The following is a 230,686-nucleotide window of genomic DNA, read 5'->3' on the forward strand; positions in this document are numbered from 1 at the left end:
TGGTGGTGCATCGGACCTCCGGGTTTGTTACAATTTAATAGATAATCTATGCATGGTGGTCGGGATGAATTTGGAAGTCAAGGAGGATCGCTCGCTGGCTGATCGGATCGCCAGCGCATTGGCGGACCGCATCATCTCGGGCGTCATCGCGCCGGGGGAGTGGCTGCGTCAGGACCACATCGCGGCAGAGTTCGGCGCGAGTCATGTGCCGGTACGCGAGGCGTTCAGACGGCTGGAAGCGCAGGGGTTGGCCGTGGTGGAACCGCGACGGGGCGTGCGAGCGGCGCCGCTCGAGCCGGCGGACGTGCTTGAAATGGCCAAGATGCGTGCTGCTTTCGAGGCGCTGGCGTTGCGTGAGGCGATTCCCGCGCTCGATGCGCGGGCGCTGGAGGAACTCGATGCGACCCTCGATCAGGAGGCCGCGGCGCGTGGCATCGCCGTGCTGGGCACGCTGAACCTGAGGTTTCATCGGGCGTTGACCGCGCCGTGCGGGATGCCGCGGCTCGTCGCCGCGATCGGCGACATGCATCGGGCCAGTTCACGGCATCTGTATGCGACGTGGCAGCAACTCGACTGGCAGGATCGCTCGAACGACGAGCATCGGGACATCGTTCGGGCGATACGCGAGGGGGATGTGGACGCGGCGTGTGCGGCGCTGTCCGCGCATATTCTGGCTGCGGGGGATGCGCTGGCTCAGGCGTTGCGTGGGCGGTAGGGATGCGGGTCAGGCCGGGGGCATTGACCGGTGCGGAAGGCTGGTATGGGGAATGGCTGGCGTTTTCTCTGGGGTAGCTATAGTCAAACGCGTCGGGCGGCATCCGGCCAGGAAGAGTCGCTCGACGCGATTGCCTGAATCGTCGACAATCAGTGTCGATGGATGACTGGGGCGTTAGAAAAGTGAAGCTCTACCGAGTTACAGCGGCAATCGATGATGTGTCGGGCGCGGCAATGACCCGAACAAGGTTCGGGACGCACACGACATTCAATGCCACCATAGACGGTCAGCGACAATACGCTGTGCAGATTCTCGGAACTGTTCGAGTTGAGAGCGGAATGATCGTAACCGCAGTACTCCGAAATCCGAACGATTGGCAAACATTGGAGGGTTGGCGCGACCATCAGAGTGGGCGCATTGAGGGCGTTGCCTCAATAGCGTCTCTGCGATTTGCCGCCATTTTGTTTGGTGCGCTTTTCGCGTCCGTCGTCGTTTTAGGGTTTGTTTTCAGGCCGGTTGCGGGCGAGCATCTACTTGCCGTTTCAATGATTTTAACTTTCGGCGCGGCGACACTGATACCCATTGTCGGTTGGTATCAGGGAATGCAAGTGTGGCGTGAGCTGCGCCTTGATCGACGATGACTGCCCCTAAACCGGTTGCGCGTAGCCTACCCGTCCCTCTTCGAATGGGCCCGCCAGAAGCTTTGAAGCCCCTTCGCAACTGAAGCGAGCAGCAGCAGAAGAAGAGCCAGCGTGATCCAGTCCTCTCCTCGCCACGTTGCTCGGTCCAAGACCGAGTGACTGGCATCGGCCGGGTCGAAGTAAGCTGGCAGCGTATAGCCAGCAGGGCGGGATAGCGCAGCTCGCTTGGCAAGTTCTTGCGATCCGTACCATGTCGCGTTGTAACCGTAAATGGTGCTGCTACTTTGACTCACATATCGACGACCGTGCACGATATACGAGTATGTCCACGACGGTGTCCAGATCCTCCCGCTCTTCTGGGATCGAGAAATTGTTTCCGATGATAGAACGGTCGCGTCGGTCGAGGACCATGACCGCTCTACTATCACGAAATAGACTCGCGACGCGGTCGCGTTTCCGATCCAGACGATGACACTCCCCGCCAGAACTAGAGTTGTCCAGACGATGATGGACATCCGCGTATTTGTCCTTGTTTTCACTTGTAATCCGTTGTCTCGGTTGAGATCGCTCTTTTTTGGCCTGGTTGAAGTCGTACACGGGGACAGACGGGCCGAAATAGATCAAGAGTCTCAATTCCCAAGGAATACGCGTAGCTTTGGACGTAGCTTTTCTAGCCGGGCCCTGTCAGATAACGCGCAGGTACTGCTGCATCGTTGGGGTGACGGTTGCAGGTGCTGCTGCGAGTTAGGTGCTCATGTGAACGGAAAAAGTTGCTTTGGCCCGCCGAGTTTACCAGTGGGCCGGACGGGATCGCACGAAGTTCGCCATCCGGTGGTGGATTCAACCGGTCGATGCAACACACTAGAAGCTGCGTAAGCAGTGGAGGTGTTGCATCGACCGGTTGAATCCACCGTCGGTAGCGGCCCATCGCCAAAACTATCGGCGTAGGTCTCGGCGTGGCTTTGTGCGTCAGGCCTTGTCAGATAAAGCGCAGGTACTGCTGCATCATGGGGGTGACGGGTGCAGGTGCTGCGGTGGGTTGCGTGCTCATGTGACCGGAAAAAATTGCTTTGGCGGCCCGAGTTTACCAGCGGCACGCTCCTGATCGCTCGAAGCTGGCCATCCGCTCAGGTGTCCGCGATGACGGGCGGCAGCTACCTGCCCATCTTAGCTACAGAAAAACTGCTGGTTCATTTTCGCGAATGCAGCAGGCGTCGGCTGCGATTGCAACCACGCCAGCACTAGCTGACCGCATTCAGCGCTACTCGAAGATGATGTGTCTACGATGAAATCGTAGTGCCGATTAGCGTGAATCGAGTGAAATTGAGACTCGGCCAGTCCGAGCTTACGGTCGCCGCGGTTCTGTTCACGCTCCATCAGGACTTCGAGCTCACAAAAAACGCCAACGATCAGTACCGGTAGCCCGATCATGTCTTCGAGCATGTAGCGCCACGCCTCGGGCGAGAGAACATGATCGACGATCACGGCCTGGCCGTGTCTTGAAAATGTAACCGCCGTTGCATTAATTGCTCGACACAGGGCTGCTACGCGAATTCGTGCCAACGGCTTTTCGACGTCCCAATAATTGGCAGGCTCCATCTGCCGGAATGCATCAAGCTCGACATGTAAGTAGCGTTCCTGCAGGTTCTCGCACAGATACTTGGACAACGTCACGCAAATTAAATCTGTCACTCCAGAATCCTCGCGGAGCAAGCGGTCCCGCGGCTAAGTTGACGATATTATTAACAGTCTCGCCAAAATAAAGTCGTCAATTCGCATCGCGGACTTCGAACCCCGACCGTAAGGCCCCGATTCCATAACCCTGGAGCTTATGATAGGACTTTGCGCTTACCTTGTCCGCCCCGTCGAATAGCTGACTGAGGCCGCCTAACCGATCGACACCGGAACAGAAAGCGGCACTGGATTCAGACCGTCGCCAGCACCAGCCGTGTGGGCGTCTCTCCGAGAAGCAGCGCATCGGTGCGGTTCGATAAATAACGCTGATTCAAATCGTCCGGCGTCCACGTGGTGCAGTGGCCGAAACCCAGCGAGACCAACGTTTCGACAAGCGTGTCGGGCTCGAAGAAGCTCTTCCACGGCTCCCCGCGCTCGGCGAATTGCGACGTCATCTGCTCCATCGCGATACGCAGGATCGGCGGCAGACTCGACAGCGGCAGAGCATAGTCGAACAGCACCGCGCTGCCTTCGGAACAATCGACGACGAAACGCAACGTATCGATGACCGCCGCCTCGTCGAGATACATCGTCACCCCAAGCCAACTGAATATGGCCGGCGCATCCGCGTCGAAACCGGCACGTGCAAGACCCTCGGCCAAGCCGACGCGCTCGAAGTCGACCGGTACGAAATGCAGCGATGGCGGCAACGCGATGCCGGCCTCGCGCAAGCGCGCTTGCTTCCATGCCTGCGTCGCCGGCAGATCGAATTCGAAGATACGCCCGGCCGCATGGGGATGCCGGTACGCGCTGGTATCGAGCCCCGCGCCGAGCACCACATACTGGCGAACACCTCGTTCGATCGCCGCCGCCCACACGTCATCGGCCAACCGGCTGCGTACGATCACCGAACTGCGCAGTCCGACCGAAGCCGGATGCCGGAACCGGTCGATGTTGTCGTGCACGGCCTGGGCTTCAGTCGCACCAAGGACAGCGAGAGCGACCGGATCGTCCAGCACCAGAGGCCGATCGAGCAACTGGTGCGCAGCCCGCTGCGTGGCTACCATCAACGCGCTCGGCTTGGGTCCGGCGTTGGCTGCGATCACGCCGTGGCCAGCGAAGTTCGCCTGGTGCAGATAGGCAAGCAACGCGTCGTCGATGCCGACACCGAGCTGCAGATCGGGCTCGCGCATCATTACATCGAGCACGCGCGCCTCGAGCACCTTGTCCTCCCCGCAGAAGCTGTCGCGAAACAATTGCTGCCAGCGCTTGACGATCGCCTGTACCGGTGCCGCCCCTGCATCGACCCCGTCTTCCATCTGCGCGCGCAAATCGCCTACCAGCGCGGGCCAGGCGCGGCTGTTCATCATCGCGAACTGGCGACTACGCACTTCCCTCATCTGCGCCGCACCGAGATACTTCGCGAATAGCGCGCAGCGCGCGTGCACGAATGCTTCATTGATCCACGCCAGCATCGGCGCGGTGATGCCGACGAGTTGTGGTGCACGCGGCTCGTCGAGCTGCATTGTCATCAGCTTGGCGGCGAGCGTTGGGTCATTGCGGGTCATCCGCACCACAAGCCGGATCCAGCGCCATGCGAGCGCCACGGCTGCGTCGCTGTCAGTCGGCAATGGCCGTTGCACGGCCTCGCGAACTTCGTCTATCAGCGCGGACCATGCCGGATCGGTCGACGGCATCGACTCAGGGCCGGCCGCCAGCAGCGCATCGAATTCGTCGTCATCGAGGTGTTTTTGAACCATGTTCATCAGCTCCAGAGCATTCAGCCAGTCGGTTGTCGTGGTCTCGCCGTCGGTGGCGAGCATGTCCACGATGTATCGCAGGTGACGACCGAGACGCTGCGCGCGCGACGCCTGCGCGTCGAGTTCTGCGATCTGGCGCTGCAGAAGCAGAAGCGGTGCATCGGCGAACTGACCATCGAGGCTGGCCTTGATGTCCGGAAGCGAATACCCGAACCGCTTCAATGCTTCGATGCGGTGCAGCCGGATGAGATCGTCGCGCCCATAAAGGCGCGCACCGCCCTCGGTACGCTGCGACGGCGACAGCAACCCGATTGCATCGTAGTGATGCAACGCACGGACGCTAAGTCCCGCCTTCTTCGCCAGATCGCCGATTTTCAGTCGCATTTTTCCCAGTCGTCGGTACCGACTATAAAAGCTGACGCAACGTCAGGTGCAAGGGAAATATAAAAGGTTGTGCAAGCAACTTTCAACGCGTGATTTCCTCCCACGGCCTGCGATCACTTCTCCGCGACAAGTGCGTGCATTCTGCCAATTGGCGCGTTTGTTCTCACGGTGAAACCCATTCGCCTCAATTCGTCCGAAAGCGTATCAGGATGCAGCCGGAGCTTTTGATAACTGCTCTTGTGAAGCGTCCAGGCTCCCGCTTCTCGAACATGGACAAGGTCATTGACAACAACGGCATCTGGGCCATATTCGAGCATGCACGTCATGATGCGATCGCGATCAGCGCGAATGGGGAAAATCCGGTCCAACCCCGTTAGCTCGATGGAGAGATCCCGAAAAGTCAGGATCAGAAGGCCCGACGGTTGCAAGACATCTCGCGCCTTCCTGAACACGTCCTTCACGTCCTGCATGCTGTCCAGGTGCGTGAGCGTGTCACCCATGCACACGATTGCCTCCGCAGACCGAGGAACGACCAGGCGATCCAAGCCTCGCAGATCAGCGAAGGCCGTCTCGATTGGAAGATCGCCCTTCTGGTTATTGAGTTCGTCTAGTAGCGTCTGGCTCGTATCGACAGCAACGACTTTTTCGAAACCCAGGCTCGCGAGTGCAATCGACTGGAATCCGGGCCCGCTGCCGAGATCGAGTGCTGTTCCATGCCTGCCGGCCACTACTCCCAGCGCCTCGAGCAGTTTTCTTTGCTCATCCACTTTGTCCCGGAAAGGCATTCCAAACATCCAGGTGTAGTGCTCTGCAAGGAGCGTATCGTAGTGCCGCGAGATCGCATTCGTCATTGCGTCACCATCGATGTCTTAGTGCCCGTTCACGATCTCGACGATCGCTTCGATTTCCACCGACATCCCGTTGGGTAGCGAACCCATCCCAACCGCCGACCTGGCGTGCCGACCGCGATCGCCTAGTACCTCCACAAACAGGTCCGAGCAGCCGTTAATGACCTTCGGATGATCGCAAAAGTCCGGCGCTGCGTTCACCATGCCGAAGATTTTCAAAACGCCGGCAATGTGATCAAGCGATCCTGCCGCCTGTTGAATTGTCGACAAAAGCTGCAGACCCACTTGACGGGCATCGGCATAGCCTCGTTCGACACTGTAGTTCCGACCTAATTTCCCGCTGATAATCATGCCGGAAGCATCGCGTGGCCCCTGACGGGATAGATAAAGAATCTGGCCGGATCGCCGCCAACTCACGAAGTTGGCGATAGGAGAAGGAACTGGAGGCAGTACTAACCCTGAACTTTTGAGTCGCTCTTCGGTAGTCATAGCAGTCCCCGGTTTTGGTGATCGGTTTGAACCAGAAAGGTGCGACGGCTTCGCTCATCAGTTTGACACGTCTGCCGGTGCCTCCATCACGATCGCCTCCGCGTGAGTGAGGTACCTTTCCTCGTATCACGATTTCCGACTCGCCCACAACGATCCGTCAATGTCGATCGTCGGGTCAAGACCTCTGTCAGTCCGGCGCTGTCGACGTCAACCGTGACGAAGGCACTACGGGCTCATCGTGTCCCGTTACGTTGTCTTGCATTCGTGTCGTTTCATGGCTGCGTCGAACGTTCGGCGGGCGTGGGGGCAGCCGGGACCGCGCCGTGAATGCGCGTCGCCGTAGGCCGGACACGGCGATGGGTCACCAGCGTGATGAGCAGCGCAGCGACCTCGCACACTCCACCGATCGCGCCAATGTCAGTCACGGAGCGGTACGCGACGATGAACGATCCAAGCGCCGCGCCGAGCGCGAAGCCGAGATACGTGAACGATGAATTGAGCGACAGCGAGACCGGCGCGACGTCAAGGCCGGCGATGTCGATCAGCTTGGTTTGCTGAGCCGGGTTGAACGCCCAGCCTGCTGCACCCCATGCGGCAATCGCGATCAGGATCGCGACGCGCGCATGCGCGGGTTCCAGGTGCAGCGCGCTGGCGGTCAGGCTCTCATACGACAGCGTCATTACGATCAGACAGGCGATCAATACCTTCCCGCTGCCGAGACGATCAATCGCACGACCGCCGATGGATACGCCGATGCCGGCAAACACGCCATACAGCAGCAGCACGACGCCCACTTGCGCGCCGCTGAAGCCAGGGCGGCCTGTCAAGAACGGCGCGAGATAGGGATAGATAGTCCAGATGCCGGCGGCCCATAGGGTCGTAATGAGCAGCGTGACCAGCACGGCGGGCTGGCGCCCGACGGCCACCCGTTGGGCGAGCGACGGTACCGACAGGTTCGCGCCGACCCCGCGCGGCAAGCCGACCATCACCCCGAGCGTCACGAGCGCGGACAACACGCCGATGCTGGCGAAGGTCGCACGCCAGCCGAAGTGGCTGCCGATCCACGCGCCGAGCGGCACGCCAAGTGCGACGGCGATCGTAACCCCGCCATGGACGGTCGCGAGCGCACGCCCCCGACGCTCCGGCGCGACCAGCGAGCCGGCGAGCGCATTCGCGCTCGGCATGTACAGGCCGGCCGATACGGCTAGCAGGACGCGCGCGGCCAGCAGCGGCAGATAGCCGGGCGATGCGCAAGCCGCGAAATTGGCGGCTGCGAAGCACAGCAGCGCGACAATCAGGAAATGCCGCCGGTTCACGCCCGCACCGGCCGTCGTCAGGATCGGCGAGCTGATCGCGTACGCAATCGAAAAGACGGTCACGAGCTGCCCCGCCTCCGCGACGCTGATGGACAGATCTGTCGCGATGATCGGCAGCAGCCCCGCGAGCATAAATCCTTCGGTACCAATCGCAAAGGCACCCAACGCCAGGAAATACAGCGAAGCATTCTGTTTCAGTTCGGCGGCTAACGCCATGAAAGTGGCTCCCTACTGATGAATCTGGACAAGCGGACGTAAGCACGCGCGCCTGGCACGCTGCTTCAGCCCGCGGTCAGCGGATCAGATACGTGGTCAATGGCCATGCGCATACGGCCCATTCAGATCAAGAGCCAGCTGCAGCGCCACGTCAATGCCCAGGCCGTCTCGTCCGTATGAACCATAAAAGCTGACGTAACGTGAGGTGCAAGCGAAATCGGAAAAAGTGCTCGGGTACCGCGTGACAAAGACTGAAGAAATTTTCTGTCTAGTGCGAATAGTTCAGAGTAGTCGGAAAAATAAGACTCCAGTAAGGATTGGTCATGGTTGGTGCGATTTTTCTGTCGACACGGACCTTCCCAATAACTTTGTAGCATTGGGGTCAATATCCCACGCTTTCAGGAACTCGGCCTTTGTATGCCACTTCACAGTTCCATTCGGTAGACCGAAAGCGAGCAACTTGTCGTCTGGTTCGTCATAGATCTCAGGTGCCGTAGCGAAACGCTTCCGTCGCCAGGCTAAAGCAACGAGTATTTTCTTTCCCGCAGGAGATACCTTGAATACTCGAATCCACACGGGATGTTGACCGAGCTCTGACATATCTGTTGTCTCGTCATCTTCCGCCGTGGACGAGCGAGCCCAGCCGATAGCGATGATCCTAATCGTTCGTCCAGTCTCATCCAGCTGTTCCTGGCGTTCGACCTTCCTACCCAGCAGCCGAAAGCGTGAAACGGGTATATGGGATCCCGCCCTGAAAAATTCCGCGATTACCCAGTCCCTTCCCGAAGACACAATTGGTACATCGCGTCGACGATCATAAAGATATATCTTGGTCAGATCGTGTAGGATTGATTTCGGAACCTTCGCGTCCGGGAAAGTATAGCGTGCTTGTTTGAAGTCGCCCGTTTCGGACTTGATTGAATTCCGGTCGTTCATGTCCAGCCCCAATAGCTTTGGTGGCAAGGTAACTGAGAGTACCATGTTGCCATCGATTTTCGCGAAATATGGGGTGCTGAACGGATCATCGGATACACTACCATGTCCCATGTACGGCGAAGCAACCGCGCACCGTAAAATCATGAAATAGACAGATGTGAAAGATATAATTGTTTTATTAAACAGAAAATTTACCATAACGCATAGATCAATTTTTAATTATAAATATTTCGTTAAGAACACAAGTATAAACGTAAGCGGAACAATAGACTTCTCGACGCCGCTATATTTCCGTGACCAGTTCGCCAATTTTTGCGATAGCCTCATCGCGCTGTGTCGAGGTCGCGTTCGTCGCTCCCGTGAGGTACGCACCTACGAAGACCGGCGCGCGGCCCGCAGGCCATACAACAGCAATGTCGTTGACGGTACCGTGATCGCCTGTGCCCGTCTTGTCACCGATGCGCCAGTCTTTTGGCAATCGAGCGCGCAAACGTGCGTCTCCGGTCTTGTTGGAGACAAGCCAGGCGATGAGCTGGTCGCGAGAACTCGACGAAAGGGTGCTCCCGAGCAAAAGCGCGTGCATGTCCGAGAGGATCGCGGCCGGCGTCGTCGAATCACGCGGATCCCCCTCTGCTGCTTCGTTAAGTGCTGGCTCGTTGCGATCAAGTCTGGTGAATTTGTCACCAATGCTGCGTGCGAAGGCAGTAAGTCCTGTTGGGCCGCCAACGCTTGTAAGCAATAGATTTCCCGCCGTATTGTCGCTGTGTGTGAGCGCTGCTTCGCAGAGTTCCGCGATCGTCATCCCGTCACTGTCCGCGCGCGGGCCGCTGACGGGTGAAGAAGGCACCACTTCGCGCTTCGAAAATACGATCTTACGCGTGAGATCTTCTTGGCCGTGGTCCGTACGCATCAACACCAGTGACGCCAACAGGATCTTGAACGTGCTGCACATCGGAAAGCGCTCATACATGCGCCAACCCACTTGCTTCCCGCTAGCGGTATCGAGTATTGCCACGCCGAGTCGCCCGCCGACCTGCGCCTCGATTTGCGCTAGTCGCATCTCAAACGGGCTCGCGAGCACCGTGCCCTGCTGCGCGTGCGCCGCCGAGCAAACTGCTTGAGCCGCAACACCGGCTATCGCACTGGCCAATGCCGTAACGGTGAATTGCCTTCGTGTAATCAATTAACCACCTCCCCGGAAGAATCGCCAATATCGCACCTCTTCGTCCGAGCGAAAAACAATGAAATATTGCGCGACGTCCAAGGAAAATTTATACCTCCGACATGCAAACGAGTCGCCCTTGAATGACCTTCGCGGTTTTAAGTCGGCAGCGCGGCTGTCCGAGTTTCGCTTGTACGACATCGAAAATGAAGGTCACTCAGGCCTCTATCAGCCGGCAGATCTAGAGCCCCGAGTCGCCTACAAAAGCCTGTCATAAGAGACCAGATCGATCACTGCACCACAAGGTTGCGCCTCAGTAGATTTCGGGAATGTTTCTAGGCGAACGGCCGCTCCCGAGAAACCCGATGGTTCGTTTCGGGTCGTTCAGAGCCATTCGCGGCCGTGTCCAGGTCTTCATTCGCACCCGACGGCTCACGACACCCTGCGCCGCATCCCCCGCACCTGCAGCCAGATGGCGGATATCAGGAAATAAAGCGCACCCACTCCCGCGTAACCCGCGATCTTAACGATCGCCGGCGGCATCGGCGCATGGCTTTGCAAAATGAAGAACAACCCGGCCAACGCCGATTGCGCGCCGCTCAGCACCATCACCCACTGCGCGCCGGCCTGCTTCCACCGCCGCACGGCAGTGCCGAGCTGCAGCGCGCCGGACAGAATCGCCCAGACACCGAACACCGCGAGTACCGCGGGCAGGCCCGCATTCAACGCCGGAAATACCGCCAGTGTCGTGACGGCGCTGATCGCGACGTTGGCCGCCTGCGTGCGGTTTGCCGCCATCCCGCCGCTGCGGGACAGGTCGACGAAATTGGCGAGCGCATCCCAGGCCGGATAAACGACCAGCAGGACCGCCGCGCCGGCCGCGCTCTGCCGGCCGACGGAAAACGCCAGCGCGACCCAGATCAGCGAGAACACCGCCCGGGAAAAGTAGTACCGCTTCAGCCAGTGTTCGTCGGCCAGGGCGTGGAATTCAGGGTAGCGATCAGTCATTTGCACTCCTTTTACATCGAAACGTCGTTCCGGCCGGCACGCAGGATGTCCGCCCCGCGGATTCGGATGCGGCGCCGGCCGGAATCTCCAGTGCGCCGAGTATCGCAATCGTCCGCGCCTGCCGCCATCGGTCAGATGTCCGATGGCGAAATCCGCGGGGCGCTCCGCAGAGATGCGAGCGAACATCGCACCGTGTTGGCCCCGGGGCGCCCGCCCGACGCGCATGCCCCTGCACGCCGCGACGCCGTCGCGTATGATCGTTTTCCCATCCTCACGAATCTCCCCGCCCACCCGATGCCCGACGCCGAAGCCCGTCACGCCCCGCTGCGCATAGTCGACGCCGTACGCGCGCTGGCCTTCATCGGCGATCTCAGCATGGGCCAGCCGACCGACCATTCGCCGCGCACCGGTTGGCTGGCGGCGCAGCTCGCGCACGCGGCACGATTCGATGCATCGGTGTGCGACACGGCTCGCGAGGTGGCGCTGTTGCGCTGGTCGGGCTGCACGGCGAACGCGGCAGGTTTCGCGCAGGTATTCGGCGATGACGTCGCGATCCGCGCCGCGATGCTCGAGAGTCGGCCCGGTATGGCTGAAGCGATCGGCGGCGCCGGTGTCGCGCTGATCCCGCTCGCGCAGATTCATTGCGAAGTCTCGGGCGAGGTCGCGCGAATACTCGGCCTGTCCAGCGCGACGGAAACCGCGCTGCGGCACATTTTCGAAACCTGGGACGGCAACGGGCTGCCTGCGCGGCTCGAACGCGAACAGGTGCCGCCCGCCGTGTCGATCGTCGCGCTGGCGGGCGACCTCGACGTGTTCAGCCGCACGTACGGCATCGAACAGGCACTCGACTTGATCGGCCAGCGCGCGGGGTCACGTTATCCGGCCGTGCTCGTCGAGACGGCTGCGCGCGACGCACCGCGCTGGCTGGCGGCGCTCGAGCACATGGCGCCCGCCGACCTGGACGCCGCATTGGCCACGCCGGACATGCAGGGCGCGACGTCCGCCGAAGTGATTGCGGACGTCATCGATCTGAAACTGCCGTGGATGACGGGTTTTTCGCGTTCGGTCGCGGCGACGGCGGCCGCCTGTTACGGCCGTCTGTCGCCGGACGAGGCCGCGCGCGAACGCGTGTACCGGGCCGGACTGATTCATGGCATCGGCAGGGCCGCGGTGCCGAACGACGTGTGGAATCTGCCGACGCGGCTGCCTGCGAGCGCATGGGAAAAGGTGCGACTCGTCCCGTACTGGACCGAGCGCGCCGGCCGGCAGACCGGCGCGCTCGGCGAAGCCGCGGTGCTTGCGTCGTATGCCTACGAGCGGCAGGACGGTTCGGGCTATTTCCGCGGCGCAAGCGATGCGGCGCTGACGCTCGAAGCGCGCGTGCTGGCGGCGTCGCTGGCGTGGGTCGCGTTGCGCTCGGCGCGTCCGTGGCGCGCGGCGCTGAGCGATGCAGCCGCCGCCGTCCAGTTGCAGGAAGAAGCCGCGTGCGGCCGGCTATGCGGCGAAGTGGTGGCCGCGCTCGTGACGGGCGGGGCGCCCGTGCCCCGGCGCATCGCCGTGGGCGCGTCGGCCGTTGGCCCGCGCCTGTCCGCGCGGGAAATCGACGTCCTGCGGGCAATCTCCCGCGGTGCGAGCAACAAGCAGGTTGCGCAGGCGCTCGCGATGAGTCCGAGCACGGTGCGCACCCATGTCGAGAAGGCGTTCCGCAAGCTCGAATGTTCGACGCGCGCCGCGGCGACCCTCAAGGCGTCGGCGCTGGGGCTGCTCTGACGGGCTCCGCGACGCGGATTCGCTTTCGTGTGTGTGCGGACGGCCCGTCGGGCCGGCGCGACCTTTGACGCTCCGCTGTCCGGTGGCTTATCTCGCGTATCGAAGATGGCGGTTGCACCATTCAAGTCGGCCAGTCGTTGATCCGTTCCCTGCGATCCGAGGCTGTCGCGTCGGTGTCGGCCCAACCGTACCCCAACGCCGCGATTGCGAAGTAGACGGCACCGACGGCTTCGCAGGAAAGCAGCGCGCCGGCCAGCGCCATTCGCGCTCCACCCGAGACCGTTTGCACCGGCGCGTCGGCGTGCGTCCCGCGATGCACTGCGGTGCCGATCTGAAACAGGCCCGACACGATAGCGAGCACGCCGAACGCACGCGGCAGGCCGCTCGCCAATGCGACGATGAAGATCTGACGTCCCGACATTGCAGTGATCCTCCCGGTCCGGTATCGCGTGACGGTTGCCTATCCTGACACCCGATCGTTCGCGGCGCCATCGGACAAGTGACCGATGGCGCCGGCCGAAACCGATGCATGGCGGCGCGCGATCGCCGCTACGACACGCGCGGGAACACGTCCGTGATGAGCCGATCGGGTTCGATGTCGGTGAACGCATCGATATCTGCCATGATGTCTGCCGTCTCCGCGGACGCGAACGCAGCGTCCAGCCCCGCACTGTCCTTGAAACGGCACATCGCCACGACGATCAGTTCGCTATCCTCACGTGCTGGAAAGAAAGCGTCGATGGCTTCGAGCCCGTACGGCTTCCAGGATTTTTCCACCAGCGGAATGTGTCGTTCGACGTAGTAACGGGCATCGAATCGCGTGCCCGCGGCTCGGCGATAGGAGACGATGAAATACACGAAGAACCTCCAGGTCGGACTGACGCGGCGATGAATGTCTGTACGGGAAAATACGGGCAAATACAAACGATCACGGCCGTTCGCGTTCGGGGACGAAGCCCGGACGCGCGGCGGCCCGCATCGACGTGTGCGCGGCGCCCGCCCGTGCAAGCGAGACGCCCAGCGTGGCGCCCACGGCGAGGAACACCGAGATCGACAGCAGTGCGACGATGAACGCATGCGCGATGGCCGCCGGATCGTGGCGCGTGCCGAGCGTCGTATAGAAAATGCCGCCGATGATCGCCACGCTCAGCGACGTGCTGACCTGCAGCGTCGAGCTGGCGATGCCGGCGATCATGCCGGACAGCGCCGGTGCGACGCGCCCCGTCACCATGCGCATCAGCGTCGGCAGCGCGAGACCTTGTCCGAAACCGATGACGAAGAGCACGACGGCGAGCGGCGCGGCCGCGAGCGGCATCCCGATCGGCGTGGCATCGATCAACCACGCGAGGCCGACGAGCCCGACGATCTCCAGACTCATGCCGAACGGATTGACGTAAGCGCCGATGACACGCGTGCAGGCAGGCGTCGACAACGGGCCGAGCAGGAACCCGACGCCGAACGGCAAGAACACGAGGCCCGCGCTCAGTGCGTCGACGTGCAACGCATTCTGCAGATACACCGAGAACAGCAGGAAGAACGCGCCGATCGAGTACAGCAGCAGCGCGATCAGCAACGCGCGGCCGAGCCCCGGTGCGCGCAGCGCGGCCGGATCGAGCAGCGGTGCGCCGCCGCGGCGGCCGAGCCGGCGCTCGTAGCGCCAGAAGAACCCGGCGAGGGCCGGCACCGCGAGCAGCGACACCCATGCCCATACCGGCCAGCCTGCCTCGCGCCCCTCGATCAGCGGCACGATCAGCGCGCCCAGCGTCAGCATCGACAGCGCGGTACCGCCGAGGTCGAGCTTGCGCGCATGCTGCGCACGCGTTTCCTTCAGCAGCGGAATCCCGAACAGGACGACCAGAATCGCCAGCGGCAGGTTGACGAGGAAGATCGTGCGCCAGCCCAGATTCAACAGATTCAGCGAGATCAGGATCCCGCCCAGCGCCTGCCCGACCACGGCGGCGAGGCCGAATACCGCGCCGTACAAGCTGAGCGCGAGCGGCTTTTCCGCTTCGGGGAAGATCGCCTGGATCGAAGCGAGCGCCTGCGGCGCCATGATCGCGGCCGTCACGCCCTGCAACGCGCGGCCGACGATGAGCGTCCACGGCGAGCTCGCGAGACCGCACAGCGTCGAGGCGATCGCAAAGCCGATCAACCCGAGGAAAAACACGCGGCCGCGGCCGAACAGGTCGCCCAATCGCCCGCCGGTGATCAGCGTCACCGCGTACAGGCCCGCATACGACGAGATGACGAGTTGCTCGGCCGACGACGAGGCGCCCAGTTCCGCGCGGATCGACGGCAGCGCGACGTTGACGATGAAGAAATCCAGCGGCGGCAGGAACGCGCCGACGAGCAGGACCGCAAACATCGCCCAGCGGCGCGGGTCGGGTGATACGGGGTCATTCCGTGACATGGACGGCTCTCCATACGGAACCGATTAGTTCCAAATTGGGTAAAAAAAATCAGTCGAGGATGCGCATCGTGCGGTCGACCAGCGCGAGCATGTCCTGCTCGGACACGCCGGTTTTGCCCAGCACGCGCATCCCCTCGATCTGGCAGACGAGCAAACGCGCCAGCACCTGCTCGTCCTGCTCGGCGATCTCGCCGCTCGCCTGGCCACGGACGATCGCACCGGCATAGAGCTGTTGCAGCCGCCGGAACATGCGCCCGGTGCGCTCCGCGACATCCGCGTCGCGCGCGGCCAGTTCCGTGGTCATCGCGACCGCGAGACATCCGCGCCGGCCCGCCTCGCCGACGGACAGGCGCGCATAGCGCAGCAGCGAATCGCGAATCGCATCCTTGACGGCGCCGGGTTGCGACAGAATGTCCGCGGTCGCCTTGAGCCCGTCGGCCATGTACAGGTCGAGCGCCGCCAGCAGCAGCGCCTTCTTGTCGCCGAACGCCTTGTACAGGCTACCGCGCGACAGGCCGGTGCCGGCCATCAGGTCGGGCAGGGACGCGCCTTCGTATCCGCGGTCCCAGAAAACGTCCATCGCGTCGCGCGCGGCATCGCCAAGTTCGAATTCGCGTGGGCGGCCCACGCCAGCCGGATTTGCCATTGATCGGTGTCGCAAACGATGCGGTGCCAAAAGTTGGATGCATTATATGGACCGATCGGTTCCGATGTCAACGCATGCCTGACGACCGGGCGCGGCGAGGGCCGCCTCGCGGACGGCCCGGATTCATCCGATCAGTCGAGCCCGCCCTGGCACAGGTACTTGATCGACAGATAATCGTCGAGCCCGTAGCGCGAGCCTTCGCGACCATAACCCGATTCCTTCACGCCGCCGAACGGTGCGGCCTCGCTCGCGAGCGCGCCTTCGTTGATCCCGACGATGCCCGTTTCGAGCCGTGCCGACACGCGCGCGATGCGCCGCACGTCCTGCGTGTAGAAATACGCGGCGAGCCCGAACGGCGTGTCGTTCGCGGCATCGACCGCTTCGTCCTCGGTGTCGAAGCGAAACAGCGCGGCGACCGGGCCGAAGGTTTCCTCGCAGGTCAGCTGCATGTCGGCGGTGGCGTCGGCGAGCACCGTCGGTGCGTAATAGTTCGCACCGAGTTCGACCAGACGCTTGCCCCCGGCGAGCACGCGCGCGCCGCGCTCGATGGCGTCGCCGACGTGGCGGGCAATCTTGTCCACCGCGCGCGCGTTGATCATCGGGCCGATCTGCGCGGCCGGGTCGGTCGCCGGCGCGACCTTCAGCGCGGCGACGCGCGCGGCGAGCTTCGCGGCGAATGCGTCGTAGACGCCGGCCTGTACGTAGACGCGATTCGGCGACACGCACGTCTGCCCGCCATTGCGGAACTTGGCGGCCATCAGCCCGTCGACCGCGGCATCGAGTTCGGCATCGTCGAACACGATGAACGGCGCATTGCCGCCCAACTCCAGCGACAGCTTCTTCAACGTCGCCGCCGATTCGCGTGCGAGCAGCTTGCCGACAGGCGTCGAGCCGGTGAACGTGATCTTGCGCACGCGGCCGTCGGCGAGCCAGTCGGCCGCGGCTTCGATGCCGCGTTCACGCGACGCGGTGATCAGGTTCAGCACGCCGGCCGGCACGCCGGCTTCCTGCGCGAGAAACGCGAGCGCGAGCGCGGTCAGCGGCGTGTCCTCTGCCGGCTTCGCGACCACCGTGCAGCCGGCCGCGAGGGCGGGCGCGATCTTGCGCGCGATCATTGCGAGCGGGAAGTTCCACGGCGTGATCGCGGCGACGATGCCGATCGGCTCCTTCACCGCGCTCAGCCGCTTGCCGCGCTGCTGCTGCGGAATCAGGTCGCCATACGCGCGTGTCGCTTCCTCGGCGAACCACAGCACGTACGACGCGCCGTATGCGACTTCACCGCGCGCTTCCGCGAGCGGCTTGCCCTGTTCGCGCGACATCAGTTTCGCGAGATCGTTGGTATGCGCGACGATCGCGGCATGCCATGCGCGCAGGATCGCTGCCCGTTCGCGGGCGGGGGTCGCGCGCCATGCGGGCAGCGCGCGTGCGGCCGCGTCCGTCGCGGCGCGCGCGTCGGCGGCGCCGCTGTCGGGTGCGTGCGCGACGATGTCGAGCGTCGCGGGATCGACGACGTCGAAGCGACGGCCGTCGAGCGCGTCGCGCCACGTTCCGTCGATCAGGTTGGCGGTGCGAACGAGTTCGGTTCGGGACAGCGTAAGCGGCATGACAGGTCCTTGGAGGAAGCGGATCGGCGAAGGCGGAGGCGCGGGCGCGCGACTACCCCGCGCGGACAGCACGTTGCCGCGTTCGGGGTTGCCGCAGGCCGCCCGTCAGTGACGTTCGCCGAACAGCGATTCGAGCGGGTAGTGCCGTTTGACGAACGGCGATTTGATGATCACGTAACTGAAATACTTCTCGATGCCGATGTTTTGCTCGAGCAGCCCTTCGACGATCGTCTGGTAATGGCTGACGCTGCGCGTGATGAACTTCAGCAGATAGTCGTAGCCGCCGCTCGCGAGGTGGCATTCGACGATCTCGTCGACGTTGCGGATCGCCGCGACGAAGCGGTCGAAGTCCTCGCGCCGGTGGTCGGCCAGCGTGACCTCGGTGAACACGACCTGCACGTCGCCGAGCTTCTCGAGCTGGATGTGCGCGCCGTAGCCGCCGATGTAGCCGGCCTTCTCGAGCCGCTTCACGCGGATCAGGCAGGGGCTCGGCGACAGCCCGACCGCATCCGCCAGCTCGACGTTGGTCATGCGGCCGCGCTTCTGCAACTGGGAGAGGATGCGCAGGTCGATGCGATCCAGCTTGCTGTCCGTCATGTTCACGTGAGTCGGAAAAAATGGAATGTCCGGTTACTTTAGAGTCGAACGATGGCCGCCACAAGCCCGGCTTTCCCTTGGCCGGTCAGGCCGGCTGCGCGTGCGCGGCGTCGAGGGCGCGCTGCACGCCCGGATCGGCCAGCACGTCGTCGAGCGTCTTGCGCACGCGTTCGAACATCAGGTCGAACTCGCCCGCGGTGAAGCTCAGCGCCGGCGCGAAGCCGAGCACGCCGTCGCCGAACGCGCGAAACACCACGCCGTTCGCGTAGGCGGCCGCCGCGATCTTGTCCGGCACGTTCAGCGTCGCGTCGAAGCGCGTCTTGTGCGCCTTGTCGGCGACCAGCTCGAGTGCGCCGAGCAGGCCGGCCGACCGCGCGTCGCCGACGAGCGGATGCGCGCGCAGCGCATCGAGCCCCGCCGCGAAGCGCGGCGCCAGCGCCTGGCCGTTCGCGAGCAGTCCGCCTTCGTGATAGAGCTTCAGCACCTCGAGGCCGATCGTCGCGCTGACCGGGTGCGCGGAATACGTATGACCGTGCCCGACCGCGGCCGACTCGGCACGGCTGCCCGCGATCCCTTCGTAGACTTCGTCGGACATCAGCACCGCGCCCATCGGCGCATAGCCGGCCGTCAGCCCCTTCGCGACGGTCATCAGGTCCGGATCGACCTGTTCGGTCTCGCACGCGAACAGCGGGCCCGTGCGGCCGAAGCCGGTGATCACCTCGTCGGCGACGAACAGGATGCCGAGGCGCCGGCACGCGTCGCGCATCGCCTTCAGCCAGCCGGCCGGCGGCACGATCACGCCGCCGGAACCCTGCACGGGTTCGCAGAAGAACGCGGCGACGTTGTCGGCACCGAGTTCGGCAACCTTGGCTTCCAGCGCGGCCACCGACGCGGCGATCAGCGCCTGCGGATCGCCGCCGAGCGGATGGCGGTACGGGTAGGGCGACGGAATGTGGTGCTGGTCCGCGCGCGGCAGGTCGAAATGGCGGTGGAACGCGGGCAGCGCGGTGAGGCCCGCGCCGACCGACGACGAGCCGTGATAACCGCGCTCGAGCGCAATCATCTGCTTCTTCGACGGGCGGCCGGTCGCGTTGAAATAGTGCGTGATGAAGCGGATCGCGGAATCGACCGCGTCCGAGCCGCCGAGCGTGAAGTACACGCGGTTCAGCGACGGCGGCGCGAGCGCCGCGAGCCGTTCGGCCAGCTCGATCGCGGGCTGCGAGCCGAAATGGAAATAACCGGTCGCGTAGGGCAGTTTCGCCAACTGGCTGGCGGCGGCCTTCACGATGCTGTCGCGGCCGTAGCCGACGTTGACGCACCACAGGCCCGAGAACGCATCGAGCAGCGTGTGGCCCGCGGCGTCGCGCAGGAACACGCCGTCGGCGGATTCGAGCACGGTGACGCCGCGCGCCTCGTGCGCACGATAGTTGACGACGGGGTGGATCAGGTGTTGACGATCAGCTTCGATCAGCGCGGCGTGGTTCATGGCAGGGCGGGACTCTCGTCGGGTGTCAGCGATGAGTTCATGCTACCGGGCGAGCCATCCTCATGCGTTTTCAATTTGCAGTCTGAAACATACGAACGCGGCGTTTGTGCGGGGCGCTGCGGCATTTTCTGCTGCGCGCCCCGCCGGCCCGGGCGCACGCGTCAGTAGCCGCGCGCGCGATCGACGACGCCGATCATCGGCTGCCCCGCGCGATGGCGCGCGAGGTTCGCGAGCACGGCCTCGACCGCGGTGTCCGGCCGCGTCGCGCTCGCGATGTGCGGCGTGATCCGGATGCGCGGATGCGTCCAGAACGGATGGCCGGCCGGCAATGGTTCGGGGTCCGTTACGTCGAGGATCGCGCTGTCGAGCCGCCCGCTCGCGAGCCCCGCGAGCAGCGCGGTTTCGTCGAGCTGCGGGCCGCGCCCGACCTGCACGAGCGACGCGCCCGCCGGCAGCGCATCGAACACGCGTGCGCCGAGCAGCCCGCGCGTATCGTCGGTGAGCGGGAGCAGGCAGATCAGGATGTCGGTGCGGGCGAGGAACGCGTCGAGTGCCGCGTCGCCCGCGTAGCAGTCGATGCCGTCGAGCGTGCGCGGCGTGCGGCTCCAGCCGGCGCACGGGAAGCCGAAGCGGCGCAGCGTATCGAGCACGGCCTGGCCGAGCGTGCCGAGCCCGAGCACGCCGACGCGCCGCGACGCGGCCGCGCGCACCGGCTGCTCGCGCCACACTTGCGCGCGCTGCTGCGCCGCGTAGTCGAGCAGGTCGCGGTGGATCGTCAGCACGGCCTGCGTCACGTACTCGACCATGCCTTCGACGATGCCCGGCTCGATCATCCGCACGACCGGGATATGCGCCGGCACGCGCGACAGGTCGAACTGATCGATGCCGGCGCCGACCGAGAACACGACTTCGAGATTCGGCAGCAGCGTGGCCGGATCGTCGGGCGGCTGCCACGCGGCGAGATAACGGACGGCTTCAGGATCGCCGAGGTCCGGCCAGATCCGGAACGGCAGCTCGGGCGCCTGCTGCGCGAAGCGCTGTGCCCATTGCGCACCGCGCACCGGGTCGGCCTTGTAGAGAAAGCTCATCGTGGGTACCGCTCAACCGAGGGCCTGGTTCACGATCGCGAACGCCCGCAGCGCCGGGTCGCGCGCGGGCGTTGCGCCGCGCGCCATCGCGACGACGGTATCGACGCGCGGCAGCCCGAGCCCCTGCAACCAGTCGGACAGCCCGCTGTCGCCCGGCACGTCGAGCCGCACGAACTTCCCTTCGTGCAGCGCGAGCCAGTGGCTGATCAGCGCCTGCGCGCGCTGCGCGTCCGGCGCGACCACCGGGCCGATCGCATGGCCGCGGCCGAAGCGTCGGAACAGCGCGAAGCCGAGCAGTTCGCCGTCGCGATCGAGGGCGATGCCGTTCGCGACGCCGAGCAGCGCCTCGATCACCTCGTCGCGTCGATAACCCGCGGCCCGCGACGCGAGCGCGGCAAGTCGCGGGCCGTCGTTTGCGCCGATGGGCCGCAGGCGCTCGCCGGGCGGCAGCGATATCAGCGGCGGCTGGAAGGCGGCACCCTGGTGCTGGTCGATCGTATCGATCACCTCGAACGCGAATTTCGCGTACAGCGGCTCGCCGGCCGGCGTCGCGTGCAGAAAAATGGTTCGCGTGCCGAAGCTGTCGACCACGCGGGTGAGCAGTTCGCGCCCGATGCCGCGGCCCTGGTGCTCGGGCGACACGATGACCATGCCGAGCGATGCGTGCGCTTCGCCGAAGCGCCAGCCGAGCGCGGTACCGACGATGCCGGTTTCGTCCTCGGCGACGAAGCCGTCGCCGAGCTGGAGCACGAAGCGCCAGTCGTCGAGCCGGTGCGGCCACTTGACTGCTTCCGACAGACGATGCGCGGCGGGCAGGTCGGTTTCGGCGAACCGACGATAGATAAGCGTGCGGGAAGGGTTGAGATCGGACACGCTGGACTCCGGATGGGTAGGAATGACATATCGACTCTGCCAGCGACACCGCGGCACGGATAGGATGATTCGCCTGTTTTCCGGCGACGGCGGGCGGTCGCGCAAGATCGACGCAAACCGGCTCGATCGGCGCGTGCGAACGCGCGGATCGTGCCGCCGCGGCCCGTCAATCCGACAGCGCCTGCTGTGGGAACGGCACTACGATGAAAGCACCGGTGTCGCGGCCGCTTGCCGGCAAGCGCCGCAGATCGTGCTGCCCGCGCCGCGCAACACGCGGCGATTCTGCGTTTTGGGCGGCGTCGAACGACGTGCGCCGGGTTTTTTGCCCTGATTCAATTTCGTACCACCCCAGCCCGTCCCCGGCCCTGCCGGGGCTTCACACCGACAGGACGTCACCATGATCCAATTTGAACCGAAGTACATCACGTTCGACTGCTACGGCACGCTGACCCGCTTCCAGATGGCGGACCTGGCGCGCGAGATCTACGCGGACCGGCTCTCGCCGGTCGCGATGGAGGATTTCGTGCGTGCGTTCGCCGCTTACCGGCTCGACGAGGTACTCGGCGCGTGGAAGCCGTACCGCGACGTCGTCGTCAACGCGATCCGGCGCACCTGCACGCGCGTCGGCGTGAAGTTCGACGAGGCCGAGGCCGAGCGCTTCTATCATGCGGTGCCGACGTGGGGCCCGCATCCGGACGTGCCGGCGGGTCTGTCGCGGCTCGCGACGAAGTACAAGCTCGTGATCCTGTCGAACGCGATGGACGAGCAGATCATGAGCAACGTCGACAAGCTCGGCGCGCCGTTCCATGCGGTGTTCACCGCGCAGCAGGCGCAGTCGTACAAGCCGCGGATGCAGGGCTTCGAGTACATGTTCGGCAAGCTCGGCTGCAAGCCCGAGGACGTGCTGCACGTGTCGTCGAGCCTGCGCTACGACCTGATGACGGCCGAGGATCTGGGCATCAAGCACAAGGCGTTCGTCAATCGCGGCCACGAGCCGGGCACGCCGTTCTACAACTATTACGAAGTGTCGGATATCGGCCATCTCGCGACGCAGCTCGGCCTGTAAGCCGCCGGGGCCGGCCGATCCATCGTGCGACGGGACGCGGCCGCGATGCCGGCGCGCCCCGTCACGCGTTCGATCAGCGTACGAAACGAGGGTAATTACCGATATCGAGTCGTTCAAGGCGGGGCCACCCCGGCCGATATATGTACCGAACGGTTAATATTTCGAGGCCCTCGCATGAAGTTGTCCACCAAACTGCTGATGCTCGTCGCCGCGGCGCTGCTCGGCGTCGTCCTGCTCGCCGCGTTGTCGCTGCACACGCTGCGCGACGCGCTGATCGACAGCCGCCGCGAAGAGATCGTCATTCTGCTGACCAAGGCCGAGCATCTGGTCGATTCGTATCGCGCGCTGCAGACGAGCGGCACGCTCACGCAGGAGCAGGCGCAGCAGCAGGCCAAGGCCGCGCTGGCCGCGCTCAACGCGAATTCGAAGAGCTACTTCTGGGTCACGACGTCCGACGGCGTCAACCTCGTGCACCCGAACGCGAAATTCATCGGCACGCGCGCGAAAGGCAACCGCACGACCAGCGGCATGACCGACAGCGAGGCGTACCGCGCGGGGATGGCGCAGGCGCATTTCGCGCTCGTCGACGTGCTGATCAAGCGCAGCCCCGACGCGGACCTGGAGCCGAAGCTGCAGGGCGTGGTCGCGATTCCGGACTGGAACTGGTGGATCGGCACCGGATTTTTCTACGACGACATCAACGCGGCGTTTGGCCGGCTCGCGATGGTGCTCGGCGCCGTCGCGCTCGTCATCGCCGCGACGCTTGCGGCCATCGCCTGGGGCGTGCTGCGCAGCGTCAGGCGCACGCTGGGCGGCGAGCCCGCGCATGCGACGCAGATCGCCGCCCGCATCGCGGCCGGCGAACTGGACGTGCAGTTCGATACGGCGCACGCCGCGCCCGGCAGCCTGCTCGTCGCGCTCGGCGACATGAAGGCGCGGCTGACCGACACCATCGCCGAGATCCAGACCACGACCCACTCGATCGCCACCGGCACCGGCGAGATCGCGCAAGGCAACCTGGATCTGTCGCAGCGCACGGAGCAGCAGGCCGCGTCGCTGCAGGAAACGGCGGCGAGCATGGAGCAGATCACGTCCACGGTCAAACAGAACGCCGACAACGCGCGCCAGGCGAATGCGCTCGTGGCCCAGGCCAAGGATGCGACCGAACTCGGCGGCGCCGCCGTGCAGGCGGTCGTCGAAACGATGCGGCAGATCTCGGATGGGTCGGTGCGGATCGCCGACATTACCGTCGTGATCGAAAGCATCGCATTCCAGACCAACATTCTCGCGCTCAACGCCGCGGTGGAAGCCGCGCGGGCCGGCGAGGAGGGGCGCGGGTTCGCCGTCGTCGCGTCGGAAGTCCGCTCGCTCGCGCAACGCAGCGCCGCGGCCGCGAAGGACATCAAGGGCTTGATCGACGCGTCGGTCGAGCGGGCCGGCAGCGGCAGCCGGCTCGTCGAGACGGCCGGCGAGCGCATGACGGAGATCGTCCGGTCGATCGACCGGGTGGCCGGCATCATGGGCGAGATTTCAGCGGCGTCGGCCGAGCAAAGCACCGGCATCGAACAGATCGGGCTGGCGGTCGCGCAAATGGACGAAGTCACCCAGCAGAACGCCGCGCTCGTCGAGCAGGCGGCGGCGGCCGCTTCGTCGCTGGACGAGCAGGCGGCGCGCCTGCGGGCCGCCGTATCGGTATTCCGGCTCGCTGCCTGACGGCTTCGCGCCGCTCACTGCCGGCCAGCGCATCATTGCGCCTGCTTCGCGCCGCGCCGGCATGCGCCCGGCGTGCGCGCCGACATGCCGGTGACGCGCGCGTCGCCGCATGGCGATACGATTCCTGACGACTGCACGACTGCACGACTGCACGGGTCCGGTTTCCCGGCGGCCCCGTCATCCTCCCGTCTTCCCGCCAAGCCGTTCCGATCGAGCGGCATTCTTCTGAGCTTTCCCGCGCGACGTCCCGTCGCGATCCCCACCGTCGACGCCCGTGCATGCGGCGATCTGCCGCAATACACCGTGCGTTTCAGCCGTCATCGGCATGCGGACACGCATTCGACACAAACGTGCGGTTTGCGTGTGCCAAACGCGCGCCGGATGCCGAACGGACAATTTTGTCGGCGCAATCTGCGGCGGCTGCGGCCTTACGATTTCCTGCATCGACACGGGTTGGGCAGCCGCCGCGACACGCCGCCGGGCACACGGCGACACGTGGGCGCACGCAGCAATTCATGCTGCGCGGGCGGCTCAAAACGGTCGATTCGTATCGTGCGGGCGGGCCGAATCGCGACAAACCGCATTTTGGCGATGCTTAAATGAATTGCATGTGTACGACGTTGCGCCCGCCACCAGCAAGCGGGCAATGCGGGATTCGAGAACCACGCTGGACCCCAGGACCCACTTTCAACAGTCAGGAGCAGTTCGGATGAGCGACGATATCGACAACGGCGGCGGCAACGGTGGTTTCACTCGCCGCGACATGATGAAGGTCATGGCGGCGAGCGGCATGATGGCCGCCGGCGCCGGCGGACTCCTGATGAACCCCGCGTCCGCATTCGCGGCGCCCGCGGCGAAACGCGGCGGCAAGATCCGGGTCGCGAACGAATCCGGTTCGACGGCCGATACGCTCGACCCGGCCAAGGGCTCGACCGGCGCCGACTACATTCGCTTCTTCATGTTCTACAGCGGCCTCACGCAGCTCGACGCGAGCCTGACGCCGCAGATGAACCTCGCCGAGTCGCTGCAGACCACCGATGCGAAGACGTGGGTCATCAAGCTGCGCAAGGGCGTCACGTTCCACGACGGCAAGTCGGTCGGCCCGGCCGACGTGGTGTATTCGCTGATGCGCCACAAGAACGCCGCCACCGCATCGAAGGTCAAGCCGCTCGCCGACCAGTTCGCCGACGCGAAGGCAAGCGGCCCGGACGAAGTCACGCTCACGCTGGTCAGCGCGAATGCCGATCTGCCGGTGATTCTCGCAACGCCGCAGCTCGTGATCGTCAAGGACGGCACGACCGACTTCAGCACGGGCATCGGTTGCGGCCCTTACAAGCTCAAATCGTTCAAGCCGGGCGTGTCGACCGTCGGCGTGCGCAACGACAGCTACTTCAAGCCGGGCCGGCCGTATCTCGACGAGATCGAGCTGATCGGCATCGGCGACAGCGCCGCGCGCCTGAACGCGCTGCTGTCGGGCGACGTGCACCTGATCAACGCGATCGATCCGCGCTCGACGCAGCGGGTCTCGTCGACGCCGGGCTACGCGCTGAAGGAAACCAAGTCGGGCCTCTATACCGACCTGATCATGCGCAGCGACAACCCGATCGTCTCGAATCCCGATTTCGTCGAAGGGATGAAGTACCTGTTCGATCGCGAGCAGATCCGCTCGGCGGTGTTCCGTGGCTACTCGGTGATCGGCAACGACCAGCCGATTCCGCCGGGGCATCGTTATTTCAACGCGTCGCTGCCGCAGCGCGCGCACGATCCGGACAAGGCGAAATTCCTGCTCCAGAAGGCAGGCGCGCTGGGCGTCACGCTGCCGCCGATGTATGCGACGTCCGACGCGAACGGGTCGGTCGAGATGGCCGTGCTGCTGCAGCAGGCCGGCCAGAAGATCGGGCTGAACCTGCAGGTCAACCGCGCGTCGCCCGACGGCTACTGGTCGAACCACTGGATGAAGCACCCGCTCACCTTCGGCAACATCAACCCGCGCTCGAGCGCCGACGTGCTGTTCACGCAGTTCTTCAAGTCGGATGCGCCGTGGAACGAGTCGGGCTGGAAGAACGCGAAGTTCGACCAGCTGCTGCTCGCCGCGCGTTCGGAAACCGACGACGCGAAGCGCAAGCAGATGTACGGCGACATGCAGGTGATCGTGGCGCAGCAGGGGCGGGTCGGCATTCCGGCTTTCATCAGCTTCCTCGACGGTTATGACAAGCGGCTCGCCGGTCTCGGTTCGATCCCGACCGGCGGGATGATGGGCTTCATGTTCGCCGAGCACGTGTGGTGGAACGCGTGACGTCGTTGCTGGCGGCCGCCGTGCGGCCGGTGCGGGCGACCGCGCCGGCCACGCGCGGTCTTTTCGGGAGTGTCGTTTCATGAACCGGATTCTCATCGGCCTGATCGTCCGACGCATCGCGGTCACCGCGCTGACGTTGCTGATCGTGTCCGCGATCATCTTCACGATCACGAACCTGCTGCCCGGCGACGCCGCGCAGGCCGCGCTCGGCCAGTCGGCGACCCCGGAGACGGTTGCCGCGCTGCGCCAGCAGTTCGGCCTCGACATGCCCGCGCACGTGCGTTACGCGCACTGGCTCGCCGGCCTGATGCACGGCGATTTCGGCCGTTCGCTGTCCGGCGACATGCCGGTGTCGGAGATGATCGGCGGACGCCTGCCGAAGTCGCTCACGCTTGCGGCGATCACGACCGCCGTGTCGGTGCCGATCGCGCTGCTGCTCGGCATCCTCGCGGCGGTCAAGCGCGAGTCGCTGGTCGACCGCGTGATCAGTCTCGGCACGCTGTCGCTCGTCGCGACGCCGGAGTTCCTGATCGCGACCGTCGCCGTGCTCGTGTTCGCCGTGAAGCTGCGCTGGCTGTCCGCGTTGTCGTACAGCGGCGAGATCGACAGCCTGCACGATTTCCTGCGTGCGTATGCGATGCCGGTGCTGACGCTGTGCGCGGTCGTGATCGCGCAGATGGCACGCATGACGCGTGCCGCAGTGATCGAGCAGCTGAGCGCGTCGTATGTCGAGATGGCCGTGCTCAAGGGCGCGAGCCCCGCACGCGTCGTATTGCGCCATGCGTTGCCGAACGCGATCGGCCCGATCGCCAATGCGATCGCGTTGAGCCTGTCGTATCTGCTCGGCGGCGTGATCGTCGTCGAGACGATCTTCAACTATCCGGGCCTCGCGAGCCTGATGGTCGACGCCGTCAGCAACCGCGATTTCCCGCTGGTCCAGGCGTGCACGATGATCTTCTGCGTCGCCTACCTGACGCTCGTGCTGTTCGCCGACCTGTGCTCGATCGTGTCGAACCCGCGACTGCGGACCTGACCGTCCCGTCCTTCTTCCGAGATGCCGCCCATGCACCCGACCGACCCCGTTCAACGCAGCAACACGCTGCCGCCGTCCGGCGAACCGCGCCCGCCGTGGGGCGGCGCGACGCCGCCCGCCGCCCCGGCCCCCGACCAGCCGCGCAAGCGCCGTGCCGCACGCATCGACTTGACGGCCGGCGGCCGTGTCGGCCTGTCGATGGTCGGGCTGATGCTGTTCATCGCGGTGTTCGCTCCGCTGCTCGCGCCGCACGACGTGGGCGCGATCGTCACGCCGGACGTGTTCGCGCGGTTCAGCGCGAAGCTGCCGTTCGGCTCCGACTTTCTCGGCCGCGACATGCTGAGCCGGATCCTGTACGGCACGCGTCTGACCGTGCTGCTCGCGCTCGCCGCGGTGCTGCTCGCCGCGCTGACCGGCACGACGCTCGGGCTGCTCGCGACCGTATCGGGCCGCGCGGTCGACGAGACGATGAGCCGGCTGCTCGACGCGCTCACGTCGATCCCGTCGAAGATGTTCGCGCTGATGTTCGTCGCCGCGTTCGGCTCGTCGCTGCCGCTGCTGGTCCTGACCGCCGCGGTCAGCTACATGCCGGGCTCGTACCGGATCGCGCGCGCGCTGGCGGTCAACATCAGCACGCTCGAATTCGTGCAGGTCGCGAAGGCGCGCGGCGAGAGCGCGCTGTACATCGCGTGCGTCGAGATGCTGCCGAACATGATTCATCCGATGCTCGCCGATACGGGCCTGCGCTTCACGTTCGTCGTGCTGCTGCTGAGCGGCCTGAGCTTTCTCGGGCTCGGCGTGCAGCCGCCGTATGCGGACCTCGGCTCGCTCGTGCGCGAGAACATCGCGAGCCTCGGCGACGGTTCGGCTGTCGCGATCATGCCCGCGGTCGCGATCGCGATCCTGACAGTGGGCGTCAACCTGTTGATCGACGGTCTGCCGCATCGCGGCCGCCGCAAGGGCGCGGCCGCGGCCGCCGGAGAACACTGATGCGAGATCAATCGACTCCGCTCGTCGAGGTGCGCGGGCTGCGCGTTGTCGGCGGTCGCCCGGGCGCCGCGGAAACGACGATCGTCCACGACGTCGACTTCGAGATCGGGCGCGGCGAGGTGCTCGCGTTGATCGGCGAGTCCGGCTCGGGCAAGACGACGATCGCGCTGTCGCTGATGGGCCACGCGCGCACCGGCTGCCGGATCGCCGGCGGCTCGGTGAAGATCGGCGGCACGGACGTGTGCAGGCTGTCGGCTTCGGGCCTGGCCGCGCTGCGCGGCCGCAAGGTCGCGTATATCGCGCAGAGCGCGGCTGCCTCGTTCAACCCGTCGCGCACGATCCTCGACCAGGTGATCGAGAGCGCGCTGATTCACCGGACGATGTCGAAGCGCGATGCGCAGGCAAAGGCGGTCGAGCTGTTCCGCGCGCTCGCGCTGCCGGAGCCGGAGACGATCGGCAAGCGTTATCCGCACCAGGTGTCGGGCGGGCAGTTGCAGCGGCTGATGGCCGCGATGGCGCTGATCACCGATCCGGAGCTCGTGATTCTCGACGAACCGACCACGGCGCTCGACGTCACCACGCAGATCGACGTGCTGCAGGCGTTCAAGAGCGTGATCCGGCGCTACGGGATGAGCGCGGTATACGTGTCGCACGACCTGGCCGTGGTCGCGCAGATGGCCGACCGGATCGTCGTGCTGAGCGACGGCGTGATCCGCGAGACGGGCGATACCGAACAGATCCTGCATGCACCGGCGCACCCGTACACGCAGAGCCTGATCGCGGCGGTCACGCCGAACGATGCGCAACGCGACGGGAAACCGGCGCCGGCCGACCCGGCGCCGTTGCTCGAGGTGCGCGGCGCGGTCGCAGGTTACGGCGGCCGCAACGCGAAGGGCTGGCCCGCGAAGCTGATCCTGAACGAAGTCGACCTGCGCATCGGGCGCGGACAGACGGTCGGCGTGATCGGCGAATCGGGCTCCGGCAAGACGACGCTCGCCAAGGTGATCGCGGGCCTGGTGCCGGCGGCGGCCGGGAAGATCCTGCTCGACGGCGAGCCGCTCGCGCGCGATATCGGCAAGCGCACCAAGGAGCAGCACCGCCGCGTGCAGATCGTGTTCCAGAACGCCGACACCGCGCTCAATCCGGTGCATACCGTCGAGCGCACGCTCGCGCGGCCGCTCGCGTTCTACCACGGGATCAAGGGCGCGCGTGCGCGGCAGCGCGTCGCGGAGCTGCTCGAACTCGTGCGGCTGCCGCCGGCGGTGGCCGCGCGGCGCACCGGCGAGCTGTCGGGCGGGCAGAAGCAGCGCGTGAACCTCGCGCGCGCGCTCGCGGCCGAACCCGACCTGATCCTGTGCGACGAAGTCACGTCGGCGCTCGACACCGTGGTCGGCGCCGCGATCATGGACCTGCTGTGCGACCTGCAGGCGAAGCTCGGCGTGTCCTACGTGTTCATCACGCACGACATCGCGAAGGTGCGCGCGATCAGCGACGACATCGTCGTGCTGTATGCGGGCCGCCGCGTGGAGACGGGCAGCCGCGATGCGTTGTGCGCGCCGCCTTATCACCCGTATTCGCACCTGCTCGTGTCGTCCGCGCCGGAGCTGCGCGCGGGCTGGCTCGACGATGCGGCCGAGCGCTGCCATCGGCCGCTGGTGCCGATCGGCGAGCGCGCGGACGACGGCGAGCTGTGCCCGTTCCTGTCGCGCTGCGCGATGCGGGTCGACGGCGTCTGCAACCGGACGCCCCCGGTGCTGCGCAAGCTCGACAACGGCGCGCAGGTGCTGTGCCATCGCAACGAGGAAGACCTGGCGCGCTTCCAGGCCGAGCCGACGCAGGCGGGTGTCGCGCCCGTGCAGCCCGTGCGGCTGTGATGCGCGACACGCCGCCGTTCGGCGCGCGCGACGCGGCGGCTGGCGCACCGCATAGTCTGCTGCGGCGGTCGCACAAAACGGCGATTTGCGCGCGTGCCGTGCGTGAATACGCGGCAACTGCGGTTTTTGATGGTGATTAAATGATTTCCCATGAACGGCAGCCGATCGTCGTCGCCGACAAGCTCGAGAAGGACCCGATGAAATTCGAATCGTACTGGCTGGATACCCGCCCCGCATTTCGTGCCGGCTGCGAGGGCCCCGTCGAAGGGCGCGCCGACGTGGTCGTGATCGGCGGCGGCTTTACCGGCTTGTCGGCGGCGCTCGCGCTGGCGCAGCGCGGCGTATCGGTGGTCGTGCTCGAAGCCGCGCAGGTCGCGGGCGAGGCGTCCGGCCGCAACGGCGGCCAGTGCAACACGGGCGTCGCGCAGGATTACGCGTCATTGGCCGCGCGCACGGGCGCGGAGCCGGCGAAGCAGTTCTATCGCGCATACGAAAGCGCGGTGAAGAGCGTCGAGACGATCGTCGCCGAACACGCGATCGACTGCGATTTCCGGCGCGCGGGCAAGCTGAAGCTTGCCGCGAAGCCGCAGCATTTCGCGGGGCTGGCGAAGACGTTCGACGCGTTGCGGCGCGACGTCGATCCGGACATCGAACTGATCGAACCCGAGCGGATTCGCGATGAAGTCGCGTCCGACGGCTTCTACGGCGGGCTCCTGCAGCGCAACGGTGCGCAGATGCACATGGGCAAGTTCGGTGTCGGGCTTGCGCAAGCGGCGGTGCGCGCGGGCGCACGCGTCTACGAGCATGCGGCCGTCACGCAACTGGACCGGCTCGACGGCGAGCGGCACGCGATCACCTGCACGCGCGGCAGGATCGTCGCCGATCGCGTGCTCGTCGCGACCGGCGCATCGCAGCACGGCCCGTTCGGGTGGTTCCGGCGGCGCATCGCGCCGGTCGGCAGCTTCATCGTCGTGACCGAGCCGCTCGCCGACGCGCAGTTGGACCGGCTGTTGCCGCATCGCCGTGCGTACGTGACGTCGCGCCAGATCGGCAACTACTTCCGCGTGACGCCCGACAACCGGCTGCTGTTCGGCGGCCGCGCCCGCTTCGCGATGTCGAGCCCGCGCTCCGACGCGAAAAGCGGCGACATCCTGCGCGCCGGCATGGCCGGTTATTTCCCGGAACTGGCCGACGTCCGGCTCGACTACTGCTGGGGCGGGCTGGTGGACATCACCGCCGACCGGCTGCCGCGCGCGGGCCAGCACGACGGGCTCTATTACTCGATGGGCTACAGCGGCCACGGCGTGCAGATGTCGGTGCACATGGGCCGCGTCATGGCCGACGTGCTGTATGGCGCGACGGCCTCGAATCCGTGGCGCGAACTCGACTGGCCGGCGATGCCCGGGCATTTCGGGCACGCGTGGTTCCTGCCGTTCGTCGGCGCGTATTACCGGGTGCAGGATTTCCTGCACTGAAGCGGGCGCCGGGGAGAATTCAACATGACAGCGCGTTTCGTTTGCCCGTCAGCGGGCGCCGCCTTGCCGGGCGTGACACCGCAGGCGGCGACATGAGGACTGCCAGCATGCTCGACCTGATTCACGATTCGGTCGAAGACACGACGCCATGCACACCGCGCGTCGCGCGGCCCGTCTCGCCGGCGATCGGCGATGTGCTGCGCACGATCGACGCGTCGTTCGCGCAGCCGCTGAATCTCGACACGCTCGCGGCGGTGGCCGGGTTGAGCGTATCGCGTTTCACCGCGCGCTTTCGCAGCGAAACCGGGTTGTCCCCGCACCGGTATCTGTGCCTCGTCCGGGTGCGGCGCGCGCAGGACCTGTTGCGTGCCGGCGTTGCGCCGTCGGTCGTCGCGACCGACGTCGGTTTCTTCGACCAGAGCCATCTGTGCCGGCATTTTCGGCGGGTGCTCGGGATCACGCCGCGCGCTTGCGTGGTCGCGCGACCGGGCGGTGCGTCGGCGCGCACGACGTCGGCGCGCGCGCACACCGAACGCCGCGCGGGCGCCAGTGCGGGCGGTTTGCACACCTGACGGGATTCCGGCGGGTTCGCCGGCGAACGGAGATTTCCAATATTGCGCGACGGTTTTCGATCCGGCCGCCGCGCACTGCAGAGGAGCAGAAATGACCGCAGCTTTCGTGTTGCATCGTGCCGACGGCGCGCCTTGTTCCACCTCGTTCCGCAAGCAGGCGTTCGGCGAGGGCGATCCTTTTGCGCGACATCGGGAGATCGCGTGGGAAGGCCCCGACTCGATGGCCGCGGGACGTATCGCCTTCGTCGGCGAACTCGACGTGGCGCGCTTTCCGCACATCGAAACGATCGCGGTCATCGAAGGCGAGCTGACGCTCGAAGCGGCCGGGGCCGCTCCGCTGGTGCTCGGGCCGGGGGAAGGGGCAGTCATCGGCGCCGGCACGGCGGTTCGCATCAGCGCGGAATCGCGCGTGTTGCTGATGTTCTGCGCAGCCGCGTGCACGGCGCCGACGAAACACGGCCTGTTTCCGCTGCGGGCCGACGCCGACTTCAAGCCTTCCGCATCGCTGCCGCCCGACGTGCTGCTCGGCCCCGCACCACAATGCCGCAGCGACAACGTGTTCCTCGACGACGGCGCCGGGTATTGCGCCGGTACGTGGGATTCGACGCCCTATCACCGGATCGTTCGCCCGCATCGCGTCAACGAGTTCATGCTCCTGCTGGCCGGCAGCGTGCGGTTCGCCGACCCCGACGGCAGCGTGCTGTCGCTCGGCACCGGCGATGCGCTGTTCGTGCCGCGCGGCGCATCGATCGGGTGGGAAAGCAGCGAACGCGTCGCGAAGTTTTACGTCGTGCAGAACGTCCCTGCCTCAACCGAACGAGACTGACCATGTCCCCACCGCTGCGCCTTATAGAAACCTCGCCCACGCCGCCGGCATCGGCCGACGTCGTCGTGATCGGCGGCGGCATCATCGGCGTCTTTACCGCCTATTACCTGGCCCGGCGCGGGGTATCGGTCGCGCTCGTCGAGAAGGGGCGAATCGGTGCCGAGCAGTCGAGCCGCAACTGGGGCTGGTGCCGGCAGCAGAACCGCGACGAACGCGAATTGCCGATGGCGAGCAAGAGCATCGATCTGTGGGAACGATTCGCCGCCGAATCCGGCGAAGACACCGGCTTTCATCGCTGCGGGCTGTTGTACCTGAGTAACGACGAGGCCGAGCTGTCGCGCTGGGCCAGCTGGGGCGAGTTCGCGAAGACCGCGGGCGTGACGACGTACATGCTCGACCGCAAGCAGGCCACCGAGCGCGGACACGCGACCGGGCGGACGTGGAAAGGCGGCGTCTTTTCGCCGACCGACGGCACGGCCGACCCGGAGAAGGCCGCGCCGGCCGTCGCCGCCGCGCTGATGAAGCTCGGCGGCAGTGTCCACCAGCACTGCGCGGCGCGCGGCATCGAACTCGAGGGCGGGCGTGTCGGCGGTGTCGTCACGGAGGCCGGCGTCATCAAGACCAGGACCGTCGTGCTTGCCGGCGGCGCATGGGCGTCGTCGTTCTGCCGCCAGCTCGGCATCCGCTTTCCGCAGGCGTCGATCCGTCAGTCGATCCTGAGCGTGTCGCCTGTCGAGCATCCGCTGCCGGATGCGATGTATACGTCCGGCGTGTCCGTGACGCGCCGCAGCGACGGACGCTACGCGCTGGCGATCAGCGGTCGCGCGCGCGTGGACGTGACGCCCCAGTTCCTGCGATTCGCGCCGCAGTTCTTGCCGATGTTCGCGAAGCGCTGGCGCAATCTTCTGCCGGGCTGGCTCGAAGGCGTGCGCGGCGGGCATGAAACGCTGAAGCGCTGGCAGCTCGATGAACCGACGCCGATGGAGGCGGTGCGCATTCTGGATCCGAAACCGGACATGCCGACGGTCAACGAAACCTACCGGCGCGCCGCCGAACTGTTTCCCGAACTTCGCGACGCGAAGATCACGCACGCATGGGCCGGGTTCGTCGACAGCACGCCGGACGGCGTGCCGGGCATCGGCGAAGTGCCGGGTGTGCCGGGGTTGATCCTTGCCGCGGGTTTTTCCGGCCACGGCTTCGGAATCGGGCCGGGCGCCGGGCATCTGATCGCGGATCTCGCGACCGGTGCTCAACCGCTGGTCGACCCGGTGCCGTATCGGCCGGAACGGTTCAGCGATTCCGCGTGGGGCAAGGTCGCGGATTTCTAGTACGCGGGGCGATGGCGGCCACGGCGCGAACCGTGGTCATGCCGATGGCGCGAATCATCGACGGACGGTCGACGGACGCGCCCATCTCAACCCGTCGACAAGCTTCGACCGGCCCGTTATATCCGACCGCTTCGGCAGATCGTCGTTCGTGCCGTTCGCGGGCGTGCAGTACCGCCTCAAGGACATCCTGCAATGAATTCATCCGTCATTTCCCCCGTTCGTCACCTGATGCAGGCCGGCAGGCTGGATCGTTTCTTCATCGACGGCGACTGGGTCCTGCCCGACGGCGGCGAGCGGTTCGCGGTCGTGTGCCCGTCCACCGAGGACACGGTGTGCGACATCCCGCTCGGCAGCGCACGTGACGCCGACCGGGCCGTCGCCGCCGCGCGCCGGGCGTTCGAACGGTGGTCGGCCACTTCGCCGCAGGCGCGCGCCGCGCTGCTCGATCGCGTCCACACGTTGATGCTGGAGCGAACGGAACTGTTCGCCATGGCGCTGGCCACCGAGATGGGCGCGCCGATCGCCTATGCGCGCGCCGCGCACGTGCCGCTCGCGGCCGAGCATATCCGGGTCGCGCGCGACAATCTCGCGCGCTATCCGTTCGTCTCCCGACGCGGGACGACCGCGATCGTACGCGAGCCGATCGGCGTGTGCGCGCTGATCACGCCGTGGAACTGGCCGATCTACCAGATCACCGCGAAGGTCGGCCCGGCGCTCGCGGCCGGTTGTACGGTCGTCCTGAAACCCAGCGAGCTGTCGCCGCTCAGCGCATTGCTGTTCGCTGAAGTGATCGCCGACGCGGGGGTGCCGGCAGGCGTGTTCAACCTGGTGAGCGGCAATGGTGCGGAGGTCGGCTCCGCGCTTTCGTCGCATCCGGAGGTCGACATGGTGTCGATCACCGGATCGACCCGCGCGGGCGTGCTGGTCGCGCAGGCAGCCGCGCCGACCGTCAAGCGCGTCGCGCAGGAGCTCGGCGGCAAATCGCCCAACATCGTGTTGCCGGATGCGGACTTGCAGCGGGCGATCGCACCCGGCGTGGCCGCCGCATTCAGGAACATGGGGCAGTCGTGCAGCGCGCCGACCCGCATGATCGTGCCGCGCCAAGTGCTCGGTACGGTCGAGGAACTGGCCGTCGCGGCAGTGGAGCGCCTGGTGGTCGGCGATCCGTTCGTCGAGGCGACGACGCATGGGCCGCTTGCCAATCGCGCGCAATTCGGGCGGGTCGCGCAGATGATCGACGCAGGCATCGACGAACGGGCGAAGCTCGTCGCCGGCGGCCCGGGGCGGCCGGCGGGATTCGATCGGGGCTTCTACGCGCGGCCGACCATTTTTTCCGACGTGCGCACCGACATGACGATCGCGCAACAGGAGATTTTTGGTCCGGTCCTCGCGATCCTTCCCTACGACACCGTGGAAGAAGCGATCGCCATCGCGAACGACACGGTGTACGGGCTCGGCGCGCATGTGCAGGGCAGCGACCACGAAAGCGTGCGCGCGGTGGCCGCCCGCATCCGGGCCGGGCAGGTGCATCTGAACTATCCGGCATGGGATCCGCAGGCGCCGTTCGGCGGCTACAAGCAGTCGGGCAACGGCCGCGAGTACGGGATCGAAGGGATGGAGGACTACATGGAAATCAAGTCGATCATCGGCTTTTACGACTGACGCAGCCGCTGCGTGCGAACGCGGCGGCAGCACGGACTGGAAGCCGCTTACTTTCGGAAGGTGCCGAAATTGGAAAAACCTGTCATTCCCGATACGTCGCTGCAGGCGCATCACGCGCACTGGGCTAGCCTGCGGCGCGATCTGCATGCGCATCCCGAGCTGCGCTTCGAAGAACACCGGACCGCCGACGTCGTTGCCCGCGAGCTTGACGCGCTCGGTTATGCGGTATCGCGTGGGCTGGGCGGCACGGGTGTCGTCGCGAGCCTGCCCGGTGCGGACCCGGCGCGCGGCATCGTGCTGCGGGCGGATCTGGATGCGTTGCCGATCCAGGAAGCCAACGACTTCGCGCACGCATCGTGCACGCACGGGATCATGCACGCATGCGGGCATGACGGCCATACCGTCATGTTGCTCGGCGCCGCGCGCATCCTGAAGGAACTGCCGCCATTGCCGGGTGCCGTTCATTTCGTGTTTCAACCGGGCGAAGAGGGCGGCGCGGGCGCGCGCAAGATGATCGACGACGGGTTGTTCGAGCAATACCCGACCGAAGCGGTGTTCGGCATGCACAACTGGCCCGGCTTGCCTGCCGGGCATTTCGGATTGCGTACCGGCCCGATCATGGCCGCGGGCTCGCGCTTCAGGATCAAGGTGACCGGCAAGGGCGCGCACGCGGCGCAGCCGCATCTGGGCATCGATCCCGTTCCGCTCGCGTGTTCGATGGTGCTGCAGTGTCAGACCATCGCCGCGCGGCACAAGGATCCCGTGGACCCTGCAGTCATTTCCGTCTGCATGATCCATGCGGGCACGACGGACAACGTGATTCCGGACAGCGTCGAGCTGCGCGGGACGATCCGCACGCTGTCGTCCGCGTTGCAGCAGAAACTGCAGACGGATGTGCAGCTCACGTGCGAAGGGCTGGCGCGCGCGTATGGCGCGCAGGTCGACGTCGAGTTTTTTCAGTACTACCCGGCGACGGTCAACACGCCGGCCGAGACGGCGCTGTGCGAAGCGGTGATCGGCGACACGTTCGGTGTCGAACGCCTGTATCGCGACGTGCCGCCGAACATGACGTCGGAGGATTTCGGCTTCATGCTGGAGGAGCGGCCCGGCGCTTACGTGCTGATCGGCAATGCGCCGGAGGGCGCGGCGGCACCGTCGCTGCATCACCCGAAATACGATTTCAACGACGAAATCATCCCGGCCGGTGTCCGGTATTGGGTCGCGCTGGCGCAGCATTACTACAGGCGATCGTCGTGAACGCATGCCTGATGTCGGGGCGCGGCATCGGGCTGCGCCAGATATGGGACGTGCGCGCGCTGCTCGACAGCGGCGCGCCCGTGCAGGTGCTGCCCGGCGTCGCGCAGCCCGCGAACGTGTGGGCGGTGTATCCGGCACGGCTGGCTGCGTCGGCGAAGGTGCGGGTGTGCGTCGACTTTCTGGCGGACGTATTCGGCCGCATGGCCTGGCCGGCCGTGTTCGGTGTCAACCTCCGCTATGTCGCGGCCGTCGTATCGTCAGGCCACGCTGCCGAGGCGCGTCGCTGAATGACCGCATGCGATGAAAGCTATCCTGGTACCTGATTGACGATTACAGGAAGATCGTCTTTTGTCATACGACAAAGGGTTCACGCTCCCGGACAAGTCCGCGTGGCCGCGGGCGAATTGCGCCAGACAGGACCGTCTTCACGGGGCAGCGCGAATTCTCAGGATCGAAACGTTTCGACATGCAGGGTGTCGAGCCCCCGCGATTCGTGATCCATAGCATTTTTCACCCCACCGGCTCGCTGCAAACCACGCGCAGAGTCGAAACGCATTTCCTCTCCCCCTGCCGGCATCGATGATCCATGGAGCCGGTACCACGCTGCATCGTCGCCCCGCGTTTCTTTGGCGTTACGTTTTTTTTGCGTTGCGACGTCCTCCTCCTTCGTCTGTTGCCGTCCCGCTTCGGTGGAACGGTGCCTGGCATCGTTAATGCATGCGTGGTCGGTGTGATGAGCAAACGAGGGCCGCAACTGCACGCTCGACATACGCATCGGGTGTCTGCCGTTTGCGGGTGCAGTCGCGGTCATCACAGGGCGACGTGACCGACGCCGGTGGCGGTCACGTCGTCACGCAAGTGACGATGCGGGGCGCAATTCGGACGAGGTTGTTTCAGGCATCGACGTCCCCCAGGGTTCGCGATCCCCAGACACTCAATGCTCAGGCCAGGCGTTGTTCCGATGACAGACCCCCGGTTTTCGCGCAGAGACCAGTGAAAGGAGTTCTCCAATGAAATCCCCACTCAAGCTTGCCGTGGCATGTGCAGCGATCTTGTCCGCGACGGCATTGATGAGCCCCGTTTGCAACGCGGGAGCGTCCGGTGCTTCCGCCTCACACAAACGCGTCGAGCCGCCACCGCGCGCGGCCGTCGTGACGGAGATCGTGCCAGGCGTGCCGGAAGAAGAGAAGCGGAATGCCGAGCGCGAGCATGGCAGGGAACCGAACTTCAACGAAGGCAAACATCGTCGGGCCAACGGCGACATTCAGCGCGATTAAGCACGAAGGAGATCACAATGAAAAAGCTCGTTCTCGCATGGGTGCTGGTGCTCGGATTCGCGTTCGGCCAGATGCCATCCTCCGTGCTCGCCCAGACCACCACGGCGAACGTCCTCGTGCTCTATGACGCCCCGCCGAACGACCCGTACACGAAGCTCGGCATGGCTTACGCGATCATGCTGCGCAACCTGCTTGGCCATTTCAACACCAACGTCACGCTTGCGCCCGTCGACAGCTATACGGCAGGAACCGTCGAAAAGTACCAGGCGACTTTCTATCTGGGGAGCTATTACAACAACCCCCTTCCTGCCGCATTTCTGTCGGACGTCGCCAAGACGTCGAAGACGGTCGTCTGGTTCAAGGACAACCTGTGGGAAGTCGCGTGGGATCCGTCGTACAACTTCACGGCCCGCTACGGATTCACCTTTAGCGGGATCAGCGGGCTGGCCTACGCGCCGACCAGCAGCAACCCGAACCCGGACTTCTTTGACACGGTGCTCTACAAGAACATGAGCATGGTCAAATACTATGCGTTCAACGCGAGCACCGGCGTCGTCAGCGCGGACCCCGACATCGGCGTCACCGCGGTGTCCGATGCGACGAAGGCCAGTGTACTCGTCACCATCAAGGACAGTCAGACCGGTGCGCAGGCGCCCTATGTCATGCGCGCGGGCAATTTCTGGTACTTCGCCGACATGCCGTTCTCGTACATCGGGCCGCGCGACCGGTACCTGGTGATCTGCGATCTGCTGCATGACATCCTCGGGACCAACCAGCCGGTGCTGCATCGCGCGATGGTGCGTCTGGAAGACGTCAACGCGTTCACGACCTCGGCGTCGATGAAGACGCTGACCGACTACATGTATTCCAAGAACATTCCGTTTTCGATTGCGACCATCCCGCTGTACGAAGATCCGCTCGGTGCCTATAACGGCGGTGTGCCGCTGATCGTACACCTCGCGCAGGCGAGCAGCCTGAAGCAGGCGCTCAATTACGCGCTGATCCGGGGCGGCAGTATCGTGATGCACGGTTACACGCATCAATACAATTCGACGCCGAACATCGACAACGCGGTCAGCGGCAATGACTACGAGTTCTGGCTGGCGACGCAGAACCGTCCGGTGGACGAAGATTCGACACAGTGGGCATCGAACCGTCTGAAAGCGGGCCTGCTGGAGCTGTCGACGAACGGCTATGTTCCCTTTGCGTGGGAAGCGCCGCACTACCAGTCGTCGCCCCTTTCGATCAAGGCCGTTCCGCCGCTGTTCAAGACGACGTACCAGCGGGTCGTCTACTACACGTCGGATCAGCCGAACCTGAATTCGACCGCGCCGAATCACGATTATTCGGTCGGGCAATTCTTCCCGTACATCATCAATTCCGACTATTACGGGCAACGGGTGCTGCCCGAGAACCTCGGGAACGTCGAATACAACATCTGCAGTATCGATCCGTTCTCGTGCCTGTCCTACACGTGGCAGGATCTCTACACGAATGCACAGTACGCGCTGACGGTTCGGGATGGTTTTGCGTCCTTCTTCTTCCATCCGTTCTGGCTCGAGCCCGACCTCGGCACGCCCGGGTTCCAGGATTTCCAGAGCCTCGTGAACGGGATCACCGGTCTCGGCTTTCAGTGGGTCGCCGGGAATGGCGTCAAGTAGATGATTCCGGAATCGGGAGCGAGCCGGGGAACCGGGCTCGACTCCCTCACCGGGTTCGATGGCGCCACGTTTCGCTTCGTCGGAACGAACGGGACGCGGCGCACGGTCGTTTCGCATGGACGTCGCCGCCGGTCGGAGGCGACGTCGCGCGGATCGATCGCGGTGCCGGTTACGCCGCCGACAGCACGATCGACACGCCCGTCGCCGTATAGACCGGCGTCGCCTTGAAGCCGTCGACGGTCACCGTCGCGAATTTCGCCGCGCCCGCTGCCGCGTCGATCAGTGCGATCGTGTCGCCGGCCTTCGGCGCATAACCGTTCACGAACTTCACGTGCAGCGTGCCGCCCGCGACGGTGAACGCGCCGCCCACGCGCAGGCGGCCGCCGCCGTTGCCGTCGATGTCGAGTTCGAGCGTCGTGTTGTCGAGCTGCGTATAGCGCGTCGCGATCGTGACGGGCGCACCCGCCGCGATCCGGATGCCGCCGCCGGCGCCGACATACACGTCGCCGTTGCCGAACGCCGTCGCGGACGCCGCGGCGAGCGTGCCGCCGCTGACCTGGGTGCCGCCCGTGTAGCTGTTGTTGCCCGCCAGCGTCAGCGCGCCGCTGCCTTGCAGCGTCAGCTTGCCGGTGCCCGCGATGTCGTTGCGCCACAGGTCGGCGGCGTTGAGGCCGCCCTTCGACGCATCCATCGCGACGATCACGTTGCCGTTGAATGCGCCGTAACCGTCGGCGGCGGCGAACAGGTTAAGCCGGCCCCAGCCTTCCGCGTCGTCCATCACCGGGTAGCCGGACGGCAGCTCGGTGGTCTTCAGCACGACGCGCCGCTGATCCGCACCCAGGTACGGGAAACGCGTCTGCAGCAGGATCTCCGCCCCCTTCGGCACGACCGGCGGCGCGCCGGTCGCGTCGAGCGCGCCGAAGCCGTAGGTCATGCGGCGCGCGAAGGCCGCCTTGTTCGTCGCGTAATCGGCGAAGCGGTCGGTCGCCGTCGTGCCCGAGCGCGCGAATGCCGGGAACGTCGAATCGGTCGTGCCGGTGAGCTGCTGCAGCGTCTGGTGCGCCTGCCCGTAGGCGGCCTGCGCGTCGTTCGCGTAGGCCGCGAGATTGGCCGCGCTGATCGCCAGCGCGAGCATGCGCCCGCCGATCACGTCGAGCGGCGAGTGCATGCCGGCGAGGATGCGGTTCTCGCCGAGTTCGAGGCCGCGGCTGACCATTTCCTGGTAGCGCTCCGGCACGAGCCACGCCATCGTCACGGCGTCGCGCATCGCTTCCGCCTGGTGGCCGCTGATGAACCCGCCGTCGGTCGCGGGCGTCGTGCTTTCCGCCGGCACGAGCGTGGGGGCGACGACGACGCTCGTGCTCCAGCGGTACGGCCGCGCATACTTGTAGAAGCGTTTCGCGGGTTCGGTCGACGCGTTGTTGCCCATCTCGTTGAGCAGGTCGACGACCTTCCCGAAGCTCGCGTTCGCGCTGCCGCCCACACCCACGTTGTTGCCCGTGTCGTTGTACAGGACGGTCGTCGCGTCGGCCGGCACGCTGGTGATGCTGGTCGTCTGCTGCGCGGCGGTGCGCCATGCCGAGGTGAGCGGCCCCATGCCGTCGGTCACGCTGTAGCCCTTGCCGCGCCGGTCGTCGTAGTACGCGGCGTCGGCTTGCTGCGGCGTGCGTGCGGTCGTCGCGTTGACCACGTATTGCACGTTCGCCTGCAGCACCGCGTCGTTCAGGATCGTGCCGCACGGCGTGCCGTTGCCGGGCAGCCCCGTGCAGGTCGACGGCGAAATGGCCGGAAACGCGCCGTTGGCCGGCGCGCTCACGCCCGCATCGACGAGCATCGTCGCCGGCTGCCACAGGTCGAGGAAGCGGCTGACCACGCGTACCGCGGCGTTCGTCGACAGCGTGGCGTAACGCGCGTCGCCGCGCTGGTTGGTCGCGACGTTGTCGACGAAGGCGGGCACGCTCGGAACCGGCGCGCTGTCGACGAAACCGGGGTCGGCCGGCGGCGCCGGCATGGCCGCGCTGGTCGGGGTGGTCGACGCGACATCGTCGCCGCCGCCGCACGCGGCGAGAACGATCGCGCTCGACAGCGCGGCGACATGCAGTGGGAAACGGCTTCGTGACGCAAACATGCAAGACTCCATCCTGATGGTCAAAGATGGCGAATTGTGGTGACGATTCGTTACGCGGCCGTTAAGGATTTGTTGCGTATCGCGCTCCGTGCGAGAAAATTCCCACTATCTGGTTAATTCCCGATACTGAACATCGCGGATGCCATTTTTTCGCGCCCGAGACGGATATTTGGCGGCGTGCCGCTACGCGCCGGCCATGCGTGTGGATGGAAAGTCCGGCGGCTTCGTTATCGAATGACGATCCCTGTTGCCGCCACGACACGTGACGGGACAGTGGCCCGGGGCAATCGTTTGTATGCAACCGGCGGCCAGGAACCACGACTCGCCCCATGGCCGTCATGCCGAGCGCGCGAGCGGCTCCGTTTCCGCGCAACATACCCGGTTTCTGCCTTCCCGCTTCGCGCGGTAAAGCGCCATGTCCGCCTGATGCGACAGCGCGTGCACGGAGGCGGGGCGTGCGCGATGGCCGGTCGCGCAGCCGATGCTGACGGTGAACGGCGGAACGGGTTCCGCAAACCCGTCGAGCCGGTTGCGTTCGACCTCGCGGCGAATCGCCTCCGCGACCTTCGCGGCGCCGCGTTCGTCGGTGTCGGGCAGCACCGCGACGAACTCTTCGCCGCCGTAGCGCGCGGCGAAGTCGCCGCGCCGCTGCGTATGAGCACGGATGCATGCGGCGAGGAACCGGAGCGCCGTGTCGCCGCGTGCATGCCCGTATCGGTCGTTGTATTGCTTGAAGTGGTCGGCATCGATGAACAGCACCGACAGGCTGCCGTCGTGGCCGCGCTGGAGCCGTTCCCATTCGTCGGCCAGCGCGACGTCGAGCGCGCGGCGGTTGTGCAGGCCGGTCAACGGATCGGTGCGCGTGAGGTCGGTGAGCAGCGTCTGCTTGCGAAGGTTGTCCCGCAACGCGAACGCGAGCAGCCAGACGACCGCGCAGAAGAGTGCGCACAGGAGCGACGCCGACACGCCGACCGACCACGACATCCGGATGAAACCGGCCAGCACGTCGGCTTCGGCCGGCGCGACGACGGCGATCAGCGGCGTGCCGGGCACCCGCTGGAACGTATAGAGCCGCAGCGTTCCGTCGATGCGCGAATACGCCGCATAAAAGCCCGAATCCTGGTTCAGCATGCGATCGAAGGCTTTCGAGCGGCGCAGGCGGATCATCTGGTGATCGTTCAGCGACGGGTTGCGGGCGAGGATGGTGCCGTCCGCGCGCACGATCGCGCTGATGCCGTGCGGCCCGACGTCCAGCCGGGACAGCAGCTGATCGAAATAGGCGAGGTCGATCGCGACCACCGCGATGCCGTTGAACGTGTGGTCCGGTCGTTCGATGCGCCGGGAGAGCGCGATCGATTCCGTGCCGCCGCGCGAGCGCGCACGATAGGCCTCCGACACGTAAAGGCCGACGTTCGGCGAGTCGCGATGGACCTTGAAATAGTCGCGATCGGCGAAGTTCCAGTGATGGGACGGGCCGCAGCACGCGTCGATCAGCTGGCCTTCGCGGTCCGTCACGCCCATCCCCGTCACGTATTGCGCGGCCGCGCGCTGGAACAGCAGGTCGTGCCGCAGCCCGGCGTCCATGCGTCGCACCGCCGGCTTGCCGAGATCGGCGGAGAGTGCGATCAGCGCGTTGTTGGACGTTTCGACGGTCCGCGCGATCTCGCTGACCAGCACGGCGGCGACGTTGCGCGAGGTTTCGTGCGCGTGCTCGACGACTTCGCTTCTCGTGGCCCAGAGCGTGGCCGCGCTGATGCCGATCGCCGCGAACGACATCAGTGTGCCCAGCGCGCCGACGACAAGATGGTTTCGTCCCGCCCAGTCGGCGATTTTCTCGATGGAGGTGGATGCGGACATGCTGGCGCTCGCAGGGGAGGCCCGGCGCGATGAACCGGGCTGCGCTGAAACCCGGGTTAACGGCAGGTCGTCGCGGAAATCGAGGCCCGGATGCAACGCAAGTGGGCGCGGCGCGGCGCGCAAACGTGTGCGTGCCGGGTGCTCGACGGGGCGCGTATCGGCAAGCGCGAGCGGGGGGACGGCTGGCGAAGCGATCGCGTCGCGGGCTCGACGTTCGGTGCGGCGGAACCCGGAACGCGGGCCTGACGCGGTGCCGGCGGTGTCCCGCCCGCGCGATCAGGCCGGCCCGGCCGCGTCCGTCTCCGCGTCATCCGTCGCCGCCGCGTGGCGCGCACGTTTCAGCGTACCGGCCAGCTTCTCGATCGCATGCAGGTCCAGCGTATCGAGATGCTCGCGCACCTCCCGCACGAAGGCCGTGTAATCCTGTTCGTCCGCGTACTGGCCGAGCCATTCCTCGATATCGGTGAGCTGCCCGTTGCCGGCGAGCCGGATCAGCGCGTCGAGTGCATCGTCGGGCGGGCAGCCCATCGCGGGCGCGGTGCCGCCCGGCACGACCTCGTCCGCCGCATGAAACCGCCGCACGAGCTCCGATGCCGGCACGAGCACGTGCCCGACGGCCGGCGCGACGATCGCGAACGAGAACGACGTGCCGACGCCGGGCTGGCTCGCGACGGCCAGTTCGCCGCCCATCGCACCGACGATGCGCTGCGCGATGAACAGGCCGAGCCCGGTGCCGCCGTTGACGGCCTGCACCTGCTGGTATGCGCGAAAGATGTCGCGGGTGCCGCTGATGTCGATGCCGATGCCCGTATCGGCGACCTCGAACAGCAGACGCCATGCGTCGCCTTCGCGCGACGCATGCACCGACAGCGTGACCGTGCCGTCGCGCGTGAACTTCGATGCGTTGGACAGCAGGTTCAGCAGCACCTGCTGCAGCCGCATCCCGTCGATCGACATCGTGCGCGGCAGCGGGCTGGCCGGCCGGTACACGAACCGGTTGTCCTGCTGCGCGCACAGCGCGAGCGCATAGTGGCCGATGTCGTCGAGCAGGCCGGGCAGGTCGGTCGTGTCCGGCGACACGCCGAGCGGCTGCAGCTCGGCTTTCGTGAACGCAAGGAGTTCGTCGATCAGCGTGAGCTGGTAGCGGATGCTGCGGTCGATCGAGCGGATCAGCCGCGCCTGGCCGCGCGTCGCGCCTTGCAGCAGCAGCTTCGCGTAGCCGTTGATCGTCGACAGCGGCGCGCGCAGGTCGTGGCTGACGTAGCCGAGCGTCTCGATCTTCTGCTGCATGTGCGTCGTGACCTGCTGGAGCGCGTCGTTGAGCGCGAGCGTGCGTCGTGCGACTTCGTCGCGCAGGCGATCCTGTTCGGTGAGCTGCCAGTGTTCGAGCCGCTTGCGTGCTTCGGTGCGCTGGCGGCCCACGTGATGAATCCACGCGGCCAGCACCAGCAGGTGTGTGGCAAGCCCGACGATCGCGATGACGGGGTTCGGATAGATGTCGGACTTGAGCCAGGACAGCACCGGCGGCAACGCGTCGATGCCGTCGAGCACGCGGATCAGCATGTTGAAGGTGGCGAACGCGATCGCGATCAGCATCACGCGGCCGGTCGGCGTGCGGCGGATGGCGAGCCACAGCGCGAGGCTGATGTTGACGATCCCCAGCGCCGCGTTCAGCCGCAGGCAGAACCACGTGAAGGTCAGCAGGTCGCCGAAAGCGGCGCCGGCCACGCCGACGAACTCGAGTGCGAGGAATGCCATGTAGACCGCGCGCAACGGCAGCCTGGCCTGCTCGCGCCGGGCGACCGTCAGGATGAAGACGATGAAGCAGGCGATCGCGAGGTACACGAAGATGATTTCGCCGCGTGCCGACCACTCGCGCAGCGCGGGCGGCAGCGCCATCGCCGTATAACCGCGGTAGGCCGCTTCGAACAGCGTCGTGCCCAGCGCAAGCCCGGCCAGTACGTAGAACACGCCGCTGCGCGAAAAGAACCCGATCAGCAGCGCGCACCACACGAGCGCGAGCAGCCCGCCGAAGAAACCGAAGTCCCACATCGTCGCGCGCTGTTCCCGCGCATCCCATGCCGCGCGGGTGAATGCCGCCGGCGCGAGCCTCATCTCCTTGCGCGACGTGACGCGGATCAGCACGGGGATGCTTGCGCCGGCGGGCAGCGTGACGTCGAGTGCCGGGTAGCGCGACGGGGGGCCGGCCGTATCGCCGCCGGCGTCGGCGGCCGGGAAGCGGCTGTCGAGCGTCCACCGGCCGTTCCGGCCGACATAGAAGTCGGCATGGTCGACGCGCGCGTCGCGAATCGCCAGCACCAGCGGCCGGGCGGCGCTGTCGCGGTTGGTCAGCGTCGCGCTGACCCACCATGCCGACCGCGAAAACGCGATGTTGAACGAGGGCGCGGTCGTCGTGGCCGCATCGTGCGGACGATCGGCAACGCGCGCGGCGACCTGTGCGGCGGTCATCGTCGTGCTCGTGTCCTCGAACACCGACACGGCTTCCAGTTGCGCGGGGTTCGGCGTCGCTGCCGCGCGGGCCGTCGCGCAGGTGACGGCCAGTGCGATCAGAAGCAGCAGCACCGCGCGCCATCCGGCTGCCCACGCCGCGTCGCGACTACACATCGGGATGATGCCCGCCGGGTGTGGGCGGCGCGTTGACCGCATGGCGCTGGCGCCGCCAGTCGGACGGCGTGACGCCGAAGCGTTCGCGGAACGCCGTCGCGAAATTGCCGGGCGTGGAAAAGCCGATTTCCTCGGCGATGTCGCCGATCCCCATCGACGTCTCCGCGAGGAAATGCATCGCGGCGCGCAGGCGCGTGTCGCGCAGGTACTCGAACACGGTCTGGCCGAGCTGGTCGCGGAACACGCGCGACAGCCGCTTTTCGTGGGTGCCGACCTGCCGGGCGAGATCCTCGAGCGCCGGCGGATGGCGCAGGTCGCGCAGCAGGACCTCGGCCGCCGCGCGCACGAGGGCCGCCTCCGGGTTGTCGGGCATCTCGGGCAGGTGCGCGAACGGCTGGCTGCGCCGCGCGCGCTTCAGGTGGTTGCGGATCCGGGCCAGAACTTCGGTCGGCTCGAACGGCTTGACGATGTAGTCGATCGCGCCGGTTTCGAGCCCCGCGATGCGATCCTCGAGATCGCCCGCGGCCGTGAGGATGATGACCGGGATGGACTGCGTCGACGGCGTCGACGCCAGCAGCCGGCACGCGGCGAAGCCGTCCATGCGCGGCATGCGGACATCCATCAGGATCAGGTCGGGCGCGATCGCCTGGGCGCGGTGATACGCCTGCAGCCCGTCGAACGCGACGCTGATCCGGCACCGTGCGGCACGCAGGATTTCGGTCAGGAGCCGCAGGTCGTTCGGGCGATCGTCGACGACAAGAATATGGGCGTCGGCGAGATCCGGCGTGGAGCGAAGCGACGCCGGGCTGGACGAGCGGGATGACATGGTGGCGGACGCGGTGGAAGGGTGGTCGGTCGGATTGAAAGCTTCGCTTTCAGCGCGATTGTTGCGAAAAATTATATGTCGACAACAGTACCGATTGTGAGGATTCCGTGCGGCCCGTGTGGGCATATCCGGCGGGGCGCCGCGCGATTTCGGCACCGGCGCTCCGCCGAATGGAATCGGAGTGGAAAAACATGCCGAATTGCATTTTAATATCGGTCTTTATTTCCGGATTTTATCGATTGCCGAATCGAATTGGCCCGCAGAATGAATTCGAGCGAGTTGTGTCGAGAGACGATGCGTTTCAGTGGGAAATGGATGCGCTGAATCGACGCCCGCCTGATTAATGTCTTTTTGCGGGATGGTCAAGATTTATCTTGGTGAAAACCGTATTTCGGGCGTGAATGTATGAATGTGAATACCGTCCGCTCGGGAAAAGCTTTTTTCCGCTCGAGAAAAGATGCGTTTGAATGGATGACCGCACACTAGCCCCGGCGCGGTTGGAATCGGTTCTTCGAGGGGAACGGTTTTGCAAGGATTCCTGCCGCTGCCATATTCGGATGACGCGATATCCAATGTGACATCGAATGATGGCAATTCTCAGGATGTGAGAATTCGACGACGGACAAGAAAATTGGCACGAGGGTAATACAAATTTCATAATTTTCCGAACGAGTACGTATAAAAGACAAGCGGAAAGATTGTGAGGTTGGTCAGGGTGTGACGCATCGACCGGAAAAATCGTCAAGAAAATTCGACCGATTAAATCGATGCGGGGGCGTTCGGCAAGTCAGACGCTATTTCCGGAAATCCGGAAAAGCGTTTGACTGCCGGCGGAGAGAGTGAGCGGTTGCGTGCGCAGCCCGGTGGTCTGATCCGTCCGGGCACGATCGCGCAGCGCGTTCTCGAATCAGGCGGGCACGAAAAACATGAATGCGACAGGCATGGCAGGTCAACGCACCGGTTCGAGCGAACCGGGTGCGCATGCTTCATACCCGGGGACCACTCGGCGTCATCCTCCTCCTGAATGAATCGTGACGGGCCGTCCCGGGGTACGGGGCGGCATCCGTCCATCCGGCGTCTGAACGACGCCTTCCCATGAAATTCGAGGTCGCCGCCGGCTCGGCGCGACGGCACGCGCACGCGGATTCGCGATGCGCGGGGTCGCGCGCCGCCGTCTTTCGCGCGACATCGGCTTCGATGAACCGATAACCGGCGAATGCCGCCGCGCCGCGTGCCGATGCACGCGTGCGGCGTGCAGTCGTGCGATCGCCCGCGCGATCGCGATTACCGAGCAGTGTTGTTCGATCGTTTAGTTAGCTATCCAAAGTGAAGCGCGAAGCGTCGCGGCACGGACGAGGAGGCAGACCGGTGCGTCATCGCCTGCCGTCGCGTTTGCTGCCGCGTCATCCAGCACATGAGAACCGAGGGAACACAAGATGAACAAGTCGTTCAAGTCGATCTGGAACGAAGCACTGGGGGCCTGGGTCGCGGCTTCCGAGCTTGACCGTGCGCGCGGCAAGCGTGTCGCGTCGGCGAGCGGCCCGCGCGAGCATGCGGCGAACGAGGGTGCCGCGCGACGCGCGGGCCCGCTTTCGGCGCCGTCGCCGCGACGGCTGGCCGTGCTGATGACGTCCACGTATCTTGCGTTGTTCCATGCGGGGGCGCACGCGCAATTCGCGCCGGACGGCGGTTCCGCGACCGGCGGCGTGACGTCGATCTCGATCGGCGTCGGGTCGAGTGCCGCGCAGCAGAACTCGACCGCGCTGGGCAACCTGTCGACGGCCGCGGGCGTTTCTGCCACGGCGCTGGGTCCGGGCGCGCATGCGATGGCGGACGGTTCGACGGCCGTCGGCATCAACGCGCAGGCGACCGGCGTCAACAGCGCATCGCTCGGCGTGCAGGCGATCGGTTCGGGCGCATATTCGGTGGCGATCGGCAACCTGTCGAGCGCGACCCAGAGCGGTGCGGTGGCGATGGGCAGTGGCGCGGCGGCGACCGGCGTGTCCGCCGTCGGCCTCGGCAACAATGCGCTGGCGTCCGGCCAGTATGCGGCTGCGCTGGGGCTCGGTGCGAGCGCGGTCGGGGCCCAGAGCGTTTCGCTCGGCTATGCGTCGCATGCCACCGACACGGGCGCCGTCGCGCTCGGCAACCAGTCGACCGGTTCCGGCGCGGCGGCCGTGGCCGTCGGCAGCGGTGCGCTGGCGAGCGGCAATTCGGGTATCGCGATGGGCGTCAACAGCGGCGCGAAGGGCGGTTCGTCGATCGCGATCGGCTGGGGCGGCACGGCCGGCGTACCGGGCTCGGGCACGCAGTCGCTTGGCGTCAGTTCGATCGCGCTGGGTTCGAAGACGACGGCCAGTGCCGATCAGGCAATGGCGTATGGCCTGAGCGCAAATGCGTCGGGCGTCAGTTCGATCGCGATGGGTGTGCAGTCGACCGCGACCCAGCAGTTCGCGGTCGCGCTCGGCAATCTCGCGCTCGGCAGCGGCATCTCGGCCACCGCACTGGGGCCCGGTGCGACGGCGTCGGCCACGAATGCGACGGCCATCGGCATCAACAGTGTCGCGGCCGCGGCGTCCACCGTGGCGATCGGCGACAGCAACTCGATCGCGGCCGCGGCAGGCGCGGGGTCGATCGCAGGCGGCAACAGTTCGAAGGTGTTGAGCGGCGTCGGGGCGGTCGCGCTCGGCCTGGGGCAGACGGTCAGCGGCAACGGCGCGGTGGCGATCGGCGACCCGAGCACCGCGATCGGCACCGGCGCGGTCACGATGGGGTCGAACAACACCGCGAACGGCGACGGCGCGGTTGCGATCGGCAATTCGAACGTCGCGCAGGGCACGGGCTCGCTCGCGCTCGGCAATACGTCGACGGCAGCGGCAGCCGGTGCGGTGGCGTTCGGCGCGTCGGCCGTGGCGAACAATGCAAACGACGTCGCGCTCGGCTCCGGGTCGACGACGGCCGCGCCGAATCCGACGGCGAGCGCGGTGATTGGCGGCGTCACCTACAACTTCAACGGCACCAACCCGACCAGCGTCGTCAGCGTCGGTGCGGCGGGCACCGAGCGCCAGATCACCAACGTCGCGGCCGGGCGCATCAATTCGACGAGCACGGACGCGATCAACGGGTCGCAGCTCGATGCGACGAACCAGGCGGTGAATTCGCTGTCGACGTCGACTGCGTCGAGCGTCAGTTCGTTGTCGACGGGGGTGTCGTCGGCCAATAGCGCGATCACGTCGTTGTCCACGTCGACGTCGACCGGCATTAGCTCGTTGTCGACGGGGTTGAGTTCGACCAACAGCTCGGTGACTTCGTTGTCGACGTCCACGTCGACCGGGTTGTCGTCGACCAATAGCGCGATCACGTCGTTGTCCACGTCGACGTCGACCGGCATTAGCTCGTTGTCGACGGGGTTGAGTTCGACCAACAGCTCGGTGACTTCGTTGTCGACGTCCACGTCGACCGGCTTGTCGTCGGCCAACAGCGCGATTTCGTCGCTGTCCACGTCGACGTCGACCGGCATTACCTCGTTGTCCACGGGCTTGAGTTCGACCAACAGCTCGGTGACGTCATTGTCGACCTCCACATCGACCGGCCTGTCGTCGGCCAACAGCGCGATCACGTCGCTGTCCACGTCGACGTCGACCGGCATTAGCTCGTTGTCCACGGGCTTGAGTTCGACCAACAGCACCGTGACGTCATTGTCGACGTCCACGTCGACCGGGTTGTCGTCGGCCAACAGCGCGATTTCTTCACTGTCCACGTCGACTTCGACCGGCCTGAGCTCGACCAACAGCTCGGTGGCTTCGCTGTCGACTTCGACGTCGACGGGCATCAGCTCGTTGTCCACCGGCCTGAGCTCGACGAACAGCACGGTCACGTCGCTGTCGACTTCGACGTCGACGGGCATCAGCTCGTTGTCCACCGGCCTGAGTTCGACGAACAGCGCGGTCACGTCGCTGTCCACGTCGACCTCGACCGGCGTCGCCTCGCTGTCCACCGGCCTGAGCACGACCAACAGCACCGTGACGTCGCTGTCCACCGCGACGTCGACGAGCATCGGCTCGTTGTCCACCGGCCTCAGCTCGACGACCAGCTCGATCTCGTCGCTGTCGACGTCGACCTCGACGACCGTCGGATCGCTGTCCACCGGCCTGTCGAGCACGAACAGCAACCTGACGTCGCTGTCCACCGCGACGTCGACGGGCATCGGTTCGCTGTCGACCGGCCTCAGCTCGATCGCGTCGAACAACACCAACCTCGGCAACAGCACGGCCGGCGCGATCGGCGGCGGGGCCACCTACGACCCGACGACCGGCACGATCTCCGCGCCTTCGTACGTGACGTACAACAGCGACGGTTCGACGACGGTCAACAACAACGTCGGTTCGGCGATCGACAACATCAACGCGCACGGCATCAAGTATTTCCACGCGAACTCCACGGCGCCGGACAGCCAGGCGCTCGGGCTCGACAGCGTCGCGATCGGCCCGAACGCGGTCGCGAAGGTGGACGGCAGCATCGCGCTCGGCGCCGGGTCGGTGTCCGATCGCGCGACGGTGCCGGCGTCGGGGACCATCCGCAACGGCAGCGCGTCGATTCCGTTCAACACGACCGACCAGACGCTGCTGGGCGCGGTATCGGTCGGCGACGCGACGAGCAAGACCTATCGCCAGATCACCAACGTCGCGGACGGCACCGGCCAGCAGGACGCGGTGACCGTGCGGCAGCTGGCCGGCGCGCTGCAGTCGTTCGCGGTCACGACGACGAAGTACTTCCACGCGAACTCGACGGCCGTCGATTCGCTCGCGGTCGGCGCGGAGTCGGTTGCGGTCGGCCCGACGACGGTGGTCAACGGCGACAACGGCGTGGGGATCGGCAACGGTGCGATCGTCGATGCCACCGCGCCGGGCGGCGTCGCGATCGGCCAGGCGGCAAGCGCCGCGCAGGCCGATGCGATGGCGCTCGGCAGCGGCGCGACGGCCACCGGCGCGCAGTCGGTCGCGCAGGGCGCCAACGCGGTCGCGGCGAGCGTCGGCAGCGTCGCGCTCGGCTCGGGCGCGCAAGCCACGGCAACCGATGCGCTCGCATTCGGGGCCGGCGCGTCGGCGACGCTCGCGAACAGCATCGCGCTCGGTTCGGGTTCGCTGACCACCGTCGGTGCGCAGGCGAACTACATCGCGTACGGCCTGAGCAGTCCGCAGTCGTCGGCCGGCGAAGTCAACATCGGCAACCGGCAGATCACCGGCCTCGCGGCCGGCAAGAGCGGCACCGACGCGGTCAACGTGTCGCAGCTCGACTCGGTCGCCAACCAGTTGACGACGCTGATCACCCAGCGCACGTCCAACCTCGGCGGGTCGTACACGACGAACCCGGCCGGCACGAACGTGCCGCCGGGCTCGACGGGGCCGAATTCGTCGGCGGGCGGCTCGGGCGCGGTCGCATCGGGCTCGAACAGCACGGCGGTCGGCAACGGGTCGCTGGCGTCCGGCAACGGATCGACCGCGATCGGCGTCGGCTCGACCGCAACGGGCAACGGGTCGACCGCGATCGGCACGGGCAGCAACGACGGCGGGCGCTCGAACGTCGTCGCGGTCGGCTCGGCGGAGTCGGCCCGCCAGGTCGTCAACGTCGCGGCCGGCACGCAGGGCACCGACGCGGTGAACGTGAACCAGCTGAACGCGGTATCGAACCAGTTCACGCAATCGCTGAACACGGTCAACAACCAGCTCACGCAGATGCAGCAGCAGATCCAGCAGACCGATTCGATGGCGCGCGACGGGATTGCCGCGACGGCCGCGATGGCGTCGATCCCGCACATGGACCGTGACTCGAACTTCGCGATGGGGGTCGGTACGGCGAGCTTCCTCGGCCAGAAGGCGATGGCCGTCGGCATGCAGGCGCGCCTTACGGAGAACCTGAAGGCGACGCTGAACGGCGGTTTCGCCGGCAGTCAGCGCGTGGTCGGCGCGGGTATGTTGTATCAGTGGAAGTGATCCGTGCGCAGCGAACCGTTCCGGCATGCAGCACCGGAACGGTTCGCGCTGAACGAGAACGCATCCGCATGCGGCCGCACTGCCGTGCCGCATGCGCGATATCGAACCGATTTTCGGGAGTGAATCAGTGAAGAAAACTTCTCTTGCCCTGCTCGTGTCCGTGGTCTCCCTGGCCGCCTGCTCGAGCGCGTCCGGGCCGACGTTCAATGCCTACGAACTGCAGCCGAGAAACGGCGTGCGGACGTTTCGCGTCGATTGTCACGGCATCCTGTCGAGCGAAAAGACCTGCATGAAGGTCGCGACGCGCATGTGCGACACGCAGCCGGTTCGGCGGGTCGATTCGGAGGCGCCGTTCCGCGACGGCGCGGATCCGCGGTCGATCGAGTTCCAGTGCGGCGCGGCACCCGCGCCGCTTCCGGCGCCGGTGGCGGCGGAACCGGCCGCCGCGGAAAAGGTCAGCCTGACCGGCGACACGTATTTCGCGACCGACTCCGCAACACTGACGCCCGCCGCGCGCGCTTCGCTCGACGCATTGCTGAACCGTCAGGGGGACCGGCATTTCTCGTTGGTGAAGGTGACCGGCTATACCGACTCGGTCGGCTCGGATGCACACAATCTGGCGCTGTCGATGCGCCGCGCGGAGGCGGTCGGGTCGTATTTGCGCGAGCATGGCGTGAACGCGGATTCCGTGACGGCCACCGGAAAGGGGGACGCCGATCCGGTGGGCTCCAACGAGACCCCGGAAGGGCGGGCGAGCAATCGACGCGTGGAGATCCTGCTGCAGAAGTAGCGGGTGGGGGCCGCGAGCGGACCGGCGAAGGCGGCCGGCTCGCGGCCGCATCGTCGCCATGATGATCAAGGTTGGTCGCGCGCGGCAGCCGATGCCGGCTCCGCTGCCGTCGCGCTCCGCGTCGATCATGGCGAACCGGGACAGCCGGCGCCGGACCGAACGCGGAGCGTATGACCGCCGGGCTTCCCGATCCTGTACCCTGTCCATGTCTTTCGCGCGTTCCGCGGCAGTCGTCGGCATGACGACCGCCGTGCGTTCCATCACGATGTGCGCGGTCAATCGGCGCCGTGCCCCCGGTCGGCAGCAAGTCGATCCGGTTGCAGACCTCCAAGGCAAACATGGAAATCAAGTGGATCGAGGATTTCATCGCCCTCGCTCAATATCAAAGCTTTTCCCGGGCGGCGGAGTTCCGCAACGTCACGCAGTCGGGCTTCAGCCGTCGCATCCAGTCGCTCGAGCAATGGATCGGCGCCGAACTGATCGACCGCAGCAGTTTCCCGCCGGTACTGACGCCGGCAGGGCGGCTGTTTCGCGAGACGGCGGAAGACGTCCTCAGCCGCCTGTTCGACACACGCGCGATCATCCGCACCGAGCAGCGCATCGCGGGCAAGAGCCTGCAGATCGCGGCGGGCCATACGATCGCGCTGAATTTCCTGCCGTCCTGGCTCAAGGCGCTTGCGCCGCATTTCGGCGAGGTGCGGGCACGCGTCGTTCCGACGAATGTCCACGATTCGATCCTGATGCTCGTCAACGGCAACTGCGAGCTGATGTTCGCCTATCACCATCCGGAGCTGCCGCTCCATCTGGACCCGGTCAGGTACGAACACGTGACGGTCGGCCTCGACACGTTGATGCCGGCCTGCCGGCCCAACCGCCGGTCGGCGCCCGCATTTCGCCTTCCCGGAACGAAGCAGCACCCGCTGCCGCTGATCTCCTATACGGACACCAGCTACTTCGGGCGCTGCCTCGCGTTGCTGCTCGATCGCGCCGCGGTTGCGCCGGCGTTGCAGCTGCACTATGAATCCGACATGGCCGAAGTGCTGAAAAAGCTCGTGATGGAAGGCGAAGGCGTGGCGTGGCTGCCGCGGAGTGCGATCGCCGCCGAGCTGGCGGCCGGCGAACTCGTGCCGGCCGGGCCGGCGGCATGGAACCTCGAAATCGAGCTGCGCGTCTATCGCGACGCGTCCAATCGCAGCGAGTTCCTGGAGACGCTCTGGCAGCATCTGCGCGCCGAACCGTCGCGGCGCGGCTAGGGTTTTCCCGCCTTATGCGAGTCTCGCATACCGCCATGATGTACCGGCATCATGGTCTGTTCGGCCGTCCCTACCATTCGTTCCAACGGCAAATGTGACGCGCGGCCCGCGTCGCGCGGCCCGTCGCCTGCCGGCGGTCGGGCCTCACCCAAGGACGGATGGACATGAAAAATCGGCTTACCTTAAGCATCGCAATCGGCATGGTCCTCGGCGTCGCCGCCGGCTATGCGTGTCACACGAGCATCGCGGACCCGGGCACGCTCAAGACGGTCGCAGGGTACTTCTCGATCGTGACGGACATCTTTCTTCGGCTGATCAAGATGATCATTGCGCCGCTGGTGTTCGTGACGCTCGTTTCCGGCCTGGCCGGCATGGACAGCGGCGAAGACGTCGGGCGCATCGGCTTGCGCTCGGTTGCGTGGTTCGTCTGCGCATCGCTGGTTTCGCTGGGCCTCGGCCTCGTCATGGCCAACGCGTTGCAGCCCGGTGCCGGCCTGAACCTGACGGAAGCCGCGGGCGAGGCCAACCTCGGCCTGAATACCGCGGCACTGAACGCCAGGGACGTGATCACGCACGCGTTTCCGACCAGCCTGCTCGACGCGATGGCGCGCAACGACATCCTGCAGATTCTCGTTTTCTCCGTCTTTCTCGGCATCGCGCTGAGCGCGCTGAAGCACGATCCGCGTGTCGGCATCGTCATCCGGTCGATCGACGGCATGGTGCCGGTGATGTTGCGCCTGACGAACTACGTGATGCGCGCGGCGCCGCTCGGTGTCTTCGGTGCGATCGCGTCGTCCGTCGCGCTGCGCGGGCTCGACGTGATCTACACGTACGGCAAGCTGATCGGCGCGTTTTATCTCGGGCTGCTCGTCCTCTGGACGATCCTGATCGGCGCCGGATACCTGTTCCTCGGGCGGCGCGTCGGCGCGTTGCTGAAGGCCGTGCGCGAACCCGCGTTGATCGCGTTTTCGACCGCCAGCAGCGAAGCGGCGTATCCGCGCCTTACCGAGCAGCTCGAGAAGTTCGGTGTCGACAAGAAGGTCGTCGGTTTCACGCTGCCGCTCGGTTATGCATTCAACCTGGACGGCTCGATGATGTATCAGGCGTTTGCGGCCCTCTTCATCGCACAGGCGTTCGGCGTGCACATGCCGCTTTCGCAGCAGGTGTTCATGCTGCTGATCCTGATGTTGAGCAGCAAGGGCATGGCGAGCGTGCCGCGCGGATCGGTGGTCGTCGTCGCGGCCGTCGCGCCGATGTTCCATTTGCCGGCGGCAGGCGTGGCCATGATCCTGGCGATCGACCAGGTGCTCGACATGGGCCGCACGATGACGAACGTGATCGGCAACAGCGTGGCGACGGCCGTGATCGCGAAGTGGGAGGGCGCGCGCGCCGCGCAGCCGGACAGCGCCGCGTTCGATCCGCGGGAGCTGAACGCATGATGCACCGGGACATCGCGGGTACGGGACGGACGTTCGGCGTGGTCGGCGGCCTCGGGCCGCTGGGAAGCGCCGACGTCTTCTTCAAGCTGGTGAGGGCGACGCCCGCGTCGTCCGACGAGGATCACGTCGACCTGATCTTCGAGCAGCACCCGTTCAGGGGTTCGGGTTCGGGCAGCGCGGCGACGACGGCGCGCAAGCTGTACGTATTCGACATGATCCGCGCGTTCGAGAAACGCGGCGTGACGACCGTGGTGCTGCCGTGCTTCCTGAGCCACACCTTCATCGACGAACTGAAGGCCAATACGCGCCTGCCGATCGTGGACATCGTCGAAGCCGTTCGCAGCCACGTACAGCGCACGTATCCCGGCGCCATACGCATCGGCGTGCTGGCTTCGGACTACGTGCGGGCCGACGGGCTGTTCGACCGGTATTTCCCGGCGCCGCAGTTCGAGATCGTCCATCCGCGGCCGCGCGGCGATGTCGATCCCGTCACCGAGGCGATTTACGGGGCGGACGGCATCAAGCGCGGCAATCTTCGCGGCCGGCCGGTCGAGCTGCTGCGCGACGCATGCGAGGATCTGGCGGACCAGGACGCGCAGGTCATCGTTCCGGGGCTGACGGAGATCGCGCTCGTGGCGGACGAAATCGGGCCGCTGCGGATACCGCTGATCGATTCGAATCTCGCGTATGCGCAGTACGCGGTTTCGACCCGATGCGCGGCCCGTGCACCGGTATTCAAGATCGGGGTCGTCGGTGGCGTCGGGCCGGCCGCGACGGTGGACTTCCTGGACAAGATCGTTCGAAACACGCCGGCTTCGCGCGACCAGGAGCACATCAAGCTGCTGGTCGAACAGAATCCGCAGATCCCGGACCGGACGGCGAACCTCGTCGGTGACGGTACCGACCCCACGATTTCGCTGTATGCGACGTGCAGGCGGCTCGAGGACGGGGAGGCGGATCTCATCGCGATTCCATGCAATACCGCGCATGCGTTTGTCGAGCGGGTTCAACCGCACCTCGGCATTCCGATCGTGAACATGCTGACCGTGACGGCCGCCCATTTGCGCGATGCGTATCCGGGGCTGCGCGAGGTCGGCGTGCTGGCAACGTCGGGCACGATCGAAAGCGGCGTGTACGAAAAGGCACTCGAATCGTATGGATTCCGACAGGTCGCGCCGGCGCCGGCACTGCAGGCGCGCGTGATGGAAGCGATCTACGGCGAGCGGGGTGTGAAGGCCGGCTTTACGACCGGCCAGTGCAAAGCGGACATCGGCGCCGCCGTCGACGCGCTGATTGCCGACGGCGTCGACGTGATCGTTCTCGGCTGTACCGAGCTGCCGATCCTGCTGCCGGGCCGCGAATATGTCGCGCCGAACGGTGGGCGTGCGACGCTGGTCGATCCGACCGATGTGCTCGCGCGTCAATGCGTGGCGTATGCGACGGCTGCCGGTGCTTGAGATTGAGCTTGAGCTTGAGATTAGGCGGCCGCGCCGCCTTCGACGCGGCGGCCGGCGGGTGTCGGATGTGCCGCGTGGTTCGGGCGGCGCAGGCGTGGATCAGCCGATGCCGGTCTTGTGCGATTCAACGACGACCGCGCACGTGACGAAGCAGTTTCCCGAGGCCGACAAACCGGGCGCCCGGTAACGGGCGCCACGTCAGTGTCTGAGTACGCAAACAGCGACGATTTCGTATCCGGGGTCGGCATGCAGGTGCGCCGCCATTTCCGCTTCCTCATACGAACGAAACGACGTGGCATCCTCAACCGCCGGTGCCATGCCGATATCGCCATCCTCGGCGGTGCACAGGAACTGCTCGCCGGTCTTCACGACATAGACGGACAACATGATTCCCTCCATCGTTTGCAGGGGGAAATTTCAGTCTAGCAGGCCGGAAAAGGGGCGCGGGCGGTTTGCAGCGCCTGTTTCCGCGAGGCTGTCGCCGGAGGGTTTGCCGCGTCGGATGTCAGCCTGGCATGCGACGGGAGCGGAAAGCCGTGCACAATACCGGCATGCAGACCCCAGATCTCGAACACCTCGTCACCGTCACCATGCCCTTTGGAAAGTACAAGGGCCGACTCATTGCCGACCTGCCCGGGCCTTACCTCAACTGGCTGGCGCGCGAAGGGTTCCCGCGCGGCGAAATCGGCCGGCAGCTTGCGCTGATGCATGAAATCGACCACAACGGCCTGCGCGACTTGCTGGAGCCGTTGCGCAAACGCGGATAGCGTCGCTCGGTGCCGAACGGCTTCGCATGCGGCACCGGCACTGGCCCGCGCGCACCTACTGTGTTGCCGTTGCTGACATAGAATGGAAAGCGTAGTCGACGGCACAAAGGGGTGCCAACATGAGACGCCTTTATTTCCTCGTACCCGATACGCAGATGGCCAAGGCCATCGTCGACGATCTATTGCGCGCACGTATCATCTGGCGCCATATTCACGTCCTCGCCGATCACAGCGTCACACTCGATCAGTTGCCCGAAGCATCGTTGCTGCAAAGCAGCGATGTCGTGCATGCGCTCGAGCGCGGCGTCGCGCTTGGCGGCGCGGCGGGTGCACTGATCGGCCTCGTCGCGCTGGTATTTCCCCCGGCGGAACTCGTGATCGCGGGCGGCGCCGTTGTCGGGTTGACGCTGGCGGGAGCGGGTTTCGGCGCGTGGACCGCCGCGATGATCGGCATCGCCGAGCCGAACGCGCGACTCCAGCGATTTCGCGAGGCCATACAGGAAGGCCAGATCCTGATCATGGCCGATGTGCCGGCATTGCGAGAGCAGGAAATCGAGGAGATGGTCGCCAGGCATTTTCCGACGGCGGACCTGGAAGGCGCCGAGCCCACGACACCGATCTTCCCCTGACGCGCGACAGCAAGCCGGCCTGCCCGATACCCGGGTTCATCGACGCATTTCGTCGAACGCACGGCCGCGCGCGGAGAAGGGCGTTCGCCTGTTGCGCCCGCAACCCTGCTTCCGGATCGCTCGAGTGACGCAGGCCCGACGCGCGTGACGCCCTCGGAACCGAAGCGCCGGCGACGAAGCGTCGGCAAGGAGGTCGTATGGAACTGCACATGCAATCGCACCATTGGGCGCGTCGGACGCCGGACTGGGTCGCCGCCGCCGTGGCCGGTCTCGCAGGCGGTGCGCTGGTGATCGCGCTGGAATTCGTCTGGTCGACACTCGTGCTCGGCTCGAGCCCGTGGCAACCGACGCACAAGATCGCGGCGATGGTGATGGGCCGCAGCGCGCTCGGCCAGATGACGCAATTCAACCTTGAAATCGTCGCAATGGCGCTGCTGCTGCACTATGTGCTCGGCGCGATCATGGGGGTGATGCTCGCGGCGATCATGGCGCCTTTCCGCTTCGATTCGAGCGTGGGCATGGAAGCCGCCATCGGGCTGGCGTTCGGGATCGTTGCGTATGGGTGGAACTTCTACGTCATGACGGCCGTGTTCCCGTGGTTCGTCTCCGAGCGGGGTGCCGGGCCGTTGCTGGCCAACCTGTTGTTCGGCGTGGTTGCGGCCATCACCTACGGCAGGCTGGAGCGAGTGCGCAAGCACAACGTGGACGACTGATACATCGCGTTTCCCGCCGCGCCGAGGCTGACCACCCGGCATTCGCGGGAGACACGGAACCCGGCGTCGGCGGCGCCGGCGAGTGATATGCAGCGAGGCGGCCTATGGCCCTTGCGATTGCCCTGGTCCTGATCATCCTGTTGGCGGTGGGGTTTCACTTTGCCAGTCCGTGGTGGATCACGCCGATCGCATCGAACTGGGTGCGCATGGACGACATGCTGACGATCACGCTCGTCATCACTGGTGCATTCTTCGTCGCCATCAACCTGTTCATCGTCGTCGCACTGGTGCGCTATCGGCACCGCAGCGGGCATCGCGCGGCCTACGAGCCGCACAACCGCCGGCTGGAATGGTGGCTGATCGGCCTGACCGCGATCGGCGTGGCGGCGTTGCTGGCGCCGGGGCTGTTCGTCTACGCGGACTACATCCGGCCGCCGCGCAACGTGCTGCAGATGGAAGTGCTCGGCCAGCAATGGCAATGGCGTTTCCGTTTCGCGGGCCCAGGCGGCAAGCTGGGCACGACGGACGTGCGCTACATCAGCAACGACAACCCGTTCGGCCTGAACCCCGCCGACCCCAACGGCCGTGACAATTACCTGATCGAGACGCCCGAGGTGCACCTGCCGCTCAACCGGCCGGTCCAGGTGCTGACGCGCTCGCGCGACGTGCTGCACGACTTCTACGTTCCGCCGTTTCGGGCGCGGATGAACATGGTGCCGGGCATGGTGACCACCTTCTGGTTCACGCCGACCAGGGCAGGGCGCTACGACATCCTGTGCGCGCAGCTCTGCGGGATCGGGCACTCCGGCATGCGCGGCGTGGTGGTCGTGGAAGACGAAGCCGCGTTCTCGCGCTGGCTGGCGCAGCAGACCACCTTCGCGCAGCAGCAACTCGCCCACGTGCAGGCAACCGCCGCCGCTGCCGGCGGCAGCGCGCACGCACTCGCCGAACTGGGCAAGACGCTCGCGGCGGCCAAGGGCTGCGTCGCCTGCCATACCGTGGACGGCAGCCCGCTCGTGGGCCCGACCTGGAAGGGACTGTACGGCAAGACCGAAACGATGGCCGACGGCAGCACCGCGAAGGTGGACGAAGCCTATCTGCGCGCGTTCATCCGCAATCCGGCGGCGCGGGTCGTGAAGGGGTTCTCGCCGATCATGCCGCACTTCGACCTGAGCGACCAGGAACTGTCCGCACTGGTGGCATATATCGAGGCGCAAGGCGGGCCGCCTCCGGCCGGTACCGCGGCCAGGCAATAGCGGAGCAGAAACCATGACCTACGCGCACGGCGACCACGCCCCGCAGAGCTTCTGGACCCGCTATGTCTGGAGCCAGGACCACAAGGTCATCGCGGTGCAGTACGCGATGACGGCCATCGCGATCGGGCTGGTCGGCCTCGTATTGTCCGACCTGATGCGGCTGCAGCTCGGCTTCCCGGGCAAGTTCGCGTTCATCGACGCGAACCACTACTACCAGTTCGTCACGATGCACGGGATGATCATGGTGATCTACCTGCTGACGGCGCTGTTCCTGGGCGGCTTCGGCAACTACCTGATCCCGCTGATGCTCGGCGCGCGCGACATGGTGTTCCCGTTTCTCAACATGCTGAGCTACTGGGTCTACCTGCTGGCCGTGCTGGTGCTGGTGGCGAGCTTCTTCGTGCCGGGCGGGCCGACCGGCGCGGGCTGGACGCTGTACCCGCCGCAGGCCATCCTGCCGGGCACGCCGGGCGTCGAATGGGGCATCGTGCTGATGCTCGTGTCGCTGGCGATCTTCATCGTCGCGGCGACGATGGGCGGCCTGAATTACGTGACCACCACGCTGCAGGCACGCACGCGCGGCATGACGCTGATGCGCATGCCGCTCACGGTGTGGGGCATCTTCATCGCGACCATCATGGCGCTGCTGGCGTTTCCGGCGCTGTTCGTGTCGGCGGTGATGATGCTGTTCGACAGGACGCTCGGCACCAGCTTCTTCGTGCCGGCCGTGGTGTCGATGGGGCAGACGCTCACGCATACCGGCGGCAGCCCGCTGCTGTTCCAGCACTTGTTCTGGTTCTTCGGGCATCCGGAGGTCTACATCGTCGCGCTGCCGGCCTTCGGCATCGCGTCGGACCTGATCAGCACGCACGCGCGCAAGAGCATCTTCGGCTACCGGATGATGGTGTGGGCCATCGTCGTCATCGGCGCGCTGAGCTTCGTGGTCTGGGCGCACCACATGTTCATCGCCGGCATGAACCCGTATTTCGGTTTCTTCTTCGCCACCACCACGCTCATCATCGCCGTGCCGACCGCCCTCAAGGTCTACAACTGGGTGCTGACGCTGTGGCGCGGCGATATCCACCTGACCGTGCCGATGCTGTTCGCCATCGGCTTCATCAGCACCTTCGTGCTGGGCGGGCTGACCGGGCTCTACCTCGGCAACGTGAGCGTGGACATCCCGCTGTCGAACACGTATTTCGTGGTCGCACACTTCCATATGGTGATGGCCGTGTCGCCGATCCTGGTGGTGTTCGGCGGCCTCTACCACTGGTACCCGAAGGTGACGGGCCGCATGCTCGACGACACGCTCGGGCGCGCGCACTTCTGGATCACCTTCGTCGGCACCTATGCGATCTACTTCCCGATGCACTATCTCGGCATCCTCGGCATGCCGCGGCGGTATTACGCGTACCAGGGCTACAGCTTCATCCCGCATTCGGCGCAGACGCTCAACACGTTCATCACCGTCGTCGCGCTGATCGTCGCGGCCGCGCAGTTGCTGTTCCTCTTCAACCTGGCGTGGAGCCTCGTGCACGGCCGGCGCGCCGACGGCAACCCGTGGCGGGCCACCACGCTGGAATGGCAGACGCCGCAAACGCCGCCCGCGCACGGCAACTGGGGCGCGGCGCTTCCCGTCGTCTACCGCTGGGCATACGAATACAGTCCGCCGGGGCAAGAGGAAGATTTCGTGCCGCAAAACCAGCCGCCCGCGACGGTGCCTGAACCGGCCCACCCGGCGCTTCACCCCGGCGAGGCTCACGAATGACCACGCTGCCGCGCCCCTTCGTTCACGACGCGCGACCCGGCTTGCCGAATGCGGGGCGCACCGGCCTGATCGTCTTCATGGCGGTCGCGACGACGTTGTTCTCGCTGTTGCTGCTCGCCTATGCGATGCGCATGCGCGAGCCCGACTGGCAGCCGATCCCGCATCCGGCGCTGCTGTGGTGGAACACCGGCGCGCTGGCGCTGGCCAGCGTCGCCATGCAGCGAGCCCGGCAACCGGCCTTGCACCGCACCGCGTGGCTCGTGTGCGGCGGCGTGCTGGCGGCCGTGTTCGTGGCCGGGCAACTGACCGCCTGGCACCTGCTGTCGGCTGGCGGGCAGACTGTCGCGGTCAATCCGTCGAACAGCTTCCTCTACCTGCTTACCGGCCTGCACGGATTGCATGTGCTGGGCGGGCTGGCGGCATGGGCGGTGACGATCGCGCAGCTCCGGCGCGCGGACCCGTTCCGGGCCCGGCGGGTCATCGATCTGTGCGCGCTCTACTGGCATTTCCTGCTCGCGGTGTGGCTCGTGCTGCTGGCGGCGATGTGGTGGCTGACCCCCGGGATCGTCGCCGCCGTCTGCGGGCCGTTGTATGGAGCTGCGCCATGACCGCGCCCACGGCCCCCACCGGACCCGCCGCCGGTTCGCCCGCGGCCCCGCCTGCCGATGCGTCATCTGCCGACACCCGGCCCGACGGCTGGCGCGGCATCGTCACGGACTGGTCGGCCGATCGTGAAGCCTTCAAGGTGCCGTGGGGCAAGGCGATGATGTGGATCTTCCTGTTGTCGGACACGTTCGTCTTCAGCAGTTTCCTGATCGGCTACATGACGGTGCGCATGTCGACCACGGCGCCGTGGCCCGATACCGCGAAGGTGTTCGGGCTCAGCGTGGGCGGCGTGGAGGTGCCGTTGCTGCTGATTGCGATCATGACGTTCACGCTGATCAGCAGCAGCGGCACCATGGCGATGGCCGTCAACTTCGGCTACCGGCGCAACGCGAGGCCCGCCGCCGCGCTGCTGCTGGCGACCGCGCTGCTGGGCGCCACCTTCGTGTCGCTGCAGGCGTTCGAATGGAGCAACCTGATCTTCCGGGAAGGCATCCGTCCGTGGGGCAATCCGCTGGGCGCGGCGCAGTTCGGCGCGTGCTTCTTCACGATCACCGGGTTCCACGGCTTTCACGTGACCTGCGGCGTGATCTACCTGCTGCTGATCGCACGCAAGATCCTGCAGCCGGGGTTCACCGAACACGGCAACTTCCAGATCGTCGAGATCGCCGGCCTGTACTGGCACTTCGTCGACCTGGTGTGGGTGTTCATCTTCGCGCTGTTCTACTTGTGGTGAGGCAGGCCATGGACCATACCGATCCCGCCGATCGACCCGACGCCGCGCACGGCCAGCAGCATCCGATCGGCCTCTACCTGAAGATCTGGGGCCTGCTGTTCGTGCTGAGCACGTTGTCGTACCTGGTCGACTATTTCAACGTGCAGGGCCTGTTGCGCTGGGTACTGATCGTCGTGCTGATGATCGCCAAGGCCGGGCTGATCGTGTCGATCTTCATGCACATGATGTGGGAGCGGCTGGCGCTGGTGTACGCGATTCTCGTGCCGCCGCTGTGCCTGCTGGTGCTCATGGTGCTGATGGCGGCCGAGGCGCATCACACGTTCGGGATGCGGGAAATGTTTTTTCGGTGATTCGTTCGCAAGGCGGTTCGCAGCGGATGAACGTGTCGCGGCGCGACGGGCACGGTGACGGGCCGCGGTTGTGCGCCGGGCGGCGTCGCGGCATCGGAGGATGTCGGTCATCCGGCCACGCAAACATCGAGGAGGGCAAGATGAAGTTTTCACGCCGACGTTTTATTGCTGCCACCACCGTTCTGGCATCCGCGCTGGCCGTTGGGCGCCGCGCGGCCGCGGCAGATGCCGCGGCCGGTGCCGGTGCCGGTGCCGTGCAGGAAACGGATGCAAACGCCCAGGCCCTCGGCTACAAGACGGATGCAAGCCGGGTCGACCATGCGAAATTCCCGAAATTTCACGCGGGCGAGGCTTGCGCGAATTGCCAGTTCTTCCAGGGCAAGACCGGTGCGGCGATGGCGCCGTGCGCCATTTTCGGCGGCAAGCAGGTCAATGCGAAAGGCTGGTGTGGCGCTTACGCGAAAAAGGCGTAGCCGGGCAGGGGCGAGCGGGTGGCCGGGATACGTGATGCCCGGCCCCCCATGGCTGATCGGACTCGAGCCACGCACCCGGCGCGACGCGAAATCCGGATGGCAGGCAAGGGTCAGAGATCGCCGCGCACTTCACCGGTTCCGAGCGCGGTCCGCTGCCGGTTGACTTCCGCCCAAAGCGCGTCGCTGTCGTCATTGCGCAACTGGACCATCCAGTCCAGTTGATCGTCGGTCACGTCGAAGTATTCCAGGATTTCCCGGCGAACCCCATCGACGAACTGCGCGAATTCCGGGGTTGCCTGGGCCTGCGCGTGCAACGCGTCGTATTCCGCGTCGTCCGCGCCGCCGCCGTGCTCGTCGATGTAGCGCGAGATCCACTGGTCTATTTCGCGGTCGTAGTCGGCTTCGGCGCGCATCGCTTGCACGGCCGTGTAGAAATCCAGTTGGGCAAACGCGGCGATCGCCGCCGTTGTCGCCTCGTCGAAGGTAGTCGTCATTCCATCTCTCATGTTGGTCAGCGCGCATCATCGCACGGGCTGCACCCGGGCAGGTGCGTTGGATCCGGACGGCGCAACACACGGCATGTGTGCCGAAGTCCGACCCGGGCACCGGCACCATTTTCGGAAGGGGGATGCCTCCGCCGGATAGCTCGTCGGCGGTATGTTACCGGCTCGAAACGACCCGGAGCGGTCAGCCGGTCGACACGGAATCATCGGCTGCTGGAAATCACGTCGCTCATGTATTGATTCAGGTCGCGAAAATCCTGAACGGTCCAGGCATGCGGTGCCAGCTTGACGCCGTTCTCCCGCAAGGTTCTCGGAATCAGGTCCCCGTTCGGGCGAAGTATTACCGATGAAACGATGACGCCTGGATAATCATGGAGCCGCTTCTTGAACGCGGCAGTCGTGAGGTCGGGCGTGGGGGGATTGCTTTTCCCGGCCAATGGCCCGGTGCCCTTGATATCTGCGCCATGGCACATCGCGCATCTCTGTATGAAGAGATTTTTTCCGTTGATGTTTTGCGAGAAGGCGAGTGAAGGCTGAGTCAACACCCACGCTCCCAGCAAAGTGATGAGCCATGCTCTTGCTTTCATTTTCCTTGTCGTATCACGCGGATTGCCCGGCCGGGGAGTATAAACGCGTTATCGCGGAATGGGCCGCGCCTCCAACCGCCATCCCATGCCGCCCTCAGGGCGTCATGGAAAACTGTATGAATGTACAGTATAGTGTCCGTCGAAATCGGGCCGCACAGGTGCAACCCTTGCGGCGCGTGCGCCGCGCCTGCGGGCATCCGCCGCAGCGTTCCGGCACCGGGCACTCTGGTTAACTCATTCAGACGGGCAGGCAAATTGTCATCCAGCAATCTGATCCGCATTCGCGGAGCACGTCAGCACAACCTCAAGAACCTCGATCTCGACCTGCGCACCGGCGAGATGACGGTCGTCACCGGCCCGTCGGGCTCCGGCAAGTCGAGTCTCGTGTTCGACACGCTGTACGCGGAAGGCCAGCGGCGCTACGTCGAGACGTTCAGCGCGTACGCGCGGCAGTTCCTCGACCGGATGGACCGCCCGCAGGTCGAGCGGGTCGACGGCGTGCCGCCCGCGATCGCGATCGACCAGACCAACCCGGTGCGCAGTTCGCGCTCGACCGTCGGCACGATGACCGAGCTGAACGATCACCTGAAGCTGCTGTACGCGCGCGCGGCCGAGCTGTTCGACCGCAAGACCGCGCGGCAGGTGCGGCACGACACGCCGGAGACGATCTACGCGGAGCTCGTCGCGCGCACGCAGGCGGACGATCCGCGCGTCGTCGTCACGTTCCCGGTCGAGCTGCCCGAAACGGCGTCCGATGAAGAAGTCGCGCAGTGGCTGTCCGCGAGCGGTTACACGCGCGTGCAGGCGCAACGCGAGGTCGCGTCGCCCACCGGGCCGCGCAAGGTGCTCGACGTGGTGGCCGACCGCTTCCGTGTGCAGCAGGCCGACAAGGTGCGCGTGGTCGAGGCGATCGAGGCGTCGCTGAAGCGCGGCGGCGGGCGCGTGAACGTGTACGTGCTGGCGCCGGAAGCGGAAAACGCGATCGCCGAGCCGCAGGTGTGGCGCTTCTCCACCGGGCTTCACGATCCCGACAGCGACCTGCGCTACGCGGAGCCGCAGGCGGCGCTGTTCTCGTTCAATTCGGCGTACGGCGCGTGCGAAACCTGCCGCGGCTTCGGCCGCGTGATCGGCGTCGATCTCGGCCTCGTGATCCCCGACGCGCGCAAGACGCTGCGCGGCGGCGCGATCAAGCCGATGCAGACGCCCGCGTGGAAGGAGTGCCAGGACGACCTGATGCGCTACGCGGCGAAAGCCGGCATCCCGCGCGACACGCCGTGGGCCGAGCTGTCCGACGCCGAGCGCGACTGGGTCGTCAACGGTTCGCCCGACTGGAACGGCAAGTGGCAGAGCCAGTGGTACGGCGTGAAGCGCTTCTTCGGCTATCTCGAGTCGAAAGCGTACAAGATGCATATCCGCGTGCTGCTGTCGAAATACCGCAGCTACACGCCGTGCGACGTATGCGGCGGCGCGCGCCTGAAGACGGAATCGCTGCAGTGGCGGCTCGGCTCGAAAGAGAACGCCGACGGCGTGCTCGCGCCGGCCGGCCGTTTCATGCCGCGCGGCGTCGACTGGAGCCGCGCGCAGCTCGAGGCGCTGCCGGGCCTGACCGTGCACGACCTGATGCTGTTGCCGATCGAGCGCATCCGCCGCTTCTTCGACGACATCAGCCTGCCGAGCGCGCTGCTCGACGATGCATTGAAGCTGCTGCTCGCCGAGGTGCGCACACGCCTGAAATACCTGTGCGACGTTGGGCTCGGCTACCTGACGCTCGACCGGCAGAGCCGCACGCTGTCGGGCGGCGAGGTGCAGCGGATCAACCTGACGACGGCGCTCGGCACGTCGCTCACGAAAACCCTGTTCGTGCTCGACGAACCGAGCATCGGGCTGCATCCGCGCGATCTCACGCGGATCGTCGAGGCGATGCAGCGGCTGCGCGACGCGGGCAATACGCTGGTGGTGGTCGAACACGATCCGTCGGTGATGCTCGCGGCCGATCGCCTGATCGACATGGGGCCCGGCCCGGGCGAGCGCGGCGGCACGATCGTCTATGACGGCACGCCGGCCGACATCCGTTCGGCGCACACGCTGACGGGCGAGTATCTCGGCGGCCGCAAGCATGTCGCGCATGCGTCGAACTGGGCGCGCCGGGTGGTCGACGCGAATACGCCGCGCATCGTGCTCGAAGGCGCGAGCGAACACAACCTGCGCGACGTGACGGTCGAGATTCCGCTGCAGCGGCTCGTCTGCGTGACGGGCGTGTCGGGGTCCGGCAAGTCCACGCTGCTGCAGGACGTGCTCTATCCGGCGATGGCGCGGCACCACGGCAAGGCGACCGAGTCGCCGGGCGCGTACCGCAGCCTCACGGGTGCCGACCAGGTGGGCGACGTCGTGTTCGTCGACCAGTCGCCGATCGGCAAGACCACCCGTTCGAACCCGGCGAGCTACGTCGGCGCGTTCGACGAGATCCGCAAGCTGTTCGCGAAGGCGCCGCTCGCGCTGCAACGCGGCTACGGCGCCGGCACGTTCAGCTTCAACTCGGGCGACGGCCGTTGCCCGACCTGCGGCGGCTCGGGCTTCGAGCACATCGAGATGCAGTTCCTGAGCGACGTCTACCTGCGCTGCCCGGACTGCGACGGCAGCCGCTACCGCGCGGAGATTCTCGAAGTGCGCATCGAGCGCGACGGCCGCGCGCTGAGCATCGCCGACGTGCTCGATCTCACCGTCAGCGAAGCGGCCGCGTTTTTCGCGACCGACGCCGAGGTGCTGCGCGTGCTGCAGCCGATCGTCGACGTTGGCCTCGAATATGTGAAGCTCGGCCAGCCGGTGCCGACGCTGTCGGGCGGCGAAGCGCAGCGCCTGAAGCTGGCCGGCTTCCTCGCCGAATCGGCGGCGGCCGTGAACGGCCGCCGGGTCGTCACGGAAGAGGCGCGCATCGCGCGGGCGAAGCTGTTCATGTTCGACGAGCCGACCACCGGGTTGCACTTCGACGACATCGCGAAGCTGATGCAGGCGTTCGGCAAGCTGCTCGCGGCCGGCCATTCGCTGATCGTGATCGAGCACAACCTCGACGTGATCCGCGCGGCCGACTGGCTGATCGATCTCGGCCCGGAAGGCGGCGACGGCGGGGGCCTCGTGCTGTGCGCGGGCACGCCCGACGACATGAAAGCCTGCGCCGAATCGCATACCGGCGTGGCGCTGCTGCAGTACGAACGCGCGATGGACGCAGACATGGCGCTCGCCGACGAAGGCAAGCCGCTGCAGGCCGTGCTGAACGCGGCGCGCGAGCGGCGTGCGATCGAAGGCGAGGACGTCGTGCGCATCGTCAACGCGCGCGAGCACAACCTGAAGGCGCTCGACGTCGACATTCCGCACGGCAAGTTCAACGTGATCACCGGCGTGTCGGGTTCCGGCAAGTCGACGCTCGCGTTCGACATCCTGTTCCACGAAGGCCAGCGCCGTTACCTCGAATCGCTGAACGCGTATGCGCGCTCGATCGTGCAGCCGGCCGGCCGCCCCGAGGTCGACGCGGTGTACGGCATCCCGCCGACCGTCGCGATCGAGCAGCGGCTGTCGCGCGGCGGGCGCAAGAGCACGGTCGCGACCACGTCCGAGGTGTGGCACTTCCTGCGGCTGCTGTACGTGAAGCTCGGCCTGCAGCATTGCATCCACGACGGCACGCCGGTCACGTCGCAATCCGTCGAATCGATCGCCGCGCAGTTGCTGCGCGATCATCGCGGCGAACACGTCGGGCTGCTCGCGCCGCTCGTCGTGAACCGCAAGGGCGTATATACGGATCTCGCGAAGTGGGCGAAGGCGCGCGGCAGCACGCATCTGCGCGTCGACGGCGAGTTCGTGCCGGTCGATCCGTGGCCGAAGCTCGACCGCTTCCGCGAGCATACGATCGAGCTGCCGGTCGCCGATATCGTCGTGTCCCCCGACAACGAAGCCGAACTGCGACGCGTGCTCGACGAGACGCTCGAACTCGGCAAGGGCGTGATGCATCTGCTCGCGCCGCTCGACGGGCTGCACGACGCGATGCAGAACGATCATTCGACCGCGCGGGTCGGCACGGTCAAGGTGCTGTCGGTCAAGCGCGCGTGCCCGGTGTGCGGCACGAGCTACCCGGAGCTGGACCCGCGGATGTTCTCGTACAACAGCAAGCACGGCTGGTGCACGACCTGCGTCGGCACCGGCGTCACGCTCACGCGCGAACAGCGCGCCGCGTATGACGACACGGTGCTCGCCGGGGACGATCGCGGCCGCGAGCAGACGCTGCCGTCGGACGAACAGGAACCGGAAGGCGTCGGCAACGAGCCGTGCCCGGATTGCAACGGCACGCGGCTGAACCCGACCGCGCGGGCGGTGACGTTCGACGCGCATCCGATCGTCGAGGTCGCGCAATGGACGGTGTCGGACACGCGCCGCTGGATCGACGGGCTGGAGCTGACGGGGCGCGACGCGCAGATCGCGCGCGACATCGTCAGCGAGATCGGCAGCCGCCTCGCGTTTCTCGAGGAAGTCGGGCTCGGCTACCTGAGCCTCGATCGCGCGGCGCCGAGCCTGTCGGGCGGCGAAGCGCAGCGCATCCGGCTCGCGGCGCAGCTCGGCAGCAACCTGCAGGGTGTCTGCTACGTGCTCGACGAACCGACGATCGGCCTGCATCCGCGCGACAACCAGATCCTGCTGGATGCGCTGCGCAAGCTCGGCGACAAGGGCAATACGCTCGTCGTCGTCGAACATGACGAGGACACGATCCGCCGCGCCGATCACATCATCGACGTCGGCCCGGGCGCGGGCAAGCGCGGCGGCACGCTGGTCGCCGAGGGCGCGGTCGCCGATCTGGCCGCGCAGCCGGATTCCGTGACGGGCCGCCTGCTCGCGCAGCCGATGACGCACCCGCTGCAGCCACGCCGCAGCGTGAGCCTGCCGGGCAGGAAGGGCGGCGCGGCCGTGCCGGAAGCCTGGCTGACCGTGCACGGCGCGCGGCTGCACAACCTGCGCGACGTCACGGTCGGCATTCCGCTCGCGCGGCTCGTCGCGGTCACGGGCGTGAGCGGCTCGGGCAAGTCGACGCTCGCGCGCGACGTGCTGATGACGAACCTGCTCGACGCGGTCGGCCGCTCGGTGCTGTCGTCGCCGGCCACGCGCCGCGCGCGCAAGGCCGCGCAGCAGGACGCGCCGGCCGCCAACCGCCGTTCGAGCGTGCTCGCGCGCAGTGCGCCGCGGCCTTCGCTGAACGTCACGCATGCATGGCAGGGCTGCGAATCGCTGAGCGGCTGGGAGCAGATCGACCGCGTGCTCGAAGTGGACCAGACGCCGATCGGCAAGACGCCGCGCTCGTGTCCTGCCACCTATATCGGCGTGTGGGACACGATCCGCAAGCTGTTCGCCGATACGCTGGAAGCGCGTGCGCGCGGCTACACGGCGTCGCGTTTCTCGTTCAACACCGGCGACGGGCGTTGCCCCGCATGCGAAGGGCAAGGCGTGCGCACGATCGGGATGAGCTTCCTGCCCGACGTGAAGGTGCCGTGCGACGTGTGCCACGGGCAGCGCTTCAACCCGGAGACGCTCGCCGTCACGTGGCGCGGCCGGAACATTGGCGACGTGCTGACGATGGAGATCGACGAAGCGGTGGAGTTTTTTGCGCCGATCTCGAACATCGCGCATCCGTTGCAGCTGATGAAGGATGTCGGCCTCGGCTACCTGACGCTCGGCCAGCCGTCGCCGACGTTGTCGGGCGGCGAGGCGCAGCGCATCAAGCTCGTCACCGAGCTGACGAAGGTGCGCGACGACATCACACGGCGCGGCCAGAAGGCGCCGCACACGCTGTACGTGCTCGACGAGCCCACGGTCGGCCTGCACATGGCGGACGTCGCGAAGCTGATACGCGTGCTGCACCGGCTCGTCGATGCGGGGCACAGCGTCGTCGTGATCGAGCACGATCTCGACGTGATCGCGGAAGCCGACTGGATCATCGATCTCGGGCCGGAAGGCGGCGTGGGCGGCGGCACGATCGTCGCGGCGGCGCCGCCGGAAGCGCTCGTGCAGGTGCGCGCGAGCCATACGGGGCAGGCGCTCAAGCCGGTGCTCGCGCGAACGGGCACGGGCGAAGGGGAAGCCGAGCGCGAGGGAGAAACGCGGGTCGGGTGAGCGCGACACTTCGTGTTGACGGCACCGGTGCCAGGGGGATTGCCTCCTGGCTAACGAGCTCGGTTGCGTTCTTTCAAGCCGTGGGGTAATGGCTCCGGTGTGGTGCCGTTACCCCGTTTCCGGTACGCGAAGCCTCGCGCTATCGGAGCTTCGTTTTCTGGTGTCGACCGGCGCCATTCCTGCATGCGGCGCCGTCAGGTCTGTCGATCGCTCGCTCGATTGCGTGCCCGTCACTAAAAACATATCCCCCACGCGTTTCTGCGCTGTCGCATCCATTCCGTGATCGGGTCCGGCTGCGCGTCGAACCGTTGCGCCAGAGCGGCCAGCGTCCGCTTGCCTTGGGCGTTGCAAGTGCAGCACTTTTGCATCGAACCCCGTCGGGTGTGACTGTCGGGTTCTCTTCTTCATCATCCAGGTTTCCGGGCCGCATTATCGCGGGCCCATGAATCGCATGTTCCCCTTGTGCGACTGCCCGGGTTTGTACGGCCACGCCTGAATCAATCTCGATTTTCATTATGTGTGCACGCGCTATCTGTTTTGATACGCGCGTCATATCCATAGAAGAAATGACTGCAACGGGTCAGTCGCACGTTCTCCATAATCGACATCCGAGATTGCCTGCCTGTTCGACGCTTTTTCATGAAAGTTTGAATCCGGTCAGCCCGGCCATTCGCGAGGTTGAGTTCGATGTCTCGTTTCCTTTTTTCGATCCCTGATAAAAAACCGATCGCCAAAGAGGTGAACCCGCGCGTTCCGGTCGATGGTGCCGTGCCGGTCGTGCGTCATGCCTGTCGACAGGCGGATCGGGCAGATCCCGGGCCGACCGCGCGCGGCGCGTGTACCACCAGACAGACCCAATGACGAAGGATACGAAAGTGAGCAACGTCCGCATTGATCACATTGCCTTCCTGACACCGGGCAATTACGCCGGTGAAGACGCGGCGGCGGGATTCGAGCAGACGCTCGAACTGTTCAGCGCGGGCGAGGCGCTCGGTTACGACAGCGCGTGGGTGCGGCAACGTCATCTCGAGCGCGCCGTGTCGTCGGCCGCCACGTTTCTCGCGGCGGCGAGCCAGCGCACGACCCGGATCGGATTGGGCGCCGCGGTCATCCAGATGGGATACGAGAATCCGTTGCGGCTGGCCGAGGATCTCGCCACCGTCGACGTGCTCTCGCGCGGGCGGCTCAATGTCGGGCTCAGCGCGGGCGCGCCGAATCACGGCGCGCTGCTGGGCGAGCGGCTGTTCGACACCGATCCGGATCTCGTCGACTTCTCGCATGCGCGTGTGGCACGCCTGCGCCGCAATCTCGCCGGCGACTGGCTCGGCGACGACGACACGTTCGTCGAATCGGCTGCGGGGCGGGTCAGGCCGCGCGTGAGCCCGTTTGCGCCGGGCCTGACGGGGCGACTCTGGTATGGGGGCGGTTCCAGGCGCTCGATCGAATGGGCCGCCAGGAACGGGTTCAACCTGCTGATCGGCAATATAACCACGGGCGAGGGCACCGATAGCCATATCGACGCCCAGTTGCGGCAACTGGATCTGTATCGCGACCATTGGCATGACGCTCACGCACCGCGGATCGCGCTGGGGCGTGTGATCGTCCCGACCGACGGCGCGAGCGCGAAGGAGCGCGAACGCTATCGCGCATTTGCCGACGCGCGCCATGCCCGCACGCTGGCGCCGCAGGGCGAGCGGCGCACGCTGTTCGCGCCGGATCTCGTCGGCAGCTCGGACGAGATCGTGGAGCGGCTGCTGGCCGACCCGGTGGTCGGACAGGTGCGGGAACTGCGCCTCGAATTGCCTTACGACCTGCCGTTCGAGAACTACCGGCAGATCCTCGACGATTTCATCACGCGTATCGCCCCGGCACTCGGGTGGCAGCCGGTTGACCGGCCCGAGCCCGCCGCGGCCTGATGCGATCGACATGACATTCCATCGAATGGCGCACGTGATCGAAGTCGGCGACGGACCGGATGCCGCCGGGCACGCCGCGCCTTCGATCTCGTTGCAACTGGACCGAACATGACCACCGCTTCTCCATCCCGGCTCGCGGCAATCGGCCGCCCGCGCCGCTTCGGCAACAGGCAGACGCATCCGGTTCGCCGCTTCGGCGGCATCGCGATCGCCATTGCGCTGCATCTCGTCCTGATCTGGGCGCTCGTGAACGGTCTCGCGACGCGGGTCGTCCAGATCGTCCAGCAACCGATCGAGGCACGCATCATCGCACCGGTGAAGCCGCCGCCTCCACCGCCGCCACCGAAGCCGGTCGAAAAGGTCGTGTCGAAGCCGAGAGTGACGGCGCCGCCGCCGCCGTTCGTGCCGCCGCCGGAGGTGCACGTGCAGGCCCCGCCGCCCGCCACCATCACGCATCAGGACGTGCCGGCGCCGAGCGCACCGGTGCACGAGGCGCCGCCCGCGCCGGCGCCCGTGCCGGTTGCCAAGCCGGTGAATCGCGAGATCGGTGTGGTCTGCCCGAATTCGGACGAAGTGCGTGCATCGATCGTCTATCCGCCGGAGGCGCAGGACAACAACATCACGGGTGAAGTGACCGTCGAATTCACCGTCGATCCGGACGGCCGCGTCACGAACCTGCGGGTCGCGCAGCCGGCCGACCCGGTGCTCAATCGTGCGGCGCTCAACGCGGTCAAGCGCTTCAACTGTATCGCCCAGGGGCAATCCGTGCGTGTGCGGGTACCGTTTTCCTTCAACCTGAACTGACGCAGGCCACGGCAAGCCGTTCGACCGGGCCGGTTTTTCGAATCGACACATGATGCATACGGAGTCCTTATGAACAAGCGTTTTCGCGCCGCAGTCGCGGCAAGTCTGATGATATCGGCCGGCATCGGCGGCACGCTGATCGCCCCGCAAGCCGTGCTTGCTCAGCAAGCGGCGGCATCCGCGAGCCAGGCAACCTCCGGCGTGGCACGGACCTCGGTGGCACCGGCTGCCTCAAGTGCGGAGGATCATGGGGTGCCGCCGCCCGAACCCGCGACGTCGGCCACCGTCGAGAATCCTTACGGCCTGGGCGCGCTGTGGGCGAACGGAGACTTCGTCGCGCGTTTCGTACTGGGGCTGCTCGTGGTCATGTCGCTCGGCAGCTGGTACGTCATGGTCACCAAGTTCATCGAGCAGGCACGCGCGAACGGCCGCGCGAAGTCGGCCGACGAGCAGGTCTGGAATGCGCCGACGCTGGCCGAGGGTGCCGCCCAGCTCGACGATGCGTCGCCGTTTCGCTTCATCGCCGAGAATGCGATCGAGGCGGGCGAGCACCACGACACCGCGCTGCTCGATTCGGTCGACCGCAACACCTGGATCGAGCTGAACATCGAGCGTTCGATCACCAGCGTGTCGAACCGACTGCAGGATGGCCTGGCGTTTCTCGGCACGGTGGGCTCCACCGCGCCGTTCGTCGGGCTGTTCGGCACCGTGTGGGGCATCTATCACGCGCTGACGGCCATCGGCATCGCGGGCCAGGCGTCGATCGACAAGGTTGCCGGCCCGGTGGGCGAGGCGCTGATCATGACCGCGATCGGCCTGGCGGTCGCCGTGCCGGCCGTGCTCGGCTACAACTTCCTCGTGCGCCGCAACAAGTCCGTGATGGAACGCGTGCGCGATTTCGGCGCGCAACTGCACACGGTGTTGCTCGCGGGCGGCAGGCGCGCGGCGGGCCGCATCGCGACGCCGGCGGCACAGTCGCCGCAGGCGCTGGCGGTTCAGTCGTAAGCGGGGCGCGTCATGGCAATCAGTGTCGGCGGTGACGACAACGACGAGGTGATCTCGGCGATCAATACGACGCCGCTCGTGGACGTGATGCTGGTGTTGCTGATCATCTTCCTGATCACGATCCCGGTGGTGACGCACACGATCCAGGTGCAGTTGCCGGCGGAGCGGGTACAGCCGCTGCAGACGCAGCCGAAAAGCATCGAGATCGCAGTGAACCGGCAGGGCGACCTTTTCTGGGGCACCGAGCATGTGAACCTTCCGACGCTGGTGTCGCGGCTGAAGGAGATTTCGACGCAGGCGCCGCAGCCGGACGTGCACGTGCGCGGCGATCAGGCCACGCCGTATCGGTACATCGGCCGGGTCGTCGCGGCATGCGAGCGGGCCGGGGTCGTCAAGGTCGCCTTCATCACGCAGCCGCCCGCGCGCGGGGGCTAGGGAGTTCGAACGATGGGTATGAACGCAGGCTCCGGAGGGAGCAAGGACGAGCCGGACGTGATGGTGGACATCAACACCACGCCGTTGATCGACGTGATGCTGGTGTTGCTGATCATGTTGATCATCACGATCCCGATCCAGATGCACTCGGTGAAGATGAACCTGCCGGTGGGGACGCCGCCGCCACCGCCGCATCCGCCCCAGGTGGTGCAGATCGACATCGGTGCGGACGGGGCAGTCAACTGGAACGGCGCGGCAGTGAGCGGCGGGGCCGCGCTGGACGCGAAGTTCCGCGCGGTGGCGGCCGAGGCCGACCAGGACGAGATCCGGCTGCGCCCGGACAAGTCCGCACCGTACAAGGCGGTGGCCGAAGTGCTGGCCTCGGCCCAGCGCGAAGGCGCGACGAAGATCGGCCTGATCGGCAACGAGCAGTACATGGAGTGAGCGGCTCGAAAGAACGACGGCGCGGATCGAGTCGTATCCCGCCGGGTCGCACGCGATCGCGCGATCCGCTCGGGTGCCGCTGCCCGCGCAATCGCCGCACTGTCACGTAACTTCGCGCAACCGCGCGTGAATCGCCTTCGCCGGCCGGGTGACGCAAACGTGTTGCCCAGGCCCGGCGCTCCCGCACGAGCAGATCACCTGCCAAGCTGCAAACGGATACGCCGGACGACCGGCCATCCATTCGCATCGAGAAACCGACGCGTTCCTCCTGAGCCGGTCACCCCCATCAGCGGAGACGGCTCGAAGCGGAGCCGGGCCGCCGGGCTGCGATCGTTCCGCCATCGCAATGATGTCGACATCGTCACGATACTTTCCGGCCCATCGGTTCGAACATGCAATGCGCAGCTTGTCGATCGAAATCGATATTTCACAAACGTGCGCATATTCTCTTTAATTATTCAAATCGGGCATCGTCAATATCTGCCGATTTAACCGGCGCCATTTCCATTCGCCACGCAATCGCAACATTTTCTGCGTGATTGCGTAATCGTGCGCAAGGCCGCTAATTGTCGGATGAATTGATAAATGAAAATGCGTATTTGTTATTTAACAAACGATTACACCAGGAGGATGATTCGTCACGCACTGATATCAAAACAAACGAGAAGCGTGACGCGAGAATGAAACGATACTTCGCGGCTCGCTGAAATGAGGGCCTTGAAGTGGTTGATCAGAGAAACGACATTGCGCGCGTGAGGATCCCCCGTTGCCGCTCGCTGGCGTTGGCCGCCTGCTGGATTACCGCCGGCAGCGCCGCGTGGGCACAAGGCACGAAGCCGGAACCGGCGCCTGCCGGCGATACCCGGGACGTCGTCGTCACCGTTCAGGACGTCGTCGTCACGACCGGCACGCGTGAAAGCGCGCGCAAAGTGCGCGATGCCGCCGCCCCGGTGGAAGTGATCAGCGGCGACGCATTGCGGCGCACCGGGCAGGGCAACCTGCGCGACGCACTCGTCCAGCTCTCGCCGTCGATCGCGCGCCAGGCGATGCGCGGCGATGCGGGCAACCTGACCAGCGCGCTGACGCTGCACGGGCTGAGCCCCGATTACGTGCTGGTGCTCGTGAACGGCAAGCGCCGCCATTCGACCGCGAATGTGTCGCTGAACCGCGGGCCGCAGCAAGGATCGACCGGTGTCGACGTCGACCTGATCCCGGTCACGGCGATCGATCATGTCGAGATTCTCCGTGACGGCGCATCCGCGCAATACGGCTCGGATGCGATTGCCGGCGTGATCAACGTCATCCTCAAGTCGAATTACCAGGGTGGCGAGGTGTCGAACACGACCGGCCAGACCTATCAGGGCGACGGCCTCGCGCAAAACAATGCGGCCACCATCGGGCTGAGGCTCGGCGATGCCGGTTATGTCGACCTGAGCGCCGAATACAACCGGCAGAATCATACGGTGCGAACCGGCACCGATCCGCGAACCGGCCGGAACGACAACCTGATTCTCGGGTCGCCTTCCAGCACGCGGGAATCGGTCGCCTTCAACGCGGGTTACCTGCTCGAAGGCGGCGCGAAGCTGTACGGCTTCGGCACGTATGCGCACCGGAGCGGCGGCAGCTACCAGAATTACCGGTTGCCGTCGGTCCTGCCCGCGCTCTATCCGAACGGCTTCACGCCGCAGGAAACGATCAACGAAAACGACTTTTCGCTGACCGCGGGCGTGAAAGGCGACCGGCTGCTCGGCTGGGCATGGGACATCAGTTCGACCTACGGCCGTGACAACATCGGCATCGGCATGGTCAATTCGGCGAACACGAGCCTGTTCGCCGCGACCGGATCGACGCCGACCGGCTTCCGCCTGTCGACCTTCACGAACACGCAGTGGACCAACAACCTGGACCTGTCGCGTGCATTCCACCTGCCGCTGCTGCCCGCGCCGCTCAACGTGTCGGTCGGCGCCGAGCATCGCCACGAAAGCTACACGGTCGGCGCGGGCGATCCCGCGTCGACCTACGGTGCGGGCAGCCAGGCGTTGCCGGGCCTGTCGCCGCTCAGTGCGCTGTCGAAATCGCGCGAGGTGCTCGGCACCTACATCGATCTCGCCACCCGGCTCGCGCCGAACTGGCAGGTGGATCTCGCGGGGCGCTTCGAGCATTACAACGACGTCGGCAGCACGACCAACGGCAAGGTCTCGACGCGCTACGACATCACGCCGCGCATCGCGGTCCGCGGAAGCGTCGGCACCGGCTTTCGCGCGCCGTCGCTCGCGCAGCAGTACTTCACGAACCTGAACATCTCGCCGCTTTCCGCCTACGGGCAACTGGCCCCGAACTCGCAGGCCGCACGCAACCTCGGCGCGACGCCGCTCAAGCCCGAGAAGTCGACCAACTTCGATATCGGGCTCGTGCTCAACCCGCTGCCGAACCTGAACGTGACGATCGACGCGTACCAGATCAACATCCGCGACCGGATCGTGCAGGGCGGCACCTATAGCGGACAGGCCGCGATCGATGCGCTGACGCAGGCCGGCATCACGTTGCCGGCGGGCTTGCCGTCGGTGACGGCGAACTATTTCACGAACGGCGTGAATACGCGCACGCGCGGCCTCGACATCCTGGCCACGTATCACAGCAACTTCGCGAGGTGGGGGAGCGTCGACTGGGATCTCGGCATCAACTTCAACACGACGAGCGTGACGAGCGTGGGCCGCGACACCAACGGCAACACGCTGTTGAACGCGCAGCAGGTCGGCTACATCACGTCGTCGACGCCGAAGAACAAGATCATCGTCGGCGGCACCTGGCACCGTGACAAATGGGCGCTCAGCCTGCATGAAACGCGTTACGGCACGACCTCCGGCGAAGAGAGCTACTGGAGCGGCCCGAACGCATTTTCGACGACACGCTTCGCGCATTTCACGAACGCGGCGCGATACGTCACCGATGTCGAGCTGCGCTACGCGATGACACGCAAGTTCGAAATCGCGGTGGGCGCGAACAACCTGTTCAACGTGTACCCGAGCAAGCTGCCGTCCGAGAACCAGTTCCTGGGCACGCAGTACGACATCGTGTCGTCGCCGATCGGCATCAACGGCGGCTTCTATTACCTGCGCGCCCGCTACCTGCTCTGATGCGCGCGGCTCCCTTACTTCCTTCACTCCTTCATTCCATCACGCCATGAACCGACCGGCAGAGGTTGACCATGCAGTGATCGACGTCGACGAAACGTCGCTGTGCGCCGATCACATTCTCGATTTGTGCAGAGGCAATGCGCTCGCGATACGCATTCGTGCGTTCACGCCGCCGGCGGTCGTCCGGCGAGCGGAGGAGCAGTTGTTCGCCCATCCCGACCGGGGCGCGCTGGGTCACGCAGCCGAATTTACGCGGCTCGGCATCGCGTACGCGGAGGTGCGATCCGAAGAGGTGCGGCAGGCGTATCACCGGCATGCGCGCGCCAACATCGAGCGCGTTCGGACGCTGTTCGGCGAGCTGGCGTCGCCGGTCGACCGGTTCCGCACGCTGCTCGACGATGCGTGGCCCGAAGGGGCACGGCTGCTGAGCGTGGACGGGAGCAAGTGCTTCGTCGGCGTGTGCCGCTACCTGACGCCCGGCGTGGATCTCGAGCCGCACATCGACAACCTGGAATGGACGCTGCCAGCAGGCACCGGATGGGCGCTGCAGTATCAGCTGTCGGCCAACATCTATCTGCAGGTGCCGCCGCAAGGCGGCGAGCTGGAACTCTGGCGCGTCGCACCCGATGCGCGCGAATACGAAGCGCTCAAGGGCGATCGCCACTACGGGATCGGCCGCGAGCAGGTGGGCCCGCCCGACCTGGGGATCAAGCCGGAGGTGGGCGACCTGATCTTCCTGAATCCGCGTTTCATCCACGCGGTTCGCCCTGTCCGGGGCACCGACCGGGTCACGTTGAGTGCCTTCGTCGGCATCAAATCCGTTACCGAACCCTTAGTTTACTGGAGCTGACCATGTACAAGGTTTCATTGCAGGCACAAGGAAAATTTCAGGCACACGAGTACGTCGGCAAGACGGCACTGCTGCTGATCAGCGTCGGCAAGGAATATCACGAAGGCGAAAAGCTGGCGGCGACCGTCGACAAGATCAACGTGGCGGGGTTCGGGCAATGCGTGATCGGCGTGGCCGATACGCTGCAGCGCCACAACTATGCGACCGGCTCCGCGCGCAGCAACTATCAGAAAAGCCGCGACCGCGGCGACGCGTGGCTGCGGGACCACGAGGGAACCCTCGCGAAACTGTCGATGCGGCGCGAGATCCTGCGATGGGATGACCTGCTGCGCCGCGACGACTATTCGCAGTACTACCATCTGATCACGAACGAGTACTACTCGAATCCCGAATACCGTTACGCGATCAACGACACCATCGGCGTGTTCGCGGAGCGGAACGGGCTCGTGCAGGGCACCCGCGAACACGAGGACGCGTTCTATCGCTCGCTCTTCTACATTCTCGAGGAATGCCCGATCATCATGCCGATGTGGGCGCGGGACGGCATCGATTTCATCATCTACCCGAAGCAGATGACCGCCGCGATGAGCAAGACCCGCGAGATTTTCGTGCAGAACGGGAGCGATGCCCGCGCCAACTGGCTGGCGGTCAAGTTCAAGAAAAAGTCGCAGTCGCACGCAGACGAGGAAACCGAGGCACTGGCGCATGACTAATTCATCGAGCAAGGTTCGGAAATACGTCGGGCTGACCGGCATCTGCATCGCGAGCTTCCTGGGATGTATCGATCTCACGGTCGTCAACACGATTCTTCCGGCGATCGGCCGCGACTTTTCGATCCCGATCCAGACGACGCAGTGGATCACGTCCATCTTCATGGTCGCGCTGTCCGCGTTCATGGTGCCGGTTGCGACGCTGGCCGACAACCTGGGCCGCAAGAAGCTGCTGATCGTCGGCCTCGTGATCTTCGGCGCGGCTTCGTTGCTGGCCGGTATCGCGCATCAGTTCTGGCTGCTGGTCGGGTTCCGCTTCCTGCAGGGCATCGGCTGCGCGATCCTGTATACGGTGTCGGGCGCGATCGTCAGCTATACGTTCGACGAGAACGAACAGGGCAAGGCGCTGGGGATCCTGTTCGGCGCCAACGGCGTCGGGCTGGCGCTCGGCCCGATCATCGGCGGCCTGTTCGCCGGCGCGCTCGACTGGCACGACGCGTTCCTGATCAACATTCCGTTCATCGCGATCAGCCTGGCGCTCTGCGCCTGGGCGATACCGGAGTTCAAGGCGCAGGCGCGCAAGCGCATCGACGTGACGGGGTGCCTGCTGCTGGTCGTCGGCCTGACCACGCTCGTCAGCTATCTGTCCGTCGACGGCGGCGGGCTCAATCTCTGGTTGTTGCCGGTGTCGCTCGTCGCGCTGGCGCTGTTCGTCTGGCATGAGTTGCGCACGCGCGACCCGATCGTCGAGTTTCATTTCTTCCGCGAACCGAGGTTCCTGTCCGCGCTGCTCGCGACGTTCTTTCTCGCGTTCTTCTACTGCATCGTGCTGCTCACCCTGCCGATCTTCTTTTCGACCCAGCTTCACAAGAGCGACATCACCATCGGGCTGTATCTGCTGCCGGCGACCATCACGTTCTCCATCGCGTCGTCCTGGATCGGCGGCCGCAGCGAACGGCTCGGCCCGTCGCGGGTGATCGTGACCGGCCTGTCGCTGTTCGTCGTCGCGTCGGTTCTGCTGTCGATCGTCGCGGGGCAGCCTGACGCAGCCTGGTTCGTCGTGCCGCTGCTGCTGTTCGGCATCGGCTGGGGCGCGATACTCGGGCCCTCGACGCTGGTGGCGCTGGGTGCGCTGCCGCGTGAAAAGGCGGCCGTGGCTATGGGTACGTCGTGGACCGTGCACAACGTGGGCGGCGCGAGCGGCATTGCGTTCGCCATCTTCCTGATGCGGCAGGTAGACGATTTCAGGCATGGCTACCAGACGCTGATGCTGGTGCTCGCGGCCATCATCCTCGCCGCCGGCGCGCTGTACCACGTGCTGTCGCGCGAGTCGGTGGCGGTGGCCATCGACTGACCGGCCGCCGGAGTCGCATCGCTCGCGGATCGTCGCGCGAACGGGTTCCCGTCAATAGCAGGCGGATGTCCGGGCGGTTGCCGGGCATCCGTCGTCGTGCCCGACAGGCGCGAGGCCTGGCTCGCGCGGGGCGCGCTCGCGCATGCGTGCTTTCCGGGCAGTGTCGACCTGACGCCGCGGGCGATTCCGATGCGGCGTCCATGCGACCCGGTCAGACGTGAAATCGGGCACGGCGCCCGAAACGTGGCAGGCACCTCGTCGAGCCGGAACGATCTGCATTTCGAAAATGAATTCGGATATCTAAATAGATACCGTATTAAAGAATACGCGCGGCCAGGCCGGCGATTGTGGGCGGGAAAAAAGATGAAGCAAAGCGTGATGAGGGGGATTGCCGCAGCGTGGTTCTGCGCGTCCACGGCGGTACCGGGAGCGTCCGCATGGGCGCAGTCGCAGCCGGCACCCGGCGCGCCGGCGTCGGCAGTGGCCGTGCCCGCGGCGCCGGCGTTGCCGGCATCGGGCGCGCACGACGCGCTGACGGTCAAGCGTTTCGAAGTGACGGGGTCGTTGATCCGCAGCGCGGACAAGGTCGGCTTCAACCAGGTCCAGACGATCACGGCGAAGGACATCGTGAACAGCGGCCATACGACGGTCGCGGACTATCTGCGCAGCGTGACGGCCAATTCATCGAGCAGCTGGGGGGACGGCTCGACCGCGACGGCCAACTTCGCGGTCGGCGGATCGGGGATCGCGTTGCGCGGGCTGAGCGAAAAATACACGCTGGTGCTCATCGATGGCCAGCGCGCCGCCCCGTATGCGTACGCGGCCAACGGCACCGATCAGTTCTTCGACCTGAACACGCTGCCGCTCAACATCATCGACCGGATCGAGATCGTCAAGACGGGCGCGGTATCGCAGTACGGCTCCGATGCCGTCGCCGGTGTCGTGAACATCATCACGAAGAAAAACTATCGGGGCCTGGAGCTGACCGGCAGCTACGGCGGCGCGACGAACGGCGGCGGCGGCGCGGGCACGACCCGGTTCGGCTTGCTGGGCGGCTTCGGCGACATCAATGCGGAGCGCTTCAACGTGACGGCGGCGCTCAGCTACTACAAGAACAACGGCGTGCTCGCTTCCGACCGGAACATGACGGAGAACCAGAATTTCTCGAACTATCCCGGCGGCTTGTCCAACCAGTCGACGTCGTACTGGGCGAGGGCGAACGGCAACGTGCCGCTCGACCCCTGTGCGTATGGCGGCAAGGTCGCACCCGGCAACGCGAATTCCCAATCGTTCGGCGCAGGCGGCACGATCTGCCAGCGCAACACGGCAGGCGCGTCGTCGCTTTCGCCGTGGACCGAGCGCCTGAGCGCGAAGCTGCACGGCGAGTTCAGGATCGACGACGCGATGCAGGCGTTCGCCGATCTTTGGGAGAGCAACAACACGACGGTCGCGAACCGGGGCGTCGGCCGCCTGACGACCAGTACGCAGACCTACGATCCGGCGACGGGCAGCGTAGCGCTGGTATCGAACGTCGTGCCGGCTGGTAATCCCTACAATCCGTTCGGCGTGCCGACGCAGTTGCGCTATGCGTTTCCGGCGTCACAGTCGGTGCATGTCAGTTCGAACTACTGGCGCGCCGCGACGGGCGTGAAGGGAACGTTCGCGGTGCCGTCCGCGGGCGACTGGGACTGGAGCGCGTCGTATGCGCATTCGCAGGACACGGTCTCGCAGAACTATTCGAACCAGATGAGCGCCAGCGCGCTGACGAACATCATCCGGAACGGCACGTTCGATTTCTCCAACCCGTCCGCGACGCCGAACGGACTGAACGGCCTTTACCAGAGCACGTCGAACCAGGCGATCACGAAGCTCGACGTGCTGGATGCGACGCTGTCGAGCCCGAACCTTTTCAGGCTGCCGACGGGCAACGTGGGCCTCGGGCTCGGCGCGCAGTTCATGCACCAGAGCCAGTACATCGGCACGGGAGCGGGCTGGGCGAGCGGCCAGCTGACGTCGCCGTCGATCCAGTCCGTCGACGGCGAGCGCAACGTCGCGGCCGTCTACTATCAGCTCGACATTCCGCTGCTGAAGACGCTGACGTTCAGCCAGTCGGGCCGCTACGATCACTACAGCGATTTCGGCGGCGCGTTTTCGCCGCGGTTCGCGCTGCGTTTTCAGCCGGTGCGGGAGCTCACGTTGTACGGTTCGTACAATCGCGGCTTCCGTGCGCCGACGCTGATCGAGAACACGTCGTCGCGGACGTTCGGCTCGCAAGGCGTGGTCGATGCGCGAGATCCGAACAATCCGGGTTCGTACAACATCGTCGAGGAAATTCGTGCGGGCAATCGCGGCCTGCAGCCCGAGCGCACGAAGAACTATAACGTCGGCTTCCAGTTTTCGCCGACGCGTACCACCGATATCGGTTTCGACTGGTACAAGATTCACATCGACAACGTGATCGGCACGGATGACGTGCAGGTCGTGGTCAATCAGAACGATCCTTCACAGGTGGTTCGCAATGCCAACGGAAGCATCGCCTATGTCACGCTGCCGTATCGCAATCTGTCGTCGCTGGACACCGACGGCTTCGAGGCCACGTTCCGCCAGACGGTCGCGACGAAAATCGGCACCTTCACGTTGTCCGGCGATTGGGCGTACATGTGGCACTTCAAGATGCCGGTTGGCGGCGTGGAAAGGGATTACGCGGGCAACAACGGCGCACTTCACCAGCCGTTCGGCGGCAGTTCGCCGCGCTGGAAAGGGAATACCGACCTGAGCTGGAACCATCACCAGTGGAACGCGACCCTGAGCTGGCTCTATGTCGGCCCTTACGCGCAGGCCATTCTCGCGCCGGGCACGTACCCCGGCATGGCGGATGGCGTTGCGTCGTACAGCCAGTTCAACCTGATGATCGGCTATACGGGATTCAAGCACTGGACGCTGTACGCGGGGATCGACAACCTCTTCAATCGCAAGCCGCCGTTCGATCCGGTATGGATGGCGGGGCCGACCGGCTACGATTCGTCGCTTTATACGTACGTCGGGCGATTTGCGCAGGTGGGGGCGACGTACCGGTTCTGAGGGGCGTTGCGTTTGCCTTTGAACGGCAGCGCGCCGACGGTCACGCGCCGCGCGGCGGCTTGCCGCCGGTCATGCTGCCGAGCCGCTTTCGATCAGCCCGGCGGTGCGACGGATGCGCCGGTGATGCCATGCCGTCGCAGCGCATCCGCGACGAAGCCCGACGCCTTCATCTCCTCGACGAACGCGTTCAGTGCCGCCGCGGCGGCTTCGCCGCGACGCTTCGGCACGCCCATTGCCTGCCGGATCACCATGAACCGCTCGTCGAGCAGGCGCAGGCCGGGCGTTTTCGCCGCATCGGCCTCGAGCTGCTGCTTCACGCCCGCCGCGACTTCCAGCTGCTGGTCGACGAAGGTCTGCACGACGGCTTGCGACGTCGGTGCACGAACGATCTGCGCGGCCTTCAGCTCGCGTGTGAGGAACAGGTCGTACGCGCTGCCCTTGCCGACGGTCACGCGGTTGTGAGGCTGGTCGACGTCCGCGTTCGTGCGGACCGGCGACGCGTCGCGCACGAGATAGAACCCCTCGATCAGCACGTACGGCGCCGTGAACGCGACCGTTTCGCCGCGCAGCGGGTCGACGGCGAAGAAACCGAAATCGGCACGCTCGTCGGTCAGCGCCTGCACCGATTTGGCCGCGGTGTCGAACACCACGAGTTCCAGCTCGGCCGACAGGCGTTCGGCGAACGCGCGTGCGAGGTCGATCGACACGCCGAACGGTTCGCCGGTTTCGGGGTCGCGGTTCGCGAGGATCGGGTTGCCGAGATTGATCGACGCGCGCAGCTTGCCGGTTGGCGTGAACGCGGAGAGGACGGACGGGGCGAGAGGCATGGGTGGCTCGTTGCGGTCGTAGGGGCAGGGTTCCGGGCGTGTCGATGCGAGTCGAAGCACGACAGCGCGCCGGCATCGAGCTTATCACCCGGCTTTCGTGACGGGGCAGCATCGAGCGATTCTACGGCCTCGCGTGGTCTACGCCGATCGCGGCCACGACTCCGAGCGGCATCGGCGAGCCCTGCGCAATCGCGGTATCCAGCCGGTGATCGCGAAGCGCCGGGCCGGACACGGCAGCGGACTCGGCAAGTATCGTTGGATGGTCGAACGCACTCATTCCTGGCTATACAGTTTTCGTCGCCTACGCACTTGCTTCGAGTGACGGGCTGACATTCACGAGGCATTCCTGAAACTCGGTTGCTCGCTTGTCTGTTGGAATATCTTCAGGCGTATCGCGCAGCCTTTTTGAACTGGCCTCCAAGTTGAGAATATTCAATTCAGCTGCCCTGGCAAAGTGGCGCGGAGAAGCGAACCATGTTGGTCGCTCAGTTTCATTAAGTAAATCGAGAATAACGGGCATGCCGGCTGTTGGGCTTCGCAGTCGATTTTGTGCGCAGATAAACAGGGCAAGCATAATCGGATTTCGCGATCAAAGATTGAACAATGACCGGCCGTCTCTGGCCGGCAATGCGCTGTTTCGTGCTCTCGATTATCTATCGCTCGTATCGTGGCCGTTCGATGGAACGGCGTCTTTTGATACGGCAGGATTTCGAGTTGCAGGATGGTTGTACGAGCGGCGGCGTAAAGAAAGCAGCTCAACCCAACGACTTGTGCGAAAGGCCCAAGGCTGCGCTGCGTCACAACTCTCCTATTTGCCTACCCGTCCGAGTCACATATATCGATCACGTGACGAGTCTCGAACTTGACTTCAAAGGCGGTAACCATGTCGCGAGTCCACGATGGGTCGTTATCGAACCGACCAACATACACCCCTCCCACGATTCCTTCTGTAGTTACCGGCATGCGTTCTTTTCGTTTCTCTCCCGATCCGCTGTCCGAATACGAAAGATGAACTTCACGATGTCGCCCGGAACGAGGGACTCGCGTCGCTGACGCTCGGGTAACCAGAAGGTGGCGGGGTGCGCCAAAGCGATCGGCTGGGCATCATCCAGTCCCCACCCGTCCCGAACAATCTCTGCAAGCGACATCGTTTTCTCCGGGTTTTTTCGAGGGCTCTTGGCATGGCCTGCGATTCTTTTCTTCGCAGCGGCTCACAGTTCAGGACAGTGCGGCGTGGCAGGCGCGTTGCGTCCGTACGAGATAGGTGCGCACGACGGCCGGCTCGAGCCCGAGCGAGCGTGCCGCCTGTTCGATGCTGAACCCGCGCACGCGACACAGAAAGTATGCCTCGCGGCAAACGGCCGGAAGGCCATCCAGCGGTTGTGCCAGCGGGGCCAATCGACGACGGCGGTGGGCGTCGGGACGCATCGGCCGGGGCCGGGCAGGACGGGCGATCGAGAATCATTTGCTATTGCTGTCGCAAGTGAGCTATCCGGTTCAGGGAGCCAGACGCAAAGAAGCGCGTCACACGCGTCTTATCCCTTCGTCGGGAAAACGAAAGTCACGATAACGATTCTCAACATTCTTCAAGCCGGCGACGCACTGGCTCCCATGCGTGTGGCGCGTGCCGGAAGCCGTGGCCCTCGCGTGTGCCGTCCCGGACGATCAAACCTAATCGAACGGCCATCTGGATCCGCGCGTGCATGCGATTCAACCGTGCTGGATGAGGCAGGTGAGCGGCACATTGTCCGATCGTAAACCGTCCGTCCTGAAATTCGCGTCCAATGACACCGAGAAGCGCGTGCGGACCGAGGTCGAGGTGATCGTGCATCGATTTACCTGGTTTGACGAACAGTGTTCCGGGGGCACGGCGTTGCATCCCTGTGATGGTCGAAGCACCATGGTGTTTGCAAGCTTGAGAGAAAGAACCGTCGGCGCAAGGAGTCGATGGCTGAATCGAGTCGCGGGCCGGGGGTAGACAACGACTCGCCGAACCTCAGCGATGACCCTTGGCAATAGCTGACGTCACGATACCAAGCGGGGCAAACAGGAAGAAACAAGATCAAATCGGAACCGTGACTTTGTTAACTGATTTGTGAAATTAACTTTGTCGACGAGATTAATATTATCAACCTGCAAAGCAAAGGGTATCGATAATGAATTGCAATGTGAAAAATCGTAAAATCACAATAGAGCGATTGTTTGCAATTATGATGGTGAAGCGTTAGGGTTATGGCGCTGCAGTTCCCAGGCGTTTGTTTATGCAGCTGTATGTGAGTGCGGTGCGACCAATCGTCGTACGGGTGATCATTACGACGCGCCACATCGAGACACGAAAAATTCACTATCCGGTCGTGAGAACGGAGCGATGATGATGCGCCGCGACTAGACACGCGCGAGCAAGCGTTGTCGCACTTTCGAAGAAAAACTCTAAAACGAACCTGAGAGAACAATGGTACTTAGACCATCCGCGCCGGGGGAGTTTAAATATCGCGAGCTTTATAACGCGATCCATCGGGGCTTATTGCAGAACAACCGGCTGTTGCGACTGGACACGCCGCTCGGCCAAAACGCGCTGATCCCGCTGCGCGCGCGTGGTTCGGCGCGGATTGGCCGCGACTACCATTGGACGATCGATGTCGCGTCCCTGCGCGACGATACGGCGCTGCTCTCGCTGATGCATCAGCCAGTGACGCTCTGGTTGCAACAGCCCGGTGCCCCTTTCGCCGACGCGGTCTATCGGACGATCCACGGCTTTGTACACAAAGTCGGCTACCTCGGCGGGGACGGTGGGCTGTCGACGTACCAGCTCGAGTTTTCCTCGGCGTTGGTATTCCTGGGCGGCACCCGCAACGACGAAGGCTGGACCGAACAAAGTGCGCAGGAAATCGTTTCCGAGATCCTGAATCGCTATCCGCAGCTGCATGGCAACTTCCGCTTCGACCTGAATCGCGAACCGGCAGTGCGCTCGTGGTGCCGCCAGAGTGAGACGGATCTGCACTTTTTCCATCGACTGCTCGAAGACGAGGGCTGGTATTGCTACTGGGTCCACGATCCGGTCCGTAACGGCGAGACGCCCAAGACCACACTGGTGATCGTCGACCGGGTTGCCGCGCTGCCGGATCCGAAGGCAGCCGATTTTGTTCGCGATGCCGGGGACGGTGAAGTAGTGAGCGGGTTTGCGCATTGGGCGGCCATGCAGACGATGCAGAGCGTGCGATACGAATCGAGCTCGTTCGACTACAAGCGCCCGACCGCTCGCTTTGAAGTGGCCAGCGCGCTCCAGTCGGTCGGCTACGCGGCCGACGACGGTCGCCATCAGGCGGAGCAGCAATCGATACCGGCTGCACCGATGACGGTTTATGAGCCGACCGCTTACGGTTATCCCGATGAGACCAGTGGCGAAGCGCGTGCACGCAGGCGTGTACAGGGCTGGGATGCGCGAGCGCGCCGATACTTCGGGGTTGGAGGGTTGCGTTGGCTCGATGCGGGATCGCGCTTCGTCCTGAACGACCATCCGCGCCATCCGGAACACGACAGCGATGCCCGGACCTTCCTGGTGGTCGAAGCGCGCTGGTTCATCGAGAACAATGTGCCGATCGGCCAGCCGCTGGCGGAATTTCCGCTGAGTCTGCGCGCGACACTGGATGAACAACAGGCAGCCCACGGTGCACGCTTCTCGACTCCGGGTCATGGCGAGGACGGAACAACCGGCTTTTACGTGATTGAGGTCGAAGCGCAGGACGCGCGCCTGGAGTATCGCAGCCCCTTCGAGCATCCGAAGCCCGCGATGCCGATCGAGCATGCGCTGGTGGTCACGCAGGAAGGATTCGAAGCGTGGTCGAACGAACGCAATCAGGTCCGTGTCCATTTCGCCTGGGACAGGAAGAATCCGCCGGGTGCGTTCAATGCCTCGCCCCTGCTTTCGTCGATGCAGGCGGATACCGGGAGCGGCTACGGTGGGGTGCATGTTCCCCGCGCGGGCGAATGGGTGCTCGTCGGCTACTGGGGAAACGACTGTGACAAGCCCTTCATCTTGGGCCGCGCCAGCGGTGGCACGACACCCGCGCCCTGGCACACCAATGTGCTGCTGTCGGGGTTTCAGTCGCAGGGCTTCGGCAAAACCGGAGCGTATAACGCATTCATCCACGACGACGCCACGAACCAGGGCGGCACGCGACTGATCAGCTACACGGGGCAGAGCTATGCAGCGCTGACCCAGGGTTACCTGATCCAGCAGGACGGCAATACGCGTGGCCGCTATCTGGGGCAAGGGTTCGTGCTGCACGCCGACGAATACGGCGCGGTTCGTGCGAGCAAGGGACTGTCGATCAGCACGCATCGGAAAGCCTACGACGACGAACAGATGAGTGTCGGAGAAGCCCGTACGCAATTGCAGAAAGCCGGGATGCTGGCGGAATCGCTGTCGAGCGCCAGCACGACAGCACAAGCCGAATCGTTGCAAGCCGGTCAGGACGCGCTCAACGCGCTGGCCAAGGACGCGGAGCAGGCGGTGTCGGGCCAAAATTCGGGCGGGGTCACTGCCGGCGGCGGTACCGGCAACGCCAACGGATTCGCGAAACCGGTGATCGTCATCGCGACACCCGCGGACTTTGCCGCTATCGCCGATCGTTCGGCCCACGTGGTGGCCGACAAGGAAGTCAACGTGATCAGTGGCGAGAACACGCATCTGGGAAGCGGGAAGTCACTGATCGTTGCGGCCGCAGAAAAGATCAGCCTGTTCGTTCACAAGGCCGGCATGAAGCTGTTTGCTGCGAAAGGGAAGGTCGAGATCTCGGCCCACACCGACGACGTGCGCGTGAACGCCGGGAAAGAAGTGAACGTGAAAGCCAAGCGCATCGTGCTCGATGCCGACGAGATCTGGATCAAGGCCGGCGGATCGTACACGCAGTGGTCGGCGTCCGGGATCGAGGACGGCACGCAAGCCGGCCGCACGATCAAGTCGGCGTCCTTCAGTCGGCAGGGGCCGAGCTCGGTAGCCCAGCGAATGAACAGTATGCCGACGGCCAGGTTCAACGACCCGTACGTATTGCGTGATCGCATCACCGGCGAGGTGCTGAAAAACCATCCGTACGAGCTGATTCGTGGCGACGGGACAAAGTTGTCCGGGACGACGGACGAGCTGGGGCAGATCACCGAGCAGAAGAGCGAGGATATCGAGAAGCTGGCGGTACGCGCATTACGGCGCCGGCCGAGCGGTGCTGCTGAGTGAATTCGACAACCGACACGCGAAATAGAACAACGACGATGACTGACAACACGAACGATTCCGCCGGCGGTTCGCCGTTCAGCGATAGTGCAGAACAGGATGTCGTGCGGGTGACTAGCCGCACCGACAAGGACGGCGCGTCGGTCGGGCACTTCACGTTGACGCCGGCGAGCGATACGCGGCAAAAGGAGTTGCTGTGCGACGTCCGTCCGATCATGCCGGTGATCTTCCTGCCGGGCGTGATGGGCTCCCCATTGGTCAACAAGGAGACCGGGGACCCGATCTTTTTCCCACCGAACACGGACGGCATGTTGGGTGACTTTGGGGCACTGCCGGCGCTGCTCGGCATGTGGTTCAAGGGCGCATCGACGCGAGAGACGCGATACGACCCGACCAAGGCAGTCGTGACACCGCTCGGACCTGTTCGTGCGGGCAAGGTCCAGAAGGACGATAGCGAAGACCAGTATGTCGACGAAGCCGAGGCACTCCGACGTGGTTGGGGCTCGGTCTACCGGTCGAGCTACCAGCCGATGCTGGCTTGGCTCGAGGAGCAGCTCAACGAGCCCCGATGCATGGGGAAGAACAAAGGCGCGTGGATCGAGACCGATCCTGACGGCAAGGACTGGACGCTCAAGCCCTTGTTGGGCACCGAGCCCGCCGACTATGGTGCGACGGGCGTGGGTGAGCAAGGCCGGGGGCAGGCGATCACCGAAGACTCGGAAGTCTTCAAACGATTCCTGAAGTACCGCTACCGGGTGTATGCGATCGGCTACAACTGGCTGCAGTCGAATGAACAGTCGGCGAAGGACGTGATCGAGGGATTGACGTTCACGGACAAGAAGAGCGGCAAGAAAGCGCGGCTGATGGGGATCAACGAGATCATCGCCGAGAACGACAGCGGCAAGGCGATCATTCTCACCCACTCGATGGGCGGCCTGGTTGCCCGTATGGCAGTCGCGATGCACGGTGCCGAGGGCCTGATGCACGGCGTATTCCACAACGTGCTGCCGGCGACCGGCGCACCGATCGCGGCAAAACGATTTCGCACGGGTGGCGGCAATGAGGGGTTGCTGAACGGGTTCATCAACGGCGCGCTGCTCGGCAGCAACGCGGACGAATTTGTTGCAGTGGCGGCGAACGCGCCTGGTCCCCTGGAACTGCTGCCGATGCCGGACTACCACAACGGAAAGGCGTGGTGGATATTCTCGCAGCTGAACGGTACCCCGGTAATGACGTTGCCCAAGAATGGTGACGCCTATAACGACATCTTTACAAATTCGAAGTGGTATGGCTTGGTTCCGGAGCAATCAACTTCGTTGCTCGACCCGGCCGGGATCATCCAAAAGCGGCTCGACAGCCAGCCTATCAAAACAACCGTGTTCGAGAATTTTTCGAAAACAATGCTCTCTGTTGTGCGAAATCAAGGAAAAATAATAGATAAATATCATGGTAAAACATACATATCATATGGGGACGGTGCGCTGACGTCCAAGGATTCTGGAGTTCAGAGCGACGATAGCAATAAAAACAAGATCGAGAAAGGAAAGAATCTGGACGACCTATTGGCATGGGGAACGGTCATCTGGAAAGGTGATGTGCCGCCTGGCGTGACGGAGGATGAGTTGAAATCCGCCCGTTTCCTGAGCGACTCGCACCGTGGAACGGTACGGGTGCATCTGGATACTCGCAATGTTACCGTCGAGTTCGAAGTGCAAAAAAAGCCGGTGCTGCCGAACGGAAGCAAAGAGCCGGATCCGGAAAAGAACGGCATTGTCCCGGGCGACGGAACTGTTCCGGTTTGGTCTGCTGAAGCGCCAACACATAGCGCAAGTGGCGGCGCAGCGGAAGGGATACAAATGATATTCGACCAAGGGGGCTATGTGCACCAGGAGAGCTACAACCATCCATGGGCACGTTGGGCGCTACTTTATAGTATCGTCCAGATTGCACAAGACGCACCGGAGCCGAAAACTTGAAACGAATTCTCCGTATTGTACTTTTGATTGCAGGCCTGTCGACCTGCGTATTGACATTTGCGAACGAGCTGAGCATGACGAATCCATTACTTCTCAAGCCGCGCCCGTGGTGCATCGGGCGTTTTGTATTTGATCGGCCAGTGGCGAGTGAAATTACAAATCAGCGATATGCGTATTGGGGGAATAAGATTGAGACACAGTACAGCGTTTCTCCTGCTGAATACCGTGTCAAAGTTGATGTAGCGGAAAAGAAATATCGTACGGAAAGACGGTTTGATCCTTCAAATCCAAAAAGTCAATCAGGTCCCGTTTGGCTCGAGAGAGAGATATCGCCAACAAAAAATTCAAGAGTTTTTGCTTATCAAGAAGGTATCGCAAAAGCTGCAAAATTGCCTTTTGGTGTAGATGGATATCTATACGAAAACAACTCCTTGTTTCATGCGACGGGGTCAATTGGTTCCGGTGGTTTGGACAAATTTGAGCCTGTTTATACCGATCTTTTCCGTCGCATCAAAGCGCGCGATAACTGGTCGGTGCCGACGGAATCGGGATTCTGCTTCGACGGTGGCTTCGTTTCAGGGTCGTCGAAGTATACGGAGGAAGTCAGCCAGTCGTTTGCGCTGATGCCGGGACGGCCGGCGTTGCTGGTGATCGAGATGCGGGATGCCGTCGACGTCGACCAGAAAGAGTCGTTGACCAAAACACTGCCTGCATTGCGCGCGAAGATGGACCAGATATCGAGCGGGAGCTACCGGATCTTGCGACAAGGAAAGCGCACAGTGGCCGGTATGGACGCCGAGGAAGTGCTGTTCGCGTTGAAGGAAGGCGAAGTTACATCTTATCGGTTCTACCTGCTTGCGCCGGGCGATCCGAGCACCTTGGCGAAGCCGCATACGGCGATTCAATTGCTGCTCGGCGCGAGCAGCCCGAACTTGTCGCCTGAAGAGGCGACCTCGCCGGTCGACGAGGCGGGCGCGCTGCAAACCTGGGAGACGTTGTTGAACAGTCTGCGCCTGCGGCCGGGCGCGGTCTAAACGGGGCCGCCATGCGACGCTTCGACATCGTGAAAGGCGACACGACGACGGTGGGCGGCTTCGTCCAGGGCGGGGACCATACGGATATGATCGGCGGCCGAGAACAAGCCTACGAGCATGATCCGGTCTGGTGTCCCGTCTGCAAGACGGTCGGAAAGATTTCAACCGATGGCCCGCGGATTTCCACGACCGGACCGGATGGCCGGCAGGCAGCGTTAAGCGACGATCTATGCGTGTGCGCATGCCCGACGCCGCCGAAACTCGTGGCGTCGCAATCGACGTCGTACATCGACGTGTAGAACAGGGAAACGGGATCTCGACGGGGTACGCTGGCCAGCTCGGACAATCTCTCAGGATGGCGACTCGCGTTCCGGCCACCAGGGCTGCGGTTGTCCACGATCGACCAGCAGCGCATCGAGACCCTTGCCTTCGATCCACTTCGGCTTGGGGCCGCAGCCGGACCACGATTTGCCCGACTTCGGGTCGCAATACTTTGCCGGCGCCCTGTGCGTTTTCTTCCGGCTGCCGATGTAGCCCAACGCGCTGAGGATTTCTTGCTGCGTGATTCCCCGTTGCTTTACATGTTCCTGGGGGATCGAAAGCACGCGTTTCTTTTCCGAACGCCGGCCCCACAGCGCTCATCGCTACCAACCTCCGGCCACGGGCCGTCGAGCGTGGCTGGATTCCGACAATATCGACGCGAGACTCACTGCCTGATTGGCTACGGAATCCCGCCGCAGGTCAAGGCTGGAATCGCTTTTTGCGTTGCGCCCGTGGCGGCTTCCGGTTTGCCGTGTCGTGCCGCGTCGCGGGCTTCCGGCCGGGCGCGGCGGGCCTTGGTTCGTCCGGCAACCGCTAGAATTGCGGTTTTAGCCCGGAATACGTCCATGTCTTTTGCCTCGCTCGGCCTGATCGATCCCTTGCTGCGTAACCTGCAGGACCTCAATTACCAGGCTCCTACGCCGGTGCAGGCCAAGGCGATTCCTGCCGTGCTCGTCGGCAAGGACGTGATGGCCGGGGCCCAGACGGGCACCGGCAAGACGGCGGGTTTCGCGCTGCCGCTGTTGCAGCGGCTGGTGCAGCACGGCCCGGCGGTGTCCAGCAACCGCGCGCGTGTCCTGGTGCTGGTGCCCACGCGGGAACTCGCCGAACAGGTGCTGCAAAGCTTCGTCGCGTACGGCAAGGGCCTCGACCTGCGATTCCTGGCCGCGTACGGCGGCGTGAGCATCAACCCGCAGATGATGAAGTTGCGCAAGGGCGTGGATGTGCTCGTGGCCACGCCGGGCCGGCTGCTGGATCTGAATCGCCAGAACGCGGTGCAGTTCGATCAGGTGCAAACGCTGGTGCTGGACGAAGCCGACCGCATGCTGGATCTCGGCTTCGCGCGCGAACTGAACGCCGTTTTTGCCGCGTTGCCCGCCCAGCGCCAGACGCTGCTGTTCTCGGCCACGTTCAGCGACGAGATCCGCGCGATGGCGGCGAGCATTCTGCGCGGCCCGGTCAACATCAGCGTCAGCCCGCCCAACGCCACGGCCAGCAAGATCAAGCAGTGGGTGGTGCCGGTGGACAAGCGCAACAAGCCCGACCTCTTCATGCACCTCGTGGCCGAGAACAAGTGGGAGCATGCGCTGGTGTTCGTCAAGACGCGCAACGGCGTCGATTACCTGGCGGCCATGCTGGACGAAGCGGGTTATGCGGTCGACACCATCCACGGAGACAAGCCGCAACCCGCGCGCTTGCGCGCGCTGGAGCGCTTCAAGACGGGCGAAGTCCAGATGCTGGTCGCCACCGACGTGGCGGCGCGCGGGCTCGATATCGACGATCTGCCGCTGGTGATCAACGTCGATCTGCCGATCGTTGCGCAAGACTATGTGCACCGGATCGGCCGTACCGGGCGCGCGGGCGCCAGCGGCGTCGCGGTGTCCCTGGTGTGTGCCGACGAAGCGCCGCAACTGGCCGCGATCGAAGCGCTGATCCGGCAAACGCTGCGCCGTGAAGAAGAGCCGGGATTCGAGGCCGAACACCGCGTGCCGGAAACCAGCGCGACGGGTCAGATCATCAAGAAACCCAAAAAGCCGAAGAAGCCCAAAGTGCAGCAGGCGGCGCCCGTTGCCAGGCCGGTGGCCGGTAAAAAGCCGCGCCCGCCAGCGCAAGGTGGGGAAAGCAGGCACAAGCCTGCGGCGGCGCACGCAAAGCCGGCCGCCAGCGAACCGGATTACACCATCGGCAGCCCGTTCAGCGTGCAGAAACCGCGCGGCAAACCGGCTGCGGGACCGCGCAAGCCGGCCGGCAAACCCGCCGGCAGCCGTGGCAAGCGGCAGCCTTGACGTGTCGGGACGAGTCACGCCGGTCATTGAACCTGGCGGGCGGTTCGGGGCCCGCCGGCAGCGTCAAGGAGGTCGCATCGACGGGGTGAATCCGGCGTGACGCCAGGCCGTTCGCGTCGGCGATCTGGCAATATGCATCGACGCACTTCAGACACGGGCACCCCATGCACATCGCGATTCTGACCTTTCAGGGCTTCAACGAACTCGATTCCCTCATCGCACTGGGCGTGCTCAATCGCATCAAGAAGCCCGACTGGCGGGTCACGCTTTCATGCCCGGAGCATTTCGTCACATCGATGAACGGGGTGACCGTGCAGGCGCAGTCGACATTGGCCGACGCCTGCACGGCGGATGCCGTCATCGTCGGGAGCGGCATTCGAACCCGGGAAGTCGTCAACGACGCGACGCTGATGGAGCAGTTGAAACTCGATCCCGCCCGGCAACTGATCGGTGCCCAGTGTTCGGGCACGCTGGTTCTGGCCCGGCTCGGCTTCCTCGACAACGTCCCGGCCTGTACGGACCTCACGACCAAACCGTGGGTAGTCGAGGCGGGCGTCGAAGTCCTCAATCAGCCGTTCTTCGCTCGAGATAACGTCGCAACGGCTGGCGGCTGTTTTGCTTCGCAATACCTGGCCGCGTGGATCATCGCGCGCCTCGAGGGCGAGGAAGCCGCGCGCAGCGCGCTTCATTACGTTGCGCCGGTCGGAGAGAAGGATGAGTACGTTTCCCGTGCGCTGACGAACATCACGCCTTATCTGCCGTAATGCGATAAAAAATCGCACTGCGTTCATCGCGGTCATGCGCTGTTCGCGATGGCGGTTTCTCCGGCGCCCTCGGTTCGCAATCGCGTTGCCGGCGGCAGCCGTGATTTCCGTTTTCCCTTGCTTGCGGGTTTCGGATACCACCGAATCGGGAAGCGTGATCGGGGCCCGATCCGCGAGGTTCAATGCACGTCATTTGCGACGATGGACGCCAACGCTCGAGCGCCGTCGTGCTGGGCCGTGTCTTCAGTGGAAAAGATGTGGTGACTGAATGCGATCAGTTTGAAGCCGGACCCCGTGGGACGAGGGACGGTGATACCCCAGTGCCAGCCACCGTCCTGCTGGAACACGTGAAGGGCAGGGGGTGCCTGATTCAGTGCTGATGAAAAAGTCGTCATGGCGTGCTCTCCCGTCATGGGGCGACTGCTGGGCAACGACATCGGATGCGCGAACCCAGTCTACGAGCACTTTTGCTGCAGCGCAATATTCGGATGACGCGAACATGCCGATGTGCGGCGCGCCACAATTTTGAAATACAAATATGCAGCGTCGTCGATGGCTGGCATATTGATGTGACGATTAAGAATGTTCGGAGGCTTCATGGACCGCAGTTCGCTTGTGTGGGCGGGGGTACCGCATAACAGCGATGGCGTCGTGTTTCAGGCTCGGGTCGGCCGCGGGCTTCAGCGCTTTCATGTTTCCCGGTTGATTCTCGAGAAGGCATGCGACCTCGAGCGACTGGCATCCGATGCGCGGCAGCTCGAATGCTTTTACGAGCATCTGGCCCCGATCCTGGCAGTCGCCCGGAAGACGCGCTCGAATGCGAAAGCCGATACGGTTTCGCTGAAGGTTTCCGATTTTGCCCGAACGGGCAGCGTGCGTGCCGGGCAGGATGCCCGGGCCGGGATGCGATGAGTATCGCGGGGGCCTCAGATGTTGTCCGCGCGCCAACGACGCGGTGACACGCCGGTAACGCGCGTAAATGTTCTGGTGAAGTGGCTCTGATCCGCGAAGCCGCAGATATCCGAGATCATGTGCAGCGGCATGGATGACGTGCGCATGTACGTGATTGCGCGCTCGATGCGCTGATTGATCAGCCAGCGATGGGGCGGCAACCCGGTCGTCTGATGAAAGGCTTTGACAAAATAGCCGCGAGACAGGCCGCACGCTTTGGCGACATCGGCAATCGTGACGTTCCCGGTCAGGTGTTCGAGGAGAAACCCTTTCGCCATTCGCTCCTGCCACGCCGTGAGCTTGCCCGTCGACTTCTCCCGCCGCTCGCTGACGCCGCCGTACTGGCGCGCGACATGTGCCTGAAAGGCGAGTGCGACGTGGTCGACGAAGAGCCTGGACGCATGCCCGGGCTGCGCCAAAGCGGGGAGCAGGGCCTGGCCCAGGCGATGAATGATCGGGTCCACCTTGCTCAAATGCGGTGGCAGGTAAAGCTGTGGCCGCTGCCTGCCGCCGATTTCATCGACTGTCTCCTCCAGCGTCCGGCGGGGGAGGTGAAAATGGATGCAGTCGAACGTTCCCTTCAGGTCGGAAACCCATCTGCGATCGAGGTCATGGATCGTGACGGTTCCTGCTTGATAGGGGACGAAACGAGCGACACGTCCGTCGAGCCACAGTTCCTGTTCGCCGAACGCGCGTAATTGCAACACGACGAGATCGGCGTCTTCCAGTTCGTATGGCGCGGTTCGGCCAATATCCCTGCGAGATGTCTTGAGCCGACTGATGCTGACCTGTGCGTGCGGCAACGTCTGCGTGACGACGCTTTGCCTGAGGTCGGCCGGCATGAAATCCGATGATGCGTTGTCCGACTGTGCGGCAGTCATAAGTCCGCGGGAACGTGAAGAATGGGGCGGCGAAGTATATCAAAGCAATATTTGGCTGGTGTGCGTCGTGTGTCGCCGATGCAGTGGCAGAGCGCGAATACGGCGTGACGCGGGCCTCACTCCTGTCCCGGTCCGTCCCGGCCGGGTCGACGTCGTCGATTGGACATACGGACAAGCGATCGGCGCGTAAAGGACGTTTTTCCCTCGTTTCAGGCGGCATGTCGTTATTTGAGGGTTCCGGGTAAAATGCGACTTTCCGGGTTTTCAGTTAACGACTTCGTCATGCATCGAATCGGATTCTTCGTTTGCCGTGGCTACGATGTGCTCGATCTGGGTGGGCCGCTGTCGGCCTTCAATCAGGTGGCCACCGCGGCGGGCCACACGCCCTATGATCTCCAGGTCATCTCGCAGTCCGGCGGCCCGGTTCCCGGCAATACGGGCGTTTCGATCGAAACGCGGCCGATCGGACGGCGTACGTTCGACACCGTCATTTTCGTGGGCGGGGAGATCGAGCCGATGCGGGCTCCGGAAAACATCGCCGCTGCCAGGAAACTCGGCGCCCGCGCCTCGCGGGTGGCAAGCGTGTGTACGGGGGCGTTTCTGCTGGCGGAAACCGGCTTGCTGGACGGCGTGAGAGCCACGACGCACTGGCTGTACGCGGCTCAGTTGCAGTCGCGCTTCCCGCGCACCCGGGTCGAAGGCGACAGTATCTATATCGAGGAGGGCCGCATCTGGACGTCGGCGGGCATCGCCTCCGGAATCGACCTGGCGCTCGGCATGATTGAACGGGATATGGGTGCGGAGATTGCGCGTGCCGTCTCCCGGTATCTGGTCGTTCCGTATCGTCGACCGGGCGGCCAGTCCCAGTTCTCGGCAATGTCGCAGATGGAGCCGGAATCGGACCGGATCCGCATCGCGCTAAATTTTGCCCGGGAGCACCTGGCTGAAGCGTTGCCCGTCGAACGGCTCGCCGATGCCGCACGATTGAGTGTGCGGCAGTTCGGACGCGCATTTCGCCGGGAAACCGGTGAAACACCTGCCAAGGCGGTCGAGCGCCTGCGAGTCGAAGCGGCGCGGCTGCGCCTGCAGAGCGGTAGCGAACCGATCGAACAGATTGCGCTGGCGGTAGGGTTCACCGATCCGGAGCGGATGCGCAGGGCCTTCATCAAACTGCATGGGCACCCGCCGCAAGCGATTCGACGCGAGAGCCGATCGAACGGCGTGCGCTGATCGGCTGCCGGCCGATCAGCGCACTGCCCATGAATGTCCGTCTGACGGATCAGTCGTGCTTCGTGCAGGTCATGATCCGTTTCGCCGGATGCTCATTGGTCGTTCGTCGGTAGCGGACCGTAATCGTTCCACATGTCGCGATGCAGTTTCCACGCGCCGCCTTGCTTCAGAAAGACGAGCGTCTGCTTGCCGCGGTATTTGAGCTTTCCGTCGTGGTCATGGATCTCCGTATCCGAAACCTCGGTCACGACCCGGTCGTTGCCGTAGAACTCGTAGTTGCTGAACGATACGGTGACAGGCTTCGATCCGGCATACCCTTTGGTGAGGTATTCGGTGATCGCGCGGCTCCCCGTTACCTTGTCGCCGCCGGGCGGCAAGAGGGTGCCGTCGCGGGTATAGAGGCGACCGATTGCTTCGTAGTCGCCTCGCGCGAAGGCATCCGCCCATCGTGCATTCTCGGCTTTGATGGCCGCTTCGGGTGGATGTTGCGAACCACCGGCAGATGCCGGCGTCGCAAACGCGAAAAAGGTGACGCAGGCTGCTGCAAGTGCGGTAGCGAAAGTACGATTCTGTTGCATCGGGTGATTTCCGGTCATAGCTAGAATTGAGAGGACTGCGAAAATTTAAAGGGCGGGCGGGCAATGTCGGAGCCGGTGATCATCGAGGCCTGCAGACGGCCCGCGCGCATTGCCGGCCCATGTTTCACCGAACGCCTGGAATGCGCGCGAGCCCCCTGGAGGCGCCGGGCAATTCCTTGTCGACCATCGCGACGACTTCCGGCCGCGCGTCCCGCGGATGGCCGGAGTGGAACGGCGGCGCGGGATCGTATTCGATCACGAGTTGCGTGAATTCGGCCGCCTGTCGGCCGCGCAGCTTCTCCGCCACGCGAAGCGCGAAGTCGATGCCCGCCGTCACGCCGCCGCCGCTCATGAACCGGCCGTTGTCGTCTTCCACGAAGCGGTCGGGAACGGGAATCGCGCCATATTCGGCCAGCTTGTTGACGAAGGCCCAATGGCACGCGCTTCGCTTGCCCTTGAGCACACCCGTTGCGGCGAGCACGAGCGATCCGTTGCAGACCGACGTAACGTGCCTGGCGCTTTCCGCCAGGCGCCGGATCTGCGCCTGATACGCGGGTTGCATCGGCGCCGTCAAATCGGACCCGCCGGGGACCAGGAGCACGTCCGTCTTGTCGATGTCGGCCAGCCGCTCGGTCTTGCCGTACACGACGCCGAATTCGAGCGTCACGTTGCCGCCATCGAGGCTCGCGTAGCGGACGTTCGTATTCGGCAGCCGATGGAAGATCTCGCTGGGGCCGGCGAAGTCGAGCAGCGTCCCGCCGTCGTAGTTGACGATCAGGATGTTGAGCGGTTCATTCGGCGCAAGTTCGCCCTTGCTGCCGGCCTGCGCAAGAGCAGGGGTGGTGTGCGCGAGCAACGCGCTGCCGCCCAGGATGGCGCCGAGGGTGGCGGCGCCCCCCAGCTTGAGGGCATCGCGGCGCGAACGGCCCGCTTTCGTGAGCGGTGTTCCGGAAGCATTGTTTTCGCTACGGTCGGTCAAGATCGTTTCTCCTTGCACTTCGGCCCCTCTGCGAGCGCAACCAGATTGGGCCGGATTGAATGGCCGCCGCGACGAACGGCGTGGCGGACGTGAGATCGGGATGGGGATGAGCCCGGATGATTTGCAGGGCTCAGGCATCGCGCGCCGCAGGCTTAAAGCTGCGAAGCGCCGCCATCGACGACCAGTTCGGTGCCGACGACATACGACGATTCGTCGCTGGCGAGATAGAGCGCTGCGTACGCGATGTCCATCGCGTGGCCCATGCGCCCCACCGGAATGGTTTCGGCGAATTCGGCCTTGCGCTCGCGAACCCATTCGTCGGGCATGCCCCATTTGGTGAGCAGCGGAGTGTCGATCACACCGGGCGCGATCGCGTTGAAGCGGATCTTGCGGTCGAGAAACTCGTAGGACCAGCTGCGGGCGAGCGATCGTACGGCGGCTTTCGCTGCCGCGGTCAACGAGATGCCATGCTTGCCGGTCTGCGCGACGAACGATGTATTGAGAATGAACGAGGCGCCTGGCCGCAGGTCCGGCAGCACCGCCTGAAGCGTGAACACCACGCCCTTGACGTTGATGTCCATGATCTCGCCATAGAGCGCGTCGTCGATGTCGTTGACCGCGGACGGGAACGCCCAGCCCGCGTTCGCGAACACGACGTCCAGGCCGCCGAACGTCTCCTTGACCTCGGCGGCGATCGCCCGCATGTCGTCGAGCGAACGGACGTCGCCCTTGAGAACGAGCGCATGCTCGCCAAGCTCGGCCTTCACGCGCTCGAACACCGTGTCATCGCGGCCCGTCACCGCTACGCGGGCACCTTCCGCAATGAACAGCTTCGCGGTTGCGAGGCCGATGCCGCTGGTACCACCGGTGATCAACACTGACTTGTCTTTAAGCCTCATCTTCTGCTCCATTTTTACGTCGTGACTGATCAGGCCGAAGGCTTCAAACGCAATTGCGTCTGTGTGCCTTTTCCGGCTCGATCTTCCACGTGCAGTATGGAACGCGAGGCGTATGGCGCAAAGGTCGTATAACCCTCAAAAAGCGCCACTCGGTTCAAGCGGGTGAACAACGCGGCTCGGCGTCTGGCGGGGGGCATTGCCCGTTCGCACGCTTCATGTGGGGTCTCGCTGGCGGCGAGTGGCGTGTGGCGTGTGGCGCAGGCGTGCGCGAAGGTCGGACGCGCAGTGGTCGCGATGCGGATGTCCGAGCGATCGCGGCGAGCGGCCGGTATCTGGAGGCCGTCTGCTTCATTCCTCGCGCTCATAGCGCAAACGGTATCCCCCATTCATTCGCTCGATGCGTGCGAACCCGCGTTCCCCCAGATGCATGCCGGCGATCAACAGCCCTTCCGAACTGACCTGGTCCAGAAGCCGTGACCGCGTAGCAGCGGCCAACGACGCATCGTGATCGAAGGCAATCGACACCTCCGGTCGCTGAATCTGGATATGCGGGAAATGCACCACGTCTCCCCACACAAGAAGCCCCTGATCGCGGGATTCAAGCAGATATCCGGTGTGTCCGTCGGTGTGCCCCGGTATCGGCAGTGCGTCGATGCCGGGGAGCACTTGCCCGTTGTCGAAAAGACGAAGCCGGTCGCCATAAGCATCGAACACCCGACGCGCCACCGCGAAATTTCCGCGTGCCCGTTCGCTGGCGCGACTCAGATTCCCGTCGTCCTGCCAGAACCCGACCTCGCGTCGATGCACGACCAGTTCCGCATTCGGGAACGCGATCTCTCCTGCACCGTTCACGAGCCCCCCGACATGGTCGGGATGCGCGTGGGTCAGCAGGATGGTGTCGATCGCGGCGGGCTCGATACCGGCAAGCGCGAGGTTCGTCCCGAGTTGGCCGCCCCATTGCCTGAACCCGCCCGCCCCGGCATCGATGAGCACGGTGCGGCCCGCGCCGCGTACGACGTAGCAATTGATGTGCACGGCTTCTGGCGCCTTCTGCCCGGCATCGCGTTGCATGTTCGACGCGTCTGCAGGGTCGATATTCGACAGAAAGTCGAGACTCGCGGTGAGGTAGCCATCGCTGATGGCGGTAATCGTGAAATCCCCGACTTGCTGGCCGGGAAAGGTAAGCGTGGCCATCGTGCTTCTCCGGATCGGCGAATGGTGGGTTAGTTGCGGGCGTGAATGTTCGACGCGGTGTAAGCAAAACACCGAATGCGCGCGGTGAGGCCGGTGCGCTGGACGATCGCACGATCCAGCGCTTCCATGAACCGGTCCATGACCGCCGACGTGCGGGGCGTGCCGGCGCGATACCGAATGTCCGCGTAGACAGGATGTCCGTGCCCGTGCAGCACCGCCTGAAAAATGACGTGGACGTTCTTGAGCTCGGCGCCGAGCACATGCGTACAGAGCTCGACACAGTCGCGCGACAGCTCGGCAAGATTTTCGTCAGCGGGCATCCGCTGTGCATCGATCGAGAAAGTGACGTTCGGCATCGTGGGCTCACTCCCGGGCAGTCGAAGGGGCACGTGCGCTCGTCAGTTGCTCCGTCATCGGCGCGTAAAGGTGAATGCCTTCCGCGCGCTCCTCGACAAGCGGCACGCTGTCGCGCGGCACGACGGCGAGCCAGCGTCGTGCCGGAAACTGCTCCAGCGCGACGGCTTGCATGGCCAGCGGGCGGAGGCCCAACCGGATCAGCGGATCAGGGCCGCCGGCGCACAGCGCGAGGCGTTCGCCTTCTTCCACCGCCGGGGCCAATCCGATGTCGGAATAGAGATTGCGATGCCAGTCGGTGATGTGTTGCTGCCATTTCGCAAAATTGCCGCCGCCTTTCCGGCGATATTCGTCGCCGGTCAGCACATCGAGACCGTCGATCGTGTGAATCGCCAGATAGACAGGGCAACCGCTGCCGATCGCCTTGAACCGCTGCGACGTGTGAAATCCCGTCACCGAGATCAGGGCAGGCAGCTTTTCAAGGCTGTAGAAGTCGTTCCATTCGGCTTCGCTGTCGACGTCGGCGAAGCTGCATTCCACGGTGTAGATCATCGGATCGTCCTTTGAGCAAGGTGCACGTCCCACGGCGGGCGCTGGATGGTCAGTGCGGTAACGTAATGCTAAGCTCGCATTTGCACCCCATAAAACGAAATAAAGTCAGCCTTCAGTGATATTTGCTCAAGCTGACGTCGAACCCACCCTGACCCGCGAGCCACGCATGCCCCGCAAGATCCCGAGCAATTCCGCGCTGCAGGCATTCGAAGCCGCGGCCCGACACGGCAGCTTTGCCCGAGCCGCCGATGAACTCTCCCGAACCGAGGGCGCCGTCAGCCGTCAGATCGGCCGGCTGGAGGCGTTCCTGGGTGTCACGCTGTTCGAGCGGATCGGCAACCGGGTACGGCTGGCACCGAACGGTGCGCGGTACGCGGTGCAGGTTCGCGAGATTCTGGATCGGCTGGAACGGGACAGCCTGTACCTGATGGGGCAGCCCGTCGAAGGCGCGAGCATCGATATCGCCGCCATTCCGACCTTCGCCACGCGCTGGCTGATCCCCCGGCTGAAACACTTTCAGGACCGGCATCCGAACGTCACGGTCCATATCGCCGAGCGCATGGAACCGTTCCTGCTGGCCGGGAGCGGTTTCGATGCCGCCATCCATTTCGAGCATCCGGCATGGGCTGGAATGCATCTGCATCCGCTGCTGGAGGAAGTGCTGGTGCCCGTGTGCAGTCCGGCGTTGCTGGCGGACGCCGGGGCGAACCCGTCGCTGGATGCATTGCCACGCCTTCACCGGCGGCAGAACCCGGACGCGTGGCAGGCCTATGCGCAGGAGTCCGGCATCGTGCTGGGCAATTCGGCGGTTGGCGCGCGCTACGATCTTCATTCGATGCTGATCGAAGCGGCGCTCGCGGGCCTGGGTGTCGCGCTGGTGCCGCGTCTTTACGTCGACGCGGAGCTCGAGCAGGGGCGGCTGGTCGCACCCTGGCCGGCGGGCAGGTCCGTCACGAAAAACTTCTGCCTCGTCCTGCCCGAACCGATCGAACTGGCCCAGGGGCCGTTGCAGGCGTTCGCGACGTGGATGCTGAATGACGCCCCGGGCCTGGCACCGCACGGTAGCGCCCGACGCACGCCGCGAGTCAGACGTCAGCGCAGCGCTTCCTCCCCACGTTGATTCGTCGCACGCAGGCCGCGATCAGGTACGCCGCGCTCGGCGAGACACCGCCTGCCGAATGCTCCTGTCAGTCGGGCGTATGCGCCCAACCGACAGGCCTGCAAAGCCCCAAGACCAACAGTGCTGCCGGCACTGAAAACCGGTTCCACCCGCGCCACGCGGGTTCTTCCACATGATCGTTTGGTTTCCTTCGCATCCTTGATGACCATTGCTCCATGACGGCAACGCGATAAGGCACGTCCGGCGGGTCGAGGTGCCGGTGCGGTTGTGGCATCCGGCGTTGCGGTCTCCTGTGGCCGGAAACGTGTGATCCGCGTGTTGCTAGTCGGTGCAAAGCCGAAACGGCCGGGATCACAAGACGTCGAGGAAGATCGATGGATCTAGTGGTCGATACACTCGTTGTCAACTGACTGGAGGGCCCTGTCTAACAACCTGCACAGCGTTATTGAACGTGATTCACTTCGCGTGCTGGTGCGAAAACGTTCGTTTGTGTTCGTTTTTATTCGTTTTCCGGTATAGGAGTCCCGTCGCGCCGAGCCGTCGAGTGGGGTACGGCCGACATCCTGCGCGCAGGCGACGCTTCAGTGCCGGAAGCGTCGCTGCATCAGCGATTTCCGCATCCTCATCCTCGAGCAACTGACATGTACGTAAAAAATGGAGAGCAAGATGAGCAGATCGATACGAGCGAAGGTAGTGGCGACCGTGGTGGCGATCGCCATGAACGCGGCTCCGGCCGCGAGTGTTGGAACCGTTCTGTCGCTGGCCGGCACACGGGCCGCTTCCGCCGCGACGACCGCCGTTGACGACTACGCGGCGACCCGGTACCCGATCATTCTCGTGCACGGGCTGACCGGCACCGACAAGTACGGTGGCGTCGTCGAGTACTGGTATCGCATTCCGGAGGACCTGCGGGCGCACGGCGCGGCGGTATACGTTGCCAATCTGTCCGGCTTCCAGAGCGACGATGGCCCGAACGGGCGTGGCGAGCAATTGCTTGCATTCGTGAAGCAGGTGCTCGCGGCGACGGGGGCGCAGAAGGTGAATCTGATCGGCCATAGCCAGGGCGGCCTGACATCGCGTTATGTTGCGTCCGTTGCGCCGGAACTGGTCGCGTCGGTAACGACGATCAGTACCCCGCACTGGGGCTCGCAATTCGCCGACTTCGTCCAGCAACTGTTGCAGACGGACCCGACCGGCCTGTCGTCGACCGTGCTCGGCGCATTCGCGAATGCGCTCGGCACGTTGACGAGCAGCAACTTCAATACGAACCAGAATGCGATTCAGGCGTTGTCGGTGCTGACGACGGCAAAGGCCGCCGCATACAACCAGAAATTCCCGAGCGCCGGTCTCGGTGCGCCGGGCTCGTGTCAAACCGGCGCGCCAACGGAGACTGTCGGCGGCAATACGCACCTGCTTTATTCGTGGGGCGGCACGGCGATCCAGCCGACAGCGACGATGGCCGGCGTGACAGGGGCCGTCGATACGAGCGTGAGCGGGGTCACCGATCCGGCGAACGCGCTCGATCCGTCGACGCTGGCACTCCTCGGCAGCGGCACGGTGATGATCAATCGCAGCGCAGGTCCGAACGACGGCGTCGTGTCGCAATGCAGCGCGCGGTTTGGCCAGGTGCTCGGCACGTATCACTGGAATCACACCGATGCGATCAACCAGATCCTCGGCGTGCTCGGCGCGAATGTGGAGGATCCGGTTGCGGTAATCCGCACGCACGCGAACCGGTTGAAGAATCAAGGCGTGTAATCGATGACAGGGAGCAAGCGCGGCATCGCGCGACGCCGGCATGTCCGGCGTCGCGCCTGCCGCGATCGGCGGATCGTCGTGTAGCGAGTGGTTTCTTTGGCGCGTCGTCGATAACGGTCACCAGCGCGTGGCTTATCCGTGCCTCAGCGCGGTCGATATGCGCATCATCGTGGAACCGTTCCGGAGGCGTCGGCGCGCTGTCGTGACGGCGATCGGCCATGCTGCCGCGTCGGTCTCGAACGCGTCAGGATCTCAACCCTGCTGGCGCAGGGCGCAACGACATCGATTACCCCGCACTCGCGGGTGTGGTGCCGGTCTAGAGCCATCTCTCTGAATTCCCGTTGCGCCGCCGCATAAAACGATCATCAGTCGTTGGCAGTGCACGAGAAAAATCGATTCGTACTCCAACTGAAAAATTCATTGCGACCCGAGAGAGTGACCGTCCAGCAAAGAACGCAGGGCGTTTGACGATTTCATTCCTGGCTCGCCGGAGACGCGCTCGATCATCGCGGTTCGCGATCCGCATTCAAGCGACGAATGTGTGCATCGCAACAATCCATTTCATTCACGGCAATCGTAACGGTAAGGTGAACGCACGTTCGAATTTGATCGAGCGATCCGAAACCACCCTGTGACGATGCCATGACAACGAACCGCGATCGACCTGCCAAAGTGTCAGCCCCGACTTCCGGTGTCACGCCGGCAGGCGGCAATGCGCGTACGGCGGGCCCGCGCCTGCCGGCCAGGCTGGTGGGCCCGATCGTGCTCGGCACGCTGCTCAACGCGCTGAACTCGTCGATGATCGCGGTCGCGCTCGTCAGCATCCAGCAGGCGTTCAATCCGCACGGGCATGAACGCATCGACACCCTGTGGCTCGTGTCGGGCCTTTATCTCGCGACGGCCGTCGGCCAGCCGACGATGGGGCGACTGGCCGACCGGTTCGGCGCGAAGCGGATCTTCTGCATCGGCCTCGCGATCGTGTTGATCGCGTCCGCGCTCGCGCCGTTCGCACCGTCGCTCGGGTGGCTGATCGCGTCGCGCGTCGCGCTCGGCATCGGCACGTCGGCCGCGTATCCGGCCGGCATGGCGATGATCCGCACGTGGTCGCAGCGGCACGCGAACGGCGCGACGCCGACGGGCGGGCTCGGCGCGATCTCGGTGGCGGCACAGGTGGCCGTCGCGTTCGGGCCGCCGCTCGGCGGCGCGCTCGTGCAGTTCGCCGGCTGGCGCGCGATCTTCTGGATCAACGTGCCGATCGTGCTGCTCGCGTTCGTGCTGGCGTGGCTGTGGATTCCGGCCGACGTCGCCCCGCGCGGCGCGCAGCAACGCCGCACGCTGCGTGGCACGCTGAAGGAACTGGACCTGCCGGGCGTCGTGCTGTTCGTCCTGACGCTCGCGAGCCTGCTGCTGTTCCTGCAATCGGTCACGCACGATCCCGACTGGCTGCTGCTCGTCGCGACGCTGGTGCTGTGCCCGGTGCTGGTCGGGCACGAGCGGCGGGCGGCGACGCCGCTGATCGACATCCGCATGCTCGGCGACAACCGTGCGCTCACGAGTACGTACCTGCGTTGCGTCGGCACCTACGCGGTGTTCTACGCGATCTTCTATGCGCTGCCGATGTGGCTGCAGGAGGCCAAGCGCCTGTCTGCCGCCGACGCCGGCCTCGTGATGCTGCCGGTCGCGGGGATCGGCACCGTGGCGACGATGCTCGCGACCCGCCTCGCACACGGTCACGGCTCGCGGCCGGTGCTGATCATCGGTTCCGCGATGCTGTGCGTCGGCAGCGTCGTGATGAGCCTGCTCACCAGCGCGATGCCGGTCTGGTCGATCGTACTGCTATCGATCGTGTTCGGCGTGCCGAACGGCTTCAACAATCTCGGAAACCAGGCCGCGCTCTACCAGAGTGCGCCGCACGACCGGATCGGCACGGCCTCGGGGCTGTACCGCACTGCGCAGTATGTCGGCGGCAGCCTGTCGTTTGCGCTCGTCGGGCTGGCGCTCGGCCATCCGGCGAGCGATCGCGGCCTGCGCGAGCTGGCCATCGTCCTGGCGGTCATCAGCGTGCTGCTGCTGCTCAACGCAGCGTCGAGCCGGCACCTGGATACCGCCGCTTCTTCCATCCCCCAACAGAAGTGAGGTTTTGACATGTCCACTCCGACGCTCAATCGCGCGGTCGCCCTGGTCGCCATCGATCTGCAGAACGGCATCGTGTCGCTGCCGGTCGTGCCCTACACCGGCGCGCAGGTCGTGGCGAAGACGGTCGAGCTCGCGACCGCGTTCCGCGCGTTGAAGCTCCCCGTGATCTACGTGCACACGAGCTACCAGCCGGACGGCGGCGTCGCGCTGAAGGTCAGGACGGATGCGCCGTCGGCGCCGCCGAATCTCGACCCCGAATGGAGCGCGTTCACGCCGGCGCTCGGCGTCGGGCCGTCCGACATCGTCGTGACGAAGCACCAGTGGGGCGCGTTCACCGGCACCGACCTCGACGTGCAGCTGCGTCGTCGCGGCATCACGGACATCGTGCTGACCGGGATCGCAACCAACATCGGCGTCGAATCGACGGCGCGCCAGGCATACGAGAACAACTACAACGTCGTCGTCGTCAGCGACGCGGTCAGCACGTCGTCCACCGACGCGCAGACCTTCGCGCTGACGCAGATCTTCCCGAAGCTCGGGCAGGTCGCCGCGACGGCCGACGTGGAGGCGGCACTGAAGCAGGCGTATTCGCGCTGAACGAAGCGGCGTGTTCGGCGTGCACCATTCAAACAGAGTCATTTACCGAGGCATGACGATGATCAAGACCGATGCATGGGTTCTCTACGCAGGACCGGAACCGAGCAGGAAGCAGGCGCCCGTGGCGGGCGAACTGCGTCGCGAGACCTTCGAATTCTCCGATCTGGAAGCCGACGAGGTGCTGGTCGAGCCGCTGTACGGATCGTGGGAGGCGAACCTCGACCACGCGCTGTCGCGCAATCCGGTCGACATCTGCCGGCAGCGCCGCGAGGACAAGATCGTGCTCGGCAACGGTGCGCTGGTGCGCATCGTCGAGCGCGGCAGCGGCGTGAAGACGCTGAAGGAAGGCGAGATCTGCATGGTGATGCCGTTCGGCAAGCGCGACGAATACGGGTTCGCCGAGCTCGTCTACGCATACGACGCGCCGGGCACGATCGGCGTGATGGCGCAGCGGACCAAGATGCGCGCCGACAACCTCGTGGCGGTGCCGACGGACAGCCGGCATTCGCTGCTGCAATGGGCGACGTACGGCCGCTACTTCACCGCGTGGGACAACTGGAAGGTGGCGTCGACGTGCTGGCGCTCGCAGCTGCCGGACGTCGATCCGGCCGACTACCTGGTGTTCGGCTGGGGCGGCGGCACGACGCTCGCCGAACTGCAGCTCGCGAAGCGCGAGGGTTTTCGCGTCGCGATGACGGCGAGCAACGACCGGCGCCTCGAGGAGCTCGCGAAGCTCGGCATCACGCCGGTCGATCGCCGCAAGTTCCCGAACCTCGCGTATGACGACGAACGCTACAAGACCGACCCGGAGTACCAGGCGAGCTATCGCGAGTCGGAGCGCGTGTTCGCGGAGACGATCGCGGAGCTGAGCGGCGGCCGCGGCGTCGCGATCTTCCTCGACAACCTCGGCGGCGCACTGTATCGCGCGACGATGCGCGTGGTCGGCCGCACCGGTATCGTCACGACGGTCGGCTGGAAGACCGGGATGCGCCTGTGGAACCTGCGCGCGACGGAGTGCATCAACCGCCGCCTGCACATCCACACGCACGCGTGGCGCTACGACGACAGCATCACGATCCGCGATTTCCAGGAAACGAGCGGCTGGATCGGCGAGGAGCCGACCGAGATCTTCGATTTCGACGAGGTGCCGAAGCTCGCGTCCGACTACCTGAACGGGAAGATCCAGACGTATTTCCCGATCTACCGGATCAACGCCGTCTGAGCGGCAGGTCGCGCGCCGCGCCCGCATCGCTGCAAGACGATTAGTCATGCAGATGATGTCGGTGTGCGGCGCGCCGTGCAATCCATCTGACTGGAGAACGGCATGGCCACTGTGGAAATGGGGGGCGTCGACACCGGTGCGGCGTCGGACGCGTCCAAACCGGCGCCGCTCGACGGCATTCGCGTGATCGACGCCGCGACGTTGTTCGCGGGGCCGCTCGCGGCGACGATGCTGGCGGACTACGGCGCCGACGTGATCAAGGTCGAGCATCCGGACGGCGATCCGGCACGCAAGTACGGTGCGCGTCGCGGCGACGTGCCGTTGTGGTGGAAGGTGCTCGCGCGCAACAAGCGGGCGGTCACGCTGAATCTCGGCACGGCCGACGGCCAGCGGATCTTCCGCGAAATGGCGGCGCAGGCGGACGTGGTCGTCGAGAATTTCCGGCCCGGCACGCTCGAACGCTGGGGGCTCGGTTACGACGTGCTGTCCGCGATCAACCCGCGGCTCGTGCTCGTGCGGGTGACGGGCTTCGGGCAGTTCGGCCCGTATGCGAGCCGCCCCGGCTTCGGGACGCTGGCCGAGGCGATGAGCGGGCTCGCGTCGGTCACCGGCGAGGCCGACGGGCCGCCGCTGCTGCCGTCGTTCCCGCTCGCGGACACCGTCGCGGGGCTGAACGCCGCGTTCGCGATCATGACGGCGCTGAAGGCGCGCGAGCACACCGGGCGCGGCCAGGTCGTCGATCTCGCGATCATCGAGACGATGCTCGCCGCGATGGGCGCGCAGGTCGCGAGCTACGACCAGACGGGCCGGGTGCCCGAGCGCACCGGCAATCGTTCACCGAACAATTCGCCGCGCGGGGTGTACCGCACGTCGGACGGCAAGTGGGTCGCGCTGTCGACGTCGGCGCACAGCATCGCGGAGCGCGTGATGCGCCTCGTCGGCCGTGCGGACCTGATCGACGAACCCTGGTTCGCGAACGGCGCCGAGCGCGCGAAGCATGCGGACGAACTGGATGCGGCGGTCGGCGGCTGGATCGCGCAGCGCTCGCGCGACGACGTGATCGCCGAGTTCGAGCGCGCGCAGGCGGCGGTCGCGCCGATCTACGACGTTGCCGACGTGCTCCGCGATCCGCAGTACGCGGCGCTCGGCTCGGTCGTGTCGGTGCCCGATGCGGAGCTCGGCGCGTTCCGCACGCACAACGTGCCGTTCCGGCTGTCCGACACGCCCGGCGCGATCCGCTGGGGCGGGCCGGCGCGCGGCACGCACAACGACGAAGTATTCGGCGCATTGGGGCTGGAGCGGCACGAGATCGCCGATTTGACCGAACGGGGCATTGTATGAAAACCAGCGCAACCTACCGCAGTTACCTCTACGTGCCCGCGCACAAGGCGCAGGTGGTGGACAAGGCGTATGCAAGCGAGGCCGATGCCGTCGTGCTCGACCTCGAGGATGCCGTGCCGGCCAGCCACAAGGCCGAAGCACGCGAGGCGGCCGCCGCGATTCTCGCGGAAGGGCCGCCGAAGCCGACCTACGTGCGGATCAACCCGATCGGCAGCCCGTGGTGTCGCGACGACGTTGACGCGATCGCGCAGCCGGCGCTGCAGGCGCTGCGGCTGCCGAAATGCGACCTGCCGCAGCATATCCAGGAAGTGGCGGGCTGGCTCGACGCGCTCGGCAGCGAGGCGGGCATCCAGATCCTGATCGAGTCGGCGTACGGCGTCGAGACGGCTTACCAGCTCGCGACCGCGTCGCCGCGGCTCGAACGGATCGGGCTCGGCGAGAGCGACCTGCGCGCGGACCTGCAGATCGGCGTCGACAACTTCACGCTCGAGGTGTGCCGCGCGCGCTGCGTCGTGGTGTCTCGCGCGGCGGGGCTCGCCGGGCCGATCCAGACCGTCTATCACACGCTGCCCGATCTCGACGGGCTGAGGGAATCGACGTTGCGCGCCAAGTCGATGGGGTTCCTCGGCCGCTTCGCGATTCATCCGTCGCAGCTCGCGGTGATCAACGAGGTGTTCACGCCGTCGGAAGACGAGATCCGCGCGGCCGAGCGGGTGCTCGAGGCGGTCGATGCGGCAGCGGGCAAGGCCTCGGCGTCGTCGGTCTTCGTGCTGCCGGACGGCCGCGTGGTCGCGCCGCCGCTGATCGCCAACGCGCGCGTGACGCTCGCGCTCGCGAACAATCTTCGACTCAGTGGAGCACTGGCATGAGCACACCCGAGACGCTTTCCGCTCCGGCGGCCGCCGCCGATCCGGTGGCACCGGCCCGGCCCGCGCCGCCCGACGGCATCGTCGGCGCGCTCGGCCGCTTCGCGGCGGAGGTGCGCGCCGGAGGGCTGGAATACCGGCTGCGCGTCGAGGCCGCCGCGCGCGTGCTCGACGTGGTCGGCAACAGCCTGATTGCGCACGACGAACCGGTCGTGCAGTCGGTGCTGCAGGTCGCACGGCGCTGGGCGGGCACCGGCCCGGCGAGCGTGATCGGCGCGCCCGACCGGCTGCCCGCCGCGAGTGCCGCGCTCGTCAACGGCACGCTCGCGCATGCGATGGACTTCGACGATTCGCACATGCTGTCGGTGCTGCATCCGAGCGCGTCGGTGATTCCGGCCGCGCTCGCCGCCGCGCAGGCGAGCGGCGCGTCGGGTGCGGCGCTGCTCGATGCGATCACGGTCGGCACCGAGGTGTGCATCCGGCTGGGCGTCGCGGCCTACAACGAGCGGCTTGGCAATTCGGTGTTTTTCGAGCGCGGCCAGCACGCGACGTCGATCTGCGGCACGGTCGGCGCGGCAGCGGCCGCGGCGATGCTGCTCGGGCTCGACGCCGCGCAGATCGCGGCGGCGCTCGGCATTGCCGCGAGCATGGGCGCGGGCCTGCTCGAAGCGAACCGCACCGGCGGCTCGGTGAAGCGGATTCACTGCGGCTGGGCGGCGCATGCGGGCGTGAGCGCGGCGGAACTGGCGGGCGCGGGCGTCACCGCGCCGCCGACCGCGCTTGAAGGCCGCTTCGGCTTCTTCTACGCATGGTGCGGCGACCTCGCCGACGTCGACGCGGTGCTGCGCGACCTGGGCGACGAATGGGAGACGAGCCGGATCATCTTCAAGCCGTATCCGTGCAACCACTTCACGCATCCGGGCATCGACGCGGCGCTGCAACTGAAGGCGCAAGGCGTGACGGCGGACGACGTGGTGTCGGCCGAGCTGCGGGTCGCGACGTCGACGCTGCGCACGATCGGCGAGCCGGCGGAGTTGAAGGCGAATCCGCCGAACGGTTATGCGGCAGCGTTCTCGGGGCCGTACACGGTCGCGGCGGCGCTGCTCGGCGGCGGCGGGCTCGGCGTCTGGTTCGACGATTTCGACGATGCGCTCGCGCGGGACCCCGCACGGCGCGCCCTGGCCGCGAAGGTGCGTTGCGTGGCCGATCCATGGTGCGATGCGCGCTTTCCGCATTTCCTGCCGGCCGTGCTGCGCGTCGAGCTGCGCGACGGGCAAGTGCGAGAGGCGTGGATCGAGTCGAGCAAGGGCACGAATTCGCGGCCGCTGACCGAGCAGGAACTCACCGCGAAATTCGTGCTGGCGGCGAGTTCGGCGCTCGGCATGGAGCGCGCGCTCGCGCTGCGCGACGCGGTACGGTTGCTCGCCGACGATGCGCCGCTCGATGCGCTCGCGGCGCTGACGTCGGGCATTGAAGGAGGACACCGATCTTGAATGCACCCCGCTGGAAAAAGCGGCCGCCCGGCTCGAACTGGGGCGACTTCGGTCCCGACGATCAGAAGGGGCGGCTGAACTGGCTGACGCCGGACAAGGTGCGGCAGGGCGCGGCCGAAGTGCGGGAGGGGCTGTCGTTCTCGCTGAGCCTGCCGCTCGACGTGCCGCGCGGCGGCGGGCTGAACGCGCGACGGCGGCCACCGGCGATCATGCCGGCGCTGCTCGGCGACAAGCCGTATTTCGGTTATCGCGCGGACGAACAGGTTGCGAACGCAACCGATGTGGTCTGCGACGATTCGTTCTGCATGCACTCGCAGTTCTCGACGCAATGGGACGGCCTGTCGCACGTGGGCGGCGTGTTCGACGCGGACGACGACGGCGTGCCTGAAATCGTGTTCTACAACGGCTTCCGGATGGGCGAGCATCTGCGGGTGCCGCAAGAGGGCGACGCGACGGGCGGCGCGCACGCGCTCGGCATCGAGGTGATGGCGCAGACGGGCGTGCAGGGGCGCGGCGTGCTGATCGACCTGCGGCGTCATTTCGGCGACGCGCGCACGAAGGTCGGCTTCGCGGAACTGATGCAGGTGATGGAGGCGGACCGGGTGCAGGTCGAGCGCGGCGACATCGTCTGCATTCACACCGGCTTTGCGGATCTGCTGCTGAACGACGATGGCGGATCGCCGGCGACGGTCGCGAGCGCGTGCGTGCTGGACAGCGGCGATGCGCGGCTGCTGCAATGGATCGACGAATCGGGGCTGGCCGCGCTCGTGGCCGACAACCATGCGATCGAGGAACGTCCGCAACATGCGCAGCCGCTCGCGCAACCGGGCGCGCTGATGCCGCTTCACGAACTGTGCCTGTTCAAGCTCGGCATTCACCTCGGCGAGCTGTGGCACTTGACGCCGCTCGCGAACTGGCTGCATGCACACGGCCGGAACCGGTTTCTGCTGACCGCGCCGCCGCTGCATATCCGCGGCCTGGTCGGCGCACCGGCGAATCCGGTCGCGACCGTTTGAGCTTGCGGGCGGCCGCCGGGGCGGCGTTCGCCCGCATTTTTTTGCAATGCGACCTTTTTTCAAAAATCGCGAATCAAATGACCGATTGGTACGGTATCCGGAAGAATCGACGCGAAACGGACCAACTAATTTAAAAAATTAACCAATACCGCTCGATACCTAAAAATATAGATACGTCAAGATTGGACTATTCTTGTGCATTGCACTAAATATCAGGGGATTGCTCCGATTGCGGAATTTTTCAATCGCAATCGGAGGCGGTGTTTAACCTGTTTAGTGGATGGTCGCAAACATGAATCTACGTTCGATCGATCTGAACCTGCTGGTCATACTCGATGCGCTATTGACGGAGAAACAGGTCACCCGGGCCGGCCAGAAGGTCGGCCTCACGCAGCCGGCCGTCAGCAACGCGCTGGCGCGGCTGCGGTTCCTGTTCAAGGACGAGATCCTTGCGCGCACCGCGGTCGGCATGGAGTTGACGCCGCGCGCACAGGCGCTGGCGATGCCGATTCGACAGATCATGCAACAAATCGAGGAATTATTTGAATCGGATTATCAATTCAATCCTTTTACGTCCGAGCGCCATTTCACGTTGCGCATGTCGGATCTCACCGAATTGCTTTTGCTGCCGGCTCTGCTCCGCTGCATGCGCTTGACCAGCCCGAATATCGGCATGGACGTCGTGCACATGAGTGCGGCCAAGACCGCCGACGCACTCGAATCCGGGCTGCTCGACCTGGCGATCAGTGCCGGCCTCGAACATTCGGGCGCGCTGTCGTCGCAAATCGTGTTTCATGACCGGATGGTCTGCGTGATGAGCCGCAGCCATCCGGAAGCGGGCATGCCGCTGACGCTCGAACGGTTCCTCGCGCTCGACTTCCTCAACGTGACGATCAATCCGGTCGACCACAGCCTGGTCGACAACCTGCTTGCGAACATGAACTGCACGCGGCGCATCGCGCTCAACGTGCCGCACTGGCTCGTCGTGCCGAACATGCTGGATGCGCTGCCGTATGCGGTGATCATGTCGGAGCGGCATGCGCTGAGCCTCGACGATGCGCGGCTCGTGATCCGCGACCTGCCGCTCGCGATGGAGCCCGTCGCGTGGTCGCTGTACTGGCACCGGCGCTACGACGGAAGCAACGCGCACGCGTGGCTGCGCAGCCGCATCGTCGAGGTCGCGGAAGCGCTCGAACGGCACGGCGTCGCGGCGGAAGCTTAGGGTTCGTTCACGTCGGTCAGCCGACGACGAGCAGCGGCGGCAGCGTCGCGATGTCGGGCTGCTCGTCGAGCCGCCACAGGTAATCGAGCGCCGCGCGGATCTGCGCCGGGCCCCAGTGCCGCCGGCAGTTCTTCGTGAACTTCGCGTCGTAGTCGTCGCGCCGCATCGGCTGCGTCGGCGAGCCGGGCAGGTCGTCCACCTGCTTCGTGCAGGTCGACCCGTCTTCGCACACGGCCGTCACCCGGTTCGGCGCGTGCGCGGGATAGCGGGCGGTCAGCGCCGGGTCCTCGCGCACCGTGATCCGCTCGATCAACGCGCGCAGCGCCGGATCGTGCAGCGCGTCGGGCCGGTAGCTCTCGGTCGTGATGTCGCCGTCGAGCATCGCGCGCGCGACGATGTACGGCAGGCTGTGATCGGCGGTCTCGTGCGTCGACGGCGCCCATTTTTCGCGGTCGCGGCCGGCCGTCACATAACCGACTTCGGTCGTGTCGATCTCGATGCGCCGGATGCGGCGCAGGTCGCCGACCTGCGCGGCGACGTCGAGCGCGGCTGGAATCGCGGTCTGCGTGAGCCCTTGCGCGGGATAGAACTTCACGAAGCACTTGCCGATCCGGAACGCGCCGCCGCGCCCGCCGAATTCGCGCGTGTCGACGGCGAACGGCCCGGACACCTGCGGAAAGAATCCCGCCATGCCTTCGAAGATCGGCGCGGGGCCGGTCAGCCCGGCGCGCGCGAGCTGCGTCGAGAACACCGCGTTGCGCGCCGCGTCCGCATCGGCGAGCGCCTTCCAGTTCGACAATTCCTGGACGCGCGTCTGGTTCAGCGCGAGATGGCTGTTGATCGACAGGTTCACCGCCTGCACCAGCTGCGGCGCGGGCATGCGCATCAGCTTGCCCGCGGCGAGCGCGACGGCGGGCAGGCTGTAGCACGTGTGGTCCCAGCCGCGCGGGCTGATCGCGGCGGCGTCCATCAGCCGGCACGCGATCTCGTAGGCGATCGCGATCGACAGGATCAGGTCGCGGCCGTTCGCATGCTGCGCTTCGGCGACCGCGAGGCACGCGGACATGTTGTCGCTCGGATGGCCGGTCTCCTTGCCGGCGTACGCGTCGTTGAAATCGTAGTAGCGCAGTGCGGTGCCGGTCGCGAACGCGGCGAGATCGGGGCTCGTGCGCTGGTTCGTGCCGACGATCGTCGACACGCCGCCCGGCGACGCGAGCGCCGCGTCGCGCGCGATGCGTACCGGGCGTTCGTCGTGCGCGGCGATCGCGCAGCCGAGCGCGTCGATCAGGTGCGCCTTGATCGTCTCGATCGTCGCGGCGTCGAGGTCGCGATACTGCAGCCCGGCCGCGTAGTCGGCGAGCTGCTGCGCGAGATCGGGGCGGCCGGGGGCGGCGGCGGCCGGCAGCACGCCCGCGCGGGCGTGGGCCAACGGCAGCGCAAGCGCCGCGCCGGTCAGCGTGGAAAGGAAGTGGCGGCGGTTCATTGTGCGAAGACTCCGAAGGTTCCTGAAACTGGGGAGAGGCGAGGTCAGAACAGCTTGCGCAGGCCGAGTGCCACGCCCGCGCTGCTGGCGCGGTCGCCGGCCAGCGTGTAATGGAGGAAGTTGTAGTTGTAGTTGTCGAAATCGAGCGCGGCGCGGCGCGCGTAGCCGCCCGCCAGGTACAGCGTGACGGCTTTCGACAGGAAGTAGTTCAGCTGCAGCGTGACCTGCTGCGGGTTGGCCGGGTGCGGCGTGGGTGTCTGCGCGTTCGGCGCATTCTGCGCGCGGATGTCTTCGTAATAGAACGCGCCGACCGCCTGCAGGTAAGGGGTGATCGCGTAGCGCACGCCGGCCCACCAGAACGTGTAGCGCGTCACGACCGACGGCGCGGCGACGCCGCTCTGGCCGTACGTGACGCCGGCCAGCAGCTGCGCACGTCCGACGGACGCGATCGCGGCGGCGGCGTAGCGGCGGAAATGCGCGAAGCCGCCCGGCTGCGGGGTGTTGACGTTGTCGAACGCGGCGGCGAGCGAGAATGCGCCGCCGGCATAGTCGAAGCCGGCGCCATAAGCGGCGTTCGACTGGAACGCGCCGGGTGTGCCGCCGAACGAATAGTGCGTTTCGAGCGTCAGCGGGCCGATCTTCGCCAGGTACTTGGCGACGTTGTTCTCGCGGAAGTTGACGCCGACGATCGCGCCGGCCGGCTCGTACAGCGTCGAGTACGCGCCCGTCGGCGAATAGCGCTCCATCACGTCGAACAGCGTCGTGTACTGGTGGCCGAGCCGCAGCGCGCCCCAGCGCTCGTGCTGCAGCCCGACCCATGCGGAGCGGTCGAAGCCGCCCGCGCCGGTGCCGGTACCGTTGTTCAGGTTGATGCCGCTTTCGAGCCGGAACGCGGCCTGCCAGCCGCCGCCGAGGTCCTCGACGCCCTTCAGGCCCCAGCGCGAGCCGCTCTTGCCGCCCGACGCCATTCGCACGAGCGATGTCGACGACTTGTCGCCGGGCGCGGCCTGATGGTTGAGGAATTCCGTATAGATGTCGGCCACGCCATACAGCGTGATCGTGCTCTGCGCGCAGGCGCCGGCCGATACGAGGCCCAGTCCGCACAGTGCGGACATCCGCTTGCCCATGGTTTGTCTCCTTCCAGGGTTTGTTTTTTGTTTGAGTTCGGCGCCGCGCCGGTCGAGCGGTGCGGCGGTACTGCGGGGCGACGCTATCCGGGCCGGGTGGCGAACGGACGGCATCGTGACGGGACGCGTGCGCGCACCGCGCGACGCGCGCATGGACGCGCGGCGATGAAGGGCGGCGCCCGCATTACCGGGGCACGCCGTCGGCGCGCGCCTGTACCGCCGCGTGACGCGCGAGCACGCGCTTCGCGCGGGCGACGCCGGGCGCGTCGACCATCCGGCCGTCGACGCGCAGCGCGCCGCGCCCGTTCGCGCGTGCGTCGTCGTAGGCGGCCAGCACCGCGTGTGCGTCGCGCACCGCGGCGTCGTCGGGCCGGAACGCACGGTTGAGCGCGCCGACCTGCAACGGGTGGATGCAGGTCGCGCCCGCATAACCGAGCTCCGCGGACGCGCGCGCGATGCGCTCGAACGCGTCGAGATCGCGCAGTTCGTCGAGGCCGCCGATGAGGCCGAGCGGCAGGATGCCGGCGGCGCGCGCGGCGATGATCAGCAACTGTTTCGGCACGCGCAGCACATCGGCGCTCGCACCGCTTTCGCAGTTCAGCGCGAAATCGCCGCCGCCCAGCATCATCGCGACGACGCGCGGCGACGCCTGCGCGATCCGGTCCATTGCCTGGAACGCGCGCGGCGTTTCGACGATCGCGACGATCCGCGTGCGGCCGGGCAGCGCGCCGGCTTCTTCTTCGAGCGCGGCCAGCAGTTCGTCGATCGCCTCGATGTGCGAGCCGCCGCGCACCTTCGGCAGCACGACGCCGTCCACGCCGGCCCGGACGGCCGCGCGCAGGTCGGGCACGAGCTGGTCGAGCGGGCCGTTGGCGCGCACCAGCAGGTCGCGGCCCGGCGCGCGCAGCGCCGGCACCGCGTCGGCCAGCCCGTCGCGGGCGGCCGCCTTGCATGCGGGCGGGACGCTGTCCTCGAGATCGAGGATCAGCGCATCGGCGTCGCTCGCGGCGGCCGATGCGACGAAACGGGGGACGTGCGCGGGGACGTACAGTAGCGAGCGCCAGACGGGTTGTGACGATGAATTCATCTACGGTATCATAAAATGAAAGTCACTTTCATTTTTGTGGTGGATGACCGCATTCGTCAAGATTATCGTTAACGCCTAGTATCAAGGAACATTGCAGGATGATGACCGAACGAAGCTGTGCGGATTCATGTTGATGTCATCGACGATCTGCGTATAATGAAAGCGACTTTCATTTTTAGATGCCGGCCGCCGTAACGTGGCACCGACCTGACACGAACGGCCCGGCATCGCACGAGGTGGACATGAACAAGGTGGAGACAAGCAGTCCGGCAGAGGGCGGCGTGGCCGCGGTCAACCGCGCGCTGACCGCGCTGCTGGCATTCGGCAACGCGCCAGGCGGGCTGATGCTCGCGCAGGTGAGCGAGGAGACGGGGCTCAACATGAGCACGCTGTTGCGGATGTTCGAGTCGCTCGAGCAGTTCCGCTTCATCAAGCGCCTGCCGGACGGGCGCTATGTGCTGGGGCCCGCCGTGTTCCAGCTCGGGATGATGTATCGCGAGTCGTTCCAGCTGCGCGAGTACGTGATGCCGATCCTGTCGAGGCTGTCGGCGGAAACCGGCGAGACAGCCGCGTTCTACGTGCGTGAAGGCGACCAGCGCGTGTGCCTGTTCCGCATCCAGGCGCAGCGCTCGGTGCGCACGCACCTGCGCGAGGGCGACCGCTTCCCGCTCGACGTCGGCGCGGCCGGGCGTGTGCTGCTTGCGTTCAGCGGCACGCGCGGCGGCGACTACGAGAAGACGGCCGAGCAAGGCTACGCGGTATCGATCGCCGAGCGCGATCCGGAAAGCGCGGCGATCGCGTGCCCGGCATTCGGCGTCGGCCGCGTGCTCAGCGGCGCGATCTCGCTCGGCGTGCCGCGTTACCGCTTCAACAAGAAGGTGCTGGCCGACTACCTGCCGCGCGTGCAGGCGGCCGCCGCCGAGCTGACGCATGCGCTCGGCGGCGATCTGCCCGCTGCCGGCGCGGCATTTCGCGCGGCCGACCAGCTCGGCGCGCTGCTCGAGTAGCGCCGCGCGCGGCTGAGCGCGCCTCGAAGGCCGCTTCGAAGTCCGCCTTGCAGTCCGTCTCGCACGACGCATACACCAACCAGGAGACAAGCATGTTCGTTACCGACCCGCAGGCCGCTCACGCGGCCGGCGCGCACCGTCGCGCGTCCACCGGCCCGATTCATCCGAAACCGTTCGACGCCGGCGCGCAGGGGCCGCTCGCGGGCGTGCGCGTCGTCGACCTGTCGCGCCTGATGGCCGGCAACATGCTGAGCGTGCAGCTCGCCGATTTCGGCGCGGACGTCGTGAAGGTCGAGAGCGAGCGCGGCGATACGCTGCGCGCGGTCGGGGCGGGCGGGATCAGCACGAACTGGAAGGTATACGGGCGCAACAAGCGCAGCGTGTGCGTCGACCTGCGCGCGCCCGAGGGCATCGACATCGTCCGCCGGCTGGTGCGCGACGCGGACGTGTTCGTCGAAAGCTTCAAGCCTGGCGTCGCCGAGAAGATGGGGCTCGGCCCGGACGACCTGCTCGCGATCCGTCCCGAGCTGGTGATCGCGCGGATCTCCGGCTGGGGGCAGACCGGGCCGTACCGTCACAAGCCGGGCTTCGGCACGCTCGCGGAAGGCTATGCGGGGTTCGCGGCGATCAACGGCTTCGCCGATCGCGAGCCGGTGCTGCCGCCGATGTTCCTCGGCGACATGACGGCCGGGCTGTCCGGCGCGATCGCCGTGCTGGTCGCGCTGCATGCGCGCGACGTGCACGGCGCGGCAGGGCAGGTGATCGACGTGTCGCTGTTCGAGCCGCTGCTGTCGATCCTCGGCCCGGCCGCCGCGAACTACGTGATGACCGGCAAGATCAAGGAACGCACCGGCAGCCGCTCGTCGAACACCGCGCCGCGCAACGCGTATCGGGCCCGCGACGGCAAGTGGCTGTGCCTGTCGAGCTCGACGCAGGCGATGGCCGAGCGGCTGTTCCGCGCGATCGGCCGCGCGGAGCTGATCGACGATCCGCGCTACGCGACCAACGTGCAGCGCGTGCAGCACGCGGAAGCACTCGATGCGATCGTCGGCGAATTCATCGCCGCACGCGATCTCGCTGACAATCTCGCGTTCTTCGAAGAAGCGGGCGTGACGGTCGGGCCGATCCAGGATATCGCGCAGATCGTTCAGGATCACTACGTGATCGAGCGCGAGGCGCTCGTCGAGCTGCCGGACGACGACGTCGGCAGCCTGCCGATGCACAACATCACGCCGCGCCTGTCGGCCACGCCCGGCACGTTTCGCCGGCCCGCGCCCGCGCTCGGCGAGAACAATCGCGAGATCCTGCTGCCGCTGCTCGGCGAACGCGAATACGAGCGGCTCGCGGGGCTGGGCGTGATCCGCACGCGGTAGGCGCGACGTGCGACGTGCGATGCGGCCGCGAAGGACGGCCGCCGCACCCTGGACATTGCATGGAGGAGACACCATGGAACCACGCTGGACCCATCGGCCGCCCGGCTCGAACTGGGGAGATTTCGGCCCGGACGATCAGAAAGGGCGCCTGAACTGGCTGACCGCCGACGCGGTGCTGCGCGGCGTCGCGGAGGTGCGCGAAGGCCGCGTGTTTTCGCTGAGCCTGCCGCTCGACGTGCCGCGCGGCGGCGGGTTGAACGCGCGGCGCCGGCCGCCGGCGATCATGCCGGCGCTGCTGGGCGACAAGCCGTATTTCGGCTATCGGGCGGATGAACAGGTTGCGAACGCAACCGATGTCGTCTGCGACGATTCGTTCTGCATGCATTCGCAGTTCTCGACGCAGTGGGATGCGCTGTCGCACGTCGGCTCGCTGTTCGATCCGGCGGGTAACGGCGAGCGGGCCCGCGTGTTCTACAACGGCTACCGGATGGACGAGCACATCCAGGTGCCCGAAGCGGGTGCGCCGCGCGGCGGCGCGCGTGCGCTCGGCATCGAGGTGATGGCGCAGACGGGCGTGCAGGGGCGCGGCGTGCTCGTCGACCTGCGGCGCCACTTCGGCGACGAGCGGCGCAAGATCGGCTACGCGGAGTGGATGGCGGTGCTGCGCGCGGACGACGTGATCGTCGAGCGCGGCGACATCGTGTGCGTGCATACGGGCTTCGCCGATCGCCTGCTCGACGCCGACGCGCGCGGCGAACCCACCGCGCCGGACGTGTGCTGCGTGCTCGACGGCAACGACGCGCGCCTGCTCGAATGGATCGACGCGTCGGGGCTCGCCGCGCTCGCGGCGGACAACCACGCGGTCGAGGAGCGGCCGCGCGATGCGCGGGCGCGCGAGCGGCCCGGCGCGCTGATGCCGCTGCACGAGCTGTGCCTGTTCAAGCTCGGCATTCACCTCGGCGAGCTATGGCACCTGACGCCGCTCGCCGACTGGCTGCACGCGCACCGGCGCAACCGCTTCCTGCTGACCGCGCCGCCGCTGCACCTGCGCGGGCTCGTCGGGTCGCCGGTCAATCCGGTCGCCACCGTATGAACGCCGGCGCCGCGCGCATGCCGCGCCGGCGCCGGGTGTGCCGCTTCGCCGCTTCGCCGCTTCGCGCAGGCCGCGCGGGCGGATCATCGAGGAATCGCCATGTCCCACTCCCATGCGGCGTCGATCGCCGCCCGCATCGACCGCCTGCCCGCGACGGCCACCATCTGGACGCTCGTGCTGTTCCTGAGCGTCGGCGGGTTTTTCGAGGTCTACGACCTGTTCCAGATGACCTACCTGCCGCCCGGGCTGATCCGCGACGGCATCTTTCACGCGGGCTCGCACGGCGTGCTCGGCATGTCGGACCAGGGCGCGCTCGGCGCGGCGACGTTCGCCGGGCTGTTCGTCGGCGAGATGTTCGTGTCGCGCCTCGCGGACCGCTTCGGGCGGCGCGCGCTGTTCACCGGCGCGCTGCTGCTCTACACGGCGGCGAGCCTGGCGATGTGCGTGCAGACGCATGCGCTCGGCATCCTCGTGTGCCGTTTCATCGCGGGCTGCGGCATCGGCGCGGAGCTGATCACGATCGGCGCGTTCCTGACCGAGCTGGTGCCGAAGGCGGTGCGCGGCCGCGCGTTCGCGCTGTGCTTCGCGGTCGGCTATCTCGCGATGCCCGTGCTGGCGCTGGTGTCGTGGTTATGGGTGCCGCACGATCCGCTCGGCATGTCCGGGTGGCGCTGGGTCGTGCTGCTCGGCGGCAGCGGCGCGGTTTTCGTCTGGTGGCTGCAGTCGCGGTTGCCGGAGTCGCCGCGCTGGCTCGCCCACACGGGCCGCGAGGCCGAGGCCGAAGCCGTGCTGCAGCGGCTCGAGCAGGCCGTCGAGCGGGAATCCGGCCGGCCGCTGCCCGCAGTCCCGACGCCGGTCGCGGCGGCCGCGGCCACTGCCGCACAGCGCGCGCCGTCGATGTGGGATGCGCGGCATCGCGGCCGCACGACGATGCTGATCGCGTTCAATGCCTTCCTGAGCATCGGTTTCTTCGGCTTCAGCCAGTGGCTGCCGACGCTGCTCGCCGCGCAGGGCGCGAGCGTCACGAAGAGCCTCTGGTATGCGTTCGTGATCGCGTTCGCGTATCCGGTGTCGCCGTTCGTCGCCGGCCTGCTCGCCGACCGGGTCGAGCGCAAATGGCTGATCGTCGCGTCGGCGTTCGGCGTCGCGCTGTTCGGCACCGCGTTCGCGATGTCGGCGCAGGCGCCGTTCGTGATCGCGTTCGGCCTGCTCGTCACGCTGTCCAACACGGTGCTCGCGAGCAACGGCACCGCGTACCAGTCGGAAGTGTTTCCGACCGAGATCCGCGGGCGCGCGCTCGGCTTCGTGCATTCGATCGGCCGCCTGACGGGGATCGCGAGCAGTTTCATCGTCGCGCTGCTGCTCGAACGCGCGGGGGTGCCGGCCGTGTTCGTGCTGATCGGCGGGAGCATGCTGATCGTGATGGTGTCGATCGGCGTGTTCGGGCCGCGTACCAACAACCGGGCTCTGGACGAGATCGCGGACGGCGCCGGGAACGCGGCGGCGTTGCGCGGGCTCGCCGAAGCGCCGACCGGGCGTGTCGATGGGCGGCGAAAATTGGGCTAGCATCCTGATTCATCGCGGCAACCGGGCACCTCGCCCATCGACCATCGCCATGAAACCCGTTGCCGTCGTATTGCACGGCCCGACCAGTGCAGGGAAGAGCAGCCTGGCCAGGGCGCTCCAGCAAGGGTCGGACGTGCCGACGTTTCACGTCTCGCTCGACGCGTTCGTCGAGATGTCGCGCCGACGTGACATGCGATCGGACGAGGAGCTGAATCAGGCGCTGAGACTCCACCAGCTCAACCTGCAGTCGACGCTCGCACGGATCGCGGCCAGCCATTTCGAGATCGTGCTGGATCTCGTGCTCCGGGATCCGGCCGCGCTCGACGCATGCCTTGCCGCGCTGTCGCCGCGGCAGACCTTCGTCATCGGCGTGACGTGCCCGCTGGACATCCTCGAACAGCGCGAACGCGCGAGGCCCGATCGCGGCGAGGGCATGGCCCGATCCCAGTTCGGGCATCCGGCTTATTCGCGGCCTTACGCGCTGCGCATCGACACGTCGACATGCACGCCGGAAGAAGGCGCGCGCCGCATCCGTGCCCACGTCGACGCGCAGCGCGAGTGATCGTCGTCGCGCTCGATCGTGACAGGCCGCGTTCTCCCTTAAACTCGCCGGCACCGGATGTCATCGGCCATGCGGATGATGTCGTTCGCACGCGACAAATCGCATTGTGCGGAGAAACGGGACATTCTCGATGAAACCGATTCCGAAGCGTTTGTGCCGATAACCGCTTTTTCATGTTTCGAACGGATTGAAAGCGAATTTCAAGCGGATTTACGCGCCGACAGGCCATGTGGAGCGGTTCCAGCGGGTAAACGCCAGGTTATGGGCCCGCCGTGTCCAGACAGGGGATTCATGGATTGAATGCGCGCCGATTCAAAATATAAATTTCGGAAAGACTTTGGCACGGGATATGCTTCGCAGTTCTTATCCGAATGGATCATGCGTCGGCTATTCGTCGGAAAAATCAGGCAGGAGCATGAACATGAACCGCCCGGATCTGACAAGCCGATTGTTTAGAGGATGAACAGTTTGTGAATTCGGCGCGGCAGTGCGAAGCTGCCCGCGGAACAGCGTCGTACACGGATTGAGTTGGGTGACTTGAAACGCAGGCCGTAACTCCTAGCGACGGCCACTACTGACAGTTCAGGATATGACATTACTGATTGGGGTCCCTCTGGAGACGGCCAACGAGGAACGGCGCGTAGCGACGGTTCCCGACGTGGTCGAAAAGCTGATCAAGCTCGGGTTCTCGGTGGCCGTGCAAAGCGGTGCAGGCACCGGCGCGAACTTCAGCGACGACGACTACCGCAAGGCCGGGGCCGAAGTCGTGGCGACGGCCGCCGATCTGTGGGGCCGCAGCGATATCGTCCTCAAGGTGCGCCCGCCGAGCGGCGAGGAAGTCGCGCTGATGCGTGACGGCAGCACGCTGGTCGGTTTCGTCTGGCCGGCGCAGAACCCCGAACTGATGCAGCAGCTGGCCGCGAAGCGGGCCACGGTGCTGGCGATCGATTCCCTGCCGCGCACGCTGTCGCGCGCGCAGAAGATGGATGCGCTCACGTCGATGGCCGGCGTGAGCGGCTACCGCGCCGTCATCGAGGCGGCCCATGCGTTCGGCCGTTACTTCAACGGGCAGATCACGGCCGCGGGCAAGGTGCCGCCGGCCAAGGTGTTCGTCGCCGGCGCCGGCGTGGCCGGCCTCGCGGCCATCGGCACGGCCGCCGGCCTCGGCGCGATCGTGCGCGCCAACGACACGCGCGCGGAAGTGGCCGACCAGGTCAAGTCGCTCGGCGGCGAATTCGTCAAGGTCGACTACGAGGAAGAGGGCTCGGGCGGCGGCGGTTACGCGAAGGTGATGAGCGAAGGCTTCCAGCAGGCACAGCGCGCGATGTACGCGCAGCAGGCCAAGGACGCGGACATCATCATCACCACCGCGCTGATTCCCGGCAAGCCGGCACCGAAGCTCATCACGGCCGAGATGGTGCAGTCGATGAAGCCGGGCAGCGTGATCGTCGACATGGCCGGCGAGCAGGGCGGCAACTGCGAGCTGACGGTGCCGGGCGAGGCGGTGGTGCGCCATGGCGTGACGATCGTCGGCTACACGGATCTCGCGTCGCGCCTGGCACGACAGTCGTCGACGCTGTACGCGACCAACCTGCTGCGCGTGATCGAGGAGCTGTGCAAGGCGAAGGACGGCACGATCAACGTCGACTTCAACGACGACGCGATCCGCGGCCTCACGGTCATCAAGGAGGGCAACGTGACCTGGCCGCCGCCGCCGATCCAGCAGCCGGCCGCGGCACCGAAACCCGCCACGCCGCCGGTCGCGGCAGCCGCGTCCAAGGGCCACGGGCACGGCAGCGGCGCGCCGATGTCGGCGAAGTCGCTCGCCATCACGTTCGCCGTCGGCGCACTGGTGTTCCTGCTGGTCGGCCAGTTCGCGCCGGCCACGTTCCTGTCGCACTTCACGGTGTTCGTGCTGGCCTGCTTCGTCGGCTACATGGTGATCTGGAACGTCACGCCGTCGCTGCATACGCCGCTGATGAGCGTCACCAACGCGATCTCGTCGATCATCGCGATCGGCGCGCTGGTGCAGGTCGCGCCGCCGCTGGGCGAGGCCGCGGCGGAGGGCCGTCCTTCGGGGCTGATCCTCGGCCTGGCGGTGGGTGCGCTGACGCTCACGGCCGTCAACATGTTCGGCGGCTTCGCGGTGACGCGCCGCATGCTGGCGATGTTCCGCAAGTAAGGAGACGACAACAATGACTTCCAACCTGACTACCGTCTCCTATATCGGCGCGGCCATCCTCTTCATCCTCAGCCTCGGCGGGCTGGCGAACCCCGAGACCGCGCGCCGCGGCAACCTGCTCGGCATGATCGGCATGCTGATCGCCGTGCTCGCCACCGTGCTCGGCCCGCGCGTGTCGGCCGAAGGCATTCCTTATATCGTGGCTGCACTCGTCGTCGGCGGCGCCGTCGGCCTCGTCGCCGCGAAGAAGGTGCAGATGACGCAGATGCCCGAACTGGTTGCGCTGATGCACAGCCTGGTCGGTCTGGCGGCGTGCCTGGTGGGTTTCGCGAGCTACATCGATACGTCGGTTCAGTTCACGGGTGCCGAGCACGCGATCCACGAAGTGGAAATCTACGTAGGCATCCTGATCGGCGCGGTGACCTTCGCGGGCTCGGTCATCGCGTTCGGCAAGCTCTCCGGCAAGATCGGCGGCAAGCCGCTGCTGCTGCCGGCACGGCACTGGCTCAACCTCGCCGCGCTGCTGATCGTGATCTATTACGGTCGTGCGTTCCTGCATGCGGAGACGATCCAGGACGGCATGACGCCGCTCATCGTGATGACGGTGGTGTCGCTGCTGTTCGGCGTGCACATGGTGATGGCGATCGGCGGCGCGGACATGCCCGTCGTGGTGTCGATGCTCAACAGCTACTCGGGCTGGGCGGCGGCGGCCACCGGCTTCATGCTCGGCAACGACCTGCTGATCGTGATCGGCGCGCTGGTGGGCTCGTCGGGTGCGATCCTGTCGTACATCATGTGCCGCGCGATGAACCGCAACTTCATCAGCGTGATCGCGGGCGGCTTCGGCACCGGCAGCGGTGCGCCCGCGGCGGCAGGCGCCGGCGCGCAGCCGGCCGGCGAAGTGGTGGCGGTGAGCGCGCTGGAGACGGCCGAGCTGCTGCGCGATGCCAAGAGCGTGATCATCGTGCCCGGCTACGGGATGGCGGTGGCGCAAGCCCAGCACACGGTGCATGAACTCACGAAGGTGCTGCGCGAGAAGGGCGTCGACGTGCGCTTTGCAATCCATCCGGTGGCCGGCCGCATGCCGGGGCACATGAACGTGCTGCTCGCCGAGGCGAAGGTGCCTTACGACATCGTGATGGAGATGGACGAGATCAACGGCGATTTCCCGGAAGCCGACGTGTCGATGGTGATCGGCGCGAACGACATCGTGAACCCGGCCGCGCAGGAAGATCCGGCCAGCCCGATCGCCGGCATGCCGGTGCTCGAGGTGTGGAAGGCGAAGACGTCGATCGTGATGAAGCGCAGCATGGCGTCAGGCTACGCGGGCGTCGACAATCCGCTGTTCTACAAGGACAACAACCGGATGCTGTTCGGCGATGCCAAGAAGATGCTGGACGAAGTCTTCGGGGCGTTGAAGGCCTGACGATCGGGGCGCACGGGCGCACGGGCGTATGGGCGTATGGGCGTATGGGTGCGCGGGTCGAACGGCGGGTTGATCGGGGCCCGGCACGCCCGCCATGCGTATCGGGAAGGTCACGGAAGTGCGAGACGGAATCGGGTGTTTCGCACTTCCGGAAAAAAGCGCGATCGATCGACGGTGCGCGGATCGACGAACCACGCGATTGATGCCGTTGGCGCGGGCGGCGGCTCCATCATCGGCATGACGATTGCCGGAGCCTGGCCGGCCGCTGGAATGGTGCTGGTCGACCGCAGTCCCGTGTGAAGGTGCTATCGCGCGTAACCGCACGAATCAGGCACCAGATCCTTGCCAGCCGCCGATACCGCAGCTTGCCGTGACCGCTACTGGCGCCTCTCCTCGTCGTTCCTCATGTCACGCAGCCGCGCCGGTTTTTTCACACGACCGCGCGTGACGATGTCGCCTACCCAGCCGCTCCCAGTTCCGCGAAACTGGTGATCCTCGCGTCGCATGCGCGCGCCAGCGCCAGGTCGTGACTCGAAAAAAAGACGGCACAGTCCGCAGCCAACGTCCTGAACAGGTCGACGAGTACCGCACGCGACGCGGCGTCGAGCCCGTTGCCCGGTTCGTCGGCGATCACGACGGTGGGCGCGCCGAGTGTCGTCGCCGTCAGGAACAGTTTCTTGCGCGTGCCGAGCGACATCTGCTCGAAGCGCTTGTCCATATGCGGGGCGAGCCCGAATCGATCGGCCAGCTCGAGCGTGCGGGTGTCGACGACGGTTTTCTTGGCGGCCGCCACGAGATCGAGAAACGCGCGACCGGTCTGGAACGGATACGTCAGGCAATCGTCGGGTACGTACGCCAGCGCGGATTTCGCCGCGAGCGGCGCGGTGCGCAGCGAATGGCCGCCGAGCCAGACCTCGCCTTCGTCCGCGTCGATCGTGCCGGCGAGAATGGCGAGCAACGTCGACTTGCCGCTGCCGTTTTCGTCGCACAGCGCCACGCACCCGGCGCCGGATGCGAAGTTGAGCCCTTGGAAGATGACGCGCTTGTCGAAGCGCTTGCCGAGATTGTCGAAGCGGAGCATGGATCGGGTAATCAAACGAAAACTTGCCAGGCCAGCGTGACCCAGACCACGGTCAGCGCGATGCCCAGCAACACGGATTGTCGGGACGCGTAGCGTTGCGGCAGATAGTGTAATGCGACGAGCGGTGCGCCCGAACACACGAGCGCCGCCGCCATCCGCGATGACAGCACGCCGTGCGTCACCAGCAACAGCGGCGCGACGGCGGCGAACGGCAGCGCCAGCGCGGCAACGGTCAGCCAGTCGGCCCGGCGCTTCGCAAAGGTCGACAGCGGCAACGATTGCATGAAGTGCGACGCATGCAGGTGCGCCGCTCCCAAATCGCGATAGGTCGTCGCCGCGATCAGCATGATGACGGCCTGCGCGATCAGCGTCAGCGGAACGGCGCGCTGGTCGAACCCCCAGAGCGCAAGCAGGAAGCATGTCGAAGCGGTGACCGCACCCATCATCAGGCAGTGCCCGGCGGTGCTCGCGGCGCGGTCCCGCAGGATGCCGACCTGCAGCCTCGCGATGGGCGGCAGCCCGCTCCGGACACGGACGCGGATCGCATCCGCGATACGACGCGAGAACGCCCCCGGCATTTCCGAACGGGCGGCCCGCGCAGGGGCCGTATGCGCAATCGTGAAAGCGGCGAGCAACAATGCCACGGTCAGCCACGCGGGACGTAACGCGCCCTCGGCGTGAAAGCCGCCGATCAGGAAGACGTTGGCAACGATCAACGCGATTGCATTGCGCAGGTTGCGCGACAGCGCGGTCAATTGCCATCCGAGCGTGATCAGGAACAGGTCGAGAACGAACAGGTAGTTGATCGCCTTTTGCGGCAGGAAGGCGAGCGCGATGGCGGCGGCAAGCACGGGCAGCAGCAGCGGCGTACTCGCGACGATCACGACGATCGTGTCGATGGCGCGACGGCGGCCGTTGGAGACGGGCAAGGACGCGAGGAAGGTGACGAACGGCCCCCCGGTGATCGCACGACGCTGCGCCAGCACCCACAGGATGCCCACGGCTTCGAGCAGGTGCACCCACGCGAACCGCCATTCGATGCCATGCGACGGTGCCAGTGCCGCGAGTACCGGCGCACCCAGAATTCGCGTCTGCGAAAACACCGGCATCGCCGGCAGCAACAGCATGGCCAGCAGGAGCAGCGCCTGCCAATGCCTGCGCAGCAGGTTTGACGTCGCGAGTGCGTACCACCTGAGTCGGCAAGACAACATCGCTTCCAGCTCCCTTTCACCGAGCAAATGAACCCGGCATCCTGCCACGGTGGTCGTCGCGGCACAACCACTCCCGCCTTTGGCGGCCGGGGCGGCACGCGCGAGATCGCCGTGCCGCATGAGACACCGACGCCGCGAATCGCCGCGTCGGCCGCGCAAACGGGTGGGTCACGGTGGCACGAGGCCTTCGTCGGCGTGGCATCGGGATTCACGCGCACGACGCCGCCGCGGACCGTTCGGCAGATGCCGGACAGGTGCGCGGCAAGTCGAGACACGCGCGTCATACGGCTCGGGTATGCTGGACGAATGCCGGGCGGATGAGCAGGCAGGACCGCAACACGGCACGCCACACCACACGCGATCGCATCGCAATCACCGGCCGCACCGGGCCGATTTCAACTCAGGAACAGGGATTCGACATGGCGGAACTGGACAACGAGCTGTATGAGCGGATCGGCGCGCTGAGCGACGCGGGCGATGCGTTGATGGAAGACGGCGACTACGAAGGCGCACTGGAGAAATTCCGGGCGGGATTCGACCTGCTTCCCGAGCCGAAAACGAACTGGGAGGCCGGCACGTGGTTGATGGCCGCGATCGGCGACGCGAATTTCCTTCAAGAGGACTACGCGGCCGGGTGCGAGAATCTCGGCCAGGCGATGCACTTCCCCAACGCGATCGGCAACCCGTTCCTGCACCTGCGGCTCGGCCAGTGCCAGTTCGAACTGGGCAATCTCGACCGCGCGGCCGACGAACTGATGCGCGCATACATGGCGGGCGGGCCGGAGCTGTTCGAGGACGAGGATGCCAGGTACTTGCGATTCCTTGCCACGCGTGCGGAAGGCATCGAGACGCCCTGACGCGCGCCGTGCGTGCCGGCTGGCGGCCGGCATCGCGAGCAGGCGTTGGCGGCCGCGTCGCGTCGCGCTGCCCCGCGATGCCGAGCGTTTTCTCCACGTGTGCACGACTTGCCCATGAACCTGACCTTTCCCCTCGCCACCCGGTCCGATGCCGAAACGCTGGTCGCGATTCGCATCGCCGCGATGCGCGACAGCCTCGAGCGTATCGGCCGCTTCGATCCGCAGCGTACGCGCGAGCGTTTTCTCGCGTCGTTCGACCCGGCGCTATGCCGCTTCATCGAAGCCGATGGCGTGAATGCGGGTTTTTTCGTGGTTCGGCCGCAGGAAGACCACTGGTTGCTCGACCATCTGTACATCGTGCCCGCGCACCAGGGAAAGGGCATCGGCGCGGCCGTGCTGCAGCGGATCTTTGCCGAGGCGGACGCGCAGCGCGTGCCCGTGCGTGTCGGCGCGCTGCGCGGCAGCGATTCGAACCGTTTCTATGCGCGGCACGGCTTCGCGCAGGCCGACGAAGCGGAGTGGGACCTCTACTACGTGCGCGAACCGGGTTCGGCGACGGCGTAGATCGCGCATGCCCGTGCGTCGTGACGACGCATGCGGGGTGTGATCCGGGTGGGCGCATCAGCGTTTTCCCGGATATCGAATGCGCGGCGCATGCCGATGATGCAGAGAGAATATAACTACATGATCCGAGGCCAATCATGACGACATCTGCAACAAACGGACCGAATGCGGTATCGACTGAAACGACCGGGGCGGCAGCGACATCCGACGACGCGGAGGGCGTGCCGTCGATCCTGCTGGTGGACGACGAGCCGAGCGTGCTGTCGGCGCTCCGGCGCGTGTTCCGGCCCGCCGGCTACGAGATCCTGACCGCGGAAAGCGGCGAAGCCGCCCTCGAGGTGCTGGCGTCGACCGAAGTCGACCTGATCGTGTCCGACATGCGGATGCCCGGCATGAGCGGCGCGGAGTTCCTGGCCCGTGCCCGGGCGCTCTACCCGGACACGATGCGCATCCTGCTGACCGGTTATGCGGAGATCGCGTCGGTCATGCAGGCCGTCAACGAAGGCGGCGTCTATCGTTACCTGAACAAGCCGTGGGACGATCACGACCTGCTGCTGACCATCGAACAGGCGCTGGAGCAGCGCCGTTTGCGGCACGAGGCGGCGCGGCTCGCCGCGCTGACGGAAGCGCAGAACGAAGCGCTGCGCCGCTTCAACACGGAACTCGAAACGCAGGTTCGCGCGCGCACCGAGGAACTCGGCCAGACCGTGATGTTCCTCGAAGCCGCGCAGCGCGACCTGAAAAGCAGCTTCACCGCGATGGTCCAGGTGTGCGCGAGCATGATCGAGCTGCGCTGCGGGTCGGCCAGCGGTCACGCGATGCGGGTCGGTGAGATTGCGCGACGGCTCGCGCTGGCCTCCGGGATGAGCGAGCTGCATGCGCAGGACGTCTACTTCGCGGGGCTGCTGCATGGCATCGGCAAGCTGTCGCTGCCGGACGAATTGCTGCACAAGCCGCTCACACGCATGACGGCGGAAGAGCACGGCCTGTTCCAGCAGCATCCGCTGCGCGCACAGATGGTGCTGACGCCGGTCGCGCAATTGCACAAGGTCGCGTCGATCGTGCTGCACCAGTACGAGCGCTTCAACGGGCGCGGCACGCCGGACGGGCTGGCCGGCGACTCGATCCCGCCCGGCTCGCGGATCGTCGCGATCGCGCGCGATTTCGAGGGGCTGCGCAATGGCGACATCGGTGCGCCGCATTCGGTCGAGCAGGCGCTCGACGCAATGCGTTCGCAGGCCGGCGTGCGTTACGACCCGCGCATCGTCGAAAACCTGGTCGAACTGATGCGGGACCCGGCGAGCCTCGGCATCGCGGCGTCCGTCGCGGAGATCAAGTCCGCGCAGCTGCGCGAGGGGATGCAGCTCGCCGACGATCTGCGCACGCATCGCGGCGTGCTGCTGATGACCAAGGGCAGCGTGATGTCCGCGCACCAGATCGAGCTCGTGCGCCGCTTCGAGACGCGCGAAGGGACGGCGTTCGACATCCTCGTGCTGGCCGGCCAGGCGGCGAAGCCGGCGCAGGGCGTGCCGAATGCGGGCGCGGCGCCCGCCTGAGCCCGGACGCGCGGCCTGACGGCCGCGGTGCGCACGCGCGCCGCGGCAACGCACTCACCTCGATTCGGGCGCTCGATCATGCACGGCACCTACAATCTTCCGCTCGTCCTGCTGTCGGTCGCGATCGCGACGCTGGCCTCCTATACGACACTCGATCTCGCCGCCTTCATTTCGCTGCTCGACAACCCGAAGCTCAGGCGCATGTGGCTGGGCGGCGGCGCGGCGGCGATGGGGACGGGCATCTGGTCGATGCATTTCGTCGGCATGCTCGCGTTTTCACTGCCGATTCCGCTCGGCTACGCGTTGCCGGATACGGGCGCGTCGCTGGCGATTGCCGTGCTCGTGTCGTACTTCGCGCTGTATGTCGTCACGCGCGCGCGGCTGGGCTGGCGGCGGCTGCTCGCGGGCGGCGTGCTGATGGGCGGCGGGATCGCCGGCATGCATTACGCGGGGATGGCCGCGATGCGCATGGTGCCCGGGATTCGCTACGATGCCGTGCTGTTCGCCGCGTCGATCGGCATCGCGGTGATCGCGTCGACCGCCGCGTTGTGGATCGCGCAGGCGCTGCGCGCGCGGCAGGCGAGCCATGCGACCGCCCGGCGCGTCGGCGCGGCCGTCGTCATGGGCGTCGCGATCACCGGCATGCACTACACGGCGATGGCGGCCGCGCATTTCGCGCCGGACGCGCGATGCGGGGCCGCGAACGGAGTCGACACGCCGTGGCTCGCGACGACCGTCGCGCTGTTTACGACGGGAACCCTGGTCGTCACGCTGCTGCTCAGCCGATTCGATGCGCGCACAACCTTCCTGCGCGGGATGACCGATACGCTCGAGCGGCTCGTGCGCTTGCGCACCGCCGAACTGGAGCGCGCGCTGCATCGCTACGAACAGACGACGGCGATGCTGCAGCGTACCCGCGAAAACATGGCGACCGAGATCGACGAACGCAAGGCCGCGCAGGCGCGGCTCGAACAGGAGAAGGAGGAGCAGCGGCGCCTGTTGCATGCGCTCGAGGAAACCCACGTGCAGCTGCTGCAGTCGGAAAAGCTCGCGTCGATCGGTCAGCTCGCGGCCGGTGTCGCGCACGAGATCAACAATCCGATCGGGTTTGTCAGCGCGAACCTCAATACGCTGAAGACGTGGGTGCGCAGCCTGCTCGACGTGATCGCCGCGCATGAAGCCGCGCTGCCGCAGCTCGACCCGGCCGCGCGCGATGCGCTGACGGCACTGGGCCGCGCGGCGGACCTCGACTACGTGCGCGGCGAGATCGCGACGCTGATCGACGAGTCGATCGACGGCGCGCTGCGCGTGCGGCGCATCGTGCAGGACCTGCGCGATTTCTCGCGTCCGGCCAGCGACGAGTGGAGCGTGGTCGATCTTCGCGCAGGGCTGGAAAGCACGCTCAACGTCGTCCACAACGAACTCAAGTACAAGGCCGAGATCGTGCGCGACTACGGCGACGTGCCGCTGGTCGAATGCCTGCCGTCGCAGTTGAACCAGGTCTTCATGAACCTGCTGGTGAACGCGGCGCAAGCGATTCCCGAGCGCGGCGTGATCACGATCCGCACGTCGAGCGACGGCGAGCAGGTGTCGATCGCGATCAGCGACACCGGCACGGGCATGACGCCCGACGTCGTCCGGCGGATCTTCGATCCGTTCTTCACGACGAAGCCGGTCGGGCAGGGCACGGGGCTCGGCTTGTCGGTGTCGCACGGGATCGTCGAGCGCCATCGCGGCACCATCGACGTGACGAGCGAGCCCGGGCGCGGCACGACGTTCTGCGTTCGGCTGCCGATCCGGCGGGCCGGTGGAAGCGTGAACCAAGGCACGAACGAGAACGCGGCCGTGGCGGAGGTTAGCGCCGGTCCAGCAACGTATCGCCCAGGACACTGAACGCCGCGGCCGGCAGCTCGTGCAGATGCTCCACCACGCTGCTGACCGGATAGAACGCTTCGACCGAATCGTCGAGAATCCCGACGCCGATCAGTTCGACGCGCCGCTCGCGCAGCGCGTCGACGCGTGCGCGCAGGTCGGTGCGCAGGATCGCCGGGTTGCCGTCGCCGGTGGCCGGATAACCGTCCGACAGCACCATCAGGATCCGCCGCCGCGCACGCTGCGCCAGCAGCCGTTCGGCGGCCCAGCTCAACGCCTCGCCGTCGGGATTCTCGTGGCCGCATTCGATGCACGCGAGGCCGCTCGGGTTGTCGGAATCGAACCGCTTGTAGACGCGCAGGTCGAGCCGTTCGACGAAGCGGTTGTAGCCGAACGTGTCGCGGCCGGCGTCGATCCAGCGCTGGTAATGCGCGCGCATCGCGGCGTCTTCGACGGAGCTGTAGCCGAGCGCTTCGCACGCGAAGCCGAGCTGCATCAGCGCATCGCACAGCGCCGCCGCGCACAGCCGGGCGAGCTCGATCTTCCTGCCGGCCATCGACCCGCTGCAATCGATCAGCAGGCCGACGGCCGCGTCGCGCCCGGGCGCGGCACGCCGGACACGAAACGGCGTGCGGTAGCCGGGCGACGTGACGAGGCGGGCGAGGGCCATCCGGTCGAGTTCGCCGCGTTCCTGTTCGCGCTTCCAGCGCGTCTGCTCGTCCACTTTCAACGCGCGTTCGAGTCGCAGCTTGAGCGGCTCGGTCTGCGCGCGGGCCGCACTTCGCAGGCGGTGCCAGCGCGCCGCGTCGCCCTTGCCGGTGAAGTCCGTCACCGTGTCGAATGCGGTGGTCAGCGGGACCGACAACAGCGGCCGATGGTCCGCGGACAGGCGGATCGTGCCGGGTGTCGCATCGCCCGGCGTCGGTGATGCCGTGGACGATTCCGTGTCGGCGATCGCCGCGGCGCCCGACTCGGCCGAAACCGGCGCACGCGCGTCGTCCGGCGCGCCCGTTCCGTCCGAGTCGAATTCGGCGGCGATGCTGTCGCTGTCGATCGTGCTGCCCGGATCGGCCGTGAACATCATGTTGTTCGCACCGGCCGACGCCAGCGCGCGGACGCGCTCGACGATCCGGTGCGCGGCGCGGATGCTGTCGGCCGTCGAAGCCGCGGCGCGTGCTTCGTCGACGAGATCGTCCGACGCGGCGAGCGTCGCGTCGAGCGACGGGATGCGCTCGACGGCGGATGGCGGTTCGTCCCACAGCGCACGTTCGATGCGCGATACGAGCCTGTCACGCCACGCCATTTGCGGCCATTTTCGAAGCGTATCGGCGGCCGACGCCACCCGCATCCGCAGCAGGAACGTCTTCGCGCCGGGATAGTGTGCAACGAGGCAAGCGGCCGCGCGCCGGTCGTCGATCGCCTGCGCAATCGCGCGCACCGCGGGCGAAGCCAGCGCGGCAACGTCATCGATCGCGCCGAAGCGGACCCGCGCCGCATGGAGATCGACGAGGCCGACGATCGTATCGTCGTCGACGCCGCCCGCGAGCAGCGTGTCGGGCAGCACCAGCAGGTCGCGCTGCGCGAGCGGGCCGTGGCGCGCGAACCGTACCTCGATGTCGTGTCGTTGCGCGAGCGTGCGGGCCAGCCGGGTCAGGTGGAGCGAGCGCGCATCGTCGTCGCGGTCCATCGCGTCAGGCCCCGACGTCGATGTAGTGGCGAATGATGCTGCGGATCAGGTCGGCGTCTTCCGCGCCGACCTTCGCATAGATCGTCGGGCCGGCAGCCGCTTCGGGATCGCCGGTGCGCAGCATCAGGTCGGCCCAGTCGATCAGGCGCCGCGTCGAGAACGCGCTGGCCAGATCCTCGCGGACGAACGCGGCGCGGCAGTCCGCCGCGATCGCCGCGAGCGTGTCGGCCATCGCCTCGGTCATGGCCGCGCCGAACGTGCGCTGCAGCACGCGCGCCTCGTCGGACGGCGGCAGGTAGTCGAGGCGGTACACGCGCCAGCGATCGAGAAACGCCTCGTTCATCACGTTGGCGCCCTGGTAAAGATGGCGGAACTGCCCCATCGCGCCCGCCGCATTGGCGGTCGCGAACAGCCGGAACGACGGATGCGGGACGACGATCTCGTTGCCTTTCTCCTTGAGCAACAGGCGTCCGGCCGGTTCGAGCACGGCGGTGAGCACCGCGAGGATGGCAGGTTCCGCGAAGTCGATCTCGTCGACGATGAGCCACAGCCCCTCGCGCATCGCGGTCGGCAGCACGCCGTCGACCCAGCGGGTCTCGCCGCCCTTGACGGTCCAGAACCCGACGAAGTCGCCGACCGTCGTCTGCCCGTTCATGTTCGAGCGCAGCACGCCGTGGCCGGCCAGCGCGGCGGCTTGCTCGATGAGGCTCGTCTTGCCGGTGCCGGTGTGGCCGATCAACAGGATGCGCCGGTTCTCGACGATGTCTTCCAGCACGTCCGTCGCGCGCGCGGTGAACAGGTAGGCGGGGTTCCGTGGCGGCACGAGCGGCCCGCCCGGGCCGCGCGGCATCGGCACGCCGCCCACCTGCACGACGTGCGCCGCATCGCCGGTGGCCGCCGGTCGCGATGCGTGCGCGTGCCGGAGGTCCTGCATGAACCGGTCGCGATGCGCGGGGGCCGCATGGTCGCCCGTTTCGCGCCGGACGAAACCTTCCTGGATCCACTTGTGCAGCTTCGCATCGAGGTTGTCCGCATCGACGACCGTATCGACCGACGTGCTGCCGTCGGGACGATGATGCTGGATGCGGTACATGTGCGCGCGTTCGGAGCGGCTGACGATCCATTGGCCGGCGGACGGGTCCGCCAGTTGCCGATAGACGCCGAGTACCGACGCGGCGGAGGGAGTGGGGTCAGCGGGTGCGTTCATGGTGGCGAGCGAGAGTGGGCGGCCGGCGCTTCATGCCTTCGATGCATCGCGACGATTGTATATTTTTGCCGCGAAGGGTGACATTCGCGCGGGAATCGTTTCCTTTCGTTTCGATGCGGCGCGGTGCGGCGCGTCGGCCTGCCGTTATCCCGTGATGGCCACGTGTAATGCGCCGCAGCATGATCGTTCGGTACCTCGCCACGGAATCGAAACGCTTTTATCGTCCCGATCCGTCTGCAATGCCGCGACGTGTCGCAGTCCGTCGGCAACCTCCATGCGCGTCATCGTCGTTCGGCCCCTCGCCTGACGCCGACCTCCCGGGGCGTTCGACGAAGCCAATCCGTCACGTCGGATCGTGGGCCGTCACGCCTTGATCAACAGGGTGGAATTTCAGTACCGTAGCAGGCTTGATCGCCAGGCTCCCATCGCGCCTCCTTGAGTAGCCTGGCATTACATCCAGCCATGCGCCGGTCGTCGATTCCGGCGAAGGAGTGTTGAACGTGACGGTGACAGGAACGGACGAGCGGGTGATCCGACGTGCCAGCGCGCTGGATGCGCCGGCCGTCCTGGAGATCTTCGATGAAGTGATTGCGTGGTTCGTCGACATCGGCAACGACGGGCAATGGGGCCGCGAGCCCTGGTCGACGCAACCGAAGCGGATTGCGCTCGTGACGGAAGCCTGTGCGCTGCCCGACGCGTGGGTGGCGGAATCGCCCGACGGCCGCATCCTGGGCGCATTGATCCTGGGCGAATCGATGCCCTACGTGCCGCCCGCGACCGAGCCGGAAATCTACGTGAGGGTGCTGGTCGCGTCGCGCGATGCGCGGGCGCGTGGTGTGGGCCGGCGGCTCATGGCCTTTGCGGATGAGCGCGCCCGGGCTGCCGGCGTGGCGCGCTTGCGGGTGGATTGTTATGGGGGCGGGACCGGCGCACTGGTGGGCTTCTACGAGTCTTGCGGGTATGAACGGCTGTCGACCTTCGACGTGGACGGGTGGCCGGGACAGTTGTTGGGGCGCAATCTGTGACGGTGCGGGTCAGCCGCTTCGCATGCAACGCATCGGCCGATGCTCGATGCGCCGCCCGTGAAAAGGCTGCGGTACCGGCCGGCGGTGTAGCTTTGCCGAATCCGCCACGTGGTATTCGCCCGTTTCCGCGCGGCGTGATGTGGACGGGTGGTCGATTCCACTTTGCCGCCGCCCCGCGGTTTCCAGTGTGATGGCGGTTTGAACGCGCGTGCCGGTTAGTCTGTTGGCCGGGCAGGCCGAGCGCGTCGGCGACCCACGCGGCGGTGCGCGCATAGGTGTCGTGCGCGGTCGTCACGCGCAGCGTGTCGATCTCGTCCGGATAGCGCGCGCAGCCAGCCGGCGAGCAGCGCGGCATCGGGTTCGAGATGGAGCGTCTCGACGCCGTCCGGAAAGACGCCGTCCAGACTGTGACCGGGCGCGGTGATGACGGTCACGGCCACCTGGCGGGCGAGCGCGCCGCGCACGAGCGCGAGGCTGCTGCCGGTGGCGCGTGCGCCGATCACGATGAGTCGCTTCATGCTGGATCCTTGATCGGAGAAGAAGAGAGCGTCGCGCGCCGGCTAACGTGCACGCCGGCGCAGGCGCTGTGCCTCGAGGCGCGGCAGCAGATGCTGGACGACGCGCGGGAGCGTGTAGATCGGCAACTGCGCGCACGTGAACACGAGCGCCATGGTGGGCGTCGCGGCGAGCCCGAGCGCGGCCCACATCAGGCCGACGTTGCGATTGGCGACGATCAGCGCGACATCGAGCCGTGCGCGGACGCCGCCGGGCGTGAGCCGTACGCGATGATCTGGAAGCCCGCGTTAATTGAATGGCCGATTATTTTCGGGGGCGGCGGAGAGGGGCGTTCAACGATAGGTCCAAAGCCGGTGCAGCAGGAACGTCGTCGGCGGAATCAGCAACGCGATCGCGACGATGCTCATTGCGCGGGACACGTCGAGCGCTTCGGCCACGCGCGAGAGCAGCAGGGTTTCGACGAAGCCGGCGAGCGTGACCGCGAGAAAGCGCACCGCGTTGCGCGTGCGCACCGTCGACGAAAAGCTCCACAGCGTGTTCGCGAGATACGAGAACGCCGTCGCGCAGAGGAACGCGATCGTGTTCGCCGTTACCAGCGTCGCGTCGAACTGCGCGAACAGCGTCGCCGCGACCAGCGTGTGGATCGCGGTCGAGCAGAGGCCGGACACGCCGAAGCGCACGAGGCGCGTGCGCTCGGCATCGAGCAGGCCGATCATGGCCGTCGCCGCGCGTCAGCGTTCGCCGATCCGCGCACGGGTCGGCTGCACGCGCCGGCGAGCGCTCTGGCGGCGCGCATCGCGTGCGACCCGTAGCTCGACCACCTTGCCGTGTGTCTGGTAGCGGCGGCGGATCAGGTAGACGGGTCGTTGCTTCGACTCGTCGTAGATCCGCCCGATGTATTCGCCGACGACACCGATCCCGATGAGCTCGATGCCGCCGATGAACAGCGTGACCGAGATCAGCGACGCGTAGCCGAGCACCGGATTGCCGAACAGCAGCGTGCGGAGGATGATGAACGCGCCGTACAGGAACGCGAGCGCGGCGATGCCGACGCCGATGTAGGTCCAGCTGCGCAGCGGCACGGTGCTGAAACTGGTGATGCCTTCCAGCGCGAAATTCCACAGCTTCCAGCCGGAAAATTTCGAGTGCCCGGCACTACGCGCGTCACGCTGGTATTCGACGATGACCGTCCGGTAGCCGACCCATGCGAACAGCCCCTTCATGAACCGATGCCGCTCGGGCAGGCTGCGCAGCGCGTTCACGACCTTGCGGTCCATCAGCCGGAAATCGCCGACGTTCTCCGGCAGTTTCACGTCCGACAGCAGGTTGTGCACGCGATAGTAGATCGCGGCCGCGGTGCGCTTCGCGAACGAATCGCACGCGCGGTTGCTGCGCTTCGCGGCGACGACTTCCGCACCGTCGCGCCAGTGTTCGATCATCACCGGAATCAGGCCCGGCGGGTCCTGCAGGTCGGCGTCGAGCGGGATCACCGCGTCGCCGAGGGCTTCGTCGAGACCGGCCGTGAGCGCCGCTTCCTTGCCGAAGTTGCGGGTCAGGTCGATCACCCGCACGCGCCGTTCGCCGGTGCTGATCCGGATCAGCCGCTCGAGCGTGTCGTCGCGGCTGCCGTCGTTCACGCAGACGATCTCGAACCGGATGCCGTCGATGGACGTCATCAACGGCATCACGACGTCGAAGAAGCGCTCGACGGCCTCGCCTTCGTTATAGAACGGCACGACCAGCGATACGAGCGGTATATAGAGCGGTTCCCGCATGATGATTTCCCCTGTGATGTCGCTTCACCGATGCGCGCCGATGGTCGGTCGGCCGGTGCGGCGCAATCCGTACGCCGGGCGGTGGTGCGTTCTGGCCGAATGCGTGAACGCTGTGTCGGTCGAGTGATCGCGCGCGTCCGGCATCGACGGCACGTCGCGCCGGTCCCGGGCGATCCGGCTGACGAGCAGCCCGAGCGACGCCAGCGTGACGAGCGGCATGAACTGGAACGACAGATGCGGCACGACCGCGAGGCCCGCGAGCGGCGTCAGCCACAGCAGCGTCAGCCATTCCCGGTCGAAGCGCCGCCAGCCGTGCGTCCACGCATAACGCGCGTACCACGCGATCACGAGGCCGTACCAGGTCAGGTCGTAGTCGTACAGATAGGGGCTGACGAGCAGGCACGCGCACGCGAGCGTCGCGGCGCGCAGCGCGTACGCGCAGTCGCCGCGCCACGCATAGACGACGGCGATCGCGGCGACCGCGGCCGACAGCAGTTGAAGGGCGTTGGCGACGGAAGCGGGCAGGCCTGCCATCGCGGCCAGCGCGAACAGGGTCGGCATCCGCGCGAGCTTCGCATGGCCGGTGCTGATGACCTGGTAGACATCGTGCATCCCGTGTGCGAACGCGATCCACGAGTCGGTGCCGAACGCGAGCGTGGCGAGCGCGACGCAGGCGGCGATCGTCGCGGCCCACGCGGCCAGCGTACGCCACTGGCCGGCGCACAGCAGCGCGAGCGGGAACAGGATGGCGATCTGCGGCTTCATCATCAGCATGCCGAAACAGATCCCGGCCCAGACGGGCCGGCGCTTCAGCAGTAACAGGCCGAGGCCGCCGAGCGTCGCGGTAAACAGGCTCGTTTGCCCGATGACGACGGTGATGAATGCGGCGGGGAAGGCCAGCGCGCACAGCCACGCGGTGCCGCGCTGCACGGTCGCCTGCATGACGACGGCGAACAGCACATACGTGACGCCAAGCCAGAGCACGACGGCCGGCGTGTACGGAAGCCAGCCGAGCGGCAGGACCAGCAACAGCATGCTGGGCGGATAGAGCCACAGGAGCATGCCGTCCTCGAGATTCATTCCCGGGACGGCGAGTTGCTGGATCGTGAACAACGCGCTGAAATGCCAGACGTCGGCGGCACGACCGTGCGCGGCGAGCCATGCGGCGCTCCAGATCGCGGAGAAATCCTCCGACAGCGGCACCAGCGCGGCGCCATGCTGCAAGTACATTCGGGCGATGTAGATGCCGATGAACAGCAGTTCGCCCAGCAACGCGGCGCCGGCATAAACGCGCACGCGATCTCGATTGAGCCAGTGAGGATAACGGCGCGGGCCGGCGATCGGGAGTTCCGGGTGCGCATCCGTCTCGGGACGGGCGTGGAAAACGGAATGGGGCGTTTTCATCGCGAGCTCCGGGGCGAGTACTGCGCGGTGCGGCGAACGACGACGAACAGCACGGCAAGCAGCACGATCGGGCCGATCTGCGGCAGCTTCATCAGGCGGTTCAGCATTTCGAAGATCGGCAGCAGCCAGGCGAGCACGATCACGGCCTGGTCGCCGGGCAGCCAGCCTTCATCGAAGCCGTGGGCGATCAGGCAGAAGATCGCGATACCGAGCCACGTCAGCTCGTAGTGCCACAGATACGGTGTAGTCAGCAAGGTGGCGACGGCCAGTACCGCGCCGCGCAAGCGCATGTCGGGCGTGCGCCGCCAGACATCGACGGTTGCCGCGATCGCGAGCAGCGCGATCGCGGCCTGCGCGGCCAGGGCAGCCGGCACCGGGAAACCCGAGAGCCGCAGCGCGGCGAACGGCGTCGGCGAAGCGAGCCAGTAGGACGGCAGCATGAAGTGCTGGCCGCGCACCGTCGCCACGGCGTCGCCCAGCCCATGCAGTGCGCCCGTACCGGTCAGCGCGATCCCGGCCGCCGCGAACAGCGTCGCGCTGATTGCCGCCGCCGCGAACGTGCGCCACGCGCGCGCCGCGATCAACGCGAACGGGAACACCACGGCCAGCTGCGGCTTGATCGCGAGCAGCCCGATCAGCACGCCGGCCGCGACCGGGCGCTTGCCGAGCAGATGCAGCGCGAGTGCGGCGAGGCCGGCGGTCAGGATGCTGTTCTGGCCGAACAGCGCGGACATGCACACCGCCGAATACGCGACCACGACGATCGCCGCGGCGTGCGGCACCGGAAGATGCGCGCGCAATCCCGACAACCGCGAGACGGCGAGCGCGTAGCATAAAAGACTGCCCGCGAAAAAGAGGAAATATGCGGGCAGGAAAGGCACAAGGGCAACCGGAGCGATGAACAGCAACATCGTCGGCGGATAGAGCCAGGGAAGCGACCGGTGCTGCAAATACGTGTCGAATTGTGCGAGCTCGGCCTGCAGGAACAAGGAAGGGTCGTAGGCCGATGCGGCATGGCCTTGCAACACCAGGTGCGATGCGGTCCAGAAGACGGAGAAGTCGACGCCCGGGCGCACGGCGGCGTTCGACGTGAAGCCGTTCGTCACGAAGCCCCAGACAATCAGCAACGCGGCGAAGAGCATCAGCATGATGCAGCTGTACGGAACGATCCGGTCGGCTGTGAGCCATTGAGCACAGCGTATAGCGCGAACGCGCGACCCACGATTGGCTGTGTACATGATTCCCCGTATGTGTGTAGAGGCTGCATGGTTTGTCGCAGCCGTTTCATGTTCTGTCGTGCCTGCGGATCGAATCGCATTGAAATCGCGTCGTCCGGTGAATTCATTGTTGAAGAAAAAATCGCGTGATGCAAATCGCCCGCTGAAAGCCGGAATCCGGATTGACCGGTGACGCACGTGAAAACGGTGTTTTCAGGTATGAGAAATCGACGTTTCCGGATTTCATGTTTCTGCTTTGAAACATTCGGCCAATTTGACCGGCTCGGCATCCGGCCGGCCACATGAGGCGCAGGTCGTATCGCGTGTGCGGGAAAGTCCCGAGAAAATTTTTTGGGTCCTTGGCGGAGCGCGGCGGCAGGCATTCAGGCTTGCAACGCTTGCGCGGAAACCTATATCAATTTTGAAACATTTCACGCGCCGGGCCCCCGGCCGGGGAACCCGGGCATCGCCGGAACCCTTGATGCATCTCGATTCCGCTCGAGGTGGCCTGCTCTTTGCGTAAGCGTTGGCACGGCAGTCGACGAGGTGACGACCGGGCGGTTCCGGCAAAAGACAGACGGAACCCGCATCGGAATCACCGGCGGAAAGAAGGGCCGGAGCGCGTCGGGGAACACGCAGCTCCAGGTCGATCAACCGCGCAAGCCTTCGTCGAGTGAACAATGAGCCCCGGTATCGTCAGGGCAATAAAAAGTCGGCATGGCCGAATATGGGGAATAAAAATGAAAGACCACAGCACATCACGGTTCGAGAACCGGATTAAAAACATATTGCAGCTTATCCGGGAGATTGTTTCCCGTGCATCTGGATTCCATGCGTCGAACGGCCGTCGTGCCGTTCCGGTCGACCGGATTGCCCGGCTTGTCCGGTTTGTCCGACCTGTCGCACCGTACACGCCTCTCTCGCATTCTGCCTCACTGATACCCGTTCGCGCGGACAGGGATGTGCATCCCCGTTCCCGCAGCTGAGCGTCGTGCTCCGATTTTTCGCGTAGTGCCGGTGGTGCCCGTCCCGACGTCGCACAAGACGAAGGGTATTCAATAGCAGTCCGAAAGGAGAGTACTTATGACAAGAGTCATCGAAAAGATCGCCTGGTTCGTCGAGGATCGGGAAGGCGTGACGGCCATCGAGTACGGCCTGATCGCCGCGCTGATCGCACTCGGCATCGTCGTCGCGTTGACGACGATCGGTACGGACCTGTCGACCGTGTTCAGCACGATCGCCTCGAGTCTGGACTCGGCGGTAACAGCACTCTGATGGACGGTACGACGAACGGAACATTCGAATCGCTCGTCGACACCACACGGCAGCAACACCCTGCCTCGACGTATCGATGCACGGTCAACCGACCAGCCGGCACGCGAGGATTTTGAAAGTCACCACGCAAGGAGATCACCATGACCAAGTTCATTCAACAAGCCGCCCGTTTCGTTCGCGACGAAGACGGCGTGACCGCCATCGAATACGGCCTGATCGCAGCACTGATCGCGGTCGGCATCATCGTGGCCGTCACGGCGGTCGGCACGCAGCTGAAGACCGTGTTCACCACGATCGCTGCCGACCTGACCGCGGCCGTGTGAGGCCGTTGAAAAGCAGAGCGTGCGGACGGCTCGGCCGGTGCAGCGATCGAGCCGCTCCCACGCATCGGATGACCGGGAACCGGAGACCATCATGCAAACCAGGGTGCGTGTCGCAGGCCCCAGGATCGGCGCGGAGCAGCGCGCGACGTCGATCGGGTATGCATCCGTCGCGGCGACGTTCGCCGTCGCGGTGCTGGGCTGCGTCGTCACGCCGAAAGGCTCGCTTGCCAATACGTACGCGGTGATCGCAACGGCCGTCACGGCCGCCGTGGCCACTGCGTTGGCAATGGTTTCCTGATCCTTCGATTCGCTCAGCGGGGTTCGCCATGTTGCTCGTTGCGCCGTCTTACCCGATTCCGTTGTGCGTGACGCTGCTCGCGGTATCCGCGGCCGGCACGGACATCGCGGCCCGCCGCATCCCGAACGGCCTCGTCGCGCTCGGACTGGCGGGCGCGCTGGTCGCCCAGTGCGTGCTGCACGGCGTCCTGGCAGGCGCACTCGCCTGGCTTGCCGGCGCGGCGACCGGCTTCGCGCTGCTGCTGCCGTTCTACCTGCTGCGCGGGATGGCGGCCGGCGACGTGAAGCTGATGGTCGCGATCGGCGCATGGGTCGGCGCGGAAATGACCTGTTACATCGTGCTGGCCACGTTCCTGGCCGGCGGGATCGGTGCGCTCGCGGTCGTGCTGTTGCGCGGCCGGATGCGCCAGATGTGGACGAACGTCCGCGCGCTGATCGCGCGGCATTCGCGAGGAACGCGCGGGGAGGCCGCCGACGGCCCCGCGGAAATCGTATCGGTCGGCTCGCTGCCGTATGGCGTAGCGATCGCGGCCGGCACGCTGGCCATGCTGTTCGCGTCGCACACCTAGCGCGACGCACCCGCAACGAGGATCGAACGACCATGAACACGAACCATACCGAACCGAGACGCGACGCGCAGGTGGCCCATCTGCCCGATCCGTTGCCGTCGCGGGAGGCCCGCACGAAGCTGGGCGCGCAATTGCCGGCGGCGCCGCGCTCGCTCGACGAAACGGGACTGAGCAAGACGTTCGTTGCCGGCCTCGTGCTGAAGTCGACGCTGATGCTCGGCCGCCCGTCGTACGGTGACCTGGTCGAGCGGCACTGCCTGCCGCTCGCCGTGCTCGACGACGTCTTTGCATTCCTGGTGCGCGAGCACCTCGTTGAACTCACCCATCGCGGCGCGACCGATCTCGACGTGACGTTCCGCCTGACCGACGCGGGCCGCGTGCTGGCGCTCGAGGAACGGGCCCGCAGCGGCTACAGCGGGCCCGCGCCGGTGACGCTCGACGCGTATCTCGAATGCGTGGCGGCTCATTCGGTGCGCAAGCTGCACATCGGCCAGAGCGACGTGTGGGCCGCCTTCGAAGACATCGTGATCGACACGTCGGTGCTCGACGCGGCGGCCGCGGCGCTCAATGCGGGCCGCCCGCTGCTGATCCACGGCCCGGCCGGCAGCGGCAAGACCTTTCTCGCCGAGCGGCTCGGCTCGCTGATGCGCGGTTACGTGCCGGTGCCGCACGCGATCTGCGCGGCCGGCGAGGTGATCCAGGTCTACGACCCGCTCGTGCATGTCGACGCGGCGTCGCAGCCCGGCGGCCAGTCGGTCGATCGCCGTTGGCGCCTGTGCGAGCGGCCGGTCGTGATGTCCGGCGGCGAACTGACGCTCGACGAGCTCGACCTGCGCCGCGACGAAGCCGCGGGCTTCTACCAGGCACCGCCGCACATGAAGGCGAACATGGGCATGTACGTCGTCGACGATCTCGGCCGCCAGCGCGTCGAGCCGCGCGACCTGCTCAACCGCTGGCTGCGCCCGCTCGATCGTGGCGTCGATTTCATGACGCTCGAATCCGGCAACCGCTTCGTGATGCCGTTCGACGTCTGGCCCGTGTTCTCGAGCAACCTGGCGCCCGAACAGTTCTGCGACGACGCATTCATGCGTCGCCTCGGCTCGAAGATCCACGTCGGCGCGCTGTCGATCGACAACTACCGCGCTGTGTTCGACGCGGCGTGCGCATCGCTGGGCCTCGTCGCGGCGAGCGATGCCTTCGACTACCTGCTGCACCACCTGCATCTGCCGACCGGCAAGGCGTTTCTCGCGTGCTTCCCGGCAGACCTGCTGCGACTCGTCGCCGCCGGCGCGCGCTATCGCGGCGATCCGGCCGAGGTGACGCACGACGCACTGTACGACGCGTGGGCGAGCTATTTCGGCGCGGGACCTGAACGGGAAGGCGTCCATCCGCCGCCCGTCGAGCGCGGCGGACGCACCTTCATCACCGGTTGAGCCGTTTCTTTCACGATTCGTCGAGGAGCATTGCCATGAAAAACAGTCGAGCGATCCTGATGCTGGTCGTCGCGATGGTCGCGGGTCTTGCCGCGGTCGTGTTCGCGTCCCGCTGGCTGATGCAGACATCCACGAGTTCGGTCACGTCGGTTGCGGTGGCGGCCACCGACCTGAACCTGGGCGAACCGCTCGGGCCGAACCAGATCCGCATGGTGAACTGGCCGTCGGGCAGCGTGCCGGCCGGCGCGTTCACCGATACCAAGGCGCTCGAAGGGCGCGTGGTACGCACCAGCCTGTCGCGCGACGAGCCGGTGATCGAATCGAAGCTCGCGCCGGTCGGCACGAAGGGCGGGCTGTCGGCGGTGATCTCGGACGGCAGCCGCGCGATCACGGTGCGCGTGAACGACGTGGTCGGCGTCGCGGGCTTCGCGCTGCCGGGCAACTACGTCGACGTGATCGTCAACACGCAGGAACAGCAGGGCAAGACCGACGGGCAGAGCATCTCGAAGATCGTGCTCGAGCACATCCTCGTGCTCGCCGTCGCGCAGCAGGTGAGCCGCGACGACACGGCGCCGAAGGTCGTCAACGCGGTGACGCTGGAAGTCACGCCCGACCAGGCCGAACGGCTCGACCTCGCGCGCAGCGTCGGCACGCTGTCGCTCGTGCTGCGCAACCAGATCGACCAGAAGACGCTGAACACCGACGGGGCGACCAAGATGACGCTGCTCGGCAAGGAGCCCGCACCCGAAGCGCCCGCGGCGCCCGCTCGCGTTCGGACGGTACGCGTGCACGTCGCATCGCATGCGGCGCCGGAAGCGCGGCGCGACTGCGTCGGCGTGCTGACGGGCGTAAGGGGCAGCGTCGAGTGTTTCTGAAGCAGATCAACACAGTCACATAAACGGCCGCCGGCAACGCGGCGGCCCTGGAAGTCGATAACCGGCACGGAGCCGGTCTCTCGGGGGATCAGACGAAATGAAGATCAAACCGCAATGCACGGATACCGGCCCGCTGCGCACACGCGTCGCACGGGGCACGATGATGGCCGCGATCCTTTGTTCGGGATGGCTGACGGTTTATGGCGCACTCGCGCAGGAAGGCGTCGAGTCGGCGGCGCTGACGAAGGGCGGCGCCAGCGCGCCGGCCGCGGTCGGCAAGGGGCCGATGCAGATGACGATCAGCATGGCGCCAATGGCGGCCGCCGCGCCCGCCGCGTCGGCAGGGCCGCTGCGCGGGCCGAACTGCGTCGGCGCCGTGCGCGAATCGACCAGCGTCAGCGTGCCGCTCGGCAAGTCGCTGCTGGTGCCGATGCCGGAGCCGGTCCGTAACCGGACGATCGGCAATCCGGCCGTCGCGCAGGCCACGATGGTGTCGCCGCAGACGCTGTACATCCTCGGGCTCGCGGTCGGCACGACGAACATGATCGTGCAGGGCAAGAGCGGTGCGTGCCGCGTGATCGATGTGGCAGTCGGCGCGGATGCCGGCGGCCTGCAGGCGTCGTTGCAGCAGCTGATGCCGACCGAGCGCGACATCCGCGTGACGACCGCGGCCGGCACGATCGTGCTGTCGGGCACCGTGTCGAGCTCGCAGGCCGCACAGCAGGCCGTGCAGATCGCGCGCGCCTACGGCGACAGCGCCGGCGACCCGGCCGCGGGCGGCAAGCAAAGCGGCGGCGGCGTGCTGAACATGCTGGCCGTCACGTCGCCGCAGCAGGTGATGCTCGAGGTGAAGGTGGCCGAGGTATCGAAGACGCTGATGAACCAGATGGGCAGCGCGCTCAACATCCAGGGCGGGTTCGGTTCGTGGAGCGGGGCGCTGGTCACCAACCTGCTCGCGGGCGTCGCGAGCGGCGTCGCGTTCAGCAAGGCGAACAACAAGCCGTTCAACCTCGCGGCCGACGCGCAGAACACCGACAACCTGGTCAAGATCCTCGCGGAGCCGAATCTCGTGACGATCAGCGGCCAGGAAGCGACGTTCCTCGCCGGCGGCAAGATCTTCATCCCGATCCCGCAGAGCAGCGGCAACGGCACGTCGTCGATCACGCTGCAGGAAGAGGAATTCGGCGTCGCGCTGAAGTTCACGCCGACCGTGCTCGCCAACGGCCGGATCAGCCTGAAGGTGGCGCCGGAAGTGTCGGAGCTGTCGCAGACGGGTGTCACGCTGAGCGCGACCAACATCGGCGGCACGTCGATCCTGCCGCTGATCACGACGCGGCGCGCATCGACGACGGTCCAGATGAGCGATGGCGAATCGTTCGCGATCGGCGGGCTGATCAAGGACAACGTGACGGGCGCGCTGAAGGCGCTCCCGGGCGTGGGTGAGGTGCCGGTGCTCGGCGCGCTGTTCCGCAGCACGTCGTTCCAGCAGGATCGCACCGAGCTGATCTTCCTGATCACGCCGCACCTGGTGAAGCCGCTGCAGACCGCCGACGTGCCGCTGCCGACCGACAGCTTCTCGAAGCCGAACGAAGTCGACGTGTACGCGACGGGCAACATGGAAGGCCGTGGCGGTGTCCGCAAGCCCGGCGCACAACCGGCGAACGGCGCGGCAGCTGCCCCGCAGGCACCGGCCCAGGCACCGGCTCAGGCACCGGCTCAGGCACCCGCGCCGGCGCCGGCGCCGAAATCGGATACCCCGGCCGCCGCTGCCGCCGCGCTGCCCGCACCGCGTGTGCCGCAAGGCGCGGACGCGCAGCCGCCGGTACCGGCCGAGCCGCAGAAGACGCCCGCGTCGGTGGCGGCTGCCGTGCCACGGCCCGACGCAGCCAACGCAGCCAACGCAGCCCGTGTCGCGCGCATCGAAGCCGCCGCCGCGCGCCTTGCGGCGGCCGGCCCCGACGCACCGGCCCGGTCGGCCCAGCCGGCCACACCGGCCCAGCCGACGCACCGGCTCCCGGTGGCTGCCCATGCGCAGGTCGCCCGCTCGGAATCCGAGTCCACCGATCGTTGATGCCATCCAAGGGGACACTCATGAAATCCGCCTACCTCGTATTCGTGCGCCGCGCGGCGCTCGCCGCACCGCTCGCCTTCGCGCTTGCCGGCTGCATGTCGTCGACCCCGGTGTGGGACACCCGCTTCGGCGAATCGGTCCGCGCCGTGACGCAGGCCCAGATCATCGATCCGCATGCCGCCGAACACGCGGCGGCGACGACGGTGGTCGACGGCGGCGCGGCGGCATCGGCGCTCGACAACTACGAAAAGTCGTTCAAGCAGGTCGATCCGCCCGCGAATGCATTCGTGATCGGCATCGGCAAGGCCACCCGGTAACGACGGCACGCTCAGGGAGAAAAGCCATGAACAGCGCAGCCCGCTATCCGAAAGTCATGCGTCGCAGCCTGCATCGCCAGCGCGGTGCCGTCGCGATCATCGTCGGTCTCGCACTGGCGGTGATGATCGGGTTCGTCGGCCTCGCGCTGGATCTCGGCAAGCTGTACGTCACGCGCAGCGAACTGCAGAACAGCGCCGATGCATGCGCGCTGTCGGCTGCGCGCGACTTGACCGGGGCCATCAGCCTGACCGTGGCCGAGGCCGACGGCATCGCCGCCGGCCACCTGAATTTCGCGTTCTTCCAGAACCAGTCGGTGAAGATGCTGACCGACACGAACGTGACGTTCAGCGATTCGCTGACCAATGCGTTCCTGACGAAGAACTCGGTCACGACGCCGGCGAACGTGAAGTACGTGCAGTGCACCGCGTCGCTGAGCAACATCTCGCACTGGTTCATGGAAGTGCTGAACGTGCTGCCGGGCACCAAGATCGCGAACGCGGCGACCGTATCGGCCAGCGCGATCGCGACGGTGGGCGGCGGCCAGACGGCATGCGCGATCCCGGTGTTCGTATGCCGGGCAACGGGCGCGCCGTCCTACAACGTCGGCGACTGGATCACGTCGCCGTCCGGTTCGTCTTACGGGCCCGGCAACTTCGGCTGGGCGGCACTCGACGGCTCGACGAACGAGCCGACCATCGCGAGCGAGCTGTCGGGCAATACCTGCAATATCACGAGCCCGCCCGACCTCGGCACCACCGGCCTGAAGTCGGCGTCGCTCCGCGCCTGGAATACGCGCTTCGGCATCTATACGAACGGCGCGAACGGCTCGAGCGGCCAGCCCGACTTCACCGGCTACGCGTATGTCGGCCCGAACTACGGGCCGCCCGGAACGGCGGGCATCAAGGGTGATGCGTACACGCAGTTCGTGACAGACCGCTCGAACTTCAAGCCTTACCAGGGCGACGGCGCGCCGCCGTCGGGCAGCGGGATCTCCACCAACGGCACCGTCACGGCGAGCAACTACCAGACCTATGGCGGCGACCGCCGTGTCGCGCTCGCGCCGGAAGGCGACTGCTCGTCGCTGAACGGGAACAGCGGCAAGGTGCACGTGACGCAATGGGATTGCGTGCTGATGCTCGATCCGCTGCCGTTCAGCTCGGGCAGTGGCCCCGTCATAGCGCACCTCGAATACCTCGGCTCGTCGGTCTCCGGCAACAATCCGTGCGCGACGCACGGCTTGCCCGGCGACGGCAGCGCGTCCGGGGTCCAGGTGCCGATGCTCGTTCAATAGGGAGAGACGATCATGAAAAGGCCCCCGTTTCGCCGTTCGCGCACCCGTGGCGTGGCCGCCGTCGAGTTCGCGATCGTGCTGATTCCGATGATCCTGCTCGCGACTGGCGTGGCCGAGTTCGGCCGCGCGATCTACCAGTACGAGACGCTGACCAAGGCGACCCGCGACGCGGCGCGCTACCTGTCGATCTGGCTGCCGACCGACAGCGCGTATCCGGTGTCGGCGGCGCAGTGCCTCGTCGTCTACGGCAGCACGACGTGCGGCTCGGCCGGCACCGAACTGGTGCCGGGCCTCACGACGTCGATGGTGACCATCTGCGACGCGCAGCATACGACCGGTTGCAGCGACGCGTCCGACCCGGCGCAATTCTCGAACCTGCCGACCTACGACTCGAACAACAATGCGGCGAGCGGCACGGCGACAGGTGCGATCAATGTCGTCGAGGTGAAGATCAAGGGCTACACGTACCAGCCGATCCCCGCGTATCCGGGGCTGACGTCGATCCCGTTCGGCAACATCGTCACCGTGATGAGGCAAGTGTCATGAGCGCGCGCCCAGTCCCCCTGTCACGCCGGCGCGGGCAACGCGGCTCGACGATCGTCGAGTTCGGGCTCATCGCGTCGGTCCTGGTCATGCTGCTGATCGGCATCTTCGAATTCGGTCGTGTGCTGTTCTACTGGAGTACCGCGAGCGAGGCCGTGCGCCTCGGTGCGCGCACGGCGGTGGTCTGCGACGTCAATGCCGCCGGTGTCGCGAAACGCGTGACGGCGCTGCTGCCGCTGCTGTCGAACGCGAACGTGTCGGTGAACTACTCGCCGGCGAGCTGTACCGTGAACACCTGCGCGTTCGTGACGGTGAGCGTCACGAACGTCACGGTCAAGACGATGATCCCGTTCATGAACGTGTCGGTGAAGATGCCGCCGTTCAAGACGACGCTGCCGCGCGAAAGCCTGACTTCCGCGACCGGCGGTGCAAACTGCAATTGATCGAACAGGCGAGGCACACGACATGATCAACATCCTCGTAGCTTCCGACGATACCGCGCGGCTCACGCAGATTGCGCGCCTCGTGACCGACTGCGGACGCTATCGCGCCACACGCGCGACCGGACGCCCGTCGCAGATCGAGCATCGCACCGACGGGCTCGACGCGTTCGACATCCTGCTGGTCGATGGCACGTCGCTCGACGCGCCCGAGCTGGCGGCCATCGAGCGGATCTGCCGGGTTCACACCGGGCTGACCTGCATCCTCGTGACGGCGGATGCGTCGCCGCACGTGCTGCTCGACGCGATGCGCGCGGGCGCGCGCGACGTGCTGCAATGGCCGCTCGACCTGCAGGCGCTCGGCAATGCGCTCGCACGCGCGGCCGCGCAAAGCACGCGGCGCGACACCGACGATACGCGGATCGTGTCGTTCATGTCGTGCAAGGGCGGGGCCGGCACGAGCTTCGCGGCCAGCAACATCGCTTTCGAGATCGCGGAAGGCTTCAAGCGTCGCGTGCTGCTGATCGACCTGAACCAGCAGTTCGCCGACGCGGCGTTCCTCGTCAGCGACGAAACCCCGCCATCGACGCTGCCGCAGCTGTGCGCGCAGATCGAGCGGCTCGACAGCGCGTTCCTCGATGCGAGCGTCGCGCGCGTGACGGAGAACTTCCACGTGCTCGCCGGCGCCGGCGACCCGGTCAAGGCCGCCGAGATGCGCGAGGACGCGCTCGAATGGATCCTCGGCGTCGCCGCGCCGCGCTACGACTTCGTGCTCTTCGACCTGGGCGTCTGCATCAATCCGCTGTCGATGGTCGCGCTCGATCGCAGCGACCAGATCCAGCTCGTGATGCAACCCGCGATGCCGCACGTGCGTGCGGGCCGCCGGCTGCTGGAGATCCTCGTGTCGCTCGGTTATTCGACCGACCAGATGCGGCTCGTCCTGAACCGCGCGACGCGCGCGAGCGACCGGACCCGCACCGCGCTCGAGGAAGTGCTCGGCCTGCAGGCGGCCTGCACGATTCCGGACGATGTCGACACCGTGCTCGAAGCGATCAACCAGGGCCACCCGGTGTCGCGTCTCGCGCGCGGCACGACGGTCGCGCGTGCGCTGCAGGGATACGCGAAGCAGCTCGTCGAAGGGGAGGTGCGCGTGGGGCGCGGCACCAAGCACAGCGAACCGCTGATGTCCCGGCTGTTCGGCCGCAAGGCCACGCCGAAGCTCAAGTCCATGTAAATCTTTCGGGGAACCATCATGTCATTGCGCGAACAGATGTCGTTGCACCGGGCCCAGCCGCTGGCGGCGGGCAACGAACCGGCCGGCCCGGCGCATTCGTCGGTACGCGACGCGTACCAGAAGCTGCGCCGCGAAATTCACCTGGCGGTGCTCGAGCGCGTCGAGCTGGAGCGCCTGTCGCGGTTGCAGCAGGATCAGGTCCGGCAGGAAATCGCCGGGCTGATCTCGCGCATCCTCGACGACGAACGGATGCCCGCGAACGACATCGAGCGGCGGCAGCTCGCGATCGACGTGTACGACGAGATGTTCGGCTTCGGTCCGCTCGAAGCGCTGCTGCGCGACCCCGGCATTTCCGACATCCTCGTGAACACTTACCGGCAGGTCTATGTCGAGCGCGCCGGCCAGCTCGAACTGACCGACGTGACGTTCTACGACGATGCGCACCTGATGAAGGTGATCGAGAAGATCGTGTCGCGCGTCGGGCGCCGCATCGACGAATCGAGCCCGATGGTCGACGCACGCCTGCCGGACGGCTCGCGCGTGAACGCGATCATCCCGCCGTCCGCGATCGACGGGCCGCTGATGTCGATCCGGCGCTTCGCGGTCAACCCGCTGAAGATGGACGACCTCGTGCGCTACCACAGCCTGACGCCGCCGATGGCCGAACTGCTCGATGCGCTGTCGCGCGCGAAGGTGAACGTGCTGGTGTCGGGCGGCACCGGCAGCGGCAAGACCACGCTGCTCAACATCCTGTCCGGCTACATTCCGCGCAACGAGCGGATCGTGACGATCGAGGACGCCGCCGAGCTGCAACTGCAGCAGCCGCATGTGCTGCGGCTCGAAACGCGCCCGCCGAACATCGAGGGCAAGGGCGAGATCACGCAGCGCACGCTGGTGCGCAACGCGCTGCGGATGCGCCCCGACCGGATCATCCTCGGCGAAGTGCGCGGCGCCGAAGCGCTCGACATGCTCAATGCGATGAACACCGGCCACGAAGGCTCGCTCGCGACGATCCACGCGAACACGCCGCGCGACGCGCTGACGCGGCTCGAGAACATGATCAGCGTCTCCGGCCTGACGCTGCCGCCGAAGACGATGCGCCAGCAGATCGCATCGGCGATCTCGGTGGTCGTGCAGGCGGCGCGGCTGACGGACGGCAAGCGCAAGATCGTCAGCATCCAGGAGCTGACCGGGATGGAGGGCGACATCATCAACATGCAGGAGATCTTCACGTTCAAGCGCACGGGCGTGGACCGCGACGGCTCGGTACGCGGCCACTTCTGCGCGACCGGCGTGCGGCCGAAGTTCGTCGAGCGGCTGCAGGCGTTCGGGATCAACCTGCCGGATTCGCTGTACGACCCGTCGCAGCGTTACGAGACGAACTGACGACAGGGCGCCGCTAACCGCCGGGGAGACCTCATGAACACGATCTTTTACGCCTTTGTGATTCTCATGTTCGTCGCGGTCGTGCTGACGATCGAAGGCACCTATCAATGGTGGAACGCGCGGCACGGCGCTGCCGCGCGCCGGATCGAGTCGCGCATTCGCGCGATGTCGGCCGGCGGCAACGTCCAGCAGGAGCGGCTGTCGATCCTGAAGAAACGGATGCTCGACGAGTCGAAGCCGTTCGACCAGTTGCTGCTGCGCGTGCCGCGCGTGCAGGCGCTCGATCTCCTGATCCAGCAATCGGGCCTCGACTGGACGCTGTCGAAGCTGATCGTGCTCAGCGCGGTGTTTCCGGCGATCGCGTGGGTCGCGCTGAGTTTCGCCACGTTGCCGCAGCTGGCTGCGCTGCCGATCGCGCTGTGTGCCGGATGCCTGCCGGCGATGGTCGTGATGCGTGCCCGCCGGCGGCGCATGCGCAAGCTCGAACGGCAGTTGCCGGACATCTGCGACATGATTTCGCGCGCGCTGCGTTCCGGTCATTCGTTCACGAGCACGCTCGGGATGGTGAGCGAGGAGTTTCCCGATCCGATGGGCGGCGAGTTCCGGGTCACGTTCGACGAGGTCAACTACGGCGTGTCGCTGCACGACGCGCTGATGAATCTCGCGACCCGCGTGCCGGTGCAGGACCTGCGCTATTTCGTGATCGCGGTGCTGATCCAGCGCGAGACCGGCGGCAACCTGGCCGAGCTGCTCGACAGCATCTCCGCGCTGATCCGCGAGCGCTTCAAGCTGTTCGACAAGGTGCGTGTGCTGTCGGCGGAAGGGCGGCTGTCGGCGTGGATCCTCGGGCTGCTGCCGTTCGGTACGGCCGGGGCGATCGCGGTGATGAACCGCGAGTTCCTGTCGGTGCTCTGGGAAGATCCGGCCGGGATCAGGATGGTCGGCACGATGCTGGTGACGATGCTCTTTGGCCTGCTGTGGATCCGCCGCATTGTCCGGATTCGCGTCTGACGCGTGAGCTGAATAACGAACCGTAGCGAGACTGTCATGCAAAACCTGAGCGTAGTCCACGCCGTGATGCTGGGCGGCCTGTTCATCTTCGTGGCCGGCGGCGCCCTGGTCGGGATGCTGCTGTTCGCGCCGCGTAATATCCAGCGCCGGATCCAGCAGGCCGGCGGCGCCGGCACGGGCCCCGGCGACAGCGACGACCTGGCATCGCGCTGGGTCGCGAAGCTGGTGGAGCTGTCCACCCCGATCTCCAGGCTGTCGGTGCCGAAGGACGGTTGGGAGAATTCGCCGCTGCGCATCCGGCTCATGAACGCCGGCTGGCGCAACCCGAGCGCGGCGGCGCTGTACTTCACCGCGAAGACGATGCTCGCGCTCGCCGTGCCGTGCGCGGCGCTGCTGGTGCTGATCACGACCCGGCTCGGGGATCAGCGCGAACTCCTGTCGGTCATCCTCGTCGTGCTCGCCGGGATCGGCTACTACATCCCGAACATCGTGCTGTCGCAGCGGATCAAGGTGCGCCAGCAGAAGATCTTCGAGGATTTCCCGGACGCGCTCGACCTGCTCACGGTGTGCGTCGAAGCGGGGCTGGGGCTCGACGCGGCGCTGATGAAGGTGAGCGAGGAGCTGCGGTTCAGCAGCGAGGTGGTCTCGAGCGAACTCGACCTGCTGCTGCTCGAGATGCGCTCCGGCTTCACGAAGGAGACGGCACTGCGCAATCTCGCGTTGCGTACCGGCGTCGAGGACATCGAATCGTTCTGCGCGATGCTGATCCAGGCCGATCGTTTCGGCACGAGCATCAGCGAATCGCTGCGCGTGCTGTCGGACATGCTGCGCACGCGGCGCCGGATGCGCGCGGAGGAGCGGGCCGCGAAGATTGCGTTGAAACTGTTGTTCCCGCTGATCTTCTGCATCTTTCCGTCGCTGATGCTGGTGCTGCTCGGGCCGGCGATGATTCACGTCTATCGCGTGCTGTTGCCGACGTTCGTCGGGATGTCGCAGTAAGCGGCGAACCGGCGTTACGCCGGGATCGGCGGAAACGTCGATGAAGGATTCGCGTGCCGGGCGGCCACCCCGCCGGCCGGCACGGCAACAGGCTTCATGGAGGCTCCCTCCCCAGGCGGCGCCGCGAGACAGGTCGACCATAGCGGCGTCAATGCATCCTGGACCCATGGTCGGCCATGGAACTAGCCGTAGTCCACCGCCTGATCGGCTGCCCCCTACTGCTAACCTGAATGCCGGCGAAATTTACCGGCATCACGTCGTGCGCGATGCAGCGGAGGTCGCGGATCACGACCGGTGTGCGCGCGGGGGGCACGGCCGCCATTCGCCCGGCACTTCGGCCGCTTCGGGCCCCGTTCGCCCGGTCTCGACCGTCACTGAAAGTGATGCACGTACCGCAGCACCATCCGCGTGCCCTGCGGCCGGTTCCGCGCATAGGTCTCGAAATACGCGTTGAACATCAGGTGATCCTGCTGCGAGAAGCTGTACATGGCCCCCGGGCCGATCGCGAACACGGCCTCCCGCGTGCCCGGCACGTCCTGCCCGTTTTCCTTCATGTCGGTGGTCTGTCGCAGCCAGTAGCCGTTGATCCCCAGCCGCAGGCCGGGGCGCACCTCGTACTCGGTCGCGAAGTTCGCGTGGATCGCCTGGCCGGCCTGCGTCGACGTCACGTCCGGGCCGAGCGACGTGGCCGGCCGATGGTTGGTCGTGTTCCACAGATAGTGCAGCCGCCACGACACGGTCCATTTCGGCGTGAGCCACAGCGTCGCCGCCCAGTACGGGTCGAACGACCAGGCATGGCTGCCCGGGTTGATCGCGCGCGACGGGTCGTACGCGCCGGTCGGCACGATGAACTGGAATTCCACGCGCTGCGCGAAGCGCGGGCCTTGCGCGCCCATCACCGGGTCGAACTGGACGAACGGGCCGATCAGCAGGTCGCCGAAGCCGGCACGCGCATTCAGCGCGACGTTGCCGATGCCGTCGTCGGTCCGCGCCGACGCGATCCACGGCAGGATCACGTCGAGGCCCGGATGCATGCCCGCGAACGTCTGCGGCGACTGATAGACGAGCTGGCTCAGCCCCGCGAACAGGTCGATGTCCTGCTTCGGCAACCCGACCTTGTTGCCCGCGTTGTCGTTGACGCGGCCGGCCGTGTAGTACTGCAGGTACTGCGTGCCGTACCAGCCGGAGCCGGCCGGCGGCATGCCGTCGAGGAAGCTGGTCATGCCGAGGTTGACCGCCGGCAGGTCGGTTGCGCGGGCCGGCGCGCTTGCGGCCATGCCGGCGATCGAGAGGCCCGCGACGACGAGCAGGCGAGAGCCGAATTTCATGTTCACCACCTCCTGGTTATTTATCTGTATAACTAATCAAACGGTGCGAATAAGATCGGGATGATCGGCGATCGCGCGATACTGGCCCGCATGAAACACGAGCGGCGCCTTGCCAAACGCGTCGAACTGTTCGATCTGGCCGATGAAGAGCAGGTGATCGCCGCCTTCGTAGTGGCCGACGTTGCGGCACACGAAGCGCGCGCTCGCGCCGTCGAGGCAGGGCACGCCGCCGGCTTCCGAATCCGCGTGCGGCACGCCGTCGAACTTGTCGGCGCTGGGCGTCGCGAAGCGGCGCGACAGGTCGATCTGGTCGTGCGCGAGGATGTTGATTGCGAAATGGGTGGCCGCGACGAAATCCGGGCGGCTCGGCGCGAGCTTGCGAAGGCTCCACAGCACGAGCGGTGGATCGAGCGACAGCGACGAGAACGAATTGGCGGTGAGGCCCACCTTGCGTCCGTCGGCCGCGCACGTGGTGATCACGGTGACGCCGGTCGGGAACTGCCCGAACGCGGCGCGCAGCTGCATCGGGTCGAGGGTCGGGGGGGCGGTAGCGATCGTTTCCATGCCGGTCACTCCGAACGTGCGCTGTGTTCGCGGATGAACGCCGCGCAGGCCGACGGCTCGAACCACCACGGCGAGAACCGGCGCGGATCGTCGAAGCCGTCGACGATCGCCGCGGCGAGCGACGGCAACTGGCCGGCCGCGCCGAGCAGTTCGAGGATGTGCGGCGGCGGCGGGGTGAGCAGCGAGTTGGTCCAGCGCACGACATGCTGCGCATAGGCCCAGTAGCCTTCGAACGTCTGCTGCATCCAGTCTTCGCTGAACGGCGCGGCATCGCGCGCGACGATCGCATCGAAATAGGCGTTCGCGCATTTCGCGGCGTTGTTCGAGCCTTGCCCGGTGATCGGATCGTTGACGACCACCGCATCGGCCATCCCGAACACGGTGCGGCCCGACGGCAGCCGGAAGAACGGCTTGCGCACCGTCGGCGCGAAGCGCCCGGCCAGCGTGCCGTTCGGATCGGTGAGCTCGACGTCGCGACAGCGCTCGAATTCCCACGGCACGTATTGCCGCAGGAACGACAGGCTCCGGTCCAGATGCTGCTCGGGCGTCTTCACGTCGGCCCAGCAGTCGAGCGGGCCGCCCGGAATGCCTTCGAACACCATGATTTCGCACGGGCCCGTCGTGGTCAGCGCGGGGAACACGAAATACTCGCCGATGCCGGGCAGCAGGTTGAAGCGCACGCGCGAATACGGCTGGCTCGGCGTCATCCCTTTCACATAGGTGAGGGCCAGCGCACGTTGCGGGCGGTCGAACGCGCTGCGCGCGTCGTCGCGGACGAGCAGGTTGACGATCTCGCCCTTGCCGGCCGCGAGCAGCACGAGGTCGTGGCTGCGCGCCAGTTCCTCGAGTTCGGGCACGCCGATGTCGCCGATGCGCACGTCCGCGCCACGGCGGCGCACGCCGTCGAGCCAGTCGGCCATTTTCACGCGCTGGTCGACCGACTGCGCATAGCGGGTCAGCCGCGACGACCAGTCGATCGCCTTGCAGCCGCCGCCGTCCGGATGCGGCACCGCGATGCCGATTCCTTCGACGGACGGGCACGCTTCCTCCCAGGTGTTCAGGCCGAGGTCGCGCTCGATCTGCAGCGCGGTATGGAACATGCACTGGCTCGACATGACCTTGCCCGTGCGGATCTGTTCGGCGTCGCGATTGGTCGCGAGCGTCACGTGATAGCCCTGGCCGAGCAGGGCGAAGGCGAGTTGCAGGCCGGACTGGCCGGCGCCGACGATGGCGATGCGTCTCATGGGGTTGTCCTTGGTAGGCCGGAGGCCGGCCGGAATGATTGCGAAAAGCGGCGGCGGGGAACGGTCACTCCGCGAGCCGCGGAATGGCCGGCACCGCCTGTTCGGGGCCCATCGCGGAATAACCGCCATCGACCGCGTAGTCGGCGCCCGTCACGAAGCTCGCCGCGTCGCTGCACAGGAACGTCACGACCTGCGCGACCTCGGACGGATCGCCGACGCGGCCGAGCAGGTGGAACGGCGCGGCGACGCGATCGGTCTTCGCGCGGTCGCCGTGCGTCAGCTCGTCCATCACGCGCGACCACGTCCATCCCGGCGATACCGAGTTGACGCGAATGCGCTCGGGCGCGAGATCCATCGCCATGCTGCGCGTGAGCTGGCGGATCGCCGCCTTGGACGTCGGATACAACCAGCGGCCGGTCTGCGCGCACTCGGCCGAGATCGAGCTGAAGTTCACGATCGCGCCGCCGCCGCGCCGGGCCATGTGCGGATGCACGGCCTTCGCGAGCATTGCGGCCGACACGACGTTGACGTCCATCGCGGCGAGCCAGTCGTTGCGGGTCGCCTGGATGCCGTTGTCGACGTAGCTGCACGCGAGGTTGACGAGCACGTCGATCGCGCCGAACCGCTCGACGATCGCCGATATCGCACGTTCGATCGCGCGATCGTCGGTGATGTCGAGCGCGACGAACATCGCCTTGTCGCCGAGCGAACCGGCGACGCGCGCGCCGTTGTCCGCATCGAGATCGAGGATCGCGACGCATGCACCGGCGCGGCTCAGGTCCTGCGCGACCGCGGCGCCGATCAGCGTGGCGCCGCCGGTGACGATCGCGACTTTGCCAGCAAGGGCAGTCATGGGGTGTCTCCGTGAATCGTGGGGTGAGGGAGGGGGCGCGTCAGTGCGCACCCGTCGACGGCTCGCTGTCCTGCCAGCGGCGCATCAGGCCGTTCGACGGCACGGTTTCGTCGAGCAGCTTGCGGGCCGTCTCGACGCCCGCGACCGGCAGGCCGGCCGGATCCAGCAGGCCGATCTGCACGAGCACGCTCGCCTGGTCCCAGTAGATGTGCTCGTGATAGAGCTTGTCGCCGCGAAACTTGACGATCGCGACGAGTGGAATCTCGACGCGCTTGCCGGTGGGCGCGACGCCCGGCAGCATCCAGTCGATCTCGGTGGTGTGCGTGAAGCAGAACAGCAGCTCGTCGACGACCTGGCTCGCGCCGATCGTGCGCGAGATCGGGGTGATCGTCGTGTCGGGCGGATTCGCATGCACGAAGTGATGCGTGTAGAAGCGCTTGAGCTCGTCGTGGCCGACGCCGCCCGTCAGCGTCGGAACATGGTTGACGTACGGCTCGGCGACCATCGTCGCCATCGTGGCATCGACGTTGCGCGTGGCGAATTCGTGTTCGAGATGCGCTTCCCACAGTGTGGACAGGTCGTAGTGCGGGCCGAGCGCGGCGCGGAACGCGGCGATCGCGCGCTGGTGGGCCATGACCGCGGCGGCCTTGTCGAAATGATCGCCGCCGACGCGGGCGAACGCGTGATCGACGCCCGGATACACATACACTTCGACGCCGTCGCGGCCGGACAGCGCGTCGGCGATGCGCTGCTGCGCGTCGGGCGGGCAGAAGCGGTCCAGCCCCGCGATCTGCAGCACGAGCCGGCCCCGCAGGTGCGCGGCCTCGTCCAGCGCCTGCTCGATGCCCACGCCGTAGTAGCTGACCGCCGCGGCCACGCCCGGCAGCCGGCACGCGGCGAGATAGGCGAGCTTGCCGCCGAGGCAGTAGCCGAGCACGCCGGCTTCACCCGTGCATTCCGGTTGCTGCCTGAGCGTGTCCAGCGCGGCACCGATGTCCTCGACGCCCTTGTTCTCGTCGAATTCGCGATACAGGGCCATCGCGCGCTCGACATCGGCTGCCGCATGGCCGAGCTCGATCCCCGGCGCCTGGCGCCAGAACAGGTCGGGCACGAGCACCGTATAACCTTCCTCCGCGTAGTAGTCGGCGGCCTCCCGCATCGTCGCGTTCGCGCCGAAGATCTCGTGGCACAGCACGATGCCCGGCCCCTTGCCGCCGGCCGGCGTGCTCAGGTAGGCGCGAAACGTTCCGCCGTCCGGCGACGGAATCTCGATGTGACGTCCTTTCATCTGTCCCTCCGTTGAATTCATTGCTGCGACGAGCCCAGTATTGGCGGACGAAACGTGCGCTTCTATCCGCTTTCTTCGGCCGGTATCCGCGAATTCCGGAAACCTGCGGCACCGGCCGCCGCGCGTGGGCAGGCGCGCGGCCGACTGCGGGTATGTGCGGATGCTGAAAGCACGCACAGTTTTCTACGATGCGCGAACGGTCCGTTTCTTGCGTCGTTTGCGCGGGACTTGCGTGCTTTGGCGGCCGGACTGTCCGGATACTCCGGGCGCTATCCGGATCGTGCGGCGAATGCCCCCACACCGGGAACGCATGCACGGCGCGAGTGCAACCGAGCATGACGGGAGAACATCGATGGCGCAATTTTCCGGAACGGGCTGGCTGGACGACACCGCCTGTTTCAATCACGACAACCTGCTGCTGCAGTCGAACGATGTCGACGAGGTGCGCGCGCGTGTCGCCGACGTCTTCAAGCCGCACCGGCTCACGCCGACCGGCGAATCGCGCGCGCTGCACAGCTGCATGCATCATGCGCGCTGGGGCAACCTGTCGTTGAACCTGCTCGATTACGGCGGCGGGGTCAGCATCGAGCCCGGGCCGCTCGAGCACTTCTTCCTGTTGCAGATCCCGTTGCGCGGCGACGCGGAGATCGAGTGCGGATCGGCGCGTTTCGTGTCGTCGCCGGGCACCGCGTCGTTGATCTCGCCGACGCTGCCGCTGAAGATGCGCTGGGGCGACGCGTGCCCGCAAGTCATCCTGCGCATCGAGCGCGAAGTGATGGAGCGCCATGCGCAGCGGCATTTCGGCGACGACCGGCGCGCGCCGGTCGAATTCGAACCGGCATTCAGCCTGTCGTCGTCGCAAGGGGCGTGTCTCGCGCAGTTGCTGCCGGTCCTCGCCGGCGCGATCGCGACGGACGCGCATCCGCTGCGTCATCCGCTCGCGTTCGAGCCGCTCGAATCGACGCTGCTCAACCTGCTGCTGCACGGCCACCCGAACAGCGCGCGCAACGGCACGCGACACCTGCCGGTGGCGCTCGCGCCGTTCTATGTACGGCGCGTCGAGGATTACATCCGCGCTCATCTCGACGAGCCGCTGACGATCGAGCGGCTCGCCGAACTCGCCGGCGTGAGCCCGAGCACACTGTTCGCCGGCTTCCGCCATCGCCACGGGATCACGCCGATGGGCTTCGTGCGGCAGTTGCGGCTGCAACGTGTGCGCGAGGAACTGCTGGCCGACGAGTCGCCGGGGCTCGCATCGGTGACGGACATCGCGCTGAAGTGGGGTTTCGCGCACCTCGGGCGGTTCGCGATCGAGTACAAGCGGGCGTTCGGCGAGTCGCCGTCGGCGACGCTCAGGATGCGGCGCGTGCGCGCTTAGACCCTCCGGCGGCAGCCCACGGCCGCTCCCGGGGCGCAGCAGCCTGGCATCGCCGCCTTTCACCCGTCTTCCACGAGGGCCGCCGCATGGATCGATCCCGCGCCGGCCCCGCCTCCACAGCGCCAGACGCCGGCTTTTCCCGCCGGCGCACTTTTTTAAAGACTCCGTTACGTTCGCCCGGTATGATCGCTGCGCTCGCGAACGACGCCATTGGCCGTTGCATGCCGACTCGCGCGCAACCAGCATCGCCTGCATGACAACACAGGGCGGGCGCCGGCGCTGCGTCGCGCCGAGATCGCGCCGCGATCGGGTCGAATCGGCCACCAGCACGACGGAGCATGGAACGATGGTAACGGGGACGGGGGCGGCGAAACGCGCGATGGCGATCGCCGCCGGAAGCGCGTTGTACGTGGCGGCAGCGGGCGCCGCGCACGCGCAGGCATCGGGTGCGGCAGTGGTGCCGCCGGCGGCCGTGCTGCCGGAAATCGACGTGACGGGGAAGGGCGACCGCTCGTCGAGCGGGCTCGTCGGGCTGCGCACCACGGCCGGCACGAAAACCGACACGCCGGTGGCCGAAGTGCCGCAGACGATCAACATCGTGACCGCGCAGCAGATCGAGATGACCGGCGCGACCGACCTGAACCAGGCGCTGCGCTACGTGCCGGGATTCGCGACGTTCGGTGCCGACAGCCGCACCGACTCGTATGCGGCGCTGCGCGGCTTCACGCCGACGCTGTACGTCGACGGCGTGGCCGCGCCGCATACGGCCGTGATCGCGGACTGGCGCGTCGACCCGTACACGATCGACTCGATCGCGGTGCTGCGCGGGCCGACGTCGGTGCTGTACGGCGCGGGCGAGCCCGGCGCGATCGTCGACGCGCACACGAAGCTCGCCGACGGCGAACGCGTCCGTGAAGCCGGCGTGCAGATCGGCAACGACGCGCGCAAGCAATTCATGGTCGATGTCGGCGATACGCTCGACCCGGACGGCCGGTACGCGTATCGTTTCGTCGGCGTGGCGCGCGACGGCAACGCGGAAACCGGCCCGAACGGCGACCGTCGCGTCGCGCTGGCGCCGTCGTTCCGCTGGCGGCCGAACGCCGACACGTCGCTGACGCTCTCGGCGACGTTCCTGCAGGACAGCGGCGATATTTCGTCGAACTTCCTGCCTGCGTCGGGCACGGTGCTGCCGAACCCGAACGGCCGCCTGTCGCAGGACATCTACATGGGCGACCCCGGGTTCAACGACTACCGGAAGAAGCAGTGGTCGCTCGGCTACGCGCTGGAGCACCGCGTGAACGCGATCTGGTCGCTGCACCAGGACGTGCGCTGGTCGCACCTGTCGCTCGACGACGCGACGGTGTTCGGCAACGGCTTCGCGCCCCGCAGCACCACCAACATGATGCGTACCGCGGGGCTGTTCCAGCTCAACTACAGCCGGCTCGACATCGACAACCACGCGCAGGCCCGCTTCGGCACGGGGCCGCTCGAACATACGCTGCTGCTCGGCGCGCAATACGACCGGCAGACGACGACCAACAGCGTGTGGCTTGCGATCGCGCCGTCGCTCAACCTGTATCACCCCGTGTACCGGCCCGTCACGGACGCGATTTTCGCCGGCCCGACGTCGCTCGGCCACGTCGACCAGTACACGGCGATGAACACGTTCGGCGTGTACGCACAAGACCAGATCCGCTGGAAGCGCTGGACGCTGACGCTCGGCGGCCGCGAGGATTTCGTCAATGCGCGGTTCGACGACCGGACGGCCGGCAAGCAGGCGCGGCAGGACGTCAGTGCATTCTCCGGGCGCGTCGGGCTCACCTATCGGGGCGACGCCGGGCTGTCGCCGTATGTGAGCCATTCGACGTCGTTCGATCCCGTCATCGGCGTGCGGCTGTATGGCGGCGGGCTGCCGAAGCCGACACGCGGCACGCAGACGGAAGCCGGGTTGCGCTGGCAGCCGCCGGGCCGGAACCTGATGCTGAGTGCGGCCCTTTACCAGATCGACCAGACCAACGTCGCGACGCCGACGCCGGTCAATCTCGACCCGACCGGCACGACCTCCATGCAGACCGGCAAGGTCCGCTCGCGCGGGATCGAGCTGAGCGCGGTCGGCAAGGTCACCCGCGAGCTGTCGATCGTCGCGTCGTACGTCCATCAGGACGTCAAGAACGTGCAGGCGAACGACGCGTCGCTGAACCACTGGCCGGTGGCCGTGCCGCTGCCGCGGCAGATGGCTTCGATGTGGGCCGACTGGACCTGGCGCGCGGGCGTGCTGTCGGGCCTCGGGTTCGGCGGCGGCGTGCGTTACCAGAGCGCGTCGGCGGGCGCGCCCGACAACTCGCTGACAGTGCCGAGCGTGACGCTGGTCGACCTGGCGCTGCACTACGAGATGCCGCACTGGCGGTTCGCGCTGAACGTCGCGAACCTGTTCGACCGGCGTTATGTCAGCGGTTGCCAGTCGTACAACGTGTGCGTGTTCGGCAACGAGCGGACCGTGCTCGCCAGCGCGAAATACAACTGGTAGCGCGAGCGCGCGGAACGCGTCCTACGCGTCGCGTTGCGGCTCCCGGCGCGCGGCGCGTTCACCGGCGTGGCGCTGGCGCCGCCACTCGGTCGGCGTGAGGCCGAAACGTTCGCGGAATGCGGTCGCGAAATTCGCCGGCGTGGAAAAACCGATCTCCTTCGCGATGCTGGCAATGCTGAGCGACGTCGAATCCAGCAGATCCTGCGCGATCCGCAGCCGCTCGTGCCGCAGATACTCGAACACCGTCTGGCCGAGATTGTCGCGAAACGCCCGCGACAGCCGCTTTTCATGCGTGCCGACCGCGCGTGCCAGTTGTTCCACCGTCGGCGGATCGTTCAGCGTCCGCGCCAGGTGGCGGATGGCCGCGCGCACGATGATGTCGTCGTCCTTGCCGGTCACGAACACGCTTTCCGTGTCGACGGGCCGCTCGCGTGTCGCCCGCGCGAGCTGCACGCGAATCCGTGCAAGCACTTCGGCCGGCTCGAACGGCTTCACCACGTAGTCGACGCAGCCGATCTCGAACCCTTCCAGGCGTTCGTGCAACGCGCCCGCCACGGTCAGGAAGATGACCGGAATCGCGCACGTCAGCGGATCGGCGGCCAGCAGCCGGCATGCGGTGAAGCCGTCCATGCGCGGCATCCGGACATCCATCAGGATCAGGTCTGGCATGAGCGCCTGCGCGCGCTGGCACGCCTGGAGCCCGTCGGATGCAATGCTGATCCGGCACCCGGTGCCGCGCAGGATGTCGATCAGCAAGCGAAGCTGGTCGGGCTGATCGTCGACGATCAGGATATGAGCGTCGCCCAATACGGAGGTCGATGGATGCATCGTGCACCTGTTCTGGAATGGCTGCTGGCTGCGTTCCTGCGGGTGGCCGGCCCGGTTCGGATAATCGTTGGAAACTGCTCTATGGCAACGCACAAGCGCATCGATATTCGGATTTCGCGCAAACCGCGCGACAGACGACCGGTCGGCGTAATACCCGGTGTTGCTTGTATTGATCGCTGATCCGGTAAGGACGCGAAGCTTTGCCGCCGCCGCGCGTGGAAAAGGGCGCGGCCGACCGTGTCGATGCGAGCCGAATTGTAGGGGGATATTTCGATTCTTGCCAGACGCATTGACTCTATTTGTTTCATTCCGATTTTCGGATTCTTCATCAGGTATTGTGATTTGCGTGAGCGGTATCGCACCTGATGCCTGTCCATTTCCGCCATTTTCATTCTTGCCCGCACGCGATCGTGCGGCTCGGCGGTTTTTTCTGCGGAAATATTTTCGCCGGAGTTTATTTTTAATCCGTTTCGGCAAAGCATTTGTCCGCCCGACAAAACATCTGGATTAATTTTGGCGCCACGAAATCGTTTGCGAGGTGCGCGTTTTTCACGCAACTTATTGAATGTATTGGATTTTACAATCTATAAAGAATGTCGCCTTCAATAATTCAGGTGCGTGTCTCATAATTCGTCCGAACTTTGAATGCAGGGTTGCACGGGGCAGCACAAGGCACGGAGGGTCGTGACGGACGTTGCGTGATTCGGGGGCGTGGCATCAATTGATGCTCATCCGAACGCATGTCCGTAGCGCTCGGGCGCACGTCCGGTTGCCGTCGATGAAATAAAAGAAGCGGGGTTGGTCGCGGTCGGCGCGACATCAAATCAGGGGTGTCCATAACGGCGGTTGAATCTCCGGATTCAGTCGATGGGCGAGTTCGCCCATATAAAACGATATGCATTCCTAATGCATTAACCGAATTAACGGAACGGGCCGTCACACCGACGGCGTGCCCGGGATTTCGAACGTCCCGTCGCTACGGGCGGGCGATGCGTGTCGTCTTCGGCACGCTCGGGCCGGGCATCGGAATCGGGTTCCGCACTGAAGTCGTAATCGTAATCGCAGTCGCAATCGTAATCGCAGCTGAATCCTTCAAGAAAATTAAGTAGTCCGTATACAAACCAGACGCTACAAAACGGAGCAGAAGACCATGAAGAGGAAGCAGATTTCGGCGCTTGCCGCCGCCATGTTCACAGGCGCAGGTGTCCTGATCGCGGGGGCCGCGCATGCGGACAACTTCGTCGACCGCGGCAACCCGGACAATGCGCTGAACGGCCAGTGCATCGACGGGACGAACCCGCTGTGCGTGTCGACCAAGAGCGGAAGCTACGTGGCGGTGAGCACGGCAAACGTCACGATGGGGACGAACGCCAGGGCCGGTACCAGCGGGATCGCGATCGGCGACCAGTCGAATGCGAGCAGCAAGGGCGGCACCAGCAGCGGCGGCGCGATTGCGATCGGCGTCGGTTCGCAGGCGCTGGCGAACTCGGCTACGGCCATCGGCACGGTAGCCGTCGCGCAAGGCAATACGTCGCTCGCCGTCGGCCGCCAGTCGGCCGCGGTCGGCGACTTCTCGATGGCGCTCGGCAACGTCGCCGATGCGCGCGGCACGAGCTCGATCGCACTCGGCCACTCGGCGCTGGCAAGCGGCGACCGTTCGGTCGCGATCGGCGGTGCGAACCCGACCTCGAGCGACGGCGTGTCGGCCGGCGCGTCGTACGACGCGGCGACACAGACGCGCGCCGGCGGCACGCAATCCGTGGCGATCGGTGCGGGCGCGCAGACGAACGACAACAACCAGGTGGCGATCGGCTCGGGCAGCGTCGGCGCCAACAACGGCGGCACGCCGGTGTTCGGCGGCACGGCCGCGCCGGTCGGCGGCGCGGTGTCGTTCGGCGCGATCGGCGCCGAGCGTCAGCTCAAGAACGTCGCGGCGGGCGCGGCCGATACGGATGCCGTCAACGTCCAGCAGCTGAAGAACGTGAACGGCACGCTCAGCACGAGCATCGCCAACGTCGACGCACGCGTGACGTCGGTCGGCAATTCGCTGTCGACCACGATTTCGAACGTCGACCAGCGTGTGACCAACGTGGGCAACAGCCTCAGCACCAGCATCGTGACGGCGACGAAGAACGTCGTGAAATACACCGACGATTCGCACGCGGCGATCGCGCTCGACGGCAGCAACGGCACCACGATCGGCGGCGTCGCGGCCGGTGTCGCCGACACCGATGCGGTCAACGTCGGCCAGCTGAAGGGCAGTGTCGCCCCGCTGCAGACGTCCATTTCGACGGCGGCGTCGAACATCACGAACCTGCAGACCAGCGTCACGGGCATCAATACTTCGCTGAGCACGGCAACCACCAACATCAGCAACCTGCAGGCGGCCGACGCACGCAACGTCAAGTACGACGGCCAGAGCGGCTTCGATTCGGTGACGTTCGCCGGCACGAACGGCACGACGCTGCACAACGTGGCGGCCGGTGTCGCCGATACCGACGCGGCGAACGTCGGGCAACTGAACGGCGGCCTGTCGTCGCTCAGCACGAGCGTGACGAACAACCTCAGCACGACGCTCGGCAACCTGAGCACGTCGATCACCAGCCAGATCGGCAACGCGACGAAGAACGCGGTGCAGTACGACGACGACGCGCACAGCGGCGTGACGCTCGGCGGCAAGGGTGCGCAGTCGCCGGTCGGCCTGCACAACGTGGCGGACGGCATTGCCGCGAGCGACGCCGTGAACGTCGGCCAGCTCGGCAAGGCAACCGATACGCTGAACCAGTCGATCGCGAATGTCGGCAATCAGGTCACGACGAACACGGGCAACATCGCGGCGCTCCAGCAGGACGCGCTTCTGTGGAACACGAACCTCGGCGCATACGATGCGAGCCACGGCGGCAACGGCCCGCAACGCATCGGCAACGTCGCGGCCGGTGTCGCCGACACCGATGCGGTCAACGTCGGTCAGCTGAACGGCAGCGTCGCGCCGCTGCAATCGTCGATCTCGACCGCCGCGTCGAACATCACGAACCTGCAGAGCAACGTCACCGGCATCAACGCATCGCTGAGCACGGCGACCACCAACATCAGCAACCTGCAGGCGGCTGACGCACGCAACGTCAAGTACGACGGCCAGAGCGGCTTCGACTCGGTGACGTTCGCCGGCACGAACGGCACGACGCTGCACAATGTCGCGGCCGGTGTCGCGAACACCGACGCGGTGAACGTCGGGCAACTGAACGGCGGCCTGTCGTCGCTCAGCACGAGCGTGACGAACAACATCAATACGACGCTCGGCAACCTGAGCACGTCGATCAACAACCAGATCGGCAACGCGACGAAGAACGCGGTGCAGTACGACGATGACGCGCACAGCGGCGTGACGCTCGGCGGCAAGGGCGCGCAGTCGCCGGTCGGCCTGCACAACGTGGCGGACGGCACTGCCGCGAGCGACGCCGTGAACGTCGGCCAGCTCGGCAAGGCAACCGACTCGCTGAACCAGTCGATTACGAACGTCAGCAACAACGTGACGACGCTCGGCAACCAGGTGACGACGAACACCGGCAACATCGCGGCGCTCCAGCAGGACGCGCTCCAGTGGAACGCGAACCTCGGCACCTACGACGCGAGCCACGGCGGCAACGGCCCGCAACGCATCGGCAACGTCGCGGCCGGCAAGAACGGCACGGACGCGGTCAACGTCGACCAGTTGAACGCGGCGATCCAGGACGGCACGAGCCAGCTCGACGCACTCGCCGTGAAGTACGACGACGCGAGCAAGAAGCAGGTTTCGCTCGGCGCGGGCAACGGCGGGAGCCCGGTGCGCCTGACCAACGTCGCGGAAGGCAACGTCGCGGCCGGGAGCACGGATGCGGTGAACGGCGCGCAACTGCGCCGTGCAACCGATGGCACGGCGGCCGCGCTGGGCGGCGGCGCGACGGCGAATCCGGACGGCTCGATCAGCGCGCCGGACTATAAGGTGGGCGGCGGTTCGTTCAACAATGTCGGCGACGCGCTCACGAATCTCGACGGTCGTGTTCTCAACAATACGACGACGCTCGAGAATCACGAAACGCGTATCGGCAATGCCGAAACGAACATCGCCGGCAACACGGCCGCGATCGCGGGGCTGCAGCAGGACGCGCTGCAGTTCGACCCGACGCTCGGCGCCTACAACGCGGCGCGCGGCGGTGCACCGACGAAGCTGACGAACGTGGCCGACGGCAACGTCGCCGCGGGCAGCACGGACGCGGTGAACGGCGGCCAGTTGTCGGGCGTGAAGTCGTCGCTCGAACAGCAGATCACGCAGGTGTCCAACCAGGCGGGCGAGGCGGTGAAAAATGTCGTCAAGTACGACGTCGACGCGAACGGCAACCGGATGAATTCGGTATCGCTCATCGGCGGCGACGCGAACGCGGCCGTCGTGCTGAAGAACGTCGCCGCGGGCACCGCCGATACCGACGCGGTGAACGTCAAGCAGCTGAAGGGCGTGCAGTCGAGCCTCAACCAGCTCGGTGCGCTCGCGGTGCAGTACGACGACGCGTCGAAGAGCTCGATCACGCTCGGTGGCGCGGGTGGCACGCGCATCACCAACGTGCAGGCCGGCACGCTCAGCGCAACCAGCACGGATGCGGTGAACGGCTCGCAGCTCTACGCGACCAACCAGCAGGTCGCGAAGAACACGACCGACATCACGAACCTGCAGGGGAACGTGAACAACATCGCGAACGGCAAGGCCGGCCTCGTGCAGCAGCAGGACCCGAATGGCGCGATCACGGTCGGGAAGGATACCGGCGGCACCAGCGTGAACTTCTCCGGCACGTCGGGCGACCGCGTGCTGACCGGTGTCGCGGCGGGCGTGAAGGACAACGACGCGGTCAACATGGGCCAGTTCAACAACGCGCTGAAGAACGCGGCGGCCAACGACCAGATCCGCGCAGCGGCGACCGATGCGAACACGACGTGGATCGCACGTGCCGATGCGGGTTCGATCGGGTCGACGGCAACCGCAACCGGCAAGAACGCGGTGGCGGTCGGCCAGGGCTCCGTCGCCGATCGCGACAACTCGTTCTCGGTCGGTGCGAAGGGCAGCGAGCGCCAGGTCACGAACGTCGCGGCCGGCACGGCGCCGACCGACGCGGTCAACGTGCAGCAACTGAACGACAACCTGTCGACCGCCACGTCGCAGGCGAAGGGCTACACCGACCAGCGCATCGGCCAGGTGTACAACTCGTTCAACGACCTGAAGAAGGACATGTACGGCGGCGTGGCATCGGCAATGGCCGTGGCCGGCCTGCCGCAACCGACGGGCGCGGGCCGCTCGATGGTCTCGGCGGCGACGTCGAACTATCACGGCCAGCAGGGTTTCGCCGCCGGGTACTCGTACGTGACGGAAAGCAACCGCTGGGTCGTCAAGGCGTCGGTGACGGGCAACACGCGTTCGGACTTCGGCGCGGTGGTGGGCGCGGGTTACCAGTTCTGACGTTGTCCGCGCAGTATCGATCGAACGGGGGTGTCGGGCAGCGGTCGTGATGCCCGACACCGGCGGGAGATCCGTGGCCCGGGGTGAGTCTGTCGACCCCGGGCCGTCGACGCTTGATGCGTCGCGAAAAGCGGTGTGGTTATGCCGGGCCTGTCCGGCAGCCGATGCCGTCGATGGATGAATGATTCGCCGATTGTGGAGATAATCGGCGCTGGCGCAATGCACTCCGCATTGAGCGTGTCCGAGCACGCCTTCCAGTCCCGTATGGGCGCCGACAACGAAACATGAAAACGATGAAACCCGAGAACAGGATGCTTCCCGCGCAGCGCGTCGCGTTGCCATCGCCTTTGCCGGCCGGTTACGACGGCAGGTGCCGCTAGCGCCCGGACAGTCCGCGCCGTGGGTTCGACAAGAGAACCGGCGCCCGAATCGATCGGCCGGGCAACCGGTATCGAACGGCGATATCAATTGGTGCACCCGTGAGCGTGCATCGGGTCACTTGAAGATGCATCCGGGGTAGAGGCACATGATCGGGAAAGTTGCGTGGCTGTCCGTCGTTTCGCTTCTGGTCGCGGCATGCGGGGATCGTTCCGGCCAGGCCGATACCGCATCGAATGCGCAGCCGGCGGTCGCGTCGGCGACGCAGGCCGTTACCTTGCCGCGCGAAGGGCGCGACTCGCCCGTGCCGCCCAGGCCGGGCCAGGTGCTGGAGGGCATTTACCAGAAGGACGCGCATGGCGAGGCGACGATGGAGATCGCCAATGGAAGCCAGGCCACATACTGGTACGGCCACGCGTTCGACCTGAACGGCGGCCACTACTTCACCGGCTTCGCCTACGAGACGCCGAACAAGTACGCCGAACAGGAGAACACCGCCGAGCCGGCGCACGATGCCAGGGTGACGATCACGGAGGCGACCTTCGAATGGGTCACGGACGGCGGCGTGGCCGGCTGGGACTTGGTCGAGTCAGAGCGCTCGATCGGCGAGTTTGGCGGTGACGAAAAGGCCGACACGATCGACGACAGGGAACCCGCCGTGAGCACGACCCTGCCGGACGGGCGGATCGTGCTGGCCGTGCCGACCTGGTACCTGGCTTCGGGTACCCGGATCAAGTCGTTCGACATGTTCGTCTATCGGCGCACCGATGCGTCAAGCAATCCTGACGATACTGAATGGACCTATGCCGGTAACGTATTTCGCGGCAACGACAGCGGCGCGGCATGCGATGCCGCGGGTACCGGCAACCGGATACCGTGCAAGGACGGCTCGGCGACGCTCACGTTCCTGCCGGCAGACGGCAGGGACTGGCCGCGCCTTCGCGTGGCAATGAACGGGACGGGCATCGACAACGCCGGCCGGAAAAAGACCGACGGCACCGCGGATGTCGTCGAATACCGGTTCAACCCGAAGACGAAGGTTTACGAAGCGGCGAAGACGTAGGGCGGCATGGGGCGTGTCGCTTTCAACGATGGTTCCACCTGTCCGGAAAGAGGATCCGATGGAGATGGCTCTCTCGAGAAACAAGGTGGGCGGCTGCCGGAAGTGATGTGGTTCAGCCAAATGGCGGACAAATGCGAATGGTGCGATCCGCAGCACTCGCAATCGCGCCCCGATCCGCGATTTCTCGCGGGTTCGCGCGCTGTCGAGCCAGGCGGCGAATGCGAATTGTCGAATGCGAGCCGCGGCTCGTATTCTGGGTGCGTCGGGCGGAACGGCATGGGGCCTCCGCCGATCGACGCATGACGGAGACTCGCAATGACTGCCATGACGCAAACCATGAAGCTCAATCACCTGAGCTTCCCTTCCGCCGACACACTGGCGACGGCCCGATTCTTCGAGCGGCATCTCGGCTTCACGATCGCGGGAAGCTGGGACAAATCCTGGATCCTCAAACGCCCGGGTTTCGACGTGGTGATCGATCACGCCGGCGACGATGAGACCGCGTGGCCGACGAATTTCCACGTCGGGTTCGAACTGCCGAGCCTCGATGCCGTTCGCACGACGTTCGAACGCTTCAGGGAAGAGGGCGTCGAGATGGTGACGGACGTCTTCAACAACGGGCGCGGTTCGCGTTTCTTCTGCCGCGCGCCGGGCGGCGTGATGTTCGAGCTGAACACGCGCGCGGATGCCGCGCCGGAATATCAAGGCACGTTCGACGACTGACGCCGGCAAGCGTCATACCGCGTTCGGGTGCCGGCGCGGGCCGCCGTTTCAATGACCGTGCAGGTCGGGAAGGCTGCGCATCTCCATCCCGTGCAGATCGCCGCAGCGCGCGACATGGCCGTGCCGCACCACCCGCGATGCCGTCGCACCGGGCTTCAACAGCAAGAAACGGAGTGTCTGCCTGCAAACGGTCGCCTACATTGCCGTGACTGACCTCACTCACGGAATGTGAAGAAGATGACCTTACTCGAAGGGAAAGTCGCCATCGTCACCGGTGCCTCCACCGGAATCGGCCGGGCGATCGCACTGATGTTCGCGGCGCATGGCGCGTCAATCGTATTGGGCGCGCGAAGCGAATCCACGTTGAACGAGGTGGCCGACGAGATTCGTCGTCACGGCGGGCAGGCGTTCGCCTGCGCCGGCGACGTCTGTCACGCCGATACGCATCGAAGGCTCGTCGCGACGGCGCTGCGCGAGTTCGGTGGTCTCGACATCGCGATCAACAACGCGGGAACCGTCGGGCCGCTCAAACCGCTCGCGGAGATCTCGCTCGACGATTGGCAGCACACGCTGTCTACCAATCTGACGGCGGCCTTCCTGGGCGCAAGCAACCAGATTCCCGCGATGCTCGAACGCGGCGGCGGCTCGATCGTCTTCACGTCCAGCTTCGTCGGCACCAGCGTCGGGCTACCCGGCATGTCCGCGTATGGTGCGTCCAAGGCCGGCTTGATGGGACTGGTGAAGGGCATCACCGCGGACTACGCGGCACGGGGGATTCGGGCAAACGCACTGTTGCCGGGCGGTGTGGACACCGCGATGGGGGGAGACCGCGAGCAGAAGGAATGGGCGGCCGGGCTCCACGCGATGAAGCGCATCGCCCGCCCCGACGAGATCGCATCCGCGGCGCTGTTTCTGGCGAGCCCGATGGCCAGTTTCGTTACCGGCTCGGCTCTGTTCGCCGACGGAGGCAATGCGGCCGTGAAGTGAGTTCGCATCGGCGCAAACGCGCGTCGCGCCGCGCTCAACGGCCGGCGCGAGCCAGCATGTCGATGACCGCGCGGGTGCGCGAAGGCCGGGTGATCTCCGTCCAGTGCAGATGCGCGTATTTCGGGTCGTCGCGCAGGCCGGCGAACTTGACACGATTCCTGGCGAACGTGGTGTACGACCACAGCAGCACCGACTCTCGCGAAAATGCCATCCGCAGCGACTCGCGGTTGCCGTGCGAAAGCTCGGTGCGCATGAGCCCGCGGCTCAACGTGCGCCACAGCACCCGGGAGAACACCGTCCGCCGCCCGAAGTTGAGCCAGATCACGTGGGTGGCTCTGGACCAGAGCACGTCGCGCACGGCGCCGTAGTTCCCGTCGGCGACCCATCGGTCGCCGGCCGTCGCGGCCCGCACGGCGCGCTCGAACTGTTCCGGCGGCACGGCTGTCCAGTCGGGGCCCCAATAGAGTCGATCCAGCTCGATGTACGGGCAGCCCGTTGCTTCCGCCAGTGCGCTGGAAAAAGTGGATTTCCCCGCCCCGCTGGTTCCGACGACGACGAAGCGCATGGGTTTGATCGCGGTTGAATGTTGAAGGCGGCTATTGTGCCTCATGCGCGAAGCGGTCGCTCGACGGCGGTTCGTCATTGAATACCGGTCATGGCCCGGCTTGCCGCACCACACGTCCTGCATTGTCGCGGCGGGCGGCGCAGGGAGCCCCTCGCCGCTCCCCGACGGTCATTTGAATTCGGCGTCTACCACTCGTTTCCCGCACCTTTGTACAATCAGCCGCTTCAGTCTTGCCGCACACAATCGCGGCAAACCCCGAAAAAAAACAACGTGAGAGAAACGATGGCGACCGAACCCGGATTTCAGACGCGCATGTACGCGGATAGCGCCCGCGACGGGCGCCCGTCATGTGCACCCGAATGGGTAACGACCGGATGTGCGTCCCGATCGGATCGAGGGCTGGCATGAGCGACAAACCCGTTCTTGCCGCCGGTGCGCCGTGCGAACCTGCGGCGTCGGCCGCTCCCCTGATGGCGCTGGCGTGCCTGGTCGTATTCATGGCGCAAATGGCGACGACGGTGTACCTGCCGTCGCTGCCTGTCGTCATGCGCGAGTTGAAGATGACGCAAGGCGGCGCCGAGTTATCCATCTCGGCCTATGTGATCGGTGCAGCGCTGCCGGTGCCATTCTGGGGCGCTGCCGCGGAACGCTGGGGCCGGCGCGGCCCGCTGCTGATTTCGCTGCTGCTGTTCATCGGCAGCAGCCTGCTGCTCGCCGGCTGCACGGCCGCACCGGCGCTGCTCGTGTTGCGCGCCATCCAGGGCATCGGCGGCGGCGGCGCGGCGATCATCGCCCGAATCGTCGTCCGCGACAACTGGCGCGGCGACGAACTGGCGCGACGCCTCTCCGTGTTGTCGATCGCCTTCATCACGGCCCTGGGCGGTGGCCAGTTCATCGGCGGGCTCATCGGCCGATACAGTCATTGGCAAACGGGTTTCGTGCTGATGGCCGTCGTCGCCGCGCTGGCGATCGGGCTGTCTTACACGTTGCCGTTGAAGGCGGGAAGCCGTGCCGCCAAACCGTCGGGCCTGGCCGGTACTTACTGGCTCCTGCTGCGGCGCCCGGGCTTCCTGTGGCCAGCCTGCGCGGGCGGGTTGGGGTTCGCGACGACCGTCACCTTGCAGGAGGTGAGCCCGTTCGTGTTCCAGGAGCATTTCCAGCTGGCCGTGACGAGCTTCGGCAGTATCGGCCTGCTGCTCGGCGTGGCCTATTTCAGCGGGGCGATGCTGGTCAACCGTCTCGTGAGGCGGCTCGGCGGCATCCGGCTGATGCATGCCGGCGCCGCGTTGCTTGCGTTCGCAACCACGTTGATGCTGGTGTCGTGGTTGAGCGGCCTGCTGACCCATTTCACCGGGCTGTGGATCTTCATCGCGCTGTATTGCCTGGCGATCTTCGGCCAGGCGGTGCTGTTTCCGAACAGCATGGCGACTGCCGTCAGCGATGCGCATGAACATGGCGCGCATGCGATGGCCTTGTGCGGTTTCCTGCAGCAGGGACTGGCGGGCATCGCCGCGACGGCCGCGGTGCTGCAGCACCATGGCGGCACGTGGACGCTCGTCGTATTCGTGCTGGGGGCGCTGACGTGGCTGGTGGTGCAGGTCAAGGTGCGGGGCAGGTAGGCGGCCGGCGTCGCCGGATGGTTCATCGGCCGTAGCTTCTCTCGCGAAAACCGCGGTGTGCGGCCGTGCGTCCGCGTCACGCTGCTCGGACAGGGCGATGCGAGAGGCAGTGTGCTGCCGGCTGTGCCGTGCCGCTCAAACAAATGATTCGTAGAAAACATGTTCTCGCGCGTCGCTTGCGACGCTTTTACTACGAATTAAAAGGCAGTGTCATCAAGGGCGAGAATCGGCAAAGCATTAAAAAGTCCGGCGGAGTGCCTGGAATGGCAATAATCAAAATCAATATTTAATAAAGCAAACAGCATCTGCCGCGTTACCTCGAGCTTCACATCTTCCGTCCGCCCGACCCACGCACTGCCTTTCCCCAATAACGGCGGGCTCAGCGCGCGCATTCCGCCGATGCAGCGTTGCCGAAACCGGCATCGCAACCGACGCGATCATTTCAGATTTATAACCAAATCATGACTCGATTAACATCGCCGAAAGAAGTTATTAACCTGTCAGAAAATATCTTGTAATTATAAAAATGACCTCCTAGCATCCCCCTGCAGTTCGTGACATGTCCTGGATCAAAGTCTGTACTTGATGCATTCCTCGAACATCACCCATACATAACCGGGGGATTACATGAAGAAACTGTCTCGCCTGCTGTCCATCACCGCGATTACCGTCGCGAGTCTCAGTGCTTTTGCCCAGGCCGGCGACCAGTCGGCTACGGTCGACAAGGCACTGCAACTGATCCAGCAGAACCCGTCCGCCTTCAGTCTGGCCGCTGGCGGCGCAGCACGCACGTTGAAGTTCGCAGGGCCGCAGGCGAGTGCGCCGACGGACGGCGATCAATTCGAGGTGCGCGACGTGATCGTCGATCCCGACGGCACCGAGCACGTGCGTTTCGACCGCTTCTACGCGGGCCTGCCCGTGATCGGCGGTGACGTGGTCGTCCATTCGAGCAAGGGGCAGTTGAAGCAGGCGAGCGTGACCCAGCTCGCGCCGATCAATCTCGCCGGCACGATCGGCAAGATCGGAAACCGCTCCGTGATACGCAACGCGCCCGACATCGGCAACGCCCGGGTCAAGCGCATCGCGACCGCGCGTTTCAACTCGGACGTGCGCCGCGTCGACGACGCGGAGCTCGTGGTGTTCGCACGCGACGTCACGCCGACGCTGGCCTACGCGGTGCGCGTATACGGCAAGTCGAACGACGTGCACGGCGATGCGGTGCTGTACTACGTCGACGCACGCACGGGCGCCGTGCTCGATGCGCAGGACCTGATCAAGACCGCCGCCGCGACCGGCACCGGCCGCTCGCTGTACTACGGCAACCTGACGCTGACCACCGACCAGACCGGCACGAACGCGTACCGGATGCTCGATCCGAATCGCGGCGGCGGCTCCGTGTACGACGGTCGCGGATTGATCGCGGAGGACGTCGAGCAGGCGACCGACCTGCCGATCTTCACGAGCAGCACGAACGTGTGGGGCAACAATGCGACCACCGACCGGCAGACCGTCGCCGCCGACATCGATTACGGTCTGGCGTTAACTTGGGACTACTACAAGACGACGCACAACCGCAACGGCATCTTCAACGACGGGCGCGGCGTGAAGAGTTTCGCGCACGTGGTGTTCGACACCGGCAGCGGCACGACCGGCGCGAACGCGGCATGGATGCCGTCGCACATCATGGTGTACGGCGACGGCCAGCCGGGCACGAGCCTGCCGAAGCCGGTCGTGTCGGTCGATGTGGCCGGACACGAGATGAGCCACGGCGTGACCGAGGCCACGGCCAACCTGAACTATTCGGGCGACGCGGGTGGACTGAACGAAGCGACTTCCGACATTTTCGGCACGCTCGTCAAGTACTACGCGAACAACCCGAACGATCCCGGCAACTACGTGATCGGTGCGCGCGTGGTGAGCGGCGGCCTGCGCAAGATGTACAAGCAGGATCTCGATGGCCGGTCGTTCAGCTGTTACCCGTCCGGCGGATTCTCGTGGTCGAATCCGCGCCACGATCCGCATTTCACGTCGGGCGTCGGCAATCGCCTGTTCTACCTGCTGGCGGAAGGCCCGACGGTGCCGTCGACCGATACCGGCCTGACGAAGGCGAAACTGGTCTGCAACGGCGACACGACCTTCACCGGGCTGGGCCGCGAGAAAGCCGGCAAGATCTGGTACCGGACGCTGACCGTGTATCTGAATGCGAACTCCAGCTACCCGAACGCGCGGCGTGCATCGATCCAGGCGGCGAACGACCTGTACGGCGCGAATTCGGCCGAAAGCGCGACGGTCGCTCGCGCGTGGAGCGCGGTCGGGGTGAATTGATGGCGTGTGCGCCAGTGCGTTGAATGCCCGAGGATCGATCGCGTGGCGGCATTTCGTGTCGGAGAACGGAGAGCCGGTCGAGGCCACGCGACGCCCGGGCAAATGACGCACGCGTGTCGATCGATCGCCTGCAATTGCGGGCGGTCGATCTTTGGAATCCGGTTGTTGTCCCGCCAGCCACATATCCCGTTCTTCGGCACGGCGTGCCGACATGGTTGCACCTGCCGCACCTTCATCGATCACCGCGCCGCGTTCCCCGGCCGTCCATGACGAACCCGGAAGAAACCCGACGGTGAAACGCGGCGGAATCCAGCCGTATCACCCATCGCCCACACCCGGCGGTCGATCGGCAAACCATCGGCCGATCCTTCGATATCCCGCCCCGTCTGGTTCCGGCACTTTTTCCAGAAAAAATTTCTTCCGGGCAATCGTTTGCGTGCCGCCGCGCGGCGTTCAGTTTATTTATCGCATGCCGATATCCGGAAGGCGCGCCTGATCGAAGCGGCATCGCCCCGCGGTTTCGATCGGGAACGGCATCCACGCATGCGACGGATAGGGGAAGAAAGGTTTTGGCGACAGTTTTAGGGTGCATCGTTTATCGGCACAATCACTGGCTGGTCCTGCTTGCCGCGCTGTTGTGCGGGGCCGGTTCGTGGGTCACCGCGCGCCTGTTCCAGCGCACGGTGAACACCTCCGGCATGCAGCGGCTCGGCTGGCAGGTGCTGACGGCCATTTCGGCCGGCGTGGCGATCTGGTGCACGCACTTCATCGCGATGCTCGGCTTCGATGCCGGCGCGCCCGTGCAATTCGACCTGCCGCTCACGCTCGTGTCGCTGCTCATCGCGGTCGGCGGCAGCACGATCGGCTTCGCGCTGACGACCTGCCGCATCGTCAGGATCGCGCCCGCGCTCGGCGGCGCGATCGTCGGCGTCGCGATCGTGCTGATGCATTACACGGGCATGCTCGCGTGGCGGGTCGAGGGCATCGTGTCGTGGGACATCGGCTACCTGGTCGCGTCGGTGCTGCTGGCGATGACCCTCGCGGCGCTCGCGCTGCACCTCGCGCTGCGGCCGTCGCCGCACGCGGTCAACCAGATGGCCGGCGTGCTGTCGCTCGCGATCCTCGCGCTGCATTTCACCGGGATGTCCGCGCTGCGCATCACGCCGCTGACGCTCGACGGCGCGTGGACCGACGTGAACACGCTGCGTCCGCTGGCGCTGGCGGTCGCGGGTACGTCGCTCGTGATCGTCTGCACGGGGCTCGTGAGCTACGTGATCGACAGCAACGTGCGGGCCGAATCGCTCGAGCACCTGCGCCGGCTGGCACTGAGCGACATGCTGACCGGCCTGCCGAACCGGGCGAGCTTCAACGAGCGGCTGGACCTCGAAATCGCGCTGGCGCAAGAGCAGGGCACGAAGCTCGCGCTGATCGGCATCGACCTGAACCGCTTCAAGGAAATCAACGACCTGCGCGGCCATCACGCCGGCGACGAGGTGCTGCGCATCCTCGCGCGGCGCATGTCGAACGTGCTGCGCGAAGGCGAATTCGTCGCCCGCATCGGCGGCGACGAATTCGCGGCACTCTGCCGGATGGGTGACGACACCCGCCTGATGGATCTGCTCGAACGGCTCGAGCCGGCGCTCTTCAAGCCGGTCAGGCTGGACGACTACGAGGTCGTGCCGGGTGCGAGCTTCGGCGTGGCCATCTACCCGGACGACGCCGCCACCAAGGCGATCCTCATCAACAACGCGGACCTCGCGATGTACCGTGCCAAGGGCAGCGTCGCGCAATCGGTCTGCTTCTACGAGCCGGCGATGGACCTGATCGTCCGCGCGCGCCGCAGCCTCGCGGCCGACCTGCGCCGCGCGGTGGCCGACAACCAGCTGAGCATCCACTACCAGGTGCAGACCTCGCTGACGACCGGCGAGATCCGCGGCTACGAGGCGCTGCTGCGCTGGCAGCATGCGACGCTCGGCACGATCCCGCCCACCGAGTTCATTCCGCTCGCCGAGGAGAACGGCGTGATCCTGGAGATCGGCGCGTGGGTGTTGCGCGAGGCATGCGCGCGGGCGGCCACGTGGGAGCCGCCCTATACGGTCGCGGTGAACGTATCGGCCGTGCAGTTCATGCACGCGGACCTGACGGCGCTCGTGGCGGACGTGCTCGAGGCAACCGGCCTGCCGGCGTCGCGCCTGCAGCTGGAGCTGACCGAATCGACGATCTTCGCCGGGCGAGAGCGCGCGCTGGATACGCTGCGGCAGATCAAGGCGCTGGGCGTGAGCATCGCGCTCGACGATTTCGGTACCGGCTATTCGTCGCTCGACACGCTGCGCTCGTTCCCGTTCGACCGCATCAAGCTCGACCAGTCGTTCGTCGCGGACGCGGAAGCGAAACCGCAGGATCGCGCGATCATCCGCGCCGTGCTCGCGCTCGGCAAGAGCCTGGGCATTCCGATCCTGGCCGAAGGCATCGAGACGCGCGACCAGCTCGTGCTGCTGGCCGACGAAGGCTGCGACGAAGCGCAGGGCTTCCTGCTCGGCAGGCCCGCACCACTCAACGAGATTGTCGGCAGCGGGCAGATCGCGCTGACCGGCAGCAACCGCGCCAGCGCGACGGTTCCCGCGTCCGGATCGGCCGTCACGGCCGAGCTGGATCCGGGCCCGCGCCGGTAACCGACGACGCCGGATACGGCAATCCAAACGCGGGTTGCAGCAGGCAGGCTCACATGAAAACCCACTACGCACGGATGGTCAGACTGGCAAGCATCGCGGCGCCGGCCCGGAACCCGGACCTGCTCGCGGCGCAATTCCGGGTATTCGCCGGCCAGCTTCCGGTGATGTACCTGATCCTCATCTCGAGCACCTGGAGCCTCGCCGTCACGCACCTGCGCAGCACGCCGTGGTGGCTGTCGGTCGCGATGCCGACCGCAATGACGCTCGTGTCGCTCGCGCGGCTGCTGCACTGGCGCCGCGCCCGGCTGGTGGAGCCGACGCCGGACACCGTGTCGCGTGCGCTCACGATGACGAACTGGCTGGTGATCCCGATCGCGGTGACGTTCACCCTCTGGGCGCTGCTGCTGTTCCCGTACGGCGACGCGTGGCAAAAGGCCCAGGTCGCGTTCTACATGGCGATCACGGTGATCGGCTGCATCTTCAGCCTGATGTACCTGCGCACGGCCGCGCTGATCGTGGCCGTGATCGTCAACGCCGCGTTCATCGCGTTCTTCCTCTCGACGGGCCAGCCGACGCTCGTCGCCACCGCGGTCAACATGGCGTTCGTGTCGGCCGCGCTGATCGCCGTCATCTCGGTCAACTACCGGGGCTTCGTGCGCACCGTCGACGCGCAGGCCGAATCGCGGATGCGCGAGCAGGCGCAGACGCGGCTGATGCGGATGATCGACGACATGCCGCTGGCCGTGATGACGGCCGACCCGGAGACGTTCCGCATCAACTACCTGAACACGGCGTCGCGAAACCTGCTGCGCTCGATCGAGCATTTGCTGCCGATCCGCGCGGACGATGCGCTCGGCGCGTCGATCGACTTCTTCCATCCGCACCCGCAGCACCAGCGCCGCCTGCTCGCCGATCCGGCGAACCTGCCGCATCGCGGCCGCGTGCGGCTCGGGCCGGAAGTGCTCGACTTCCAGGTCTCGGCGGGGCGCGATGCCGAGGGGCGCTATATCGGCCCGATGCTGTCGTGGTCGATCGTCACGCAGCAGGCCGAGGCGGAAGCGCGCATCCACCAGCTCGCGCATCACGATTCGCTCACCGGCCTGCCGAACCGCGCGACCTTCCTCGCCGAATTCGACGCGAGCCTGCGCCGCTCCGACAAGACGCTCGGGCTGCTCTTCATCGACCTCGACGGCTTCAAGCTGATCAACGACGCGTGCGGGCATTCGGCGGGCGACGAGGTGCTGCGCCAGGTCGCGGAACGCCTTCGCGGGCAGTGTCCCGAGCCGGGGATGATGCTCGGGCGCATCGGCGGCGACGAGTTCGCGGTGCTGCTGCGCGACACCGACGCGGACGGCGCGATGGGCGCGGCCGCGCGGCTCGTCGACACGCTCGTCGCGCCCTATGCGCCGTCGCCCGAGCGGCAGTTCCGCATCGGCGCGTCGATCGGCTGCGTGCTGGCGCCGCATCACGGCAACGACGCCGGCGTGCTGCTGTCACGCGCTGACATGGCGCTCTATGCGGCGAAGAAAGCCGGGAAGGGGACGTACCGGATGTTCTCGCCGGACATGGAAACGCGCGCGCAGGAGCGGATCGCGCTCGAATCGAAGCTGCGCGTCGCGCTGGACGAGAACCAGGGGCTGTACGTGTTCTACCAGCCGATCGTCGATGTCCGGACGCGCCGGGTGACGACGCGCGAGGCCCTGCTGCGCTGGCATCATCCGCGCTCCGGCTGGATTTCGCCGGGCTACTTCATTCCGATGGCCGAGCGCGGCGGCCTGATCGACCGGCTCGGCCGCTTCGTGCTCGACCATGCCTGCCGGGAGGCGGCGCGTTGGCCGGACGGCGCGCGTGTCGCCGTCAACGTGTCGGCGGCGCAGCTCGGCCACGGCACGATCGTGCCGGCCTTCGCGGCGGCGCTGGCCGGCGCCGGCCTCACGCCCGACCGGCTGGAAATCGAGGTGACGGAAACCGCGCTGCTGCATGACGAGGGCAAGGCGATCGCGGACCTGCGCGCGCTGCGTTCGATGGGCGTGCGCGTCGCCCTCGACGATTTCGGCACGGGCTTCTCGTCGCTCGCGCATCTGCGCGCGTTTCCGTTCGACAAGATCAAGATCGACGGCAGCTTCGTGCGCGATGCGATCTCGCGACCGGACTGCGCGGCCGTCGTGTGCGCGGTGGCCGATCTCGGCAAGCGTCTCGGCGTGACGACCGTCGCGGAAGGCGTCGAGACGGAAGAGCAACTGGCGTGCATCACCGATGCGGGTTGCCGCGAGGTGCAGGGCTTCCTGATCGGCAGGCCCGCGCCGGGCGAGCACGATGCGCCGGCCATCCGCTGGATCGAGCGGGCCGCGTTGGCCGCGCAGGCTACGGGCAGGCGGGCGTGAGCGACGGCGACGCGACCGGACTGCGGGATACCCGGATCGATTGAGGGCCGAAAACGCGCATTCCAGGAAGACGGTTGCGCGCGCCCGGCGGGTTGCGTTGAAGGTCAGGAATACACGTCCGCGATCACGCGTCGAACGGCAAACGCCAGCGGATCGACCTCGTGCACCCCGATGCCGAGCCTCGCATCGAACGACGCCGCAAGCTGCTCGAGTTGACCGAAAGCGTATCCGGGGTCCGCGGTGACGATGTTCACGAAGGCCATACCCCGACGATATCCCGCCTTGACTTCGATGCGAACGCCGCCCGGAAAGCGCTGGTGAAGCGCTTCGCGAACCAGGCCGATATCGATCTCGGCGGGTTCCGCGCGCCGGCCTTTCCGGGGTGCGGCATCACGCACGAAAAACCAGGCGCTGACGCGCACTTCCGGGCCGTCGATGGCGCCGACATGCGCACCCTGCCGATAGGCGAGCACCGCGAGCCGCTTGCGGCGCTCGATTCCCGATACCAGCACACACGTGCCGGCGACGTCGGCCTGGCCTTCCGCGATCATTTGCGCGAATCGAACCGCGCGCTCGGCGGAATCCTCGCGCGAGCCGAAATGCAACGCAAGCCTTGGCGTTCGACCGATTTCCGCGCCGAGCCGCTTCTTGACCGACAGCATGGCCGCGTCGTCGATGTCGTCGAACACGAGTTCCGCGGCGAGCGGGCGACCGGCGCAATAGTCGGTGAGTAGTTGCCGGATCTCGACCAGTTCACCTGGCGCGCCGTCACCCTGCAGCTCGAGCGTGACGAGGACGACCTCTCCATGCAGCCAGGTCCTGGCGGCGGGATGGGGCTTCCGGGCGGCCAGATCGCGTGCGTCGTCCGCGCCTGACGCACGCACCGCGGCCAGCAGGAACACGTCGTGGGCGTGGATGCCGTCGGGCACCACGTATGCGCCTTTCTTCCAGGCCAGCGCACGCAATTCCGGAAACAGGTCGTCTGCCTCGTATCCCGTCGCGATCACCGAGCGGCCGATCGCCGCCAGCTCGCGAGGCGACCCTCCGCTCGACAAGCCCGGCCCCGCGACTGCTTCTTCCTTGAACAGGCGCTTCCACTCGGACGAATACTCGGCATCGGGTGCCCATGACGGCAGCAGTTGGGCGAGGTAGGCGTCCGCATCCGCGATGGTCTCGAATTTCGCGACCATCACGCACTCGCCGCTGTTGTTGCCGGAGAATGCCTGCCATACGCTGACCGGTGGCGTTGACCGGGTGCGACCGGCATCTGCGCCGCGACGTGCGCAACCGCGCCGCGTGCTGGGTTGCTCCAGGTACGCACGCGCGTTGCGCCACCCGTGCAGGATGTCCTCCGCACTGGCGGCAGGCAGGCCGCCGTCCTGGAACGAACAGCCCTGCATGCGTTGATCGGGCGTGATGGAGACGAAGTCGAGCCCCGCGCCGCAGTCGCCACTGCCATCGGCTCCGTCGAACAATCTGGATACGGGCACCGCGTCGCCGAAGCACACCGACAGGCGGCAGGCGATCGGCGAATCCTGCACGATGGCCGCAAGCTGCGCACGCCCCCTCGGCGAAAGGTGCCTGCGCAAATCGGGGCCGATGTAGGACAGCAACGAGACATCCTGACAACCCAGCGCGGCCAGTTCGGCCAGCAGTGCGGGGAGGTCCGGCAGCACCGCGTCGTCGACGATCAGGTTGGCGCCCCACCTTTGCCCGTATTCCGACAGGACCGCGCCCGCGTCGCGCCAGCGCACGTCGTCGTAGAGCGAGACGCGAACCTGGCCGAAGCGGCCCGCGTAGGGCGCAAACGTGTTGCGCCGGATCAGCGTTCCATTGGTCGTGACGTTCAGTGCAAGCGGCGTGGTGTGATGAAGGATGTCGATCAGCTCGGCGAATCCACGGAACGCGAACGGCTCTCCGCCGCCGAAGGCGACTTCCAGCGTTCCCGCTGCGGCGAGGCCGCGGAGGACGTTAGCGGCCGACTCGACGGACCAGGCGCTGTCGCGCCGCACATCACGCGAGCAGAAATCGCAAGTCAGATTGCACTTGTTCGTTATCCCGAACATCACGACCCGGGGTGCGAGGCGCCGCAAGTGGCGGGTCGACGCATTCTCGACCCGGACGTGCGTTCCTGTCGCGGGGTGAAAGCGCAGCAGCGCGCCGTCCAGCGGATACGCCCTGAATGCGTTGCGGTCAAAACCAGTGGAAACCGGCATCGGCGAGGCCCTCTGTCTTTTTGTCGAGGATTCCCGTGAACCCGGTGGCAGCACGGGAAACCGTCATATCTGAAGCAACTCGCGCAGTCACCATTCGTTGCCCGGCCGGGCACGAATGGCGGGCGCGGGGAATGGCGCAACGCGCTTCACGCTCGGGGAGAAAGGAATCCTCGAGCGCGTCGCACCCGAAAGGGAAATCATCCCGGCGTGTAGCCGGCAGCCGACAAGCGCGGCCGCCGCAGAGTCGCACCGATTATAACGGCGGCCCGATCAAGGCCCGGCCGGCGCGGTCAGATGCGGTCGAAGTTGAACGGCGTCACGTCCGGCAGGCCTTCGCCCTGTTGTACCTCGACGCCGCACCCAGTGCGGAGCGTGTCGATCGTGCGGCGCGCATCGAGTGCCTTCCTTGAAACGACCCATCAAGCCGAACGGCAAGCGGATCGCGGAGAAGTGAACTGCGATGCTTGCTCGAAGTCATTGCGGTGCATGCGCCGCCGCCGTAGGATGGCGGGAGACGTGTGTTTCACATCACGTCATCCTGGCGACATCTTTCTCACGTACATCTATTGCACTTCGCCAGTCGGCGGGGTGCCGATTTTTCAAGGAAGACCGACCATGGCGGCAAAACGCCTTCGCATCAACATGATTACCCGTCGCCAGTCGACGTTCGACGGCCGTCATCTCGACACCGAGGCGGTACGCCGCCACGACGCGCAAGTGCAAGACGCGATTCCCGCCCAATTGAAAGGCACGCAGGGTGCCGAGGCGGAATGGCTGCCGCGCGTGAAGGTGAGCGAGCGCTAATCCTGATACACCGATTCCGCCGTCCGGCCGCGCGCCCTGTTTCGATCGATATGAAACGCGCCCGCCGTGCGGCGGGCGCATGACGACGCGCGACGCGCGCGTCTCTTCGTTCGCGGATTACTTGCTGGTGGCCAGCTCCGCTGCGGGAACCTTCACGACGGGCCGCAAACCGGTCACGAGCGGACGCGCGGCACTGGACAGCGCGTTCACGTCGCCGCGATTGGCGCGCACGATCAGGCCCGCCACCGCATTCATTGCACTCATGAACGCGCCTTCGAGCCAGCCGCCGAGGTGGCTGTAGCTGTCGCTGGCAATGAAGAAGCGGTTGTCGAGCGACGCGGCGAGCGCATGCGTGTGATACCGGAAGCACAGGTTGCTCTGGTGATGGTCGCCGGTCATGTCGAGCTTGAAGCCGCCGGCCGTCTTGTTGGTCGTCCAGTCGAACACAAAGCGGTCCGCCGTGCGTGCTTCCGCGAGCAGCCGATAGAACCACCACGGTTGTGCATCCGACGCGCCGGCGTACTTCACGTACCGATACGCGCGATTCACCATCGTCCGGTACATCCCGTCCGCCGTACCGGCCTCGGTTGCCGGGTTTTGCGGATACAACCCGAAATCGTGCTGAAGCCGGGTCGAATCGTCTTCCCACGTGTAGCTGGCGAGCAGGCTCGAATACTCGGGCGCCTGGCCGTTTTCGACGATCGGGCTCGGTACCACATAACTCGCCGCGAGGCCGCTGTCGGAAACGACGGCCTTGATCGGTTCGCCGCGCCATTGCGGGACCCACGGCTGGTCGAGCGCGGCGGTCTTGACGGTGGCGAACACCTTCGACGAGCGCGCCATGTGAAGCTGGCCGATCGCCGTGACGATCCGGGCGTTTGCGGCGGCGCTGTTATCGCTCAGCAGCAGCGGCGGATAAACCTGGTTGTACGTATGCGTTTCGAGGCCCAGGCCCGCGTCCCCCAGATTCTGGCTGGCCGCATGTTGGAAGCCGCTGCGGCTGACGATCGGCGTCAACTGATCGTGCGGGACGGCGAGAATCACGAAATCGTAGGCTTCGGCGTGGACGGCGTTATGGCTGTCGTATGACAGCAGTTGCGCGCGCGCCGACGCGGTGCCGGAATGGCAGGCGTTCGCGACGCGTTCCTGACGAACCTGGACGGCCAGCTTGCCGGCGCCGACGTCCTGGGCCTTGCGGTACAGATTCCGGATGAACTCGACGTTTTCCGTGACCGGCAGCGTGTATTCGTTCGAATAGTCCCAGAGGATCAGCCGCATCATCTCGACCAGCGAGATGTTGTACAGCGGCTTGAAGCCGCCGGTGCCGAAGCCGAAGCGGCCGAACAGCTCGACGTAGTAGCTGATCGATTCATCGACGTCGAGCACACCGTCGACCGGCGGCAGCGTTCCCTTCTCGAACGCAACCGTCACGATCTCGCGGACGGCCGCGCCGAGCGTCAGGCCATCGTATTGCGCGATGAACTCGGGCCAGTACTTCGTCTGAATCCGCTCGAGGGCGTCGGCCGGCGGCGTAGCCGCATTCAGGATCGCCGCGATCTTGGCCGGATCCACGTTGGCGATCGGATACATCGCGACATTCTCGCCTTCCGGGTTGCCCACCAGCCCGCCGGCGACGACACCCAGTACCTTCAACGTCGGCGAATCCGGATCTTCCCAGTCTTTCGGATCGCTCCCGACATAACGGTCGACCCGATTGCCGAACACGAATTCGGTCGGCACCTTGCCCGGATTCGGAAATACCTTGATCGGTGCCGCGTCCCCGAATGCGGCGGACGCATAATGCCAGGTCAATCCGGCGATTTCCGGAAAGCGCATCGCGCCGACTTCGTAAATCGTGTCGCCGCTGGCGGGATCGCCATTGTGGACGAGCGCCGCCGACACTCTTCCGGCCTTGAGCCCGCGTACCTTGATCGCCTTGATTCCCGGCCGGTCATGAAGAAACGAATCGGGATCGGCTTCGTAGATCTGCACGTCGATGCCGCTTCCTGCCGGCAGCGTCGCCGCGAGCCGGCCGAGTTCGTAGAGTGCGGCGATGCCGCCTGCTCCGCCGCCGACGATGGCGATCCTGTAGTTGCCGGCGGGCAGCGTACCCAACGGCCCGGCGGCGGCGACCGGATAGGACACCAGCGCGGAATCGGGGTGCCGGTAGTTGATCCCGCGCAACCGGGCTTCGCCAACGGTGGTGGCAATCTTCTTCTCGTTCTTCAGGCCGAGCAGCCGGGGAATGACGGTAACGCCCATGACGTTTCTCCATCGAGAGAGTGGAAACCGCGCGATATCGATCCCGATTGCCGCTGGCACAGCGCGTCGGGACCGATTCAGGACAACGACAACGCATTGCGAACGAAGCTTGCGCAGTATGCGAATGCGGTTTCGCCAAATCAATCAATTTTTGTTTGAGAAACGATTGGGGAGAATGAGCGAAATGATGGAAAAGAGGCACGTCCCCCTGTTTAAAAAATTCATTCGTGGGGCTGGCCCCCAGAAGGGCCGATTGCCGCGTCGTGCTCCTCGCGAATACGTCGAGTATTCGCTTCGCCCCACGGGGACTTCCGTTGGTCGTCGCAATCCTTGCGCTCGGCCCTTCTGGGCCCAGCGCAAGCCCGCCATTGGCGTGAACAGGCGCTACCCTGGCCGAGCCGTCAAAATTCCGACCGCACGCAACGGTCAGTTCGACATCCCGAATCGCGGATCGATATACGCATCGACATTCTGCGACTGCTTGTACACGCCGTTGCGCACGTTGAACGCATTCGCGTTGCGCGTCGACCCATAGATCGAATCGAGACCGTCGCCCTTGCGGAACACACGCTTCGCGGCTGCTTCGTCGAGCAGGTGCGTGCCTTTCAGCAGCGGCAGGTATTGCTCCGGCGTGAGCCCGACGCGCGCGGACATGATCCTGACCGCATCGGCCTGCGTCTTCGGGTCGTTGATGTACGCGACGCAGCGGTACCAGACCTTGATCACCTTGGCCCAGTCGGCCCGGCGCGCGGCGAGGCTCGCGGGCGCGACCGTGATCGCATCGTAGATCAGCCCCGGCGCGTCGGCCGACGTGAAGATCGCGCGTGCGCCCGGTGCGCGCTTCAACGCCTCGTTTGCGTTCGGCTGCCATGCGGCGACGGCGGCGATATCGGCCGACGAGCCGAGCACCTGCGGCAGTTCGTTGGTCTTCGCATTGACCAGCGTCACGTCGCCATCCTTCAATCCGTGCTTCTGCAGCGCGGTCTCGAGCAACAGGTGATCGACGAGGCCGAGCTCGACGCCGACCTTCTTGCCCTTCAGCCCCTCTACGCTGCGCAGCGGCGGCTTCGCGATGATCATGTCGTTACCGGCGGAATAGTCGGTCAGCAGGACCATCACGTTCTTCGCGCCGGATGCGCCCGTCACGAGCGCATCGCCGTTGGTTGCCGCGACCGCGTCGAGCTTGCCCGCGGAAAACGCGTCGAGCGACGCCGAGTAATCGAACCATTCGAAATCGACGTCGACGCCGGCCTCCTTGAACCAGCCCTTGTCGAGCGCGACCTGGAACGCGACCCAGCCGGGCCAGTCGCTGTAGCCGATCTTCAGCGGCGCCGCCGCGTGAACGGCGGGCGCCGCGAGCAGCGCCGCAGCCGTGGCGGCGGCACCCCATGCACGACGGGCGGAACGGAAGGACAGCAGGCGGCGGAGTGCCGAGGCGGGACGGGTCATCGTGTTTCTCCAGGAGACCGGGATCGGGATCGTCGATACGGACCGTGCAGGGGCACGGTCCGGCTGCGTAGCCGGTTCCTGCGGATGCGGAACGAACGAAGCGGCCACGGAGAGGCGCGATGGCCGTTGCCATCGCCAGTCTCCCGGGCTTTTGTCCCGCCGTGTAGCGCGTGCGCGTCCGCTCTCGCGATCGGACGAACCCGTGCCGGGCTGCTCTCGGACCAGACGTTCGATGAACCGGAACCCTAGCACCCCTAAGATGCGACGCCGCCGCACCTCTCGGCGTCATGCCGAGCGAAAACCGTGCCAACGACGTGCGACGAGGGCGGCTCAGCGGCGGCGCGCGGCGCGTTGCAGTTCGATGAAGCGGGCGGAGAAGAGGGCTGTCAGCACGCGCCGGAGCAGGTCGAGCTTGTTCATGAGCGGTCGGATGTCGAGTGAAGGTGCCGCCATCGATGCAATGCCCATGCCACTGCGGATCGTGCCGTGCATGCGCATGCGACACGCACTGCACCGGTGCGGGATCGCGTTCGCCTGGTGCGCGGCACGCCCGCCGCGAGGGCACGGGGCCGCCGCCATGTCGTGCACGCGGCGCACGTGCGGGCCGCCGCACCGCGTTGTGCAGCCGTTTCGTCGAGGCTGGCACGCAACTCGCTAGATCGTTGCCCGAGAGGTGCGAAGCAATTTGCATCATCTTCAGGATCGCTAGGGTTCCGGTCATGCGGCGTTCGCGCCGCACGATGCCTGGTCCGAGAGCAATCCGGTCTTGCCTTCGCCTCGATACGAGGCAACGGCGAGGCTCCACGGAGGGATAAAAGCCCGGGAGGTCGCGATGTCGTTCGGTCGCCCTCTCACGCCTTTTATCCAACCGACCACGGAGCCGCCATGTCGCCGAGCCCCCAAGCCGTCCTCGCCCCACCACCGCACGTCGCGTGGGAAACGCTGATTCCCGCCGGGACCCACTGGTCCGGCATCCTGCGCCGCGGTCTCGCGCTGCGCATCGTCGATGTCGAAGGCGGCGCGAACCTGTCCGCCGTGTTTCATCGCCAGGAAGACCCGCTCGAACGCTACAACATGGCCGATACGCTGAAGGCGCAGCACACCGCGCATCTCACGCGCGGCCATGCGCTGTACACGGACATGGGGCGTGTGATCGCGTCGATCACGGCCGACACGCTCGGCTGGCACGACCCGCTCGGCGGCGTCGGCGACGCGCGCCTGTTCGCACACAAGTACGGCACGACGACGTACCAGGCCGATCGCAACGCGATGATCCGCAACGGCCGCGACAGCCTCGTGCTCGAGCTCGCGAAGTACGGGCTGTCGGCGCGCGACCTCGCCGCGAACGTCAATTTCTTCAGCAAGCTCGAGACGGCGGACGACGGCACGCTCGATTTCGTCCCCGGCCATTCGACGGCCGGGAGTGCCGTCGACCTGCGCTTCGAGATGAACACGCTCGCGGCATTCTCGACCGCCCCGCATCCGCTCGATCCGCGCGCGGACTATGCGCCGAAGCCGGTGAAGCTGATCGCATACCGCGCGTATCCGGCGGACGCCGCCGCACCCGAAGACGATCCGTGCCGGCGCGCGTGCGCCGAGAACATGCGCGGCTTCACCAACACCGACCGCCTGTTCGCGTAAGGAGCCGCACCATGCCGATCATCGAAAGCCGCCTCGACCCGCGCGACGCGATCCACGACATCACGCTGAACGCGGGCGAACCGTGGCTGCACGACCTGAAGCGCGGGCAGGTCTTCCGCATCCTCGACCTCGAAGGCAACCAGGCCGTCGACACGCTGTTCTACCGGTCCGACGACCCCGAGGAGCGCTACAGCGCCCAGGACACGATCCGCGCGCAGCGCAACCTGTACCTGAGCGCCGGCAGCGTGCTGCTGTCGAGCCGGGGCAACGCGATGGCGACGATCGTCGCCGATACGTGCGGGCGTCACGACACGCTCGGCGGCGCATGCGCGGCCGAGAGCAACACGGTGCGTTATGCGCTCGACAAGCGGCACATGCACAACTGCCGCGACAGCTTCCTCAATGCAATTGCGCACTGCACGTGCGGCACGGGCGCGCGGCTCACCAAGCGCGACCTCGTCGGCAACGTCAACTTCTTCATGAACGTACCCGTCACGCCGCTCGGCGGGCTGACGTTCGAGGACGGCATTTCCGCGCCCGGCAAGTACGTCGAGATGCGGGCGGAGATGGACGTCACCGTGCTGATCTCGAACTGCCCGCAGCTGAACAACCCGTGCAACGGCTACAACCCGACGCCCGTGCGTCTCACCGTGTGGGAGGCCGAATGAGATTCGCCAAAGTCCTCGTTGCGAACCGCGGCGAGATCGCGTGCCGCGTGATCCGGACGCTGAAGCGGCTCGGCATTGCGTCGGTCGCGATCTACTCGGACGCCGACCGCGACGCGCGTCACGTGACGCTCGCCGACGAAGCCGTGCGGGTCGGCCCCGCGCCGGCGGCGGAGAGCTACCTGAACGTCGCGGCGATCCTCGCCGCCGCGCGCGAGACCGGCGCGCAGGCCGTGCATCCCGGCTACGGCTTCCTGTCCGAGCATGCCGGTTTCGCCGATGCATGCGAAGCGGCGGGCGTGCGCTTCATCGGGCCGCGCGGCGACCAGATGCGCGCGTTCGGCCTCAAGCACACCGCGCGCGCGCTCGCGGCCGCACAGGGTGTCGCGCTGCTGCCGGGCACGGGCCTGCTCGACGACGTGGCGACGGCGCTTGCCGAAGCCGGTGCGATCGGCTATCCGGTGATGCTGAAGAGTACGGCCGGCGGTGGCGGGATCGGCATGTCGTTGTGCCGTGACGCCGCGCAGCTCGAGGCGGCCTTCGAATCCGTCGTGCGGCTCGGCAAGGCGAACTTCGCGCATGCGGGCGTGTATCTCGAGAAATTCGTCGAGCACGCGCGGCATATCGAAGTGCAGATCTTCGGCGATGGCCGCGGCGGCGCGATCGCGCTCGGCGAACGCGATTGCTCCGTGCAGCGCCGTAACCAGAAGGTGATCGAGGAGACACCCGCGCCGGACCTGACCGATGCCGAGCGCGACACGCTGCACGCGAGCGCGGTGCGGCTCGCCCGCGCGGTCGGCTACGCGTCGGCCGGCACGGTCGAGTTCGTGTTCGACGCGAACGCGCGCCGGTTCTATTTCCTGGAAGTGAACACGCGGTTGCAGGTCGAACATTGCGTGACCGAAGCGGTCACCGGCATCGATCTCGTGGAATGGATGATCCTGCAGGCCGAAGGCGACCTGCCGCCGCTCGACACGCTCGCCGTCGCGCCGCGCGGCGCGAGCATCCAGGTGCGGCTCTATGCGGAGGATCCGCACAAGCAGTTCCAGCCGAGTGCCGGCGTGCTCACGCATGTCGCCTTTCCGGACGACGTGCGCGTCGACGGCTGGATCGGCGCGGGCACCGAGGTCAGCGCGCATTACGATCCGTTGCTCGCGAAGCTGATCGTGCGCGGCGATACGCGCCGCGACGCGCTGGCGGCACTGCAGGCCGCGCTGGCGCGGACCGAGCTGTACGGGATCGAAACCAACCTCGACTACCTGCGCGCGATTGCCGGCTCGGACACGTTCGCGCGCGGCGCGCCGACGACGGCGTTCCTGTCGCGCTTCGCATTCGCGCCGCACACGATCGACGTGCTCGACGGCGGCGTGCAGACCACCGTGCAGCAGGCGCCCGGGCGCGTCGGTTACTGGAGCGTCGGCGTGCCGCCGTCCGGTCCGATGGACGATCGCGCGTTCGATCTTGCCAACGCGCTGCTCGGCAACGCACGCGACGCGGCCGGGCTGGAATTCACGATGGTCGGCGCGACGCTGCGCTTCAACACCGCGACGCTGTTCGTGCTCGGCGGTGCGCCGCTCGCGGCAACGCTCGACGGCGAGCCCGCGCCGTTCTGGCAAGTGCTGCGCGCCCGACCGGGCACGGTACTGAAGCTCGGCGGCGTGACGGGCGCGGGCGTGCGCGCGTGCCTGGCCGTGAAAGGCGGGCTGCAGGTGCCCGACTATCTCGGCAGCAAGGCCACCTTCGCGCTCGGCCAGTTCGGCGGTCACGCGGGGCGCGCGCTGCGCAAGGGCGACGTGCTGCATCTGCACGCGGACGCGGGGCGCGGCGACGCCGGCGCGACGCTGGCCGAAGACGACATTCCCGCATTGACGCATGCGTGGACGCTCGGTGTGCTGGACGGCCCGCACGGCGCGCCGGACTTCTTCACGCCGGACGATATCGCGATGCTCTACGGCACGCAGTGGACGGTCCACTACAACTCGAGCCGCACCGGCGTCCGGCTGCTCGGACCAAAACCGCAATGGGCACGCGCGGACGGCGGCGAGGCCGGCCTGCATCCGTCGAACATCCACGACAACGCGTATGCGATCGGCGCGGTCGATTTCACCGGCGACATGCCGGTGATCCTCGGCCCGGACGGCCCGAGTCTGGGCGGCTTCGTGTGCCCGGTGACGGTCGTGCGCGACGAGCTGTGGAAGCTCGGGCAGTTGCGCCCGGGCGATACCGTGCAGTTCGTGCGCGCGGCCGCGTCGGCCGGGCAGCCGGCTGCTGCGATCGCGCAACCGACGCGCGACGTCGCCACTGCTGCCTGCGCCGCGCCCGGCGAATGCGTGCTGCATCGCGACCCGTCGGCCGGCGGTATCGGTGTCGTCTACCGGCGCTCGGGCGATCGCAACGTGCTGGTCGAATACGGGCCGCTCGTGCTCGACCTGAACCTGCGCTTTCGCGTGCACGCCCTCATGTGCTGGCTCGACGCGCACCGGTTGCCCGGCATGCTCGACCTGACGCCGGGCATCCGCTCGCTTCAGGTGCAGTTCGATGCACGCGTGCTGCCGCTCGATGCACTGCTCGCGCATCTGCAGACCGCGGAGCGGGAACTCTCCGACGTGGCCGACATGCGCGTGCCGAACCGCATCGTGCATTTGCCGCTGTCGTGGGACGACCCGTCGACGCGCATCGCGATCGAGCGCTACATGCAGTCGGTGCGGCCCGATGCGCCGTGGTGTCCGAGCAATATCGAGTTCATCCGGCGGATCAACGGGCTGGCGAGCATCGACGACGTGAAGCGCATCGTGTTCGACGCGCGCTATCTGGTGATGGGGCTCGGCGATGTCTACCTCGGTGCGCCGGTCGCGACGCCGATCGATCCGCGGCACCGGCTCGTGACGACCAAATACAACCCCGCGCGCACCTGGACACCCGAGAACGCGGTCGGCATCGGCGGCGCGTATCTGTGCGTGTACGGCATGGAAGGGCCCGGCGGTTACCAGTTCGTCGGCCGTACCGTCCAGATGTGGAACCGTCACCGCACCACGCGGGAGTTCGAAGCCGGCAAGCCGTGGCTGCTGCGCTTCTTCGACGAGATCCGCTTCTACGAAGTCAGCGAGGCCGAGCTGGCTGCGCTGCGCGCGGATTTCATCGCGGGCCGCGCGTCGTTGAAGATCGAGGAATCCGTGTTCGACCTGGGCGCGTACAACCGCTTCCTGCGCGACGAGGCGGAGTCGATCGCGACGTTCAAGGCCGCGCAGCAAACCGCGTTCGAAGCCGAGCGCGAGCGGTGGCGGGCGGCCGGGCACGCGGAGTACGTCGGCGAAGCGGAGCAGGGCGACGCGCAGGCGGCGCGGGAAACCGCCGCGCTCGACGATACGCAGCGCGCGATTGCCGCGGACGTGTCGGGCAGCGTGTGGAAGGTGCTGGTCGAACCCGGCGAGCGCGTGACCGAAGGGCAGGTCGTCGCGATCGTCGAATCGATGAAGATGGAGGTGGCGGTGACGGCAATGGAAGACGGCACGATCGAGACGATCGATTGCGCGCCGGGCGCGGCGGTCGTGGCCGGCCAGCGGCTGATGGTGCAGAAGACCGGCGCCGCCGAGGAGGTCGCATGAGCACGGCACAACGTTCGCCGCTGCCCGGGCCGGGCTCGATCGCCGCGCTGCGCGCGCGCTACGAGGCGGGCACCCTGACGCCGCACGCGCTCGTCGACGCGATCGCCGCGCATTTCGACGCGGGCGATCCGCATCATGCGTGGATCCGGCCGCTGACGCACGCCGAGATGACGGCCTACGCCGACGCGCTGGCCGGGCGCGACATCGCATCGCTGCCGCTCTACGGCGTGCCGTTCGCGATCAAGGACAACATCGACCTCGCCGGCATTCCGACGACGGCGGCCTGTCCGGCCTATGCGTACACGCCGGATCGCAGCGCGCCCGTCGTCGAGCGATTGATCGCGGCCGGCGCGATTCCGGTCGGCAAGACCAATCTCGACCAGTTCGCGACCGGGCTGTCGGGGCAGCGCTCGCCGTACGGCGCGTGCCGCAATGCGCTCGATCCGCGCTACGCGTCGGGCGGATCGAGTTCCGGGTCGGCGGTGGCGGTCGCGCTCGGCGTCGCGGCATTCTCGCTGGGGACCGACACGGCCGGTTCCGGGCGCGTGCCGGCGGCGTTTCACGGGCTCGTCGGACTCAAGCCGACCCGCGGCGTGCTGAGTACGCTCGGCGTCGTGCCGGCTTGCCGGTCGCTCGATTGCGTGTCGGTGTTCGCGCACTCGCCGGACGACGCACGGTCGGTGTTCGCCGTCGCGCAGGGCGTGACCGAAGGCGATCCTTACGGGCGCGCATGGCAGCCGCAGCCGGATCTCGACCGGGTGCGTTCGCTCGGCCGGTCGGGTTTCGGCGTACCGCGTGCCGATCAGCTCGAATTCTTCGGCGACGAATCGTATCGCGCGGCCTGGGGGGCGGCGCTCGAACGCCTGCGGGCGACGGGCGCGCGGATCGTCGAGATCGATTTCAGCCCGTTCCTGGCCGCCGCGCGGCTGCTCTACGAGGGCCCGTGGGTTGCCGAGCGGCTTGCCGCACTCGGCGCATTCGCCGCGCGGGAGCCCGATGCGCTCCATCCGGTGATTCGCACGATCGTCGGCGGCGCGTCGCGCTTCAGCGCGGCCGACGCGTTCGCCGCGTTCGACCGGCTCGCGACGCTGCGCATCGAGGCGGGCCGCGCATGGGCCGGGCTCGACGCGATCGTGATGCCGACCTCGGCCACGACCGCGACCGTGGACGCGCTCGAAGCCGATCCGATCGGCATCAATTCGCGCTTCGGCTACTACACGAACTTCGTCAACCTGCTCGACCTGTCGGCGATCGCGGTGCCTGCCGGCGTCTGCAAGACCGGGGCGCACGCGGGGTTGCCGTTCGGGATCACGTTCGTCGGCCGCGCGCACGACGATGCGCGGCTGCTCGATCTCGCGCAGGCGTGGGGCGACGGCGATCAGGCTGTCCGTGAGGCCGGGGGCGCTGCAACGGCGGACGCGGCGCCGACGGAAGCCGCCGGCGTCGTGCGCGTGGCCGTCGTCGGTGCGCATCTGCGAGGCGAGCCGTTGAACGGGCAGCTCACGCAGCGACGCGCGCGTTTCGTCGCGGCGACGACGACGGCGGCCACGTACCGTCTCTACGCGCTGTCCGGCGCCGCATCCGGCGGCAGCGTCGCCAAGCCGGGGCTCGTGCGCGTGCCGGAAGGCGGTGCGCCGATCGCGGTCGAGATCTGGGAGATGCCGGTCGACGCGTACGGCAGCTTCGTCGCGGGGATTGCGGCGCCGCTCGGCATCGGCACGCTGACGCTCGCCGACGGGTCGCGCGTGCAGGGCTTCCTGTGCGAAAGCGCGGCGCTCGACGAGGCGACCGACATCACGCGCTTCGGCGGCTGGCGGGCGTATCGCGCCCACGCCGCGAGCAGCGCCTCGCAATGAACGTCCGGTCGCGCGATGCCACGGGCGCTGCGCGACCGGCACCCGAAACGATACGGAGATCCCCATGTCAATGACCCGCAACACGACCGGATGGCTGGCCGTGCGCCGCGAACTGACGACGCGCGGCAAATGGACACTCGGCCTGGCGTCCTTCCTGCTGCCGTTCGCCGTCTGGTGCCTGATCAGCTATGTGCCGTTCGTCTGGCATCCGCAGATGCGCATCACGAATCCGGGAAGCGTCGACTATTTCCAGACCGGCATGCAGATCGACCGCGAAGTCTTCGACGACGAGCTCGCGCATGCACGGGAGATGCATACGGCCGTGCCGGAGGGCGTGCGCGCGAATCCGGTCTACCTGCCCGCGCCGCACCAGGTGTTGCGCGCGTTCTACACCGCGTTCACGACACCGCCCGCATCCCGCGACGGCGTATGGCTGCACGAGAGCCTGTGGCACAGCATCCGGATCATTTTCTGGGGCTTCGTGATCTCGTCCGCGATCGGTGTGCCGCTCGGCATCGTCTGCGGCACCTTCAGCGCGCTCGCGCGGCTGCAGGAGCCGTTCCTGGAGTTCTTCCGCTACCTGCCCGCGCCGGCGTTCGGCGCGCTGATGGTCGCGATTCTGGGCATCTACGACGCACCGAAGATTGCGATCATCGTGATCGGGACGCTGTTCCAGCAGGTGCTGATCATCGCGAACACGACACGCAAGCTCGAATACGGGCTGTTCGAGGCCGCGATGACGCTCGGCACGAAGAAGCTCAAGCTGCTCACCCACGTCGTGATTCCCGGTGTGCTGCCGGACCTGTATCGCGACCAGCGGATCCTGCTCGGCTGGGCGTGGACTTACCTGATCGTCGCCGAACTCGTCGGCACCAGTTCGGGCATCACGTGGTACATCAGCCAGCAGGCGCGCTACCAGCATTTCGACAACGTGTATGCGGCGATCCTGATGATCGGGGTCATCGGCCTCGGGACCGACATCGTGCTCGGAGTGCTCGGCCGCAAGCTGTTTCCGTGGGACCGCACGCTGAAAGCGTGATGCCCTTCGATTCGCAACCGTCAACCGATTTCCGCAGAGGGCATCATGCAGAATCCGCAAGCCGTTCCCGAGTACCTGATGCAGTCCGACGCGGTGCGCGAGCGCTTCGCACGGCTGAAAACCCGCGACGTGATACTCGACGTGCGCCACGTCGGCAAGCGCTTCGCGACGCCGCAGGGCGAGTGCGTCGCGCTCGACGACATCAGCTTCCGTACACACCGCCGCGAATTCGTGTGCGTGATCGGCCCGTCCGGTTGCGGCAAGTCGACGCTGATCCGCATCCTGGCGGGGCTCGAAGCGCAGACCAGCGGCGAAGTGCTGCTGGACGGCAAGCCCGTGCAGGGGCCGGGCGCCGATCGCGGGATGGTGTTCCAGGGCTATACGCTGTTTCCGTGGCTCACCGTGAAGAAGAACGTGATGTTCGGTCTCCGGATGAACGGGAGCAGCAGCGGCGAGGCCGAACGCGAAGCGCTGCAGTGGCTCGATCTCGTCGGGCTGACGCGTTTCGCCGACGTGTATCCGCACCAGTTGTCCGGCGGGATGAAGCAGCGCGTGGCGATCGCCCGTGCGCTGGCGAACCGCCCGCGCATCCTTCTGATGGACGAGCCGTTCGGTGCGCTCGACGCGCAGACACGTGCGCGGATGCAGACGCATCTGCTCGACATCTGGCGCAATATCGACGTGACGATCCTGTTCATCACGCACGATCTCGACGAGGCGATTTTCCTGGCGGATCGCATTCTCGTCCTCAAGGCGAATCCGGGGGCGGTGCAGGAGCTGATCGAGGTGCCGGTGCCACGGCCGCGCGATTATTTGCAGGTCAATTCGCCGGCGTTCGTCGCGACGAAGGCGCGGCTCGAAGCGCTGATTCATCCGAAGGAGGCCGTGCCTGCCGATGACGACGACGGCGTGAAACCGCACATGATCCGGATGACGGACGTGTCGGACAACGTCGAGTAGACCGGGACGGGGATGGGCCGGGCGATCGGCACGAGCGCGGTCGGGCGCGTGCCTGCGGCGCGGTGTTCGCGCTCCGTCCACGTAGGTAGTCGTAGCCGCCGGCCCAGGGCCGGCGCGTCTGGTCTTGGCCGCCCGCGTCACGGCCAGGACCCTGATCGAGCCGCACCTTGAGGCGTTCGGCACGCGCTTTCCCGCACTCGGCCTCGAACCATCGCGGCCTCGCGCATGTCGCCGCTTGCGGATTCGGCCGCGGGCGCCAAACGCGTGCTTTTCGGCCCCGGTTGTCAACCGGGGCCATGACCTGAGTCGCGCTTGCCGACGAGCATCGAGCGACATGGCGGCGGGGTCGTTCGCCGCATGACCGATTTCCGTGAGTCGGGCATCGACCGTGCCGATGCCGATCCGCGGGCCGATACAGTCGAATGCGTACTGGATTGCGCCGCGTGCGCTACCGTTACCGTCGAAACCCATCCGGACGCAACGCCGCGTCCTTTACCTTTCTCCTGCGACATCGATATGTCGAATATCGCGTCGGCGCGACATTGCCGCACCAATGTCGTGCATTCGTCAGTGGATAGACGCTGATCGAAAGGAAACGTTTGCATGGAGCCATATCGAAATATTCGGTAACTGCACCGATATTCGATCGCCGAATAAGCGCGGGATACTGCCCGAATTTCCAATGAAATCGAATGCATAATTCTGCGGCGAACGTTTGCGTGACACCGAAGCGAATTCGAATCGCATGCCGCGCCGCCAATGCGCGTTCAGCAATTGCCGATCAGCGCTCACGCAATTTCGTCGATTGCCGTCTGCATTACACCCCGAGCCAGTGCGCGCGACATCGATTTGAACGTGCCGCCGACGTGTATTGCGACTCTGTCAGTTGACGATGGCTAGATCCGAATGCGGGCCGTACTGGACGGCTCGTGGTCGAAGCGGAGGCCACGCCGTCCACGCGCTGGCGCCAAAACATCTCCCCTCATCCTGATCTGCCGGCCGGCATGTGTTAATGCGTCGGGCGGCCCGAATTCCGTCGCAATTAGCCAGAACTGCCGAGGTATCCCGATATCCAGATCGATATCCGTTGTCGATGACTTGCGTCAATTTTTTATCGATTTTTGCGAATGAATTCACATCCGATTCGACCGTTGTCAATAAATAGGGGCGCATCACAGGCTTGATTGATTCCGACAACAACACGGCGGAAACGGACATTGATAAATCGGCTAACAATCACAGCCGCATATGATGCGGCGCAGAAATCAAGAAATGTAAGCAATTGTTAAAGGGCCGCAAGATGCAAACAGTATCGAATCATTCGTCGGCGGGGTTAAGCGTGAATCGTGGTAGAGGCCCTGGAACCGGGCATCAACGGGCAAGCGTGATCGTACTGTTGCTCGAGGGTTTTTCGATTATGCAGATGGGCAAGCTGGCGGCGGTTTTCGAACTCGCCAATCAGCTCGGTCGAGCCGACGGCGTATTCGCCGACCACTACGAATTGCGGCTTTATTCGATCCATGGCGGCCCGGTTCGTTCGTCGTCGGGTGTGGGGATCTGGACGGATGCCACCCGCATGCTCGAGGCAAGCACGGTTCACGCGATGTTCGTCCTGAGCGGAGAGGGCGGGATCGACGCCCTCGACGAGCAATTGATCGCGTGGCTCAGGCACGCGCATCAGCGTGCGCGCGTCGTCAGGGGCAGCGGTGGCGGCCGGAAGCTGTTGACGCAGATTCACCTGGCGCAAAAGGAGGTCGAAAAGGTGTTGCCGGCGGCGGACGACGGCGTCGCCTCGCACGCCGGACGCGACGACGTCGAATGTTCCGATGACGAAGACGACGGGCCGTTCTCGGATGCGTTGTCGATCGTGCGCGTCGACATGGGCTACGAAATCGCGCAGGAAATCGTGGCGTGCATGGTGTCCGGTGCGAATCGCAAGCTGACCGACGTGCTGTTCGGCGCACGCGTCGCGCGCGCCAGCACCTTGATCCGGCGCGCGGCACATCACCTGCGCGTCAACAGCGAGAACCGGATCTCCATCGCGGACGAGGCGCAGGCCGCCGCGATGAGCGAGCGCAATTTCCTGCGGCGCTTCAAGAACGAGATCGGTGTGACGCCAACCGAGTTCGTGCTGAGAATCCGCCTCGAAAAGGCCTGCCGCATGCTGATCGAGACGGATCTTCCGGCCGACAAGGTCGCGAGACGAACCGGCCTTGGCAGTGGCGACCGGATGGCCAAGCTGTTTCGCCAGCACTTGCAGACTTCACCGACCGAATACCGGGCCGCCGCTCGAAAAGGCGGCGACGCTTCGGCGGAAATGCTGTATGCGTCGGACCTGAGCAGCTGGATGAACAACACCGCATCGTAGTCACGCGCGCGTCGTTCGTTACTCGAAGGCGATACTTGAATTCATCGTGTCGAGCGTCATGAATATCCGGATAAACGGGATTTCGATCGAATGACGGGGCGCTCGATTCGAATCGAAAAAATCGGATATCGGTCGATCGCAGTGCAACAAAGGTGGATTCGGCCACAATCGTGGCGCCGTCCGACAGCAGCCGCCCGAAATGCGTACCCGCTCGATTAAGTTATCGACTGGACTTTCGAGGAGGCGGCACCCCGGTACTCCTCGGAATTTTGCCTGCCGTGTCTTCGTGAGCGCACTGTGCAGGCCTTTTTATTCTTCGAGCCAGTATTTGCGCGGTCGATATCCGCCGATGCTCGCTCGCACGTTCCGTGCGGTATTCGGCGATGAAATCGCGACCTGCCGTGCCGGATGACACCGGCAAGATGAATCAATGCATTGGCTTGAAACGGCGTGTCGCCATCGCGATCCGGATTCGAGAATCCATAAAAAACGCGCGTTATTCCGCATGGAACGTTATCCGTCAAATCGTGAAATCGATCGAATAAATCCGGCACGGAATCACCCTTGATTCCATCCGCCATCAACAAGGCGAATTCGGACGCTGGCGATAAAAGCGCGAGTCGCGGTGAATATGATGCACTGCGGCAACACGGAAGTGACGGCATGCCGACGGGCAAACGGATGGGCACGCTGACCGGCACGCGCACTGCAGCGTGCCGCGGCATGGCCGAATGACCGCCTCGGGCGACATTGAATGACAGGCGTGCAGTGCCGGTGCGCAACGCGGACGGGTGCTGAATGACAAATTAGGAGTTCATACCGATGAATTCGTTGATCAATCGAGCGACCGATATCGGGCTGATCGTGCTGGGCGCGTTCATTCCCGCATTGATCGGCGCCACCGGCGGCGCGCGCGGGACGCTGTTCGACGGTGCACTCGTCGCGTTTGCCGCCGCGCTGGCCTTGTCGGTATTTCCCGCCTGCGGCATCTACGAGACGGCGCGCACGCGTTCGGCGCTCCACGTGCTCGGCCGTACCGTGCTCGCGTGGATCGTCGTGCAGGGCATGAGCACGGCGCTCCTGTACATGCTGCATCGTGCGCACGTGCTGTCGAGCGAGTGGTTCGTGTGCTGGACGCTTGCCAGCGGGATCGGTCTGATCGTGTTCCGCGCGCTGACGCTCGCGATCTTCGGAATGATCGAGCGTGCCGGCGATCAGGTGCGTGCGGCGGCCATCGCGCACGCCGACCTGCGCGGCCAGCGCGAGATCGGCCACCGGGCGGCCGGGCGCGTGAAGCGCATGGTCAAGCGCGGCTTCGACCTGGTGGGTGCGTCGTTGCTGCTGCTCCTGCTGGCGCCGGTATTGCTGGGTATCGCGTGGACCGTGCGACGCGACGGCGGCCCGGCGATCTTCGGGCACGAGCGCGTCGGCCGCAACGGCCGGCGGTTCAAGTGCCTGAAATTCCGCTCGATGGTGACGAACGCCGATGCGGTGCTCAAGGCGCTGCTCGAGCGCGATGCCGACGCCCGCGCGGAATGGGATCGCGAATTCAAGCTGAAGAACGATGTCCGCATCACGCCGATCGGCCGCCTGCTCCGCAAGACGAGCCTCGACGAACTGCCGCAACTGCTGAACGTGCTGAAGGGCGACATGAGCCTGGTCGGGCCGCGACCGATCGTCGAGGCCGAACTCGAACGCTACGGCACCGACGTGCGCTACTACCTGATGGCGAAACCGGGCATGACCGGACTCTGGCAGGTCAGCGGCCGCAACGACACCGACTATTCGACGCGCGTATCGCTCGACGTGTCCTACGTGCGCGAATGGTCGCTGCGCCGCGACATCGGAATCCTGTTCCGGACGATCAACGTGGTGGTGCGCGGTTCGGGTGCGTATTAGCCGCTGCCGCGCGCACGTCGCGAAGGAAACGCGGCGGCGCGTGACGGCAGCGGGCGCGGAGGGGTTCGGCAGTGAGCAGTGGCGGCAAGCATGTCCGGTCTCGACAGGGGTGCTGTACTCGCGCGCGACACGACGCGGGGCGACCGGTGAAACTTCAAATTAAAAGAGTGCGAGGTTGTAATGCAGAGGTTGCGTCAAATGGAGTCGGCGCGCGCGATCGCGCCGCGTCGACCAATGCGCGTCGGTTCGCTCGTAATGATCCTGCCGCTGTGTGCGTTGCTGGGCGCGTGCGGCATCGCGCCGGGCATGCGCATGCAGCAGCCGGCGTCGATTCCGCTGCAAGGCGGTGCGACACCGGCCGAGAGCGCCGCGCTGCCGGTGCCGGTCACCAACATCGACCTGTCGCTGATCCGGCGCATGCGCGACACCGAACGCAGTACGCGCGGCGAAGCGCGCGATATCGTCGCGTCGCCGGATGCGTACACGATCGGGCGCGGCGACGTGCTGCAGATCACCGTCTGGGATCATCCCGAACTCGCGGCGGCGCTCGGCGCGCCTGCGCAGGCCGCGCCGCGCGCGGCGGATGCGCCGCCGGGGTTCGTCGTCGACCAGGACGGCACGCTGCAGTTTCCGTTCGCGGGGCGCCTGCCGGTGGCCGGGCTGACGGCCGAGCAGGTTCAGACGCAGCTCACGCGGCGTCTCGACAGGACATTCAGGAATCCGCAGGTCACGGTGCGCATCGCGTCGTTCCGCGCGAAGCAGGTGTATATCGAGGGCGAGGTGCATACGCCGGGCTCGCAGCCCGTGAACGATATCCCGATGACGCTGTACGACGCGATCGGGCGGGCCGGCGGCTTTGCGGCATCCGCCGACCAGAGCCGCATCGTGCTGGTGCGCGACGGCGTCGAACGCCGGATCGACCTGACGGAGATGGCCGAGCAGGGGCGCAACCCGTCGAAGATCGTGCTGCGCAACGGCGATCTCGTGCGTGTGCTGCCGCGCGACGAGAGCGGGGTGTTCGTGATGGGCGAGGTCAACAAGCCCGTGACGGCGTTGCCGATGCGCAATGGCCGGCTGACGCTGAGCGAGGCGATCTCGCAGGCCGGCAGCCTGAACGCGAACACGGCCGATGCGGCGCAGCTCTACGTGGTGCGCGGGATGCAGGACGAGCAGCCGCAGGTCTATCACCTCGATGCGCGCTCGCCGGTCGCGATGGTGCTGGCGAATCAGTTCCAGCTGAAGCCGAAGGATGTCGTGTACGTCGACGGCAACGGGCTCGTCCGCTTCAGCCGCGTGCTCAGCCTGTTGCTGCCGGCCATCAACGCCGGCCTGACCGCGGCGATCGCGACCAAATGATGGAATCGATCCTGATCGTCTGCGAGGGCAACATCTGCCGCAGCCCGATGGCCGAGGCGATGCTGCGTCACGCGATGCCCGGGCGTCGCGTCGCGTCCGCCGGCCTGAACGCACTGGTCGGCCTGCCGGCCGCGCCGTATGCGCAGGACGTCATGCGGATGCGCGGCTTCGACGTGTCGACGCATCGCGCGCAGCAGATCGGCCGCTCGCTGTGTACCGATGCCGACCTGATCCTCGTGATGGACCGTCGCCAGCGCACGTCGCTCGAGAACCAGTTCCCGTTCGTGCGGGGGCGCGTGTTCCGTCTTGGCGAGTACACGGATTTCGACGTGCACGACCCTTACCGCCAGCCCCGATTCGTGTTCGAACGCTGTGCGCGACTGATCGAGCTCGGCGTGTCCGAGTGGTCGAAGCGCCTGCGTATCGTCTGACGCGGCCACAGGTCGATGCCCCACTGGAACCCCATACGCCTCCCCATCGTTGCCATGACCCAACCCTCCGCCCCGCCGCAGCACGCCGCCGAAGACGGCAGCGAGACCGACTTCGTCGCGGTGCTCGACATCCTGCTGGAAAGCCGCTGGCTGATCGCGATCATCACGTGCGTGCTGCTGGCCGCCGGCCTCGCTTACGCGATTCTCGGCAAGCCCGTGTTCGAAGCCAACATCATGGTCCAGGTCGAGGACAGCCCGGACACGTCGGCCGCCAAGTCGTTGCTCGGCGACGTATCCGCGCTGTTCGACGTGAAGTCGTCGGCCGCCGCCGAGCAGCAGATCCTCGCGTCGCGCCTCGTCGTCGAACGCGCGGTCGACAAGCTCAACCTGTTCATCGATGCCGGGCCGAAGCGTTTTCCGCTGATCGGCGACTGGATCTCACGCCATGCCGACGGCCTGTCCGACCCCGGCCTGGCCGGCTTCGGCGGCTACGCATGGGGCCGCGAACGGATCGACGTGGCGCGCTTCGACGTGCCGCGCAAGAACGAAGGCGATGCGTTCACGCTGACGAGCCTCGGCGGCAAGCGCTATCGGCTCGACGGCGGCGATTTCAATGCGCCGGTCGAGGGCACGGTCGGTACGCTCGAGCATTTCAGCTCGCCGCGCGGCCCGGTCACGCTGCTGGTCGCGTCGATCGCCGCGAAGCCCGGCGCCGCGTTCGTGCTGGTGCGCAACTCGCGTCTGAAGACGATCGAGGATATCCGCGACCGCCTCAACGTGCAGGAGCGCGTGAAGCAATCGGACGTCGTCGTCGCCAGCCTGCAGGACACCGATCCGAAATGGGTCAGCGACACGATGAACGAGATCGGCCGCCAGTACGTGCGGCAGAACATCGAGCGGAAGTCGGCGGAAGCCGCGCAGTCGCTCGAGTTTCTCAGCGGGCAATTGCCGCAGCTCAAGCAGCAGCTGACCGATTCCGAAGCGCGCCTGACGAAGCTGCGCAACGAGCACGGCACGGTCGACCTTACCGAGGAGGCGAAGCTCGCGCTGGCCCAGACCGCCGACGCGAAGACGCGCCTGCTCGAGTTGCAGCAGAAGCGTCAGGAACTGATGTCGCGCTTCACCGAGCGGCATCCGAGCGTCGCGGTGATCGACGAGCAGATCGCCGCGCTGAACGGTTACCGGAATACGGCCGAACAACAGATCCGGCGCCTGCCGGACCTGCAGCAGGATACGGTGCGGCTGATGCTCGACGTGAGGGTCAACACCGACCTCTACACGGCGTTGCTGAACAACATGCAGCAATTGCAGCTCGTGCAGGCCGGCAAGACCGGCAACGTGCGCCTCGTCGACACCGCGGCGGTGCCGGAAGTGGCGGTGCGGCCGAAGAAGGCGCTCGTCGCGCTGGCATCGCTGCTGCTCGGGCTGCTCGCCGGCTGCGGCACCGCGATCGCCCGCTCGATGCTGTTCCATGGCATCTCCGATCACAACGAGATCGAGCGCCGCCTCGGCCTCGCGGTGTACGCGACGGTGCCGATCAGCGACCATCAGCGCGACCTGGCCGAGGAGGCCGCGCGCAAGAGCGGCCACAAGTCGATCCTGTCGATCGACTTCCCGAACGAGCCGGCCGTCGAGTGCCTGCGCAGCCTGCGCACCGCGCTGCAGTTCGCGATGCTCGAGGCGAAGAACAACATCGTGCTGATCGCCGGCCCCGCGCCGGGCGTCGGCAAGACCTTCCTGTCGTCGAACCTCGCGGTCGTGATGGCGAGCGCCGGCAAGCGCGTGCTGCTGATCGACGGCGACATCCGCAAGGGCCGGCTGCACGACTATCTCGGCTTTACGCGCGGGCGCGGCTTCACCGAGCTGATCGCCGGCAGCGCGCGCGTGGAGGACGTGATTCATCGCGAGGTGGTCGACGGTCTCGACTTCATCTCGACCGGGACGATGCCGAAGAACCCCGCGGAGCTGCTGCTGAACCGCAATCTCGCGGCGCTGGTCGACGATCTGTCGTCGCGCTACGACATCGTCGTGATCGACTCGGCGCCGGTGCTTGCCGTGCCCGATACCGGCATTCTCGGCGCGGTCGCCGGCACCGCGCTGCTCGTCACGATGGCGGGCAGGACGAAGCTCGGCGAGATCGCCGAATCCGCGAAGCGCTTCGCGCAGAACGGCGTCCGCCTGAGCGGCGTCATCTTCAACGGGGTCAACCCGCGGCTCGGGCAGTACGGGTACGGGTCGAAGTACGGCGGTTACCGCTACGTCGCGTACGAATACGGGGCGCAGGATGCGTGACGCGCACCACGCTGGCGGCGGCCCGACCCGCGTATCCGGCCGCGCACCGCGCACGGAGGCGAGATGATCAATCCACGGGATTCGATCGTGTCGCTCGCCGGCGTCGTGGTCGGCCAGATCGCGCTGTTCGCCTGCATCTTCGTGATCGGACGGCGCTTCGGGCCCGAGTCGCTCGGCCATTTCAACTATCTGCTCGCGCTCGCGACCTTCGTCGGCACGCTGCTCGCGTTCCGCTACGAACTCGCGTGCGTCGACGACGCGCCGGGCGAGTCGTTCAACGCGTTCGTCAACGTGACGGCGTTGAGCCTGGTCGTGACCGCGGTGTTCGGTTTCGTGATTGCCGTCGCCGGACGCGGGGATCTCCGTCTCGTCGCCGTCTATGCGCTGGCGACGTTCGTGCAGCTGGCCGCCGGGTCCTACCTGAACAGCCTCCGGCGCTACGGCTGGATCGCGCTGTCGCGCGTGGTCGTCAACGGCCTGTTCCTCGCGGGCCTCGTGCTGTCGCTCGCCTGTTCCGCGTGCGGACGCGTCGACGTGTTCGCACTGTATGCGTGGGTGACCGCGGCGGTGTCGATCGTGATGGTCGCGGCGATCCTGTACTCAGGCCATCGCGCCGGGTACGCGTTCAGGCTGTCGCGCGCTTTCTTCGTCAGGAACCGCCGTTTCGCGCTGTATATCCTGCCGTCGACGCTGTGCGCATCGGTGCTGACCTACTCGCTGTCGATCGCGATTCCGCACTGGTTCGATGCGCAGAGCGCGGGCTATTTCGCGGCCGCGTACCGGCTCGGTTTCTTTCCGGTATCGCTGATCGCACAGAGCGTCGGCGGCGTATTCCGCCGCGACGCGATCGGTGCGATGGCGCGTCCGGATGCAGGCGCGACGGTGCCGCGCGTGTACCGGACTTACGCCCGCGCGCTCGCTGTACTCGCGGTCGTGTACATGGCCGGCGGGCTGCTGCTGTTCGCGCCGCTCGTGAACCAGTTCTTCGGCGCAAGCTGGCGCGGCTCGGTCGGGTTCTATCACAGCCTGATGCCGTTGTTCGCGCTGCAGCTGATCTACGTGCCGCTGTCGCAGATCTTCCTCGCGACGCGCGCGCAGCGCATCGATTTCCTGTTTCAGCTGACCTGCGGCGTGTGCCTGGCCGGTGCGCTGGGCGTCGCAAGGCTGATGAACCTGTCGGCCCCGGCGAGCGTGCAGGTTTTTTCGCTGACCGGCGCGGTGCTGATGGCGGCCGGCATCGCGCTCACGTACCGGGTCCTCGACACGAACCTGTCCCGATCCCGCGCGCTGGCGTGAGATTTCCGCAACGACGAACGAGCACACCATGATCCTGATCGTCATCGATTCCCTCGAGCGTTACACCTTCGCGACCCGGCTCGTGAACGCGGTGCGGCACGAATACGAGTTCGCGTTCCTGACGAGCGAACCGGTCGCGCATCTCGGCCTGCTGCTGGGCGGCTACCGCTCGGTGTACCTGAACCGGCTGATGCCGATCGACGTGCCCGACGGGCAGGCGGCCGACCGCACGCCGTACCAGCTGTCGATCGAGGTGCTGAACGGGCAGATGACCGAGGCGCGCGCGAAGCGCGAGTCGGCGGCGATCTTCCATATCGCATCGGAGGTGCTGCGCGGCCTGCGGGTCGAGCAGTGCGTGATGTGGAACGGGCAGCAACTGGTGTGCCGCGCGGTGCGGCAGGCATGCACGGTGTACGGCGTCGCGACCCGCTTCATCGAGATCTCGAACCTGCCGGGCAAGCTGTTCGTCGATTCGCTCGGCGTCAATGCGCTGTCGACGATCAGCCGCAATCCCGAGGCCATCGATCGGCTGCCGCTGCCCGACGAGCACACGCATGCGCGCTGGCTGTCGGCCTACGAGCGCTACAAGCAGATGCCGCTGCCGCAGGCGCGGACGTCGTTCGCGCGCAAGGCCATGTCGGCGGCCAACTACGTGCTGAAGGTGCTCAGCCGCGGCGTCGGCCGCCGGCGCCTGGCGAGCGTGCGGGCACGCAACGGGATGCCGGCGCCGCGCCAGGCCACGTACATGTCGGTCGACGCGCTGGCGGCGAACCGCTATGTGTTCCTGCCGCTGCAGGTGTCCGGCGACACGCAGATCAAGTTGCACTCGGACGTCGACAATCTCGAGGCGATCCGCCATGCGTTCGAGTTCGCGGCGAACGAGAGCGCCGACCTGTTCGTGAAGCTGCATCCGGCCGAGACCGATGCGGCCGAGATCGAAGCGATCGTGCGCCTGCAGGAGACGTATCACTTCGAAATCGTCACGTCGCCGACCACCGACCTGCTGCGGCACGCGTATGCGGTCGTCACGATCAATTCGACGGTCGGGCTCGAGGCGATGCTGTACGGCAAGCGCGTCGTGTCGCTCGGCCGCTGCTTCTACAAGGAGTTCGATCGCGAGCGGCTGCTGAAGTACATCCATTCGTTCCTGGTCGACGGTATCGACTACTTCGGCGCCGCGCGCATTCCCGCCGATGCGGCCCGGCGCGTGTTCGCGACGCAGCATTGACATGGGCGTCACGTTGCGACAGACCGCCGAGGCGATCGCCGAAGACTGCCGCCGCAATGCGTTCGTGAAGACGCGCAGCGTGGTGGTCTTCTACCGCGTCGTGCACTACCTCGCGTGCCGGAGCCGGTTCACGCTGCTGGCCGGCGCGCCGCTGATCCTGCTCTACATCGTGCTGTGCGACTGGCTGATGGGCATCGAGATTCCGGTGAAGACGAGGATCGGCAAGGGGCTCGCGCTCTATCACGGCACCGGCCTCGTGATCAACGGCTACGCGGTGATCGGCGACTACTGCACGCTGCGGCACGGCGTGACCATCGGCAACACGATCCGGAAGGACGGCACGCTCGGCGGCGTGCCGACGATCGGCGACCACGTGGAGTTCGGCGTGCACAGCGTCGTGCTCGGCGCGGTGCGGGTCGGCGACGGCGTGCGGATCGGCGCGGGCGCGGTGGTGTTGCGTGACGTGCCCGACCGCTGCGTGGCCGTCGGCGTTCCCGCGCGCATTCTCGACAACGAACAGGAACCCACATGAAAGTGTTCATTCTGCATCCCGGCAAGGCGAACTATCCCGAGATCGCCGCTTACCGCAGCCGCCTGGGCACGCACGGGTTCGAGGTGTTCGACGGCGATCTCGATGCGTACGCGCGTTTTCCCGCTCGGGACGTCTGCATCCTGTGGTGCATCATGGGTTTCTATCGCGCGCTGCCGCCCGCGCGGTTCGTGATTCACGACTACCGGTCGCTATCGGTCGGCCGGCTCGCGGCCGTCAAGGACGGCGTGAAGCGCATGCTGAACGTGCGGCCCGACTTGCGGATCTTCCAGAACGAGCAGATGCGCGACGCGATGGCGTTTCGCGACGGCGTGCGCGCGCTGCTGTTGCCGATGGGCGTGCCGGACTGGATCTTCGATCGGGCCGATGCGGGCAGCGACCGTGTCGCGCCGGGCGGCGCCGATGCCACGCCGATCGTGTCCGGCAGGTTCTGCTATATCGGTGAAATGAGCCGCGAGCGCGGTTTTCACAAGGTGCTGGCCGCCTATCGCGACGCGCGGCGCGACGAGTCGGACACGCTCGTGCTGGTCGGCCAGCCGGAGCCCAAAATCCACGCCGAGTTCGTCGATACGCCGGGCATCCGCTTCGTCGGCCGCGTGCCGCAGCCGGAAGCGCTGCGGATCGTCCGCGACAGCGAATACGCGGTGTGCTTCTTTCCGTATCACCGGCCGCATTGTTTCCAGACGCCGACGAAGCTGCTCGAATACGCGTCGCTCGGCAAGAGGATCATCTGCAACGACGCGCCGTCGAACGTGCGCACCGCGCACGAACTCGGCATCCAGTGCCACGTCACCGGTGCGGCGATCTTCGACGAACTGTTTCCGCTGTCGCGGATCCGCGCGACCCGTCCCGACCCGGCGGCAATGCAGTCGCTCGAATGGGGGCGCGTGATCGAGCGGTCGGGCGTGCTCGCGTTCATCGATGCGGCCGCGGGGCGTCGTCCGGATGCGTGACGACGTCATTCGCCGTCGGTGCGCGACGGCTCATCCCTCATGGAACGGATTCCGATGAAGATCGTCCACATGGTCGAATCCAGCGCCACGGGCACGTTGTCGATGGTGTGCCTGATCGCGAATCGCCTGGCACGCGACGGCCACGACGTGCATGTCGTCTACTCGGTGCGGCCGGACACGCCGCCCGCCATTGCCGCGATGTTCGACTCGCGGGTGTCGCTGCGCCACGTCCAGATGAAAGGCGTGGGCCTGCTGCGGACCGTCGGCCGGCTGCGCGCGACACTCAACGAGATCGGCCCGGACGTCGTGCATCTGCACTCGTCGTTCGCGGGCTTTCTCGGGCGGCTGTCGACGCTGTTCGCGCTGCCGACGGCAGCGTTCTTCTACAGCCCGCACTGCATCTCGTTCATGCGCCGCGATATCTCGGGCGTGAAGCGGCTGGCGTTCGTCGGGCTCGAATGGATCGCGTGCGTGCGGAAATGCCTGTACGTCGCGTGCTCGGAAAGCGAGGGCCGCGCGATTCGCGCATGGCTGCGTCAGCCGGTGGTAGTGGTCGAGAATGCGGTAGTCGATACGCCGTCGTCGGCACGGGCGGGCGACGAAGGGCGGCCGGCGGACGGCCCCCTGCGCGTGGTGACCGTCGGCGGCATTCGCGCGCAAAAGAATCCGGCGCTGTTCGCGCAGATCGCGGACGGCCTGCGTGCGCGCGGCGTGCGCTTCGTCTGGATCGGCGACGGCGACGATGTATCGAAGGCGCGGCTGGCCGAGGCAGGCGTCGAGGTGACCGGATGGCTGCCGCACGACGAGGTCGCGCGGCGGCTCGCCGGCACGGACGTGTATCTGTCGACGTCGTCGTGGGAAGGCATGCCGGTGTCGGTCATCGAGGCGATGCTGGCGGGGCGGCCCGTCGTCGTGTCCGGGTGCGCCGGCAACGTGGATGTCGTGCGCCATCTGCAGACCGGCGTGATCTACGCGACGGCGGCCGACGCGGTCGCGTGGCTCGAGCGCCTCGCCGTCGACGGCGCGCTGCGCCGGGAACTGGCCCGGCAGGCGAGCCGCGAGGCGCGGCAGCGCTTCGGCGAGGCGCGCTTGTTGGCCGAGCTCGTGCCGCTCTATGCTGCGTGGGTGGCGCGCTGACACCCGCATCCGGCTGCGCCCGACCGGCGCGATCGCGCGGCTTTCGCCGCGGCGCAACGCGCCCGACACCGCCCCAATTTCGTGGAGAACTGTATGAATGTAACCCTCAACCCTGACGTCACCGTCGGCAACGACCTGCCGTTCGTCCTGTTCGGCGGCCTCAACGTGCTCGAAAGCCTCGACTTCACGCTCGACGTCTGCGGCACGTTCGTCGAGGTCACGCGCCGTCTCGGCATTCCGCTGGTGTTCAAGGCGTCCTTCGACAAGGCCAACCGCTCGTCGATCCACTCGTATCGCGGCGTCGGATTCGACGAGGGGCTGCGGATCTTCGACGAGGTCAAGCGCCGGTTCGGCGTGCCGGTGATCACCGACGTGCATGAAACGTGGCAGGCCGAGCCGGCGTCGAAGGTCGTCGACGTGCTGCAGGTGCCGGCGTTCCTCGCGCGACAGACCGACCTCGTGGTCGCGATCGCGCGGACCGGCAACGCGGTCAACATCAAGAAGCCGCAGTTCATGAGCCCGACGCAGATCGAGCACGTCGTGTCGAAGTGCCGCGAAGCCGGCAACGACCGCGTGATCCTGTGCGAGCGCGGCTCGTCGTTCGGTTATGACAATCTCGTCGTCGACATGCTCGGCTTCCGCCAGATGCGTGACACGACGGGCGACTGCCCGGTGATCTTCGACGTCACGCACAGTCTGCAGATGCGCGATCCGGGCGGCGCGGCGTCGGGCGGACGGCGGCGCCAGGTGCTCGACCTCGCGCGCGCCGGGATGGCGGTCGGGCTGGCCGGGCTGTTCCTCGAAGCGCATCCGGACCCCGACCGCGCGCGCTGCGACGGCCCGAGCGCGCTGCCGCTCGCGCTGCTCGACGCGTTCCTGCAGCAGGTTAAGGCGGTGGACGACCTGGTCAAGCGGCTGCCGCCGCTCGATATCCGGTGAGCGGCGCGACGTATCGCGGGCCCGTGCGGCTGGTGCTGTTCGACGTCGACGGCGTGCTGACCGACGGCCTGCTGCACGTGACGCACGAAGGCGAGTTCATGAAGAGCTTTCACGCGCACGACGGCGTCGCAGTCGCGCTGCTGCGCGCGCACGGCATCCGCACCGGCATCCTGTCGGGCAAGCACAGCGGCGCATTGACGTGGCGCGCGGCGCAGCTCGGCGTCGACGTGCTCGTGAGCGGCTGCGACGACAAGGGCGCAGGTTATGCGGACATCAAGGCGCGGCAACGGGTCGACGATCACGAGGTCGCGTATGTCGGCGACGACGTGAACGATCTCGCGGTCATCGAGCGCGTCGGCGTGTCGTATGCGCCGGCCGATGCGCATCGGCTCGTCCGCGCGCGCGTCGACCATGTCGCGTGCACGGCCGGCGGCCGCGGCGTCGCGCGCGAAGTGGCCGAGCATCTGCTGATGGATGCCGGGTTGTCGCTCGACGACGCGTACCGGCCGTTGCTCGAACAATGGAGCGGTCATGACGTCGTTCAATAACGGGCGGACGGTGCGCGTCGTGATTCCGGCGCGGTACGGGTCGGCGCGGCTGCCGGGCAAGCCGCTCGTCGATCTGGACGGCGAGCCGATGATCGTCCGCGTGCATGCGCGCGTGCGCCGCGCGCTGCCCGATACCGACATCGTCGTCGCGATTGACGACGCACGCATTGCCGACGTGCTCGACGCGCGCGGCATCCGGTTCGCGATGACCGATGCCGGTCATGCGTCCGGCACCGACCGTTCGGCGGAAGTCGCGCGGGTGTTGGGCTGGCCCGGCACCGATGCGGTAATCAACGTGCAGGGCGACGAACCGCTCGTGCCGACGGCGCTGCTGAAGGCGTTCGCCGGGTTCTGCGGCGCGGCGCCGGATCTCGGTGTCGCGACGGTCGCCTGTCCGGTCGGGGAAGTCGCGCTGCTCGACGAGCCGGCGATCGTCAAGCTCGTCGTCGATCACCGCAGCCGCGCGCTGTACTTCTCGCGCGCGGCGATCCCGTTCTGCCGCGACGGGCGGCCGGCGGAGGCGGAAGGTGCGAACGGCTCGATCGGCGGCGTGTTCCTGCGTCACATCGGCCTGTACGGCTACGCGAATACGACGTTGCAGGCGCTGGCGAGCGCGGCACCGTGCGAACTCGAGCAACTGGAAAAGCTCGAGCAGTTGCGCGCGCTGTGGCTCGGCATGCCGATCGACGTGATGCGCTGGCCCGACGCGCCGCCCGCCGGCATCGATACGCCCGAAGACGTCGCTCGTGTCGTCTCCCTTCTCAAACGGCAAACCCATGATGCGACAGAACCATATTGAATCCGCCCGGCAGGTCTTCGAGATCGAGTCGCGGGCATTGGCCGGCGTGGCCGCGCGGCTCGACGCGAATTTCGAGCAGGCGGTCGAGATCGTCCTCGCGTCGAGCGGCCGCGTCGTCGTGTGCGGGATGGGCAAGTCCGGCATCGTCGGCCGGAAGATCGCCGCGACACTGTCGAGCACGGGCACGCCGGCTTTCTTCATGCATCCGGGCGAGGCCTATCACGGCGACCTCGGCATGGTGACACCGGCCGACACGTTTCTCGCGATTTCGAATTCCGGCGAAACGGATGAAGTGATCAAGCTGATCCCGTTCCTGCGCGGCAACGGCAACGACCTGATCGCGCTGACCGGCAACCCGGCGTCGACGCTCGCGAGCGCCGCGCGGGTTCATCTGGACATCGGTGTCGAGCGCGAGGCGTGCCCGCTGCAGCTCGCACCGACCGCGTCGACGACGGCGACGCTCGCGATGGGCGATGCGCTGGCGGTCACGCTGATGCGGGCGCGCGGCTTCCAGCCGGAACACTTCGCGCGCTTCCATCCGGGCGGCTCGCTCGGCCGCCGGCTGCTGTCGACGGTCGACGACGAAATGGCGCGCGGCAACCTGCCGTTCGTGAAGGAGGACACGTCGACGCTCGACGTGCTGGATGCGATGACGCGCGGGCGGCTCGGGCTCGCGATCGTGAGGCGCGACGCCGGCTGGGGCATCGTGACCGACGGCGACATCCGCCGTGCGATCGAGCGGCATGGCGACGGCGTATTGCGGCGCACGGCCGCCGACATGATGTCGATCGAGCCGTCGACGGTGCGGCCCGGCACGCGGGTCGAGGATGCGTTGCTGCTGATGCAGCAGCAGCGGATCGGCGCGTTGCTGGTGGTCGACGGCGGCGACGTCGTCGGCGTGTTCAAGAAATAGCGAACGGGCGGCTCCCGCGGCGTCGGGTGACGCGCGGGAAGCGTGCCGGCACACAGGCGCGCTATTGCAGGCTTTGCGTCAGCGCGCCGGATGCCGCGTCCTGGCGGAACCGGCGCACGCGCAGGAACGTGATGAAATTCGAGTCGTGCTGGCTTGCCGCGCCGCCTTCCGGGTCGTCGAACGCGACACGCAGCACCGCGACGAGGTCGCTGCCGTCGAATTGCCAGTCGACGTACTGGAAACCGTGCCGTTTCGTGTCGGCGTGCTGCAACACGACGCGCCGCGCGGTCCACTGCCGCAGATCGGGCGACGACAGCAGCACCAGCGTGTTGCGCATACGTTCGAGGTTCATCCGCCCGGCGCGCTTCGGCACCGCGTTCGAGATCGTCCAGTATTGCTTCGACTGCGGATCGAAGCGGATCGTGAATTTCTTGCCGGCGCCGGGCAGGTCGACGAAATCGCGTGCAGGGTCGAACGACAGCGTGCGGCCGTCGTTGCCCGTCGCCACCAGCGCGGCCTTCTCCGGGCCGTTCGCGGTGTTCACGCGCAGCATGACGGCGGGCGCGGCGCCTTGCCGGCCGACCACGTTGCCTTCTTCCCATGACTGGAACTTGCCGTCGAGCCAGTGCTTGTCCGACGGCAGGTGCGCGGACACGCGCCAGTTGCGCGCGTCGAGCAGGTCGCGATCGACCGGCGCGGACAGGACCAGCGCGCGCAGGTCGCCGTCCTCGACGCTTTCATACGCGCGCCACACGCGTCCGCGATCGACGAGCACCGGCACCGGCCCGGTGATGTAGCGCCCCGCATACGGCAGCAGCCCGGTGGACGCGTCGACCGGCGTGGTCCAGGTTTCGCCGCCGTCGTCGGAGCGGCGAATCGTCGGCGTGCCCATCGAGCGGTTGGTGCCCATCAGGTACAGCGCACCGTTCAGCACGAACAGCGACGACCAGTACTGATCCGGCACGTCGCCGAGCTTCGACCAGGTCGTGCCCTTGTCGTGCGACGTGAACACGGACACCTCGTTCTGCGCCGACGCGGCGCCGAACGTATCGAAGCTCGCGACGTAGTCGCCGTTCGGCAGCACGGCCAGCGACGGTGAGCCGAGATACACGCGCGTGGCGGCCCGGCTGTGCGCGATCACCTCGCCGGGCGGCGCGGGCACGGCTTGCGCGTGCGCCGCCGTCGCCATGCAGCCCACGCACAGCGCGGCGATCAGCGACCGTTTCAGCGCGTGGAACGTCGAAGCAGGTCGAAGTGAGTTCATGTCAGGTGCGCGAGCGGCTTGCCGCCGGACGCGTTCGGGATGGGACGGGCAACCGTGCGCCGGTACGGCGCGTCCTGGTCGGCCAGCACGACGAACAGCAGGATGGTGAGCCAGAGCATGCCATAGAGCACGTGATACTTGAACAGCAGGATCGGCAGCAGATAGAGCAGATACTTGCGCCGGCCCTTGCGGCGAAACAGCATGACGAGCGTACCGAGGAACACGACGGAACCGGCGATGCCCGCGGCGAACACGAGGTAGACGTAGAACGAGCTGTCCCGCACCTGGTAGCCGCGCAGATGCGTTTTCCCGACGTTGTTGCGCTCGTCCCAGAACAAGCCGCCGCCGAACACGCCCGCGACGACGTCGCGCTCGGTCAGCTCGGTCAGCACGAGCGTCCGGCTGCCGACCGCATCGTAGTCGACCGACTGGTTCACCCGCTGGTCGTACACGCTGTAGAGCCAGGGCACGCATGCGAGCGCGACGACGACGACGGCGATCCGGGTTCGCAGCCGCCCGCGCCCGGTGAGCACGTGCAGCCCGCACAGCGCCGCGCAGACGGCCATCGACGCGACGGAGAAGCTAAGCAGCGCGGTGGCGAACCCGACGACGGGCGCGAGCGTGATGCGCCGCTTCGACAACAGCAGGATCACCGCGCTCGGGACGACCGTCATCGCATAGAACGACGGTTCGGAATACAGGCCCAGCGCGCGGATCGAAATCAGGCTGTCGGACAGCGCCTTGGTCGCATAGAGCGCTTCGGAGTCGGCTTCGCGCACATAGCTGTCGAAGTCGATGAAGGTGCCGGTTCCGAGGTAGAAGACGAGCTGGAACGTGAAGAATGCGGCGTGCACGTAGATCAGCGTCTTGCAAGCGGTGTCGAGCGATGCCCGCGTGAGTACGCCGCAGGCAAACATCCAGTAGCTCAGCGCGATGTACGTCTGGATCAGCACGAACTTGATGAAGAAGTTCACGTAGAAATCGCCGAACGCGGACAGGATGAACGCGAGGCTGGTGCTGATCAGCCAGTACGTGCAAACGGGAAACAGGTGGCGCTGCCGGTTCATCAGCGTCGGCGCGCGCAGGAAGGCGAGCGCGCAGAGCAGCACATACGCGGCGAAGGTCGCCCGCACGCTGAACGCGTTGAGCGAGAAGAACAGTACGCTGGCTGAAAAGAGCAAGGTCGACATGCGTGTGCCCGATCGGAGGCTCCGGATCCGCTGCGTGCCGGCCGTGCCGGCGCCGCGCGGCGAGATGTCGTGCAACGCGCGGCAAGATGCCTGCCGGGCGGGCAGGCTTGCGTGCCGCGTCGCACGCGGAATGCGCGTCCGTCGTCCGGGACGAAGCGCTTCGGCGACCGAGGATAGACGACGGGACGGCCAGGCGAGCCGGGATGTCCGATCCGGGCGACATTCTGTCCGTTCCCGGCGGGGTCGGCCGAGCGGGGCACGTGCCGGAGGCGGGCGACGGGCGTTCACACGGCGCCGTCCGGGCGCAGCTTTCAGGGCTGAAACGCGAATCGCCCGCACAAGAACGGCGAATACAGCTCGATCGCCGCCTGAATCGGCGCGTGGCGCCCATAGGCGGCGGCCGACACGGCCAGCAGCGAGCCGGCGACGAGCGCGCGGTAGCGTGCGTCGACGCGCGGCGTGCCGTGCCGCCACATGAACGCCAGCGCGACCGCCGAGCCGACGAGCCAGCCGGCGACGACTTCCGACGGCGTGTGCGCGTCGTCGAACACGCGCGCGACGCCGATCAGCGCGCCGAGCGCGAGACCGACCCCGAGCGGCAGCGATCGCGGCGAACTCGCCCGCGGTTGCACGCCGCCGCTCAGCGCCAGCACGCACACCATCGGCCAGACTGCCGACGCGAGCATCGTGTGCCCGCTGATCACGCGGAAGTGTATCGGGCGGATCTGGATTCCGCAGCCGGCGTACAGCATCTTGGTCGCGCCGACGAGCGCCATGCCGGCCGCGAGCATCAGCGCCCACGATGCCGCGTGACGCCGTCCAGCCGTCGAGCGTGTGAGCCAGGCGATGCACACGACGGCCAGCGGCAGCGTCATCGCCGCGTCGCCGAGATCGCTGACGGCGGTCCACATGACCGGGTTCGCGATCGATGCCCGCCTGGTCAGGCGACCAGCAGCGCCGACATGCGCGTGGCCAGGTAGCTTTCGAAATCCGCGGCCACTTCAGGGTGCCGCAGTGCGAACTCGACCGTCGCCTTCAGATACCCGAGCTTGCTGCCGCAATCGAAACGGGTGCCGTCGTAGCGATGGGCGAGCACCTGCTCGTCCGACAGCAACGACTGGATCGCGTCCGTCAGCTGCAATTCGCCGCCGGCACCGGGCCGCAGTGCGCGCAGATGCTCGAACACCTTCGGCTTCAGCACGTAGCGGCCCACCACGCCGAAATTCGACGGCGCCTTGGCCGGCTCCGGCTTCTCGACGATGCCGGACAGCTTGAACAGGTTGTCCTCCCAGCGCTTGCCTTCGATCACGCCGTACGACCTCGATGCGTCGGGCGCGATTTCCTCCACGCCGATCACCGACGCGTGATAGTGATCGAACACGTCGATCATCTGGCGCAGCACGGGCGTCGGGCCGTCGAGCAGGTCGTCGGCGAGGATCACCGCGAACGGCTGGTCGCCGACCAGCTTTTCCGCGCACAGCACGGCATGGCCGAGCCCCAGCGCTTCGGCCTGACGCACGTAGAAGCAGTCGACGTGGCTCGGCTTGATGCCGCGCACCAGCGACAGCAGCTTTTCCTTGCCGCGCGCTTCGAGCTCGGCCTCGATCTCGTAGGACTTGTCGAAGTGGTCTTCGATCGCGCGCTTGCTGCGCCCGGTCACGAAAATCATTTCGGTGATGCCCGCGTCGATCGCTTCCTCGACCGCATACTGGATCAGCGGCTTGTCCACGACCGGCAGCATTTCTTTCGGACTGGCTTTGGTCGCCGGCAGAAATCGCGTACCGAGACCGGCAACCGGAAATACGGCTTTCGTCACTTTCAACATGATTTTCGAATTCCATCCGTTCAGGATCAGGCATCAACAATGCCGAGGGAAGGTGGCGATGCGCGCATGCAATCGTCGCTCGCCGGTGCCATATCGTTCGCGCGGCCGGACCCGCGCCGTTCGACAATCGTATGGGCGTTCCCGTTTCGAGTGGCGACCGAATCTAGGCCGAATCCGACAGGGATGAATGGCGAATGGTGAATTGCAATCGCCGATTTCGAATATGTCGGATGCCATCTAGGAATTGTCGGCATGACGTCGATTGCCTGACATAGATTCAGGCATCCATTACTGGACGGCCGGTCGCGGCGCCGCGCGTGCGGCATGCGACGACCGCCGTCGGCTCAGGAGCAGTCATGACCGGACAGGGCGATATCTTCGATGCAATTGCGGAATTCAACCGGGCGTACCTCGTGCTCGCGCAGCGCATATTGCGTATCGATTACGAACAAGGCAAGCGGCAATTGGGTATCTCGGATGCCATTGCTGCATCGATCGACGCGTTGACGCTGGATCAGATCGATGAACTCGCGGCCGGGGGCGAGCTGGTTTGTGAATTTCGTGCCGAAAACGCGCCGGGCCGCGCGTGATTTGTTTTCCGGTTTTCCCGAATGGATGTTCCGGTCGCGCCTTTTCACGAGATTGCACCGTCGCGGCCGTTCGTCTTTTTACATCAAGAGAATGTGGAGGAATTGCATGCCCGGTTATCGCGAATTGAAGGCGCAAGCCGATGAATTGATGAAGCGCGTCGAGGAAGCCCGGCTCGCCGAACTCGAGGCCGTCATACAGGAGATTCGCACCCGGGTCGCCGAATATGGGCTGACCGCCGGGCAGATATTCGGCCGCCACGGCGGCGCGGCGAAAGCGATGCCGCGAAAGAGCGCATCGGCGCCGCGCTATCGCGACCCGAAGACCGGCGCGACCTGGAGCGGGCGCGGGCGCGAGCCGGCCTGGATCAAAGGCGGCCGTCGCGACCGGTTCCTGATCGAGCGTAACGCCGGCTGAGCGTGACGTCTTTCGAATCCCGCTTTCCGGCAGCGGAGCAGCCGCTTGCGACGTGTGGCCCTGGAGATGCCGCGACGTGCGCATGGGAGGCCGGCGTTGCCGGTCTCCCGATGCACGCTGAGCTGCGGTGATCCCATCGAGATGGTGCGCTTCGTCGTCCCGCGCCGGTCGAAACGATGCTCGTGGATCACACGTCGGCGCAAACTGGATTCCGTAACCCGGGCAGGCAATGCGTCCTTTCACCGCGCCCCGCTGGTTCAGACACGGCAACAGCAGCAAGTGCCCGGTCCTGCCCGCCTCGCGTCCAGCCGAGCTGAATGTCGGCCACGACGCTGCTGACGCGCGGCGGAGCGCTGCACCGATCGGTCAGCGGGTCGGCGGAGCCGTACTCAGCTTCTCCGACAGCATCCGCTCGTACACGCCAAAGTGCAGATCGACCTCCTTTTGCGTGACCGGGGTGACCGTGATGTTGATCTGGTCGGGCAACAGGCCCAGCACAACCGCAACCGCGGTTTCAAGTTGCGGTGCACAAACCTTGTCCTCCGCCATCGTCGTGCCGACCAGCACGTCGTAGGTCTGTTCGTGCCGGCAGACGACCTCGACGAGTCGCGCCCGCGCGCTCATGTTGTTGTCGATCGCGAGCCTGACGACCTCGGTCACAGTGCGCATCGTCTCGGTCGGAAAGCCCTTCGTCGAGCGTAGCCGGATACGATGTCTGCCCAGCGTAAGCCAGTCCGTGTCGAATTCCATGGCGTCCTCCGCATGCAGTTCCAAGCCGCTGCGATGATAGGTTCCAGCACCGGAATTTCAAGTGCAAAAATCTGCCGACGGACCTTGAAATTTTTCGCAGAGTGTCTATCTTGAGTTTCGCTCAGGCAGACGCGCGGGCCTCCGGATCCCGCGCGCTGCGTGTTTCTATTTGTTTGCCGGCAGTCTGGCAGGCGAACTGGAGCGCGTAGGCCCGTTCGCCCCCCGGCTGCATTCAAGGAGGATACGATCGTGAGCGATCTTTACTTCGGAACCGACCTCTTCAGCGAATTAGACCGCCTGCAGCAGCAGATGGCGCAACACTTCGGCGGCTTCCCGTCCAGCATCCGCGCTGGCCGGCTGGGCGCGTTTCCCCAGATCAATATCGGTGCGACCGACGAGTCGATCGAGATCGTCGCCTTTGCCCCGGGCATCAACGCCACCGAACTCGACGTA

General features: G+C 66.1%; 193 protein-coding genes, 2 pseudogenes and 2 riboswitches (2 of these 197 only partly in view). Of the genes and pseudogenes, 128 read left to right on the forward strand and 67 right to left on the reverse strand.

The annotated features are described in order from the left end of the window. Positions 1-11, reverse strand: the start of a protein-coding gene (locus tag AB3K92_RS01730) for a pyridoxal phosphate-dependent aminotransferase (protein ID WP_301853465.1). 1,156 nt of this gene lie to the left of the window's left edge; the window shows 11 of its 1,167 coding nt (coding positions 1-11); it begins with the start codon at positions 9-11; its stop codon lies beyond the left edge, outside the window. 53 nt (positions 12-64) lie between these two features. Here AB3K92_RS01730 and AB3K92_RS01735 point away from each other — a divergent pair, with 53 nt between their 5' ends. Both AB3K92_RS01735 and AB3K92_RS01740 read left to right on the forward strand, forming a co-directional pair. After that, complete coding sequence (locus AB3K92_RS01735; RefSeq protein ID WP_230941490.1) at positions 65-715, forward strand: GntR family transcriptional regulator; 651 nt, start codon at positions 65-67, stop codon at positions 713-715. A 158-nt stretch (positions 716-873) separates the two neighbouring features. After that, positions 874-1,356, forward strand: a complete 483-nt coding sequence (locus tag AB3K92_RS01740) for a hypothetical protein (RefSeq protein ID WP_141667350.1) — start codon at positions 874-876, stop codon at positions 1,354-1,356. Between the two features lie 26 nt (positions 1,357-1,382). Here the strand turns inward: AB3K92_RS01740 and AB3K92_RS01745 are convergent, their stop codons facing one another. The 9 genes from AB3K92_RS01745 to AB3K92_RS01785 all read right to left on the reverse strand — a co-directional run bounded on the left by AB3K92_RS01745 (position 1,383) and on the right by AB3K92_RS01785 (position 11,149). Further along, positions 1,383-1,871, reverse strand: coding sequence for a DUF3592 domain-containing protein (locus tag AB3K92_RS01745; protein WP_081052508.1), 489 nt, complete (start codon positions 1,869-1,871; stop codon positions 1,383-1,385). 652 nt (positions 1,872-2,523) lie between these two features. Further along, complete coding sequence (locus AB3K92_RS01750) at positions 2,524-3,048, reverse strand: chloramphenicol phosphotransferase CPT family protein (RefSeq protein WP_162175309.1); 525 nt, start codon at positions 3,046-3,048, stop codon at positions 2,524-2,526. A gap of 233 nt (positions 3,049-3,281) precedes the next feature. Next, positions 3,282-5,174: an SAM-dependent methyltransferase gene (locus tag AB3K92_RS01755; RefSeq protein ID WP_301853462.1), complete on the reverse strand. Its 1,893-nt coding sequence runs from the start codon at positions 5,172-5,174 to the stop codon at positions 3,282-3,284. Positions 5,175-5,287: 113 nt separating this feature from the next. Next, positions 5,288-6,025, reverse strand: a complete 738-nt coding sequence (locus tag AB3K92_RS01760; RefSeq protein WP_042977713.1) for a bifunctional 2-polyprenyl-6-hydroxyphenol methylase/3-demethylubiquinol 3-O-methyltransferase UbiG — start codon at positions 6,023-6,025, stop codon at positions 5,288-5,290. 18 nt (positions 6,026-6,043) lie between these two features. Beyond that, positions 6,044-6,511 carry a RidA family protein gene (locus AB3K92_RS01765; RefSeq protein ID WP_301853461.1) on the reverse strand — a complete coding sequence of 156 codons (468 nt, stop codon included), beginning with the start codon at positions 6,509-6,511 and terminating at the stop codon, positions 6,044-6,046. A 272-nt stretch (positions 6,512-6,783) separates the two neighbouring features. Next, the gene (locus AB3K92_RS01770) at positions 6,784-8,043 is read right to left on the reverse strand and encodes an MFS transporter (protein ID WP_021163200.1); all 1,260 of its coding nucleotides are present in this window, start codon (positions 8,041-8,043) and stop codon (positions 6,784-6,786) included. Between the two features lie 321 nt (positions 8,044-8,364). Beyond that, the gene (locus AB3K92_RS01775) at positions 8,365-9,177 is read right to left on the reverse strand and encodes a hypothetical protein (protein WP_141667349.1); all 813 of its coding nucleotides are present in this window, start codon (positions 9,175-9,177) and stop codon (positions 8,365-8,367) included. An 85-nt stretch (positions 9,178-9,262) separates the two neighbouring features. Continuing rightward, a complete protein-coding gene (gene bla / locus AB3K92_RS01780) occupies positions 9,263-10,162 on the reverse strand; it encodes a class A beta-lactamase (RefSeq protein ID WP_021163199.1) in 900 nt (299 codons plus the stop codon). A 411-nt stretch (positions 10,163-10,573) separates the two neighbouring features. Next, complete coding sequence (locus AB3K92_RS01785; RefSeq protein ID WP_059862254.1) at positions 10,574-11,149, reverse strand: DUF308 domain-containing protein; 576 nt, start codon at positions 11,147-11,149, stop codon at positions 10,574-10,576. Between the two features lie 294 nt (positions 11,150-11,443). Between AB3K92_RS01785 and AB3K92_RS01790 the strand changes: the two genes are divergently transcribed. Then, a complete protein-coding gene (locus AB3K92_RS01790; RefSeq protein WP_301853460.1) occupies positions 11,444-12,919 on the forward strand; it encodes an HD domain-containing phosphohydrolase in 1,476 nt (491 codons plus the stop codon). Positions 12,920-13,040: 121 nt separating this feature from the next. On the opposite strand, the gene AB3K92_RS01795 is transcribed toward AB3K92_RS01790, so the two are convergent. The 9 genes from AB3K92_RS01795 to AB3K92_RS01835 all read right to left on the reverse strand — a co-directional run bounded on the left by AB3K92_RS01795 (position 13,041) and on the right by AB3K92_RS01835 (position 21,623). Next, the gene (locus tag AB3K92_RS01795) at positions 13,041-13,340 is read right to left on the reverse strand and encodes a hypothetical protein (RefSeq protein ID WP_301853459.1); all 300 of its coding nucleotides are present in this window, start codon (positions 13,338-13,340) and stop codon (positions 13,041-13,043) included. A 128-nt stretch (positions 13,341-13,468) separates the two neighbouring features. Beyond that, positions 13,469-13,777 (reverse strand): EthD family reductase, encoded by a 309-nt coding sequence (locus AB3K92_RS01800; RefSeq protein ID WP_059492892.1) that lies wholly within the window; start codon positions 13,775-13,777, stop codon positions 13,469-13,471. A 70-nt stretch (positions 13,778-13,847) separates the two neighbouring features. Next, positions 13,848-15,329, reverse strand: coding sequence for an MFS transporter (locus tag AB3K92_RS01805; RefSeq protein WP_301853458.1), 1,482 nt, complete (start codon positions 15,327-15,329; stop codon positions 13,848-13,850). A 49-nt stretch (positions 15,330-15,378) separates the two neighbouring features. Next, complete coding sequence (locus AB3K92_RS01810) at positions 15,379-15,975, reverse strand: TetR/AcrR family transcriptional regulator (protein ID WP_048027395.1); 597 nt, start codon at positions 15,973-15,975, stop codon at positions 15,379-15,381. Between the two features lie 131 nt (positions 15,976-16,106). Continuing rightward, positions 16,107-17,579: an NAD-dependent succinate-semialdehyde dehydrogenase gene (locus AB3K92_RS01815; protein ID WP_301853456.1), complete on the reverse strand. Its 1,473-nt coding sequence runs from the start codon at positions 17,577-17,579 to the stop codon at positions 16,107-16,109. A 105-nt stretch (positions 17,580-17,684) separates the two neighbouring features. Further along, complete coding sequence (locus tag AB3K92_RS01820) at positions 17,685-18,176, reverse strand: Lrp/AsnC family transcriptional regulator (RefSeq protein ID WP_006749694.1); 492 nt, start codon at positions 18,174-18,176, stop codon at positions 17,685-17,687. A gap of 85 nt (positions 18,177-18,261) precedes the next feature. After that, positions 18,262-19,662, reverse strand: a complete 1,401-nt coding sequence (locus AB3K92_RS01825; protein ID WP_219704776.1) for an aspartate aminotransferase family protein — start codon at positions 19,660-19,662, stop codon at positions 18,262-18,264. Between the two features lie 161 nt (positions 19,663-19,823). After that, positions 19,824-20,750, reverse strand: a complete 927-nt coding sequence (locus tag AB3K92_RS01830; RefSeq protein WP_059555402.1) for a glyoxylate/hydroxypyruvate reductase A — start codon at positions 20,748-20,750, stop codon at positions 19,824-19,826. A gap of 12 nt (positions 20,751-20,762) precedes the next feature. Beyond that, entirely contained in the window at positions 20,763-21,623 is an 861-nt protein-coding gene (locus tag AB3K92_RS01835; RefSeq protein ID WP_219704777.1) for a GNAT family N-acetyltransferase, read from the reverse strand. 64 nt (positions 21,624-21,687) lie between these two features. Between AB3K92_RS01835 and AB3K92_RS01840 the strand changes: the two genes are divergently transcribed. The 17 genes and pseudogenes from AB3K92_RS01840 (at position 21,688) to AB3K92_RS01920 (ending at position 40,653) form a co-directional block, all read left to right on the forward strand. Beyond that, positions 21,688-21,954, forward strand: coding sequence for a hypothetical protein (locus AB3K92_RS01840; RefSeq protein WP_369464364.1), 267 nt, complete (start codon positions 21,688-21,690; stop codon positions 21,952-21,954). Between the two features lie 66 nt (positions 21,955-22,020). Beyond that, on the forward strand, positions 22,021-22,689 hold the full coding sequence (locus tag AB3K92_RS01845) for a haloacid dehalogenase type II (RefSeq protein WP_059492887.1): 669 nt from the start codon (positions 22,021-22,023) through the stop codon (positions 22,687-22,689). Positions 22,690-22,863: 174 nt separating this feature from the next. Further along, a complete protein-coding gene (locus AB3K92_RS01850) occupies positions 22,864-24,402 on the forward strand; it encodes a methyl-accepting chemotaxis protein (RefSeq protein ID WP_219704876.1) in 1,539 nt (512 codons plus the stop codon). A 72-nt stretch (positions 24,403-24,474) separates the two neighbouring features. Further along, positions 24,475-25,005, forward strand: coding sequence for a hypothetical protein (locus AB3K92_RS01855; RefSeq protein ID WP_369464365.1), 531 nt, complete (start codon positions 24,475-24,477; stop codon positions 25,003-25,005). A gap of 106 nt (positions 25,006-25,111) precedes the next feature. After that, positions 25,112-26,698 carry an ABC transporter substrate-binding protein gene (locus AB3K92_RS01860; protein WP_021156524.1) on the forward strand — a complete coding sequence of 529 codons (1,587 nt, stop codon included), beginning with the start codon at positions 25,112-25,114 and terminating at the stop codon, positions 26,696-26,698. A gap of 79 nt (positions 26,699-26,777) precedes the next feature. Continuing rightward, on the forward strand, positions 26,778-27,731 hold the full coding sequence (locus tag AB3K92_RS01865) for an ABC transporter permease (protein WP_059485544.1): 954 nt from the start codon (positions 26,778-26,780) through the stop codon (positions 27,729-27,731). A 30-nt stretch (positions 27,732-27,761) separates the two neighbouring features. After that, positions 27,762-28,721, forward strand: coding sequence for an ABC transporter permease (locus tag AB3K92_RS01870; RefSeq protein WP_021156526.1), 960 nt, complete (start codon positions 27,762-27,764; stop codon positions 28,719-28,721). Further along, a complete protein-coding gene (locus tag AB3K92_RS01875) occupies positions 28,721-30,595 on the forward strand; it encodes an ABC transporter ATP-binding protein (protein ID WP_369464366.1) in 1,875 nt (624 codons plus the stop codon). Before AB3K92_RS01870 ends, AB3K92_RS01875 begins: the two co-directional genes overlap by 1 nt. A 140-nt stretch (positions 30,596-30,735) precedes the next feature. Next, positions 30,736-32,070 carry an NAD(P)/FAD-dependent oxidoreductase gene (locus AB3K92_RS01880; RefSeq protein WP_369464367.1) on the forward strand — a complete coding sequence of 445 codons (1,335 nt, stop codon included), beginning with the start codon at positions 30,736-30,738 and terminating at the stop codon, positions 32,068-32,070. Between the two features lie 107 nt (positions 32,071-32,177). Then, positions 32,178-32,642, forward strand: a complete 465-nt coding sequence (locus AB3K92_RS01885; protein ID WP_021156530.1) for a helix-turn-helix domain-containing protein — start codon at positions 32,178-32,180, stop codon at positions 32,640-32,642. A 91-nt stretch (positions 32,643-32,733) separates the two neighbouring features. After that, entirely contained in the window at positions 32,734-33,468 is a 735-nt protein-coding gene (locus AB3K92_RS01890) for a cupin domain-containing protein (RefSeq protein WP_369464368.1), read from the forward strand. Between the two features lie 2 nt (positions 33,469-33,470). Further along, positions 33,471-34,796 (forward strand): FAD-binding oxidoreductase, encoded by a 1,326-nt coding sequence (locus AB3K92_RS01895; protein WP_021156532.1) that lies wholly within the window; start codon positions 33,471-33,473, stop codon positions 34,794-34,796. Between the two features lie 192 nt (positions 34,797-34,988). Further along, positions 34,989-36,458, forward strand: coding sequence for an aldehyde dehydrogenase family protein (locus AB3K92_RS01900; protein WP_369464369.1), 1,470 nt, complete (start codon positions 34,989-34,991; stop codon positions 36,456-36,458). 69 nt (positions 36,459-36,527) lie between these two features. Continuing rightward, positions 36,528-37,715: a M20 aminoacylase family protein gene (locus AB3K92_RS01905; RefSeq protein WP_369464370.1), complete on the forward strand. Its 1,188-nt coding sequence runs from the start codon at positions 36,528-36,530 to the stop codon at positions 37,713-37,715. An 11-nt stretch (positions 37,716-37,726) separates the two neighbouring features. After that, positions 37,727-38,002 (forward strand): annotated as a pseudogene (locus AB3K92_RS01910) (hypothetical protein); the annotation flags it as partial. A gap of 723 nt (positions 38,003-38,725) precedes the next feature. Beyond that, positions 38,726-38,992: a hypothetical protein gene (locus AB3K92_RS01915; RefSeq protein WP_124467537.1), complete on the forward strand. Its 267-nt coding sequence runs from the start codon at positions 38,726-38,728 to the stop codon at positions 38,990-38,992. Positions 38,993-39,009: 17 nt separating this feature from the next. Then, on the forward strand, positions 39,010-40,653 hold the full coding sequence (locus AB3K92_RS01920) for a DUF2334 domain-containing protein (RefSeq protein ID WP_369464371.1): 1,644 nt from the start codon (positions 39,010-39,012) through the stop codon (positions 40,651-40,653). 169 nt (positions 40,654-40,822) lie between these two features. Here the strand turns inward: AB3K92_RS01920 and AB3K92_RS01925 are convergent, their stop codons facing one another. The 4 genes from AB3K92_RS01925 to AB3K92_RS01940 form a co-directional block, all read right to left on the reverse strand. Further along, complete coding sequence (locus AB3K92_RS01925; protein WP_021156538.1) at positions 40,823-42,781, reverse strand: phosphatase PAP2 family protein; 1,959 nt, start codon at positions 42,779-42,781, stop codon at positions 40,823-40,825. Between the two features lie 336 nt (positions 42,782-43,117). Next, on the reverse strand, positions 43,118-44,638 hold the full coding sequence (locus AB3K92_RS01930) for a sensor domain-containing diguanylate cyclase (protein WP_021156540.1): 1,521 nt from the start codon (positions 44,636-44,638) through the stop codon (positions 43,118-43,120). Positions 44,639-44,914: 276 nt separating this feature from the next. Continuing rightward, the gene (locus AB3K92_RS01935) at positions 44,915-47,263 is read right to left on the reverse strand and encodes a sensor histidine kinase (RefSeq protein ID WP_369464372.1); all 2,349 of its coding nucleotides are present in this window, start codon (positions 47,261-47,263) and stop codon (positions 44,915-44,917) included. Next, on the reverse strand, positions 47,256-48,089 hold the full coding sequence (locus AB3K92_RS01940) for a response regulator (RefSeq protein ID WP_369464629.1): 834 nt from the start codon (positions 48,087-48,089) through the stop codon (positions 47,256-47,258). Before AB3K92_RS01940 ends, AB3K92_RS01935 begins: the two co-directional genes overlap by 8 nt. 1,436 nt (positions 48,090-49,525) lie before the next feature. Here AB3K92_RS01940 and AB3K92_RS01945 point away from each other — a divergent pair. The 5 genes from AB3K92_RS01945 to AB3K92_RS01965 all read left to right on the forward strand — a co-directional run bounded on the left by AB3K92_RS01945 (position 49,526) and on the right by AB3K92_RS01965 (position 59,021). Continuing rightward, positions 49,526-54,082, forward strand: coding sequence for a YadA-like family protein (locus tag AB3K92_RS01945; RefSeq protein WP_369464373.1), 4,557 nt, complete (start codon positions 49,526-49,528; stop codon positions 54,080-54,082). A 127-nt stretch (positions 54,083-54,209) separates the two neighbouring features. Continuing rightward, a complete protein-coding gene (locus AB3K92_RS01950) occupies positions 54,210-54,872 on the forward strand; it encodes an OmpA family protein (RefSeq protein ID WP_369464630.1) in 663 nt (220 codons plus the stop codon). Positions 54,873-55,210: 338 nt separating this feature from the next. Then, entirely contained in the window at positions 55,211-56,125 is a 915-nt protein-coding gene (locus AB3K92_RS01955) for a LysR substrate-binding domain-containing protein (protein ID WP_059492872.1), read from the forward strand. A gap of 164 nt (positions 56,126-56,289) precedes the next feature. Beyond that, complete coding sequence (locus AB3K92_RS01960) at positions 56,290-57,564, forward strand: dicarboxylate/amino acid:cation symporter (RefSeq protein WP_059555921.1); 1,275 nt, start codon at positions 56,290-56,292, stop codon at positions 57,562-57,564. Continuing rightward, the gene (locus AB3K92_RS01965; protein ID WP_369464631.1) at positions 57,564-59,021 is read left to right on the forward strand and encodes an amino acid racemase; all 1,458 of its coding nucleotides are present in this window, start codon (positions 57,564-57,566) and stop codon (positions 59,019-59,021) included. Before AB3K92_RS01960 ends, AB3K92_RS01965 begins: the two co-directional genes overlap by 1 nt. Before the next feature lie 198 nt (positions 59,022-59,219). On the opposite strand, the gene AB3K92_RS01970 is transcribed toward AB3K92_RS01965, so the two are convergent. Beyond that, a complete protein-coding gene (locus AB3K92_RS01970; RefSeq protein WP_021156550.1) occupies positions 59,220-59,408 on the reverse strand; it encodes a hypothetical protein in 189 nt (62 codons plus the stop codon). A 164-nt stretch (positions 59,409-59,572) separates the two neighbouring features. Here AB3K92_RS01970 and AB3K92_RS01975 point away from each other — a divergent pair, with 164 nt between their 5' ends. From AB3K92_RS01975 to AB3K92_RS02015, 9 genes are all read left to right on the forward strand, one after another. Beyond that, the gene (locus tag AB3K92_RS01975) at positions 59,573-59,788 is read left to right on the forward strand and encodes a DUF3820 family protein (protein WP_027792801.1); all 216 of its coding nucleotides are present in this window, start codon (positions 59,573-59,575) and stop codon (positions 59,786-59,788) included. Positions 59,789-59,907: 119 nt separating this feature from the next. After that, complete coding sequence (locus tag AB3K92_RS01980) at positions 59,908-60,417, forward strand: hypothetical protein (RefSeq protein ID WP_027792800.1); 510 nt, start codon at positions 59,908-59,910, stop codon at positions 60,415-60,417. Positions 60,418-60,614: 197 nt separating this feature from the next. Beyond that, complete coding sequence (locus AB3K92_RS01985; RefSeq protein WP_059675462.1) at positions 60,615-61,130, forward strand: hypothetical protein; 516 nt, start codon at positions 60,615-60,617, stop codon at positions 61,128-61,130. Positions 61,131-61,234: 104 nt separating this feature from the next. Beyond that, positions 61,235-62,386, forward strand: coding sequence for a c-type cytochrome (locus AB3K92_RS01990; protein WP_369464374.1), 1,152 nt, complete (start codon positions 61,235-61,237; stop codon positions 62,384-62,386). Positions 62,387-62,399: 13 nt separating this feature from the next. Further along, positions 62,400-64,154 (forward strand): cytochrome c oxidase subunit I, encoded by a 1,755-nt coding sequence (ctaD, locus tag AB3K92_RS01995; RefSeq protein ID WP_059710616.1) that lies wholly within the window; start codon positions 62,400-62,402, stop codon positions 64,152-64,154. Then, positions 64,151-64,762, forward strand: a complete 612-nt coding sequence (locus AB3K92_RS02000; RefSeq protein WP_060223694.1) for a cytochrome c oxidase subunit 3 — start codon at positions 64,151-64,153, stop codon at positions 64,760-64,762. The genes ctaD and AB3K92_RS02000 overlap by 4 nt, the downstream gene beginning before the upstream one ends. After that, entirely contained in the window at positions 64,759-65,493 is a 735-nt protein-coding gene (locus AB3K92_RS02005) for a heme-copper oxidase subunit III family protein (RefSeq protein WP_059492867.1), read from the forward strand. Before AB3K92_RS02000 ends, AB3K92_RS02005 begins: the two co-directional genes overlap by 4 nt. An 8-nt stretch (positions 65,494-65,501) precedes the next feature. After that, positions 65,502-65,843, forward strand: coding sequence for a cytochrome C oxidase subunit IV family protein (locus AB3K92_RS02010; RefSeq protein ID WP_059710613.1), 342 nt, complete (start codon positions 65,502-65,504; stop codon positions 65,841-65,843). 140 nt (positions 65,844-65,983) lie between these two features. Then, positions 65,984-66,316, forward strand: coding sequence for a high-potential iron-sulfur protein (locus AB3K92_RS02015; protein WP_369464375.1), 333 nt, complete (start codon positions 65,984-65,986; stop codon positions 66,314-66,316). A gap of 110 nt (positions 66,317-66,426) precedes the next feature. On the opposite strand, the gene AB3K92_RS02020 is transcribed toward AB3K92_RS02015, so the two are convergent. Both AB3K92_RS02020 and AB3K92_RS02025 read right to left on the reverse strand, forming a co-directional pair. Next, complete coding sequence (locus AB3K92_RS02020) at positions 66,427-66,810, reverse strand: hypothetical protein (protein WP_059621337.1); 384 nt, start codon at positions 66,808-66,810, stop codon at positions 66,427-66,429. 212 nt (positions 66,811-67,022) lie between these two features. Next, positions 67,023-67,406, reverse strand: coding sequence for a cytochrome c (locus AB3K92_RS02025; protein ID WP_081058196.1), 384 nt, complete (start codon positions 67,404-67,406; stop codon positions 67,023-67,025). Positions 67,407-67,661: 255 nt separating this feature from the next. Between AB3K92_RS02025 and uvrA the strand changes: the two genes are divergently transcribed. The 11 genes from uvrA (at position 67,662) to AB3K92_RS02080 (ending at position 87,292) form a co-directional block, all read left to right on the forward strand. After that, entirely contained in the window at positions 67,662-73,556 is a 5,895-nt protein-coding gene (gene uvrA, locus AB3K92_RS02030) for an excinuclease ABC subunit UvrA (RefSeq protein ID WP_369464376.1), read from the forward strand. A gap of 875 nt (positions 73,557-74,431) precedes the next feature. After that, entirely contained in the window at positions 74,432-75,472 is a 1,041-nt protein-coding gene (locus AB3K92_RS02035; protein ID WP_369464377.1) for an LLM class flavin-dependent oxidoreductase, read from the forward strand. Positions 75,473-75,580: 108 nt separating this feature from the next. After that, positions 75,581-76,276 carry an energy transducer TonB gene (locus AB3K92_RS02040; RefSeq protein WP_369464378.1) on the forward strand — a complete coding sequence of 232 codons (696 nt, stop codon included), beginning with the start codon at positions 75,581-75,583 and terminating at the stop codon, positions 76,274-76,276. A gap of 69 nt (positions 76,277-76,345) precedes the next feature. Beyond that, positions 76,346-77,281 carry a MotA/TolQ/ExbB proton channel family protein gene (locus AB3K92_RS02045; protein WP_369464379.1) on the forward strand — a complete coding sequence of 312 codons (936 nt, stop codon included), beginning with the start codon at positions 76,346-76,348 and terminating at the stop codon, positions 77,279-77,281. A gap of 12 nt (positions 77,282-77,293) precedes the next feature. Beyond that, positions 77,294-77,716: a biopolymer transporter ExbD gene (locus AB3K92_RS02050; protein ID WP_027792786.1), complete on the forward strand. Its 423-nt coding sequence runs from the start codon at positions 77,294-77,296 to the stop codon at positions 77,714-77,716. A gap of 12 nt (positions 77,717-77,728) precedes the next feature. Then, positions 77,729-78,160 carry a biopolymer transporter ExbD gene (locus tag AB3K92_RS02055; protein WP_059587411.1) on the forward strand — a complete coding sequence of 144 codons (432 nt, stop codon included), beginning with the start codon at positions 77,729-77,731 and terminating at the stop codon, positions 78,158-78,160. Between the two features lie 752 nt (positions 78,161-78,912). Beyond that, positions 78,913-81,297 (forward strand): TonB-dependent receptor, encoded by a 2,385-nt coding sequence (locus tag AB3K92_RS02060; RefSeq protein WP_318828850.1) that lies wholly within the window; start codon positions 78,913-78,915, stop codon positions 81,295-81,297. Positions 81,298-81,373: 76 nt separating this feature from the next. Next, a complete protein-coding gene (locus tag AB3K92_RS02065) occupies positions 81,374-82,147 on the forward strand; it encodes a 2OG-Fe(II) oxygenase (RefSeq protein ID WP_369464380.1) in 774 nt (257 codons plus the stop codon). 2 nt (positions 82,148-82,149) lie between these two features. Next, a complete protein-coding gene (locus AB3K92_RS02070; RefSeq protein ID WP_048027334.1) occupies positions 82,150-82,860 on the forward strand; it encodes a hypothetical protein in 711 nt (236 codons plus the stop codon). Beyond that, positions 82,853-84,211, forward strand: coding sequence for an MFS transporter (locus tag AB3K92_RS02075; RefSeq protein WP_369464381.1), 1,359 nt, complete (start codon positions 82,853-82,855; stop codon positions 84,209-84,211). The genes AB3K92_RS02070 and AB3K92_RS02075 overlap by 8 nt, the downstream gene beginning before the upstream one ends. A 363-nt stretch (positions 84,212-84,574) precedes the next feature. Next, positions 84,575-87,292 carry a TonB-dependent receptor gene (locus AB3K92_RS02080; protein WP_369464382.1) on the forward strand — a complete coding sequence of 906 codons (2,718 nt, stop codon included), beginning with the start codon at positions 84,575-84,577 and terminating at the stop codon, positions 87,290-87,292. Positions 87,293-87,384: 92 nt separating this feature from the next. Here AB3K92_RS02080 and AB3K92_RS02085 read toward each other — a convergent pair whose 3' ends face one another. Beyond that, entirely contained in the window at positions 87,385-88,119 is a 735-nt protein-coding gene (locus AB3K92_RS02085) for an ABC transporter substrate-binding protein (RefSeq protein ID WP_059855822.1), read from the reverse strand. Positions 88,120-88,243: 124 nt separating this feature from the next. Between AB3K92_RS02085 and AB3K92_RS02090 the strand changes: the two are divergent. Then, a pseudogene (locus AB3K92_RS02090) lies at positions 88,244-88,528 on the forward strand (transposase); the annotation flags it as partial. Here AB3K92_RS02090 and AB3K92_RS02095 read toward each other — a convergent pair. Together AB3K92_RS02095 and AB3K92_RS02100 are read right to left on the reverse strand one after the other, a co-directional pair. Beyond that, entirely contained in the window at positions 88,421-88,693 is a 273-nt protein-coding gene (locus AB3K92_RS02095) for a hypothetical protein (RefSeq protein ID WP_369464646.1), read from the reverse strand. The pseudogene AB3K92_RS02090 and the gene AB3K92_RS02095 overlap by 108 nt on opposite strands. Before the next feature lie 644 nt (positions 88,694-89,337). Next, positions 89,338-89,547, reverse strand: coding sequence for a sigma factor-like helix-turn-helix DNA-binding protein (locus AB3K92_RS02100; RefSeq protein WP_369464383.1), 210 nt, complete (start codon positions 89,545-89,547; stop codon positions 89,338-89,340). A 1,024-nt stretch (positions 89,548-90,571) separates the two neighbouring features. On the opposite strand from AB3K92_RS02100, the gene AB3K92_RS02105 reads away from it, so the two are divergent. The 4 genes from AB3K92_RS02105 to AB3K92_RS02120 are packed head-to-tail and all read left to right on the forward strand — an operon-like array spanning position 90,572 to position 96,658. Continuing rightward, positions 90,572-93,352 (forward strand): type VI secretion system Vgr family protein, encoded by a 2,781-nt coding sequence (locus tag AB3K92_RS02105; RefSeq protein WP_369464384.1) that lies wholly within the window; start codon positions 90,572-90,574, stop codon positions 93,350-93,352. Positions 93,353-93,387: 35 nt separating this feature from the next. Further along, entirely contained in the window at positions 93,388-95,325 is a 1,938-nt protein-coding gene (locus AB3K92_RS02110; RefSeq protein ID WP_369464385.1) for an esterase/lipase family protein, read from the forward strand. Further along, the gene (locus AB3K92_RS02115; RefSeq protein WP_369464386.1) at positions 95,322-96,359 is read left to right on the forward strand and encodes a T6SS immunity protein Tli4 family protein; all 1,038 of its coding nucleotides are present in this window, start codon (positions 95,322-95,324) and stop codon (positions 96,357-96,359) included. Before AB3K92_RS02110 ends, AB3K92_RS02115 begins: the two co-directional genes overlap by 4 nt. An 11-nt stretch (positions 96,360-96,370) precedes the next feature. Continuing rightward, on the forward strand, positions 96,371-96,658 hold the full coding sequence (locus tag AB3K92_RS02120) for a PAAR domain-containing protein (RefSeq protein WP_060325547.1): 288 nt from the start codon (positions 96,371-96,373) through the stop codon (positions 96,656-96,658). A 51-nt stretch (positions 96,659-96,709) separates the two neighbouring features. Here the strand turns inward: AB3K92_RS02120 and AB3K92_RS02125 are convergent, their stop codons facing one another. Further along, positions 96,710-96,964, reverse strand: coding sequence for an H-NS family nucleoid-associated regulatory protein (locus AB3K92_RS02125; protein ID WP_369464387.1), 255 nt, complete (start codon positions 96,962-96,964; stop codon positions 96,710-96,712). Between the two features lie 282 nt (positions 96,965-97,246). Between AB3K92_RS02125 and AB3K92_RS02130 the strand changes: the two genes are divergently transcribed. Both AB3K92_RS02130 and AB3K92_RS02135 read left to right on the forward strand, forming a co-directional pair. Then, complete coding sequence (locus AB3K92_RS02130; protein WP_369464388.1) at positions 97,247-98,686, forward strand: DEAD/DEAH box helicase; 1,440 nt, start codon at positions 97,247-97,249, stop codon at positions 98,684-98,686. Positions 98,687-98,850: 164 nt separating this feature from the next. Beyond that, on the forward strand, positions 98,851-99,450 hold the full coding sequence (locus tag AB3K92_RS02135) for a DJ-1/PfpI family protein (RefSeq protein WP_059648688.1): 600 nt from the start codon (positions 98,851-98,853) through the stop codon (positions 99,448-99,450). Between the two features lie 179 nt (positions 99,451-99,629). Here the strand turns inward: AB3K92_RS02135 and AB3K92_RS02140 are convergent, their stop codons facing one another. Beyond that, the gene (locus AB3K92_RS02140) at positions 99,630-99,845 is read right to left on the reverse strand and encodes a hypothetical protein (protein WP_034196292.1); all 216 of its coding nucleotides are present in this window, start codon (positions 99,843-99,845) and stop codon (positions 99,630-99,632) included. 202 nt (positions 99,846-100,047) lie between these two features. Between AB3K92_RS02140 and AB3K92_RS02145 the strand changes: the two genes are divergently transcribed. Beyond that, positions 100,048-100,362 (forward strand): hypothetical protein, encoded by a 315-nt coding sequence (locus AB3K92_RS02145; RefSeq protein WP_042972813.1) that lies wholly within the window; start codon positions 100,048-100,050, stop codon positions 100,360-100,362. Between the two features lie 14 nt (positions 100,363-100,376). On the opposite strand, the gene AB3K92_RS02150 is transcribed toward AB3K92_RS02145, so the two are convergent. Beyond that, complete coding sequence (locus AB3K92_RS02150) at positions 100,377-101,282, reverse strand: AraC family transcriptional regulator (protein WP_060088836.1); 906 nt, start codon at positions 101,280-101,282, stop codon at positions 100,377-100,379. A gap of 282 nt (positions 101,283-101,564) precedes the next feature. Between AB3K92_RS02150 and AB3K92_RS02155 the strand changes: the two genes are divergently transcribed. Continuing rightward, complete coding sequence (locus tag AB3K92_RS02155; protein WP_060372640.1) at positions 101,565-102,512, forward strand: GlxA family transcriptional regulator; 948 nt, start codon at positions 101,565-101,567, stop codon at positions 102,510-102,512. Positions 102,513-102,604: 92 nt separating this feature from the next. Here AB3K92_RS02155 and AB3K92_RS02160 read toward each other — a convergent pair whose 3' ends face one another. The 6 genes from AB3K92_RS02160 to AB3K92_RS02185 form a co-directional block, all read right to left on the reverse strand. Next, complete coding sequence (locus tag AB3K92_RS02160) at positions 102,605-103,090, reverse strand: SgcJ/EcaC family oxidoreductase (protein ID WP_021156588.1); 486 nt, start codon at positions 103,088-103,090, stop codon at positions 102,605-102,607. Between the two features lie 124 nt (positions 103,091-103,214). Next, on the reverse strand, positions 103,215-104,069 hold the full coding sequence (locus AB3K92_RS02165) for a DJ-1/PfpI family protein (protein ID WP_369464389.1): 855 nt from the start codon (positions 104,067-104,069) through the stop codon (positions 103,215-103,217). A gap of 152 nt (positions 104,070-104,221) precedes the next feature. After that, positions 104,222-104,968, reverse strand: coding sequence for an SDR family oxidoreductase (locus AB3K92_RS02170; RefSeq protein ID WP_042972815.1), 747 nt, complete (start codon positions 104,966-104,968; stop codon positions 104,222-104,224). A 348-nt stretch (positions 104,969-105,316) separates the two neighbouring features. Continuing rightward, positions 105,317-106,162 carry an MBL fold metallo-hydrolase gene (locus AB3K92_RS02175; protein WP_369464390.1) on the reverse strand — a complete coding sequence of 282 codons (846 nt, stop codon included), beginning with the start codon at positions 106,160-106,162 and terminating at the stop codon, positions 105,317-105,319. A gap of 29 nt (positions 106,163-106,191) precedes the next feature. Continuing rightward, complete coding sequence (locus AB3K92_RS02180) at positions 106,192-106,518, reverse strand: hypothetical protein (RefSeq protein ID WP_369464391.1); 327 nt, start codon at positions 106,516-106,518, stop codon at positions 106,192-106,194. A gap of 7 nt (positions 106,519-106,525) precedes the next feature. Beyond that, a complete protein-coding gene (locus AB3K92_RS02185) occupies positions 106,526-107,068 on the reverse strand; it encodes a sugar ABC transporter (RefSeq protein ID WP_369464392.1) in 543 nt (180 codons plus the stop codon). Positions 107,069-107,234: 166 nt separating this feature from the next. Here AB3K92_RS02185 and AB3K92_RS02190 point away from each other — a divergent pair, with 166 nt between their 5' ends. From AB3K92_RS02190 to AB3K92_RS02235, 10 genes are all read left to right on the forward strand, one after another. Then, on the forward strand, positions 107,235-108,188 hold the full coding sequence (locus AB3K92_RS02190) for a LysR substrate-binding domain-containing protein (RefSeq protein ID WP_369464393.1): 954 nt from the start codon (positions 107,235-107,237) through the stop codon (positions 108,186-108,188). A gap of 666 nt (positions 108,189-108,854) precedes the next feature. Continuing rightward, positions 108,855-109,946: a triacylglycerol lipase gene (locus AB3K92_RS02195; protein ID WP_226287619.1), complete on the forward strand. Its 1,092-nt coding sequence runs from the start codon at positions 108,855-108,857 to the stop codon at positions 109,944-109,946. A gap of 642 nt (positions 109,947-110,588) precedes the next feature. Further along, positions 110,589-112,082 carry an MFS transporter gene (locus tag AB3K92_RS02200; protein ID WP_258025512.1) on the forward strand — a complete coding sequence of 498 codons (1,494 nt, stop codon included), beginning with the start codon at positions 110,589-110,591 and terminating at the stop codon, positions 112,080-112,082. Positions 112,083-112,091: 9 nt separating this feature from the next. Beyond that, on the forward strand, positions 112,092-112,679 hold the full coding sequence (locus tag AB3K92_RS02205; RefSeq protein WP_219704803.1) for a hydrolase: 588 nt from the start codon (positions 112,092-112,094) through the stop codon (positions 112,677-112,679). Between the two features lie 58 nt (positions 112,680-112,737). After that, entirely contained in the window at positions 112,738-113,901 is a 1,164-nt protein-coding gene (locus AB3K92_RS02210; RefSeq protein WP_027792762.1) for a zinc-binding alcohol dehydrogenase family protein, read from the forward strand. A 117-nt stretch (positions 113,902-114,018) separates the two neighbouring features. Beyond that, positions 114,019-115,242 (forward strand): CaiB/BaiF CoA-transferase family protein, encoded by a 1,224-nt coding sequence (locus tag AB3K92_RS02215; protein WP_226287686.1) that lies wholly within the window; start codon positions 114,019-114,021, stop codon positions 115,240-115,242. After that, positions 115,239-116,111, forward strand: a complete 873-nt coding sequence (locus AB3K92_RS02220; RefSeq protein ID WP_059648681.1) for a CoA ester lyase — start codon at positions 115,239-115,241, stop codon at positions 116,109-116,111. Before AB3K92_RS02215 ends, AB3K92_RS02220 begins: the two co-directional genes overlap by 4 nt. Further along, the gene (locus AB3K92_RS02225) at positions 116,108-117,601 is read left to right on the forward strand and encodes an MmgE/PrpD family protein (protein WP_124467591.1); all 1,494 of its coding nucleotides are present in this window, start codon (positions 116,108-116,110) and stop codon (positions 117,599-117,601) included. Before AB3K92_RS02220 ends, AB3K92_RS02225 begins: the two co-directional genes overlap by 4 nt. Continuing rightward, on the forward strand, positions 117,598-118,617 hold the full coding sequence (locus AB3K92_RS02230; protein ID WP_048027303.1) for a cyclase family protein: 1,020 nt from the start codon (positions 117,598-117,600) through the stop codon (positions 118,615-118,617). Before AB3K92_RS02225 ends, AB3K92_RS02230 begins: the two co-directional genes overlap by 4 nt. A gap of 292 nt (positions 118,618-118,909) precedes the next feature. Further along, positions 118,910-119,839, forward strand: a complete 930-nt coding sequence (locus tag AB3K92_RS02235; RefSeq protein ID WP_048027736.1) for a LysR family transcriptional regulator — start codon at positions 118,910-118,912, stop codon at positions 119,837-119,839. Between the two features lie 16 nt (positions 119,840-119,855). Here AB3K92_RS02235 and AB3K92_RS02240 read toward each other — a convergent pair whose 3' ends face one another. From AB3K92_RS02240 to AB3K92_RS02250, 3 genes are all read right to left on the reverse strand, one after another. Further along, positions 119,856-121,322, reverse strand: a complete 1,467-nt coding sequence (locus tag AB3K92_RS02240; RefSeq protein ID WP_059587453.1) for an MmgE/PrpD family protein — start codon at positions 121,320-121,322, stop codon at positions 119,856-119,858. A 44-nt stretch (positions 121,323-121,366) separates the two neighbouring features. Continuing rightward, a complete protein-coding gene (locus AB3K92_RS02245) occupies positions 121,367-122,449 on the reverse strand; it encodes a porin (protein WP_059587455.1) in 1,083 nt (360 codons plus the stop codon). Between the two features lie 184 nt (positions 122,450-122,633). Continuing rightward, positions 122,634-123,536: a CoA ester lyase gene (locus AB3K92_RS02250; protein WP_059485604.1), complete on the reverse strand. Its 903-nt coding sequence runs from the start codon at positions 123,534-123,536 to the stop codon at positions 122,634-122,636. Between the two features lie 242 nt (positions 123,537-123,778). On the opposite strand from AB3K92_RS02250, the gene AB3K92_RS02255 reads away from it, so the two are divergent. From AB3K92_RS02255 to AB3K92_RS02290, 8 genes are all read left to right on the forward strand, one after another. After that, positions 123,779-124,543: an IclR family transcriptional regulator gene (locus tag AB3K92_RS02255; protein WP_048027293.1), complete on the forward strand. Its 765-nt coding sequence runs from the start codon at positions 123,779-123,781 to the stop codon at positions 124,541-124,543. A 92-nt stretch (positions 124,544-124,635) separates the two neighbouring features. Beyond that, positions 124,636-125,916, forward strand: coding sequence for a CaiB/BaiF CoA-transferase family protein (locus tag AB3K92_RS02260; protein ID WP_059587723.1), 1,281 nt, complete (start codon positions 124,636-124,638; stop codon positions 125,914-125,916). Between the two features lie 73 nt (positions 125,917-125,989). Then, on the forward strand, positions 125,990-127,009 hold the full coding sequence (locus AB3K92_RS02265; RefSeq protein ID WP_059587457.1) for a cyclase family protein: 1,020 nt from the start codon (positions 125,990-125,992) through the stop codon (positions 127,007-127,009). A gap of 99 nt (positions 127,010-127,108) precedes the next feature. Beyond that, on the forward strand, positions 127,109-128,575 hold the full coding sequence (locus tag AB3K92_RS02270; RefSeq protein WP_063800608.1) for an MFS transporter: 1,467 nt from the start codon (positions 127,109-127,111) through the stop codon (positions 128,573-128,575). Continuing rightward, positions 128,553-129,137: a chloramphenicol phosphotransferase CPT family protein gene (locus AB3K92_RS02275; protein ID WP_081058706.1), complete on the forward strand. Its 585-nt coding sequence runs from the start codon at positions 128,553-128,555 to the stop codon at positions 129,135-129,137. The genes AB3K92_RS02270 and AB3K92_RS02275 overlap by 23 nt, the downstream gene beginning before the upstream one ends. A 589-nt stretch (positions 129,138-129,726) precedes the next feature. Further along, on the forward strand, positions 129,727-131,319 hold the full coding sequence (locus tag AB3K92_RS02280) for a Re/Si-specific NAD(P)(+) transhydrogenase subunit alpha (RefSeq protein WP_059587459.1): 1,593 nt from the start codon (positions 129,727-129,729) through the stop codon (positions 131,317-131,319). 13 nt (positions 131,320-131,332) lie between these two features. Next, positions 131,333-132,745, forward strand: coding sequence for a Re/Si-specific NAD(P)(+) transhydrogenase subunit beta (pntB, locus tag AB3K92_RS02285; protein ID WP_027792749.1), 1,413 nt, complete (start codon positions 131,333-131,335; stop codon positions 132,743-132,745). Positions 132,746-132,880: 135 nt separating this feature from the next. Continuing rightward, positions 132,881-133,045 (forward strand): hypothetical protein, encoded by a 165-nt coding sequence (locus AB3K92_RS02290; RefSeq protein WP_155631437.1) that lies wholly within the window; start codon positions 132,881-132,883, stop codon positions 133,043-133,045. 157 nt (positions 133,046-133,202) lie between these two features. Here the strand turns inward: AB3K92_RS02290 and AB3K92_RS02295 are convergent, their stop codons facing one another. Continuing rightward, entirely contained in the window at positions 133,203-133,826 is a 624-nt protein-coding gene (locus tag AB3K92_RS02295; protein ID WP_059587460.1) for an ABC transporter ATP-binding protein, read from the reverse strand. A gap of 11 nt (positions 133,827-133,837) precedes the next feature. Continuing rightward, a complete protein-coding gene (locus AB3K92_RS02300) occupies positions 133,838-135,157 on the reverse strand; it encodes a hypothetical protein (RefSeq protein ID WP_155631438.1) in 1,320 nt (439 codons plus the stop codon). 197 nt (positions 135,158-135,354) lie between these two features. On the opposite strand from AB3K92_RS02300, the gene AB3K92_RS02305 reads away from it, so the two are divergent. The 4 genes from AB3K92_RS02305 to AB3K92_RS02320 all read left to right on the forward strand — a co-directional run bounded on the left by AB3K92_RS02305 (position 135,355) and on the right by AB3K92_RS02320 (position 139,907). Continuing rightward, positions 135,355-135,894, forward strand: a complete 540-nt coding sequence (locus tag AB3K92_RS02305) for a tol-pal system YbgF family protein (RefSeq protein WP_230941487.1) — start codon at positions 135,355-135,357, stop codon at positions 135,892-135,894. A gap of 114 nt (positions 135,895-136,008) precedes the next feature. Next, entirely contained in the window at positions 136,009-136,458 is a 450-nt protein-coding gene (locus AB3K92_RS02310; protein ID WP_059587464.1) for a GNAT family N-acetyltransferase, read from the forward strand. Between the two features lie 137 nt (positions 136,459-136,595). After that, positions 136,596-138,014: an HD domain-containing phosphohydrolase gene (locus tag AB3K92_RS02315; protein WP_059587466.1), complete on the forward strand. Its 1,419-nt coding sequence runs from the start codon at positions 136,596-136,598 to the stop codon at positions 138,012-138,014. A gap of 78 nt (positions 138,015-138,092) precedes the next feature. Continuing rightward, a complete protein-coding gene (locus AB3K92_RS02320) occupies positions 138,093-139,907 on the forward strand; it encodes a histidine kinase (protein ID WP_021156620.1) in 1,815 nt (604 codons plus the stop codon). Here the strand turns inward: AB3K92_RS02320 and AB3K92_RS02325 are convergent. Both AB3K92_RS02325 and AB3K92_RS02330 read right to left on the reverse strand, forming a co-directional pair. Beyond that, a complete protein-coding gene (locus AB3K92_RS02325; protein WP_059587467.1) occupies positions 139,870-141,573 on the reverse strand; it encodes a cobalamin biosynthesis protein CobT in 1,704 nt (567 codons plus the stop codon). The genes AB3K92_RS02320 and AB3K92_RS02325 overlap by 38 nt on opposite strands. Before the next feature lie 4 nt (positions 141,574-141,577). Next, positions 141,578-142,780, reverse strand: coding sequence for an AAA family ATPase (locus AB3K92_RS02330; RefSeq protein ID WP_059587469.1), 1,203 nt, complete (start codon positions 142,778-142,780; stop codon positions 141,578-141,580). Between the two features lie 500 nt (positions 142,781-143,280). On the opposite strand from AB3K92_RS02330, the gene AB3K92_RS02335 reads away from it, so the two are divergent. Further along, entirely contained in the window at positions 143,281-143,805 is a 525-nt protein-coding gene (locus AB3K92_RS02335) for a GNAT family N-acetyltransferase (RefSeq protein WP_059587724.1), read from the forward strand. Between the two features lie 215 nt (positions 143,806-144,020). On the opposite strand, the gene AB3K92_RS02340 is transcribed toward AB3K92_RS02335, so the two are convergent. The 6 genes from AB3K92_RS02340 to AB3K92_RS02365 form a co-directional block, all read right to left on the reverse strand. Further along, the gene (locus tag AB3K92_RS02340) at positions 144,021-144,323 is read right to left on the reverse strand and encodes a hypothetical protein (RefSeq protein ID WP_059587471.1); all 303 of its coding nucleotides are present in this window, start codon (positions 144,321-144,323) and stop codon (positions 144,021-144,023) included. A 42-nt stretch (positions 144,324-144,365) separates the two neighbouring features. Next, positions 144,366-144,512 (reverse strand): hypothetical protein, encoded by a 147-nt coding sequence (locus AB3K92_RS02345; RefSeq protein ID WP_225723243.1) that lies wholly within the window; start codon positions 144,510-144,512, stop codon positions 144,366-144,368. A gap of 141 nt (positions 144,513-144,653) precedes the next feature. Further along, the gene (locus tag AB3K92_RS02350) at positions 144,654-145,037 is read right to left on the reverse strand and encodes a GtrA family protein (RefSeq protein WP_059587726.1); all 384 of its coding nucleotides are present in this window, start codon (positions 145,035-145,037) and stop codon (positions 144,654-144,656) included. Positions 145,038-145,052: 15 nt separating this feature from the next. After that, entirely contained in the window at positions 145,053-146,096 is a 1,044-nt protein-coding gene (locus AB3K92_RS02355) for a glycosyltransferase family 2 protein (RefSeq protein WP_369464394.1), read from the reverse strand. A 24-nt stretch (positions 146,097-146,120) separates the two neighbouring features. Then, positions 146,121-147,500, reverse strand: coding sequence for a glycosyltransferase family 87 protein (locus tag AB3K92_RS02360; RefSeq protein WP_021156628.1), 1,380 nt, complete (start codon positions 147,498-147,500; stop codon positions 146,121-146,123). Next, positions 147,497-148,738: a glycosyltransferase family 87 protein gene (locus tag AB3K92_RS02365; protein ID WP_021156629.1), complete on the reverse strand. Its 1,242-nt coding sequence runs from the start codon at positions 148,736-148,738 to the stop codon at positions 147,497-147,499. The genes AB3K92_RS02360 and AB3K92_RS02365 overlap by 4 nt, the downstream gene beginning before the upstream one ends. Positions 148,739-149,800: 1,062 nt before the next feature. Here AB3K92_RS02365 and AB3K92_RS02370 point away from each other — a divergent pair. The 15 genes from AB3K92_RS02370 to AB3K92_RS02440 all read left to right on the forward strand — a co-directional run bounded on the left by AB3K92_RS02370 (position 149,801) and on the right by AB3K92_RS02440 (position 162,782). Beyond that, positions 149,801-149,992, forward strand: a complete 192-nt coding sequence (locus tag AB3K92_RS02370) for a Flp family type IVb pilin (protein ID WP_021156631.1) — start codon at positions 149,801-149,803, stop codon at positions 149,990-149,992. Positions 149,993-150,132: 140 nt separating this feature from the next. After that, entirely contained in the window at positions 150,133-150,315 is a 183-nt protein-coding gene (locus AB3K92_RS02375; RefSeq protein WP_021156632.1) for a Flp family type IVb pilin, read from the forward strand. A 91-nt stretch (positions 150,316-150,406) separates the two neighbouring features. Next, positions 150,407-150,613, forward strand: coding sequence for a Flp family type IVb pilin (locus tag AB3K92_RS02380; protein ID WP_369464395.1), 207 nt, complete (start codon positions 150,407-150,409; stop codon positions 150,611-150,613). A 28-nt stretch (positions 150,614-150,641) separates the two neighbouring features. Then, on the forward strand, positions 150,642-151,181 hold the full coding sequence (locus tag AB3K92_RS02385; RefSeq protein ID WP_048027262.1) for a prepilin peptidase: 540 nt from the start codon (positions 150,642-150,644) through the stop codon (positions 151,179-151,181). Between the two features lie 32 nt (positions 151,182-151,213). Continuing rightward, complete coding sequence (locus tag AB3K92_RS02390) at positions 151,214-152,614, forward strand: ATP-binding protein (protein ID WP_021156635.1); 1,401 nt, start codon at positions 151,214-151,216, stop codon at positions 152,612-152,614. A gap of 35 nt (positions 152,615-152,649) precedes the next feature. Continuing rightward, positions 152,650-153,489, forward strand: a complete 840-nt coding sequence (gene cpaB / locus AB3K92_RS02395; RefSeq protein WP_042972805.1) for a Flp pilus assembly protein CpaB — start codon at positions 152,650-152,652, stop codon at positions 153,487-153,489. 97 nt (positions 153,490-153,586) lie between these two features. Further along, on the forward strand, positions 153,587-155,560 hold the full coding sequence (locus tag AB3K92_RS02400; protein WP_059587476.1) for a type II and III secretion system protein family protein: 1,974 nt from the start codon (positions 153,587-153,589) through the stop codon (positions 155,558-155,560). Positions 155,561-155,580: 20 nt separating this feature from the next. Beyond that, on the forward strand, positions 155,581-155,877 hold the full coding sequence (locus tag AB3K92_RS02405; RefSeq protein ID WP_059587478.1) for a hypothetical protein: 297 nt from the start codon (positions 155,581-155,583) through the stop codon (positions 155,875-155,877). A 26-nt stretch (positions 155,878-155,903) separates the two neighbouring features. After that, positions 155,904-157,169 carry a pilus assembly protein TadG-related protein gene (locus tag AB3K92_RS02410; RefSeq protein ID WP_059587479.1) on the forward strand — a complete coding sequence of 422 codons (1,266 nt, stop codon included), beginning with the start codon at positions 155,904-155,906 and terminating at the stop codon, positions 157,167-157,169. A 12-nt stretch (positions 157,170-157,181) separates the two neighbouring features. Then, the gene (locus AB3K92_RS02415; protein ID WP_042973877.1) at positions 157,182-157,715 is read left to right on the forward strand and encodes a TadE/TadG family type IV pilus assembly protein; all 534 of its coding nucleotides are present in this window, start codon (positions 157,182-157,184) and stop codon (positions 157,713-157,715) included. After that, entirely contained in the window at positions 157,712-158,155 is a 444-nt protein-coding gene (locus AB3K92_RS02420; protein ID WP_059587481.1) for a TadE/TadG family type IV pilus assembly protein, read from the forward strand. Before AB3K92_RS02415 ends, AB3K92_RS02420 begins: the two co-directional genes overlap by 4 nt. Before the next feature lie 22 nt (positions 158,156-158,177). Beyond that, on the forward strand, positions 158,178-159,386 hold the full coding sequence (locus AB3K92_RS02425) for an AAA family ATPase (RefSeq protein ID WP_059555515.1): 1,209 nt from the start codon (positions 158,178-158,180) through the stop codon (positions 159,384-159,386). 18 nt (positions 159,387-159,404) lie between these two features. Next, on the forward strand, positions 159,405-160,772 hold the full coding sequence (locus AB3K92_RS02430) for a CpaF family protein (RefSeq protein WP_021158146.1): 1,368 nt from the start codon (positions 159,405-159,407) through the stop codon (positions 160,770-160,772). A gap of 33 nt (positions 160,773-160,805) precedes the next feature. Further along, entirely contained in the window at positions 160,806-161,783 is a 978-nt protein-coding gene (locus AB3K92_RS02435) for a type II secretion system F family protein (RefSeq protein ID WP_048027249.1), read from the forward strand. 36 nt (positions 161,784-161,819) lie between these two features. Then, positions 161,820-162,782, forward strand: a complete 963-nt coding sequence (locus tag AB3K92_RS02440; protein ID WP_369464396.1) for a type II secretion system F family protein — start codon at positions 161,820-161,822, stop codon at positions 162,780-162,782. Positions 162,783-163,153: 371 nt separating this feature from the next. Here AB3K92_RS02440 and AB3K92_RS02445 read toward each other — a convergent pair whose 3' ends face one another. From AB3K92_RS02445 to AB3K92_RS02465, 5 genes are all read right to left on the reverse strand, one after another. Beyond that, entirely contained in the window at positions 163,154-164,110 is a 957-nt protein-coding gene (locus AB3K92_RS02445; RefSeq protein WP_059587727.1) for a transporter, read from the reverse strand. Positions 164,111-164,146: 36 nt separating this feature from the next. Then, on the reverse strand, positions 164,147-164,674 hold the full coding sequence (locus AB3K92_RS02450; protein WP_369464397.1) for a flavin reductase family protein: 528 nt from the start codon (positions 164,672-164,674) through the stop codon (positions 164,147-164,149). A 5-nt stretch (positions 164,675-164,679) separates the two neighbouring features. Beyond that, on the reverse strand, positions 164,680-165,918 hold the full coding sequence (locus tag AB3K92_RS02455; protein WP_059587483.1) for a styrene monooxygenase/indole monooxygenase family protein: 1,239 nt from the start codon (positions 165,916-165,918) through the stop codon (positions 164,680-164,682). Positions 165,919-165,982: 64 nt separating this feature from the next. Next, positions 165,983-166,771 carry an SDR family oxidoreductase gene (locus AB3K92_RS02460; protein WP_048027245.1) on the reverse strand — a complete coding sequence of 263 codons (789 nt, stop codon included), beginning with the start codon at positions 166,769-166,771 and terminating at the stop codon, positions 165,983-165,985. A gap of 40 nt (positions 166,772-166,811) precedes the next feature. Continuing rightward, positions 166,812-168,059 (reverse strand): dienelactone hydrolase family protein, encoded by a 1,248-nt coding sequence (locus tag AB3K92_RS02465; protein ID WP_059587485.1) that lies wholly within the window; start codon positions 168,057-168,059, stop codon positions 166,812-166,814. A 352-nt stretch (positions 168,060-168,411) separates the two neighbouring features. On the opposite strand from AB3K92_RS02465, the gene AB3K92_RS02470 reads away from it, so the two are divergent. Then, positions 168,412-169,437: an AraC family transcriptional regulator gene (locus AB3K92_RS02470; RefSeq protein WP_059492824.1), complete on the forward strand. Its 1,026-nt coding sequence runs from the start codon at positions 168,412-168,414 to the stop codon at positions 169,435-169,437. 346 nt (positions 169,438-169,783) lie between these two features. Further along, positions 169,784-171,964, forward strand: coding sequence for a TonB-dependent siderophore receptor (locus AB3K92_RS02475; protein ID WP_369464398.1), 2,181 nt, complete (start codon positions 169,784-169,786; stop codon positions 171,962-171,964). A 21-nt stretch (positions 171,965-171,985) separates the two neighbouring features. Here AB3K92_RS02475 and AB3K92_RS02480 read toward each other — a convergent pair whose 3' ends face one another. After that, complete coding sequence (locus tag AB3K92_RS02480; protein ID WP_042973870.1) at positions 171,986-172,792, reverse strand: response regulator; 807 nt, start codon at positions 172,790-172,792, stop codon at positions 171,986-171,988. A gap of 1,186 nt (positions 172,793-173,978) precedes the next feature. Here AB3K92_RS02480 and AB3K92_RS02485 point away from each other — a divergent pair. The 4 genes from AB3K92_RS02485 to AB3K92_RS02500 all read left to right on the forward strand — a co-directional run bounded on the left by AB3K92_RS02485 (position 173,979) and on the right by AB3K92_RS02500 (position 181,428). Then, positions 173,979-178,277: a YadA-like family protein gene (locus AB3K92_RS02485; RefSeq protein ID WP_369464632.1), complete on the forward strand. Its 4,299-nt coding sequence runs from the start codon at positions 173,979-173,981 to the stop codon at positions 178,275-178,277. Positions 178,278-178,932: 655 nt separating this feature from the next. Further along, complete coding sequence (locus AB3K92_RS02490; protein WP_369464399.1) at positions 178,933-179,718, forward strand: hypothetical protein; 786 nt, start codon at positions 178,933-178,935, stop codon at positions 179,716-179,718. A gap of 315 nt (positions 179,719-180,033) precedes the next feature. Further along, positions 180,034-180,441: a VOC family protein gene (locus AB3K92_RS02495; protein ID WP_175851235.1), complete on the forward strand. Its 408-nt coding sequence runs from the start codon at positions 180,034-180,036 to the stop codon at positions 180,439-180,441. A gap of 237 nt (positions 180,442-180,678) precedes the next feature. Beyond that, entirely contained in the window at positions 180,679-181,428 is a 750-nt protein-coding gene (locus AB3K92_RS02500) for an SDR family oxidoreductase (RefSeq protein WP_060089025.1), read from the forward strand. A gap of 34 nt (positions 181,429-181,462) precedes the next feature. Here AB3K92_RS02500 and AB3K92_RS02505 read toward each other — a convergent pair whose 3' ends face one another. Then, on the reverse strand, positions 181,463-181,993 hold the full coding sequence (locus AB3K92_RS02505; RefSeq protein WP_165580033.1) for a toxin: 531 nt from the start codon (positions 181,991-181,993) through the stop codon (positions 181,463-181,465). Positions 181,994-182,397: 404 nt separating this feature from the next. Here AB3K92_RS02505 and AB3K92_RS02510 point away from each other — a divergent pair, with 404 nt between their 5' ends. Continuing rightward, the gene (locus AB3K92_RS02510; protein ID WP_230980611.1) at positions 182,398-183,612 is read left to right on the forward strand and encodes an MFS transporter; all 1,215 of its coding nucleotides are present in this window, start codon (positions 182,398-182,400) and stop codon (positions 183,610-183,612) included. A gap of 197 nt (positions 183,613-183,809) precedes the next feature. Here the strand turns inward: AB3K92_RS02510 and AB3K92_RS02515 are convergent, their stop codons facing one another. Then, the gene (locus tag AB3K92_RS02515) at positions 183,810-184,004 is read right to left on the reverse strand and encodes a hypothetical protein (RefSeq protein ID WP_155631440.1); all 195 of its coding nucleotides are present in this window, start codon (positions 184,002-184,004) and stop codon (positions 183,810-183,812) included. A 235-nt stretch (positions 184,005-184,239) separates the two neighbouring features. Here AB3K92_RS02515 and AB3K92_RS02520 point away from each other — a divergent pair, with 235 nt between their 5' ends. The 3 genes from AB3K92_RS02520 (at position 184,240) to AB3K92_RS02530 (ending at position 190,993) form a co-directional block, all read left to right on the forward strand. Then, on the forward strand, positions 184,240-185,937 hold the full coding sequence (locus tag AB3K92_RS02520; protein ID WP_059587494.1) for a M4 family metallopeptidase: 1,698 nt from the start codon (positions 184,240-184,242) through the stop codon (positions 185,935-185,937). A 569-nt stretch (positions 185,938-186,506) separates the two neighbouring features. Further along, positions 186,507-188,609: a bifunctional diguanylate cyclase/phosphodiesterase gene (locus AB3K92_RS02525; protein WP_059710561.1), complete on the forward strand. Its 2,103-nt coding sequence runs from the start codon at positions 186,507-186,509 to the stop codon at positions 188,607-188,609. A gap of 53 nt (positions 188,610-188,662) precedes the next feature. Next, the gene (locus AB3K92_RS02530) at positions 188,663-190,993 is read left to right on the forward strand and encodes a putative bifunctional diguanylate cyclase/phosphodiesterase (protein WP_369464400.1); all 2,331 of its coding nucleotides are present in this window, start codon (positions 188,663-188,665) and stop codon (positions 190,991-190,993) included. Between the two features lie 104 nt (positions 190,994-191,097). Here AB3K92_RS02530 and AB3K92_RS02535 read toward each other — a convergent pair whose 3' ends face one another. Beyond that, complete coding sequence (locus AB3K92_RS02535) at positions 191,098-193,209, reverse strand: radical SAM protein (protein ID WP_369464401.1); 2,112 nt, start codon at positions 193,207-193,209, stop codon at positions 191,098-191,100. A 615-nt stretch (positions 193,210-193,824) separates the two neighbouring features. On the opposite strand from AB3K92_RS02535, the gene AB3K92_RS02540 reads away from it, so the two are divergent. Then, positions 193,825-194,013 (forward strand): hypothetical protein, encoded by a 189-nt coding sequence (locus AB3K92_RS02540; protein ID WP_021158119.1) that lies wholly within the window; start codon positions 193,825-193,827, stop codon positions 194,011-194,013. 117 nt (positions 194,014-194,130) lie between these two features. Here the strand turns inward: AB3K92_RS02540 and AB3K92_RS02545 are convergent, their stop codons facing one another. Both AB3K92_RS02545 and AB3K92_RS02550 read right to left on the reverse strand, forming a co-directional pair. Then, positions 194,131-196,275: a tryptophan 2-monooxygenase oxidoreductase gene (locus tag AB3K92_RS02545; protein WP_059587504.1), complete on the reverse strand. Its 2,145-nt coding sequence runs from the start codon at positions 196,273-196,275 to the stop codon at positions 194,131-194,133. Positions 196,276-196,701: 426 nt separating this feature from the next. Beyond that, positions 196,702-197,724, reverse strand: coding sequence for an ABC transporter substrate-binding protein (locus AB3K92_RS02550; RefSeq protein ID WP_059485682.1), 1,023 nt, complete (start codon positions 197,722-197,724; stop codon positions 196,702-196,704). Positions 197,725-197,862: 138 nt separating this feature from the next. Then, a riboswitch (guanidine-I (ykkC/yxkD leader) is annotated at positions 197,863-197,984 on the reverse strand. A gap of 434 nt (positions 197,985-198,418) precedes the next feature. Then, a riboswitch (guanidine-I (ykkC/yxkD leader) is annotated at positions 198,419-198,552 on the forward strand. 57 nt (positions 198,553-198,609) lie between these two features. Between AB3K92_RS02550 and AB3K92_RS02555 the strand changes: the two genes are divergently transcribed. The 22 genes from AB3K92_RS02555 (at position 198,610) to AB3K92_RS02660 (ending at position 224,199) form a co-directional block, all read left to right on the forward strand. Then, the gene (locus tag AB3K92_RS02555; RefSeq protein WP_048027222.1) at positions 198,610-199,365 is read left to right on the forward strand and encodes an urea amidolyase associated protein UAAP1; all 756 of its coding nucleotides are present in this window, start codon (positions 198,610-198,612) and stop codon (positions 199,363-199,365) included. Positions 199,366-199,376: 11 nt separating this feature from the next. Next, positions 199,377-200,033: an urea amidolyase associated protein UAAP2 gene (locus AB3K92_RS02560; RefSeq protein WP_027792692.1), complete on the forward strand. Its 657-nt coding sequence runs from the start codon at positions 199,377-199,379 to the stop codon at positions 200,031-200,033. After that, a complete protein-coding gene (gene uca, locus AB3K92_RS02565) occupies positions 200,030-203,635 on the forward strand; it encodes an urea carboxylase (RefSeq protein ID WP_369464402.1) in 3,606 nt (1,201 codons plus the stop codon). The genes AB3K92_RS02560 and uca overlap by 4 nt, the downstream gene beginning before the upstream one ends. After that, a complete protein-coding gene (gene atzF, locus AB3K92_RS02570) occupies positions 203,632-205,491 on the forward strand; it encodes an allophanate hydrolase (RefSeq protein WP_059587507.1) in 1,860 nt (619 codons plus the stop codon). Before uca ends, atzF begins: the two co-directional genes overlap by 4 nt. Positions 205,492-205,555: 64 nt before the next feature. Next, a complete protein-coding gene (locus AB3K92_RS02575) occupies positions 205,556-206,530 on the forward strand; it encodes an ABC transporter permease (protein ID WP_021158112.1) in 975 nt (324 codons plus the stop codon). Positions 206,531-206,575: 45 nt separating this feature from the next. After that, positions 206,576-207,490, forward strand: a complete 915-nt coding sequence (locus AB3K92_RS02580) for an ABC transporter ATP-binding protein (RefSeq protein ID WP_369464403.1) — start codon at positions 206,576-206,578, stop codon at positions 207,488-207,490. A gap of 312 nt (positions 207,491-207,802) precedes the next feature. Further along, the gene (locus tag AB3K92_RS02585) at positions 207,803-208,075 is read left to right on the forward strand and encodes a hypothetical protein (protein WP_021158110.1); all 273 of its coding nucleotides are present in this window, start codon (positions 207,803-207,805) and stop codon (positions 208,073-208,075) included. 811 nt (positions 208,076-208,886) lie between these two features. Then, a complete protein-coding gene (locus AB3K92_RS02590; RefSeq protein WP_051392201.1) occupies positions 208,887-209,858 on the forward strand; it encodes a GlxA family transcriptional regulator in 972 nt (323 codons plus the stop codon). A 564-nt stretch (positions 209,859-210,422) separates the two neighbouring features. Further along, complete coding sequence (locus AB3K92_RS02595) at positions 210,423-210,593, forward strand: hypothetical protein (protein WP_021158107.1); 171 nt, start codon at positions 210,423-210,425, stop codon at positions 210,591-210,593. Between the two features lie 87 nt (positions 210,594-210,680). Further along, positions 210,681-211,757 carry a sugar transferase gene (locus AB3K92_RS02600; RefSeq protein ID WP_059555551.1) on the forward strand — a complete coding sequence of 359 codons (1,077 nt, stop codon included), beginning with the start codon at positions 210,681-210,683 and terminating at the stop codon, positions 211,755-211,757. Between the two features lie 234 nt (positions 211,758-211,991). Beyond that, positions 211,992-213,113: a polysaccharide biosynthesis/export family protein gene (locus AB3K92_RS02605; protein ID WP_226127174.1), complete on the forward strand. Its 1,122-nt coding sequence runs from the start codon at positions 211,992-211,994 to the stop codon at positions 213,111-213,113. Continuing rightward, entirely contained in the window at positions 213,110-213,544 is a 435-nt protein-coding gene (locus AB3K92_RS02610) for a low molecular weight protein-tyrosine-phosphatase (RefSeq protein WP_042973863.1), read from the forward strand. The genes AB3K92_RS02605 and AB3K92_RS02610 overlap by 4 nt, the downstream gene beginning before the upstream one ends. A gap of 54 nt (positions 213,545-213,598) precedes the next feature. Further along, positions 213,599-215,836 (forward strand): polysaccharide biosynthesis tyrosine autokinase, encoded by a 2,238-nt coding sequence (locus tag AB3K92_RS02615; RefSeq protein ID WP_059587511.1) that lies wholly within the window; start codon positions 213,599-213,601, stop codon positions 215,834-215,836. Between the two features lie 63 nt (positions 215,837-215,899). Continuing rightward, positions 215,900-217,132 (forward strand): lipopolysaccharide biosynthesis protein, encoded by a 1,233-nt coding sequence (locus tag AB3K92_RS02620; RefSeq protein WP_369464404.1) that lies wholly within the window; start codon positions 215,900-215,902, stop codon positions 217,130-217,132. A gap of 28 nt (positions 217,133-217,160) precedes the next feature. After that, a complete protein-coding gene (locus AB3K92_RS02625) occupies positions 217,161-218,360 on the forward strand; it encodes a capsular biosynthesis protein (protein ID WP_369464405.1) in 1,200 nt (399 codons plus the stop codon). Position 218,361: 1 nt separating this feature from the next. Beyond that, on the forward strand, positions 218,362-218,892 hold the full coding sequence (locus AB3K92_RS02630; RefSeq protein ID WP_048027204.1) for a serine O-acetyltransferase: 531 nt from the start codon (positions 218,362-218,364) through the stop codon (positions 218,890-218,892). Continuing rightward, complete coding sequence (locus tag AB3K92_RS02635) at positions 218,889-219,863, forward strand: glycosyltransferase (protein WP_369464406.1); 975 nt, start codon at positions 218,889-218,891, stop codon at positions 219,861-219,863. Before AB3K92_RS02630 ends, AB3K92_RS02635 begins: the two co-directional genes overlap by 4 nt. A gap of 54 nt (positions 219,864-219,917) precedes the next feature. Continuing rightward, positions 219,918-221,000, forward strand: a complete 1,083-nt coding sequence (locus AB3K92_RS02640) for a glycosyltransferase (RefSeq protein WP_369464407.1) — start codon at positions 219,918-219,920, stop codon at positions 220,998-221,000. A gap of 93 nt (positions 221,001-221,093) precedes the next feature. Next, positions 221,094-221,939, forward strand: coding sequence for a 3-deoxy-8-phosphooctulonate synthase (gene kdsA, locus AB3K92_RS02645; RefSeq protein ID WP_021158099.1), 846 nt, complete (start codon positions 221,094-221,096; stop codon positions 221,937-221,939). Further along, positions 221,936-222,487, forward strand: coding sequence for an HAD family hydrolase (locus AB3K92_RS02650; protein WP_021158098.1), 552 nt, complete (start codon positions 221,936-221,938; stop codon positions 222,485-222,487). Before kdsA ends, AB3K92_RS02650 begins: the two co-directional genes overlap by 4 nt. After that, positions 222,471-223,286, forward strand: a complete 816-nt coding sequence (gene kdsB / locus AB3K92_RS02655) for a 3-deoxy-manno-octulosonate cytidylyltransferase (RefSeq protein ID WP_369464408.1) — start codon at positions 222,471-222,473, stop codon at positions 223,284-223,286. The genes AB3K92_RS02650 and kdsB overlap by 17 nt, the downstream gene beginning before the upstream one ends. Next, the gene (locus tag AB3K92_RS02660) at positions 223,264-224,199 is read left to right on the forward strand and encodes an SIS domain-containing protein (protein ID WP_113044652.1); all 936 of its coding nucleotides are present in this window, start codon (positions 223,264-223,266) and stop codon (positions 224,197-224,199) included. The genes kdsB and AB3K92_RS02660 overlap by 23 nt, the downstream gene beginning before the upstream one ends. A 61-nt stretch (positions 224,200-224,260) precedes the next feature. Here the strand turns inward: AB3K92_RS02660 and AB3K92_RS02665 are convergent, their stop codons facing one another. The 4 genes from AB3K92_RS02665 to galU all read right to left on the reverse strand — a co-directional run bounded on the left by AB3K92_RS02665 (position 224,261) and on the right by galU (position 228,478). After that, a complete protein-coding gene (locus AB3K92_RS02665; protein ID WP_369464633.1) occupies positions 224,261-225,388 on the reverse strand; it encodes a sialidase family protein in 1,128 nt (375 codons plus the stop codon). Between the two features lie 71 nt (positions 225,389-225,459). Beyond that, positions 225,460-226,653 (reverse strand): hypothetical protein, encoded by a 1,194-nt coding sequence (locus AB3K92_RS02670; protein ID WP_369464409.1) that lies wholly within the window; start codon positions 226,651-226,653, stop codon positions 225,460-225,462. 311 nt (positions 226,654-226,964) lie between these two features. After that, positions 226,965-227,564 carry a phosphatase PAP2 family protein gene (locus tag AB3K92_RS02675; protein ID WP_321897840.1) on the reverse strand — a complete coding sequence of 200 codons (600 nt, stop codon included), beginning with the start codon at positions 227,562-227,564 and terminating at the stop codon, positions 226,965-226,967. A gap of 29 nt (positions 227,565-227,593) precedes the next feature. Beyond that, the gene (gene galU / locus AB3K92_RS02680; protein WP_021158092.1) at positions 227,594-228,478 is read right to left on the reverse strand and encodes a UTP--glucose-1-phosphate uridylyltransferase GalU; all 885 of its coding nucleotides are present in this window, start codon (positions 228,476-228,478) and stop codon (positions 227,594-227,596) included. A 356-nt stretch (positions 228,479-228,834) separates the two neighbouring features. On the opposite strand from galU, the gene AB3K92_RS02685 reads away from it, so the two are divergent. Both AB3K92_RS02685 and AB3K92_RS02690 read left to right on the forward strand, forming a co-directional pair. Continuing rightward, entirely contained in the window at positions 228,835-229,068 is a 234-nt protein-coding gene (locus AB3K92_RS02685; protein WP_021158090.1) for a flagellar transcriptional regulator FlhD, read from the forward strand. A gap of 106 nt (positions 229,069-229,174) precedes the next feature. Then, positions 229,175-229,483, forward strand: a complete 309-nt coding sequence (locus AB3K92_RS02690) for an H-NS histone family protein (protein ID WP_021158089.1) — start codon at positions 229,175-229,177, stop codon at positions 229,481-229,483. 366 nt (positions 229,484-229,849) lie between these two features. On the opposite strand, the gene AB3K92_RS02695 is transcribed toward AB3K92_RS02690, so the two are convergent. Beyond that, on the reverse strand, positions 229,850-230,233 hold the full coding sequence (locus AB3K92_RS02695; protein ID WP_048027708.1) for a hypothetical protein: 384 nt from the start codon (positions 230,231-230,233) through the stop codon (positions 229,850-229,852). A gap of 249 nt (positions 230,234-230,482) precedes the next feature. Here AB3K92_RS02695 and AB3K92_RS02700 point away from each other — a divergent pair, with 249 nt between their 5' ends. After that, positions 230,483-230,686: the 5' end (the start) of an Hsp20/alpha crystallin family protein gene (locus AB3K92_RS02700; protein WP_021158087.1), read on the forward strand. The gene runs 237 nt beyond the window's last position; 204 of the gene's 441 nt are visible here — the first part of the coding sequence; the start codon lies at positions 230,483-230,485; its stop codon lies off the right edge, out of view.

The sequence above is a fragment of the Burkholderia sp. Bmkn7 genome, assembly GCF_041103175.1.
GTDB lineage: Bacteria > Pseudomonadota > Gammaproteobacteria > Burkholderiales > Burkholderiaceae > Burkholderia > Burkholderia cepacia.

Excerpts from the sequence above, each read along its gene's own strand:
- AB3K92_RS02430 (WP_021158146.1), top strand. The coding sequence starts at position 159,405 with ATGTCATTGCGCGAACAGATGTCGTTGCACCGGGCCCAGCCGCTGGCG.
- AB3K92_RS02515 (WP_155631440.1), bottom strand. The coding sequence starts at position 184,004 with ATGCGCGCGCTGAGCCCGCCGTTATTGGGGAAAGGCAGTGCGTGGGTC.
- AB3K92_RS02255 (WP_048027293.1), top strand. The coding sequence starts at position 123,779 with ATGAACAAGGTGGAGACAAGCAGTCCGGCAGAGGGCGGCGTGGCCGCG.
- AB3K92_RS02355 (WP_369464394.1), bottom strand. The coding sequence starts at position 146,096 with ATGCGGGAACCGCTCTATATACCGCTCGTATCGCTGGTCGTGCCGTTC.
- AB3K92_RS02105 (WP_369464384.1), top strand. The coding sequence starts at position 90,572 with ATGGTACTTAGACCATCCGCGCCGGGGGAGTTTAAATATCGCGAGCTT.
- AB3K92_RS02130 (WP_369464388.1), top strand. The coding sequence starts at position 97,247 with ATGTCTTTTGCCTCGCTCGGCCTGATCGATCCCTTGCTGCGTAACCTG.
- AB3K92_RS01990 (WP_369464374.1), top strand. The coding sequence starts at position 61,235 with ATGGCCCTTGCGATTGCCCTGGTCCTGATCATCCTGTTGGCGGTGGGG.
- AB3K92_RS02070 (WP_048027334.1), top strand. The coding sequence starts at position 82,150 with ATGTACAAGGTTTCATTGCAGGCACAAGGAAAATTTCAGGCACACGAG.
- AB3K92_RS02560 (WP_027792692.1), top strand. The coding sequence starts at position 199,377 with ATGCCGATCATCGAAAGCCGCCTCGACCCGCGCGACGCGATCCACGAC.
- AB3K92_RS01735 (WP_230941490.1), top strand. The coding sequence starts at position 65 with ATGAATTTGGAAGTCAAGGAGGATCGCTCGCTGGCTGATCGGATCGCC.
- AB3K92_RS02245 (WP_059587455.1), bottom strand. The coding sequence starts at position 122,449 with ATGGGCAAGCGGATGTCCGCACTGTGCGGACTGGGCCTCGTATCGGCC.
- AB3K92_RS02280 (WP_059587459.1), top strand. The coding sequence starts at position 129,727 with ATGACATTACTGATTGGGGTCCCTCTGGAGACGGCCAACGAGGAACGG.
- AB3K92_RS02345 (WP_225723243.1), bottom strand. The coding sequence starts at position 144,512 with ATGTGGGCCGCGCTCGGGCTCGCCGCGACGCCCACCATGGCGCTCGTG.
- AB3K92_RS01865 (WP_059485544.1), top strand. The coding sequence starts at position 26,778 with ATGAACCGGATTCTCATCGGCCTGATCGTCCGACGCATCGCGGTCACC.
- AB3K92_RS02605 (WP_226127174.1), top strand. The coding sequence starts at position 211,992 with ATGCGCGTCGGTTCGCTCGTAATGATCCTGCCGCTGTGTGCGTTGCTG.
- AB3K92_RS02510 (WP_230980611.1), top strand. The coding sequence starts at position 182,398 with ATGAGCGACAAACCCGTTCTTGCCGCCGGTGCGCCGTGCGAACCTGCG.
- AB3K92_RS01860 (WP_021156524.1), top strand. The coding sequence starts at position 25,112 with ATGAGCGACGATATCGACAACGGCGGCGGCAACGGTGGTTTCACTCGC.
- AB3K92_RS01740 (WP_141667350.1), top strand. The coding sequence starts at position 874 with ATGGATGACTGGGGCGTTAGAAAAGTGAAGCTCTACCGAGTTACAGCG.
- AB3K92_RS02445 (WP_059587727.1), bottom strand. The coding sequence starts at position 164,110 with ATGAAATTCGGCTCTCGCCTGCTCGTCGTCGCGGGCCTCTCGATCGCC.
- AB3K92_RS01960 (WP_059555921.1), top strand. The coding sequence starts at position 56,290 with ATGAAAAATCGGCTTACCTTAAGCATCGCAATCGGCATGGTCCTCGGC.
- AB3K92_RS02360 (WP_021156628.1), bottom strand. The coding sequence starts at position 147,500 with ATGAAAACGCCCCATTCCGTTTTCCACGCCCGTCCCGAGACGGATGCG.
- AB3K92_RS02330 (WP_059587469.1), bottom strand. The coding sequence starts at position 142,780 with ATGAACGCACCCGCTGACCCCACTCCCTCCGCCGCGTCGGTACTCGGC.
- galU (WP_021158092.1), bottom strand. The coding sequence starts at position 228,478 with ATGTTGAAAGTGACGAAAGCCGTATTTCCGGTTGCCGGTCTCGGTACG.
- AB3K92_RS02010 (WP_059710613.1), top strand. The coding sequence starts at position 65,502 with ATGGACCATACCGATCCCGCCGATCGACCCGACGCCGCGCACGGCCAG.
- AB3K92_RS02620 (WP_369464404.1), top strand. The coding sequence starts at position 215,900 with ATGATCAATCCACGGGATTCGATCGTGTCGCTCGCCGGCGTCGTGGTC.
- AB3K92_RS02695 (WP_048027708.1), bottom strand. The coding sequence starts at position 230,233 with ATGGAATTCGACACGGACTGGCTTACGCTGGGCAGACATCGTATCCGG.
- AB3K92_RS02520 (WP_059587494.1), top strand. The coding sequence starts at position 184,240 with ATGAAGAAACTGTCTCGCCTGCTGTCCATCACCGCGATTACCGTCGCG.
- AB3K92_RS02260 (WP_059587723.1), top strand. The coding sequence starts at position 124,636 with ATGTTCGTTACCGACCCGCAGGCCGCTCACGCGGCCGGCGCGCACCGT.
- AB3K92_RS01795 (WP_301853459.1), bottom strand. The coding sequence starts at position 13,340 with ATGTCGGGACGTCAGATCTTCATCGTCGCATTGGCGAGCGGCCTGCCG.
- AB3K92_RS02670 (WP_369464409.1), bottom strand. The coding sequence starts at position 226,653 with ATGTCGACCTTGCTCTTTTCAGCCAGCGTACTGTTCTTCTCGCTCAAC.
- AB3K92_RS01915 (WP_124467537.1), top strand. The coding sequence starts at position 38,726 with ATGAAATCCCCACTCAAGCTTGCCGTGGCATGTGCAGCGATCTTGTCC.
- AB3K92_RS02050 (WP_027792786.1), top strand. The coding sequence starts at position 77,294 with ATGGCAATCAGTGTCGGCGGTGACGACAACGACGAGGTGATCTCGGCG.
- AB3K92_RS01920 (WP_369464371.1), top strand. The coding sequence starts at position 39,010 with ATGAAAAAGCTCGTTCTCGCATGGGTGCTGGTGCTCGGATTCGCGTTC.
- AB3K92_RS01850 (WP_219704876.1), top strand. The coding sequence starts at position 22,864 with ATGAAGTTGTCCACCAAACTGCTGATGCTCGTCGCCGCGGCGCTGCTC.
- AB3K92_RS02350 (WP_059587726.1), bottom strand. The coding sequence starts at position 145,037 with ATGATCGGCCTGCTCGATGCCGAGCGCACGCGCCTCGTGCGCTTCGGC.
- AB3K92_RS02310 (WP_059587464.1), top strand. The coding sequence starts at position 136,009 with ATGAACCTGACCTTTCCCCTCGCCACCCGGTCCGATGCCGAAACGCTG.
- AB3K92_RS01840 (WP_369464364.1), top strand. The coding sequence starts at position 21,688 with ATGATTCGCCTGTTTTCCGGCGACGGCGGGCGGTCGCGCAAGATCGAC.
- AB3K92_RS01810 (WP_048027395.1), bottom strand. The coding sequence starts at position 15,975 with ATGGCAAATCCGGCTGGCGTGGGCCGCCCACGCGAATTCGAACTTGGC.
- AB3K92_RS02415 (WP_042973877.1), top strand. The coding sequence starts at position 157,182 with ATGAAAAGGCCCCCGTTTCGCCGTTCGCGCACCCGTGGCGTGGCCGCC.
- AB3K92_RS01815 (WP_301853456.1), bottom strand. The coding sequence starts at position 17,579 with ATGCCGCTTACGCTGTCCCGAACCGAACTCGTTCGCACCGCCAACCTG.
- AB3K92_RS02545 (WP_059587504.1), bottom strand. The coding sequence starts at position 196,275 with ATGGGCGTTACCGTCATTCCCCGGCTGCTCGGCCTGAAGAACGAGAAG.
- AB3K92_RS02325 (WP_059587467.1), bottom strand. The coding sequence starts at position 141,573 with ATGGACCGCGACGACGATGCGCGCTCGCTCCACCTGACCCGGCTGGCC.
- AB3K92_RS02460 (WP_048027245.1), bottom strand. The coding sequence starts at position 166,771 with ATGACTGCCCTTGCTGGCAAAGTCGCGATCGTCACCGGCGGCGCCACG.
- AB3K92_RS01940 (WP_369464629.1), bottom strand. The coding sequence starts at position 48,089 with ATGTCATCCCGCTCGTCCAGCCCGGCGTCGCTTCGCTCCACGCCGGAT.
- AB3K92_RS01820 (WP_006749694.1), bottom strand. The coding sequence starts at position 18,176 with ATGACGGACAGCAAGCTGGATCGCATCGACCTGCGCATCCTCTCCCAG.
- AB3K92_RS02640 (WP_369464407.1), top strand. The coding sequence starts at position 219,918 with ATGAAGATCGTCCACATGGTCGAATCCAGCGCCACGGGCACGTTGTCG.
- AB3K92_RS02075 (WP_369464381.1), top strand. The coding sequence starts at position 82,853 with ATGACTAATTCATCGAGCAAGGTTCGGAAATACGTCGGGCTGACCGGC.
- AB3K92_RS02365 (WP_021156629.1), bottom strand. The coding sequence starts at position 148,738 with ATGTACACAGCCAATCGTGGGTCGCGCGTTCGCGCTATACGCTGTGCT.
- AB3K92_RS01970 (WP_021156550.1), bottom strand. The coding sequence starts at position 59,408 with ATGTTGTCCGTCTATGTCGTGAAGACCGGCGAGCAGTTCCTGTGCACC.
- AB3K92_RS02420 (WP_059587481.1), top strand. The coding sequence starts at position 157,712 with ATGAGCGCGCGCCCAGTCCCCCTGTCACGCCGGCGCGGGCAACGCGGC.
- AB3K92_RS01770 (WP_021163200.1), bottom strand. The coding sequence starts at position 8,043 with ATGGCGTTAGCCGCCGAACTGAAACAGAATGCTTCGCTGTATTTCCTG.
- AB3K92_RS02380 (WP_369464395.1), top strand. The coding sequence starts at position 150,407 with ATGCAAACCAGGGTGCGTGTCGCAGGCCCCAGGATCGGCGCGGAGCAG.
- AB3K92_RS02305 (WP_230941487.1), top strand. The coding sequence starts at position 135,355 with ATGAGCAGGCAGGACCGCAACACGGCACGCCACACCACACGCGATCGC.
- AB3K92_RS02100 (WP_369464383.1), bottom strand. The coding sequence starts at position 89,547 with ATGCGTCCCGACGCCCACCGCCGTCGTCGATTGGCCCCGCTGGCACAA.
- AB3K92_RS02300 (WP_155631438.1), bottom strand. The coding sequence starts at position 135,157 with ATGCGGCACGGCGATCTCGCGCGTGCCGCCCCGGCCGCCAAAGGCGGG.
- AB3K92_RS01935 (WP_369464372.1), bottom strand. The coding sequence starts at position 47,263 with ATGTGTAGTCGCGACGCGGCGTGGGCAGCCGGATGGCGCGCGGTGCTG.
- AB3K92_RS01760 (WP_042977713.1), bottom strand. The coding sequence starts at position 6,025 with ATGACGAATGCGATCTCGCGGCACTACGATACGCTCCTTGCAGAGCAC.
- AB3K92_RS02295 (WP_059587460.1), bottom strand. The coding sequence starts at position 133,826 with ATGCTCCGCTTCGACAATCTCGGCAAGCGCTTCGACAAGCGCGTCATC.
- AB3K92_RS02215 (WP_226287686.1), top strand. The coding sequence starts at position 114,019 with ATGGGGGGCGTCGACACCGGTGCGGCGTCGGACGCGTCCAAACCGGCG.
- AB3K92_RS02625 (WP_369464405.1), top strand. The coding sequence starts at position 217,161 with ATGATCCTGATCGTCATCGATTCCCTCGAGCGTTACACCTTCGCGACC.
- uca (WP_369464402.1), top strand. The coding sequence starts at position 200,030 with ATGAGATTCGCCAAAGTCCTCGTTGCGAACCGCGGCGAGATCGCGTGC.
- AB3K92_RS02095 (WP_369464646.1), bottom strand. The coding sequence starts at position 88,693 with ATGCTTGCCCTGTTTATCTGCGCACAAAATCGACTGCGAAGCCCAACA.
- AB3K92_RS02180 (WP_369464391.1), bottom strand. The coding sequence starts at position 106,518 with ATGCCGAACGTCACTTTCTCGATCGATGCACAGCGGATGCCCGCTGAC.
- AB3K92_RS02185 (WP_369464392.1), bottom strand. The coding sequence starts at position 107,068 with ATGATCTACACCGTGGAATGCAGCTTCGCCGACGTCGACAGCGAAGCC.
- AB3K92_RS02685 (WP_021158090.1), top strand. The coding sequence starts at position 228,835 with ATGACCGGACAGGGCGATATCTTCGATGCAATTGCGGAATTCAACCGG.
- AB3K92_RS01965 (WP_369464631.1), top strand. The coding sequence starts at position 57,564 with ATGCACCGGGACATCGCGGGTACGGGACGGACGTTCGGCGTGGTCGGC.
- kdsB (WP_369464408.1), top strand. The coding sequence starts at position 222,471 with ATGACGTCGTTCAATAACGGGCGGACGGTGCGCGTCGTGATTCCGGCG.
- AB3K92_RS01785 (WP_059862254.1), bottom strand. The coding sequence starts at position 11,149 with ATGACTGATCGCTACCCTGAATTCCACGCCCTGGCCGACGAACACTGG.
- AB3K92_RS01945 (WP_369464373.1), top strand. The coding sequence starts at position 49,526 with ATGAACAAGTCGTTCAAGTCGATCTGGAACGAAGCACTGGGGGCCTGG.
- kdsA (WP_021158099.1), top strand. The coding sequence starts at position 221,094 with ATGAATGTAACCCTCAACCCTGACGTCACCGTCGGCAACGACCTGCCG.
- AB3K92_RS02155 (WP_060372640.1), top strand. The coding sequence starts at position 101,565 with ATGCATCGAATCGGATTCTTCGTTTGCCGTGGCTACGATGTGCTCGAT.
- AB3K92_RS02265 (WP_059587457.1), top strand. The coding sequence starts at position 125,990 with ATGGAACCACGCTGGACCCATCGGCCGCCCGGCTCGAACTGGGGAGAT.
- AB3K92_RS02340 (WP_059587471.1), bottom strand. The coding sequence starts at position 144,323 with ATGAAGCGACTCATCGTGATCGGCGCACGCGCCACCGGCAGCAGCCTC.
- AB3K92_RS02495 (WP_175851235.1), top strand. The coding sequence starts at position 180,034 with ATGACTGCCATGACGCAAACCATGAAGCTCAATCACCTGAGCTTCCCT.
- AB3K92_RS02270 (WP_063800608.1), top strand. The coding sequence starts at position 127,109 with ATGTCCCACTCCCATGCGGCGTCGATCGCCGCCCGCATCGACCGCCTG.
- AB3K92_RS02135 (WP_059648688.1), top strand. The coding sequence starts at position 98,851 with ATGCACATCGCGATTCTGACCTTTCAGGGCTTCAACGAACTCGATTCC.
- AB3K92_RS02200 (WP_258025512.1), top strand. The coding sequence starts at position 110,589 with ATGACAACGAACCGCGATCGACCTGCCAAAGTGTCAGCCCCGACTTCC.
- AB3K92_RS02535 (WP_369464401.1), bottom strand. The coding sequence starts at position 193,209 with ATGCCGGTTTCCACTGGTTTTGACCGCAACGCATTCAGGGCGTATCCG.
- AB3K92_RS02000 (WP_060223694.1), top strand. The coding sequence starts at position 64,151 with ATGACCACGCTGCCGCGCCCCTTCGTTCACGACGCGCGACCCGGCTTG.
- AB3K92_RS02600 (WP_059555551.1), top strand. The coding sequence starts at position 210,681 with ATGAATTCGTTGATCAATCGAGCGACCGATATCGGGCTGATCGTGCTG.
- AB3K92_RS01925 (WP_021156538.1), bottom strand. The coding sequence starts at position 42,781 with ATGTTTGCGTCACGAAGCCGTTTCCCACTGCATGTCGCCGCGCTGTCG.
- AB3K92_RS02405 (WP_059587478.1), top strand. The coding sequence starts at position 155,581 with ATGAAATCCGCCTACCTCGTATTCGTGCGCCGCGCGGCGCTCGCCGCA.
- AB3K92_RS02120 (WP_060325547.1), top strand. The coding sequence starts at position 96,371 with ATGCGACGCTTCGACATCGTGAAAGGCGACACGACGACGGTGGGCGGC.
- AB3K92_RS02465 (WP_059587485.1), bottom strand. The coding sequence starts at position 168,059 with ATGAAAGGACGTCACATCGAGATTCCGTCGCCGGACGGCGGAACGTTT.
- AB3K92_RS02375 (WP_021156632.1), top strand. The coding sequence starts at position 150,133 with ATGACCAAGTTCATTCAACAAGCCGCCCGTTTCGTTCGCGACGAAGAC.
- AB3K92_RS02320 (WP_021156620.1), top strand. The coding sequence starts at position 138,093 with ATGCACGGCACCTACAATCTTCCGCTCGTCCTGCTGTCGGTCGCGATC.
- AB3K92_RS02175 (WP_369464390.1), bottom strand. The coding sequence starts at position 106,162 with ATGGCCACGCTTACCTTTCCCGGCCAGCAAGTCGGGGATTTCACGATT.
- AB3K92_RS02370 (WP_021156631.1), top strand. The coding sequence starts at position 149,801 with ATGACAAGAGTCATCGAAAAGATCGCCTGGTTCGTCGAGGATCGGGAA.
- AB3K92_RS02110 (WP_369464385.1), top strand. The coding sequence starts at position 93,388 with ATGACTGACAACACGAACGATTCCGCCGGCGGTTCGCCGTTCAGCGAT.
- AB3K92_RS02160 (WP_021156588.1), bottom strand. The coding sequence starts at position 103,090 with ATGCAACAGAATCGTACTTTCGCTACCGCACTTGCAGCAGCCTGCGTC.
- AB3K92_RS01765 (WP_301853461.1), bottom strand. The coding sequence starts at position 6,511 with ATGACTACCGAAGAGCGACTCAAAAGTTCAGGGTTAGTACTGCCTCCA.
- AB3K92_RS02205 (WP_219704803.1), top strand. The coding sequence starts at position 112,092 with ATGTCCACTCCGACGCTCAATCGCGCGGTCGCCCTGGTCGCCATCGAT.
- AB3K92_RS01890 (WP_369464368.1), top strand. The coding sequence starts at position 32,734 with ATGACCGCAGCTTTCGTGTTGCATCGTGCCGACGGCGCGCCTTGTTCC.
- AB3K92_RS02575 (WP_021158112.1), top strand. The coding sequence starts at position 205,556 with ATGTCAATGACCCGCAACACGACCGGATGGCTGGCCGTGCGCCGCGAA.
- AB3K92_RS01745 (WP_081052508.1), bottom strand. The coding sequence starts at position 1,871 with ATGTCCATCATCGTCTGGACAACTCTAGTTCTGGCGGGGAGTGTCATC.
- AB3K92_RS02485 (WP_369464632.1), top strand. The coding sequence starts at position 173,979 with ATGTTCACAGGCGCAGGTGTCCTGATCGCGGGGGCCGCGCATGCGGAC.
- AB3K92_RS01985 (WP_059675462.1), top strand. The coding sequence starts at position 60,615 with ATGGAACTGCACATGCAATCGCACCATTGGGCGCGTCGGACGCCGGAC.
- AB3K92_RS02240 (WP_059587453.1), bottom strand. The coding sequence starts at position 121,322 with ATGAACCGCCGCCACTTCCTTTCCACGCTGACCGGCGCGGCGCTTGCG.
- AB3K92_RS02480 (WP_042973870.1), bottom strand. The coding sequence starts at position 172,792 with ATGCATCCATCGACCTCCGTATTGGGCGACGCTCATATCCTGATCGTC.
- AB3K92_RS02145 (WP_042972813.1), top strand. The coding sequence starts at position 100,048 with ATGGACCGCAGTTCGCTTGTGTGGGCGGGGGTACCGCATAACAGCGAT.
- AB3K92_RS02505 (WP_165580033.1), bottom strand. The coding sequence starts at position 181,993 with ATGCGCTTCGTCGTCGTCGGAACCAGCGGGGCGGGGAAATCCACTTTT.
- AB3K92_RS02635 (WP_369464406.1), top strand. The coding sequence starts at position 218,889 with ATGAAAGTGTTCATTCTGCATCCCGGCAAGGCGAACTATCCCGAGATC.
- AB3K92_RS02615 (WP_059587511.1), top strand. The coding sequence starts at position 213,599 with ATGACCCAACCCTCCGCCCCGCCGCAGCACGCCGCCGAAGACGGCAGC.
- AB3K92_RS02435 (WP_048027249.1), top strand. The coding sequence starts at position 160,806 with ATGAACACGATCTTTTACGCCTTTGTGATTCTCATGTTCGTCGCGGTC.
- atzF (WP_059587507.1), top strand. The coding sequence starts at position 203,632 with ATGAGCACGGCACAACGTTCGCCGCTGCCCGGGCCGGGCTCGATCGCC.
- AB3K92_RS02025 (WP_081058196.1), bottom strand. The coding sequence starts at position 67,406 with ATGAAAGCAAGAGCATGGCTCATCACTTTGCTGGGAGCGTGGGTGTTG.
- AB3K92_RS02140 (WP_034196292.1), bottom strand. The coding sequence starts at position 99,845 with ATGACGACTTTTTCATCAGCACTGAATCAGGCACCCCCTGCCCTTCAC.
- AB3K92_RS01755 (WP_301853462.1), bottom strand. The coding sequence starts at position 5,174 with ATGCGACTGAAAATCGGCGATCTGGCGAAGAAGGCGGGACTTAGCGTC.
- AB3K92_RS01775 (WP_141667349.1), bottom strand. The coding sequence starts at position 9,177 with ATGGTAAATTTTCTGTTTAATAAAACAATTATATCTTTCACATCTGTC.
- AB3K92_RS02400 (WP_059587476.1), top strand. The coding sequence starts at position 153,587 with ATGAAGATCAAACCGCAATGCACGGATACCGGCCCGCTGCGCACACGC.
- AB3K92_RS02085 (WP_059855822.1), bottom strand. The coding sequence starts at position 88,119 with ATGCCTCTCGCCCCGTCCGTCCTCTCCGCGTTCACGCCAACCGGCAAG.
- AB3K92_RS02690 (WP_021158089.1), top strand. The coding sequence starts at position 229,175 with ATGCCCGGTTATCGCGAATTGAAGGCGCAAGCCGATGAATTGATGAAG.
- AB3K92_RS02170 (WP_042972815.1), bottom strand. The coding sequence starts at position 104,968 with ATGAGGCTTAAAGACAAGTCAGTGTTGATCACCGGTGGTACCAGCGGC.
- AB3K92_RS01885 (WP_021156530.1), top strand. The coding sequence starts at position 32,178 with ATGCTCGACCTGATTCACGATTCGGTCGAAGACACGACGCCATGCACA.
- AB3K92_RS02210 (WP_027792762.1), top strand. The coding sequence starts at position 112,738 with ATGATCAAGACCGATGCATGGGTTCTCTACGCAGGACCGGAACCGAGC.
- AB3K92_RS01845 (WP_059492887.1), top strand. The coding sequence starts at position 22,021 with ATGATCCAATTTGAACCGAAGTACATCACGTTCGACTGCTACGGCACG.
- AB3K92_RS02470 (WP_059492824.1), top strand. The coding sequence starts at position 168,412 with ATGGCGCAATTTTCCGGAACGGGCTGGCTGGACGACACCGCCTGTTTC.
- AB3K92_RS02195 (WP_226287619.1), top strand. The coding sequence starts at position 108,855 with ATGAGCAGATCGATACGAGCGAAGGTAGTGGCGACCGTGGTGGCGATC.
- AB3K92_RS02315 (WP_059587466.1), top strand. The coding sequence starts at position 136,596 with ATGACGACATCTGCAACAAACGGACCGAATGCGGTATCGACTGAAACG.
- AB3K92_RS02410 (WP_059587479.1), top strand. The coding sequence starts at position 155,904 with ATGAACAGCGCAGCCCGCTATCCGAAAGTCATGCGTCGCAGCCTGCAT.
- AB3K92_RS02660 (WP_113044652.1), top strand. The coding sequence starts at position 223,264 with ATGATGCGACAGAACCATATTGAATCCGCCCGGCAGGTCTTCGAGATC.
- AB3K92_RS01900 (WP_369464369.1), top strand. The coding sequence starts at position 34,989 with ATGAATTCATCCGTCATTTCCCCCGTTCGTCACCTGATGCAGGCCGGC.
- AB3K92_RS02500 (WP_060089025.1), top strand. The coding sequence starts at position 180,679 with ATGACCTTACTCGAAGGGAAAGTCGCCATCGTCACCGGTGCCTCCACC.
- AB3K92_RS02580 (WP_369464403.1), top strand. The coding sequence starts at position 206,576 with ATGCAGAATCCGCAAGCCGTTCCCGAGTACCTGATGCAGTCCGACGCG.
- AB3K92_RS02005 (WP_059492867.1), top strand. The coding sequence starts at position 64,759 with ATGACCGCGCCCACGGCCCCCACCGGACCCGCCGCCGGTTCGCCCGCG.
- AB3K92_RS02630 (WP_048027204.1), top strand. The coding sequence starts at position 218,362 with ATGGGCGTCACGTTGCGACAGACCGCCGAGGCGATCGCCGAAGACTGC.
- pntB (WP_027792749.1), top strand. The coding sequence starts at position 131,333 with ATGACTTCCAACCTGACTACCGTCTCCTATATCGGCGCGGCCATCCTC.
- AB3K92_RS01975 (WP_027792801.1), top strand. The coding sequence starts at position 59,573 with ATGCAGACCCCAGATCTCGAACACCTCGTCACCGTCACCATGCCCTTT.
- ctaD (WP_059710616.1), top strand. The coding sequence starts at position 62,400 with ATGACCTACGCGCACGGCGACCACGCCCCGCAGAGCTTCTGGACCCGC.
- AB3K92_RS02555 (WP_048027222.1), top strand. The coding sequence starts at position 198,610 with ATGTCGCCGAGCCCCCAAGCCGTCCTCGCCCCACCACCGCACGTCGCG.
- AB3K92_RS02390 (WP_021156635.1), top strand. The coding sequence starts at position 151,214 with ATGAACACGAACCATACCGAACCGAGACGCGACGCGCAGGTGGCCCAT.
- AB3K92_RS02540 (WP_021158119.1), top strand. The coding sequence starts at position 193,825 with ATGGCGGCAAAACGCCTTCGCATCAACATGATTACCCGTCGCCAGTCG.
- AB3K92_RS02225 (WP_124467591.1), top strand. The coding sequence starts at position 116,108 with ATGAGCACACCCGAGACGCTTTCCGCTCCGGCGGCCGCCGCCGATCCG.
- AB3K92_RS01895 (WP_021156532.1), top strand. The coding sequence starts at position 33,471 with ATGTCCCCACCGCTGCGCCTTATAGAAACCTCGCCCACGCCGCCGGCA.
- AB3K92_RS02610 (WP_042973863.1), top strand. The coding sequence starts at position 213,110 with ATGATGGAATCGATCCTGATCGTCTGCGAGGGCAACATCTGCCGCAGC.
- AB3K92_RS02040 (WP_369464378.1), top strand. The coding sequence starts at position 75,581 with ATGACCACCGCTTCTCCATCCCGGCTCGCGGCAATCGGCCGCCCGCGC.
- AB3K92_RS02425 (WP_059555515.1), top strand. The coding sequence starts at position 158,178 with ATGATCAACATCCTCGTAGCTTCCGACGATACCGCGCGGCTCACGCAG.
- AB3K92_RS01980 (WP_027792800.1), top strand. The coding sequence starts at position 59,908 with ATGAGACGCCTTTATTTCCTCGTACCCGATACGCAGATGGCCAAGGCC.
- AB3K92_RS02250 (WP_059485604.1), bottom strand. The coding sequence starts at position 123,536 with ATGAATTCATCGTCACAACCCGTCTGGCGCTCGCTACTGTACGTCCCC.
- AB3K92_RS02020 (WP_059621337.1), bottom strand. The coding sequence starts at position 66,810 with ATGACGACTACCTTCGACGAGGCGACAACGGCGGCGATCGCCGCGTTT.
- AB3K92_RS02015 (WP_369464375.1), top strand. The coding sequence starts at position 65,984 with ATGAAGTTTTCACGCCGACGTTTTATTGCTGCCACCACCGTTCTGGCA.
- AB3K92_RS02220 (WP_059648681.1), top strand. The coding sequence starts at position 115,239 with ATGAAAACCAGCGCAACCTACCGCAGTTACCTCTACGTGCCCGCGCAC.
- AB3K92_RS02275 (WP_081058706.1), top strand. The coding sequence starts at position 128,553 with ATGGGCGGCGAAAATTGGGCTAGCATCCTGATTCATCGCGGCAACCGG.
- cpaB (WP_042972805.1), top strand. The coding sequence starts at position 152,650 with ATGAAAAACAGTCGAGCGATCCTGATGCTGGTCGTCGCGATGGTCGCG.
- AB3K92_RS02475 (WP_369464398.1), top strand. The coding sequence starts at position 169,784 with ATGGTAACGGGGACGGGGGCGGCGAAACGCGCGATGGCGATCGCCGCC.
- AB3K92_RS01880 (WP_369464367.1), top strand. The coding sequence starts at position 30,736 with ATGATTTCCCATGAACGGCAGCCGATCGTCGTCGCCGACAAGCTCGAG.
- AB3K92_RS02055 (WP_059587411.1), top strand. The coding sequence starts at position 77,729 with ATGGGTATGAACGCAGGCTCCGGAGGGAGCAAGGACGAGCCGGACGTG.
- AB3K92_RS01930 (WP_021156540.1), bottom strand. The coding sequence starts at position 44,638 with ATGTCCGCATCCACCTCCATCGAGAAAATCGCCGACTGGGCGGGACGA.
- AB3K92_RS01870 (WP_021156526.1), top strand. The coding sequence starts at position 27,762 with ATGCACCCGACCGACCCCGTTCAACGCAGCAACACGCTGCCGCCGTCC.
- AB3K92_RS01805 (WP_301853458.1), bottom strand. The coding sequence starts at position 15,329 with ATGTCACGGAATGACCCCGTATCACCCGACCCGCGCCGCTGGGCGATG.
- AB3K92_RS02045 (WP_369464379.1), top strand. The coding sequence starts at position 76,346 with ATGAACAAGCGTTTTCGCGCCGCAGTCGCGGCAAGTCTGATGATATCG.
- AB3K92_RS01790 (WP_301853460.1), top strand. The coding sequence starts at position 11,444 with ATGCCCGACGCCGAAGCCCGTCACGCCCCGCTGCGCATAGTCGACGCC.
- AB3K92_RS02550 (WP_059485682.1), bottom strand. The coding sequence starts at position 197,724 with ATGACCCGTCCCGCCTCGGCACTCCGCCGCCTGCTGTCCTTCCGTTCC.
- AB3K92_RS02455 (WP_059587483.1), bottom strand. The coding sequence starts at position 165,918 with ATGAGACGCATCGCCATCGTCGGCGCCGGCCAGTCCGGCCTGCAACTC.
- AB3K92_RS01825 (WP_219704776.1), bottom strand. The coding sequence starts at position 19,662 with ATGAACCACGCCGCGCTGATCGAAGCTGATCGTCAACACCTGATCCAC.
- AB3K92_RS02080 (WP_369464382.1), top strand. The coding sequence starts at position 84,575 with ATGAAGCAAAGCGTGATGAGGGGGATTGCCGCAGCGTGGTTCTGCGCG.
- AB3K92_RS01955 (WP_059492872.1), top strand. The coding sequence starts at position 55,211 with ATGGAAATCAAGTGGATCGAGGATTTCATCGCCCTCGCTCAATATCAA.
- AB3K92_RS01830 (WP_059555402.1), bottom strand. The coding sequence starts at position 20,750 with ATGAGCTTTCTCTACAAGGCCGACCCGGTGCGCGGTGCGCAATGGGCA.
- AB3K92_RS02190 (WP_369464393.1), top strand. The coding sequence starts at position 107,235 with ATGCCCCGCAAGATCCCGAGCAATTCCGCGCTGCAGGCATTCGAAGCC.
- AB3K92_RS02450 (WP_369464397.1), bottom strand. The coding sequence starts at position 164,674 with ATGGAAACGATCGCTACCGCCCCCCCGACCCTCGACCCGATGCAGCTG.
- AB3K92_RS01875 (WP_369464366.1), top strand. The coding sequence starts at position 28,721 with ATGCGAGATCAATCGACTCCGCTCGTCGAGGTGCGCGGGCTGCGCGTT.
- AB3K92_RS02235 (WP_048027736.1), top strand. The coding sequence starts at position 118,910 with ATGAATCTACGTTCGATCGATCTGAACCTGCTGGTCATACTCGATGCG.
- AB3K92_RS02530 (WP_369464400.1), top strand. The coding sequence starts at position 188,663 with ATGAAAACCCACTACGCACGGATGGTCAGACTGGCAAGCATCGCGGCG.
- AB3K92_RS02665 (WP_369464633.1), bottom strand. The coding sequence starts at position 225,388 with ATGGCGACGGCGGCGCACGCGCAAGCCGTGCCCGCGCCGCCCGGCGAG.
- AB3K92_RS02385 (WP_048027262.1), top strand. The coding sequence starts at position 150,642 with ATGTTGCTCGTTGCGCCGTCTTACCCGATTCCGTTGTGCGTGACGCTG.
- AB3K92_RS02675 (WP_321897840.1), bottom strand. The coding sequence starts at position 227,564 with ATGTGGACCGCCGTCAGCGATCTCGGCGACGCGGCGATGACGCTGCCG.
- AB3K92_RS02150 (WP_060088836.1), bottom strand. The coding sequence starts at position 101,282 with ATGACTGCCGCACAGTCGGACAACGCATCATCGGATTTCATGCCGGCC.
- AB3K92_RS02440 (WP_369464396.1), top strand. The coding sequence starts at position 161,820 with ATGCAAAACCTGAGCGTAGTCCACGCCGTGATGCTGGGCGGCCTGTTC.